Origin of the sequence: Streptomyces sp. XD-27 (genome assembly GCF_030553055.1) — a bacterium.
Classification (GTDB): Bacteria; Actinomycetota; Actinomycetes; order Streptomycetales; family Streptomycetaceae; genus Streptomyces.
This window is the reverse complement of the sequence record NZ_CP130713.1, coordinates 6,502,546-6,727,587: the sequence shown is the minus strand read 5'-3', so window position 1 is coordinate 6,727,587 and position 225,042 is coordinate 6,502,546. Positions and strand designations below refer to the sequence as shown.

Here is a 225,042-nt window from a genome sequence, read left to right as displayed (position 1 = left end):
GCGGTTGGCGACGGAGACGAAGGCCCGGCCCTTGGTGGGCAGCGCGCCGTACGCCCCGGCCTGGGACTTGGCGTACGCCGTGCCGAAGACGGAGTCGATCCCCATGACCTCGCCGGTGGAGCGCATCTCCGGGCCCAGGACGGTGTCCACGCCGGCGCCGGACGGGTCGCGGAACCGCGTCCACGGCATCACGGCCTCCTTGACCGAGATCGGCGCGTCCAGCGGCAGGGTGCCGCCGTCGCCGGCGGCCGGCAGCATGCCCTCGGCGCGCAGCTCGGCGATGGTCGCGCCCAGCGAGATCCGGGCGGCGGCCTTGGCCAGCGGCACGGCGGTGGCCTTGGAGGTGAACGGGACCGTACGGGAGGCGCGCGGGTTGGCCTCCAGCACGTACAGGATGTCCCCGGCCATGGCGAACTGGATGTTGATCAGGCCGCGGACCCCGACGCCGCGCGCGATGGCCTCGGTGGAGGCGCGCAGCCGCTTGATGTCGAAGCCGCCGAGGGTGATCGGGGGCAGCGCGCAGGCGGAGTCGCCGGAGTGGATGCCGGCCTCCTCGATGTGCTCCATGACGCCGCCGAGGTAGAGCTCGGTGCCGTCGTAGAGCGCGTCGACGTCGATCTCGATCGCGTCGTCGAGGAAGCGGTCGATGAGGACCGGGTGCTCGGAGATCAGGCCCGCGTGCCGCTCCAGGTACTCGCCGAGCGACGGCTCGTCGTAGACGATCTCCATGCCGCGGCCGCCGAGCACGTAGGAGGGCCGGACCATGACCGGGTAGCCGATCTCGGCGGCGATGTGCCTGGCCTCCTCGAAGGAGAAGGCGGTGCCGTACTTCGGCGCGGGCAGCCCGGCGTCCTGGAGCACCTTGCCGAAGGCGCCACGGTCCTCGGCGGCGTGGATGGCCTCCGGCGGGGTGCCGACGATCGGCACGCCGTTGTCCTTGAGCGCCTGGGCCAGGCCGAGGGGGGTCTGGCCGCCGAGCTGGACGACGACGCCGGCGACCGGTCCGGCCTGGGTCTCGGCGTGGACGATCTCCAGCACGTCCTCCAGGGTGAGCGGCTCGAAGTAGAGCCGGTCGGAGGTGTCGTAGTCGGTGGAGACGGTCTCCGGGTTGCAGTTGACCATCACGGTCTCGTACCCGGCGTCGCTCAGCGCGAAGGAGGCGTGGACGCAGGAGTAGTCGAACTCGATGCCCTGGCCGATGCGGTTCGGACCCGAGCCGAGGATGATCACGGCGGGCTTCTCCCGCGGCGCGACCTCGTTCTCCTCGTCGTAGGACGAGTAGAAGTACGGGGTCTTCGCGGCGAACTCGGCGGCGCAGGTGTCGACGGTCTTGTAGACGGGACGGACGCCGAGGGCGTGCCGGACCTGGCGGACGACGTCCTCGCCGAGGCCGCGGATCTCGGCGATCTGAGCGTCGGAGAAGCCGTGGCGCTTGGCCTCGGCCAGCAGCTCGGGGCCGAGTTCGGCGGCGGCCGCCAGCTCGTCGGCGATCTCCTTGATGAGGAAGAGCTGGTCGACGAACCACGGGTCGATCTTGGTGGCGTCGAAGACCTCCTCCGGGGAGGCGCCGGCCCGGATCGCCTGCATCACGGTGTTGATCCGGCCGTCGGTGGGGACCTGGGCCTTGGCCAGCAGCTCCGCCTTGTCGCCCGGCTCGCCCGTGAAGGCGAACTGGCTGCCCTTCTTCTCCAGCGAGCGCAGGGCCTTGTTCAGCGCCTCGGTGAAGTTGCGGCCGATCGCCATGGCCTCGCCGACCGACTTCATGGTGGTGGTGAGGGTGGCGTCGGCGGCCGGGAACTTCTCGAACGCGAACCGCGGCACCTTGACCACGACGTAGTCGAGCGTGGGCTCGAAGGACGCCGGGGTCTGCTCGGTGATGTCGTTGGGGATCTCGTCCAGGGTGTAGCCGACGGCGAGGCGGGCGGCGATCTTCGCGATCGGGAAGCCGGTGGCCTTGGAGGCAAGCGCCGAGGACCGGGAGACGCGCGGGTTCATCTCGATGACGATGACCCGGCCGTCGTCGGGGTTGACGGCGAACTGGATGTTGCAGCCGCCGGTGTCCACGCCGACCTCGCGGATCACGGCGATGCCGATGTCGCGCAGGATCTGGTACTCGCGGTCGGTGAGCGTCATCGCCGGGGCGACGGTGATGGAGTCGCCGGTGTGCACGCCCATCGGGTCGAAGTTCTCGATGGAGCAGACGACCACGACGTTGTCGTGCTTGTCGCGCATGAGCTCCAGCTCGTACTCCTTCCAGCCGAGGATGGACTCCTCCAGGAGCACCTCGGTGGTGGGAGACAGCGTCAGGCCCTGGCCGGCGATCCGGCGCAGTTCCTCCTCGTCGTGCGCGAAGCCGGAGCCGGCGCCGCCCATGGTGAAGGAGGGGCGGACCACGACGGGGTAGCCGCCGAGCGTCTCGACGCCCGCCAGCACCTCGTCCATCGAGTGGCAGATGACCGAGCGGGCGGACTCGCCGTGGCCGATCTTGGCCTTGACCGCCTCGACGACCTCCTTGAACAGGTCGCGGTCCTCGCCCTTGTGGATGGCCTCGACGTTGGCGCCGATGAGCTCGACGCCGTACTTGTCGAGGGTGCCGGCCTCGTGCAGGGAGATCGCCGTGTTCAGCGCGGTCTGGCCGCCCAGGGTGGGCAGCAGCGCGTCGGGACGCTCCTTGGCGATGATCTTCTCGACGATCTCCGGGGTGATCGGCTCGACGTACGTGGCGTCGGCGATCTCCGGGTCGGTCATGATCGTGGCGGGGTTGGAGTTGACCAGGATGACCCGCAGGCCCTCGGCCTTGAGGACCCGGCACGCCTGGGTGCCGGAGTAGTCGAACTCGGCGGCCTGGCCGATGACGATCGGGCCGGAGCCGATGACCAGGACGGACTGGATGTCGGTGCGCTTAGGCACGCTGGCCCTCCATCAGGGAGACGAAGCGGTCGAACAGGTACGCGGCGTCGTGCGGACCTGCGGCGGCTTCGGGGTGGTACTGGACGCTGAAAGCGGGGACGTCGAGGCACTGCAGACCCTCGACCACGTCGTCGTTGAGGCAGACGTGGGAGACCTCGACCCGGCCGTAGGGGGACTCGGTGGGACCGTCGAGCGGGGCGTCGACGGCGAAGCCGTGGTTGTGCGCGGTGATCTCGACCTTGCCGGTGGTGCGGTCCTGCACCGGCTGGTTGATGCCGCGGTGGCCGTACTTGAGCTTGTACGTGCCGAAGCCCAGGGCGCGGCCGAGGATCTGGTTGCCGAAGCAGATACCGAAGAGCGGGGTCTTGCGCTCCAGCACGCCGCGCATGACGGAGACCGGGTGGTCGGCGGTGGCCGGGTCACCGGGTCCGTTGGAGAAGAACACGCCGTCGGGCTGGACCGCGTACACGTCGTCGATGGTCGCGGAGGCGGGCAGCACGTGCACCTCGATGCCGCGCTCGGCCATCCGGTGCGGGGTCATGCCCTTGATGCCGAGGTCGATGGCGGCGACGGTGAAACGCTTCTCTCCGATGGCCGGGACCACGTACGGCTCGAGGGTGGCGACCTCGCCGCTGAGGTCGGCGCCCTTCATCTGCGGGGATGCCTGCACCTTGGCGAGCATGGCCGCGTCGTCGGCGACGGCCGCGCCGGAGAAGATGCCCACCCGCATGGCGCCGCGTTCGCGCAGGTGGCGGGTGAGCGCGCGGGTGTCGATGCCGCTGATGCCGACGACGCCCTGGGCGGCGAGCTCGTCGTCGAGGGAGCGGCGGGCGCGCCAGTTGGACGGCACGCGGGCGGGGTCGCGGACGACGTAGCCGGAGACCCAGATGCGCTTGGACTCCGGGTCCTCGTCGTTGACGCCGGTGTTGCCGACGTGCGGGGCGGTCATGACGACCACCTGCCGGTGGTACGACGGGTCGGTGAGGGTCTCCTGGTAGCCGGTCATGCCGGTGGAGAACACCGCCTCGCCGAAGGTCTCCCCCACGGCCCCGTAGGCGCGGCCACGGAAGGTGCGACCGTCCTCCAGGACGAGTACGGCGGGGGTCCTGGCCCCGGGGTGGAGGTCGTCATCGTTGGCCTTCCTGGTCGTGCTGTACGGCGACGGCGTTGTCGCCGGTGAGGGGGTCGATGGCCGCGACCCACGCGGGGTGCTCGGCGGCGTGGTCGAAGCGGAAGCCGGAGTCGATCAGCTTGTCGCCGTGGCGCCAGGTGATCACCAACAGTCCGCCCTCGGTGAGGACCTTGCCCGCGATGCCCTTGTCGAGCCGGGCGCCGCGCAGTGCGTCGGCGGGGACGAAGAAGTCGCGGGCGCCTGGCCGTGCGACGGCCAGGCCCTGGTCCGTCAGGGTGAGTTCGGCCCGGCTGCGGGTGCCGAGGCCGTGGGCGACGATCCGGTCCAGCCACTGGCCGGCGGTGGTGGAGCCGTGGTAGCGGCCGGCCGCGGTCAGCCGGGCGGGGCCGGGGTCGGCGGGGGGTTCGGGCAGCTCGGGCAGGTCGCTCTGGAGCGTGCCGCGCCACTTCCAGCCCTCGCGCATCAGCCAGTAGACGAGGCCGATGAGGAGGAGCAGGCCGACGACCCAGCCGAGCCGCGCGGCCCAGTCGGTGACCTCCTGGGACTCGCGCTCCGCCGCCAGAGTGATGAAAGGTGTCACGTCAGCTTCCCGTCTACGACCGTGGCCCGGCCCCGCAGGAAGGTGTGCGTCACGCGGCCCGGCAGCTCCAGGCCCCGGTAGGGGGTGTTGCGGCTGCGGGAGGCGAAGCCCGCGGGGTTCACCACACCACGGTATGCCGGATCCACCAGGGTGAGGTTGGCGGGCTCTCCGGCGGCGACGGGGCGGCCGTGGCCGTCGAGGCGGCCGATGGCGGCGGGGCGGAAGGACATCCGGTCCGCGATCTGGGCCCAGTCCAGCAGGCCGGTGTCCACCATGGTGTGCTGGACGACGGAGAGCGCGGTCTCCAGGCCCACCATGCCCATGGCGGCGGCGCCCCACTCGCAGTCCTTGTCCTCGTGCGGGTGCGGGGCGTGGTCGGTGGCGACGCAGTCGATGGTGCCGTCGGCGAGGGCCTCGCGCAGGGCCATCACGTCGGCCTCGGTGCGCAGCGGCGGGTTCACCTTGTAGACGGGGTCGTAGGAGCGCACCAGCTCGTCGGTGAGGAGCAGGTGGTGCGGGGTGACCTCGGCGGTGACGTGCCAGCCCTTGGACTTGGCCCAGCGGACGATCTCGACGGAGCCGGCCGTGGACAGGTGGCAGATGTGCACCCGGGAGCCGACGTGGGCGGCGAGCAGCACGTCGCGCGCGATGATCGACTCCTCGGCGACGGCGGGCCAGCCGGCCAGACCCAGTTCGGCGGAGACGATGCCCTCGTTCATCTGGGCGCCCTCGGTGAGCCGGGGCTCCTGGGCGTGCTGGGCGATGACGCCGTCGAACGCCTTCACGTACTCCAGCGCCCGCCGCATGATCACCGCGTCGTCCACGCACTTGCCGTCGTCGGAGAAGACCCGGACGCCGGCGGCGGAGTCGTGCATCGCGCCGAGCTCGGCGAGCTTCTTGCCCTCCAGGCCGACGGTGACGGCGCCGACGGGCTGGACGTCGCAGTAGCCGGACTCCTTGCCGAGCCGCCAGACCTGCTCCACGACGCCCGCGGTGTCGGCGACGGGGAAGGTGTTGGCCATGGCGTGGACGGCGGTGTAGCCGCCGACGGCGGCGGCCTTGGTGCCGGTCAGGACGGTCTCGGAGTCCTCGCGGCCGGGCTCGCGCAGGTGGGTGTGGAGGTCGACGAGGCCGGGCAGCAGGATCCGGCCCTCGGCCTCGATGACGGTGGCGCCCTCGGGGCCTCCAGTGCGGGGCCGACGGCCGCGATGGTCTCGCCGTCGACGAGGACGTCCTGCGGGTCGCCGCCGAGGACCTGGGCGCCGCGGATCAGGGTCTTGCTCATGGTGGGATCTCCGTACGTCAGGCGGTGGTCGCGGAATCAGCGGCGGGGCGCGCAGCGCCTCCGCTGAGGGTGGTGGCGGGCGACGGGTGGGCCGGCAGCTCGGCGCCGCTGAGAAGCAGGTAGAGGACGGCCATGCGGATGCTGACGCCGTTGGCGACCTGCTCCACGGCGGTGCAGCGCGGGGAGTCGGCGACCTCGGCGGTGATCTCCATGCCGCGGTTCATCGGGCCGGGGTGCATGACGATGGCGTGCTCGGGCATCCGGGCCATGCGGTCGCCGTCCAGGCCGTACCGGCGCGCGTACTCGCGCTCGGTGGGGAAGAAGGCCGCGTTCATCCGCTCGCGCTGGACCCGCAGCATCATGACGGCGTCGGACTTGGCCAGGACCGCGTCCAGGTCGTAGCTGACCTCGCAGGGCCAGTTCTCGACGCCGACCGGGACCAGGGTGGGCGGGGCGACCAGGGTCACCTCGGCGCCGAGGGTGTTCAGCAGGAGCACGTTGGAGCGGGCGACCCGGCTGTGCAGGACGTCGCCGACGATGGTGATGCGGCGGCCGGACAGGTCGTGGCCCGCGCCGGCCTCGATGCCGACGAGTCGCCGGCGCATGGTGAAGGCGTCGAGCAGCGCCTGGGTGGGGTGCTCGTGGGTGCCGTCGCCGGCGTTGACGACCGAGCCGCCGATCCAGCCGGAGGTGGCGAGCCGGTGCGGGGCGCCGGAGTCGTGGTGCCGGATGACGACGGCGTCGGCGCCCATCGCCTCCAGGGTGAGCGCGGTGTCCTTCAGGGACTCGCCCTTGGAGACCGAGGAGCCCTTGGCGGAGAAGTTGATGACGTCGGCGGAGAGCCGCTTGGCGGCGGCCTCGAAGGAGATGCGGGTGCGGGTCGAGTCCTCGAAGAAGAGGTTGACGACGGTGCGGCCGCGCAGGGTGGGCAGCTTCTTGATCGGCCGGTCCGCGAGCCGGGCCAGTTCCTCGGCGGTGTCGAGGATCAGGACGGCGTCGTCGCGGGTGAGGTCGGCGGCCGAGATGAGGTGGCGCTTCATCCGGTTACTCCGTGGGTGAGGCGGGTGGCGGGGCTTGGGGGCATCCCTGGGGGCACTTCCGGGGGCGCCTCTGGGGGCACCGCTGGGGGCACCTCCCAGCGGTCGCGCTGGGGGAGGTCGCGCTGGGGCAAGGGGCGGGCAGGCGCCGGCACGGCCCCCGAGCGGATACCGGGGCCGTACACGGGGGCGCTACTGCTCGCCGGCCGGGGCGGTCTCGCGGGCGATTCCGAGGAGCACGCTGTCGCGGCCGTCTTCCTCGGTGAGCTGGACCTTGACCGTCTCCCGCAGCGACGTGGGGAGGTTCTTGCCCACGTAGTCGGCGCGGATCGGCAGTTCGCGGTGGCCGCGGTCGACGAGGACCGCGAGCTGCACGGCGCGCGGCCGGCCGATGTCGTTCAGCGCGTCCAGGGCGGCCCGGATGGTGCGGCCGGAGAACAGCACGTCGTCGACGAGGATGACGACGCGGCCGTCGATCCCGTCGGCGGGGATCTCGGTGCGGGCCAGGGCTCGGGCCGGGCGCAGCCGCAGGTCGTCGCGGTACATGGTGATGTCGAGCGAGCCGACCGGGACGTCCCGGCCGGTGATGTCCGCCAGCTTGGCGGCGAGGCGCCGGGCGAGGAAGACCCCGCGAGTGGGAATGCCCAGCAGCACCACGTTCTCGGCGCCCTTGGCGCGTTCGACGATCTCGTGGGCGATGCGGGTGAGCACCCGCGCGATGTCCGGGCCCTCCAGAACGGGGCGGGCCGGTACCGCGGGCGCGGAGTTCGGGCTGTTTGTGTCCATACGAAACGGACCTCCTTCTCCGCCTCACGGGACGGACTTTAAAGGACGTCGGAATTGCGCCATTCACAGTAGCAGGGTCAACCGGGAGCGCCGGCATCACCCCTGACGGCGCACAGTGAGGTTCATTCGGCTTGACGAATGGAGATTACGCTGCGTAACCTCACAGTGAGTTACCAGTCTCGTCCGGGGAGCTTTATGTCCAGCGAATACGCCAAACAGCTCGGAGCCAAGCTCCGTGCCATCCGCACCCAGCAGGGCCTCTCCCTTCACGGTGTCGAGGAGAAGTCCCAGGGCCGCTGGAAGGCCGTGGTGGTCGGTTCCTACGAGCGCGGCGACCGTGCCGTGACCGTGCAGCGCCTTGCCGAGCTGGCCGATTTCTACGGCGTCCCGGTGCAGGAGCTGCTGCCCGGCACCACTCCGGGCGGGGCCGCCGAGCCCCCGCCGAAGCTGGTGCTGGACCTTGAGCGCCTGGCCCATGTTCCGGCCGAGAAGGCGGGCCCGCTGCAGCGATACGCGGCGACGATCCAGAGCCAGCGCGGGGACTACAACGGCAAGGTGCTGTCGATCCGCCAGGACGACCTGCGCACGCTGGCCGTGATCTACGACCAGTCGCCTTCGGTGCTGACCGAGCAGCTGATCAGCTGGGGCGTGCTCGGCGCGGACGCGCGTCGCGCGGTCCAGCATGAGGACGTTTAGGCGTCCACCCACCCATTCCTACCTGCAGAAACGTGCCGCCGGGGGCGTCGGAGCCAAGGGGTTCCGCCGCCCCCGGCGGCTTTCCGGCGCGAACGGGCCGGGCGCCGGAAGCGGGCCGGGCGCGCGAACGGGCCCGGTGCGCGCTCTGCGCTCCGGGCCCGGCGTGTTGGGCTTGGGTTACGACTGCTCCGGCTGATCGCGGCGCAGCCCCGGCTTGAGCTCCTTGAGCCGGCCCAGCAGGCCGTTGACGAAGGCCGGAGAGTCGTCGGTGGAGAACTCCTTGGCGAGCTGCACCGCCTCGTCGATCACCACCGCGTCCGGCGTGCCGTCCTCCCAGATCAGCTCGTACGCGCCGAGCCGGAGGACGTTGCGGTCCACCACCGGCATCCGGTCCAGCGTCCAGCCCACCGCATAGGTGGCCAGCAGCTCGTCGATCCGGGCCGTGTGCTGCGCATAGCCCTCGACCAGCTGCATCGTGTACTCGGTGACCGGCGGCTGCCGGTCGTCGGTCCGGGCGAGCCGGATCCAGTCCGCGAGCACGGTCTGCACGGAGCAACCGCGCTGATCGGCTTCGAACAGGATCTGGAAAGCGCGCTTGCGGGCCTTGTTACGGGCGGCCACGGTTAGCTGCTCACCCGGCCGAGGTAGTCGCCCGAACGGGTGTCGACCTTGATCTTCTCACCGGTGGTGATGAAGAGCGGGACCTGGATCTCGTAGTCGGTCTCCAGGGTGGCGGGCTTGGAGCCGCCGGTGGAGCGGTCGCCCTGGACACCCGGCTCGGTGTGCTTGATGGTCAGCTCGACCGCGGCCGGGAGCTCGACGTAGAGCACGCTGCCCTCGTGCTGCGCCACGGTCGCCTCGAAGCCCTCGATGAGGAAGTTCGCGGCGTCGCCGACGGACTTGCGGTCGACGTGGAGCTGGTCGTAGGTGTCCATGTCCATGAAGACGAAGTAGTCGCCGTCCATGTACGAGAACTGCATCGTGCGCTTGTCGACGGTGGCGGTCTCGACCTTCACGCCTGCGTTGAAGGTCTTGTCGACGACCTTGCCGGAGAGTACGTTCTTCAGCTTGGTGCGCACGAAGGCCGGGCCCTTGCCGGGCTTGACGTGCTGGAACTCGACGACGGACCAGAGCTGGCCGCCTTCGAGCTTGAGCACCATGCCGTTCTTGAGGTCGTTCGTGGATGCCACGGTTGCGGGATCTCCTGGACTGAAGCTGATGGGACCAGAAGATGCCACGCGAGCGCCGTGAGGCTACAGCGCGAGCAGCTCCTTGGTCGTGATGGTGAGTAGCTCGGGCCCGCCGTCCGCCTCGGGACGGACGACGAGTGTGTCATCGATACGGACACCGCCCCGGCCCGGGAGGTGGACCCCCGGTTCGACGGTGACCGGCACGCAAGCGTCCAGTTTACCCATGGCCGAGGGGGCGAGCCGAGGGTCCTCGTCGATTTCGAGGCCCACGCCGTGCCCGGTACGGGCCCCGAAGCCCTCTCCGTACCCGGCCGCGTCCAGGACATGGCGGGCCGCCCGGTCCACGTCCCGGTACGCCGCGCCGGGCAGCAGCGCCTCCCGGCCGGCCCGCTGCGCCGCGAAGACCAGCTCGTACAGCTCGATCTGCCAGTCGGCCGGGGTGGTGCCGATGACGAAGGTGCGGCCCACCTCGCAGCGGTAGCCCCGGTAGTTCGCGCCCAGGCAGACGCAGAGGAAATCGCCTTCCTCCACTCGCCGGTCGGTGGGCGTGTGCCGGGCGCGTCCCGCGTTCGGACCGCAGCCGACGGCCGTGGGCAGCGCCGGGCCGTCCGCGCCGTGGTCGATCAGCCGCCGCTCCAGCTCCAGCGCCAGATGCCGTTCGGTGCGCCCGACGAGAATCGACTCGAGCAGCTCGCCGAGCGCCTGGTCCGCGATCTCGGCGGCGATCCGCAGGCAGGAGATCTCCTCCTCGTCCTTCACCAGGCGCAGCTGCTCGACGGCGCAGCCCAGGTCGGCCAGCCGCAGCCGGGGGGCCGCCGCGCGCAGGGTCCGGTGCCGGGCGACGCTGAGGTGGTGCTCCTCGACGGCGAGGGACGCGGCGCCCGCGCGCTCGGCCACGGCGGCCGCGGCCACGGCGGCGTCGGTCTCGGCGGCGGGCAGGGGCATCAGCCGCAGCGCGTCATCGATGGGGGCCCCTGCCATGCCCTTCAGGCCATGGGAGAGGAAGAGCGACGCGCCCCCTCCGCTCTCCGCCGGATCCTCCGGGCACACCAGCAGGTCACCAGGGTCGTCGGCGGCCCCGAGCAGCAGCACCGCACCGCGGGGCGCGGCCCCGCACAGATAGCGCACATTGGCGGGCCGGGAGACCAGCGCGGCCTCGGCGCCGGCCGCCGCGGAGCGTTCACGCAGCCGCGTGCGGCGCGCCGCGTACACCTCGGACATGCTTCCGAGCGTACGGAGTGCGGGGCGCGGCGGCCGGTTGAGCGGGGCCGGATGGGCGGCGGCCCGGGCCCGGCGGCTCCGGCGCGGCGGTCACCAGGTGGGCGGGCTGGCGATGGAGCGGGCGACGACCTCGTCCAGCACTCGAGCGGTGGTCTCCACGTCGTACGTGGAGTTGTCGATGATCGGCAGGCCCGAGCCGTACCAGCCGGCCATGCGGCCGTGGATCCGGGCCACCTCCTCGTCGCTGAGCCTGCGGTTGCCGCTGCGCGCGGCGTTCCGCTCCAGGACGATCTCCAGGCCGGGCAGGATCACCACGGGCAGCAGTCCGGGGCCGACGTGCCGCTTCCAGCCGCCGAGACCGACGACCGGGCGGTCGGGGAAGACGGCGTCGTCGAGGATGCAGGAGATCCCGTTGGCCAGGAAGTTGCGGGCCGCGAAGCCGCAGGTGCGGCGGGCGAGGCGGTACTGCGCCTCGGAGTTGTCGTTCCACCCGGACTGCGGATTGGCGAAGCCGGACCTGACCCATTCGCGGACGTCGTCCAGGCTGATGTGGGCGGTCGGCACCCGCCGGCGGTCGGCCCAGTGCCGCGCGACGGTGGTCTTGCCCGCCCCCGCCGGGCCGATCAGCAGCACCGCCACGGCGGCCAGCGAGGCGTCGGCGACCGCGGTCGCACCGGCCGGGGCGTGCTGGGGCATCTGCACAGGCCCGCCGGGCGGGAGCTGGACATGGCCGGTGGTCATCGTGGCCTCGATCGGCGCCGCCCCGGCGGGCGGGCCGGGCGGCGGGACGGGCCCGGTCCCGGGCGGCCCCGCCGGTGGCACCGGCCCGGTCGCCGGCTGCGGGTGCGGCGGCACCGGCCCGCCGGTCGCGGGCGGGTGCGGCTGCGGCTGCGTATGGCCCGCGGGTGGTGCGGCGGGCGGCGCCGGGGCCGCCGCGGGCTGCGCGGGAGGCGGCGGAACGGGGTGGTGGCTCGCGTCCTGGGTCCAGCCGACACCGGGGCCCTGCCCTGCCCCGTGGGGCGGTGGCAGCGGCGCTCCCCCTGTGTGCTGCATCCGGTGACACTCCGTCTCGTGCGGTGCTTGACGGCAACTGGCATGCCGTACCACGGCCGTGGGGCCGGGTCGTACCGAACGGTACCTCCCCCGGCCGTCGCCGTGTGAACGGCCGGGGAACCGGGCCGGGCCCGTCGCGGGCCCGGCGCACGCCGTCAGCCAGGCGTTTCCCCGGACAGCGCGCGCAGCGCGAGCCGGTAGGAGCCGATCCCGAAGCCCGCGATGGTGCCGCTGGCGACGGCGGCGATGACGGAGGTGTGACGGAACTCCTCGCGCGCGTGCGGGTTGGAGATGTGCACCTCGATCAGCGGGGCGGTGCGCTGGGCGGCCGCGTCCCGCATGCCGTACGAGTAGTGCGTGAACGCGCCGGGGTTGATCACGACGGGGATCGAGCCGTCCGCGGCCTCGTGCAGCCAGCGGATCATCTCGCCCTCGTCGTTGGTCTCCCGGACCTCGACGTCGAAGCCGAGCTCCTTGCCCAGCGCGGTGCACTCCGCCACCAGCCCGGCGTAGGAAGTGGCGCCGTAGACGTCCGGCTCGCGGCTGCCGAGCCGCCCGAGGTTGGGCCCGTTGAGCACGAGCACCCGCCGGGCAGCAACGTGGTTCGCTTCTCCGGCCGCGCGGCGCAGAGGTGCGGGCTTCTCCCCCAGCCTTGACGGCTGGGAGGTGCCCCCAGTCTGCGGCCCGGCGGCCGCGTGTCCGACGCTCACGACGACACCTCGCCGTACGCCGCGAGCAGCACCGCCGGGTCCGGACCCTCCAGCACGGTCGGCTTGGCCAGGCCGTCCAGGACGATGAAGCGCAGCCGGTCGCCGCGCGACTTCTTGTCGACCTTCATCGTCTCCAGCAGCTTGGGCCACTGGTCGCCGCGGTAGGTCAGCGGCAGTCCGACCGACTCCAGTACGGCGCGGTGCCGGTCGGCGGTGGCGTCGTCCAACCGGCCCGCCAGTCGGCCGAGTTCGGCGGCGAAGACCATGCCGATGGAGACCGCGGCCCCGTGCCGCCACTTGTAGCGCTCGTTCTTCTCGATCGCGTGCGCGAGGGTGTGGCCGTAGTTGAGGATCTCGCGCAGCCCCGACTCCTTGAGGTCGGAGGAGACCACGTCGGCCTTGACCCGGATCGAGCGCTCGATGAGCTCGGCGGTGTGCGGACCGGCGGGCGTGCGGGCCGCCGCCGGGTCCGCCTCGATCAGGTCGAGGATCACGGGGTCGGCGATGAACCCCGCCTTGATGATCTCGGCGAGGCCGCTGACGTATTCGTGGACCGGCAGCGACTCCAGCGCGGCCAGGTCGCACAGCACTCCGGCGGGCGGGTGGAAGGCGCCGACGAGGTTCTTGCCCTCGGCCGTGTTGATGCCGGTCTTGCCGCCGACCGCGGCGTCGACCATGCCGAGCACGGTGGTGGGGACGGCGATCCAGCGCACGCCGCGCAGCCAGGTCGCGGCGACGAAGCCCGCGACGTCGGTGGTGGCGCCGCCGCCGACGCCGACGATCACATCGCTGCGGGTGAAGCCGGTCTGGCCCAGCGCCTTCCAGCAGTAGGCGGCGACCTCGACGGTCTTGGCCTCCTCGGCGTTGGGCAGCTGGATGGCGATGGCCTCGTAGCCCTGGTCCGCGAGGTCCTCGCGGATCGCCTCACCGGTCTCGGCGAGGGCCTCCGGGTGCAGGACGGCGACGCGCTTGGCGGCGCTGCCGATGAGTCCGGGCAGCTCGCCGAGGAGCCGGCGGCCGACCAGGACGTCGTACGGGTCGCTGCCGTGGCTGCCTGCGACCTGGATGCGGGTGACGTGCTCGGTCACGGGTGTTCCTCCCGGCCGGGGGCCCCGGCCCCCGGCGTGTGCGCCTTCAGTTCCAGTGCGTCGAGGACCGCGTCGGCGACCTCCTCGGGGCTGCGGCCCTCGGCGGAGACCACGGCGCGCGCCACCTCGGTGTAGTACGGGCGGCGCTGCTCCATCAGCTCGCGCCAGCGCTGCCGCGGGTTGACCGCGAGCAACGGCCGGGGGGCGTCCAGGCCGGTGCGCTTGACGGCCTCGTGGACGCCCATCTCCAGGAAGACGACGGGCAGCCCGGCGAGCAGGGCGCGCGTGCCCTCGTCCATGACCGCTCCCCCGCCCAGCGCCAGCACCCCGCGGTGCTCGGCGACGGCCGCCGCGACGGCCCGCCGCTCCAGCTCACGGAAGTGCGGTTCGCCCTCGTCGAAGAAGATCTCCGAGACCTCCTTGCCGGCGGTCGCGACGATGTCGGCGTCGGTGTCCCGGAAGGTGGTGCCGAGGCGCTCGGCAAGGAGTCGGCCGACCGTCGTCTTGCCCACGCCCATCGGGCCGACGAGTACGACGGCGGGGGTCACCGGATGGCCAGGTTGTCGAGGTAGCCCTGGACGTTCCGGCGGGTCTCGGCGACGCTGTCGCCGCCGAACTTCTCGGCGACCGCGTCCGCCAGCACCAGCGCCACCATCGCCTCGGCGACGATGCCCGCGGCCGGGACCGCGCACACGTCCGAGCGCTGGTGGTGGGCCTGGGCGGGCTCGCCGGTGGTGACGTCGACGGTCGCCAGCGCCCGCGGCACGGTGGCGATCGGCTTCATCGCGGCCCGTACCCGCAGCAGCTCACCGGTGGTCAGGCCGCCCTCGGTGCCGCCGGACCGGCCGGAGGTCCGGCGGATGCCCTCGTCGGTGGCCACGATCTCGTCGTGGGCCTTGGAGCCGGGGACCCGGGCGAGGTCGAAGCCGTCGCCGACCTCGACGCCCTTGATGGCCTGGATGCCCATGAGCGCCGCCGCCAGCCGCGCGTCCAGGCGGCGGTCCCAGTGCACGTGCGAGCCGAGACCCACCGGCACGCCGTAGGCCAGCACCTCGACGACGCCACCGAGGGTGTCGCCGTCCTTGTGGGCCTGGTCGATCTCGGCGACCATCGCCTTGCTGGCGTCGGCGTCCAGGCAGCGCACCGGGTCGGCGTCGAGCTTGTCGACGTCGGACGGCTGGGGGTAGACGCCGTACGGGGCCTTGGCGGCGGCCAGTTCCACCACGTGGCTGACGATCTCGATGCCGGCCGTCTCCTTGAGGTACGAGCGGGCGACGGCGCCGAGGGCGACCCGGGCCGCGGTCTCGCGGGCGCTGGCGCGCTCCAGGATCGGCCGGGCCTCGTCGAAGCCGTACTTCTGCATGCCGGCGAGGTCGGCGTGGCCGGGCCGCGGGCGGGTGAGCGGCGCGTTGCGGGCCAGCCCGGCGAGGATCTCGGCGTCGACCGGGTCGGCGGCCATGACCTGCTCCCACTTGGGCCACTCGGTGTTGCCGACCATGATGGCCACCGGGCTGCCGAGGGTCAGACCGTGCCGTACGCCGCCGAGGAAGGTGACCTCGTCGCGCTCGAACTTCATCCGGGCACCGCGGCCGTAGCCCAGCCGCCGCCGGGCCAGCGCGTCCGCCACCATCTCGGTGGTGATCGGCACGCCGGCGGGCAGTCCTTCCAGCGTCGCCACGAGTGCGGGGCCGTGCGACTCCCCCGCGGTCAGCCAGCGCAACCTGCTCAACGGTGCTCCTCATGCTCGCGCCTGACGCGTACGACGGCGCGAGCAGGTGCGCGGCCCTGTTCCCGCCACCTCTGATCCTCCCACGTCCGGGTGGGCGTCTCAGACGTGGTCTCAGTGGGTGGACCCCCTGTCCGGGGCCGGGGCGGATTCAGGCGGCGCGGGCCGCCAGGGCCGCCTCGCCCGCCGCGCGCATCGCGGCCAGCGGTCCCGGCGTCCGGCCCGTCATCTGCTCGACCTGGAGCACCGCCTGGTGCACCAGCAGGTCGAGGCCGCCGAGCACCGCGCCGCCGCGCGCGGACCAGGCGGCCGCGAGCGGGGTCGGCCACGGGTCGTACAGCACGTCGAACAGGGCTCCGGGCCACTCGGGGACGGCGGCGGCCAGGTCGTCGGTGGCGCCCGCCGGGGTGGTGGCGATCACCAGCGGCGCCTCGAACGCCTCCGCCGCGTCGGCCCAGTCGCCGATCCGCACCGGCACCCCCAGCCGCGCGCCCCACCCCCGCATCTCCGCGGCGCGGCTCGCCTTGCGGACGTAGGCGGTGACCTCCCCCGGGCAGATCCGGGACAGCGCGGCGAGCGCGGAGGCGGCGGTGGCCCCGGCGCCGAGCACCGCCGCGCGCTCCACCCGCTCGATGCCGCGTTCGCGCAGGGCGGCCACCATGCCGGGGATGTCGGTGTTGTCGCCGACCGTGCGGCCGTCGTCGGTGAAGACGACGGTGTTGACCGCCTCCACCGAGGCCGCGGTGTCGCTGATCTCGTCGAGCAGCGGGATGACCGCGCGCTTGAGCGGCATGGTCAGCGACAGCCCGGCCCACACCCGCCGGTCGAGCCCGGTGACGAAGTCCGGCAGCCCGGCCTCGTTCACGTCGAAGCGGTGGTACGTCCAGCCGGTCAGGCCCAGCTCGGCGTAGGCGGCGCGGTGCAGGGCCGGGGAGAGGGAGTGGGCGATCGGCGAACCGAGCACCGCCGCCCTGCGGTTGTAGGTCATCTGCCCGCCTCCCTCAGCCCTTCTTCTGGTTCTTGTACTCGTTGTACAGCTTCTGGAACTCGGTGTAGGTCTTGGTGAACTTCGTCGTCTTGCTGTCGAGCGAGAGGAAGTAGAACCACCCGTCGTGCGTCGGGTTCAGCACGGCCTTGAGTGCATCCTTGCCCGGGTTGCCGATCGGGCCCGGCGGCAGCCCCTTGTAGAAGTACGTGTTGTAGGGGTTGTCGTAGTTCTTGATCTCGTCGAGGCCGATGTCGGTCTTGCTCTGGTTCTTGATGTAGTTGTACGTCGAGTCGAACTGGAGCTTGCCGTAGGTCTCGGAGTTGTCGGGCTTGAGGCGGTTGTAGACCACCTCGGCCATCTTCCGGTACTCGTCGTGGGTGACGCCCTCGGCCTGGACCAGGCTGGCGACGTTGATCACCTGGAGCGGGGAGTCCAGCCCGAGCTTCTTGGCCTCGCCCGCCAGGTCGTACTTGGCGTACTCCGCGGTGGCGGTCTTGACCATCTGCCGCAGCACGGCCTCGGGCTTGGTGCCCTTGCCGACGTTGTAGCGGGCCGGGTAGAGGAAGCCCTCCAGCGGGTCCTTGATCTTCGGGTTGTCGTCGGCCCAATCGGGCAGCCCGAGGTTCTTGGCCTCGCGCTTGGCGACGTCCGCGGTGGTGCCCGCCTTGAGGCCGATCTTCTTGTCGATCGCCGCGTAGATGTTGGCGTTGCGCATGCCCTCGAAGATGGTCAGGCCGTTCGCGGAGCCGTCGGTCAGCATCTCGACGGCGGCGGCCGCGGACATCTCCTTCCGGAGGGTGTACGAGCCCGGCTGGATGAACTTGCCGCTGTCTTCGACGGCTTTCACGAAGGCACCGCTGCTCTTCACCACTCCGGCGTCCGTGAGGATTCTGCCGATCTCGGCTCCGCCCGCGCCCTCGGGGATCTCGACCGTCACCTGGCCGGTGCCCTGACCCGAGTAGTCGGCGGGCTCGCCGAAGCGGCTCTGCCAGAACTGGTAGCCGTAGTAGCCGCCGCCTCCGACCGCACCGACCAGCACGACGGCGGTGAACAGGCAGGCCAGGCCACTGCGGCGTTTGGGCTTCTTGTTGCGGCGGCCGCGGCCGGGCTCCTCGTCGGGGCCGTCGTCCTCGTCGTCGCCCGCCAGGAAGGCGCGGATGCGGTCGTCCTGCTCGGACGGCTCGGGTTCGGTCGGACCGCCGCCGGTCTCCGCCGGGGATGACGGCGCCGCGGCCCCGGCCCCGGCCGCCACGGGCTCCTGGGCATATCCCGGCTGCTGATCCTGCTGCCGACGCGCGTAGTGCGGCTCGGGCGGCGGGTAGGCGCCGGGGGCCGCGTAGTGGTCCGGGTGTTCGCCGGTGTGCGGGTCGGCGGGGCGGGCGTACGGGTCGGTGGGGTCGGTCGCGCCGTAACCGGGGTCCCAGCCGCCGGCGTGCTGGGCCTCGCCCTGCGGCTGCTGGGGGTAACCCCCCTCATGGCCCTGGCCCTCCCACTGCTGCTGGGGGTACGGCTGATGCCCGTGCTGCGGGTACTGCTGGTAGTCCTGCGACTGCGGGTACTGCTCGGGGTACTGCTGACCGCCGTAAGGATCCTGCACGTAGGGCTGCTGTCCCAGAGGATCCTGGCCCAGCGGGTCCTGCCCGTACGGATCATGACCCGCCCCGGCCTGCTGCCCGCCCCACCCCTGGTCCCCGTACAGAGGGTCGTCGGGGTGCCACGGTTGGGAGCCGGGGCCCCGGCCATACTCAGTCATCGATCCCCTAGGGCCGCGCGGCGGCAGCCGAGGTGGCGCGGCGCTCGTGGCGCGGGCGGATACATCAGCTGCCGTTAACGCGCGGAACGTTACCGTATCGCGATCAGATGACCACTTCGACGCCCTCGCCCGGCGGCTCCCCGGACACCCGTTCGGTCTCCAGCGCATTCTGCAGAATCACCACGGCAGCGGCCTGATCGACGCTGCTGCGGCCCTTCTTGGAGCTGACACCGGAGGCGCGCATGCCCTGGGTCGCCGTGACGGTCGTCATACGCTCGTCGACCAGCCGCACCGGCACCGGGGCGACCCGCTGGGCGAGCGTCTGCGCGAAGGCGCGCACCTTGGCCGCGGCCGGGCCCTCCCGCCCGCTGAGCGAGCGGGGCAGCCCGACCACGACCTCGATCGGCTCGTACTCCTCGACGATCGCGGCCAGCCGCCGGTGGGCGGCCGGGACGTCGCGTCCCGGCACGGTCTCCACCGGGGTGGCGAGGATCCCGTCGGGGTCGCACGAGGCGACCCCGATCCGGGCGTCCCCGACGTCGATGGCGATCCGCCTGCCGCGTCGCATGGAGCTCACGTCCGTCACGCCTGCTCGGCCACGAGGCGCTCGACGGCCTCGATGGCGTCTCCGACGGCGGCCGGGTTCTGGCCGCCGCCCTGGGCGACGTCCGGCTTGCCGCCACCGCCGCCGCCGAGCGTCTTGGCGGCGGTACGGACCAGGTCGCCGGCCTTGAGTCCGCGCTCGCGGGCGGCCTCGTTGGTGGCGATGACGGTCAGCGGGCGGCCGTTGGCGGTGGTGAACAGCGCCACGACAGAGGGGCGGTCGCCGGGGATCCGGCCGCGCACGTCGAGGACCAGCTTGCGCAGGTCGTCGGCGGAGGTGCCGTCCGGCACCTGGCCGGTGACCAGGGCGACGCCGCGCACGTCCTTGGCGCCTTCGGCGAGCCCGGCGGCCGCCTGGAGCACCTTCTCGGCGCGGAACCGCTCGATCTCCTTCTCGGCGTCCTTGAGCTTGGCGAGCATCCCGGCGACCTTCTCCGGGAGCTCCTCCGAGCGGCCCTTGACCAGGTTGGTCAACTGGGCGACGACCGTGGCCTCACGGGCGAGGAAGCTGTAGGCGTCCACGCCGACCAGGGCCTCGATACGGCGCACGCCGGAGCCGATCGAGGACTCGCCGAGCAGCTTCACCAGGCCGAGCTGGGCGGTGTTGTGCACGTGGGTGCCGCCGCACAGCTCCTTGGAGAAGTCGCCGATGGTGACCACGCGGACCCGCTCGCCGTACTTCTCGCCGAACTCGGCGATGGCGCCCTGCTTCTTGGCGTCCTCCAGGCTCATGATCTCGGCCTGGACGTCCAACTCGCGGGCGAGCACCTCGTTGATCTTCTGCTCGACGTCGGTGAGGACGGTGCCGGGCACAGCGCTCGGCGAGCCGAAGTCGAAGCGGAAGCGGCCGGGCGAGTTCTCCGAGCCGGCCTGGGCGGCGGTCGGGCCGAGCGCGTCGCGCAGCGCCTGGTGGGTGAGGTGGGTGGCGCTGTGGGCGCGGGCGATGGCCCGGCGGCGCTTGACGTCGATGGCGGCGTACGCGGCGGAGCCGACGGTCACCTCGCCGACCTGGACGACGCCCTTGTGGACGCTGACGCCGGGCACCGGCTGCTGGACGTCCCGGACCTCGACGACGGCGCCGGAGTCGAGCCTGATCCGGCCGGTGTCGGCGAGCTGGCCGCCGCCCTCGGCGTAGAACGGGGTGCGGTCCAGGACGACCTCGACGTCGTCGCCCTCGGAGGCGGCGGGCGACGGCACGCCGTCGACGAGCAGGCCGACGATCCGGGCCTCGCCCTCGGTGAGGGCGTAGCCGGTGAACTCGGTGGAGCCGGAGGCGTCGGCGACCTCGCGGTAGGCCGACAGGTCGGCGTGGCCGGTCTTCTTGGCCTTGGCGTCGGCCTTGGCCCGCTCCCGCTGCTCCTTCATCAGGCGGCGGAAGCCCTCCTCGTCCACGGACAGGCCCTGCTCGGCGGCCATCTCCAGGGTGAGGTCGATCGGGAAGCCCCAGGTGTCGTGGAGCAGGAACGCCTTGTCGCCGGTGAGGACGGTGGCGTTGTAGGCCTTGGCCTCGGCGACAGCGGTGTCGAGGATGTTGGTGCCGGCCTTGAGGGTCTTGAGGAAGGCGGCCTCTTCGGCGAGGGCGACGGTCTCGACGCGCTTGCGGTCCTGGACCAGCTCCGGGTACTGCTCGCCCATGGTCTTGATGACGACGTCGACCAGCGCGCCGACGACCGGCTCGGTGGCGCCGAGCATGCGCATGTTGCGGATGGCGCGGCGCATGATGCGGCGCAGCACGTAGCCGCGGCCCTCGTTGCCGGGGGTGACGCCGTCGCCGATGAGCATCACGGAGGTGCGGATGTGGTCGGCGACGACGCGCAGCGAGACGTCGGAGGCGGCGTCGGCGCCGTAGGCCACGCCGGTGAGCTCGGTGGCCTTGTCCATCACGACGCGCAGGGTGTCGGTCTCGTACATGTTCCGCACGCCCTGCAGGATCATGGCGAGGCGTTCGAGACCGAGGCCGGTGTCGATGTTCTTGCTGGGCAGCTCGCCCAGGATCGGGAAGTCCTCCTTGCCGGAGCCCGGGCCGCGCTCGTACTGCATGAAGACCAGGTTCCAGATCTCCACGTACCGCTCGTCGTTGACGGCCGGGCCGCCCTCGACGCCGAACTCGGGGCCGCGGTCGTAGTTGATCTCGGAGCAGGGGCCGCAGGGGCCGGGGACGCCCATGGACCAGTAGTTGGGGCCCATGCCCAGGCGCTGGATGCGCTCGGCGGGGACGCCGACGACCTCGCGCCAGATGCGCTCCGCCTCGTCGTCCTGCTCGTAGACGGTGATCCAGAGCTTCTCGGGCTCCAGGCCGTAACCGCCCTTGTCCTGGGGCGTGGTGAGCAGCTCCCAGGCGTACTTGATGGCGCCTTCCTTGAAGTAGTCGCCGAAGGAGAAGTTGCCGCACATCTGGAAGAACGTGCCGTGCCGGGTGGTCTTGCCGACCTCTTCGATGTCCGGGGTTCGGACGCACTTCTGCACGCTGGTGGCGCGCGTGTAGGGCGGCTTGACCTCGCCGAGGAAGTACGGCTTGAACGGCACCATGCCCGCGGGGACCAGCAGCAGGGTCGGGTCGTCCGCGATCAGCGACGCCGACGGCACGACGGTGTGCCCACGCTCCTCGAAGAAGCGCAGCCAGCGGCGGCGGATTTCAGCCGACTCCATCAGTGGTCCTCTTTTCCGGTGGTGCGGTAGGGGGTGGGATAGGTCTGGGCGAGCCGGCCGGGGCCGCGCGGCGCGGGCAGCTCGGGAATGTCGTCCGCGGGCGGCGCCGCGGTCAGGCCGAGCGCGTCGCGCAGGGCCGTCTCACGGTCGGCCATGCCCTCGCGGACGTCGAGGGCGAAGAGCTTGACCCGCCGGCCGGCCAGGACGGCGCGGTCGGCGGCCCGTGCCGCCAGGCTCTCCGGGGTGAGCTGGTTGAGCTTGCGGTTGACCTTGGTGGTGGCCCACACGCCGGCTGCGACGCCGGTGGTGAACCAGAACGTGCGGCGGAACATCCGACTGACTCAGCCCTTCGATCCACGGTTGCGGCGGCCGCCCCAGCGGGCGGACGGCAGGGTCTTGCCGACGATGACGGTGCGCCGGGGCTCCGGCTCGGGTGCCTGCTTGCGGCCGATCGCGCGCCGGACGCCGTAGCCGAACGCGGCGACCTTGACCAGCGGTCCGCCGAAGGCGGTGGAGACGGTCGAGGAGAGCGCGGAGGCGTTGGCGGTGACTTCCTGGACGTCGGCCGCGATGGAGTCCACCCGGGCGAGCTGGGTGTTCGCGCTTCGTACGGTCGCGGAGGCGTCGCTGAGCAGCGGGACCGCCTGCTCGGTCACCTCCGCCACCAGCCGGGTGGTCTCCCTGAGCGTCTGCGCGAGCCGTACCAGCGCGAGCGCGAGGAACGACACGAGGATCGCCCAGAAGACGGCCACGATGATCCCGGCCACCTCTCCACCGGACACGTTGCACCGCTCCCTGCTGCGTCGTTTAGCCCCATCGTTTCGCTTCATCGACCTTATCGCGCCGCGGCCGCCTGTCCGCACCGGATAACCCCCGGGAACGGCGACGGCCCGCGGGCGCCCGCACCGACCGGAGTCGGTGGGGAGCCCGCGGGCCGAATGCGGGGACGTACCCGGTTGCCCTCAGGCGCCGGAGCGCCGGACGGGCTGACGCCGCTGGATCAGCGGGCGTAGTACTCGACGACGAGCTGCTCGTCGCAGATCACGGGGATCTCCTTGCGGTTCGGCTCCCGGTCGAGGCGGAAGGCGAGCGCCTTGAGGTTGACCTGCAGGTAGCGCGGGGTCTCGCCGTCGGGGGCGTAGCCACCCTCACGCGCGACCTGGAAGGGGTGCTTCTCGCGGCTGCGCTCGCGGACCATCACGACGTCGTCGGGGCTGACGCGGAAGGACGGCTTGTCGACCTTGCGGCCGTTGACCTCGATGTGGCCGTGGACGACCATCTGGCGGGCCTGGTAGATCGTGCGGGCGATACCCGACCGCAGGACGAGCGCGTCCAGACGGCGCTCAAGCTCGATGATCAGGGCTTCGCCCGTCTTGCCAGTGACCTTCCGAGCGCGGTCGTAGGCACGGGCCATCTGGCGCTCGCTGATGTCGTACTGAGCGCGCAGACGCTGCTTCTCCAGCAGACGGACCTTGTAGTCACTGTTCTGCTTGCGGCCACGGCCGTGCTCACCCGGCGGGTACGGGCGGGCCTCGAAGTACTTGACGGCCTTCGGGGTCAGCGCGATGCCGAGCGCACGCGACTTCTTGACCTTGGGACGCGACTGGTTCACGTGGAACGAACCTCCGTTGTAAGTTAGGTTAGCCTTACCTTAGCCGAGGAGAACGCATGATTCGACCTGGGATCCCCCTGCCCAGCGCTGCTCAGAACGCCGAGGAGGGTCAGCCGCGCCCCATGGAAGAAACTCCGCGGCCTACGGCGGCGGAGCGCGTACGTACTCTCGTGGAGTCCAAGGCTACGGCGTCCTTGGCGATTCCTGGAATCGAGGTCGCCGACGAACTCGGCGGGGGCGGACCCGCCGCGCGCACCGTCACCCCCGACGGAGACGTGCTATTGCTGGTCTCCGGCCACTCCGCGGCCGCCCGCGCGGCCGCCCACGCCCACGATGACGAGCTGACGTGCGTGATGGAGATCACGGACGTCGCCCCCGTTTCGGTGCCCCATCGCATCCGCGGACGCGCCTGGGTCGCCGGCTGGCTGACCCCCGTACGGGACGAGGAGCGGGCGGCCTGCGCCATGCTGCTCGCCGAGCAGCACCCCGTCGGCGAGATCCTCTCCCTCGGCTCGGTGGACGGGCCCTCCTGGACGCTGCTGCGGCTGGAGGTCGGCGAGGCGGGCGTGGACGACCTGTGGGGCGTGGAGGACGTGGAGCCGGACGCCTTCGCCGCGGCCGTCGCCGATCCGCTCGCCCCGCACGAGGCGGAGCTGCTCCAGCATCTGCACGCGGCCCACAGCGACCAGGTGCGCGGACTGTGCGCACTGCTCGGCGAACGCGCGGTGTGCGGGGCGCACGGACGACCGGTGCCCGTGGCGCTGGACCGCTTCGGCCTGCGCGTGCGGTTCACGGGCTCGGCCCAGCAGGTCTTCGACGCGCGGTTCGACTTCCCCGAGCCGGTGGGGGACATCGCGGAACTGCGCCGAGCCATGCACGTGCTCTTCGAGGCGGCCACGGACTAGCCGGTCACGGCCCGGTGATCGGGACTACGACGGCTCGCCGTCGGACCGCTCGCCGCGCAGGCGCAGCCGGACCCGCTCGACCACGTCCGCGTAGCGCGCCTCCGCGCCGTACCGGGTGGGCTCGTAGTAGCGCTTGCCGTGCAGCGCGTCCGGTGCGTACTGCTGCGCGGCGATGCCGCCCGGCAGATCGTGCGGATACAGGTAGCCCTGGGCGTGCCCCAGCTTCTTGGCGCCCTGGTAGTGGCCGTCGCGCAGGTGCGGCGGGACGGGACCGGCGAGCCCCTTGCGGACGTCTTCGAGCGCCGCGCCGATCGCCGTCGTGGCGGAGTTCGACTTGGGCGCGAGCGCCAGCGCGATGGTGGCGTGGCTGAGGGTGAGGGCGGCCTCCGGGAAGCCGATCATCGCCACCGCCTGGGCCGCGGCCACCGCGGTCGGCAGGGCGGTCGGGTCGGCCAGGCCGATGTCCTCGCTCGCGGAGATCATCAGCCGCCGGGCGATGAACCGCGGGTCCTCCCCCGCCTCGATCATCCGGGCCAGATAGTGCAGCGCCGCGTCCACGTCCGAGCCGCGGATGGACTTGATGAGCGCGCTGGCCACGTCGTAGTGCTGGTCACCGTCGCGGTCGTACGTCACCGCCGCCCGGTCGACCGCCTCCTCCAGCGTGGACAGCGTGATCTCCGGCTCGCCCTTGGCGATCGCCGCGCCCGCGCCCGCCTCCAGCGCGGTCAGCGCCCGGCGGGCGTCGCCGCCGGCGATCCGCAGCAGATGGGCCTCGGCGTCCGCGGGCAGGGTGACGGCCCCGGCGAGCCCCCGCTCGTCGGTGAGCGCACGGCCGAGCAGCCCGCGCAGGTCGCCGTCGGTCAGCGGCTCCAGGGTGAGCAGCAGCGACCGGGAGAGCAGCGGGGAGATCACCGAGAAGTACGGGTTCTCCGTGGTGGCCGCGATCAGCGTGACCCACCGGTTTTCGACGGCGGGCAGCAGCGAGTCCTGCTGGGCCTTGCTGAACCGGTGGATCTCGTCCAGGAAGAGCACGGTGTCCCGGCCGAACGCCCCCGAGGAGCGGCGCGCCCCGTCGATGACCGCCCGGACCTCCTTCACCCCGGCGGTGATGGCGGACAGCTCCACGAAGCGCTTCTCGGTGGCCTGACTGACGACGTACGCCAGGGTCGTCTTGCCGATGCCGGGCGGGCCCCACAGGATCACCGACGACGGCCCGGCCGGGCCCGCGGCACCCCCCACGAGTCTGCGCAGCGGCGACCCGGGCCGCAGCAGATGCTGCTGGCCCACGACCTCGTCGAGGGTGCGCGGACGCATCCGCACGGCCAGCGGACTGCTGGCCGGGTCCTTCTCCTGGCGGTCCTCGGCGGCTGCGGTGAACAGGTCTGGCTCCACAGATGGAGCCTATGTCAGGGGACTGACACCGCCGCGGCCGCGGGGAGCGTCAGGCTGCCCACAGGTCGCTGCCCCAGCGGGTCAGGACCAGCATGGCGATGGTCCCGACCCACACCGCCGGCACGACCCAGTGGAACTCCAGCAGCCCCTTCCTGAGGCCCTCGGGCGCCGGCAGGAAGCCGTGCTTGATGTTGTAGCCGGTCACGTAGCAGAACATCACGATGGTGACGACCCAGGCCAGGGAGCACCACAGGCACAGCGAACCGATGACGTACAGCGACTGGTACTGCAGCCAGGTGCAGAAGCCGACGCCGAACAGGCAGCCGGCGTTGAACGTCAGCCAGTACCAGCGCGGGAAGCGCGCCCCGGCCAGCAGCGACATGCCCACGCAGACGACGATGCCGTAGGCGACGAGCCCCAGCATCGGGTTGGGGAAGCCGAAGGCCGACGCCTGGTCGCTCTTCATGATGTTGCCGCAGGCCACGATCGGGTTGACGCTGCAGCCCGGCGTGAAGTTCGGGTCCTCGAGCAGCTTGAACTTGTCGATCGTGATGACCCACGCGGCGAGCACTCCCAGCGCGCCGGTGATCACCAGCAGCAGCGCGAAGGCACGACCGCTCCCGACCGCGCGACGGGCACCATCGGTCCGGGCACGGTCCGTGTCCACGCCGTCCGCGCTGTCCACGTCGTCCGCCACTGTCGTCGCCATATCCCGCTTCCGTCGCTCCCGAGGCCACATTGCCCGTCATTGTGCCGCACCGGCGGCCTTCCGGTCCGCCCCTGTGGACAACCCCCGCCATCCTGCCGTGCCCACTGTTCGATGTGCGTAAGGGCGAGGGCGCCGGCGGGATGATTCGGCGCCCACGGGGTTGACGTCCCGGAGCGGAGCCCCGGGACGTCAACGTCAGGTCAGGCCAGGCGCGCGCGGACCGTCTCGGTCAGCTCCGCGAGCGGCACCGCGGTCTGCTCCCCGCTCTCCAGGTCCTTGAGCTGGACGGCGCCCTCCGCGAGGTCGCGCTCCCCCGCGATGACCGCCAGGCGCGCGCCGCTGCGGTTCGCCGACTTCATCGCGCCCTTCAGGCCGCGGCCGCCGTACGCGAAGTCAGTCGCCACCCCGGCCCGGCGCAGCTCCGTGACCAGCCCGAAGAGCACGCGGCGCGCCTCCTCGCCCAGCGGCACCGCGTACACGCTGGTGGCCGCCGGCAGGTTCAGCTCGATGCCCTCGGCCTCCAGCGCCAGGACCGTGCGGTCCACGCCCAGCGCCCAGCCCACCGACGGCAGCTCGGGGCCGCCGATCATCTCGGACAGGCCGTCGTAGCGGCCGCCGCCGCCCACCGCGGACTGGGAGCCCAGGCCGTCGTGGACGAACTCGAAGGTGGTGCGGGTGTAGTAGTCCAGGCCGCGCACCAGCTTGGGGTCGTCCTCGTAGGCCACGCCCGCCGCGGTCAGCAGCTCGCGGACCTGCTCGTGGTACGCCTTGCACGCCTCGCACAGGTGGTCGCGGAGCAGCGGCGCGCCGGTCAGCTGCTTCTGCACCGCCTCCCGCTTGTCGTCCAGGACGCGCAGCGGGTTGATCTCGACCCGGCGGCGGGTGTCCTCGTCCAGGTCGAGGCCGCGCAGGAACTCCTGGAGAGCGGCGCGGTAGGCCGGGCGGCACTCGCGGTCGCCCAGGGAGTTGAGGAGCAGGCGGAAGTTCCGCAGGCCCAGCGACCGGTAGGCGTCGACGGCCAGGATGATCAGCTCGGCGTCGAGTGCCGGGTCCTCGGTCCCGATGGCCTCCGCGCCGACCTGCGAGAAGTGGCGGTAGCGGCCCTTCTGCGGGCGCTCGTAGCGGTAGTACGAGCCGGAGTACCAGAGCTTGACCGGCAGGTTCCCGGCCTTGTGCAGGTTGGCCTCCAGCGCGGCGCGCAGGACGGAGGCCGTGCCCTCGGGGCGCAGCGCCAGCTCGTCGCCGCCCTTGGTGGTGAGGGTGTACATCTCCTTGGTCACGATGTCGGTGGACTCGCCGACACCGCGCGCGAACAGCTCGACGTTCTCGAAGCCGGGGGTCTCGACGTAGCCGTAGCCCGAGCGCTTGAGCGGCGCGGCGATGGCCTCGCGTACCGCCAGGAACGTCGCGGAGTCCGGCGGGATGAGGTCGTAGGTGCCCTTGGGGGCCTGGAAGGTACTCACGAAGGTCTTGTCACATTCCTCGTCGCGGAGCCGCGGTCCCGGCTCCTCGGCCGGCGGCCACCTCCCGCAGATAGGGGTTGGTGGCGCGCTCGCGGCCGATACTGGTCTGGGGGCCGTGGCCGGACAGCACCACGGTCGAGTCGTCGAGCGGCAGGCACACACGGGCCAGCGATGCGAGCATCTCGGCCATGTCGCCGCCGGGCAGGTCGGTACGTCCGATGGAGCCAGCGAAGAGCAGGTCACCCGAGAAGAAGACGGACGGGATGTCCGCCTGCTCGGGCAGCTGGAAGGTCACCGACCCCTTGGTATGGCCTGGGGCGTGCGCGACGGTCAGCTCCATGCCCGCCAGCCGCAGCCGGGTGCCGTCCGTCAGCTCGTGCACGTCGTCCGGCTCCCCCACGGTGAGCTCGCCCATCAGCGGCATCCCGATGGAGCGGCCGAGGGCCTTCTCCGGGTCGCTCATCATGTAGCGGTCGGCGGGGTGGATGTAGGCCGGTACGTCATGCGCGCCGCACACCGGGACGACGGAGGCGACATGGTCGATGTGGCCATGGGTGAGGACGACGGCGACGGGCTTGAGCCGATGCTTGGCGATCGTCTCCTCGACTCCCTGGGCGGCCTGGTGGCCCGGGTCGATGATCACGCACTCCTCGCCGGCGGCAGGGGCGACCAGATAGCAGTTGGTCCCCCAGGCCCCGGCGGGGAACCCGGCAATGAGCACGATCGTCCCTCACAGTCGGCGGCTGAAGATTTCGGCAGTTCCAGAGCCTACCGGCGGCGCTGCCCGCACAGCGAACCCGTATACGGTACGGCCAGGCGCCCGGAGAGACGGCCCAGAGGATTGAGGAGTGGACCCGGTGGTCAGTAACGAGCAGCGGCGGAAGCAGCTCGCGCGGGAGAAGTTCGCCCGGCAGCAGCAACGGCGTGAGTCGGCGCGGCGCAAGGTGCGCCAGCGCAATGTGGTGATCGCTTCCAGCCTCGCGGCGGTACTGGCGGTAGGTGCCGTCGCGACCGCGGCGGGGGCCTTCTCGGGCGACGACAAGTCGTCGGACTCCGCGGTGAAGCCCACGCCGACGCCGACGCCTTCGGCCCCGAAGCCGAAGCCCGAGCCGAAGATGGCCGTCGACAAGAAGGCCAAGTACACGATGTCCCTGAAGACGAATCAGGGGGATCTGACGATAGCGATGGACGCCGCCAAGACCCCGCACACGGTGAATTCGTTCAAGCATCTGGCGGACAAGGGGTTCTTTGACGGCACCAAGTGCCACCGCCTGGTCGCCATGAACCCGTTCGTGCTGCAGTGCGGCGACCCGGAGGGCACCGGCATGGGCGGCCCGGGGTACACCATCCCGGACGAGAACCTCGCCGGCCTGGGCACGCCCGACAAGAAGAAGGGGACGGTGAAGTACCCCGCGGGCACCGTCGCCATGGCCAACACCGGCCAGCCGCACAGCGGTGGCAGCCAGTTCTTCATCGTCTACAAGGACAGCGAACTGCCGCCCTCCTACACGCCCTTCGGCACCGTGGACGACGCCGGGCTCAAGGCGGTGCAGGACATCGCCAAGGGTGGTCTGACCCCCGCCAACCCGCAGTACCCGGACGACGGCGCCCCGAAGAAGACCGTCACCATCAGCAAGGCAACCGTCGAGAAGGACTGATTTCGGTCGCGCTGGATGCGGACAGCCGGGGCGCCGGTCGCCTATGTTGGCGTTGTGCGGGGCGCCTGCGCCGACGGCTGCCGCCCCGCGCGGAAACCTCGCGCCGCCAGGGAAGCGGCGTGACAGCAGTCCGTCGGACCGGTCCGGGCGCGGCCCGGCCGGAAGAAACTGTGGACGATGCCAGCGGGCCGCCCGCCCGCCTCGGCATCATGTGGAGGAGGCGCTGTGAGCAGCGACCCATGGGGCCGCGTCGACGAGACGGGGACCGTGTACGTGCGTACGGCCGACGGCGAGCAGGTCGTCGGCTCGTGGCAGGCGGGCTCTCCTGAGGAGGCCCTCGCCTACTTCGAGCGCAAGTACGAGGGCCTGGTCGTCGAGATCGGCCTCCTGGAGCGCCGGGTCAGGACCACCGACCTGTCGACCAAGGACGCGATGACCGCGATCGACCATCTGCGTCAGCAGGTCGCCGAGCACCACGCGGTCGGGGACCTGGACGCGCTGGCCAAGCGGCTCGACAAGCTGGTCGGCGAGGTCGAGTCGCGCCGCGAGGAGCGCAAGGCCGCGAAGGCGAAGCAGTCCGAGGACGCCCGGCACGCCAAGGAGGCGCTGGTCGCCGAGGCCGAGAAGCTGGCCGCCAGCGACCAGTGGCGGTCGGCCGGGGAGCGGCTGCGTGCCCTGGTCGACACCTGGAAGGGCCTGCCGCGGCTGGACCGCAAGTCGGACGACGAGCTGTGGCACCGGTTCTCGCACGCCCGCTCGGCGTTCTCCAAGCGCCGCAAGGCGCACTTCGCGTCGCTGGACGCGCAGCGCGAGGATGCCCGTAAGGCCAAGGAGAAGCTGGTCGCCGAGGCCGAGGCGCTGTCCGGCTCCACCGACTGGGGTACGACCGCGGCGCGCTACCGCGAGCTGATGGCGGACTGGAAGGCGGCGGGCCGGGCCCAGCGCGAGGCCGAGGACGACCTGTGGAACCGGTTCCGCGGGGCTCAGGACGTGTTCTTCCAGGCGCGCAGCGAGGTGTTCGCGGAGCGCGACGCCGAGCAGCGGGAGAACCTGACCCGCAAGGAGGAGCTGGTCGTCGAGGCCGAGAAGCTGCTCCCGGTGTCGGACCTGAAGGCGACGCGGGCGGCCTTCCGCGCGATCAACGAGCGGTGGGAGGCCATCGGGCATGTGCCGCGGGACGCCCGGCCGAAGATCGAGGGCCGGATGCACGCGGTGGAGCGGGCCATCCAGGAGGCCGAGGAGGCCGAGTGGCGGCGTACGAACCCTGAGGCGCGGGCGCGCGCCCAGGGCCTGACCGGCCAGCTTCAGGACGCCGTGGACAAGCTGCGCGGCCAGATCGACGCCGCGCGGGCCGCGGGCAACAACGCCAAGGCGGACAAGCTCGCCAAGGAGCTGGAAGGCCGGCAGGCGCTGCTCGACCAGGCGCTGAAGGGCCTGGAGGAGTTCGGCGGCTGAAGCGGCTGAAGGTTTCGCCGCAGCAGGAAGCGGCCCCGGCGCAGCGCGCCGGGGCCGCTTCTGTTCGGCGTCAGCGCTGGCGGGCGGAGGTCACCCGGTAGACGTCGTACACGCCCTCCACGCCCCGTACCGCCTTCAGCACGTGGCCCAGGTGCTTGGGGTCGCCCATCTCGAAGGTGAAGCGCGAGGTGGCGACCCGGTCGCGGGAGGTCTGCACGGCGGCGGACAGGATGTTGACGTGCTGGTCGGACAGGACGCGGGTGACGTCCGACAGCAGCCGGGACCGGTCCAGCGCCTCGACCTGTATGGCGACCAGGAAGACCGAGGACTGGGTGGGCGCCCACTCGACGTCGAGGATGCGCTCCGGCTGCTGGGACAGCGAGTCGACGTTGACGCAGTCGGCGCGGTGGACGGAGACGCCGCTGCCGCGCGTGACGAAGCCGATGATGGGGTCGCCGGGGACCGGCGTGCAGCACCGGGCCAGCTTCACCCACACGTCCTCGACGCCCTTGACGACGACGCCCGGGTCGGCGGTGGTACGGCGCTTGGTGCGGCGGATCGGCGGGGCGGTCTCGGCGATGTCCTCGTTGGCGGCCTCCTCGCCGCCGAGGGCCTGGACCAGCTTGCTGACCACGCTCTGCGCGGAGACGTGGCCCTCGCCGATCGCCGCGTACAGCGAGGAGATGTCCGGGTAGCGCATCTCGTGGGCGAGGGTGACCAGCGAGTCGCCGGTGAGGATCCGCTGGATCGGCAGGTTCTGCTTGCGCATGGCCCGCACGATGGCGTCCTTGCCCTGCTCGATGGCCTCGTCGCGGCGCTCCTTGGAGAACCACGCGCGGATCTTGTTGCGGGCGCGCGGGGACTTGACGAAGCCCAGCCAGTCGCGGGACGGCCCGGCGCCGGGCGCCTTGGAGGTGAAGACCTCCACCAGGTCGCCGTTGTCGAGGGTCGACTCCAGCGGGACCAGCCGCCCGTTGACCCGCGCTCCTATGGTGCGGTGGCCGACCTCGGTGTGGACGGCGTACGCGAAGTCGACCGGGGTGGCGCCGGCCGGGAGCGCGATGACGTCGCCCTTGGGCGTGAAGACGAAGACCTCGTTGCGGGAGAGGTCGAAGCGCAGGGACTCCAGGAACTCGCCGGGGTCCTCGGTCTCCTTCTGCCAGTCCAGGAGCTGGCGCAGCCACGCCATGTCGTTGACGGTGTCCTTGCCGGCGCCCTTGCCCGTGTGGCGCGGCACGTCGGTGCGCACCTTGGACGCGCCGGCGACGGCCTCCTGCTTGTACTTCCAGTGCGCGGCGATGCCGTACTCGGCGCGCCGGTGCATGTCGAAGGTGCGGATCTGGAGCTCGACCGGCTTGCCGCTGGGCCCTATGACCGTCGTGTGCAGCGACTGGTACATGTTGAACTTGGGCATCGCGATGTAGTCCTTGAACCGCCCCGGGACCGGGTTCCACCGCGCGTGGATGGTGCCCAGTGCCGCGTAGCAGTCGCGGACGGTGTCGACCAGGACCCGGATGCCCACCAGGTCGTAGATCTCGGCGAAGTCGCGGCCCCGCACGATCATCTTCTGGTAGACGGAGTAGTAGTGCTTGGGGCGGCCGGTGACGGTCGCCTTGATGCGGGCGGCGCGCAGGTCGGCCTGGACCTGGTCGGTGACGACGGCCAGGTACTCGTCGCGCTTGGGAGCCCGCTCGGCGACCAGCCGCACGATCTCGTCGTACATCTTGGGGTAGAGGATCGCGAAGGCGAGGTCCTCCAGCTCCCACTTGATCGTGTTCATGCCCAGCCGATGCGCCAGCGGGGCGTAGATCTCCAGCGTCTCGCGGGCCTTCTTCTCCTGCTTCTCCCGCTTGAGGTAGCGCATGGTGCGCATGTTGTGCAGGCGGTCGGCGAGCTTGATGACCAGGACGCGCGGGTCCTTGGCCATGGCAACGACCATCTTGCGGACGGTCTCGGCCTGGGCGGCCTCGCCGAACTTGACCTTGTCCAGCTTGGTGACGCCGTCGACGAGCAGGGCGACCTGGTCGCCGAAGTCGCGGCGCAGCGTGTCGAGGCCGTACTCGGTGTCCTCGACGGTGTCGTGCAGCAGGCCCGCCATCAAGGTGGCCGGATCCATACCCAGCTCGGCGAGGATGGTGGTCACCGCGAGCGGGTGGGTGATGTACGGGTCGCCGCTCTTGCGCTTCTGGCCGCGGTGCCAGCGCTCGGCGACCTCGTAGGCGCGCTCGATCTGGCGCAGCGTGGCGGCGTCGGCCTTGGGATCGTTGCTCCGTACGATCCGCAGCAGCGGCTCCAGGACCGGGTTGTACGGGCTGGAGCGCTGCACGCCGAGGCGGGCGAGGCGGGCGCGGACCCGGTTGGAGGAGCCGGAGCGCGGAGCCGGGCCCTGGGCCGGGCGAGCGGGGGCAGCCGACGAGGGGGCGGCCGGTGCCGGGCTCTTGGTGGTCGCGGGACTCTTGGCCGCCGACGTGACCGGTGCGGCCGGCGGCTGGGCCTTGGACCGCGCCTCCGCCCCACCGCCGGTCTTGGGCAGCTCCCGGGCCGCCGTGGCGTCGGCGGCGGTCGGCTCGTCCGGGTGCGCGGCGGTCAGCGGCTGGGCCTCGTCTGGCAAGAGCACTCCTCAAGCGGGGACCGGACCACAGGGGTCGGGATGCCATGGTATCGATCCCGCCACGGAGGTGACTCCGCGGCCGCCGTGCGCCGCGGCGTGCCGGAGGGCGGGACCCGATGGTGCCCGGGTTCCCGCCCTCCTGCGGTCCATGCCTCAGAGCGTGATCAGCGCGTCCAGCGGCGCGTTCTTCAGCTCGGGCTCCAGACGGCGGCGGCCGTCGAGGAAGCCGAGCTCCAGCAGTACGGCCAGTCCGGCGACCTCGCCGCCGGCCCGCCGGATGAGCTGGAGCGACGCCTCCGCGGTGCCGCCGGTGGCGAGCACGTCGTCGATCACCAGGACGCGGTCGCCCGGGGCGAGCGCGTCGGCGTGCATCTCGATCTCCGCGGTGCCGTACTCCAGCTCGTAGGCCTGCCCGAGCGTGGCGCCGGGCAGCTTGCCCGCCTTGCGGACGGGGACGAAGCCCACGCCCGCCCGGACCGCGACGGGCGCGGCCAGGATGAAGCCGCGCGCCTCCAGCCCGACGACCTTGTCGGCGCGGTGCCGTACGCACAGGTCGGCCAGCGCGTCGGTGAGCGCGCCGAACGCCTGGGCGTCGGCGAGCAGCGGGGTGATGTCCTTAAACATCACGCCCGGCTTGGGGTAGTCGGGGACGTCGTGGATGCGGCTGAGCAGCAGTCCGCGCAGCTCGTCGCCGCCCGCGGCGCTCATCGGCGCTTCCCCGACGGGCGGCCGCGGCCGCGGTTGCGGGCGGCGGGCTGCTGGCGCCGGCCGGCGGCTCCGGCGGACGCGGCCATGCCGTCGTCCTCGGGGTCGTCGTCCCGGTCGTCGTCCTCGTCCGCGGCGGAGGCGTCCTGGGGGTCGCCCGCGGACTCCGCCTTGGCGACGGCGGAGGCGCGCTTGGCGCGCACCCGCTTGGCCAGGGCCTTCATCTCCGGGTCGCGCTCCTTGAAGTCGGCGACCAGCGGGGTGGCGATGAAGATCGAGGAGTACGCGCCGGCGGCGAGGCCGACGAACAGGGCGAGCGAGATGTCGTTGAGCATGCCCGCGCCGAGCAGGCCGCCGCCGATGAACAGCAGCGCGCCGACCGGGAGCAGCGCCACGATGGTGGTGTTGATCGACCGCACCAGGGTCGAGTTGAGGCTCCGGTTGGCGATCTCGCTGTAGGTGTACCGGCTCTGCTTGGTGAGGTCCTTCGACGCTTCCTTCAGACCGTCGAAGACGACGACGGTGTCGTAGAGGGAGTAGCCGAGGATCGTGAGCAGACCGATCACGGTGCCCGGGGTGACCTCGAAGCCGACGAGCGCGTAGACGCCGACGGTGATGGTGAGGTCATGGATCAGTGCGATGAGCGCAGCCAGCGCCATCCGCCATTCGAAGGCGATGGCGAGGTAGATCACCACCAGGACCATGAAGATCGCCAGGCCCTTCCATGCCTTGTTGGCGATCTCCTCACCCCAGCTCGGACCGACCAGCTGGGCGTCGACCTTGTCGGACGAGACGCCCAGCTTGTCGGCGATCTTCTCCTTGACCGGGATGGCTTCCTTGGTGTCCAGATCGCTGATCTGGATGCGCAGCTTGCCGCTGCCGAGCTTCTGCACGACGGCGGTGTGGCCGCCGGAGGCCGACTCCGCGGTCTCCTTGACCTCCGAGGTGGACATGCTGGTCTTGGGCGTGTTGAAGACCGCGCCGCCGGAGAACTCGATGCCCATGTTGAGGCCGCGCACCGCCAGGCCGACGATGGCCGTGATGGTGATGAGGATCGAGATGCCGTACCAGATCTTGCGCTTGGCGACGAAGTCGTAGCCGACCTCGCCTCGGTACAGCCTGGCGCCGAGGGTGCCGAGTCGCGACATCTCACGCCTCCTTCGGGTCGGCGGGGGCGGCGGGGGTGCGGCGGCTACGGCGCAGCGGGGGCTTGGCGCCGAGACGCTGGGGGTCGAGGCCGGACCACGGGTGGCCGCTGGCGAAGAACTTCTTCTTCGCCAGGATCGTCATCAGCGGCTTGGTGAAGAAGAACACCACGACGACGTCGAGCAGGGTGGTCAGGCCGAGCGTGAAGGCGAAGCCCTGCACCTTGCCGACGGTGACGACGAAGAGCACCGCGGCGGCGAGGAAGGACACGAAGTCCGAGACCAGGATGGTGCGCCGGGCGCGCGGCCAGCCGCGTTCGACGGCGGGGCGCAGGGTCCGGCCCTCGCGGATCTCGTCGCGGATGCGCTCGAAGTAGACGATGAAGGAGTCCGCGGTGATGCCGATGGCGACGATGGCACCGCAGACGGCGGGCAGGTTCAGCGCGAAGCCGATGCCGGGACCGAGCAGCGTCATGATCGTGTACGTGAGGGCCGCGGAGACCGCGAGGCTCGCGAGGGCCACCAGGGACAGGCCGCGGTAGTACACGAGGAGGTAGATGACGACCAGCGCGAGGCCGATGGCGCCGGCGATGAGACCGGCCCGGAGCTGCTCGCTGCCGAGTGCCGCGGAGACGGTCTGCTCGTCGACGATGTCGAAGGAGAGCGGCAGGGCGCCGAAGGACAGCACGTTGGCGAGGCTGTCGGCCGAGGACTGGGTGAAGCTGCCCTGGATGACGGCGCTGCCGTTCCTGATCGGGGAGTCCACCGTGGGGGCGGAGAAAACCTGTCCGTCGAGGACGATGGCGAACTGGTTGTTCTGCCCCTGGGCCGCCTTCTTCGACAGATCCTCGGTGATCTTGCCGAAGCGCTTGCCGCCCTTATCGGTGAACTCGAGCTCGACGAGCCAGCCACCCTGCTGGGGGACGTAGGCGGCCTTGGCCTTGGAAACCTCGGTGCCGGCCAGCTCGACCGGGCCGAGCAGGTGCTTCTGGCCCTTTTCGCCGCAGGCGGCGATCGTCGCGTCCTCCTTGGCGGCCGCGGCCTTCTCGCTGGCCGCGGCGCGCGCCTTGGGCGTGCGGCAGTCCAGGGCGGCGAACTGCTTGGTCGGGTCGTCCTCGGCCGGCTTCTTGGAGCCGGACTTCTGGGCGTCCGGCTTCTCGGTGGCCTTGGGCTTGGGGGCGTCGTCAGCCTTGAGGGCGTCGCTGACGGGGCGGCCCTGGGTGGTGGCGGTGGGGCTCGGCGTGCCGGACGGCTTGGTCTTGTCGCCCTGGTCGGCCTTGTCGCCGGCGTCGCCCTGCTTGTCCTTGCCCTGGTCCTTCTTACCCGTGTCGCCCGGCTCCGGGGTCGGGGTGCCGGGGGCGCTGGTGATCACCGAGCGGAAGAACAGCTGAGCGGTGGTGCCGACCTGCTGGCGGGCCTGCTTCGCGTCCGTCCCCTTGGGGATGTTCACGATGATGTGCTTGGTGCCCTGGGTCTGGACCTCGGCCTCGGAGACACCCAAACCATTGACCCGCCGGTCGATGACGTTGACGGCGGTGTTCAGATTCTTTGAGTTGATCGCGTTGGGCTTGCCCGGCTGGTTCTTGGCCTGCAGTGTGAAACTGGTGCCGCCCGCGAGGTCGATTCCCAACCGCGGCGTGGTTTCACCGGAGGCGAACATCCCCGCGGTGAGCGCCACGATGGCGATCAGGATCAAGACCAGGGTGCGCCCGGGCCGGCCCTGGGTCCCGGGGGACCTGCGGCCCTTCTTCGGTGCTGCCACCTTCTCGTATCTCCCTGTCCAACCGCCCCGGCACCGGGTGTGCGCCGGGCGGCCACGAATGTTGTGGGGACCAGCCCCCGCCGGAGCCTAGACCGTCATGGAACCGCGACGCTCCCCCTGGGCCCGGGTGGCCCCAAGGGGCCCACCAAGATCACCAGGGTGGCGCGACGCGGCTCCGTAAAGGTCCTACTTCGTGTCGCTGTCGCCCTTGCCGTCCGCCGGAGCGTCGGCCTTGTCGTCGTCCGACTTGGTCAGGTCGGCCTTCGCCAGGTCCGTCTTCTCGACGTCGGTCTTCTCTGCCTCGTCCTGGACGGAAGCGTCGGCATCGGCCTCGGTCAGCGAGGAGGCGTCATCGGGGACGGCCGGGGTGTCGGCGTCCGCCGCCTCCGGCTCGATGCCGTGGACGATGAAGTTGTACTCGGAGTCCTCCAGGACGGCACCCACCGCGTTCTTCGCGTAGATGGCGTGCACACCGGGGGCGACTTCGAGGAGGACCGTGTCGTCGTGGACCTCCTTCACCGTGGCGTACATACCGCCGATGGTCCGCACGCCGGAGCCCGGCTGCATCGCGTCGCGCATCTGCACGGCCTGGCGTTGCTTGTTCTTGGCCGACCGGGTCATCAGGAACATGGCCCCGATGAGCACGATGAACGGCAGGAGAGTCACAATCACGGGACGGAATTTCCTTCGCACGACCGCGGGGGGAAACGCGGCCTGGTCTACGGGGGTGGTATGCCGCACGTTACGGACGGCATCGGCGGAGTCTAAGCGAGCCCGCGCCTAAGGAACAACGCCCAGCATGGCACCAGGGTTCCTGACCGGACCAGTCTCCGCGCCGCCACGTCCCGGTCACGCTTCGAACAAGCCGGTCTGTCCGCCCCCGCCGGCGCCCTGCCGCGGCGGGGCGATCCCGAGGTGGGCCCAGGCCGCGGGGGTGGCGACCCGGCCGCGCGGCGTACGGGCCAGCAGGCCCTCGCGGACCAGGAAGGGCTCCGCGACCTCCTCCACCGTCTCGCGCTCCTCCCCCACCGCGACGGCGAGGGTGGACAGGCCGACCGGGCCGCCGCCGAACAGGGTGAGCAGGGCGGTCAGCACCCCGCGGTCCAGCCGGTCCAGGCCGCGGGCGTCCACGTCGTACACCTCCAGGGCCCGGCCGGCGATCTCGGCGGTGATCAGGCCGTCCGCCTTGACCTGGGCGTAATCCCGGACCCGGCGCAGCAGCCGGTTGGCGATGCGCGGCGTGCCCCGGGACCGGCCGGCGATCTCGGCGGCGCCCTCGGGATCCAGCGTGACGTCGAGCAGGTGGGCGGAGCGGTGGAGGACGCGCTCCAGCTCGGCCGGGGCGTAGAACTCCATGTGGCCGGTGAAGCCGAAGCGGTCGCGCAGCGGCGGCGGCAGCAGCCCGGCCCGGGTGGTGGCGCCGACCAGGGTGAAGGGCGGCAGTTCGAGCGGGATCGCGGTGGCACCGGGGCCCTTGCCGACGATGACGTCGACCCGGAAGTCCTCCATGGCCATGTACAGCATCTCCTCGGCGGGCCGGGACATGCGGTGGATCTCGTCGAGGAAGAGCACCTCGCCCTCGGTGAGCGAGGACAGGATCGCGGCGAGGTCGCCGGCGTGCTGGATGGCGGGCCCGGAGGTGATGCGGATCGGGGCGCCCATCTCGGCCGCGATGATCATGGAGAGGGTGGTCTTGCCGAGGCCCGGGGCGCCGGAGAGCAGCACGTGGTCGGCGGTGCCGCCGCGCTGCCGCGCCGCCTTCAGGACGAGGTCGAGCTGCTCGCGGACGCGCTCCTGGCCGACGAATTCGCCGAGGTCCTTCGGGCGCAGCGCGGCCTCGATGGCCTGCTCCTCGCCGTCGGCGGCCGCGCCGACGAGCCGGTCGCCTGCGGCGGGCAGGCCGGTCGCGGGCGCGGGTACGGGCTCGTCATCCCAGTTCACGGGTGAAACCTCACGGTTCGTTGCGGGGCGGGGTGGTGCGGTCGGCTGCTTCGGCTCATCGCGCCCGGTTCAGGGTCTGGAGGGCGGCGCGCAGCAGCTGGGGGACCTGCGGCCGGCCGCCGGCGGCGGTGGCGGCCTCGGCCTGCGGTGCGACGGCGGCGACGGCCTCCTCCGCCTCCCGCGCGGCGTATCCGAGCCCGACCAGGGCGGCGCTGAGCTGCTCGCGCCAGTCGGAGGCGCGGTGGCCGGGCGCGGCGGCGGGGGCCGCCGCCTGACTGGTCGGCGCGCCGAGCCGGTCCTTGAGCTCCAGCAGCAGCCGCTGGGCGCCCTTCTTGCCGATGCCGGGGACGGCGGTGAGCGCCTTCTCGTCGCCGGTGGCGACCGCGACGCGCAGCGCGTCGGGCGTGTGCACGGCGAGCATGGCCTGGGCGAGCCGGGGGCCCACGCCGCTGGCGGTCTGGAGCAGCTCGAAGACCTGCCGCTCGTCGTCGTCGGCGAAGCCGTACAGCGTCAGGGAGTCCTCGCGGACGACGAGGGAGGTGGCGAGCCGGGCGGGCTCGCCGATCCGCAGCGCGGACAGGGTGCCCGGGCTGCACTGCACCGCCATGCCGACGCCGCCGACCTCGATGACGGCGGTGTCGGGCGCGAGTGCGGCCACCGGGCCGCTGACGAAGGCGATCATGTGGTGCCTCTCTGGGGTCCCCCGGGCAGCGGGCCGGAGGACGGTCGGGACGTCGTGGCGCGGTGCGCGGCGACGGCCCGCTGGAGCCGGTTCGTCGCCGGGGCGCGCCAGATGTGGCAGATGGCCAGCGCGAGCGCGTCGGCGGCGTCGGCCGGCTTGGGCGGCGCGTCCAGCCGCAGCAGCCGGGTGACCATGGCGCCGACCTGTGCCTTGTCGGCGCGCCCCGAGCCGGTGACGGCGGCCTTGACCTCGCTGGGCGTGTGCAGGGCGACGGGCAGTCCGCGGCGCGCGGCGCAGAGCATGGCCACCGCGCTGGCCTGGGCGGTGCCCATCACGGTCCGCACGTTGTGCTGGCTGAACACCCGCTCCACCGCGACGAATTCGGGACGGTGGGCGTCCAACCACTCCTCTATGCCGCGCTCGATGAGGACCAGGCGGTCGGGGGTGTCCGCGTCCGCCGGGGTCCGTACGACGCCGACGCCGCGCAGGTGCAGGGGGCGGCCCGCGGCGCCCTCGACCACGCCGATGCCGCACCGGGTCAGTCCCGGGTCCACGCCCAGCACCCGCATCGCACGCCCCCCTTCCGGCGCCGTCTCGGTCATCAGTCCCTGACAGTAGCGGCCGCCACTGACAACGCGAGGGCCGACGGGACGTGTGTCCCGCCGGCCCCTGGTGCGGCTGGTGTCAGCCGACCTTCTCCATGACCTCGTCCGTGACGTCGAAGTTGGCGAAGACGTTCTGCACGTCGTCGCTGTCCTCCAGCGCGTCGATCAGCTTGAAGATCTTGCGCGCGCCCTCCTCGTCCAGCTGGACCTGCATGGTCGGGACGAAGTTGGCGTCGGCCGAGTCGTAGTCGATCCCGGCCTCCACGAGGGCGGTGCGCACCGCGACCAGGTCGGTGGCCTCGCTGATGACCTCGAAGTTCTCGCCGAGGTCGTTGACCTCCTCGGCGCCCGCGTCGAGGACCGCGCCGAGCACGTCGTCCTCGCTCAGCTCGCCCTTGGGGACGATCACCACGCCCTTGCGGTTGAACAGGTACGACACCGAGCCCGGGTCGGCCATCGAGCCGCCGTTGCGGGTCATGGCGACGCGCACGTCCGAGGCGGCGCGGTTGCGGTTGTCGGTGAGGCACTCGATGAGCACCGCGACACCGTTGGGGCCGTAACCCTCGTACATGATCGTCTCGTAGTCGGCGCCGCCCGCCTCGAGACCGCCGCCGCGCTTGATCGCGGAGTCGATGTTCTTGTTCGGGACCGACTGCTTCTTGGCCTTCTGGACGGCGTCGTAGAGCGTCGGGTTGCCTTCCAGATCGACGCCGCCCATGCGCGCCGCGACCTCGATGTTCTTGATCAGCTTCGCGAAGAGCTTGCCGCGCTTGGCGTCGATCACGGCCTTCTTGTGCTTCGTCGTAGCCCATTTAGAGTGGCCGGACATCTGCCTGTCTCCTTCGCGTAACTCTCTGAGATCCGAACGTCTGCGATCCTACCGGGATCTGCTCAACGGGCTGCGCGCACCATGTCGACGAAGAGCCCGTGCACGCGGTGGTCGCCGGTCAGCTCGGGGTGGAAGGACGTGGCGAGGACGTTGCCCTGGCGTACGGCGACGGTGTGGCCGTCGTACCTGGCGAGCACCTCGACGGCGCCGCCCACCGACTCCACCCACGGCGCGCGGATGAACACGCCGTCCACGGGGCCGCCCTCGATGCCCGCGACGTCGATCGTGGCCTCGAAGGACTCGTTCTGGCGGCCGAAGGCGTTGCGCCGCACGATCATGTCGACGCCGCCGAGAGTCTCCTGGTCCTCGCGGCCGTCCAGGATCTTGTCGGCGACCATGATCATACCGGCGCAGGTGCCGTAGACCGGCAGGCCGTCCCGGATCCGCGCGCGCAGCGGTTCCAGTACGCCGAAGATGACGGCGAGCTTGGACATGGTGGTGGACTCGCCGCCGGGGATCACCAGGCCGTCGATCTCGGCGAGCTCCTCGGGGCGGCGGACCGGGCGGGCCAGCGCGTCGGCCGCGGCGAGCGCGACGAGGTGCTCGCGGACGTCGCCTTGGAGGGCCAGTACGCCGATAACGGGGGTGGACACGGAGGGGACCTCTCGAACTGTTCCGGGACGGGGACGGCCGATGGACGGCCCGCGGTGCCACGGGGCCGTCCATCGCAGGGTCGCTCCGCGGCGGCGCCGCGGGACGAGGGTGGTTACCAGCCGCGCTTGGCGTAGCGCTCGGCCTCGGGGAGGGTGTCGCAGTTGATGCCCACCATGGCCTCGCCGAGGTTGCGGGACGCGTCCGCGATGATCTTGGGGTCGTCGTAGAAGGTGGTGGCCTTCACGATCGCGGCGGCGCGCTTGGCCGGGTCGCCGGACTTGAAGATGCCGGAGCCGACGAAGACGCCCTCCGCGCCGAGCTGGCGCATCAGCGCGGCGTCGGCCGGGGTGGCGACGCCGCCCGCGGAGAAGAGCACCACCGGGAGCTTGCCGAGCTCGGCGACCTCCTTGACGAGCTCGTACGGGGCACGCAGCTCCTTGGCGGCGGCGTACAGCTCGTGGTTGTCGAAGCCGCGCAGCTTGGCGATCTCGTTCTTGATCTGGCGCAGGTGGCGGACGGCCTCGACGACGTTGCCGGTGCCGGCCTCGCCCTTGGAGCGGATCATGGCCGCGCCCTCGGCGATCCGGCGCAGGGCCTCGCCCAGGTTGGTGGCGCCGCAGACGAAGGGGGTCGTGAACGACCACTTGTCGCTGTGGTTGACCTCGTCGGCGGGGGTGAGCACCTCGGACTCGTCGATGTAGTCGACGCCGAGGGACTGGAGCACCTGGGCCTCGACGAAGTGGCCGATCCGGGACTTGGCCATGACCGGGATGGAGACGGCGTCGATGATGCCCTCGATCATGTCCGGGTCGGACATCCGGGCGACGCCGCCGTCCTTGCGGATGTCGGCGGGCACACGCTCCAGGGCCATGACGGCGACGGCGCCGGCGTCCTCGGCGATCTTGGCCTGCTCCGGGGTGACGACGTCCATGATCACGCCGCCCTTGAGCTGCTCGGCCATGCCGCGCTTCACGCGCGCGGTGCCGGTGGCGGGAGCCTCGTCGGGGCGGGGCGTGCTGGGAAGCGTGCTGGACACGGTTGACCTCACTCGATGATGAAAAAACGCGACAGACAGACAAAACCGGCCGACGGGGTCCGGCGGCAAGGGCCAATCCGAGGCCAGTGGATTGCCCGGTGGTCCCGAAGGCGGGAGGAAGAGCAGGCCAGCGGGGTGGTACGGCGCTCAGTGCGCCCGTGCCAGTGGCGTGGATACGGGGCTCAGGCCGCCCCGTTCCAGTGGCGGGGTACAGCGCGGCCCGCCCTGTGCCGGTGGCCTGGTACGGCGCTCAGGCCGCTCGTGCCACCAGGGTCGCCGGGGGCTCGTCGTCCATCTCGAAGGCCAGCGGGAACGGCGCGTGCCCGGCGAGCCGAAGCAGCCGGACCGTGCGGTGCCGGCGCAGCGCGCGGGCCGAGCGCACCGCGTCGTTGTGGAACCGCCGCGCCATCGGCACCCGCCGTACGGCCTCCGCCAGCTCACCCAGCGTGGCCTCGCCGCCCGGCGCCGCCTGTACGGCCTCCACCTGCGCCGACTCCCCGAACACGACCCGCAGCGTCTGGCTCAGTTCGCTCTCGGCGACCTCGCGGTGCTCCTCCTCGGCCTGCCGGGCGGCGTGCGCGGACTCGTAGAGCACGATCGAGGCGGCCGGGTCCAGCACGCCCGCGGTGGCCAGCTCCTGGGCGACCGAGGCGCGCCGCAGCAGCTGGGCGTCCAGCGCCGCCCGCGCCGCGTCCAGGCGGCTGTGCAGGCGGTCGAGGCGGCCCGCGGTCCAGCTCAAGTAGACGGCGACGAGAACGAGGAGGGCCGCGATCCAGATGAGAGTGCTCACGGCGCGCCACGGTACCTGCCTCGGCGCGGCCTCGGACTCCGTTCGGGGGTGCCACCGAGGTGCCCCCGGCGACGGTTGTCACCCGGACGGCGCAGCGCGGCCCCGACGCCTGCCGCGGGGCGCGTCGGCGCACTCCCCGCGGAAGGGGAGCCGGCAGACGCCACCGGTCCCGCGCCGGCAGGCGGATCGGTCCCGCGCCCGGAGGCGGGTCAGTCCCGCGCCAGTCCCCACCGCGCGCGCAGCCCCGTGCGTTCGTCCGCCGCCACCGACGCCGCGCCCGCCGCCACCGTCTCGTACACCGCCAGGATGTCCGCCCCGACCGTGGACCAGTCGAAGCGGCGGACGTGCCGGCGGGCCCGGTCGCTCAGTTCGGCGCGGCGGGCCGGGTCGCCCAGGAGCCGGACCACCGACGCGGCCAGCGCCTCCGCGTCCTCGTTGGCGAAGAGTTCGCCCGCCTCTCCCCCGGCCAGGACCTGGCCGAACGCGTCGAGGTCGCTGGCGAGCACCGGCGCGCCCGCCGACATGGCCTCGACCAGGATGATGCCGAAGCTCTCCCCGCCCGTGTTCGGCGCGACGTACACGTCCACGCTGCGCAGCAGCCGCGCCTTGTCCTCGTCGCTGACCATACCGAGGAACTCGACCCGGTCCCGCATCCCGGGCGGCAGTCCCGCCACCGCCTCCCGCTCGTCGCCCCGCCCGGCGACCAGCAGCCGGGTCTCCGGCCGCTCCGCCAGGATGCGCGGCAGGGCGCGCATGAGCACCGGCAGCCCCTTGCGGGGTTCGTCGATCCGGCCGATGAACCCGAGCGTGCCGCCCTGCCACTCCTTCCTGGGCTCGGCCCGCGCGAAGAAGTCGACGTCGACGCCGTTGGGGATCACGACGGCGTCGCCGCCCAGGTGCTCGACCAGGGTGCGCCGCGCGTACTCGCTCACCGCGATCCGGGCGCTGATCTTCTCCAGCGCCGGCTGGAGGATCGGGTAGGCGGCGATCATGGCGCGGGAGCGCGGGTTGGAGGTGTGGAAGGTGGCCACGATGGGCCCTTGCGCCGCCCAGCAGGACAGCAGCCCGAGCGAGGGCGAGGCGGGTTCGTGGATGTGGATGACGTCGAAGGCGCCCTCGTGCAGCCAGCGCCGGACCCGCGCGGCGGACAGGAAGCCGAAGTTCAGCCGCGCGACCGAGCCGTTGTACGGCACGGGGACGGCCCTGCCCGCGGAGACCACGTACGGGGGCAGCGGGGTGCCGTCGTCCGCCGGGGCGAGCACGGACACCTCGTGGCCGCCCCGGATCAGGTGGTCGGCCAGGTCGCGGATGTGGAACTGGACGCCACCGGGGACGTCCCACGAGTACGGGCAGACGATCCCGATCCTCACGGCTTCTCCGTTCCGGGGCTCTCGTCGCGCTGCGGCCCGGCCGCCGCCCGGCCGGAACCGGACCCGGTGCGGTCCGGCTGCGCCGGCAACCCGTTCCCCAGCGCCTGGTCCTCGCCGTTCCCCGGGCCGGCCGCCGGGTCCAGGTCCGCCGGCCACAGCCGCTGGAGCATGTGCCAGTCCTCCGGGTGCGCGGCGATCCCGGCTGCGAACGCGTCGGCCAGTTCCTGCGTCATGGCCGCCGCCTGCTCCGCCCGGGTGCCGGTCGCGGGGACCTCGATCGGCGGATGCACCCGTCCCCGCATCACCGGGGAGTCGTCGTACCAGAGCGTGACCGGCAGCAGCAGCGCCCCGGTCTGGGCGGCGAGCCGGGCCGGTCCCGCCGGCATCTTGGCCGTCCCGCCGAAGAACTCCACCTCGACGCCCGACGCCGACAGGTCGCGGTCGGCGACCAGGCACACCAGGCCCCCGGCGCGCAGCCGCCGGGCGAGCGTCCCGAAGGCGCTGCCGCCGGTGTGCGGCAGCACCTCCATGCCCAGTCCCTCCCGGTAGGCCACGAAGCGGTCGTACAGCGTCTCCGGCTTGAGCCGCTCGGCGACGGTGGTGAAGGGTACGCCGAGCTCGGTGGTGACCCAGGCCCCCGCCAGGTCGTAGTTGGCCATGTGCGGCAGCGCCAGGACGACGCCGCGCCCGCTGGCCAGCCCGTCCCTGAGATGGTGCCCGTCGGCGAGGTCGAAGCCGTTCCTTACGCGCTCCTTGCTCCACGCCGGGAGCCGGAAGGACTCCATCCAGTACCGCATGTACGAGCGCATGCCCGCGCGCGACAGCTCGGCGAGGCGCGGCGGCGAGGCGTCGGGGACCACCCGCGCCAGGTTGGCCTCCAGGCGCAGCACGCCCTTGCCCCGCCGCTTCCACGCCTGGTCGGCGATTATCCGGCCGAGCCCGACGGCAACCGGTTCGGGGAGCTTCTTGACCGTGCCCCAGCCGAGTCCGTACAGCGCGTCGGTCAGCCGTTCCCTCACCGCGCGTCGCCTCCTGGGGTCGCCGCGGCGGTCCGTGCGTCCGCCGCGTCCGCCTCGGCGGACTCCCTGCGGACGGTGACCATCCGCTGGACGAGCGTGACGAAGCTGCCGAGGGCGACGATCCACAGCGCGATCGGCAGCAGGATGTCGATGTGCGGGACCCCGAACTTGTGCAGACCCGCGAAACCGGCCGCCACCAGCGAGATCACCAGCCGCTCGGCGCGCTCCACCAGCCCGTTCACGTTCACCGGCAGGCCGATGCTCTCGCCGCGCGCCTTGGTGTACGACACCACCTGGCCGCTGGCCAGGCAGAAGATGGCGACCGCGCACAGCACGTTGTCGTCCCCGCCGCCCGCGTACCACAGCGCGAGCCCGCCGAAGATCGCGCCGTCCGCGACCCGGTCGAGGGTGGAGTCCAGGAAGGCGCCCCAGCGACTGGAGCGGCCCAGTTGCCGCGCCATGTTCCCGTCCACCAGGTCCGAGAAGACGAACAGGGTGATCGTGATCGTGCCCCAGAAGAACTCGCCCTGGGGGAAGAAGACCAGCGCACCCGCGATCACACCGCCGGTCCCGGCGAGGGTCACCGCGTCGGGGCTGACTCCGAGGCGGATGAGCAGGGCGGCGAACGGTGTGAGAACACGCGTGAAGAACGCACGCGCGTACTTGTTCAGCATGGCCTTCCCAGAGGGTCGATACGGGCCGAGCGGCCAAGAGGCCACCGGCTGGCCCATCGTAGCCACGCGCCCGGCGGCCCGAGCGGACGCATCACGATACGCCCGGGTGTGCGACGTATGGACGGCTGGTGAGCGCGGTGGAAAGCTCGAAGTACCGCAGGTGTCGACCGGGAGGCGAGACACATGGGCGTGAGGACGAGGACCGAGACGAACCCAGGGGCCGCCGGCAGGGCTATGCCGGCCGACCAGCCCGGCTCCGTACGGAACGTGGTGCTGGTCGGCCACAGTGGATCGGGCAAGACCACATTGGTGGAGGCGCTGGCGCTGGCGACGGGCGCGGTCAATCGGGCGGGCCGGGTCGAGGACGGCGGCTCGCTCTCCGACTACGACGAGATCGAGCACCGGCAGCAGCGCTCCGTGCAGCTGTCCCTGGTTCCCGTCGCATGGGGCGGGATCAAGATCAACCTACTGGACACCCCCGGGTACGCCGACTTCGTCGGGGAGCTGAGGGCCGGTCTGCGAGCCGCGGACGCGGCCCTCTTCGTCGTCTCGGCGGCGGACGGGGTGGACGGCGCGACCCGCATGGTGTGGGAGGAGTGCGCGGCCGTCGGCATGCCCCGCGCACTGGTGATCACCCACCTGGAGTCGGCGCGGGCCGGCTTCGAGGAGATGGTCCAGACGTGCCAGGCGGCGTTCGGCGGCGACGACCCCGACGCCGTACTGCCGCTGTACCTGCCGCTGCGCGGCACGGCGGGCGCGGACGGGCACAGTCCCGTCACCGGGCTGATCGGCCTGCTGTCCGAGCGGGTCTTCGACTACGCGTCCGGCGAACGGAAGGAGACCACACCCGCCGACGAGCTGCTGCCACGGATCGCCGAGGCCCGGAACCGGCTCATCGAGGGCATCATCGCCGAGAGCGAGGACGAGACCCTCATGGACCGCTATCTCGGCGGCGCCGAGATCGACATGAAGACCCTGGTCGAGGACCTGGAGAAGGCCGTCGCGCGCGGCACCTTCCACCCCGTGCTGGCCGCCGCGCCCGCCGCCGAAGGAGCCCGGCACGGGCTGGGCACGATCGAGCTGCTGGAGCTGGTCACCGGCGGCTTCCCCACCCCGATGGAGCGCGAGGTACCCGCCGTCACCACCCCCGACGGCGCCCGGCGCCCGCCGCTGACGTGCGATCCCGACGGCCCGCTGGCCGCCGAGGTGGTCAAGACCTCCTCCGATCCGTACGTCGGCCGCATCTCCCTGGTGCGGGTCTTCTCCGGGACCCTGCGCCCGGACGAGACGGTGCACGTGTCCGGACACGGCCTGGAGGACCGGGGCCACGAGGACCACGACGTGGACGAGCGGGTGGGCGCCCTGTCCGCGCCGTTCGGCAAGCAGCAGCGCACCCTGGCCCAGGCCATCGCCGGAGACCTGGCCTGCGTCGCCAAGCTCAACCACGCCGAGACCGGCGACACCCTGTCCGCGAAGGACCAGCCGCTGCTGATGGCCCCGTGGGAGATGCCCGACCCGCTCCTGCCGGTGGCCATCCACGCACACAGCAAGGCGGACGAGGACAAGCTCTCCCAGGGCCTGGCCCGGCTGGTGGCCGAGGACCCGACGATGCGCCTGGAGCAGAACCAGGACACCCACCAGGTGGTGCTGTGGTGCCTGGGCGAGGCGCACCGGGACGTGGCGCTGGAGCGGCTGCGCACCCGGTACGGCGTCCAGGTCGACACCATCCCGCACAAGGTGTCGCTGCGCGAGACGTTCGGCGCCGCGGCGGCCGGGCGCGGACGGCACGTCAAGCAGTCCGGCGGCCACGGCCAGTACGCGATCTGCGAGATCCGGGTGGAGCCGCTGCCCGGCGGCTCCGGCATCGAGTTCGTGGACAAGGTGGTGGGCGGCGCGGTGCCGCGCCAGTTCATCCCGTCCGTGGAGAAGGGCATCCGGGCCCAGGCGGCCCGCGGCGTCGCCGCCGGATACCCGCTGGTCGACGTACGGGTCACCCTGCTCGACGGCAAGGCGCACTCGGTGGACTCCTCCGACGCCGCCTTCCAGACCGCGGGCGCCCTCGCCCTGCGGGAGGCGGCCGCCGACGTCCCGATCCATCTGCTGGAGCCGGTCGCCGAGGTGCGGGTGCTCGTCTCCGACGAGTACGTGGGCCCGGTGATGAGCGATCTGTCGGGGCGGCGCGGCCGCGTCATGGGGACCGAGCAGTCCGGCGGCGGCCTCACCCTGATCCGCGCCGAGGTCCCGGAGATCGAGATCGGACGGTACGCGATCGACCTGCGCTCGCTGTCGCACGGCACCGGGCGGTTCAGCCGCGACTACGCCCGGCACGAGCCGATGCCCCCTCAGCTGGCGGAACGCGTCCGGGAACAGGCCACCGCCGCGGCCTGATCCTCACCGCCGTCCGTCCAACTCCCCTTGGGCGGGCGGCTTCTCACACGCCCCGGCGACAGGGGGCACCCTCGGTGGATACCCTGATACCGCAGCTCAAGCAGCATGCGTTATTGGGGGCGTTGGTGACGGACGGATACGATTTCAGTCCCGGGGCACAGGTCCCGCTCACGGGGGCGGCGGGACAGACCGCGGCGACGCAGGCCCTCGCGTCGGCGGCGTACCGTGACAGCCCGGTGGCCAAACTGCTGGACGCCAACTCCGAGTGGGCCGTGTCGGAGGTCAAAGCGCCCCGGATATCCCTCTTCGAGCCCAATCTGGGTGAGGCGTTCGCGCGAGCGGTGCAGCTGCGGATGCTCGGCGGCGGACGCAAGCAGCTGATCCAGTCCTTCGGCACCGAGCCGCAGACGGTCGTGGAGCACTGCCTGGCGGCCAATCGCATCCGCCGGCAGCGCGACGCCCGCCTGACCGCGCTGATGGTCGTCTTCGGGCTGCTGTTCCTGCCGGGCGTGCTGCTGTGGCTGGGCGCCTTCCAGTTGCGCCGTACGTTCGCCGGGGCGCAGGACAAGCGGGTCGGCGCGGCGGGCACGCTGCTGCTGGTCGTCCTGGCCGCCGGCGTCGTCTTCCTCATGATCAAGATGCCGCTCGGCGGACCGCTCGGCTGGTATCTGCGCGCGGTCCCGGTGGCGCCGGTGATCGGCTGGTGGCTGGCGAAGCGGATCAGCGAGCGCACGGCCGAGGACCTGCGGGACCGCTGGACGGGCCTGCTCTCCGGCGGCGGCGTCGGCGCCAAGATCCCCGAGGCCGTGCCGAGCGCGCCGGGCGGCGCCGCCGAGCAGCTCCGCAAGGGCCTGGAGAAGCTCACCGCCGAGCAGTACAGCAACGTCGTCTTCTACGCGGGCGGCAAGGGCATACTCGGCATGGGCACCCGCTGGGCCAGCTGGCAGCTGGCCGAGGACCTGGTGCCGGCCGAAGAGGGCAAGGAGATCAACCCCTTCCGCAGCTGGGACGTCATCAAGGCCGTCCACGACCAGCTGCGGCTGCTGGAGCGCGGCTCGCTGCACACCGGCGGCTTCCCCCCGCCCTCCGTCCGGCACTGGGTGGTCTCCCCCGTCGGCGAGGGCGCCAAGGAGGTGGCGCGCGGCGGCACCACCGAGGAAGAGGGCTACCAGATAAAGGGCGTCGACCTCCAGCGGATCTGCGACCAGCAGCAGTTCGGCGCCGGCGACCGGCATTACCTGGGCGTGCAGTTCGTGCTGTGGGACGGCCAGTTGGTGATCACCATGCTGGTCACGGTGACGTACCTGCACAACACGCTGCGGATCGAGGTCACCGGGCACGCGCTGGGCCCGGTCCACCCGCTGTTCACCAGCAAGCCCACGGCGCCGACCAAGACGGTCAGCAAGACGATCAAGTTCTGGGAGACCAAGGACATCCCGCTGCCGCTGGTGGACGCCAAGGAGGTGGTACGGCTCGCCGCGCGCGCCCCCTTCACGTGGTACCCGCCGCTGCTGGACTACCTGGGCGGCAAGCTCACCCTGCCCGAGCCGTTCGGGCTGCGGCACGCCTGGGCGGACAAGCCGTGGCGCCACCGCTTCATGGCCGACGACGCGCTACGGGCGGCCACCCCCGTCCTGCGCGTGGTCCACGAGGCGGCGATCCGGGTGCTCAAGGACAACGGCGTGGACACCGAGAAGTTCGGGCAGCGGGCGACGTTCCTCAGCGGCGCCGTCCAGGCCCCGGTGCCGTCGAAGGCCGACGAGTACATGGCGTAGTGGCGCCGCAAGGCGTGGTGGAACCGCATGGCGTTGTGGCGCGCGGCCGGCGCCGCCTGGCCGCCGCTACGACAGCGGCCAGGCGCCGGCGAGCATCCGCCGGGTGTCGGCGAGCAGCTGCGGCAGCACCTTGGTGTGGCCGACGACCGGCATGAAGTTGGTGTCCCCGCCCCAGCGCGGCACCACGTGCTGGTGCAGATGCGCGGCGATCCCGGCGCCGGCTGCGGCGCCCTGGTTCATGCCGATGTTGAAACCGTGCGCGCCCGACGCGGTGCGCAGCGCGACCATGGCCGCCTTGGTGAACTCCGCCAGCTCGACCGTCTCGTGGCCGTCCAGCTCGGTGTAGTCGGCGACGTGCCGGAACGGCACGACCATGAGGTGGCCGCCGTTGTACGGGTACAGGTTCAGCACCGCGTACACATGGCGGCCCCGGGCGATGATGAGCCCGTCCTCGTCCGACTTCTCCGGAATGGTGCAGAAGGGGCAGCCGTCGCCGGCGCCCGGGCCGGTCGGCTTGTTCTCGCCCTGGATGTACGCCATCCGATGAGGCGTCCACAGACGCTGAAAGGCGTCCTGGGTGCCGACTCCGATCTGCTGCTCCGGCTCACTCGTCATGCGGGCCAGCATATGGCGTATGGGCAGAAGAACGGGCCCCGGGGGCAGTGCCCCGGGGCCCGTGACCGTGTGCGCGGATCAGACCTGGACGCGGTCCTCGACGGCCTTGGCGATCTCGGCGAGCGCTTCCGCGACCGGAATGCCGTTCTTCTGCGACCCGTCGCGGTAGCGGAACGACACCGCGTTCTGCGCCACGTCGTCGTCACCCGCGATGACCATGAACGGCACCTTGGCCTTCTGGGCGTTGCGGATCTTCTTCTGCATGCGGTCGGAGGACGCGTCGACCTCCATCCGCAGCCCCTTGGCCTTCGCCTGGGCCGCGAACTCCCGCAGGTACGGCACGTGCGCGTCGCCGATCGGGATGCCGACCGCCTGGACCGGGGCCAGCCACGCCGGGAACGCGCCCGCGTAGTGCTCCAGGAGCACCGCGAAGAACCGCTCGATGGAGCCGAACAGCGCGCGGTGGATCATGACCGGGGTCTGCCGGGAGCCGTCCGCCGCGGTGTACTCCAGGTTGAACCGCTTCGGCTGCTGGAAGTCCACCTGGAGCGTCGACATCTGCCAGGTACGGCCGATGGCGTCCTTCGCCTGGACCGAGATCTTCGGCCCGTAGTACGCCGCGCCGCCCGGGTCCATGACCAGGTCCAGGCCCTGCTTCTCCGCGGCCTGGCGCAAGGTCTCGGTGGCCTCCTCCCACTCCTCCGGCTCACCGATGAACTTCTCGGACTCGTCGCGGGTGGACAGCTCCAGGTAGAAGTCGGTCAGGCCGTAGTCGCGCAGCAGGTTCAGGACGAAGGTGAGCAGGCTGTCCAGCTCGTCGCCCATCTGCTCCTTGGTGCAGTAGATGTGCGAGTCGTCCTGGGTGAAGCCGCGGGCACGGGTCAGACCGTGGACCACGCCGGACTTCTCGTAGCGGTAGACCGTGCCGAACTCGAAGAGCCGCAGCGGCAGCTCACGGTAGGACCGCCCGCGCGCCCTGAAGATCAGGTTGTGCATCGGGCAGTTCATGGCCTTGAGGTAGTAGTCCTGCCCCTCGAACTCCATGGGCGGGAACATCGACTCGGCGTAGTGCGGCAGGTGCCCCGAGGTCTCGAAGAGGTTGGCCTTCGTGATGTGCGGGGTGTTGACGAACTCGTAGTCCGACTCCTCGTGCCGCTTGCGCGAGTAGTCCTCCATGACCCGGCGGATCACACCGCCCTTGGGGTGGAAGACCGCGAGGCCCGAGCCCAGCTCCTCCGGGATGGAGAACAGGTCCAGCTCGTTGCCGAGCTTGCGGTGATCGCGCTTCTCGGCCTCGGCCAGGAACTCCAGGTGCGCCTTGAGCTCGTCCTTGGACGGCCAGGCGGTGCCGTAGATGCGCTGGAGCATCGGGTTCTTCTCGCTGCCGCGCCAGTAGGCACCGGCGCTGCGCATCAGCTTGAAGGCCGGGATGACGCGGGTGCTGGGCAGGTGCGGACCGCGGCAGAGGTCCTTCCAGCACAGGTCGCCGGTCTTGGCGTCCAGGTTGTCGTAGATGGTCAGCTCGCCCGCGCCGACCTCGGCGGAGGCGCCCTCGGCGGCGTCGGCGGCCGAGCCCTTGAGGCCGATCAGCTCCAGCTTGTACGGCTCGTCGGCCAGCTCCTCGCGGGCGGCCTCGTCGGTCACCACGCGGCGGGCGAACTTCTGCCCGCGCTTCTGGATCTCCTGCATCTTCTTCTCGATGCGCTTGAGATCGTCCGGGTGGAACGGGTTCTCGACGTCGAAGTCGTAGTAGAAGCCGTCGCGGATCGGCGGGCCGATGCCCAGCTTCGCCTCCGGGAACAGCTCCTGCACGGCCTGCGCGAGCACGTGCGCGGTGGAGTGGCGCAGGATGTCCAGGCCGTCGGGGCTGGAGATCTCGACCGGCTCGACCTCGTCGCCGTCGGCGACCTCGTACGCCAGGTCCTTGAGCTGTCCGGCCACGCGCGCGGCGACGATGCTGCGGTCCCCGTCGAAGAGGTCCGCGGCCGTCGTGCCCGTGGTCACCACGCGCTCTTCCCGCTCGGAATCGCGTTGGATGATCACACGGACGTCTGACACCGGTCTCTCCTGACTCATGGATGCGTCGCAGCGGACACTGCGCAGCGTGAATCGTACCGAGCCGGAGGGTGTGACCGCGAAACGGTTTGCCGCCGTGACCCGGCCCTGACCGCGTTCCTCAGTCCTCGACCGCGTTCCTCAGCCGTCGACCGCGTGCCTCAGTCGTCGGAGAGGCCGGCAGCGCCGCCGCACGCCTCCTCGAAGAAGTCCAGGTTCTCCTGGAGCGCCTTGACCAGCCGGTCCCGCTCGGCCTCGTCGACCTCGACCGGGGTCACGCCGGTCGCGCCGGTGAGCCGGCGGAAGCCGCCCCGGCTCTCCAGTCGGCCGCTGACCCTGACCGGGAGGCCGACCAGGTGCGCGTGGCCCGCGATGCGGTAGTCGTCCTCGTCCAGGGCGATGCGCACCTGGTCGACGTCGGCCCCGGCGAGCACCCTCAGCCGTACGATGCCGGGGCCTCCGGGGCGGCGCGGCGCAGCCGGACGACGGCGCCGGTGATCCGGACCGGGACGGACGGCTCGTCCCGCAGGTAGCGTGCGCCGGCCTCGCGCAGCGCGGACAGGTCGCCCGGGGTGAACTCGACCGGTTCCGGCCGGGGCGTGAAGCCGTCCGGCGGGCCCGCGGCGGGTGACCACTCCAGCGCGACGCGGGTGCCCTCGCTGCCCCGTACCAGCGCCACCAGGGACTCGGTCAGCTCGCGGCTCACGCCCGCCCCCACCGCGGCGTCGAACGCCTCCATGCCGCCGGTGGCCCGCTGGTAGTCGGCGGCGTCGCGGGCGGCGTACAGCGCGCGCAGCAGGGCGGCCGTGACCGCCCGCCCGGCGGCGACGGGGACGAACACGGTCAGCGCCCGGCCGCCGGGCGCCGGGGTGACGGGGCCGACCAGGACCCGGTCGAGCGTCGCCTCGACCGCGCGGCGGTGCCGGGCACCGTGGTAGCCGGCGCGTTCCTGGGCGGCCAGGGCGCCGGCGAGCAGCATCGTGCGGGCGGCGGCCCGCAGCTGCTCCTGGGCGGTCCAGGCCGCGGCCCCCTCGACGGACTCGGGGACATCCCGCCACCAGCGGATCTCGTCGCTGGGGACGGTGAGGCCGATGAGCACGTCGCGGGCGGTCGGCGCGGCGCTGCGGGCGAGCGCGGTCAGCGCCTCGGCGAGCAGGTCGCCGCTGTCGGGGAAATCGCGGCTGTCGGGTACGAGCAGGCTGGTGCCGCCGAGGGGGCCGGGCGGTGTCCAGCGCGCGTACCGGCCCGGTGCGCCGCCGCGGCGCCGCCAGCCGTGCCGGGCGAGGAGCGCGCCGAGCACGGCCGGGTCGACCTGGCCGGGATGCGGGGTGGGTACGGGCTCGTCGGTCGGCCAGTGCATCAGGGTCTCCCTCCCGCCCGACCCGGGTCATGATCTCGCAGAGCGCGCGGTCGTCGAAGACGCGCGTGGTCGGAATCCGCACGGTGGTCCGGCGGCGGCCCGTGACCGGGTGGCCCGCCAGGTTGGTCCAGTAGCAACAGTGCCGCAGCGCGAGGCGGTCGTGTCCGGCGCGGAGCCAGTCCTCCTGGCGGCGGGGCGCGATCATCACGACGAGGATCTTGTGCACCGACACCGGGCTGCGGGCGAGCTTGACCAGGTGGTCGTTGTCGAGGGTGAAGGCGAAGGTGGCGCCCGGCGGCCGGGGGCCGAGCTGGTACGTGCACTTCAGCTGCACCTTGATCGTCACTTCGTCGTCGACGGTGTGGCCGCGGGAGCTGTGGCTGACGTGCCAGTCGATGCCGTTGTCGGGGAAGGGCTGGGCCAGGGAGCAGCCGGCGGCGGCCGCGACGGCGTGCAGATAGCCCACCTGAAGGGTCTCCATGCAGGCGGTGGTGGCGAGCGCGCCGCGCAGTGGGGCGATCGGCTCGGGTGACGGGCTGTGCGCCTGGGTGGCCGGGTCGGGCTGCGCGAGCGCCATGTCGCCATCGCCTTCCGGGCTTTGCCGTGCCTGTCCGGCGAAGCACCGGACCGTACACCTGTGTTGTCTCCTGGCCGGAGTACCGGCAAACGAAGGGCGTCGGCGGCGCGGGAAGGGCGGTTCGGCGGCCGGTCTCCTCGGGTATCACCTGCTCGGGCCCGGACGTATCTGCCATTCGGCACGCAAGCACGAGGAGTTGGGGCCATGCCGTGCTGGTTCGAGGGACCGCTCGCCGCCTTCGACACGGAGACCACGGGTGTCGACGTCGAACAGGACCGGATCGTGTCCGCCGCGCTGGTCGTACAGCGCGTGCCGGGCGGGGTGCCGGAGGTCATGCGGTGGCTGGTGAGCCCCGGGGTGCCCGTCCCGGAGGCGGCGAGCGCGATACACGGGCTGACCGACGACCATCTGCAGCGTCACGGGCGGTGGCCGGCGCCGGTGATGGAGGAGGTGGCGCGGGCGCTGGCGGAGCAGTCGTTGCGCGGCACGCCGCTGGTGGTGATGAACGCGCCGTTCGATCTGACGCTGCTGGACCGGGAGTTGAAGCGGCATCGGAACCGCTCGCTGGCCGCCTATCTGTCGACCAGTTCGCTGTGTGTGCTCGATCCGCGGGTGCTCGACAAGCATCTGGACCGCTATCGCAAGGGGCGCCGTACGCTGGCGGACCTGTGCGCCCACTACGCGGTGGATCTGCTGGACGCGCACGACGCGGCGGCCGACGCGGTCGCGGCGCTGGAGGTCGTCCGGGCGGTCGGCCGCCGGTTCGCGGCCCGGCTGGAGGGGCTGAGCCCGGCGGAGCTGCACACCCGCCAGGCGGTGTGGTACGCGGCACAGGCCCGCGGTCTCCAGGCGTGGTTCGCGCGCAACGGTTCGGACGAGACGTGCGACCCGGCGTGGCCGCTGCGCCCGGAGCTGCCCGCCGCGGCGTAGCACCTCGGCAATGCGCAGGACCTCGGCAATGCCCGAGGCCGGGCCGCCTGTTGGCGGCCCGGCCTCGTCGGGGTGGGCGATACTGGGTTCGAACCAGTGACCTCTTCGGTGTGAACGAAGCGCTCTCCCACTGAGCTAATCGCCCCGGCTTTCCGGCCGGTCTGCCCGGCGGAACGACCTGAACAATACAGGTCGTGGGCGGCTTCCTTCAAACCGCATTTCCGTCCCGTTCCCGCTCCCGCTCGGCCAGCAGCGCCCGCAGGCCGCGCAGGCCGCCGCGCATCATCAGCGCGTGGTTGGCGCGGAAGAGGGGCGGCCCGGTACGGCGAGTCGGCGCAGCAGCGGCTTGCGGACGACGACGTCCTGCTCGAAGAGGGCGCGGGTACCGGCGCCACGGGCGTGTACGGTCCACCGCGCCCAGCCCTCCAGGTCGCCGTGGAGCGCGGTCCACAGCTCCCCCGCCGCCGGGTCCTGACGCACCTGGTCGGAGGTCACGGCGAGGTCGTACGGAATGAGGGAACGGATCCGGGCGCTGCCGCCGCCGTCCTCGTAGCGGGCCGCCTCGCGGACCTGCGGCCACCAGCGCGGGTAGTCCTCGGCGGCCGCGAGCGCCGCGTAGACGGCGTCCGGTGGGGCGTCGAGGTCCCAGCGGCTGCGGAAGCGGTAGTGGCACCAGTCCATGGGCTCAGTGTGCGGCGCGGCAAAGCCGAGGGCCCGGAGGTTGTGAAACCTCCGGGCCCTCGGTCCGGGTGGGCGATACTGGGTTCGAACCAGTGACCTCTTCGGTGTGAACGAAGCGCTCTCCCACTGAGCTAATCGCCCGGGCGCAGGCCCAACATTAGCGCATGTCAGACGGTGCCCGTGACCAACCGTCGGCCGGTCACGGGCGGGCCCTGGGTCACTCGTCGATCTTCCACGGCATGACGATGCCGAACTTCCAGAGGTAGACCGCGGCGGCGGCCGCGCAGATCACCAGCGTGATGACCGTCAGGGTGAGGTTCCGCTTCCGCACCCTCGGATCCAGCGCGCGCTGCGCCGCCTCGGTGACCTTGCGCTTGGTCCAGCGCAGCGCGAGCTGCGCCCAGACGAACTCGGTCGCCCAGATCGCCATGCCGCCGAAGATCACCACCCAGCCGGGGCCGGGCAGGGGCAGCATGATGATGCCCACGACCACGACCGCGAGCCCCACCACGAAGACTCCGACCTGCCAGCTCAGGTGCAGGGCACGGGATCTCTTGATGAATCCCGGCGCCTTGGAACCGAGTGCCGGTTCCGCCTTGGCGCCGTCCCCCGTCGTCGCAGGGCCGGCCGCCGAATCGGCGACGCCCTGTCGACCGTCACTCTCCGCATTCATATAACCAAACGTACCCGATGCCGCGGCGTCACCGGGACGGCGGAACCGACGCGCCGAATAATCCGCCGCACGAGCTATCAGAACACCCACAAAACGGGCAGAGGGGTTTACAACGGCACCGTAGGTGGCATGTCGATTTCGCCGACGTGCGAATCCCCGAGCGCACACTGAGCGAAAGGCCCTGGCGCTTATGAACACCACGGTCAGCTGCGAGCTGCACCTGCGCCTCGTTGTGTCGAGCGAGTCCTCACTGCCTGTACCCGCGGGCCTGCGGTATGACACGGCCGATCCTTATGCCGTGCACGCCACCTTCCACACCGGAGCCGAGGAGACGGTCGAGTGGGTGTTCGCCCGCGACCTTCTCGCCGAGGGCCTGCACCGGCCCACGGGCACCGGCGACGTCCGCGTCTGGCCGTCCCGCAGCCACGGTCAGGGCGTCGTCTGCATCGCCCTGAGCTCTCCGGAAGGCGAGGCTCTGCTCGAGGCCCCGGCGCGGGCCCTGGAATCGTTCCTCAAGCGAACCGACGCCGCCGTGCCCCCGGGCACCGAGCACCGCCACTTCGATCTCGATACGGAGCTCTCCCACATCCTGGCGGAGAGCTGAGGAGGTCCGGGACAAGCTGAGAGACCGCGCCGTCCGACTCGGGGAGACGGCGCACGCACGACAATGGCACAGCAATGGCACAGCACAGGTGACGACGGTGCCGTCGCCGCGGCGTCCCGTGGCGGCGGCACCGTCGCGCGCAGCCGCTAGAGTCGGCAGGATCGAAGGCGGCGGCCGCTGAGCGGCCACCGCCGCCCCGGCCGGCCAGGGAGCCAACACCGTGCTGATCAACCATGACACCCGGTACGCGCTCGACGTGGTCGTCGAGCTGGTGAACACCGCGCCGCAGGGCGAGGGCCACGACGACCTCGCCGACGTCGCCGCACTGCGGCGCTTCGTCGAACAGAGCGACATCAGCGACGTCGGGACGCTCGGGGAACGCGACCTGGCGGCCGTACGCGGCGTGCGCGACCAGTTCGCCCAGGTCTTCGCCGCGACCGACACCAGGAGCACCGTCGACCTGCTGAACCGGATGGTCGCGGCCGCGGGCACCACCCCGCGGCTCACCGACCACGACGGCTACGACTGGCACGTGCACTACTTCGCGCCGGGCGCGTCCGTCGCCGACCACCTCGCCGCGGACGGCGGCATGGCGCTGGCGTTCCTGGTGGTCGCGGGCGAGCGCGAGCGGCTGCGGCGCTGCGAGGCACCGGACTGCGGACGCGCCTTCGTCGACCTGTCCCGCAACCGCTCACGCCGCTACTGCGACAGCCGTACCTGCGGCAACCGGCTGCACGTCGCGGCCTACCGGGCACGGCGGCGCGAAGCCGCGGAGTGACCTCTCACCCTGACGCTCACCACCGGTACAGATCGTGGACCGCGGTGAGCAGAAGCAGTGCGCCGATGACCCCGAGGAAGAGCATCAGCGGGGGCTGGGAGAGGGCGAAGAGACAGCCACGGGGCTCTTCGCTGGGCGGAACGGTCGGGCTCTCGACGGGAGAGGTCTCCCCTGGTGATTGCAGCATCTCGGGCACGATCATGGCCCAGCGGCGCAGGCCCCGATGGCCAACGCGCCATTTTCACCCGGTAGTTCGGGGCGCGTCTCGGATGGTGGACCTCAGATCCCGTGTTTTTTGAGGATGGCCTCGATGTCGGCGAGGTCCTCGTCGCCCGAGCCCGCCGACCGCTTGGCCTTCCCCCTGCCCAGCACCCGGCGTCCGGGGCCGTCCGAGGAGCGGACCGCCGTGCGCCCCGCGCTCTCGCCGCCGTCCGGCTCCGGGGTCCGTCGCCGCTCCACGGCGCGGGTGACCGTGAACAGCAGCCAGGACAGGCCGAGCACGGCGAAGCCGAGCCACACCGTGGGGTCGAAGACCAGGTCCGCGATCCAGTCGAGGATCCCGGTCATGGCCAGGCCGATGGGGATCAGCGCGTAGGCGGCGATCCGGGCAGCGGCCAGGAAACGCTTGCGGTACGCCGTCAGCAGGGCGATGCCCAGGCCGCCCGCGGAGAGCGCGACGCACACGGTGTCGATCAGCATCGGATCCTCCTGGCGATGGGAGCTGTGCTTCCATCCTGCACCCTGCGGCGCGCCGCGGGCCACGATCCGAAGGCCGCCTCAGGGACATCTCGGGGGCGGCCCTCCTCCCCGGGTGCCGGCCGGATCCCGGTTCGAGGACACCCGCGGGAGCTGGAAGACTGGCCCCATGAGCGACGCCGACCTCCCCGCCCCCTCGTCCTCGACGTGTGGTGCGAGCTCCAGTGCCCCGACTGCCGCACCGCGCTGACCGATCTGCGCGCGCTGCGCGACCGGTTCGGGGACCGGCTCGAGATCCGGCTCCGGCACTTCCCGCTGGAGCGGCACAAGCACGCCCGCGCGGCGGCGCAGGCCGCGGAGGAGGCGGCCGAGCAGGGCCGGGGCTGGGAGTACGTCGAAGCGGTGCTGGAGCGTACGGAGGAGCTGGGCGCGCGCGGCGAGGAGCTGCTCGTGGAGGTGGCGCGCGAACTGGGCCTGGACGCCGAGGAGATGGACACCGCGCTGATCGACGGCCGGCACCTGCTGATCGTCGACGCCGACGAGGCCGAGGGCAAGGCGATCGGGGTGACCGGCACGCCCACCTACGTGATCGGCGGGGGGCGGCTCGACGGCGGCAAGAGCCAGGAGGGGCTGCGCGAGCGCATCGAGGAGATCGCCGCCCGCCTGCTGGCCGAGTAGGCCGCGTCTCGGGGGCCGCGGCTTCGGCCTAGATCAGCTGCTTGAAGAGGTTGTACTGGGTCGGGCGGTAGCCGAGCGACTGGTACAGCCGCAGCGCCGGGGTGTTGCCCGCGAAGACGTGCAGTCCGAGGGCGCGCGCGCCGGCCGCCAGGCACTCGCGCTCGGCGACCAGCATCAGGGTGCGGCCGTGGCCCCGGCCGCGGTGGTCCTCGGCGACCTCGACGGAGTACACGTACGCCTCCCCCTGGTCGCCGCGCGGGTCGTGCAGCGCGACCCATATCGTCCCCACGTCGGTGCCGCCGTGGGCCAGGATGCGCAGCCACGCCCCGGGCGTGGCCGGGCCCTGGGGCAACAGCCGCGCGTAGTCGTCGTCCGCCTTGGCGCGCGCCTGGTCCTCGGGGACGCCGCGGCTGGTCCACTCCCGTATGTATCCCTCGCGCTCGTGGGCCAGCCACGCCGGATACTCCGCGTCCGACAAGGGACGGTCCGTGCTGCCCGCGGGCAGTTCCGGGGCCCGGCCGAGGTGCTTGATCATGTTCCGACCGCGTTCGCCGTAGCCCAGCGCCCCCGCGAGCCCGAGCGCGGTCGTGGCGCCGGCGGGGACGGCGGCCTCGATCCGCTCGCAGCCCCAGCCGCGCAGCACCTCCTCGGCGGCGAGCGCGGCGACCGTGCCCCGGCCGCGGTGCCGGTCCGCCGGATCGATCTCCAGCCGCTCGATCCGCCCCACCGAGGGGCCGAAGCGGTGGTCGGTGGCGAGCTCGATCCGGCCGACGGGGCGGCTGTTGACGCAGACGTCGTACGTGCGGGCTCGCCCGCCGTCCTCGGTGCGCTGCTCTGGTCCGGTGGGCCGCAAGGTGGTGGTCACCCTGGTGTTCTACCCGGCCCCGGGGCGGCGCGTCACCCCGGTTTTCGGATCTTCGTTCCCCGAACCGGCGGGCGTACGCCCCCCCGGGGGGGCGGCGGGTCAGGCCTACGGCCCCAGGGGCCGGCGGGTCAGCCGGTACGGCCCCGGGGGCGGCGGGTCAGGCGGGGTCGGGGTCCGCCGCCGACCGCTCGGTAAAGATCCGCAGGGCCTCGGCCGTGATCGGGCCCGGCGCGCCCGGCAGCGACCGGCCGTCCAGCCGCGCCACGGCCTGGACGTCCCGCAGCGTGGAGGTCAAGAAGACCTCCTCGGCCCGGTCCAGCGCCTCCAGGGGCAGGTCCGTCTCCTTGGCGCCGACCCACTGCACCACGAGGGCCCGGGTGATGCCGGCCAGGCAGCCGGAGGCGACCGGCGGGGTGTGCAGTTCACCGTCGAGGACGACGAAGACGTTGGAGCCGGTGCCTTCGCAGAGTTGGCCGACGGTGTTGGCGAACAGCGCCTCGGACGCGCCCTGTTCGTGCGCGCGGGCGAGCGCCACGACGTTCTCGGCGTAGGAGGTGGTCTTCAGACCGGCCAGCGCCCCGCGCTCGTTGCGGGTCCAGGGGACCGTGATCACGGCGGTGGTGTCCGGTCGGCGCGGGCATGCGCCGAGCGCGACGGCGAGGGTCGGGCCCGTCGTACCCCGGTCGGAGCCGAGCGGAGACAGCCCGCCGGTGTAGGTGATCCGCAGCCGGCCGAACGGCATCGGGTTGGCCTCCAGCACGACGGCGCAGGCCCGCCGCACCTCGTCCAGGTCCGGCTCGGGCAGCCCCAGACCACGCGCGGAGCGGGCCAGGCGCTCCAGGTGGCGGGTGACGGCGAAGGCCCTGCCGTGCTCCGCCTTCAGGGTCTCGAAGACGCCGTCCCCCACGGTCATCCCGTGGTCGAGCACGGACACCCGTGCGTCGGCCACGTCCCGCAGCGCTCCATCGAGCCAGATCCTCACCGTGCGTTCCCTCCCGTCAGCTGATGTGCCGCTCCCGACGCTACCGCGAGCAGCCGGGCGGCCTTCAGTTCGGTTTCGTCCCATTCGCGCTCCGGGTCGGAGCCCCAGGTGATGCCCGCGCCGGTGCCGAAGCGCAGCACGGGGCCGCCCGGGTGGTCACTGGGGGCGCGGTCGATCCAGAACGTGCGGATGCCCACGGCCAGCTCGCCGGTGCCGCTGTCGGCGTCCACCCAGCCGATGCCGCCGCAGTACGGCCCGCGGGGCGCGGTCTCCAGCTCCTTGATGATCCGCAGCGCGCTGGACTTGGGGGCGCCGGTGACCGAGCCGGGCGGGAAGGTCGCGGCGAACAGCTCCGGCCAGCCCGCCCCCTCGGCGAGCTCGCCGCGCACGGTGGAGACCAGGTGCACCAGGCCGGGGTGGGGCTCGACCGCGCACAGCGCGGGCACGGTCACGGAGCCGGTGGCGCACACCCGCCCGAGATCGTTGCGGACCAGGTCCACGATCATCACGTTCTCGGCGTGGTCCTTCTCCAGCAGGTCCGCCGCCGTCCGCCCGGTGCCCTTGATCGGCCCGGACTCCACGGCGCGGCCGGTGCGCCGCAGGTAGAGCTCGGGTGAGGCGGTGGCGACCTCCACACCGTGGGCGGGCAGCCGGACCGTACCGGCGTACGGGGCGGGGTTGCCACGCGCCAGCAGCGCGGTGAGGGCGTCGACGTCGGCGCGGGCCGGGTCCGGCAGCGGCGCGGTCAGCACCCGGCACAGGTTGGCCTGGTAGACGTCGCCGGCCGCTATGTACTGGCGGATCCGCCGTACGCCCGCGACGTAGCCGTCCCGATCCAGGGAGGAGGTCCAGTCGGTGGGCGCGGGGCCGTGCCAGGCGCCGGGTACGGGCCGGGGAACGGGCTCGCCGCGGACGTCCCCGAAGCGGGCGCAGACCAGACCGCCCTCGAAGTCGGCGACCACCGCCCAGAAGCCCGCGGACTCCAGTGCTTCGGGGTCCCGGGTGACATCGCGCAGGTCAGTGGCGACGAGGCCGCCGAAGCGAGCCAGAGGGGGCAAGTCGTACACGCCTGCGAGTGTATGGCGGGCTCCGGCGGGCCGCCTCAGGCGGGTGAACGCTGCCTCAGGCGGGTGAACGGCGGGTGAGCGCGCCGCGAGCAGCACAGCACGCTGGGCAAACGGAATTTGAGCTGGCTCAGGAATCCGCTAGAGTTCAACACGTCGCCGGGACGCGAAAGCGCCCCGGGGATACGATGCCTCCCGGATCTCATCCGGGGACATATGCGGACGTGGCTCAGTTGGTAGAGCATCACCTTGCCAAGGTGAGGGTCGCGAGTTCGAATCTCGTCGTCCGCTCGAAGTGGGGGATTCCCGTCCCCCGCGATTGGTGGAGTGGCCGAGAGGCGAGGCAACGGCCTGCAAAGCCGTCTACACGGGTTCAAATCCCGTCTCCACCTCTACGGACGATTAGCTCAGCGGGAGAGCGCTTCCCTGACACGGAAGAGGTCACTGGTTCAATCCCAGTATCGTCCACTGGGTCCGCGAGGACCTGACGCAGGCCCGCGAGGGCCTGCCCGCGCGATTAGCTCAGCGGGAGAGCGCTTCCCTGACACGGAAGAGGTCACTGGTTCAATCCCAGTATCGCGCACGCTGTACCCGAGATCGCCGAGCATGATGGCGGTCGCGGTCCCGAGGACGATTAGCTCAGCGGGAGAGCGCTTCCCTGACACGGAAGAGGTCACTGGTTCAATCCCAGTATCGTCCACACCGATCGACTGAGGGCCGGAGCAGACGCTCCGGCCCTCAGTCGTCTCCGGGGCTCGGGCTCAGGAGTGCTCCTGAGCGCTCGGGAGCTCAGGAGCACTCGGCAGCCCAGCGCTCAGGACTTCAGCGGCTCAGCGGCTCAGGACGAGAAGAGCATGTGGGCGAAACCCCGCTTGTGGCCGTGGTGCCCGTGATGCCCGTGGTGCTGCGGAGCGCCCCAGGCGGGGGCCGGGGCCGCGGGGTACGGCTGCGCCGGGTACGCCTGCGGGGCCGGGGCGGGGGGCGGCGGGGCGGGCTGCGTCCACTGCGCCTCGAGCCGGGTCAGCGCCTCCAGCTCGCCGTAGTCCAGGAAGATCCCCCGGCAGCCGCTGCACTGCTCGATCTGGACACCGTTGCGGTCGTAGGTATGCATCGGCGCGTGACACTTGGGACACTGCATGTCCGCTCAACTCCTTACACATCGGACAGTCGCACCGCCGGGAACATCCCGGCGGGCACGTCGAGTTCACCCTACGGCCTCGGGGAGCCGTGCGATGCGGGCACAGGCGTCCACCATCGCCTCCGCGGCCTCGTCCAGCCCGACGCGGGCGGCGGCGGCCTTGGCGAGAGCGGTGGCGGCCGACTGCACGGTCAGCGCGCGGGCGGGCACGTCCAGCGCGGGCCAGGGGTCGTCGCCGAAGCCGACGGCGGGCCCGCCCGCGTCGCGGTAGGCGGTGAGCAACCGGTTCCACTCCCCGGGCGCGAGCAGCCCGGCGGCGTACCAGGCGGCGGGCCGTGCGAGGTCCCAGGCCGGGTCGCCCAGCCCCAGGTCGTCGATGTCGATGAGCACCCACGGACCATCGGGCGCCGGGTGCCGGACGAGCTGCCCCAGGTGCAGATCGCCGTGGCACACGGCCCGGCTGCCCGGGGCAGGGCCATCGCAGCGGGCGACGGGGCCCGGGGCCTCGACGCGGGCGCCCGGGGCCGGGGGCCGGCCACTGCCCCGCGGGCGGGGGGTCTCCGCGCGGGCAGCCGGGGCCGGGGCCTCGGCTCGGGCCCAGGGCGGCAGGCCCGCCCAGGCACGCAGCACGGCGTCGGCAGCCGCCGTGCCTCCGGCGGGGGACGCGGTGAGCCGGGCGACCGCGAGGGCGGCCTTGGCCGGGCCGCGCATCGGCGGCAGTGGCAGCGGCAGGTCGTCGCACGGGAGGGTGTGCAGCCGCGCGAGGAGCGCTCCGGCCTCCTCCCACGGCACCGCCTCGGGCCGGTCCGGGCAGACCGGTACGCCGTACGGCCACAGGGTCATGAGGCGACCGCCCGGCAGGACGCCCGGCTCGGGCATCAGCGGGGGCAACAGGATCCCCGCCGCCCTTGGACCAGCGGCGAAGCGCAGCCTCGCGGCCAGGGCGGCCGGCTCGCCCGGCCCGGCGGCGGGCGCGTGCGCCTTGGCGACGACGGGGCCGCAGCGGACGACCGTCCCGTCGGGGCGGTCCGCGAGCACGGTCGCCTCACCGGCGGGGCCGCTGCCGTGCCACGCCGTGTGCGGGGTGTCCGGACCGTTGGGCACGTCGGGTGCCTGGGCAGCCGCCCGGCGGGCGGCCTCGGCGAGGTGCCGTACATGGGGTGCGGCGAGACCGCCCGGTCCTGAGCTCACAGTTCCCGCCCCGCGTCGTACGTGCTGGTGCCAAGGGGATGCTACCCAGTGGCGATGCGACACCGGCGCCCCGTCCGCGCCCGCCTGCCCCCGGTCCCCGCCGGCAACCAGGGGCTTCGCCCTCTGGACCTCGGGTCCGGGCGGAGCCCCGCACGCGGCGTCGCGCACCGGGGCAGGGCGGGCAAGGGGCACGGGCGGCGCGGCACGTGCGGAGGTCGCGGTTCTCGGCGGGGCGGTGTCGGGGGGGGTGAGGGCGGGGCATCCGGTCCCGGAGGCGGGTTCCTGGTGGGCAGGTTGCGCGAACCACTCGCGCCAAAACGGCTCGATGGCCGGGCAGTTCCCCAACTACCCGGCCATTCGTGCCGTCCGCCGCACCCCCGTCCCCACGGGGTTGATGGCCGGAAGTCCCCGGTCCGGGCCGCTCTCCCGGACCCGGGGCGCCTGAGCGCCCCAGCATTCCCGCCACGGACGACGCTTGTGTGACGACCGCTTCCCAGCCGCCGAACAGGACAGCGAGGAATCCATGTGCAGCGGCGGGCGTCTGACCTCGGGGGACGAGTGCTGCGCCCGCCGCTTGACCTCAACATTAGGCGCGCGGGCCGACCCCGGCGTCATGCCTTCGTACTGATTACCGGGCCTCCATGAGGATGACGTCCACCCGGTGCGCGTACTCCCCTGGGTGGAGATGCCGACTCACGGTCGGGGTTGTCCCGGAGGGGTCCGCCCACCTGCCCCTTGTCAGCCCTGGGCACCCGGTCGCCCGGCCGATGCCAGACCCGTTCGGCCGTGCGCGGGTTGTACGCACACCGCCCCCGGTCCGGGTGACTTCGCTCACTTCCGCCGCGCCCCACCGCACCGCCGTCTCCGTCCGGCGGCCCGGCCCGTCCGCCGCCACCTGACACGCCCGGGTCGTCTCCCCGGCGGCGCGGGCCGACCCCGCCCGATCACCCTCCACCCGATCAACCCCCCTTCTGCGGAGGCGCTTTGAGATCACGCGGCGCGGTGCGGAGCCGGGCTCGCCCGGCTGCGGCCCGCAACTCGCCGCTCCCGGCGACCTCTGACAATCCATCGCCCGACGCATGCGCGGCCTCGCAGCACGGCGGGCCGTCAATCCGTAAGCTGTGGCTCGTCAGACGGAACGGCAGCGGAGAGTGGGGCCTCCCCACCGGAGGTAGGGGACGGACATGGCGATGATGCGGCTCCGCCGCGAGGACCCGCGTGTCGTCGGCTCTTTCCGCCTCCACCGGCGGCTCGGCGCGGGCGGCATGGGCGTGGTGTACCTCGGCTCCGACCGGCGCGGCCAGCGCGTGGCGCTGAAGGTGATCCGTCCGGATCTGGCCGAGGACCAGGAGTTCCGGTCGCGGTTCGCGCGGGAGGTGTCGGCGGCGCGCCGGATCCGCGGCGGCTGTACGGCCCGGCTGGTGGCCGCCGATCTGGAGGCGGAGCGGCCGTGGTTCGCCACCCAGTACGTCCCGGGCCCGTCCCTGCACGACAAGATCAACGAGGCGGGCCCGCTGCCCGCCGCTCAGGTCGCGTCGATCGGTTCGGCGCTGGCCGAGGGGCTGTTGGCGGTCCATGACGCGGGCGTCGTGCACCGCGATCTGAAGCCGTCGAACATCCTGCTGTCCCCCAAGGGGCCGCGGATCATCGACTTCGGCATCGCCTGGGCGACCGGCGCCAGCACGCTGACGCACGTCGGCACGGCCGTCGGCTCCCCCGGTTTCCTCGCGCCCGAGCAGGTGCGCGGTGCGGCGGTGACCCCGGCCACGGACGTCTTCGCGCTGGGCGCCACGCTCGCGTACGCCGCCACCTCCGACACCCCGTTCGGGCACGGCAGTTCCGAGGTGATGCTCTACCGCGTGGTGCACGAGGAGCCGCAGCTGATGGCGGTGCCCGACGCGCTCGCCCCGCTGATCCACGCCTGCCTGGCCAAGGACCCGGAGGAGCGGCCCAGCACGCTCCAGCTGTCGCTGCGGCTGAAGGAGATCGCGGCCCGCGAGGCGCACGGGGTGCGGGACACGCGCGCGCCGGGGCCGCGGCAGCACCCGGAGCGGCCGACCGGGCGGCGTGCCGACGAGTACGCGCGGCAGCGCACGGAGCGCCGTCCCGAGGACGGGGCGACGCCGCGCCCCGGGGGCGCCTCCCGGACGGCCTCCGGGTCCGGGTCGCGCTCGCCCGCGCCGCGCTCGGGATCGCGTACGGCACCGGGCAGCCGCCCGGGCGGGCGGACGGCCGGGCGCACCCCGGTGCGGCGTCCGGGCCGGCGGCCGGCGCCGCGTACCGGGTCCGGCGGCCGCCGTCCGGTCGGCCCGAACCGCCGGCTGCTGCGTCAGCGGCTGATCGTCTTCATCGTGGTGACGCTGCTGGCGGCACTCGGCATCGGAGCGGCGCAGGGCTGCCAGGGTCCGGTGGACGGGCTGCTCGACCGGCACCCCGCGCCGACGGCTCCCCGGACTCCCGGCGAACTCTGAGGCATACCCAGACTCCGGCGGGCTCTGAGACATCCCCGGACTCCCGGCGGCTCTGAGGGACGTCACCACCGCGGTGAGCGGTGCGCGATGAGCGGTGCGCGGATCAGTCCCGTGGTCGGCCGGCGGTGACCGCGTAGAACGCGACGGCCGCGGCGGCGCCCACGTTCAGGGAGTCGACGCCGTGGGCCATCGGGATCCGGACCCACTCGTCGGCCGCCATCAGCGCCTGCCGGGACAGCCCCTCCCCTTCCGCGCCCAGCATCAGCGCGACCCGGTCGAGCCGGTGCGGGGCGGCCTCGTCCATGGCGGTGGCCTTCTCGTCGGGAGTGAGCGCCAGCAGGGTGAACCCGGCGTCGCGCACCGCGTCCAGACCGCGCGGCCAGGTCTCCAGCCGGGCGTACGGCACCGAGAACACGGCCCCCATGGAGACCTTCACCGACCGCCGGTACAGCGGGTCGGCGCAGTCCGGCGAGAGCAGCACCGCGTCCATGCCCAGCGCGGCGGCGCTGCGGAAGATGGCGCCTATGTTGGTGTGGTCGTTGACCGACTCCATGATGACGACGCGGCGCGCCGAGGCCAGCAGTGTCCCGGCGTCCGGCAGCGGCGTGCGCTGCATGGAGGCGAGTGCGCCGCGGTGGACGTGATAGCCCGTCACCCGCTCGGCCAGTTCGGGGCTGACCGCGTACACCGGCGCCGGTACCTCGTCGATGACGTCGCGCATGACGTCGACCCACTTGGCCGACAGCAGCATCGAGCGCATCTCGTACCCGGCCTGCCGGGCGCGCCGGATCACCTTCTCGCCCTCGGCGATGAACAGCCCTTCGGCGGGCTCGCGCTTGCGGCGCAGCTCCACGTCGGTCAGGCCGAGGTAGTCGCTCAGGCGCGGGTCGGCGGGGTCGTCGATGGTGATGAGTTCAGCCACAGGGTGATACTGCCTTGTCCTGGTTGTGGTGCCAACGCCGGGCGTTACCGACGGTTACGTGAGCCGAGGGCGACGACGTCGCCGATCACGATGACGGCGGGCGGGCGTACGCCCTCCGCGGCGACCGTCTCCCCCACCGTGGCGAGCGTCGCGTCGACCCGCCGCTGCGACGCGGTCGTCCCCTCCTGTACGACGGCGACGGGCGTGTCCCCGTCCCGGCCGTGGGACATGAGCGCCGCGGCGATCCTGCCGATCTTCTCCACGGCCATCAGCAGCACCAGCGTGCCGCGCAGCTTGGCCAGCGCCGCCCAGTCGACGAGCGAACTCGGGTCGTCCGGCGCGACATGGCCGCTGACCACGGTGAACTCGTGCGCGACGCCCCGGTGCGTGACCGGGATCCCGGCGGCACCCGGCACGCTGATGGAGCTGGAGATGCCCGGCACCACCGTGCACGGGATCCCGGCCTCCGCCAGCGCCTCGGCCTCCTCCATCCCCCGGCCGAAGACGAACGGGTCCCCGCCCTTGAGCCGCACGACCGCCTTGCCCGCCCGCGCGTGCTCGATCAGCGCGTTGTTGATGGCCTCCTGCGCCATGAACCGGCCGTAGGGGATCTTCGCGGCGTCGATCACCTCGACGTGCGGCGGCAGCTCGTCCAGCAGGTCGCGCGGCCCGAGCCGGTCCGCGATGACGACATCGGCCTCGGCGAGCAGCCTCCGGCCCCGTACGGTGATCAGATCCGGGTCGCCGGGCCCGCCGCCCACGAGTGCGACGCCCGGCGTGCGGCTCCGGCGGTGCGGCGCGGCGAGCGAGCCGTCCCGCAGCCCCTCCACCACCGCGTCCCGCACGGCCGCCGAGCGGAGCGGATCCTGGCCGGTCAGCACGGCGACGGTCACGCCCTCGCTGCGTCCGGTCGCCGGCGTCCACGCCGACGCGGCCTCGGCGTCGTCGCTGCGCACACACCACACCCGCCGCCGCTCCGCCTCGGCGGACGCGGCCGCGTTGGCCTGCGGGTCGTCGGTGGTGATCAGCGCGTACCAGGCGCCCTCGAAGTCGCCGTCCCGGTACGTGCGGCGCTCCCAGCGGAGTTCGCCCGCGTCGGCCATCGCCTCGACGGACGCCGTCGCCGACGGCGACACCAGCAGGATGTCCGCGCCCGCCGCGATCAGCGCCGGCAGCCGGCGCTGGGCGACCTGCCCCGCCCCGAGCACGACCACGCGCCGCCCGGAAAGGCGCAGTCCGACGGGGTAAGCGAAGTTCTCGGGCATGGCGGTGCGGCTCTCCTCGTACGGTTGCGCTGACCGCTGCGGCACTGAAGCGGCTGATCAAGTATGGGGGCGGCTCCGCCGAGCCCCTCCCCCCGGTCCTCTTGGCGCATACCCTACGACCTGCGGCCGGCGCCGTCGCATGCCCGCACCTGCGGTACGGATCACTCGGCGGCGCCGGGGGGCGGGGGAACAGGACAGACTTCTGCGGGGTCAGCCCTTCTCGGTGACCCCCGCCGAGTCGAACGTCGCCACCTCGTGCATCGCCCGCGCGGCGCTCTGCACCACCGGCAGCGCGAGCAGCGCGCCCGTGCCCTCGCCGAGGCGCAGGTCCAGGTCGACCAGCGGCCGCAGCCCGAGCTTGGTCAGGGCCGCCCGGTGCCCGGGCTCCGCGCTGCGGTGCCCGGCGATGCACGCCGCCAGCGCCTCCGGCGCGATGGCGCGCGCCACGAGGGCGGCGGCACCCGCGCTGACCCCGTCCAGGATCACCGGCGTACGCAGGGACGCGCCGCCGAGCAGCAGGCCGACGAGCGCCGCGTGCTCCAGTCCGCCGATCGCCGCCAGGACGCCGATCGGGTCCGTCGGGTCCGGCTGGTGCAGCTCCAGCGCGCGCCGTACGACATCGACCTTCCGCGCGTGCATCTCGTCGTTGATGCCCGTGCCGCGCCCGGTGATCTCCGCCGGGTCGGCGCCCGTGTACACCGAGATCAGCGCGGCCGACACAGTGGTGTTGGCGATGCCCATCTCGCCCGTGAGCAGCGCCTTGTTCCCGGCGGCCACCAGGTCGCGGGCGGTCTCGATGCCCACCTCGATGGCGCGCAGGGCGTCCTCGCGGCTCATGGCGGGGCCGGCGGTGAAGTCGTCGGTGCCCGCGCGGACCTTGCGGGGCAGCAGCCCCGGCGTACTGGGCAGGTCGCCCGCGACGCCGACGTCCACCACGCACACCTCGGCGCCGACCTGGTTGGCGAAGGCGTTGCACACGGCCCCGCCGCCCAGGAAGTTGGCCACCATCTGGCTGGTGACCTCCTGCGGCCAGGCGGTGACGCCCTGGGCGTGCACCCCGTGGTCACCCGCGAAGATCGCCACCGCGGCGGGCTCCGGGATCGGCGGCGGGCACTTCCGGGACAGTCCGCTGAGCTGCGCGGAGATGATCTCCAGCATGCCGAGCGCACCGGACGGCTTGGTCATGCGCTTCTGCCGCTCCCACGCCTCGCCGAGCGCCTTGGCGTCCAGCGGGCGGATGCCGCGGAGGGTCTCCTGGAGCAGGTCGTGCGGCTCCTCGCCGGGCAGCGCGCGCCGCCCGTACGTCTCCTCGTGGACGACCCACGACAGCGGGCGGCGCTTGGACCAGCCCGCCTGCATCAGCTCCGGCTCGTCCGGGAACTCGTCCACGTACCCGACGCACAGGTACGCCACGACCTCCAGGTGCTCCGGGAGCCCCAGCGCCCGCACCATCTCGCGCTCGTCGAAGAAGCTGACCCAGCCCACGCCGAGGCCCTCGGCGCGCGCGGCGAGCCAGAGGTTCTCGACGGCCAGCGCCGAGGAGTACGGCGCCATCTGCGGCTGGGTGTGCCGGCCGAGGGTGTGGCGGCCGCCGCGCGTGGGGTCGGCGGTCACCACGATGTTGACCGGGGTGTCGAGGATCGCCTCGATCTTCAGTTCCTTGAACTGCTTCGCCCGAGCCTTGGGCAGGGACTTGGCGTACGCCTCGCGCTGGCGGGTGGCCAGCTCGTGCATCGTGCGGCGGGTCTCCTCGGACCGGATGACGACGAAGTCCCACGGCTGGGAGTGGCCGACGCTGGGCGCGGTGTGCGCGGCCTCCAGGACGCGCAGCAGCACCTCGTGCGGGATGGGGTCGGTGCGGAAGCCGTTGCGGATGTCGCGGCGCTCCCGCATCACCCGGTGTACGGCGGCGCGCTCGGCCTCGCCGTACCCCTCGGCGGCCGGGGCGACGGGGGCGGGCGGCTCCTCCGGCACGGCGGCGGCAGCCGGGTCGGCGGCCCCGGCTTCGGCCTGGGCTTCGGCTTCGGCGGCACCGGCTTCCGTCGCCTCGCCCGGGGCTCCGGCCGCTGCAACGGGCTCTTCCGCGGGCTGGGCAGCGGGGGTCTGGGCAGCGGGTTCGGTGCCGTCGGCGGCGGCCTCCGCCGCGGGACCGGTGATCGCCTCGGCCGGAACCTCGCTCGGGACGTCGGTCGGGATCTCGGTGGAGGCGTCGGCAGCAGCGGGCGCGTCGGCGGCGGACGCGGCCTCCGCGGGCGCGGCATCGGCCCCGGCCTCGGCCTCGGCGGACGGGGCGTCGGGCGCCGAAGTCTCGGGCGCGAGCTGGGCTGCGGCAGCCGCGTCGGCCTCAGTGGTCCCCTCCACCGCGGGAGCGTCAGCCGCCGGGGCCTCGGGCGCCTGAGCCGCGGGCGCGTCGGCGGCCCGGACCGTCTCTGCCCCCTCGGCCACGTTCTCCTCGGGCGCGGGAGCCGGGGCTTCGTTGTTTATTGACGCTGCGGCCTGCTCGGGCTGCGGGGCGGGCCCGGCCGAAGCGGCGGCCCCGGTCGCGGGAGCAGCCTCGGCCTGAGGCGCGGGCGCGTCACCGGTGACGGTCGCGGGCTCCGGCACCGGCGCGGCCCCGGCGGTCTCGACCGGCTCGGCCGCTGCTGCCGTCGGAGCCTGCTCGGTCGGCGGGACCGCCACGGCTTCCTGCCCTTCCTCGGCTGCGGATTCCGGCTCGGTGTCGCTCGGAGCGGCCCCGGGCTGGGCGGCGGAGGCTTCGGCCTCCGCCATGTCGGCTTCGGCCGTCTGCGCCGGTACGGGCACGGGCTGCTCCGGTACGGGGGCGGGAGCAGAGGCAGAGGCGGGGGCAGGCTCACCGGCCGCCTGCGCCGGTACGAACGGGACCGCGCCCTGCGGCTCGCCGCCCGGCGCGGGGGCCGCGGACTGCGCGGTCGGCGCGGACTGCTGAGCTTCCTGCGCGCCACCGGGCGTCGGTTGCCCCGGCACGGCCTGGGCCACCGGCACCGCCTGCGGCAGCGGCTCGGGCTGCGCCTCGCCAGCCGCGGCCCACTGCGCGCCCTCCACCGGTGCCCCCGATGCGACGGACGGGCCGGGTGGCGCGGGTACGGCACCCGGCTGCGCGGCGATCGCCGTCTGCTCGGGTGCGACCCCGGGCTGCTCGACGCCAGCGGTCTGCTCGGATGCGCCACCGGACGGCGCTGCGACCGCAGCCTGCTCGGTTGCGGCACCCTGTTGCTCGGCCGCGACGGCGTGTTGCTCGGCTACGAGGCCGGGCTGCTCGGCCACCGCACCCGTCTGCTCGGAGACGACACCAGGCTGCTCGGAGACGACACCAGGCTGCTCGGCGACCGCGGGCTGTTCAGCCACCACCGCACCCGTCTGCTCGGGCGGGACGCTGCCGTCCGCCGGATGCTGTGCGACAGCGTCGGGTGCGGCGGCTGGTGCGGCGGCCGGAACCCCGGCCGCGAGCTCGGCGTCCGGCCCGGCGACGGGCACGTCGGCCACCGGCTGCGCCGCGGCCGCCGTCTGATCCGCCGCCACCTCGGACACCGCGGGCTCAGGCGTCGGCACGGCCTCGGCCACCGGCGCCTCGCTCACGGCGGCGACCGGCGCCTCGTTCTCGTTCACGGCGGCCTCCGGCGCGGCCGCGTCGCCGCCCGACGCCGCGGGCACCTGCGCCTGGCCCGCGGAAACCTCGCCCGCGGGTGCGCCCGCACCGGGCGCCTCGGCCACCGGCACACCGGTCACCGGCACCTCGGCGCCGGGCGCCTCCGCGGGTGGCGGGAGCGAGTCCACGTACACCGGTTCGGCGGCGTGCTGTGCCGTCTGACCGGCCGTGTCCTCCGGCGCGGCGAGCCCCTGCTGCGGGTCGCCCGGCCACGGCTCGGCGGCCATCGGCGGCAGCTCACCGAGCTGCGGACCCGGCAGCGGCTCCGCCGTCTGCGCGTTCATCTGCACGTTCATCTGTGCATCCGTCTGGGCGTTCATCTGCGCGTCCGGCGCGGCCGGTTCCGCGGCCTGCGTGTCCAGGTACTCCGGTCCCCCGGCGGGCATGGGCGCGGCCTGCTGCGGCAGCGGCGCGCTCTGCGGGGCGACCGCCGGAGCGGCGGCCGGGGCCGGGGGCACGGTGGCCGGGCCGCGGTCGGCGAGCGAGCGGACAACGCCGCCGGTGGGCGCGTCCGGCACCGGCGGGCCCATGTGCAGCGGGCGGCGGTTGGACGGCGACGCCTGCTGCGGCACCTGGTACTGCGCCTGGTGCTCCACCCACGCGCCCTGCGCGCCCGGCATCAGCAGCTGGTCGTCCTCGTCAGCGCCGACCGCGCCGTCGTGCTGATGCGCGACCTGCGGGTCGGGGTAGGCGTACGCCGTCGGTGCGGGCGCGCCCGGGTGCTGGAGGTGTGCGGCGTCGGCAGGGGTGTGAACGTCCGCGGAGTGCGGCGGAAGTCCGGGTTGTCCGCCTGCGTTCTCCGGCAGCCCCTCGCCCGGGACCTGGCCGGTGTCGGTCATGCGTTCCCTCGCCCATCGCTAGTGCTCAGCCAGTGCTCAGCTCGTGCTCATTCCAACCCGCCCACAGCAAGAACGAGCGTGCGCGGTGCGCGGCACGTTGCACGTCCCCGGCCCTGCCGTACCGCGGCCCACCAAGCGGGGGGCGCATTCCGGCCATTGGCATATAAATCACCGAACGCCGGGCGGTGGTACAGGCGGTACAACGATCTGCCAGCCTACCCCGCGCCCCGCTCAGCGGCGGTCATGGGTGGGGCCGGTGACCGCAGAGCAGAAAGGCGACAGCGCGCTCCCGCTCGGCCCAGACGCGGGTGTCCATCTCGACCGACTGCAGCAGGACGCACTCCACGCCGTAGCCGCTCTCGCCGAGCACGTCGCCGATCGCCTCGGCCTCGTCGCGCGTGGCGGCGTGGGCGACGATCCGCTCCGGGCGGCGGGCGGCGCACGCGGCAACGACGGCCGCCCCACCGCCGCCGACCCGGACCACGTCCGGCTCCGGCAGGTCTTCCAGCACCTGCGGGGCGACGCCCTGGACGACCTGGAGCTGCACCCCGAAGCGGCGGGCCAGGGCGGTGATGCGCGCGCAGGACTCGGCGTCGCGGTCCACGGCGATGACGGCCGCGCCGAAGCCCGCCGTCTCGACGGCGGCCGCGCCGCTGCCCGCGCCGATGTCCCACACCAGGTCGCCCACGCGCGGCCCGAGGCGGGCCAGTTGGGCGGCGCGCAGCTGCGGGGACTCGTGCTCGGCCGGCACCGTGGCGTACGCGGAGGCGGGCAGCGCCCAGCCCCGGACACCCGCGGGGTAGTCCGGTTCGCGCCCCGCGATCCAGCCGCCCTGGGTCTCGGGCCGGAGCTGGCCCCTGACCTGCGGCGGCGCGGGGCGGGTGGCGGAGCCGCCGATGACGATGACCACGTTCGGGTCGCGCCAGCCGTGGTCGGCGACCTTGTCGGAGGTGAGAACGGTCACCTGCTCGCGCTGGGTGCCCAGCGCCTCGCAGATGACGAAGGTCCGGTGGACGCCCTGGAGCAGCAGCGCGAGTTCGGCGGGCCCCGCGCCGGGCGAGGTGAGCACGGCGACCTTGGTGTGGGCGCGGCAGACGTTGACCGCGCGCCGCAGGTCGCGGCTGTGGGCCACGACGACCTGGGCGTCGTCCCAGGGCATGCCCGCGCGGGCGAAGGCGGCGGCCACGGAGGAGACGGCGGGCACGACCTCGACCTCCAGGCCGTGCTCGGGGGCCCGCAGGGTCCGTACGACGCCGAAGAAGCCGGGGTCGCCGTCGGCGAGGACGACGGCGGAGCCGCGGTGCTGGGCGATCCGGCGGGCGGCGAGGTCGACGCTGCCGAGCCTGATCAGTTCCGCTCCGGGCGGTACGTCGGGCAGGGCCAGGTGGTGTGCGGCGCCGGCCACGAGGGTGGCGGCGGCGACGGCGGAGCGAGCCGCGTCGGTCAGCGGGGAACCGTCCCAACCGATCACCGTGACGCGGTCGGCCATCGTCGTGAGTCTCCCGGTCGTTCTCGCAGGTGGGTGGCGGCGTGGTTGAGCGTACCCCGGCCGATAGGGGCCGAAGGACCGGGTATGTCAGCTCCAGTCGGCGAACGTGGCGTAGCCGGCTCCGCTGAGGGGCTCCCCCGCGCCGCCTTCGAGGTCCTCGGGGAGCAGGCTCCAGACGATGAGGTCGGTGCGGATGTCGGTCCAGCCGCCGTCCTCCGTCTGGGTACGGGCTATCCAGGCGTTGCGCAGGACGCCCTCGCTGACGCAGCCGACCTTCTGGGCGACCTGCTGGGACGCGGTGTTGTCGGCGGCCGTCCGCAGCTCCAGGCGCTCGAACTTCTGGTCGCGGAAGAGCCAGCCGGCGACGGCCAGGACGGACTCGGAGGCGTAGCCCTCGCCGCGCGCCCACGGGGCGGTGACGTAGGCGATCTCGCTGGAGAGGCAGCGCCAGTCGGTGTTCGTCAGATGGGCGATGCCCACCAGTCGCTGGGTGAGGAACTCGGTGACGGCGAAGGCGATGCCGCGGCCGGAGAGCCGTTCGGCGGGGGCGGTGCGGGTCACCCACTCGCGGGCGTCGGCGGCGGTGTACGGGTGCGGGACGGAGGTCCAGGCGGTGACCAGCTCGTCGTTCATCATGTCCGTCAGTTCGGGGACGTCCGACGCGTCGAACGGGCGCAGCACCAGCCGGTCCGTGTTGATGGAGATATCCGGGAAGGTGGATGTCATGTGTCGCTCCGTTACACCAGGGCCAGGGCCATCGGGAGAGCCCAGCATGCAGCATCGGCCCCTGACGTGCAGCACGGATTGCGGCGGCCGAGGGCTCCGGTCCGGCCGGGCGGGACGGACGGGAGCCCTCGGTGGTACGGGTCAGCCGCCGGATCAGAAGGAGGCGATGACGGAGCCGTCGTACTTGTCCTTGATGAACTTCTTCACCTCGGGAGAGGTGAGCAGCTTGGCCAGCGTCTTGACGTCCTTGTCGTTCTCGTGGCCCTTCTTCACGGCCAGGAGGTTGCTGTTCGGGTTGTCCTTGGCGGACTCCAGCACCAGGGCGTCCTTCGCGGGCTTGTAGCCCGCCTCGATGGCGTAGTTGCCGTTGATCACGGCCGCGTCGACGTCGTCCAGGGAGCGCGGCAGCTGGGCGGGGTCCAGCTCCTTGAACTCCAGGCCCTTGGGGTTCTTCTCGATGTCCTTGGGGGTGGCCTCGGTGCCCGCGTCGCTCTTGAGGGTGATGATGCCGTGCGTCTCGAGCAGCTTGAGCGCACGCGATTCGTTCACGGCCTCGTTGGAGACGGCGACGGTCGCGCCCTGCTTCAGGTCGTCCAACGACTTGAGCGAGCGGGAGTACAGCCCGAGGGGCTCCAGGTGGACGGAGACCACGGACACGATGTCGGTGTGGTTCTTCTTGTTGAAGTTGTCGAGGTAGGGCTGGGTCTGGAAGTAGTTGGCGTCGACCGAGCCGTCCTGCGTCGCCGTGTTCGGCGTGATGTAGTCGGTGAACTCCTTGACCTCGAGGTCGAGGCCGGCGTCCTTGGCGAGGTTGTCCTTGACGAAGGTGAGGATCTCCGCGTGCGGGACCGGGCTCGCGGCGACGACGAACGCGTCGTCGTTCTTGTCTCCTCCGCAGGCGGTGAGCCCGAGGCTGAGGGCTCCGGCGGCGAGGACAGCAGTGGTGATCTTGATGGAATTACGCACGAAAAGTGCCTTTCTCTCTTACTGAGGGGGTGCGGCGGGAGTCCGCCGCGTGCGGGGTCAGGAGCCGGTGGAGGCGCGACCCCGGTGGGACAGCAGCCGTGCGGCAAGGTCGCCCGCGAGCTGGATGAGGGAGATGACGACGGCGAGGATGGCCACGATGACCCACATCAGGTCCGACTCGAAGCGCTGGTAGCCGTAGCGGACGGCGAGGTCGCCGAGGCCGCCCGCGCCGACCGTGCCCGCCATGGCCGAGTAGCCGATGAGCGAGACGACGGTGGTGGTGGCGCCGGCGATCAGCGAGGGCAGCGCCTCGGGGAGCAGGACCTTGCGTACGACGGTGAAGGTGCTGCCGCCCATCGCCTGGACGGCCTCGACGAGCCCGTGGTCCACCTCGCGTACGGAGGTCTCCACCAGCCGCGCGAAGAACGGGATGGCGCCGATGGCCAGCGGGACGATCGCGGCGTCCTGGCCGATCGTGGTGCCGACCACCCATCGGGTGAAGGACATCAGGGCGACCATCAGAATGATGAACGGCATCGAGCGCGCGATGTTCACCACCTGGCCGAGGACTTTGTTCACCAGGGCGTTCTGCAGCAGGCCGCCACGGTCCGTCAGGACCAGCAGGACACCGAGCGGCAGGCCGCCGAGGATGGCGATCAGCGCCGACCAGCCGACCATGTAGAGGGTCTCGTCGGACGCCTGCTCCAGCAGGGGCTGCATCTCCGACCAGGTCACTTGGCACCTTCCTTCAGCAGCGCGGGCGCGGCCGGGGCCTCGGCGGCGGCCGCCGCGTCGACCACGTCCACCTGCAGGCCCTGCTCGCGCAGGTATCCGATCGGGACGACGTTCTCCTCGAAGCGGCCGGGCAGTTCGATCCGCATCCGGCCGACCTGGCGGCCCGCGACGGTGTCCATGGCGGCGCCGAGGATGGAGACGTCGACGTTGTACGTACGGGCCAGTTCGGAGATGACCGGCCGGGTCGCGGCCTCGCCCTGGAAGGTGACGTCCACGACCGTGCGGCCCGGGGCCGATGCCTCCCCGCCGACCGGGAACAGCGCGTGCGCCAGCTCCGAGCCGGGGGTGGCCAGCAGTTCGGCGACGGTGCCCGATTCCACGATCCGTCCGCCGCGCATCAGCGCGGCCGAGTCGCAGATCGTCTTGACCACGTCCATCTCGTGCGTGATGAGCAGCACGGTGAGCCCGAGCTGCTGGTTGAGGTCGCGCAGCAGCTGGAGGATGGAGCGGGTGGTGTCGGGGTCGAGGGCGCTGGTCGCCTCGTCGGACAGGAGCACCTTCGGGTCGCCGGCCAGGGCGCGGGCGATGCCCACGCGCTGCTTCTGCCCGCCGGACAGCTGGGCGGGGTACGCCTTCGCCTTGTCGGCGAGGCCGACGAGGTCCAGCAGCTCCAGGGCCTTGCGGGTGCGCTCCTTGCCGGAGACGCCCAGGATCTCCAGCGGCAGTTCGATGTTGTCCTGCACCGTCCGCGAGGAGAGCAGGTTGAAGTGCTGGAAGACCATGCCGATGCGGGTGCGCGCCCGGCGCAGCGCCTTGCCCGCGCGCGGGCCGCGGCCGGCCAGTTCGGTGAGGTCCTGGCCCGCCACGGTGACCGTGCCGGAGCTGGGCCGCTCCAGGAGGTTCACGCAGCGGATGAGGGTGGACTTGCCGGCGCCGCTCTGGCCGACGACGCCGTACACCTCTCCTTCGCGGACGTGCAGGTCGACACCGTCGAGGGCGGTGACCTCGCGGCCTCGTGAGCGGTAGACCTTTGTCAGGCCCGTAGTGGTGATCACAGGGATTCCGTCACTGTCGAGTGCGCGGCGGTGGTGCCGCCGGGCACGGGGCATTCATTGCGGAACGCGGCATGAGGAGGACCCGGCGGGCGCGTGGGCGCGGCTGCGGGTTCCGGTGACGCGGGGCGCGGCTATCTCGCTTCGGGGCGCGAGGTGCAGGCAGGGGCCCTCAGCAGTCACACATTCGACACATACAACGAGCACCGGGCGCTTCCATCGCCTCGGTCGCACAGGTGCGGTTGCTCGTCGCGGTCATGCGGATCAGTAAAGCAGACGGACTGATGAACGACTCAACTAAGTCCATATAGCGGACACCTCTGATCAGTCTTCGGACACGGGGTCGGGCGCAACGCGGGGATTCGCGCCGATTAGAGTCGTCCCATGCTTGACCCTCTGACGGTCGCGATCGGTGTGACCGCCCTCGCCCTGGCCGCCTGGTGCGGGTTCGCCGCCTACCGCGACCAGCCCACCAAGGACTGGCACTTCATCGGCATGGCCGTGGTCTCCGTGCTCGGGCTCGTCCAGCTGGTGATCGGGGTCGTCCAGCTGGCGCGCGGCGAGAAGCCCGACCAGGGCACGGCGATCTTCCTGGCGTATCTGATCGGCTCGGCCCTCGCGGTGCCGATCGGCGGGTTCATGTCGCTGGCGGAGCGGACCCGCTGGGGCTCGGCGACGGTGGCCGCCGGCGCGGTGGTCATGGCCGTCCTCGAAGTCCGGCTGTTCGACATCTGGGGAGGCACCGGTGCCTGAGTCCGCTTCCGAGCAGTCCGCGCCCTCGTCCTCGCGGTCCGCGTCGTCCCGGCCGTCCGCGTCCGCGGCGGGCGCGGGCCTGGGCCAGGGGCCGGGCCGGCTGCTGGTGATGCTGTACGGGGTGTTCACCGTCGCGGCGGCGTCCCGCTCGATCTACCAGCTGATCGCCCAGTACGAGGAGGCCCCGCTGGCGTACGTGCTGTCGGCGGTCTCCGCCGCGGTGTACGCCTTCATCACCCTCTCGCTCGTACGCGGCGGCGAGGGCGCCCGCAAGGCGGCGCTGGTCTGCTGCGCCGCCGAGCTGCTGGGGGTGCTGACCGTGGGCACCTGGACGCTGGCGGCGCCGTCCGCCTTCCCCGACGAGACGGTGTGGTCGGACTACGGCATGGGATATCTGTTCATCCCGATCTTCCTGCCGGTCACCGGCCTGGTCTGGCTGCGAAAGGCCCGCCGGGAAGCGTAGTCCCGGCGGGCCTCGCGGAGCTTGGGGAGATCAGGCGCTGGTGGCGAACGCCGACGCCGTGACCGCCTTCTCCAGCAGCACCAGGCTCAGGCGGCGGTTGACCTCCTCCGTTCCGACCTGGGCGTAGCCGCATCGGCGGTACAGACGCAGGTTGCCCTCGCTGCGGTGCCCGGTGAACAGCCGGTACCGCTTGGCCGCCCCCTCTTCGGCGAGCCGCTCCTCGATCGCCGCCAGCAGCCGGCCGCCGAGGCCGTGCCGCTGCATCCGGGGGTGGACGATCAGCTTGGCGATGGCGGCGGTGCCGTCCTCGTCGACGACACCGCGGACCGAGCCGACGACCTCCGCGCCGAGCCGGGCGACGAGCACGCAGCCCTCGCCCAGTTCGGCACGGAGGTCGTCGAGGGACTGGGTCAGCGGCTCGATGGAGTAGTCGTTGTAGAGCTCCGCTTCCCGCTGGTAGCACAGGTACTGGAGTTTGAGGATCTGCTCGGCGTCGTGCCCGGTCGCCGCAGAGATGGTCACGCTCATGCCCATGGTGCGCATGCCTCCCCATGTCCGAAGTCACCCGGCCGCGACGAGGGTGAGGGTAGGCGACCGGGGTGTGTGGCCTGGTGGAGCCGCCGTGGGTGCACGCCGTCTCCGAGTGGCGGGCCGATTGTCACTCACGCTCTTCCCCGTAGGTCAGGAGCCGCAACCTCCGCCGTGAGCATTCTGCGCAGGCAACCCAGACATCGGGAACGAACCGGCCCCAGGCTGCCCTGTGAGATTCCCAACTCGCCCGCGATCTCCCGGTACGTCGGATCGGATCGGGACAGCAGCGCGCCCAGCACCCGAGGGCAGCGGCCGGGCAGCCGGCGCACCGCCTCGCGGAGCGCGCGCCCGGTCTCGGCGGCCAGCACCCGGCCCTCGGCGCAGGATTCGGGGCCGCCGGACGGCCCGCCGCCGACAGGGTCATAGGGCACCTCCCGGTGGGCGCGGTGGCGGGCGCCGCGCGCCTCCTCCCGTACCGCGGTCCGCAGCCAGGCGGCGGGGTGCGGCGGCGGGCCCGCGGCGCGGGTGAGCTCCAGCAGCCGCAGCCACACGCCCTGCTCCAGGTCGGCGGGGTCGATGCCGGCGCCGTGCGCCTCGGCCGCGGCCTCGGCGGCGAGCAGCGGACTCAGTTCCTCCACAAGGTCCATGCCGGGCGGGACGTGGCCGCGTCGGCGCATGGTTGCCGACGCGGCCACAGCTCACCCGACCGGGGGATGTCGGCGCCGCCGGGTGGACGGCCCCGACGCGGCGTCAGGACCGCCGGAACGCCTGCCGCGCCAGCAGTGCCGTGTCCGGGTTGTCGGAGAAGATGCCGTCGATGCCGGTGGCGAAGTACGCCTTCACGGCGCCGAGGGCATTGCCGTACGCGGCGGGGTCGTCGCCGACCCGGAAGTCCAGCGGCAGGAAGCTGTTCTCGTTGCGCATCGTGTACGGGTGGACGAGCAGCCCCGCGGCGTGCGCGTCGCGGACGAGGGTGGTGGGCTCGCCGAGCTTGCCCTTGTCGTCCTGCGCGATGACCTGCGGCAGCCAGGGGCCGATGCCCTGGGCGAAGCCGGCGATCCACTTGAGGCCCTCGGGCTTGAGCAGGTCGGCCGTGGTGCGCGGGTCACCGGACTCCACAAAGTCCCAGGGCTTGACGGTCGGCTCGTCGAGCAGCACGACCTTCGGGCACCGCAGGCCCAGCTTGCCGAGCCGCTGGATACTGCTGGGCTCGAAGGACTGCAGGAAGGTCGGGGAACCCGCCGTGTCCCGGCCGTACCGGCGCAGCAGCTTGGCCAGCCGCTCCTCCAGGCCCAGGCCCAGCTTGCGGAAGTAGGTGGGGTGCTTGGTCTCGACGTACAGCCATATCCGGCGCCCACGGGCGCGGCCCTCGCGTTCGGCCCACTTGAGGACCTCTTCGAACGTGGGCACCTGCCACACGCCGTCGTAGAGGGTGTTGCGCTGGCGGACGTCGGGGATGCGCTCCTTGGCGCGCAGCGTCTTGAGCTCGGCGAGCGTGAAGTCCTCGGTGAACCAGCCGGTGTGCGCCTGCCCGTCGACCGTCTTGGTGGTCTTGCGGCCGGCGAACTCCGGGCGGTCGGCGACATCGGTGGTGGCGGTGATGTCGTTCTCGTGCCGGCAGACCAGGTGCCCGTCCTTGGTGGGGACCAGGTCCTGCTCGATGACGTCCGCGCCCAGGTCGAGGGCGAGCTGGTAGGAACCGAGGGTGTGCTCGGGCCGATAGCCGCAGGCGCCGCGGTGCCCGACGACGGTGGGCACCGGCAGCTCCTTGTACGAGGCCGGGCCGCCGTTCCCGCCGGCCGCGGCGGTGCCCGCCGCGCCCAGCACCATCGCTCCCGTACCGAGGGCCGTGGCCCCCAGGAGGGCGCGCCGCCCCAGCTGCTGCTCCTGCTCCATGAACACTCCTTGTCGTGCTGTCCGGCACCTGCCAAAAGACCTGGTGATCGTAGGCGCGATCGGCTTGCCGGCGCGAGGCGGCGGGCCAAACGCGCGGAAAACCTCAGTCAACAGTGCGTATCGGCTGTGTGAACCCGGTGTGCGAACGGGTGTGACCCGCGAGTATCGTCCTCAGCTGCGCAAGGTGCGGTGGACGGCTGCGCCGGATGGCCGTACGCCGCAGCGCCGACCGACCACCACCACCGGAGGACCCGTTGTCCCGCATCTTCCTCAAGGCGACGCTCGGAATGCTGTTGCGCGTACTGTTCCGCCCGCGCGTCGAGGGGGCGGAGCACATCCCCGGCAGCGGTCCGGTGATCGTCGCCGGGAACCACGTCACGTTCATCGACTCGATGTTCCTGACGCTGGTGGTGAAGCGGCCGGTGTTCTTCATCGGCAAGGACGAGTACGTCAAGGGCAAGGGCCTCAAGGGCCGACTGATGGCCTGGTTCTTCACTGCCGCCGGCATGATCCCGGTGGACCGGGACGGCGGCCACGGCGGCGTCGCGGCGCTGATGACCGGCCGCCGGGTGCTGGAGGAGGGTCATGCCTTCGGGATCTACCCGGAGGGCACCCGCTCCCCCGACGGCCGGCTGTACCGGGGCCGCACCGGGATCGCCCGGCTGGCACTGATGACCGGTGCGCCGGTGGTGCCGTTCGCGATGATCGGCACCGACCGGGTGCAGCCCGACGGCAAGGGCATGCCGCGCATCGCGCCGGTGACGGTCCGCTTCGGCGCGCCGCTGGACTTCTCGCGGTACGAGGGCATGGACCGCGACCGCTATGTGCTGCGGGCGGTCACCGACGAGGTGATGACCGACGTGATGCGGCTCTCGGGCCAGGAGTACGTGGACATCTACGCCACCAAGGCCAGGGCGCAGAAGGCCGCCTGACGCCCGCCGGCTGACCGACCCCAAGGGTCTTCGGAGGTTCGCTCCGAAGACCCTTGGGCGTTTCAGCGGCCGGCGGCTTCAGAGGCTGAGGCAGTGGGGCTGGAAGTCGGGGTCGGCCGGGCCCTGGCGGCCCAGGGCGTTCAGCACCCACTGGGCGACGACCGGGTCCTTGGGGGACTGGTCGTGCATGAAGGGGTCGAGCGGGCAGCGGTCCTGGAGCTTGACGTTGGTGACGCGCTCGGCCGGACCGCTGAGGTAGGCGCTGGTGTACGGGATCACCACCTCGTCGTAGCGCGTGGTGATGACGGTGTAGTCGGGGCCCGGCGGCGTCTCGCTGCCGGAGTTGAGCCGTCGCAGCAGGTCGGAGTCGGGGCGCTGGTCCAGGCATGCCGGGCAGAACGTCCAGCCGGCCGCCAGGGCGAGCGGGTTGGCCGTGCCATGGTTGGACGGCACGATGCCCACGAGGTCGTCGACCTTGTCGGCCCCGCCCAGGAACTTCACGTAGTAGCGCGGCATCATGCCGCCCTGGCTGTGTCCGACGATGTCGACCTTGCTCGCGCCGGTCGCGGAGCGCACGGCGGCGACGAAGTCGCGCAGTTCGGCCGCGGAGTCGGCGATCGGGGCGGTGCCCAACGTGCCGTAGTTGAAGGCGAAGACGCAGTAGCCGGCTCTGTTGAGCTTGGGCGAGAGCGTGAGCCAGTTCTCCCACATGTGCTTGAGCGTGCCGTTGACCAGCACGACCGGTTCCGGGTGGGCGGAATCGGGCTTGCAGGCCCAGTTGTTGGCTCCGGGCGGCGGAAGGTCCGCTCCCGAGGCGGCTGCCGGGGCGGCTAACCCGGTCAGCGACAGTGCGGCCACCGCGGCGGTGGCGAACAGCGAACGGACAATCGCGCGAAGGCGCATGAAACCCCTCCATCATCGGGACATGCCGATCGCCGGTCGACAATGTCGACCGGCGATCAGCTATTTCACTAGCGCGTTAACTGCCCGTCAATGAGTACTGCGTCACTACCGCACCGTTACCGAAGGTTACTGTCGCGGGGTCACTCCTCGTGCGCGCTGTCCGCCAACCTCTGCCCGCGCAGCAGGAACCAGGCCGCCACCGCCGCCACCAGGAGCACGGACGCGCCCACCACGGCCGCGCTCCGCAGCCCCTCGACGAACGCCTCGCGGGCCGAGTCCAGCAGGTCCGCGGCGACGGGGGCGGGCAGCCCGGCCGACGACTCCACGGCACCGCCGAGGGAGTCGTGCGCGTCGCCGGTCACGCCCGCCGCGCCGGCGGGGACGGTGAAGTCGCGGTAGACCCCGGTGACGATGGAGCCGAGCACGGCGATGCCGAGCGCCGCGCCCAGTTCGTACGCGGTCTCCGACACCGCGGAGGCGGCACCGGCCTGCTCCTTGGGCACACTGGAGAGGATGACGTCCGCGGTGACGGTGAAGGAGAAGCCCGCGCCGACGCCGACGACCAGCAGGACCGAACCGAGCACCGGATAGCCGGTGCCGGTCTCCAGCCAGGCCAGCGCGGCGAGGGCGAGGCCGACCGCCGCCAGTCCGCCGGCGACCACGGCCCGCACCGAGAACCGGCGGGCCGCCGTCCCCGCCACCAGCCCGGCCGTCACCGCTCCGATGGCGGCGGGCAGTTCGGCGAGCCCCGCCTCCAGTGGCTCGCGGCCCTGCACCAGTTGCAGGAACTGGGAGAGGAAGAAGATCAGGCCGGAGAGCCCGAGGATCGTGAGCAGGTCCGCCAGGATCGCCCCGGAGAAGCCGCGGTGCCGGAACAGCCGCATGTCCAGCAGCGGTACGGGGAGGGTGAGCTGCCGCCGTACGAACCACAGCAGGGCGCCCGCGCCGACCGCACCCGCCGCCGCGACGTCCCAGCGCATCCCGTAGGCCGCCGCCTCCTTCACGCCGTAGACCACGGCGACCACGCCGACCAGGGACAGCGCCACACTGAGCAGGTCCCAGGGGCCGGGCGCGGGGTCGCGCGACTCGGGCAGCAGCCGGACGCCGACGAGGACGAGGACCGCCATCACCGGCAGGTTGATGAGGAACACCGACCCCCACCAGAAGTGCTCCAGCAGGAACCCGCCGACGACCGGGCCGACCGCGGCACCGGCCGAGGCGGTCGCGCCCCAGATGCCGACGGCGAGGCTGCGCTCCCGCGGGTCGTGGAAGAGGTTGCGGATCAGGGCGAGGGTGGCGGGCATGAGCGTCGCACCGGCCACGCCCAGCAGGGCCCGGGCGGCGATCATCATCTCGGGGCTGTCGGCGTAGGCGTTGAGCACGGAGACGGCACCGAACGCGACCGAGCCCCAGAGCAGCAGCTTCTTGCGGCCGACGCGGTCGCCGAGGCTGCCCATGGAGACCAGCAGTCCGGCGATGACGAAGGAGTAGACGTCGCCTATCCACAGCAGCTGGGTGCTGGAGGGGCGCAGATCCTCGCTCAGGTACGGGGTGGCCAGGCCCAGCACGGTCGCGTCCACGGCGACCAGCAGGACGGCGAGCACCAGGACGGCGAGGGCGAGCCACCGTCCGGGCCGCAGCTGGGGGGCGGCTTCCCGTTCGGTCAGCTTGGCGCTCATCGCCCGGCACTCCTCCGCGCTCCGCCGAGCAGCAGCTCGGCGATCATGTAGTCCATGTCCTTGGTGGCGAGCCGTCCGTCGTGGACCGCCCAGGCGGCCGCCGCGATCAGCCCGTACAACGCCTCGGTCAGCCAGGCCGGGGTCAGGTCGATGCGCAGCACGCCCTCCTCCTGACCGCGCCGGAAGAGGGCGCCCACGCGCGCGTCCAGCCGGGCCCAGCCCGCGTTGATCTCCTCGCCCTCGAAGAGCTGGTTCTCGGTGTAGAGGAAGGCGAGGAACCCGGAGACCGGGCGCGCGGCCGCGACCAGTCGGCGCAACGCGTCGACAGCGTCGCCCTCCTCCAGTCGGGCAGCGTCCAGCGCCCCTTCGAACTGCTCGATGCCCAGCTCCTCCAGGGCGCGGATCAGCGCGTCGCGGCCGGCGAAGTGCCGGTGGAGGGTGGCGCGGCTGATGCCGGCGGCTCTGGCGATCTCGTCCATGGACGCGGTCGATTTACGGGTGAGCAGCGCGGCGGCTTCCCGGAGCACGTGGGCACGATCAACAGACATGAGACAAACATAACCCGGATGAGACATCAATGTCTCATCCGGGAGGGTGGAGACGCGAAGCCAGCCCGGCGCCGCTGGAGCGGCACCGGGCTGGCTTCTTCGTGGTGAGGCCGGTCAGGCGGGCCCCCTCCGCCCTGGTCAGCGCTTGGCGTCCGCCCACTGCCGCTGCACGACCAGGTCCGTCTTGACCTCCGCGAGCTGGACGGCGACCGCGGACGGCGCGGTGCCGCCGCGCCCGCTGCGGGCGGCCAGCGCGCCGGGCACGTTCAGGACCGTACGGACCTCGGGGGTCAGGTGCGGGGAGATCTTCGCGAACTGCTCGTCCGTCAGCTGGTCGAGCTCGATCCCGTGCGCCTCGCACTCCTTGACGCACTCCCCCGCCACCTCGTGGGCGACCCGGAACGGCACGCCCTGCTTGACCAGCCACTCGGCGATGTCGGTGGCCAGCGAGAAGCCCGCCGGGGCCAGCTCCTCCATCCGGTCGCGGTTGACGGTCAGCGTCGCCATCATGCCGGTGAACGCCGGGAGCAGCACCTCCAGTTGGTCGCAGGAGTCGAAGACCGGCTCCTTGTCCTCCTGGAGGTCCCGGTTGTACGCCAGCGGCAGCGCCTTGAGCGTCGCCAGGAGGCCGGTGAGGTTGCCGATGAGGCGGCCGGACTTGCCGCGTGCGAGTTCGGCGATGTCGGGGTTCTTCTTCTGCGGCATGATCGAGGAGCCGGTGGAGAAGGCGTCGTGGAGCGTCACGAAGGAGAACTCCTTCGTGTTCCAGATGATGACCTCCTCCGCGATCCGGGAGAGGTCGACGCCGATCATCGCCGTGACGAAGGCGAACTCGGCGACGAAGTCCCGGGAGGCCGTGCCGTCGATGGAGTTCGCCGACGAACCGTGCTCGAAGCCGAGGTCACGGGCGACCGCCTCCGGGTCCAGGCCCAGCGAGGAACCGGCCAGGGCCCCCGAACCGTACGGCGAGACGGCGGTGCGGGCGTCCCACTGCCGCAGCCGCTCCGCGTTCCGCGACAGGGCCTGGACGTGGGCCAGGACATGGTGCGCGAAGAGAACCGGCTGGGCGTGCTGGAGATGCGTACGGCCCGGCATGGCGACGTCCGGGTGGGCCTCGGCCAGGCCGACCAGCGCCTCCTGCAGATCCGTGAGCAGCGCGCCGATGATCCGCGCGTGATCCCGCAGGTACATCCGGAAGAGCGTCGCCACCTGGTCGTTGCGGGAGCGGCCGGCGCGCAGCTTGCCGCCCAGGTCGGGACCGAGCCGCTCCAGCAGGCCGCGCTCCAGCGCGGTGTGCACGTCCTCGTCGGCGATGGTGCCCACGAAGGCGCCGGAGGCCACATCGGCTTCGAGGGCGTCGAGCCCGGCGAGCATGCGGTCCAGTTCGTCGGCGGTGAGCAGCCCCGCGGTGTGCAGCACGCGGGCGTGCGCGCGGGACCCGGCGATGTCGTACGGCGCCAGGCGCCAGTCGAAGTGGACGGAGGCCGACAGCTTGGCCAGGGCCTCGGCGGGGCCGTCGGCGAAGCGGCCGCCCCAGAGCCGGACGTCCTTGTTCTCGTTGCTGCTCACGTTCGGGTGCTCCTGGAGTGGGTGCGGATTCGTCGCCGGGTGCGGGCCGGTGGCCGCCGCGCTTGCCTACCCCGCGCCATCGCGCGGGGTAGGCAAGCGCGGCGCGGTAACCGTCAGGCCAGGTCGCGCTTGGCCGCGATCTTCGATGACATGCCGAAGATCTCGATGAAGCCCTTCGACAGCGACTGGTCGAACGTGTCGCCGGTGTCGTACGTGGCGAGGTTGAAGTCGTACAGCGAGGCGTCGGACTTCCGGCCGGTGACGACGGCGCGGCCGCCGTGCAGCGTCATCCGGATGTCGCCGGTGACGTGCTGGTTGGCCTCGTTGATGAAGCCGTCCAGGGCCCGCTTGAGCGGGGAGAACCACAGGCCGTCGTAGACCAGCTCGCCCCAGCGCTGCTCGACCTGCCGCTTGTAACGGGCCAGCTCACGCTCGACCGTGACGCTCTCCAGCTCCTGGTGGGCGGTGATCAGCGCGATGGCGCCGGGGGCCTCGTAGACCTCGCGGGACTTGATGCCGACCAGCCGGTCCTCGACCATGTCGATCCGGCCGATGCCCTGGGCGCCCGCCCGCTCGTTCAGCTGCTGGATGGCCTGGAGCACGGTGACGGGCTTGCCGTCGATGGCCACCGGCACGCCCTCGCGGAAGGAGATCACGACCTCGTCGGGCTCACGCGCGACCGCCGGGTTCGAGGTGTACTCGTAGATGTCCTCGATCGGCGCGTTCCAAATGTCCTCCAGGAAGCCGGTCTCCACGGCCCGCCCGAAGACGTTCTGGTCGATCGAGTACGGGGACTTCTTGGTGGTCGCGATCGGCAGGTTCTTCGCCTCGCAGAAGGCGATGGCCTTGTCCCGCGTCATCGCATAGTCACGGACCGGGGCGATGCACTTCAGGTCGGGGGCGAGGGAGGAGATCCCGGCCTCGAACCGGACCTGGTCGTTGCCCTTGCCGGTGCAGCCGTGCGCGACGGTGGAGGCACCGTGCTTCTTGGCGGCGGCGACGAGGTGCTTGACGATCGTCGGCCGGGACAGCGCCGACACCAGCGGGTAACGGTCCATGTACAGCGCATTGGCCTTGATCGCCGGGAGGCAGTACTCGTCGGCGAACTCGTCCTTGGCGTCCGCGACCTCGGCCTCGACGGCACCGCAGGCGAGCGCGCGCTTACGGATGACGCCCAGGTCCTCGCCGCCCTGGCCGACGTCCACGGCGACGGCGATGACCTCGGCGCCAGTCTCCTCGGCGATCCAGCCGATGGCGACAGAGGTGTCCAGTCCGCCCGAGTAGGCGAGTACGACGCGCTCGGTCACGGGATTCTCCTTACGATCCATACGCTGATGGGTATAAGTATGCACTCCGCCGTATGTTTCGTCAACACACCCCCCGCTGCGTCTGCCGGGCCCGCCACCCCACTGCCGCCGCGCGGGTCCCGGCAACTCGCCTGTACGGCGTACGGCACACACGCGGGTCTATCCTGGGTATATGCCAACGAACCACCGAAACACGGACGAGTGTTGGTAGTTGAGCAATTCAATACCGTCCCGGTTCGGGGTCGTGGGCACGCGCGACCCGCACGGACGGAGGTGGAAACCGTATGCGCGCATATGAGCGTCCCACGCTGACCGCGGTCGGCACCTTCACCAAGGCGACCGGGCTGTTCCTGTTCAAGCGGCGTGGCCCCAAGGACTTCTTGGGGCGCAACCACGCGCTGTTCACCTGAGCGGTCGGCGGAGTGACCGTAACCAATCCGGATAAGACCTGGTGGTAGGCGTGTAATCGCCTGCCACCGGGCTGGAAGGGGCGGTTTGCAGTGGTGCGACCGACCGGCCTCGCCGCACTTCCCTCGTGGTTCGTGGCTCTTCCGGATCATTCCGCGGCAGGCCCTGTCGAAGGCGCTCTGCGCGGTTGCGCCGACCAGAGAATCCGACATCCCTCCGGCCGCCCGTGGCTGGTGGGACGTTGGCGTCCAGGCACCGTGACCGTCGGGACCTGCGGGAACAACGCGCTCGCGGTCATCGGGCAACACGTCGTGACCACTCGCGAACTCACCGAAGCCGCTGCCCGGTTGCATCATGTCACTGACGTCGACCACATATCGGCGACATTGGCCGGGAGTTCCCATGTCGTCGCGTCCGTGGCGGGAAAGGTTCGCATTCAGGGCACGGTCACCGGAATCCGACGGGTGTTCGCGGCGGAATTCGGGCCCGTCACCGTCGCCGCGGACCGGGCCGACACTTTGGCTTTCCTGCTCGACGCGCCGCTGGATGAAGGCCGTCTGGCGCTGCATCTGCTGGACCCGCCCGCGCTGCCGCCGCTGACCGACGTCCCCCTGTGGCGTGGGGTGCGCGGGCTGCCGACGGACAGCTGTCTGGTCCTCGACGATGACGGGCAGTCACACCACACCAGGTGGTGGACACCGCCGGAGGCGCGGTGGTCCCTCGCCGAAGGCGCCGCCGCGCTACGGGAGGCGCTGGCAGCAGCGGTGGCCGCCCGGGTCGAGGGGCACGAGCTCGTCAGCAGCGATCTGAGCGGCCTGGATTCGACGTCGGTGTGCTGCCTGGCCGTCCGGTCGGGCGCGCGGGTCGTCGCGTATACGGCGGCGAGCCCGGACCCGCTGGAAGATGACGTGACCTGGGCGCGGCGCACCGCGGGCGCGCTGCCCGCCCTGGAGCACCACGTCATTCCGGTGGCGGAGCTACCGCTCGTCTACCACGGCCTGCTGGACCTCAACGAGCCCATGGACGAACCCTGCCGTGCAGCCGCGGACCACGCGCGGTGGTTCACCATCGCGCACCGAGCCCTCGCCCGCGGTTCGCGGCTGCACCTGACCGGCTTCTGCGGCGACGAGTTGCTGAGCGGCCTGCCCTTCCACCTGCGGGCGTTGCTGGTCCGGCACCCGGTGGTCGCTACGCGGCGGCTGCGCGGCATCGCCGCCGCGTACCGCTGGCCGCTGGGGCTGATGCTGCGGCAGCTGTGGGACAACCGGGGCTACAGTGCCTGGTTGCTCGGAGTCTCGGAGCGGCTGACCGGCCCCCGCCGCCCCGGGACACTCCGCCGCTCGGTTGGGGGCCACCGCCGCTGCTGCCGCCGTGGGCGACCGTGGACACCGCCACCGCCGTACGGGAGCTGATCCGCGCCGAGGCGCCGTCGGCCGAGCCACTGGCCGGGCGCCGAGACCACCACGGCAATCTGCTGGGCGTACTGGACGCGGCCCGTCCGCTCCGCGAGGTGGCCTGGCTCGCGGACCGGGCGGGGCTCACCCTTGCCGCCCCCTACAGCGATGACCGGGTGCTCGAGGCGTCCCTGTCCGTACGGCCGGAGGAGAAGTACACCCCCTGGCAGTACAAACCGCTGCTCGTGGAGGCGATGCGCGGCGTCGTCCCGGCCGACGCCCTGACCCGGCAGTCCAAGGCGGGGGGCATCTCCGACCTGGACGTCGCCCTGCGCGAGAACCAGGCGGAACTCCTACGGCTGTGGGAGGACTCGCTGCTCGCGAGAATGGGCTTGATCGACGCCGCCCGGCTTCGTGAGCTGTGCCGCAATCCGATGCGCGCCGGTCCCCACGACCTGCACGGTGCGCTCTACCAGACGGTCGCCTGCGAGGTGTGGCTCCGCACGCTGCGGCGTACGACCGTCCCGAGCACGGGAGCGAGGCCATGACGCTCAGGCTGCGCGACGGCGTGTCCCGCGCCGACACCGACGAGGGGATCGCACTGCTCGACGAGGACACCGGCCAGTACTGGAACCTGAACCCCACCGGGGCCCAGGCGCTGCGCACGCTCCTGGCCGGAGGCACCCCCGAGCAGGCGGCCCGGGAGCTGACCGAGGCATACGACGTGGACGCCGAGACCGCCCGCGTGGACGTGACGGAGCTGGTTGCGACGCTGCGGTCGGCGGGGCTGCTGGAGCCCTGACGTCCACCCGGCAGGTCGGAGAGGAGAGTCCGGTGAGCCACGTGATCTCCTACAACCCGCGCTCGGTGCCGATGCCGCGCCGGATGCTCACCCACCTGGCCGTCGGCTGCGCCCGGGTGCTCGCCCGCCGGCCGCCCCGCCGGATCCGCGCGGTGCTCGCCCGGGTGAGCCGCGATGCCCGGCCGGCCAGCTACGCGGAGGCCAAGGCGGCGCGGGACGCCGTCACCGCGGTCAGCCTCGCCTGCACCGGTCCCGAGGGCTGCCTGCCCAGGTCCCTGGCGACCGCCTTGCTCTGCCGGGTGCACGGCCAGTGGCCGACCTGGTGCGTGGGGGTCCGGCGGATACCCCCGTTCGGCGCGCACGCCTGGGTGGAGGCGGAGGGCCTGGTGGTCGGCGAGGACCACCCGCCCGACTACTTCCGGACCTTCTTCACCGTCCCATGAGCCGCCGCCCCGATCGCGAGTCCGCGGCCACGGGTCCCGCGCCCCGGAATCCCGTGCCCGCCGTACCGGCGTCGGCGCCGCGCCAGGTGCTGCGCGTCCTGCGCGGGCACTGGCGCTGGATCTCGGGCGCGGTGGCCCTGACGCTGGTCGGCTCGGCGCTCGGCCTGGCCCAGCCCCTGGTGGTCAAGAACGTGATCGAGGCGGCCGGCTCCGACCGCGGTCTCGGCGGCTACATCGGCGTGCTGATCGCCCTCTTCGTCGCCCAGGCGGCGGTCCAGGCAGTCGCCCGGTACGTGCTCGCGCGAACCGGCGAAGGAGTCGTCCTGGGCATCCGGCTGGGGCTCATCGACCATCTGCTGCGGCTGCCGATGAGAACCTACGACCGGCACCGGATCGGCGACCTGATCTCGCGCACCAGCGCGGACAGCACGGCGCTGCGCCTGCTCATCGCCGAGGGGTTCACCGACGCGGTGAGCGGCACCATCGGGCTCATCGGCGTCGTCGCCCTGATGGTCTGGCTCGACTGGGTCCTGTTCCTCATCGTGCTGGCCCTGATCATCGTGGGCGCGCTGACCATCAGCTCGGTGCTGAAGGCGATCGGACGGGCCTCGCTCCGCGCCCAGCAGGGCATCGGCGCGATGACCGCGGAGTTGGAGCGGGCGCTGGGCGCCATTCGCACCGTACGGGCCAGCCGCGCCGAGCGGCGGGAGGCCGAGCGCATCGCGGCGCACGCGAGGTCGGCGTACGTGGCGAGCGTCCGCATGGGGAAGCTGGACGCCACGGTGGCGCCGGCGCTCGAGCTCACCCTCCACGGCTCCTTCCTGGTCGTCCTGCTGGTGGGCGGGGTGCGCGTGGCGGGAGGCAGCGGCTCGATCGCCGATCTGGCGGCGTTCCTGCTGTACATGCTGTATCTGATCGCCCCGCTCGGCGCCGTCTTCCAGGCGGTCAGCACCATGGTGCAGGGCACGGGTGCGCTCCGCCGCATCACCGAGGTCCTCGATCTGCCGCGTGAGCCGGAGGCCCCGCCCGCCAGGCGTCCGGAGGCGCCGGAGCGGCGGCGGGACACGCCGGTGCTGGAGTTCCGGGATGTCTGGTTCGCGTACGACCCGCTTCGGCCGGTGCTGCGCGGGGTCTCCTTCCGGGTGCCGCCGAAGGGGCATGTCGCGCTGGTCGGCAGCTCGGGGGTCGGCAAGTCGACCGTCTTCGCGCTCGCCGAGCGGTTCTACGACCCGGACCGCGGCCAGGTGCTGTTCGAGGGCCGCGACCTGCGGCAGCTCGGGCATGCCGAGCACCGGGCGCGGATCGGCCTGGTCGAGCAGCACGCCCCGGTGCTGTACGGCACGCTGCGGGAGAACCTGCTGTACGCCGCCCCGGACGCGGGCGCGGACGAGCTGGACCGGGTGATCGAGCTGGCCCATCTGGCCGAACTGGTCTCCCGGCTGCCGCGCGGGCTGGACACGGACGCCGGTGAGCACGGGATGGCGCTGTCCGGCGGGGAGCGCCAGCGGATCGCCATCGCCCGGTCGCTCCTGACCCGGCCCAGCCTGCTGCTGCTCGACGAGCCGACGGCCCATCTGGACGCGGTGAACGAAGCGGCGCTGCGCCGCTCCATCCGGCGCATCTCGGCGGAGTGCGCGCTGCTGGTGATCGCGCACCGGTTCTCGACCATCCAGGGCGCGGACCTGATCGTCGTCCTCGACGGCGGCGAGGTGGTCGCCACCGGCAGCCATCGCGAGCTGTTGGACGCCAGTGAGCACTACCGCCTGCTGTCGCGCGCCCAGCACGACGGGCACGCGTTCCCCGCGTAGGTCCGTGAGGAGGCCTCCGGAAGGTCCCGGGTGAGATTCCGGGCCCGGCTAGGGGCGGGTGCCCTCCCAGGCGCGGCGCAGTGCGTCGATCTCCTCGGGGCTGGACTCCCGGGCGATGTACGGGATCTCCAGCAGGTGCCGGACCTGGTCCTCCCCTATGTGCTGCCGCACCACGTCCGGGTCCTTGAGCACCTGCCCGTACAGCTTGGCGCCGTCCATGCAGAAGACGTCGACGAGGGTGAGCCGGCCGTCGAGCGCGCGGCGGACGTTGCCCGCGTTGAGGTCGATCCCGTACCACCACGGTGTCGCGGTCCGGAACTGCTCGTCGACCCCCCGCGCCGCGTGCCGTACGGCCTCGAACTCCGGATCCTCGTCGGGGCCGTCGGCGTGCCAGCGGTCGGCCGCTCGAGTGGCGAGCTCCGCGGGCGCGGGCGCCAGGAACTCCATCACGGTGAGGGTGCCGCCGCCATCGAGCGCGGCAGCGAGCTCGACCCGTGGCAGATAGCGGTTGTCCGGGCACCGGCGGCACAGCTCCAGGAACGCCGCGTACGCGGGGTCGAAGGGGCAGACCCGCGCGGCGAACAGGCCGGAGGGCGAGCGCAGCGCGACCGCCCAGTCGCCGAGCCCGCAGGGGGTCCATCCCGACTGGACCAGTTCGGCCAGCGCCTCGCGGTGCGTGCGGTCCTGCCAGCTCCGGCTCGTGACGGCAGCGAGGTCGGGAGGGGTGGCGGCGTCGCCATCGGTGTGGATCAGCACCTGGGCAGCCTAGGACGAGAGCGATCAGCGCCGGTACCGAATTTCCGCGCTAGCGGGCCTTCTGAGCCAGGCCCAGCAGATGGTCCGCGAGCGCCTGCCCCCGGCCGGGTCCCGGCTGATGAGCAGCAGGGTGTCGTCGCCCGCGATGGTGCCCAGGATGTCGTGCAGCTCGGCCTGGTCGATGGCGGAGGCCAGGAACTGGGCGGCGCCCGGCGGGGTCCGCAGCACGACCAGGTTGGCCGAGGCCTCGGCGGAGATGAGGAGCTCGCCGGAGAGGCGGCGCATGCGCTCCTCCTTGGCGGACTCCCCCAGGGGCGCCTGGGGGGTACGGAATCCGCCTTCGCTCGGCACCGCGTAGATCAGTTCTCCGCCGGTGTTGCGGATCTTCACGGCGCCGAGCTCGTCGAGGTCCCGGGAGAGGGTCGCCTGGGTGACGGAGAGTCCGTCGTCGGCGAGCAGCTTCGCGAGCTGGCTCTGGGAGCGCACCGGTTGCCGGTTCAGGATGTCCACGATCCGGCGGTGGCGGGCGGTGCGGGTCTGCGGCACGGCTTGGCCGGCGGCCTGTGCGGCGGCTTGTGCCGCCGCGTTGGCGTCCCGTGCGTCGCCGTCCCGTAGCTCGTTCTGCTGCGCCTCGGTCATGTTCTCGTCAGTCTCCGGATGTGTTGGACCCCGTCTCCACGCGGTGGGCGTGCAGGGCCGCGTCCAGGGCCGTGGGGAGCGCCTGGAGGAAGGTGTCCACGACGTCGTCGCCGACGATGAGCGGCGGGGCGAGCCGAATGACGTCCGGCACGGCCGCGTTCACCAGAAGACCCGCGTCCTGAGCCGCCTGCTGCACCCGTGGTGCGAGGGATTCTGTAAGCACGATACCCAGCAGAAGGCCCGCGCCGCGGACATGGGAGACCAGCGGATGTCCGATCGCCTCGATTCCCTCCCTCAGCCGCTCCCCCGCGCGCTTGACCCGGTCGAGGACGTCCTCGGCGACGATGGTGTCCAGCACGGCGAGCGCGGCGGCGCACGCGACCGGGTTGCCGCCGAAGGTGGAGCCGTGCTGACCGGGCGTCAGCAGGTCGGCCGCGGGGCCGAAGGCGACGGTGGCGCCGATGGGCAGGCCGCCGCCGAGCCCCTTGGCCAGGGTGACGACGTCCGGTTCGACGCCCTGCGCCTGGTGCTCGAACCAATGGCCCGTTCGGCCGATACCCGTCTGGATCTCGTCGAGGACGAGCAGCGTCCCGGTGGCCCGGGTGATCTCGCGCGCCGCCGCAAGGTAGCCCGCCGGGGGCACGACGACGCCGTTCTCCCCCTGGATCGGCTCGATGATCACCAGCGCGGTGTCGGTGGTCACCGCGGCCCGCAGGGCCTCGACGTCGCCGTACGGCACATGGGTGACGTCGCCGGGCAGCGGCCGGAACGGGTCCTGCTTGGCGGGCTGCCCGGTGAGGGCGAGGGCGCCCATGGTGCGGCCGTGGAAGCCGCCGGTGGTGGACACCATGTGCGTGCGGCCCGTGCGCCGCCCGATCTTGAATGCGGCCTCGACGGCCTCGGCACCGGAGTTGGAGAAGTAGACGCGGCCGGAGCGGCCGAACAGGTGGAGCAGCCGTTCGGCGAGCGCGACCGGCGGCTCCGCGATGTAGAGGTTGGAGACGTGGCCGAGGGTGGCGATCTGGTCGGACACGGCTCGCACGACGGCGGGGTGTGCGTGGCCGAGGGCGTTCACGGCGATGCCGCCGATGAAGTCCAGGTACGCGCGGCCGTCGGCGTCCCACACCCGCGCGCCCTCGCCGTGGGCGAGCGGCAGCCGGGGCGTGCCGTAGTTGTCCATCAGCGCACCCCGCCAACGCTGCGTCAGGCTGGTGTTGTCCGGGATCTCGCTCATGCTTCCTCCCCTTGATGCACCGGGTCCGGCACGACCATGGTGCCGATCCCTTCGTCGGTGAAGATCTCCAGCAGGATGGAGTGCGGTACCCGTCCGTCGATCACGCGCGCGGTGGTGACCCCGTTCCGCACGGCGAACAGGCAGCCCTCCATCTTGGGGACCATGCCGCTGGCCAGATCGGGCAGCAGCTTCTCCAGTTCACTCGCGGTGAGTTGGCTGATGACGTCGTCGCTGTCGGGCCAGTCGGCGTACAGGCCCTCGACGTCGGTGAGCACCATCAGCGTCTCGGCGCCCAGCGCGGCGGCGAGGGCGGCGGCCGCGGTGTCGGCGTTGACGTTGTAGACGTGGCCGTCGTCGGCGCTGCGGGCGATGGAGGACACCACCGGGATCCGCCCGTTGTCCAACAGGGCCTGGATGGCGCCGGTGTCGATGTCCGTGACCTCGCCGACCCGGCCGATGTCGACCTGTTCGCCGTCGATGTCGGCGTACCGCTTGATGGCCGTCATGGTGTGCGCGTCCTCGCCGGTCAGGCCGACGGCGAGCGGGCCGTGCTGGTTGAGCAGACCGACCAGCTCGCGCTGGACCTGTCCCGCGAGCACCATCCGGACGACGTCCATGGCCTCGGGGCTGGTGACGCGCAGCCCCGCCTTGAACTCCGACTCCAGGCCGAGCCGGTCCAGCTGGGCGCTGATCTGCGGCCCACCGCCGTGCACGACGACGGGGCGCAGGCCAGCGTGTCGCAGGAAGACCACGTCCTGGGCGAACGCGGCCTTGAGCCCGTCGTCGACCATGGCGTTGCCACCGAACTTGACCACGACGGTCTTGCCGTGATGGCGGGTCAGCCAGGGCAGCGCCTCGATGAGGGTGCGTGCCTTGGGCAGGGCGGTGTGCTTACGAGCGGTCATGAGGAATACGCGCTGTTCTCGTGTACGTAGTCGGCGGTGAGGTCGTTGGCCCAGATGACGGCGGACTCGCTGCCCGCCGCGAGGTCGGCGGTGATCCGCACCTCGCGGTAGCGCATGTCGACCCGTTCGCGGTCCTCGCCGACGGAGCCGTTCTTGCAGACCCAGACGTCGTTGATCGCGACATTGAGCTGGTCGGGTTCGAAGGCGGCGGAGGTGGTGCCGATCGCGGAGAGCACCCGGCCCCAGTTGGGGTCCTCGCCGTGGATGGCGCACTTGAGCAGGTTGTTCCGGGCGATGGAGCGGCCCACCTCCACGGCGTCGTCCTCGCTGGCCGCGTTGACGACCTCGATCCGGATGTCCTTGGAGGCACCCTCGGCGTCACCGATCAGCTGCCGGGCCAGATCGTCGCAGACGGCACGGACGGCCTCGGCGAACTCCTCGGGGTCGGGGACGACCTCCGAGGCGCCGGAGGCCAGCAGCAGCACAGTGTCGTTGGTGGACATGCAGCCGTCGGAGTCGACCCGGTCGAAGGTGGTGCGGGTGGCGGCGCGCAGCGCCGTGTCGAGGGCCGGGCTGTCGGTGTCGGCGTCGGTGGTGAGGACGACCAGCATCGTGGCCAGGCCGGGGGCGAGCATGCCCGCCCCCTTGGCCATGCCACCGACCGTCCAGCCCGCCGGGCTCTGGACGACGGCGGTCTTGTGCACGGTGTCGGTGGTCTTGATGGCGATGGCGGCCTTCTCGCCGCCATGCGGGTTGAGTTGGGCGACGGCCTTGTCCACTCCGCGCAGCAGCTTGTCCATGGGCAGGAGAACGCCGATCAGTCCCGTCGAGCAGACGGCGACCTCGCCCGCGCTGTGCCCGCCCGTCTCGTCGCACCCTGCCGTGTTGAGCGACTCGGCGACCTTCTCGGCCGTGGCGTGGGTGTCCTGGAACCCCTTGGGGCCGGTGCAGGCGTTGGCGCCGCCGGAGTTGAGGACGACGGCGGAGACCTGACCGCCCTTGAGGACCTGCTCGGACCACAGGACGGGGGCCGCCTTGACCCGGTTGGAGGTGAAGACGCCCGCGGCGGCGAGACGCGGCCCGTTGTTGACCACGAGGGCCAGGTCCGGGCTGCCGCTCTCCTTGATTCCGGCGGCGATCCCGGAGGCGGTGAACCCCTTGGCTGCCGTAACACTCACGGTGCGACTCCGATCGTGGATAGTCCGGTCTCCTCCGGGAGACCCAGGGCGATGTTCATGCTCTGCACCGCGCCGCCCGCGGTGCCCTTGGTGAGGTTGTCGATGGCGCTGATGGCGATGATCCGGCCGGCCGCCTCGTCGTAGGCGACCTGTATCTGCACGGCGTTGGAGCCGTACACCGCGGCGGTGGCGGGCCACTGCCCCTCGGGCAGGAGGTGGACGAAGGGCTCGGGGGCCAGGGCCTTCTCGTACGCCTCGCGGACCTGGGCGGCGGTGGCCCCGGGCCGGGCCTTGGCGGAGCAGGTGGCGAGGATGCCGCGGGCCATGGGGGCGAGGGTGGGGGTGAAGGACACCGAGACCCGCTCCCCGGCGACCGCCGACAGGTTCTGGATCATCTCGGGGGTGTGCCGGTGGCCGCCGCCGACGCCGTACGGGCTCATGGAGCCCATCACCTCGCTGCCGAGCAGGTGCGGCTTGGGCGCCTTGCCCGCGCCGGACGTCCCGGACGCCGCGACGATCACGGCCTCGGGCTCGGCCAGCCCGGCCGCGTACGCCGGGAAGAGCGCGAGCGAGACAGAGGTCGGATAGCAGCCGGGGACCGCGATCCGCCGCGATCCGCTCAGCGCCTCCCGGGCTCCGGGCAGCTCGGGCAGCCCGTACGGCCAGGTGCCCGCGTGGGGGGAACCGTAGAACTTCTCCCAGTCCGCGGCGTCCTTGAGGCGGAAGTCCGCTCCGCAGTCGATGATCAGCGCGTCGTCGCCCAGTTCCTCCGCGACGGCGGCGGACTGCCCGTGCGGCAGCGCGAGGAAGACAACGTCGTGACCTGCGAGGACGTCGGGCGTGGTGGGCTCCAGCACGCGGTCGGCGAGCGGCAGCAGGTGGGGCTGGAGCCCGCCGAGACGCTGCCCGGCGTTGGAGTTGCCGGTCAGCGCGCCGATCTCGACGCGGGGGTGCGCGAGCAGCAGGCGCAGCACTTCGCCGCCGGCGTACCCGCTCGCTCCGGCCACTGCCGCACGTACCTTCATGGAAGCCTCCTCTAGATGGCATGACTATACGGTTCTCGGCAGTTTTATGCAACGCTCGCTGGAGCGGGGCGGCCGCCGGAGGATCTCTTGAACGCTGGGCCCGGCCGATCGGTTCCTGCGGGCTGCCCGGTCGTCTCGTCGACCGGACACGGGCGCAGGGGCAGGGGCGCCGTCAGGCCCGGATGTCGTCGTACGCCGCGCGGAGCCGCCGCACTCCCTCGGCCAGCTCACCGGCGCTCGCCGCCGACGCGAAGCTGAGCCGCAGGTGGGGGGCGGGCGGTTCGGCGCAGAAGTAGGGGCGCCCCGGGGCGACGGCCACCCCCGCGCGCAGGCCGGCGGCGGCCAGCGCGAACTCGTCCGTACCGTCGGGCAGGCGCAGCCACAGGACGTAGCCGCCGGACGGTACGTGCCGTATGTCGGCCGCCTCGGGCAGCTCCTGCCGGAGCGCGGTGACCAGGGCGTCGCGGCGACCGCGCAGTTCGGCGGCGATGTGGCGCAGATGGCGGAGCCACCCCGGCGCGCCGACCAGTTCGAGGGCGGCCTCCTGGAGCGGGCGCGGCACGAAGAAGCTGTCGACGATCTGGATGGCGCGGAGGCGCTCCAGGGCGGGGCCGCGGGCGGCGAGCGCGCCCACCCGCAGGCTGGGTGAGGTGATCTTGGTGAGGGAGCAGACGTGCACCACGACGCCGTCGGGATCGTCGGCGACGAGCGGGGCGGGCGGCGGGGCGGCGTCCTCGTGCGCCAGACGGCGGGCGAAGTCGTCCTCGACGACGAACGCCCCGGCCTCGCGCGCCACGCGCAGCACCTCGGCGCGCCGCTCGGCGGAGAGCACCGCGCCGGTCGGGTTCTGGAACAGCGGCTGCGAGACGAAGACGCGGGCGCCGCTGACCCGGAACGCCTGGGCGAGCAGGTCGGTGCGGACGCCGTCGGTGTCGACGGGTACGGGGACCGGGCGCAGGCCGGAGGCGCGGGCCGCGGCGAGCATGCCGGGGTAGGTCGGGGACTCGACGAGGACGGGCGCGCCGGGGGTGGCGAGCGCGCGCAGCGCGGCGGTCAGCGCGCTCTGGCCGCCCGCGGTGACCAGGACGTCGGAGGGGGCGACGGCGCCCGCGGCGCCGCCGATCTCGCGGGCGAACCAGGCGCGCAGCTCGGCCAGCCCCTCCGTCGGCGGGCGGCCCCAGGCGCCCGGCCGCCGGCCGGCGCGGGCGAGTGCGGCGGCCATGGCGCGCTCCGGCTGGAGCGAGGGGTGCAGGTAGCCGCCGTTGAGTTCGACGACACCGGGCGGCGGGGCGGCCAGCGTGGCGAGTACGGCGGAGGCGTCGACGGAGCGGGGCACCGGTTCGCCCGGGGTCTCCGCGCTCAGGGCGACCTCCTGCCAGGAGGTGTCGCCGGGGCGCGCCGTGCCGCGGCGCGGCCGGTCGGCCCGGAAGGCTCCGGCGCCGGGCCGGGTGACGACCAGCCCCTCGGCGGCGAGCGCGGCCAGCGCGCGGGAGACGGTCACGGGGCTGACCCGGAAGCGCTCCACAAGGGCCCGACTGGACGGCAGCTTCTCACCTGGTGAGTAGCGGTTGAGTTCACTTCGCAGGATGCTTGCCAACTCCGCCACACTGCTACGCTCTTGCATGAGAGATGACGATAGCGCTATCCGCTCCACGTCGATAGCGGTGAGCACCGGCGCGACGGCCCCGGGCGCCGCAGCCGCGCGTACGGGGGCGGCCGCCGGCGCCGCCACGCGCGCGGGGAGCGCCACGGGCACGGCCGCCGGCACCCTGCTCGCCGGGCTCGGCGTCGCCGCCTTCTCGCTCACCTTCCCCGGCACCGTCTGGGCGCTGGAGGGCTTCGGGCCGTGGTCCGCCGTCTCCCTGCGCATGGTGCTGGCGGGGCTGCTCGCGGGCGGCTGCCTGGCCGTACTGCGCGTACCGCTGCCCGACCGCCGGTACTGGCCGGGGCTCGCCGTCGTGGCGGCCGGGGTCGTCGTGGGCTTCCCGCTGCTGACCACGCTCGCGCTGCGGACCTCGACGACCTCGCACGCGGCGGTGGTGGTCGGTCTCCTGCCGCTCACCACGGCCGCGTTCTCCGCCGTACGGACCGGAGCGCGGCCCTCCCGCGCCTTCTGGGCGGCGGCGCTGGCCGGTGCGGCGGCGGTGCTGGGCTTCGCCGTACAGCAGAGCGGCGGCACGCCGACGTCGGGCGATCTCTACCTGTTCGCGGCGCTGCTGGTGTGCGCGGCGGGCTACACCGAGGGCGGGCGGCTGGCCGGGCACATGCCGGGCTGGCAGGTGATCGGCTGGGCGCTGGTCGGCTGTCTGCCGCTGTCCGTGGCGGGCGCTGCCGTGGCGCTGTCGGCCGAGCCGGCGCGGCTGACCGGGCACGCCGTCGCCGGGCTGCTGTGGCTGGCCGCGGGCTCGCAGTTCGCGGGCCTGGTGCTCTGGTACCGGGGCATGGCGGCGATCGGCGTGGCGCGGGCGAGCCAGCTGCAGCTGGCCCAGCCGCTGCTGACCCTGGTGTGGTCGGTCCTGCTGCTGGGCGAGCACCTGACTCCGGCCGCGCCGGTCACCGCGGTGGCGGTGCTGGTCTGCATCGCCGTGACGCAACGCGCCAGAACGTGACGATCAGGGGCACACCCGCGGTGCCCGCCATAGACTGCAACTACCGAGCCAATCTCCTGAAAGAGCCGGACAGGAGGCCGTGAGCGATGCATGCGAGCAAGGGTGACAGGCTGGTGGTGCACGGCAGGGTGGTCGGACAGCACGACCACGTCGTGGAGATCGTCGAAGTACTCGGGCAGAACGGCGAACCGCCGTACCGCGTCCGTGCCGAGAACGGCCACGAAACGATCATGACGCCGGGACCGGACTCCGTGGTCCGGAGGAGCACGGGAGAGCCCGCCTGACGGCTCTCCCGTGTTCATCATCCCGATCGGGCAGTGTCATCGTCCCGGTCGGGCGCGGAATCGTCCGGTCGGGCTCAGTGCGGCGGGCGCACCCGGCCCGGGTAGTGGTCGGCGACGACGCGTGCCATCGCTCCTATACGGTCCTCGGCCACCTCCTTGGCGGAGAAGTACACGTTGCCGCGCACCTCGGGGAAGTCCCGGTCGAAGGTGAGGTGGCGGGACAGCTCGGCCGGATCCTGCCAGGGCGCCGGCTGCCCTTGCGCACCCGCCTTGTAGAGCGCTTCGCCGATGTAGAGGTCGACGCCCGTGCCCCGGACGGTCCGCGCCCACCAGGGGACGACCTTGGCGTAGTCGGCCACCGGGAAGCCGATGTTCCAGTAGACCTGGGGCACGATGTAGTCGATCCACTCCTCGCGGACCCACTTGCGGGTGTCGGCGTACAGGTCGTCGTAGGTCTGCACGCCGGCGCGGGTGTCCGAACCGCGCGGGTCCGTGGCCTTGTTGCGCCATATGGCGAACGGGCTGACGCCGAACCGTACGCGGCCCTTCTTCAGCTTCCGCAGCCGCTGGGCCGTCTCCAGGACGAGGCGGTCGATGTTGTTCCGGCGCCAGGCGGCCCGGTCCGGGAAGCCCTTGCCGTAGCGTGCGTACGCCGCGTCGTCGTTGAACTTCTGACCGGCCACCGGGTACGGGTAGAAGTAGTCGTCCCAGTGCACGGCGTCGACGTCGTAACGGGCGACGGCGTCGAGCATCGCGTCCTGGACGAAGCGGCGGACCCGGGGCAGTCCGGGGTTGTAGTAGAGCTTGCCGCCGTACGGCACCACCCACTCCGGATGCCTGCGGGCCGGGTGGCCGGGCACCAGCCGGGAGCGGTCGGTGTGGTTGGCGATGCGGTACGGGTTGAACCAGGCGTGCAGTTCCAGGCCGCGCTCGTGGGCCTCGCGTACGGCGACGCCCAGCGGGTCCCAGCCGGGGTTTCGGCCCTGCTTCCCCGTGAGGTATTCGGTCCACGGTTCGTACGGGGACGGCCACAGGGCGTCGGCGGTGGGCCTGACCTGGAAGACCACCGCGTTGAGCCGGCGCTTGACGGCCGCGTCGAGGAGCGCGAGGAGTTCCCGGCGCTGCTGTCCGGCCGGGAGGCCGGGCTTGGACGGCCAGTCGCGGTTGGCCACGGTGGCCAGCCACATCCCGCGGAACTGGTGCCGGCGGCCCGGTGCCCGCGGCGGACGGTCGGCGGCCCGGGCATCGGCCCCTTCCTGAGGGGGCCCGGCGGGGCCTTCGGACGCCGGAGCGGCCGCCGCCGCGGTCGGCACCGCGGCCGGCACCGCCGCGGCGGCGAGTAACCCGGCCGCCGTCGCGGTCAGGTCCCTGCGCGTGATCTCACCCATGATCGCTCCCTTGGTCGCTCGACTTGAGCGTGCGTCACGTACTGGTCACGTTGCGCTGATGATGAACGGCGCCGGGGCTCGCGGCAATGCTCCACACCCGTGGGAGCGCTCCCAGACCGCCCGGACGGACGGTCGCCCACCCCGGCGGAGTAACGTCTGGGACGAGCGCGGGCGCGTGGCGCACTCCTGCCGACCGTGGGAGGACGCACGGGGCCCGCCGTCCCGTAGATCAGCGAAAGGCACGATGTGACGGACACTGTGGCAGACGTGGCACGCGTCGGAGTGGTGGGCTGCGGCCAGATGGGCGCGGGCATCGCCGAGGTCTGTGCCCGTTCCGGACTGGACGTCAAGGTCGCCGAGACCACCGGCGAGGCCCTGGAACTGGGCCGCACCCGTCTGACCAGCTCCCTCGGCAAGGCCGCGGAGCGGGGCAAGATCACGCCGGAGGAGCGGGACGCGGCGCTGGCACGGCTCAGCTTCACCACCGACCTGGGCGAGTTCGCCGACCGCGATCTGGTCGTCGAGGCGGTCGTGGAGAACGAGCAGGTCAAGACGGAGATCTTCCAGATCCTCGACCAGGTGGTCACCCGGCCCGACGCGATCCTGGCCTCGAACACCTCCTCCGTCCCCCTGGTCAAGCTGGCCGTCGCCACCTCCCGTCCCGACCAGGTCATCGGCATCCACTTCTTCAACCCGGCGCCGGTGCAGAAGCTGGTCGAGCTGATCCCCGCGCTGACCACGAGCGAGGAGACCATCAAGCGCTCCGAGGCGCTGGTCCACGACGTGCTCGGCAAGCACGCCATCCGGGCGCAGGACCGCTCGGGCTTCATCGTCAACGCGCTGCTCATCCCGTATCTGCTCTCGGCGATCCGGATGTTCGAGTCGGGCATCGCGAGCCGCGAGGACATCGACAACGGCATGGAGCTGGGCTGCGCGCACCCGATGGGTCCGCTCAAGCTGTCCGACCTGATCGGCCTGGACACCATCGCCGCGATCGCGGACTCCATGTACGCCGAGTTCAAGGAGCCGCTGTACGCCGCTCCCCCGATCCTCCAGCGCATGGTGGACGCGGGCCGGCTGGGCCGCAAGACGGGCTGGGGCTTCTACTCGTACTGACCGCCAGGCGCCCCTGGGCACAGGGAGACAGGGCCCGGCCTCCGGTGACGTCCGGGGCCGGGCCCTGTCGTATGGGGCCGTGCGGGCGATGTGCGACCGGAGCGCGCGCCGCGCGCCCCGAGTTCACACGGGGTGCGCGGCGATGACGCGCATTCACCCGGCGCACACGCTGCCGCGCGCGCCCGATGCGCGGTTCACTCGGATCGTCGGACACCTCACGCACCCACCGAAGAAGGGGGAACGATCCGTGACCACCGAGCCCGAGCACGCCGTGACCGCCGCGGAGCTCGCGGAACTCCGCGGAAACGTCGACGTCGGACTCACCCGGGTCGACGGCCGGCTCGCGCTCCTCGACCACCGGGCCGAGACTGCCGAGGACGACGTCGCCCAACTGGCCGCGCGAGTGCGCGCCTTGGAGCACGCCCGCTGGCCACTGCCGTCGATCGCCGCGCTCACCGGGCTCGGCGGCCTGGCGCTCACCGTGTGGCAGGTCGTGGGCCGTTAGCCGAGCCGCTCAGTGGACAGCGGAGCCGTCACGGAGCAGCCCGGCCGGTCCGCCAGCCCGCCAGTCCGCCGGACCCGTCAGCCGAGGCGGATCTGATGCAGCATCAGCAGGGCCGCCGCCATGTTCGCGGCCGGCACCTCGCCGCGCCCGACCATGTCGGGGACGAGCTTGAGCGGCACCCACTCGCGCCGGTCGGACTCGATGTCGTCCTGCGGGTGGCCGATGTACGCGGCCTCCTCCGCCCAGTAGATGTGATGCCGCGCGTCGGTCAGCCCGTTGGACGGCTCGACCGACAGCAGATGCCGCAGCGGTCCGGGGCGCCAGCCGGTCTCCTCCTCCATCTCGCGGGCCGCCGCGGCGGCGATGTCCTCACCGTCCTCGACGACTCCGGCGGCCAGTTCCCAGCCCCAGCTGTCGGTGATGAAGCGGTGCCGCCACAGCAGGAGCACCTCGTTGGCCTCGTTGACCACGGTGGCCACGGCCACCGGCCGCAGCCGGATCAGGAAATGATCGAGATGGCGGCCGTCGGGGAGTTCCACGTCGGCGAGGTTCACCCGGAACCACCTGTTCTCGTACACGGTCCGCTCGGCGAGATTCTTCCATCGCACTGTCAGCCACCTTCCGTCGCGTAGAGGGCAGCATGCCGACGCAAGGGCCCGTACGCACCCGGAAGGAAGTGCTCACCGTGTCGCGGCCTCCCCCAGCTCCCTCTGGCTGGGAGGTGCCCCCCAGCTCAGAGTGGGACGCGCGGTGCTCAGAGCGGGACGCGCAGTGCTCCGTCGATCAGTTCGGCGGCTTCGGACGTCGCCGCGCAGCGGCTCTCGGTGAGATGCTCGCGCACCGACCGGAGCCGGTCCCGCAGGCGCCGTGACTCCATCCCGCGGGCCCGATGGGCCATCTCCACCGCGGTGGCCACCGCCTGGTCGGCGTCGCCCTGGCGCAGTTCGATGTGGGTGAGCATGGCCAGCCGGTGTACCCGGCCGCGGTCGTGCGCCGGGGTGCCGACGGCCGCGGTGGCGTGCTCGCGGGCGGCCGCCAGGTCGCCGAGGCTGAGCAGCGCCTCCGCCACCTGCACGTTGACGAGGCCGGGCTGGACGTACCCGGTCTCGTCGGGCTCCGCGCCGCGCCGGATGCGTTCGGCGGCCGCCTCGGCACGGCGGATGCAGGCCAGCGCCCCCGCGCCGTCGCCGAGCCGTGCGTACGCCTTGGCCTGCATCGCGTACAGGTCGGCGGCGAGCGCCGGGGTGACCTCGGCGCGCGCCGCGCGCACCGCGGACTCGGCGAACGCCACGGCCTGGCGGTACTCCTTGAGATACAGGGACTGGTTGACCAGCAGCGCGATGACATACGCGCCCAGTCCGCGGTCCCCGCTGGCCTTGGCCAGCCGCAGCGCCTGGTGGAAGTAGCGCTGGGCCAGGCCGTGCGCGTCGGAGTCGTAGGCGCAGATGCCGGCGACGGCGGCCAGTCCGCCGGTGGCCCGGTGCAGTTGGCGGCCGGTGGCGTCGCTGTAGCCGCCGCGCAGCAGCGGCGCCGCCTCGGCGTTGAGGAAGCCGACGACCCGGGCGCGGGTCGCGACGCCGCCCGCCCTGCGGTACATCTGCTCGTAGTGGGCGCGGGCGGCGCGGAGCGTCTCGATGTCCGCCTGGCCCACCCTGGTCAGCCCGCGCCGGGAGACGTCGGAGTCCTCCGGCGGGTTCTCCCACTCCCATACGGGGATGACGGCCGGGGTGCCGGTGACGGCCTGGGCGCCGATGACGTGGGGCCGCTGCTGTTCGTCGGAGTGCCACAGGGCGGTGGCGCGTTCGACGAAGCCGGAGAGCGCAGTGGCGTGCCGACGGCTGCCGGGGGTGCCGAGCCCGACGTCGTCGAGAGTCAGGGTGCGGTGCAGCCGCTCGCCGAGCACGGCGCATATCAGGTCCGGCACCTGGCCGCGGGGGCGCTGCCCCTTCAACCACCGCGCCACGGCGGTGTGTTCGTAGCGCAGGGCCAGCCCGCGCGCCCGACCCGCCTCGTTGATGCGCACGGCCAGACCCGCGTGCGACATCCCGGCTTCGTCGAGTAAGGAGTCGAGCAGTGTGTTGGGCTCCATCGCCCCCCTCTCCGATGCACTGTGTGTAACCATCGTAACGGAGGGCGATTCACACCCCGTGTGAACTGTGGACGGCGCACGCGGTCGACGGGGTGGACGGGGTGGGCGCTTCCGGGCGGTCGTGGCACAGCACGAGCAGGGCGATGTCGTCGGCGAGCCGTCCGCCGGTGTGGGCGAGGACGCCGCGCTGTATCTCCGCGACGACGTCGGAGGGGACGATGGCCGGGTGGCGGGCGGCGCGGTTCAGGGCGGCGCCGAGGGGGAAGAACGCGCCGTCGCGGTCCCGGGCGTCCTCCGCCCCGTCGGTGTGCAGCACGAGGGCGTCGCCGTGCCGCAGCCGGCCGCAGGGCACCGGTGGCAGGTCGGCGGGGAGCGGGAAGAGTCCGAGCGGCGGCAGGACGCCGTCGGGGGCGAGTTGTCGCGCCGCCGGGCCGTCCGCCGGTGCGGCGGTCAGCCGATAGGGCCACGGATGGCCGCAGTTGAGGGCGATGACCTCGCCGTCGGGGCGCAGTTCCAGCAGGAGTACGGTCACGAACTCCTCGGCGAGCGGGCTGTGCGGCTCGTCCCCGCGGCCCGCCGGGTGGGCGGCGCGCGCCCGGTCCCGCAGGTGGCGCTGGAGGGCGCGGTCCAGGCGGCGGAGGACGTCGGGGAGTTCGGGTTCGTCGTGGGCGGCCTCGCGGAAGCTGCCGAGGACGGCCGCGACGGTGCCGATGGCGGCGAGGCCGTGACCGCGGACGTCGCCCATCACGACGCGGACCCCGTGGGCGGTGGCCACCGCCTCGTAGAGGTCGCCGCCGAGCGCGGCGCCGCGGGTGGCGGACAGATGGCCGCCGGCCAGGGTCATGCTGTCGAGGCGGGCGGGGAGCGGGCGCAGGACGACGTCCTGGGCGGCGGTGGCGACGGCGCGGGCCCGGTCCAGTTCGCGGGCCAGCCGGACGCCGCGACCGGAGGCGAGGTAGCTGGCGGCGAGCACGGCGGCGATGGCCCCGCAGCCGCCGAGCAGGGTACCGAGGCCCCGGGTGCCGCCCGCCGTGAGAGGTATCAGTACGCAGACCGCGGTGACGCCGCCGGTCACCACGCAGCGCCGGCTGCCGCTGCCGGCACAGGCGATGGCGGGTACGGCGACGAGGAGTTGGGCGGCCTCGGTGCCGTACGGGCTGAACAGCTCCCAGGCGACCACGGACAGGATCCACAGGCCGGGCAGCATGAGGACGACGGCCCGGCCGAGGCGTGCGGTGCCGGTGCCCGTACCGCCGGCCGCGTTGGTCCCGATCATGCAGTCGGCCTCCTGGCAACCGGATGAGGCGGTTGGCCGGGCCCGTTCGGGAACGCGCGCGTGGGCCGTGGCGATCGGGTCGATTATCGCGATCTTCGGGACCGAAGTGACCGGACTCCGGACGGACTTCATCCGATCGGGTGATCAATCACCGAGGTACTGATGAGCAATCACCGAGGAAGTGACGTCGAACGCGCACGGGGCGCACCTCGGCTGTCGCGAGGTGCGCCCCGGTGGACGGACGGGACGCGGGGCGGGCGGGCGGTGCTCCCCCGCCCCGCGGGTGCGTCAGGCGCCGCGGAGTACGGCGCCGGTGCGCTCGACCGCGGCCGCCACGGCCGCGTCCCGGGCGGCCGACGCCTCGTCCGCCGTCAGGGTGCGGTCGGCGGCGCGGAACCGCAGCGCGTAGGCCAGGGACTTCTTGCCCTCGCCGAGCTGTTCGCCGGTGAAGACGTCGAAGAGCCGCAGCGACTCCAGGAGTTCGCCGGCGCCCTCGCGCAGGGCGGCCTCGACGTCGCCCGCGGCGACCGAGGCGTCCACGACGAGCGCGACGTCCTGCGTGGCGACCGGGAAGGTCGACACGCGCGGTGCCGTGACGGTGCCCGCCCCGGCCCGCTCCAGGCGGTCCAGCTCGATCTCCATGGCGCAGGTGCGCTCGGGGAGGCCGAGCGCCTTGACCACGCGCGGGTGGATCTCGCCGGCGTTGCCGACGAGGATCTCCTGGCCGTCCACGACGGCCAGCAGCGCGGCGCAGCGGCCCGGGTGGAACGGGGCCTGCTGGTCCTGGCGGACGATCAGCTCCACACCCGCCTCGCGCGCCACCGTGCGGCCCGCCTCGACGGCGTCGGCCCAGGTCGCCGGGCGACCCTGGCCCCACCAGCCGTGCTGCTCGCGGGCCCCGGCAAGGACGACGGCGGCCCGGCGCGGCTGCTGCGGCAGCGCGGCGTCCAGCGCGGCGATCTCCTCGTCGGTGGGGCGGCGGTCGACCGGGAGGCGCACGGCGGCGGGCTCGTCACCGGAGGGCCGGAAGACCAGCCCGGTCTCGAAGAGCGCCAGGTCGTGCTCGCCCCGGCCGTCGTTGCGGCGCAGCGCGGCGAAGAGGCCCGGCAGCAGCGTGGTGCGCAGCGCGGGCTCGCTGTCGCTGAGCGGGTTGACCAGGCGGACGGCCTTCCGGCGGGTGTCGTCGGGGGCCATGCCGAGCCGGTCGAAGACCTCTTCGGAGAGGAACGGGTAGTTCAGCGTCTCGACATAGCCGGCGCCGGCCAGCGCGCGGCCGACCCGCCGGTGCAGGCGCTGACGCTCGGTCAGGCCGCGGCCGGACGGCGGCTGCGGGAGGGTCGAGGGGAGGTTCTCGTAGCCCTCCAGGCGGATGACCTCTTCGGCGAGGTCGTTGGGGTCGGTGAGGTCCGGGCGCCAGCTGGGGACGGTGACGGTCAGGTCGTCGGCCCCGTAGACGTCGCAGCCGACCTGCTGGAGGCGGCGCACCACGGTCTCGCGGCCGTAGGCGACACCGGCGACCTTGTCCGGGTGGTCGGCGCGGATGGTGATGGTGCGCGGCCCGCGGGGGGCCACGATCTCGGTGACCCCGGCCTCGGCGGTGCCGCCCGCGAGCAGCACCAGCAGGTCGACGGTGCGCTGGGCGGCCGCCGAGGTGGTGTTCGGGTCGGCGCCGCGCTCGAACCGCTTGGACGCCTCCGAGGACAGCTTGTGGCGGCGGGCGGTGCGGGCGATGGCGACCGGGTCGAAGTGGGCGGCCTCGATGACGACCTCGGTGGTGCCCGTCGGCTCCTCCGCGGTGTCGGCGATCTCGGTGTCGGCGCCGCCCATGACGCCCGCGAGCCCGATCGGCCCGCGGTTGTCGGTGATGACCAGGTCCTCGGCGTCCAGCACGCGCTGGGTGCCGTCGAGGGTGGTGAGCTTCTCGCCGGGCTCGGCGCGGCGCACCCCGATGGGTCCGTCGACCCGGGTCCGGTCGTAGGCGTGCAGCGGCTGGCCCAGTTCGAGCATCACGTAGTTGGTGACGTCGACGGTCAGCGAGATCGGGCGCATGCCCGCCTTCTGCAGGCGGCGCTGGAGCCAGATCGGGGACGTGGCGTGCGGGTCGAGGCCGGTGACGGTGCGGGCGGTGAAGCGGTCGCAGCCGACCGGGTCGGAGACCTGGACCTGGTAGCCGTAGGAGTTGGGCGGGGGGACGTCCAGCAGGGCCGGGTCGCGCAGCGGCAGCCCGTAGGCGGTGGCCGTCTCGCGGGCGATGCCGCGCAGCGACAGGCAGTAGCCGCGGTCAGGGGTGACGGCGATGTCGAGGACCTCGTCGCGCAGCTCCAGCAGCTCAATGGCGTCGGTGCCGGGCTCGTACTCCGGCGGCAGCACGATGATGCCGTGGCCGCCGTCGTCGCCCATGCCCAGCTCGTCGCCGGAGCAGATCATGCCGTGCGAGACCCTGCCGTACGTCTTGCGTGCGGCGATCTTGAAGTCGCCGGGCAGGACGGCGCCCGGCAGGACCACGACGACCTTGTCGCCGACGGAGAAGTTCCGGGCGCCGCAGACGATCTCCTGCGGCTCGCCGGTGCCGTTGGCGGTGCCGACGTCGACGGTGCAGAAGCGGATCGGCTTCTTGAAGCCCTCCAGCTCCTCGATGGTGAGGACCTGGCCGACGACCAGGGGGCCGGTGAGGCCGGCGCCGAGCTGCTCGACGGTCTCGACCTCAAGGCCGGCGGCGATGAGCGCGGCCTGCACCTCGCGGCCGGTGGTACCGGCGGGCAGGTCGACGTACTCCCGCAGCCAGGAAAGCGGGACCCGCATCAGATCTCCATCCCGAAGGGCCGAGTGAAGCGCACGTCGCCCTCGACCATGTCTCGCATGTCTTCAACGTTGTGCCGGAACATCAGCATCCGCTCGACGCCGAAGCCGAAGGCGAACCCGCTGTACTTCTCCGGGTCGACGCCGCAGGCGGTGAGCACCCGCGGGTTGACCATGCCGCAGCCGCCCAGCTCGATCCAGCCCTCGCTGCCGCACGTGCGGCAGGGGCGGTCCGGGTTGCCCACGGACTCGCCGCGGCAGGCGAAGCACACCATGTCCATCTCGGCGGACGGCTCGGTGAACGGGAAGAAGTTGGGCCGCAGCCGGGTGCGCATGCCCTCGCCGAACAGCGCCCGGACCATGTGGTCCAGGGTGCCCTTGAGGTCGGCCATGGTCAGGCCCTCGTCGATGGCGAGCAGCTCGACCTGGGTGAAGACCGGGGTGTGGGTGGCGTCCAGCTCGTCGGTGCGGAACGTCCGGCCCGGGCAGATCACGTAGATGGGCGGCTCGCGGTCGATCATCGACCGGATCTGGACGGGCGAGGTGTGGGTGCGCAGCACGACGCCGGAGTCACCCGCGGCGGAGCCGCTGTCAGCAGCAGTCTTGTCGTTGCCCTGGACGAAGAAGGTGTCCTGCATCTCGCGGGCCGGGTGGTCCGGCGGGAAGTTCAGGGCGTCGAAGTTGAACCACTCCGCCTCGACCTCGGGGCCCTCGGCGACCTCGTAGCCCATGGCCACGAAGACGTCCTCGATCCGCTCGGCGAGCGTGGTGATCGGGTGCCGGGCGCCGGCCGGGGTGCGGTCGTACGGCAGCGTGACGTCCACCGCCTCCTCGACCAGCACGCGGGTGTCGCGCTCGGCCTCCAGCTCCTCCTGGCGGGCCTTGATGGCCTGGTTGACCTGGCCGCGTGCCTGACCCACGCGCTTGCCCGCGTCCGCCTTGGCGTGCGGCGGGAGCGCGCCGATCTCTCGGTTGGCCAGCGCGAGCGGCGAGCGGTCACCGGCGTGGGCGGCCTTGACCTCGCGCAGGGCGTCGAGGTCCCCGGCGGCGGCGACGGCGGCGAGCGCCTCGTCACGCACGCGGGCGATCTCTTCCGGTTTCAGTGCCTCGACCTCGACCGGGTCGTACGACTTATTGGGTGCCGACATCTCTTCCGTGCTTCCGGTTGGCTGGCTGGGGGTCCCCGCGGACGGACGACAAGGACACAAAGGTGCCAAAGGTCGAGTCTACGGGGCGTGAGGGGCGCGAGAGCCCGTGGGCGGGTACGGGAAGCCCGTGGGCGGCTCAAGCCATGAAGGCCGGGGCGCCCACGGGCAACGTAAATCGGAACCTGGCGCCGCCGCCGGGGGCCCGGCCGACGGTGATGGTCCCGCCGTGCGCCTCGACGATGCCCTTGACGATGTACAGGCCCAGGCCCGTGCCGCCGCGCTTGCTGCCCCGCCAGAAGCGGGTGAAGACACGGCCCATCGACTCCTCCGGAATGCCCGGGCCCTCGTCGCTCACAGTGACGGCCGTACCGGCGCACCCTCGCTCGTGCGGGGATGACGAGGGCGCCACCTCGATGGTGACGGTTCCCTCGCCGTGCCGCACGGCATTTTCCAGCAGGTTGCCGAGCACCTGGTCGATCTTGTCGGGGTCGGCCCACAGGCTGGGCAGCGGCTGCCGCACCCGGATGTGGAAGCGGTCGGAGGCCTGGCCGGCGGTGGTGTGCGCCTGGACATGGCGGCGGACGGCCGCGGTCACGTCGACGGGCTGGCGGCGCACCTCCAGCCGTCCGGAGTCGATCCGGGAGATGTCGAGCAGCTCGGCGATGAGCCGGGTGACGCGGTCCGCGTCGGCGTCGACGGTCTCCAGCATCAGCCGCTTCTGGTCGTCGGTGAACCGCTCCCACTTGGCCAGCAGGGTCGCGGTGAAGCCCTTCACCGAGGTGAGCGGGGACCGCAGCTCGTGCGCGACGGTGGCGATCAGCTCGGCGTGGCTGAGCTCGGTGCGGCGGCGGGCCTCGGTGCCGCGCAGGGAGACGACGAGGCGGGACAGGGGCCCGGCCGGGCGCTCGCGCACGTACCGGGCCGAGACCAGCACCTCACGGCCGTGCAGCAGCAGGTTCCGCTCGGGCTGGCCGGCCCGGATGGCCAGCCCGCCGTACGGGTCGGTCAGCGCCCACCAGCGGCGCCCCTCCAGGTCCTCCAGCGGGAGCGCCTTCTCCACGGGCAGCCCGATGGCGTCGGCGGGCCGTACATCGGTGATCCGGGCGGCGGCGGCGTTGAAGCAGGTGACACGGCCGGTCTCGTCGGCGACGACGAGGCCGTCGGGCAGGTCGTCGGGGTGCAGGCCGAGCCCGGGCAGCGCGTCGGAGCCGGGCGGCCGCGGATCGAGGCCGGAGGCCGGATCAGGGCCGGAGGTCGGATCGGGGCCGGTCGGGGCCGGTTCCCGGCCTCCGTACGGCGGCGTGGGCGGGGGCGGCTGCGCGGGGTCCGCGGGCCCGTACGCGCCGGGCGGACGGGCGCCGGGCACGCGCGCACCGGTCGTCCTCGCGTCGGCGGCCCTTGCGTCGGCCGCCCTCGCTTCGGAGGTCCTCACGTCCATCCCCGCACCCCCTCTCGGCCGTCAGGGTCGCAACCCTACTAGGTGGAGGTCACGCTGCGGCACCCTCCGGCAGCGCGCTGCGCACGAGCGGAGGCGTACAGGCACACGGCGGCGGCGGTCGCCAGGTTGAGGCTCTCGGCCTTGCCGTGGATCGGAACGCGCACGACCTCGTCGGCGAGTGCGCGGGTCTCCTCCGGCAGGCCCCATGCCTCGTTGCCGAAGATCCATGCGGTGGGGCCGCCCATCCGGCCCGCGTCGAGTTCGGCGTCCAGGTCCCGGTCGCCCGCGCCGTCCGCGGCCAGCAGTCGGGCGCCGGCCGCGCGCAGCCCCCGTACGGCTTCCTCGACCGGTACGCCGACGGCGACGGGGAGGTGGAACAGGGAGCCGACGGAGGCCCGCACCGACTTGGGGTTGTACAGGTCCACGGAGGCGTCGGTGAACACGACGGCGTCGGCGCCCGCCGCGTCCGCGCAGCGCAGGACCGTGCCGGCGTTGCCGGGGTCGCGGACGTGCGCCAGGACGGCGACCAGCCGGGGCCGGGCCGCGACGATCTCCTCGAAGGGCGAGTCCAGGAACCGGCAGAGGCCGAGGATGCCCTGCGGGGTGACGGTGTCGGACATCGCCGCGACGACCTCGTCGGTCGCGGTGAGCACCGGCACCCCGGCGGCGCGCGCGGCGGCGACGATGCTGGCGTGGCGCTCGGCCGCCTCCGGCGTCACGTACACCTCGATCAGGTGCGCGACCGCCTCGCGTACGGCCTGGGGTCCCTCGGCCAGGAACCGGCGCTCCTTGCCGCGGAAGCTGCGCTTCGCCAGGCGGCGGGCCGCGACGACGCGCGGCGATCGCAGGGAGGTCAGCTCGGGGGCCATGTGGGTGCACTCGCTTCGGGGTAGAGGTTGGCGGGCGTTCGGCCCGCGCGGGCACGCGGGGAGGTGCGCGTCCTCGGTGCTGATGCGGCTGGGGCCCGCCGCGGCGGGTCGGCGGCGTCTTGTCCGCGGCAGCGGACAGCGCGGCGTGCGGCCGAGCCCTGGCGGCGCCGGAACCGGCCGCGCCCGGCCCTCGCGGGGCCCTTACCGGAGCAGGGCCGCAAGGCGCGGGGGCCAACCGGGTCGTCCCCGGCCGGGACGCGCGCGGACCCGCAGGCGATCCACTCGCCTGCGGGTCCGGCGGAACGTCCGGCTGACGCGGTCGTCAGGCCGCTTCCGCGGCCTTCGGGGCGTTGACGTCGCTCGGCAGCGCCTTCTGGGCCACCTCGACCAGCGCGGCGAACGCGTTGGCGTCGTTGACCGCGAGGTCGGCCAGGATCTTGCGGTCCACCTCGACGTTGGCGGCCTTCAGACCCTGGATGAAGCGGTTGTAGGTCATGCCGTTGGCGCGGGCAGCGGCGTTGATGCGCTGGATCCACAGCTGACGGAAGTCGCCCTTGCGCTTCTTGCGGTCGTTGTAGTTGTAGACCAGAGAGTGGGTGACCTGCTCCTTGGCCTTGCGGTACAGGCGGGAGCGCTGGCCCCGGTAGCCGCTGGCCTGCTCCAGGATCGCCCGGCGCTTCTTGTGGGCGTTGACTGCGCGCTTGACGCGTGCCACTTGATTAACTCCTTGTACGGGGCCGCAGGTTCACACGGCCCGGAAACGAATGGGTCCCGATCGGTGGGCTCCTCCTGCCCGAGGACGGGCGAGGAGGGGGCGCACCCCGCCGGAGCGGGGCGGGGGCGTCACTTGCCGAGAAGCTTCTTGATCTTCTTGGCGTCGGCCGGGGCCATCTCGGCGGTGCCGGTGAGGCGACGCGTCAGGGTCGACGGCTTGTGCTCAAGCAGGTGGCGCTTGCCGGCGCGCTGCCGCAGCACCTTACCGGAGCCGGTGATCTTGAAGCGCTTGCTGGCACCGCTGTGCGTCTTGTTCTTCGGCATGCGCCGTACTCTCCATCGTCGGTGGCGCTTCCGGTGCAACCAGGCCGGTGAAACCGGCATGCGAAAGCGTCAGCTGTTTCGTTGGTCTCCCGGGGCCGTGGCCCCGGGCTGTCGGGGCACGGGCCCCGAAGTCACGCCTCGGCGGACTGCTCCGTGGCGTGGCCCGGAGACTGGTCCATGTGGGCGACGCCCTGGCGCTCCGCCTTGCGGGCGGCCTGCGCCTCGCGAGCTTCGGCCATCGCCTCGGTCTTCTTCTTGTGCGGACCGAGAACCATGATCATGTTCCGGCCGTCCTGCTTCGGGTTCGACTCCACGAAGCCGAGGTCCTGGACGTCCTCCGCGAGCCGCTGCAGCAGCCGGTAGCCGAGCTCCGGCCGGGACTGCTCACGTCCGCGGAACATGATCGTGATCTTGACCTTGTCGCCCTGCTTGAGGAACCGGACGACGTGACCCTTCTTGGTGTCATAGTCGTGCGGGTCGATCTTCGGCCGGAGCTTCATCTCCTTGATGACCGTGTGCGCCTGGTTCTTGCGCGCCTCACGGGCCTTCATGGCCGACTCGTACTTGAACTTTCCGTAGTCCATGAGCTTGCAGACCGGCGGACGGGCGTTCGCCGCCACCTCGACCAGGTCGAGGTCGTACTCCTGCGCAAGCTCCAGGGCCTTGGCAAGCGGCACAATGCCGACCTGCTCGCCGCTGGGACCGACGAGTCGCACCTCGGGGACGCGAATCCGGTCGTTGATGCGGGGCTCGGCGCTGATGGATCCTCCTCGGTTGCACCACGCGACCGTCTGAGGGACGGCCACGTAACGTCTCTTCTGTACGACCACCGCGCCGTGGCATGCGAAACGCCCCGGACGGAATGCAGGCGGGGCTCCAACGGACCGGAGCACCGCCGCGATCATCGCGGGGCGCAGCCTGACCTGTGACCCGCCGACCTGAGGTCGGCTGGGTGGGAGACTGGAGCCTCCACTTGCGGGCTGGGCATAGCTGTCCAGCCGGTCGTGGCTTAACTCTACACGACGCCGAACGGAGGCGCCTCTCGGCCGCCGGACCTGGGGATCTAGGCTGGGAGGCCGGTACCCGGCGGAAGCCGGCCCCACCCGAAGCCGACACCCGGCCGACACCCGGCCGACATCCCTCTCCCCTCGGAAAGTGAGCCATGAGCGACGCCACCCCCGCCCCGGACGACACCCCCGGCTTTGACGACATCACCCGCGACATCGCGGACGTGCCCGCGGTCGAGGTGATCACCACGGTCGCGGTGCACCTCATGAGCGCCGCCGCGGTGAACCTGGGGCTGGCCGAGGAGGGCGCGGAGCACAAGGACCTGGACGAGGCCCGGAAGCTGATCAACGCGCTGGCGGGTCTGGTGACGGCGAGCGCCACCGAGATCAGCTCCTTCCACGCGGCGCCGCTGCGGGACGGCCTGAAGTCCCTGCAGCTGGCGTTCCGCGAGGCGTCGGTGGTGCCGGACGAGCCGGGGCAGGGGCCGGGCGAGAAGTACACGGGCCCGATCTTCGGCGGCTGACGCGCCGCGGGCGGGCGGGGCGCCTCCGCGTCACTCGGCGCCCTTGTCCCGCCCTGGGCTGGTGTCCGGGCCCGCGGCCGTGTCCGGTCCCGTGGGCGCGGCCGGGCCTGTGGTCCCCGGGGCGATCCGCTCCGCCGCCAGGTCGGCATGGGTGAACCGATGGACCACAGCCGCGAGCGCGCCGCCGACCAGCGGCGCGATCAGGAAGAGCCAGTACTGCTCCATCGCGTCACCGCCGGCGAACATCCCCGGGCCCAGGCTGCGGGCCGGGTTCACCGACGCCCCGGTCAGCGGGACGCCGACCAGGGTCACCACGGCCAGGGTCAGGCCGATCGGCAGCGGCTCCAGGCCGCCCACCGACACGGTGCGGGTCACCGACAGATAGACGTAGACGAGCAGCAGCGTGAGCATCACCTCGGCCAGGAACGCGCCGCCCGCCTCCATGCCCACGGCGGAGCGGTCCCCGTAGCCGTTGCTGCCGAACGCACCGCTGATCTCCAGGTCCGGCACCTGTTTCGCCAGGAGCAGGAGCAGGGCCGCGCCCGCGATGGCGCCGAGGAGCTGCGCGAGCCAGTACTCGATGGCGGTACGCAGCTCGATGCGGCGCGCCAGCAGTACGCCGAGGGTGACCGCCGGGTTGAGATGGCTGCCGGACACCCGGCCCAGCGCGTAGGTCAGCGCGAGCAGCGTGAAGCCGAAGGCGAGCGCGATGCCGGTGGTGCCGATGTACCGCGCGCCGACGACCGCCGACCCGACGGCGAAGAACACCAGCAGCAGGGTTCCGACGAACTCCGCTACGACCGTTCTGGTCTCGATGACGTCCGTCCTGGTCTCCATGACGCCCTCCTCGGCACGCTCTCCGAAGCCGGATCGCGATCTTTGCTTGCATTCTGGGGCAAGCGGGGAGGTTTCGCCTCTCGAAGATCAGCGTCCGGGCGGCATCTTGGCAGCGGCCCGCGGGCGGCACCGGTCAGCGGCTGAACAGCGGCTTTCCGGGTACGGAGGCCTCCGGCGGCAGCAGGGCCAGGGTCAGCCCGCGCACCAGCCGGGCGCGCAGCGACTCGTGCGCGGCCAGCGCCCCGGCCACGCGCTGCGCGGCCTCGCGCGCGTCGGCGTCCGGTGCGAGGGCGAGGGCCAGGGTCGCGTCGGCGTCCGCGGCGGCCACCAGGTGCGCGCGCAGCACGCCGGGCTCGGCGGCCAGCACGCTGCGGATCGCGTCGGCGACGGCCGGGTCGGTGAGCGGGTCGGCGCTGGTCCGGCCCTCCGCGAGGGCGAGCAGGGCGGGGCCGGTCAGTTGGTAGGTCACCGGTCCCGCGAGGTCGATGACCAGGGTGTCCGCCTTCTCGTGGGCGAGGGCCTCGAGCGCCTGGCGCAGCGGCACCGCCACCGGGCGGGCGTCGGGGCGCCAGCGGGCCAGTGCCTCGGTGGAGGTGAACGCGGGCAGCGCCCGGCGGCCACCGGGCGCCTGGAGCGTCGCCACGGCCATGTCGCTGGTCTTCTCGCGACGCAGGCCGTCGGGCCCTTCCTCGACCTCGCCGAGTACGGCCACCAGCGGCACGAGCAGCCGGGCCCCGGCCAGCGCCCCGATCACCTCGGGCTCGGCCGACGGATCGGCGGCCCACGCGGCGAGCGCCGCGGTCAGGCGGGGGTCGGCGGAGCCGTCGTCGCCGGAGAAGCCAGGGTCGGGGATGTTCTTGAGCGCCACGCGACGAGGGTAGCCGGAGGCCGCGCGGGGCCGGGCGGCGGGCTGGTGGCGAGGTGGTGTGCCCTCGGCGCTCAGCGGGTCCGGGTTCTCGCCCGGACCGCGCCGGCGCCGAACCCGCGCAGGGGGCCCGTACCCCGCCACACGACGACGGCGGTGGCCAGGAGCGCGGCGCCCGCGAGGCCCGCGGTCAGAGCCAGCCGGTGCGAGTCGCCTCCCCCGGCCGCGCTTCGGGTGCGGGCCGGGCCCTCGCCGAAGTAGCGGCGCGGGTACGCGGCGGGCGCGGGCCGTTGCGGCCGGGGCCGCAGCGCGTCGCCCGCCTCGATCGCGGCGGCCGGGTCGACCAGGCCCGCGCCCAGTTCGTCGCTGTGGCCGCCGGTTTCGGGCCCCGACCGCGCGGTCTCCGCCAGCAGCCGCTTGACCTGGGCCGGGCTCAGGTCGGGGTGCGCGGAGCGGACGAGCGCGGCGGCACCGGAGACGAACGCGGCGGCCGCGCTGGTCCCCCACCCCTGGTAGTAGCGGCGGTCGGGGTCGGCGATGACGACGTCGACGCCGGGCGCGCAGACCGTGGCGTACCAGCGGCGCGTGGAGAACGCCGCTCGCGTGCCGTACCGGTCGACGGCGGTGACGGCGATGACGCCGGGGTACGCGGCCGGGTACGAGACGCGGTCGCCCTTCTCCCCGCCGTTGCCCGCCGAGGCCACGACCACCACGCCCTTGGCCAGCGCGTACTGCACGGCGGCGTCCTCCGCGCGCTCCGGATGAGCGGACGCGCTGTCGTCGCCGAGCGACAGGTTGATGACGTCGGCGCCGTGGTCGGCGGCCCATCGGATCCCGTCGGCGAGTGCGCTGCCGCGGGCGCCGCGGGCCTTCTTCCGGGCGGGGTCGGAGTCCTCCAGGATCACCCGGACCGGGAGGATCCTCGCCTCGGGCGCGACGCCGACGACGCCGTCGCCGCCCGCCGCGCCGTGCCCGCGACCGGCGATGATGCCGGCCATGGCGGTGCCGTGGCGGGCCCAGGCCCGGTCGCCGCGCTCGGCTCCGAAGCCGATGAGGTCCTTGCCGGGGAGCACCTGGCCCTTGAGGTCGGGGTGCTCGCCGTCGACGCCGGTGTCGAGAACGGCGACGGTCACGCCGTCGCCCTTGGTCGTCCGCCAGGCGTCGCGGGCGTGGATGGCGTCCAGCGCCCATTCCTGCTCGCGTATGCCGTCGGCTTGTACGGGCGCCGAGGGCAGCAGCGCGACTGCAGCGGCGGCGAACGCGGCAGCGAACGCGCGGGGGCGCCACGCACCAGGCGGAGGCGGTACGGGCGGCCACGGCGTGCACCGGGCGGACCGGGCTCCGCTGCGGCGGGCAGGGCGCTACCCGGAACCCCGGAGCCGGGCGGACCGAATGCCGCTGCGGCGCCTGGGGCAACGGTCCCGGCGGGAGAGCCGGGCGCCGCAGGGGCGCCGCCGGGCCGCCGCGGCGCGCCGTGCGGGGTGGCTTCCGTGCGCCCGGCGCCCTGCTCCTCGCCCTGCTCCTCGTCCTGCCGTCGGACCGTCACAGGGAGCCCTCCGTCTCCGACACCGCCGCGCGGAACGCGCGTTCGACGCCCTTCGCCACACCCACCGCGTCATGGCCGAGGCCGGACAGTGCCGGTGTGCTGGACGCGCCCTTCGCCGTCGCCTCCTTCGCCGACCGCGGATCGGTGACCGTACGTCCGTCGGCGAAGCCCGTGACCGTGTAGACGATGGCCGGGGCGTCGGTCAGGACCCCGATCCGCCAGGTGGCACGCTGCTTGTCGCCGAACTCGGCCGCCGCGGTGCCCTTCGCCGCGTACGGCCGGGGCATCAGGTCGGCGCGCCGGTCGAGCGCCTCGCCGGTGAAGCGTTTGTGCAGCGCTCGCATGCCGTCCGGGTCCGCCCTGGTCACCAGGACTCCGACCGTCGTCACGCTGGTGCTGGTGGAGTCGGTGTACGTGGCGCGCAGCAACCGTTGGCAGCCCACGGGGGACAGCGCCTTGTCCAGCAGCGGGTCGAACGCGCCGCCGCAACTGCTGTCCGGGGCGACCGCGATCCGGGTCCAGGTGCGGTCGGCGCCACCGGGGCCGGCCTCCTTGCCCTTCAGGGTGGGCGGGAAGAGCCCGTCGACCGGAACGCTGTGCCAGACGGCGCGCGCCTGGGCGAAGCGGGCCTCCACCGTCGGCCGGTCGTCGGAGCCGTCGGTGAGCCAGCTGCCGGCGGCGGCTCCGACGAGCAGGCCGAGTCCGAGCACGAGGCACGTTGCGGCGGTCACGGCGCGGGTGCGCGTACGGGGGCGGTGTGACGCGCCGTCGTGGTCCGCCGTGCCGGGCGGATACGGCGGAGGTCCGGCCGGGCCGCCCGCGGCGTCCGTCCCGCCCGTGCGGTACCACGGCTCCGCGCCGGACGCGGGTGCCGGACCCCCGTCCTGAGGCGCCTCGGCGGCCGCGGCGAAAGCGGTGTCACCGGATGCTGGAGGAGCCGCCGAAGGGCGGTCCGTCGGCGTCGGCGTAGACGTAGGCGTAGGCGTAGGCGTTCGGCTCGGTGGTACGGGCCGTACGCGCGGCGTGGCGACCTGCGCGGCCGGGCCCGACCGGGAGGTGGGCCGCACGACGCGACGCGGCAGGACTGGCGTGGGATCGTCGGCCACCGGCACGCCGCGACGGGGCGGCGCAGACGCCGCGGGCGCGGGCGGCGGAGGGGACGCGGGCGCGGGCGGCGGAGGGGACGCGGGACGGGGTGGTGGCGCCGGGTGGGGTGGGTGTGCGTACTCCGCGTCGGTGCTCACCTGCACCCCCTCGTCACCCCTCGGGACCTGGTTCACCTCGCGCCGCGGCCGCCCCATCGCTTTCGGGGCAGCCCGGCCCGTATGCGGACATCACGCCCCTGACCTGCCGGTCATGGCGTGCGCGACACTTTACGGGGCGGCGCCGACCGTGCGCACCGGCCGGCCCTCTACCGTCTGGTAACCGCATTCTGGCAAGCTGCCGTTCATGTCCGTCGCAGCCTCTGACCGGGCCCGCTACGACCGGGCCACCGCGCACCTCGACGCCCCTGTCGCGATCGTCGATCTGCGGGCGTTCGACGCCAACGCGCGCGACCTCGTACGGCGCGCCCAGGGCAAGCCCGTCAGAGTGGCGAGCAAGTCGGTCCGGTGCCGGGCGCTGCTGGAGCGCGTGCTGGCGCTCGACGGGTTCACGGGCGTGATGAGCTACACGCTCGCCGAGTCGCTGTGGCTGGCGCGTGAGGGCTTCGAGGACGTGCTGCTGGCGTATCCGTCCGCCGACCGGGACCGGTTCGCCGAGCTGACCGGGGACCCGAAGCTGGCGTCCGCCGTGACGGTGATGGTGGACGACCCGGCACAGCTCGATCTGATCGACGCGGTGCGCGGCGGCACCGAGGAGGTGCGGGTCTGCCTGGAGCTGGACACCTCGCTGCGGTTGCTGGGCGGGCGGGTGCGGATCGGCGCGCTGCGGTCCCCCCTGCGCGAGCCGGAGCGGCTCGCCGAGCTGGCCCGGCAGATCGCCCGGCGGCCGGGCTTCCGGCTGGTGGGGCTGATGGCGTACGAGGGCCATGTGGCCGGTGTGGGTGACGCGGTGGCGGGGCATCCCGTGCGGTCGCGGGCGATACGGCTGATGCAGGCCGCGGCGCGCCGGGAGCTGGCGGCACGGCGGGCGGCGGCGGTGCGGGCGGTCCGGGCGGTGGCGGATCTGGAGTTCGTGAACGGCGGCGGCACGGGCAGTGTGCAGCACACCGCCGCGGAGGAGGCGGTCACCGAGATCGCGGCGGGTTCGGGGCTGTACCAGCCGCGGCTGTTCGACGACTACACCGCGTTCCACGGGCGCCCGGCGGCGCTGTTCGCGCTGCCCGTCGTGCGCAGGCCGGGCGTCGGCGTGGTGACGGTGCTGGGCGGCGGCTATCCGGCGTCGGGGGCGGCGGGCCGGGACCGGCTGCCGGTGCCGTGTCTGCCCGAGGGGCTGCGATACGACCCGAGGGAGGGGGCCGGCGAGGTGCAGACACCGCTGCTGGGCTCGCCGGCCGACGACCTGCTGATCGGGGACAAGGTGTGGTTCCGGCACGCCAAGGCCGGTGAGCTGTGCGAGCGTTTCGACCGGTTGTGTCTGGTCGACGGCGACCGGGTGGTGCGGACGGTGCCGACGTACCGGGGCGAGGGCCGCACGTTTCTCTGACCCGCATCCGCCCGCTGACCGGGGTTCGCATCCGCCCCTGACCGGGGTCCGCCCCCGACCCCGGTCCTCACCCCGGCCCGGTCCTCGCCCCGCCCCCCCGTTACACCGACTCGTTGTTGCCCGGGGAGCCCAGCGGCTTGATCCCCTTGACGATCTTGTCCATGTCGTCGAGCGTCGGGGCCTGGTCGTTCACGTCGAAGCCGAACTGGACGACGATCATCGACTGCGACCCGCCGGACCCTCCGCCGGGCCGGGGGAAGACGACTGACTGGACGTATCCGTCGCCGCCCATCTTGTTCTTGACCCGCCAGAGAACGCGGTAGCCCTGCTCGCCCGCCACGGTCACCGGCTCCGACTTCAGCTCCGTGTGCGAGGTGATGCCGCCGTAGGACTTGACGCTGTAGCTCTCCTTGGCGTTCCCGGCAATGTCCTCCTTGGCGATGCCCTCCGCCGTCGTCGCCCGGTATCCGCCGCCGGCGGCATTCTCTGTGACCACGCCGCCGCGCAGGCACGTGCCGTTGGGGTTGTTCGGGCAGGGGTAGGACTGTTTGCCGAGGAACACGCCGGCGGGGTGGTTCTGCTTCTCCCAGCCGGCGAACACGGGCAGCGAGATGCCGTTGATGGCGTCCGCGGCGGTGGAGCCCGGCTGCTCGGCCGGTCCGTCGCCGCCCTGCCCGCCGTTCTGGCCGCCTGTCCTGGGCGCGGAGGTGCTCTGCCCCGGCTTGGCCCGCTTCTTCCGCTTGCCGTCGCCATCGTCCTGGAGCAGAAGCACACCGCCGACGATCGCGGCGACGAGGACGACCGCCGCGACCGCCGCCGCGGCGGCCTTCGAGCCGCGGCCGCGCGGCGCGGCGCCGTCGGGCGTAGCCGGATATCCCGGGTAGCCGGGGGCTCCGGGAGAGCCCGGGTAGCCCGGGGGGCCGGAGAACCCCGGCTGCGGCGTCCCGGGCGCCGGGGCGGCCGGGGCTGCCGGGCCCGGCATGCCGACCATCGTCGGCGCGGCGTGCAGGGAGGGGTCCCCGGGGGCGGGCTGCCCCTGGGGAGCGGACTGGGGAGCGGGCTGGGCGGTGCGGCGCTGCTCGGTCCAGGCGGCTCCGTCCCACCAGCGTTCCGGGGCGGGGCCAGGGCCGCTGTGGGCCGGGTCGGGGTACCAACCGGGTGGTGTCGTCATGCTCACGCCGACACCCTAGGCCCGTGACCTCGGCCTTTACTACTCCCTGCGCCCCGCACCCGCCCCGTTCCGGGAGATGGTTACAGAGGCGTGACGTACGCGCCCGCGATCCCGCCGTCGACCAGGAACTCGGCGGCGTTGACGAACGAGGAGTCGTCGCTGGCGAGGAAGGCGACGGCGGAGGCGATCTCCTCGGGCTCGGCGAAGCGGCCGACGGGCACGTGCACCAGGCGGCGCGCGGCGCGCTCCGGGTCCTTGGCGAACAGTTCCTTGAGGAGCGGGGTGTTGACCGGGCCGGGGCACAGGGCGTTGACCCGGATGCCCTCGCGGGCGAACTGCACGCCCAGTTCGCGGGACATGGCCAGGACGCCGCCCTTGGAGGCGGTGTAGCTGATCTGGGAGGTGGCGGCGCCCATCACGGCCACGAAGGAGGCGGTGTTGATGATGGAGCCCTTGCCCTGCCGCTGCATGTAGGGGATGGCGGCTTTGCAGCACAGGTAGACGGAGGTGAGGTTGACCTCCTGGACGCGCTTCCAGGCGTCCAGCCCGGTGGTGAGGATGGAGTCGTCGTCGGGCGGCGAGATGCCCGCGTTGTTGAAGGCGATGTCGACCGAGCCGTAGGTGTCGTAGGCGGTCTGGAACAGCGCCTCCACCTGCTCGGCGTCGGTGACGTCCACTTGGACGAACAGTCCGCCCACCTCATCGGCGGCGGCCTTGCCCGCGACGGGGTCGATGTCGGCGCAGACGACGTTGGCGCCCTCGGAGGCGATCCGGCGGGCGGTGGCCAGGCCGATGCCGCTGCCCGCTCCGGTGATGACGGCGGTACGGCCCACCAGACGGCGGCAGACGGCGGTGTTGTCGGTCGCGGCGTCGTCGGTGGCGGTGTCGGTCGTGGTCATGGTGGTCAGGCCTCCGTGCTGAGGAAGACGTTCTTGGTCTCGGTGAAAGCGGTGAGGGCGTCCGGCCCCAGTTCCCGGCCGAGGCCGGACTGCTTGAAGCCGCCGAAGGGGGTCCAGTAGCGGACGCTGCTGTGGGAGTTGACGGACAGGTTGCCGGCGGCGACGGCGCGCGAGACGCGCAGGGCGCGGCCGACGTCGCGGGTCCAGATGGACCCCGACAGGCCGTAGTCGGTGGCGTTGGCGATCCGGATCGCGTCGGCCTCGTCCTCGAAGGGGATGACGACGGCGACCGGCCCGAAGACCTCCTCGACGGCGGTACGGTCCGACGGCCGGCCCTCCAGGACGGTGGCCGGGTACCAGAAGCCCTTGCCCGCGGGGGCCTCGCCGCGGATGGCGGCGGGGGCGGACTCGGGGACGTAGGACCGTACGCGCTCGCGCTGGGCGGCGGAGATCAGCGGGCCCATCCGCGTGCCCGGGTCGGCGGGGTCGCCGACGGTGAAGGACAGCACCGCGGGTTCCAGCAGCTCCATGAAGCGGTCGTACACGGACCGCTGGACGAGGATGCGGCTGCGGGCGCAGCAGTCCTGGCCGGTGTTGTCGAGGAAGGAGCCGGGGGCGGCGGTGGCGGCCTGTTCGATGTCGGCGTCGGCGAAGACGATGTTGGGGCTCTTGCCGCCGAGTTCGAGGGTCACGCGCTTCACGCCGTCCGCGCACTTGGCCATGATCTGTTTGCCGACGGTGGTGGAGCCGGTGAAGACGACCTTGGCGACGCCGGGGTGTTCCACGAGCGCGTTGCCCGCGACCGGGCCCTCGCCGGGCAGGACCTGGAAGAGCCCCTCGGGCAGCCCGGCCTCCAGCGCGAGTGCGGCCAGCCGCAGCGCGGTGAGCGGGGTGGTCTCGGCGGGCTTGAGGACGACGGCGTTGCCCGCGGCGAGGGCGGGTGCGGTGCCCCAGGCGGCGATGGGCATGGGGAAGTTCCACGGGGCGATGACGGCGACGACGCCGAGCGGTTCGTGGAAGGTGACGTTGAGGCCGCCGGGGACGGGGATCTGGGCGCCGGCCAGCCGCTCCACTCCCCCGGCGGCGTAGTCGAGCAGGTCGCGGACGTTGCCCGCCTCCCAGCGGGCGTTGCCGATCGGGTGGCCCGCCTCGCGGACCTCCAGTTCGGCGAGTTCGTCCAGGTGGGCGTCCACGGTGGCGGCGAAGCGGCGGAGGTGGCGGGCGCGGTCGCTGGGCGGCAGGGCCGCCCAGGCGGTTTTCGCGGTCGCTGCGCGGGCTACTGCAGCGTTCACCTCGGCCGGTGTGGTTGCCGGGACCGTGGCGATCAGCTCTTCCGTGGCCGGGTTGATGACGTTCAGTTCGTGCAAGGTGTCTCTCCAAGGTGCACGCCGGTGGGCACAACCAGCTCTACATGCGCTCGAAGGAGCGGAAGCGCTCCCAGTCCGTCACGGCGGTGTCGAACGCCTCCTGTTCGACGCGCGCCATGTTCAGGTAGTGCTCGACGACGTCGTCGCCGAAGGCGGCGCGCGCTATGGGGCTGGCGGCCCACAGGTCGGCGGCCTCGCGCAGGGTGGTGGGCACGTGCCGGGCGTCGCCGTTGTACGCGTTGCCGGTGCAGGCGTCGGGGAGTTCGAGCTCCTGCTCGATCCCGTACAGACCGGCGGCGATCATCCCCGCCACGGCGAGGTAGGGATTGACGTCGCCGCCGGGCAGCCGGTTCTCCAGTCGGTGGCCGTGGCCGTGGCCGATGACGCGCAGCGCGCAGGTGCGGTTGTCCGGGCCCCAGGCGACCGCGGTGGGCGCGAAGGAGCCGGGGCGGAACCGCTTGTAGGAGTTGATGTTGGGCGCGTAGAGGAGGGTGAAGTCCCGCATGGCGGCGAGCTGCCCGGCGAGGAAGTGCCGCATGAGCCTCGACATGCCGTACTCGCCGTCGTGGTCGGCGAGGACCGGGTGCCCGGCCTCGTCGCGCAGCGACAGGTGGATGTGGCAGGAGTTGCCCTCGCGCTGGTCGTACTTGGCCATGAAGGTGAGCGCCATGCCCTCCTGGGCGGCGATCTCCTTGGCGCCGGTCTTGTAGATGGCGTGCTGGTCGCAGGTGGTGAGGGCGTCGTCGTAGCGGAAGGCGATCTCGTGCTGGCCGAGGTTGCACTCGCCCTTGGCGGACTCCACGGTCATGCCGGCGGCGCCCATCTCGTTGCGGATGCGGCGCAGCAGCGGCTCGACGCGGCCGGTGCCGAGGACGGAGTAGTCGACGTTGTACTGGTTGGCCGGGGTCATCTCGCGGTAGCCGCGCGCCCAGGCCCTCTCGTAGGTGTCCTTGAAGACCATGAACTCCAGCTCGGTGCCCGCGTAGGCGGTCCAGCCGCGCTCGGCGAGCCGGTCGAGCTGGCGGCGCAGGATCTGCCGCGGGGAGGCGAGGACGGGCGAGCCGTCGTGCCAGGCGAGGTCGGCGGTGATCAGGGCGGTGCCGGGGTGCCACGGGGTGCGGCGCAGGGTGCCGGTGTCGCCGTGCATGGCGAAGTCGCCGTAGCCGCGTTCCCAGGAGGACATGGCGTAGCCGTCGACGGTGTTCATGTCGGCGTCCACGGCGAGGAGGTAGTTGCAGCCTTCGGTGCCGTGCTCCAGGGCGTCGTCGAGGAAGAAGCGGGCGGCGAACCGCTTGCCCTGCAGTCTTCCCTGCATGTCGGTGAAGGCAAGGACGACGGTGTCGATCTCCCCGGTGTCGACGAGCTTTCTCAGTTCGTCGACGGAGAGCGGGGGCGTGCGGTCTGCCACGGTGATGCCTCCTGTCGGTGGACCGGAGGTCATAAGGTAGGGGCACAGACCATTGATTGGGAAGTAGTGGCGGAGGGGTTCATGGAAGCGGACCGGATCGAGGACGGGATCGCAGACCGGATCCATGCCCGGGACGGCGGGGCCGAGGAGGAGCGGACGGAGGACCGACTGGCGCCGGTGCTGCGTCCGGTCCGGGCCGGCAACGGCTTCGAGGAGGCGCTGGAGCAGATACTCCAGATCGTCCGGCTCGGGCTGGTGCCGGACGGCGGCCGGCTGCCCGCCGAGCGGGAGCTGGCCGAGCGGTTGCAGATCAGCCGGGTCACCCTGCGCGAGGTGCTGAAAGTGCTGCAGGAGCAGGGGCTGGTGGTCAGCCGGCGCGGCCGGTACGGGGGCACGTTCGTGTGCGCCCGGCCGGAGCCGGCCGACGGCGAGGACGAGCTGCGCCGCCGGGTGGCGGGCGTGGACGTCGAGGACACGCTGCGCTTCCGCGAGGTGCTGGAGGTGGGGGCGGCCGGGCTGTGCGCCGCGCACGGGCTGACCGGCGAGCAGGCGGAGCGGCTGCGCGCCGCGCTGGAGGCGACGGGCGCCGCGCCGCCGGCCGAGTACCGGCGGCTGGACACCCTGCTGCACCTGACCCTGGCCGAGCTGTCCGGGTCGCCGTCGCTGGCGGCCCAGTACGCGGCCGTCCGGGCGACCGTGAACGACCTGCTGAACTGCATCCCGCTGCTGGTACGGAACCTGGAGCACTCGCAGGCGCAGCACACCGCGCTGGTCGAGGCGGTGCTGGACGGGGACGCGGACGGGGCGCGCGAGGTGATGCGGGAGCACTGCGCGGGCACGGCGGCGCTGCTGCGCGGGTTCCTGAGCTGAGGCGGCGCGGCCGCCGGGGCGCGGGCGTCCAGCGGCAGCGCGGTCGCCGGCGCCCCGCGGCGGCCCGCGAGTCACCGTGCGACGCGCCTGCGACGCGGCGCCGCGGCGACGACCCGCGGAGCCGACGCTCCGCGGCCGGTCGCGAGGCCCGTTGCCGCGGCGGCTTGTGAGGTCCGCGTTACCGCGGTTTTACGCAAGGGTCTTGCGCGGCGCCGCCAGGGAAGGCAAAGGTATGGCCCCACACCATTGCCTCACCTCCTTGCCGCCCCCCCTTCGTCCCCGCGTTCAGCCAGGAGCCCCCATGGCAGACGGAACCCTCCCCCGAACAGACCCCTCCCCCGCCCCCGGCGACGACTATCTGGAGCGGCGCACCCTGCGCCGCGGCAGCGCCGGTCCGCTGCTGCTGACCGGACTCGGCGTCGCCTATGTCGTCTCCGGCGACTTCTCCGGCTGGGATGCCGGCCTGTCGGAGGGCGGCTTCGGCGGGCTGGCCATCGCCGCCGTCCTGATGGGCCTGATGTACACCTGTCTGGTCTTCGCGCTGGCCGAGCTGTCGGCGATCCTGCCGACGGCCGGCGGCGGCTACGGCTTCGCCCGCCGCGCCCTGGGCACCTGGGGCGGCTTCCTCACCGGCACGGCCATCCTCATCGAGTACATCCTCGCGCCCGCCGCCATCGCGCTGTTCATCGGCGAGTACGTCGAGTCCCTCAATCTCTTCGGGCTGGAGTCGGGCTGGCCGGTCTATCTCGCCTGCTTCGCGATCTTCATCGGCATCCATCTGTGGGGGGTCGGCGAGGCGCTGCGCTTCAGCCTGGTGGTGACCGCCATCGCCGTCGTCGCGCTCGTGATCTTCGCCGGCGCCGCGCTCACCGAGTTCAGCGCGGGCTCGCTCGACGACATCCCCGTCGACCACGGCGCCTTCGGCGCCAACTCGTGGCTGCCGTTCGGCGTCCTGGGCATCTGGGCCGCCTTCCCCTTCGGCATGTGGTTCTTCCTGGGCGTCGAGGGCGTGCCGCTGGCCGCCGAGGAGACCCGGGACCCGGCCCGTACGCTCCCCAAGGCCATGGCCGCCGCGATGGGCATCCTGCTGCTGCTCGCGCTGGTCACCTTCGTCGCGGCGTGCGGCGCCCGCGGCTCGGCCGCGGTCGCGTCGGCGGGCGATCCGCTGGTCGAGGCGCTCCAGCCGGACGGCAAGGCGACCGTCTGGTCCCGCATCGTCAACTACGCGGGGCTCGCCGGCCTGGTCGCCTCGTTCTTCTCCCTCATCTATGCCGGGTCGCGCCAGCTGTTCGCCCTCTCGCGCGCCGGCTACCTGCCCCGCTTCCTGTCCCTGACCAGCCGCCGCAAGGCGCCGTACCTGGGTCTGCTGGTGCCGGGCGCGCTCGGCTTCGGGCTGGCCGCCTGGTCGGAGGACGGCGCCCGGATGCTGAACGTCGCGGTGTTCGGCGCGACCATCTCGTACGCGCTGATGGCCCTGTCCCACATCGTGCTGCGCCGCCGCGAGCCGGAGCTGGACCGGCCGTACCGCACGCCGGGCGGCGTCCTGACGTCGTCGGTGGCGTTCGTCCTGGCCTGCTCCGCGCTGGTGGCCACCTTCCTGGTCGACAAGGACGCGGCGTTCATCGCGCTCGGCGTGTACGCCGTGGCGCTCGCCTACTTTGCCTTCTACAGCCGGCACCGCCTGGTCGCCGCCGCCCCCGAGGAGGAGTTCGCGGCCCTGGCGGCGGCCGAGGCGGAACTCTCCCGCGACTGAGACCCTCCCGCGACTGAGCCCGCCACGATCCACGAGACCCGAGACGCGAGACCGGAGCATCCGTTGTCCACACCCCTCATCGGCATCAGCACCTATCTGGAGTCCTCGGCCCGGTGGGGCGTCTGGGACCTGCCCGCGGCGCTGCTGCCCGCCGGATACCACCGGCTGGTGCAGCGCGCGGGCGGCCTGGCGGCGCAGCTGCCGCCGGACGACCCCGGCGCGGCGTCCGCGGTCGTCGCCCGGCTGGACGGGCTGGTGATCGCGGGCGGCCCGGATGTGGAGCCCGTACGGTACGGAGCCGAGCCGCACCCCCGTACCGGCCCGCCCGCGCGGGAGCGTGACGTGTGGGAGCTCGCCCTGATCGACGCGGCGCTGGCGGCCGGGGTGCCGCTGCTGGGGATCTGCCGGGGCATGCAGCTGCTGAACGTCGCCCGGGGCGGCACGCTCGTCCAGCACGTGGAGGCGCACGGCGGCCCGCCGGGCGTCTTCGCGCAGCACGACGTGCGGCCGGTGCCGGGCACGCTGCTGGGGCGGGTGCTGCCGGAGCCGGTGTCGGTCCCGACCTATCACCACCAGGCCGTGGACCGGCTCGGCGACGGGCTCGTCACCAGCGCCTTCGCCGACGACGGGACGGTGGAGGCGCTGGAACTGCCGGAGGCGCCGGGGTTCGTGCTGGGCGTGCAGTGGCACCCGGAGGCGGGTGATGACCCGCGGGTCATGGAGGCCCTGGTGGAAGCGGCGCGGAAGGGGGCGCGCTGAGGCCGGGGTGGCCGGTGCGGGCTAGGCCCCGCAGCGCGACCCGTGATCCGGCTGATAATGGGATGACCCGTTCGTTCACCCTGGAGGTGCCGTGACCGGTTCCCACGCGCCGGAGCTGTCCGCCAACCGGAGGCCGCGTCGTCCCCTGCTCGCCGCGCTGCGCCCCGCGGCCTTCGGGGCGGAGCCGACCGGTGAGCGGATGGAGCGCATCCGGCGGTCGCCGAACTTCGCGGACGGTGTGTTCACGAACCCGGTGGCGGCCCGCACCGTCCCCTCCGGGTCCATGGTGAAGTTCCTGTCCACGTACTTCCGCAAGGAGGACCGGGTCCGGCGGGCGCCCGGCGGACCCGTGCCGGTGCATCCGACGACCATCGCGGACCTGGCCGTGCCGCCCGCCTCCGGGCTGCGGCTGACGTGGATGGGGCATTCGAGTGTGCTGGCGGAGATCGGCGGGCGGCGGCTGCTGTTCGACCCGGTGTGGGGAGAGCGCTGCTCGCCCTTCGCCTTCGCCGGGCCCAAGCGGCTGCACCCGGTGCCGGTGCCGCTGCGCGAGCTGGGCCCGCTGGACGCGGTGCTGATCTCCCACGACCACTACGACCACCTCGACATGCCGACGATCCGGGCGCTGCTGCGCACCGGTGCGCACTTCGTCGTCCCGCTCGGCGTCGGTGCCCACCTGGAGCACTGGGGCGTCCCGGCGGACCGGATGACCGAGCTGGACTGGCACGAATCGACCGAGATCGGGGGGCTCACGCTCACGGCCACGCCGGCCCGCCACTTCTGCGGGCGGGCGCTGCGCAACACCCAGCACACGCTGTGGGCGTCCTGGGTGGTCGCCAGCGCGGACCACCGGATCTACCACAGCGGGGACACCGGCTACTTCCCCGGTTTCGCGGACATCGGCGCGACGTACGGGCCGTTCGACGTGACGATGATCCAGATCGGCGCGTACTCCGACTTCTGGCCGGACATCCACATGACGCCCGAGGAGGGCATGCGCGCCCACACCGACCTGCAGGGCGGCACTCCGACGGGGATCATGCTGCCCATCCACTGGTGCACCTTCAACCTCGCCCCGCATCCCTGGGAGGAGCCGGCCGAGGGCAGCGTGGCCGCCGCCGAGAGGGCCGGGGCAACGGTGGCGATGCCCCGCCCGGGCCAGCCGTTCGAGCCCGCGGACGGGCTGCCGCTGGAGCGCTGGTGGCGGGCGGTCGCGGCGCGTCCGGCGGGCGGGGTGCCCGCCCCGGCCGGGCACCGCGCGACCTCCGTACGAGATCCTCTCCCGGCGGCTCGCGGCTAGCACTGCCAGAGGAAGGCGGCCGCCAGGCAGGGCGCGCAGGTGAACGCGTAGCCGCAGCCGCCTCCGCCGAAGTTCATCGCCGTGCGGTGGTCATGGCCCTCTTCGAGCTGCGCGGCGAAGGCCATGGGCCGCGCGCACGACGGGCACGGCGGCGTCTCGTCGCCCTGCAGCCACGACGGCGCGCCCCCGAACCGGCCGAGAACCTCCAGCACGTCGCGGTCGTGCGTCGCGCACCACTGGTCGCGCGCCTTGTCGTAGTCGGCCTCGTCGACGGTCGCGTACGCGATCCCGCACACCTCGGACAGCAGGGTGGCGCCCCGGTCCGGCACCGGGGCGGCCGCCAGCCCGCCGCGCGGGAACAGCAGGGCCCGGTTGCCGCCCGACGCCGGGTCCCAGTCGTCGCACATCCCGGGGTCGTTCTGGCACATGAAGACCGCCAGGACGAGGTCGTCCAGGAGCAGTTGCGCCAGGAACTGCATGGCCCCGGCGCACGTGGCGCACCGGGGCCAGCTGAATCCGGCCGGCGTGAGGGGTACCCCGCCGGTGCGCGTCACCAGCGCAGCGGCGTCGACCGGCCCCGCGTACGTCATCAAGGTCGTCATGGCGGGAAGGTTAAGGGGTGGACGAGCGGGCGAGAGGGCTCACGCGATCAGGAAGTCGGCCTCGCCTGCCTTGGCCCCCTGGATGAAGCTCTCGATCTCGTGCACGGTGTAGATCAGGGCGGGCCCGTCGGGGTCGGTCGACTGGCGCAGCGCCACCCGGCCGTCCCCGAGCTTCATGGCCTCCACGCAGCTTCCCCCGTTCCCGCCGCTCCACGGCTTGTGCCAGCCCTCGGTTCCGAGGTCCCTCGCCGGCATGCCGTTGTAGATTCCGGTGCGGTCGGTGCGTATGCGATCCATGGTTCAGATCTCCTTGCGAATGCCACCCAGGATGGTCTGTGTGGTCTGTGCGGGCGCGGCCTGCGCGCACATCCGGTCCAGGGCCTCCAGGAACACCGACACGTCGTCGCGGCGGTCGATGTACACACCGCCGACCAGGCTCTCGCTGTACGCGATGTCCGGCAGGTCCGGGATGGGGAACCGGAAGATGTGGAACGGGCCGTACATCGCCGGATGAGGTCCGGAGGCGAACGGCATGATCTGCAGCCTGACGCCCGGCATCGTCTCGCCGGCCTCGATGAGCCGGTCGATCTGGCCGCGCATGACCTCCGGTCCGCCGATGGGGCGGCGCAGCACGGTCTCGTCCATCACCACCCACAGCAGGGGCGGGTCCGGGCGGGTGAGCCGCGTCTGCCGCTCCACGCGCAGCGCGACGAGGCGGTCGATCTCGGCGTCGGTGGCGTGCGGCATGCCGGCGCGGAGCACCGCGTGGGCGTAGGCCTCGGTCTGGAGCAGGCCGGGTACGTAGTGGGGCTCGTAGGCGCGGATGACGCTGGCCTCGCCCTCCAGGCTGACGAAGGCGCTGAACCAGTCGGGCAGGACGTCCTTGAACCGGTGCCACCAGCCTCGCCGGTTGGCCTCCCGGGCCAGGGCGAGGAAGGCGTCGATCTCCTCGCCGTCGACGACTCCGTAGGTCGCCAGGAGCTTCTCGACGTACGGGATCTTGAGCCCGACCTCCGCCTTCTCCATCCGCCTGATGGTGGCGTGGGTGACGTCGAGGGCGCGGCCCGCCTGCTCGTACGACAGCCCCGCTTTCTCCCGTAGGTCCTGCAGCCGCTTGCCGAGCACGACCCGCAGGACGGTCGGGGCGCCGGCGCCACCCGGCCGCGTCTCCGCCACTATCGCTCCCCTCCAACTACGTTCATCGCACAGCAGTCTGGCACGGCCTCAGCCGCGGCGACAGACTGTCCAGTGCGATTCTGTAATTTACAGACTGATCCTTGCCAACTGCGCGTGGCGGGGCGCATAGTGACGGCGTGGCTCCTTTCCATGAGGCTCTCTCGCTAGGGCGCCCGGGCCGTTCCGTCACCCGGTGCCTCAAGGACGCGTTCCTTCTCCCGGCACTGAGCAGCTCCGTAGCGGAGGCCAGAGGCCTCGTCCTGGTGCGCCTGCGGGACTGGGGCATCGGCGAAGAGGTGCGGGAGAACGCCGTGTTGGTGGTCTCCGAGCTGGTCACGAACGCGGTGCGGCACACCACCACCGCGTCGGTCCGATGCGAACTGCGGCTGGCCGACGCGCGGCTGCGGGTGGAGGTGGCGGACCAGGGCGGCGCCCGGACGGAGCCGCGGACGCGGCCGGTGAGCGCCGACCAGGAGGGCGGACGCGGGCTCATGCTCGTGGAGGCGCTCGCCGAGTCCTGGGGCGTGCGCCCGCACGAGAGCGGCCAGGGCCGCACCGTATGGGCCTGTCTGACCCATTGAGACCGGATCGGCCGGTGGCACGGGACGCCCGCGGCCGGTTCCTCAGGCGGCGCCGGCCGGGTACGGGGGCCCGGCCGGCGCTTCGGGGGCGGCGCGTCGGCCGACGGCCGCGCGCCGCGTCAGCGCAGGGGAAGAAGGTCGGGCCGCTTCGGCTCGACACTGTCCCCCGAGGACTCGCCGCGCAGCCGCCGCCCGATCCACGGCACCAGGTATTCGCGCGCCCAGTGGATGTTGTCGCGGCGGACCTCGGCGGCCGTGCGGACGCCCTCCGGCGGCCACGGCTGGTCCGGGTCGGCCGGCACGTGGAGGCCGAGCACCTGGGCGGCGCGCAGCGCGACCCGGGTGTGGCCGTCCGGCGACAGGTGCAGCCGGTCCTCGCTCCAGGCCCGCCGGTCCTGCACCGAGCGCAGCGACCACAGGTCGAGCACCGGGCAGTCGTACCGGTCGGCGATGGCCCGGACATGGGCGGTGTAGGTGGCGATCTTGCCGCGCAGATGGCGGAGTACGGGCACGTCGCGGGTGTCGAACCCGGTGCACACCAGCACGGTGCCCACCGAGGCGGTGAGGTCGGCGACCGCCGCCTCGTAGCGCTCGGCGATGGCGTCGGGGTCGCCGCCGGGCCGCAGGATGTCGTTGCCGCCCGCGCAGAAGCTCACCAGGTCGGGGGCGAGCTGCTTCGCGCGCGGCACCTGCTCCGCGACGATCTGGTCCAGAAGGCGGCCGCGTACCGCGAGGTTGGCGTAGCGGAAGTCGGTGGAGGCAGGGTCGAGTTGGCCGTCGGAGCCGGGTCCGTTCTGGGCGTCGGTCCCGGGCCCGGCGGCGGAGCGCCGGTCGGACAGCAGGACGGCCAGCCGGTCGGCCCAGCCGACGAACTGCCCGTCAGGTCCCGGGTCGCCGACGCCTTCGGTGAAACTGTCCCCGACGGCTGCGTACGACCCGATCGCGTTATTGGTGAATGTCTTCGAATCGTCTGCCACGTCAGTACATCTTTCACGTTCGGAAGTGACTTACGCCACCGTAACCAGGGGTTGACGAAGGGTGATCTATCCCACCCGGTCAGTTTTGCCGAATGCGGAATACAGACGATCCTCTTTCCGCCGAAACGCATGTCGTAAGGTCGGCAGAGCCGCTGGTCCGTATGAGCCGCAACGCCGGTGGCGGCACCGGCGAGAGATCCACGAGGAGTGCCCGTGACGCAGCAGAGCCCGCAGGTCCCGTCGGTCGAGCCCGAACTCGCGGGCGTGCGCAACTTCCGCGACGTGGGCGGTCTGCCCACCGTCGACGGGCGGCGGGTCCGGAACGGCGTGCTGTTCCGCAGCGGTCATCTGGCGTCCGCGACCGAGCAGGACGCGGCCTTCCTCGACACCCTCGGCCTGCACACGATCTTCGACTTCCGCAACGCCGCGGACATCGGGATCGAGGGCCCGGACGTGACGCTCACCGGCGTGCGGAACGTGAACATCCCGCTCAGCGACCCGGCCGACGGGGCGGGCTTCTGGGCCATGGTGCGCGAGGGCGACCTGGCCACGCTGCGCGAGCTGCTCGGCGACGGGCGGGCCGCGGGCCGCATGACCGCCTCGTACGGGGAGATCATCCGCACCCGTACCGCCGAGCACGGACGGCTGCTGAGCGCGCTGGCCGACGGCAGCTCGCCCGCGCTGCTGCACTGTTCGGCGGGCAAGGACCGCGCCGGGCTGTCCGTCGCCGTCACCCTGCTCGCGCTGGGGGTCGACCGGGATGCCATCGAGGCCGACTACCTGGAGTCCGGTGCCGCCCACCGCCGATACAAGGTGTGGCGCACGACCACCTCGGGCGACGCCATGTCGCCGGAGGCGCTGGAGCTGCTCAGCCCGCTGTTCGACGCCCGCCTGGAGTACCTGGCGGCGGCGTACGGGGCGATCGAGGAGACCTGGGGCGGTACGGAGAGCTACCTCACGCGGGGCCTCGGGCTGGACGCGCCGACGCGCGAGCGGCTGCGGGCCCGGCTGCTCACCGACTGACGCTCAGCGCGCTGCGCACCGACTGACGGCTCAGCGCCCCGCCACCGCCTGCTTCACCAGCGTGCGGCCGAAGTCCCACATCAGGCCGCCGCCGGTGTGGGCGTCGTCCATCACGGCCGTGAACGCCGCGACGAAGCGGTCCACTTCCCGCTCGCCGATGATCAGCGGCGGGATGAGCTTGATGACCTCCATGTGGTCGCCGGAGACCTGGGTCAGGATGCGGTGCCGACGCAGCAGCGGCACCACGACCATCTGCGCGAACAGGCCCTTGCGCGCCGCCTGGAGCATGGTCCAGCGGCCGCGCAGCGCCAGCGACCGGGGGCGGCCGAACTCGATGCCGATCATCAGGCCGCGCCCGCGCACGTCGTGCAGCAGCTCGTAGCGGTCGATCAGCGCGGCCAGGCGGGTGCGCAGGAGATCTCCGGTGGCCCGGGCGTTCGCCGTGAGCTCCTCGTCCTCCATGACCGCGAGCACGGCCAGACCCGCCGCCATGGCCTGGGCGTTGGAGCCGAAGCTCGCCGAGTGGACGAGCACCCGGTCCATGGAGGAGTAGACGCGTCTGAAGATCCAGTCCCTGCCCAGGGTGGCGCCCACGGGAACGTACCCGCCCGACAGGGCCTTGGCGACGCAGACCAGGTCCGGGGCCACGCCGTCCTCGTGCTGGTAGGCGAAGAAGTCCCCGGTCCTGCCCAGTCCGGTCTGCACCTCGTCGGCGATGAGCAGGGCCTTGTGGCGGTGCAGCAGTTCCTGGGCGGCGCGCAGGTAGCCGGGGGGCGCGGGGTGGACGCCCTTGCCCTGGATCGGCTCGACGATGAACGCCGCGACGTCCCCGCGCCGCAGCTCGCGCTCCAGCGCGTCCAGATCGCCCAGCGGGACGGCGGTGTCCGGCAGCAGCGGGTCGAAGCCCTTGCGGAAGGTGTCCTCGCCGTTGACCGACAGGGCGCCGGTCGTCAGCCCGTGGAAGGCGTGCGCGCAGTACAGCACGCGCGGCCTGCCGGTGGCGAGGCGGGCGAACTTCAGGGCCGTCTCGACGGCTTCCGTACCGCTGTTGCCGAAGAACACCCGGTCCAGGTGGGGCGCGTGGCCCAGCAGCCGCTCGGCCAGCAGGCCGGGCAGCAGCGGGCAGTCGAAGCGGGTCAGGTCGGCAAGGCCCGCGTCCAGCACGTCGTGCAGGGCCTGGCGTACGACGGGGTGGTGGCGGCCCACGCCCATGACGCCGAACCCGGCGAGCATGTCGAGGTAGTCCCGGCCGTCGGCGTCCCAGAAGTACGCGCCCTCGGCCCGCTCGTAGACCAGGTCGAAGCCGATGGTGCGCAGCATACGCGGCAGTTGGTGGTTGAGATGGCGGGTGTGCAGGTCGTATCGCTCGGCTCCGCGCTCGGCGAGCAGCTTCCCGAGGTCGAAGCCTGAGCCCCGCTCGGTGGAGGCCCGCTCGGTGGCGTCCCGCTCGGTCGAGGCCCGCTCGGGGGAGGTCATACGCCGGTCTCCTTCGCGGCGAGGGTGGCGCTGATCCGGCCCGCGATCTCGGCGGGGGTCAGCCCGATGTCGGCGAGCACCTCGCCGCGCTTGGCGTGCGCGAGGAACTGCTCGGGGATGCCGAAGGTGCGCACCGGCAGATCGATTCCGGCGTCGCGCAGGGCCTGGCAGACCGCGGCGCCCACGCCCGCGCTGCGGATGTTGTCCTCGATGACGGCGACGCACCGGTGGCGGGCGGCGAGCGGCGGCAGGGCGGGGTCGACGGGTTTGACCCAGCGGGGATCGACGACCGTGCAGCCGGTGCCGCGCTCGGCGAGCAGCGCGGCGGCGTCCAGGGCGACGCCCGCCATCACGCCGACCGCGACGATCAGTACGTCGACGATGTCGCCGCCGCCGGACGCCTCGTCGCCGAAGCCCGGTCCCCCGACGCGGTCCGGCTCCTCGGGCCGCCGCAGTACGTCCATGCCGCCGACGCGCGCCAGCGCGGGGATCCGCTCCCCCACCGACTCCTTCGGATAGCGGACGACCGTGGGCGCGTCGGCCACGTCGACGGCTTCGCGGAGCTGGGCGCGCAGTTGGTCCGCGTCGCGCGGGGCGGCGATCCGCAGGCCCGGGACGACCTGGAGGACCGCCATGTCCCACATGCCGTTGTGGCTGGGTCCGTCGGTGCCGGTGACCCCCGCCCGGTCCAGGACGAACGTCACGCCGCATCGGTGCAGCGCCACGTCCATCAGGATCTGGTCGAAGGCCCGGTTGAGGAAGGTGGCGTAGACGGCGACGACCGGGTGCAGGCCGCCGGTCGCGAGCCCGGCGGCGGTGACGGCCGCGTGCTGCTCGGCGATGCCCACGTCCCACACCCGGTCCGGGTACCTCGCGGCGAACGCGGTGAGGCCGACCGGGTGCAGCATCGCCGCCGTGAGCGCCACCACGTCGGGCCGCTCGGCGCCGATCCGCACCATCTCCTCGCCGAAGACCGACGTCCACGACCGGCCGGCCGCGGGGGCCAGCGGCGCGCCGGTGCGCGGGTCCACGACCCCGACGGTGTGGAAGCGGTCGGCCTCGTCCTCCAGGGCGGGCCGGTAGCCGCGGCCCTTCTCGGTGATGCAGTGCACCAGGACGGGTCCGCGGAAGCGCCGGGCGTGCCGCAGGGCGGTCTCCAGGGCGGCGGTGTCGTGGCCGTCGACGGGGCCGAGGTACTTCAGCCCCAGGTCCTCGAACAGGCCCTGCGGCGCGAAGGTGTCCTTGATGCCCTTCTTGGCGCCGTGCAGCGATCCGTACAGCGGCTGTCCGACGACGGGGGTGCGCCGCAGCACGTCCTTGCCCCAGGCCAGGACGCGTTCGTAGCCGTCGGTGGTGCGCAGGGTGGCCAGATGGTGGGCGAGGCCGCCGATGGTCGGGGCGTAGGAGCGCTCGTTGTCGTTGACGACGATGACCAGCGGGCGGTCCTTGACGGCGGCGATGTTGTTCAGCGCCTCCCACGCCATGCCGCCGGTCAGCGCGCCGTCGCCGATGACCGCGACGATACGGCGGTCGGTGCGGCCGAGGACCTCGTTGGCCTTGGCCAGGCCGTCGGCCCAGCCCAGGACGGTGGAGGCGTGGCTGTTCTCGATGACGTCGTGCTCGGACTCGGCCCGCGAGGGGTAGCCGGACAGGCCGCCCTTGCCCCGGAGCTTGGAGAAGTCCTGGCGGCCGGTGAGCAGCTTGTGCACGTAGGACTGGTGCCCGGTGTCCCACAGGATGCGGTCGGCGGGCGAGTCGAAGACCCGGTGCAGGGCGATCGACAGCTCGACGACCCCGAGGTTGGGCCCGAGGTGGCCGCCGGTTCTGGCCACGGCGTGGACGAGGAACTCGCGGATCTCGGCGGCGAGCTCGGCGAGGCGTCCGGCGGGCAGGGCCTTGAGGTCGCGCGGTCCGCGGATGGTCTCCAAGAGCGACATGGTCGATCCCCCTCTGCCTGGTTCAGTTCGCGGTCACGTCGGGGGTCCCGGCCTCACCCGCGGTTTCCGCTCAGGGTCTCGCGGGCCGCGCGCAGCGACTCCTTCAGCGAGCCCATGGTGGCGATCACGGCGGTCGGCTCGTAGCCGCAGTGCGCCATGCAGTTGTCGCAGCGCGGGTCCTTGCCCCGTCCGTACTTCTCCCAGTCGGTCTCTTCGACCAACTGGCGGTACGTCGGAACGTAGCCGTCGGCCATCAGATAGCAGGGGCGCTGCCAGCCGAAGAGGGAGTAGTTGGGAATGCCCCAGGCCGTGCACGGGAAATCGGTCCGGCCCTCCAGGAAATCCAGGAAGAGCGGGCTGTGATTGAGCCGCCAGCGCTTTCTGTTGCCGCCTGAGAAGGACTTCCGGAACAGCTCACGGGTCTGCTCCACACCCAGGAAATGGTCCTGGTCGGGCGCCTTCTCATAGGCGTAGGCGGGCGAGATCATCATCTCGTCGACCCGCAGGTCGTCATTGAGGAAGTTCAGCACTTCGATGACGGTCTGCGGGGTGTCGGTGTTGAAGAACGTCGAGTTGGTGGTGGTCCGGAAACCGCGCCGCTTGGCCTCCTTGATCGCCGCCACCGCCTCGTCGAAGACGCCCTCCTTCGCCACCGACTCGTCGTGCCGCTCCCGCAGCCCGTCGATGTGCACCGCGAACGCGAAATAGGGCGACGGGCGGAACAGGTCCATCTTCTTGCGCAGCAGCATCGCGTTGGTGCACAGGAAGACATACCGCCGCCGGGCCACGAGCTGCCGGACGATCTCGTCGATCTGCGGGTGCATCAGCGGTTCGCCGCCGGCGATGGAGACCATGGGCGCCCCGGACTCCAGGACCGCGCCGACCGCCTGGGCCACCGGCATGCGCTGCTTGAGCACGCCGGCCGGGTGCTGGATCTTGCCGCACCCCTCGCATTTCAGATTGCAGGCATAGAGCGGTTCGAGTTCCACGATGAGCGGGAACTTCTCACGCCGACGGATCACCTTCTGCTCGAAGAGATACGTCGCGACCCGGATGGACTGACGGAGCGGCATGGCCATCTAGCTCACCTCCTGGGGAGCGGCAGAGAACGGTGCCATTCGAAGAACGCCGGAAGCAGTGTGCGTAGTACGCGGAAAGCCGATATTCCACCGCGCAAGGTTCCGATACGGACGAGTTCATGTTCAGGAGCGTCCACGACCACCCGGACGGCCGCAACCGGACGCACCCCGGCCGCCGCCGCGGTGCGCAGGGTGGCGGCGGACTCCATGTCCACCGCGATCGCTCCGGTGGCCCGCAGCCGCGCGCGCCGCGCGCCGCGCACCACCTGCCCGGAGCCGACCAGCGGCCCGGTGTGCAGGGCGCGCGGGGCGTCGCCGCGGGACAGCGCGGAACGCGAGGACAGAGCGGTCAGGGCGGCGATCAGCGTGTCGCTGCCGGCGCAACGGGTACGGCCGTGCTCGTCGCGGGTCTCCTCGGCGACGACGAGGTCGCCGGGGTGCATCCCGGGGGCCAGGCCCGCGCAGAACCCGGTGGCGATGACGGCCGTGTCCCGCGCCGCCGGGCCCGCCGCGGCCAGCGCCCGGCCCACCGTGCGCTCGGCGGCCTGCGGGCCCATGCCGGTGCGCAGCACGGTGACGGGGCCGGGTAGTCCCGGGCGCTCAGCCCCGCGCAGCGCGAGCCGCTCGATGCCGAGCGCGCAGGCGATCAGCAGCGGTACGGCGCCCGGCGGCGAGGCCGGTTCCGCGGGCATCAGGGTCTCCGGGACCGGGTCAAGTCCGGCTCGCCGTGGACGTACCGCCCGAGCGCGGTGACCGGGAAGACGTGCCGGTACAGGTGGTAGTTGATGGAGAAGTCCCAGGGGAAGCCGGTGCCGGTGAACTGCGGCTCGTCCCAGGTGCCGTCCACGGTCTGGGTCTGCGCCAGCCAGCTCACCCCGCGTTCGGCGGCCTCGCCGTCCCGCTCCCCCGCCGACAGCAGCGCGAGCAGCGCCCACGCGGTCTGGGAGGCGGTCGAGGCGCCGCGGCCGCGCCAGCCGGCGGGGTCGTCGTAGGAGCGCTGGTCCTCGCCCCAGCCGCCGTCGTCGTTCTGCACCCGCTCCAGCCAGCGGACGGCGCGCCGGATGGCGGGGTGCGAGGCGGGCAGGCCCGCGGCGACGAGCGCGGGGACGGCGGAGCCGGTGCCGTACACGTAGTTGGTGCCCCAGCGGCCGAACCAGGATCCGTCGGGCTCCTGTTCGGCCAGCAGCCAGGCGACGCCGCGCCGGGTGCGCGGGTCCCGGGCCCGGCCCTCCCAGGCGAGCATCTCCACGACGTGTGCGGTGACGTCGGCCGACGGCGGGTCGATGACCTCGCCGAAGTCGCAGAACGGCAGCCGGTTGGGGAACGGGCTGGTGTTGTCCACGTCGAAGGCGCCCCACGCGCCGCTCCTGGACTGCATGCCGAGGTTCCAGCGGACGCCGCGCCGGATCGCCTGCTCGACGCGCTCGGGGTCGGGGTGGTCGACGCGGCGCAGCGCGAGGACGACCTCGGCGGTGTCGTCGATGTCCGGGTAGGTGTCGTTGTGGAACTCGAACGCCCAGCCGCCCGGGGGCAGGTGGGGCCGTCTTACCGCCCAGTCGCCGGGCCGGGTGATCTCCTCGCCGAGCATCCAGTCCGCGGCCTTGACCAGTGCGGGATGGTCCGGTGCGAGCCCCGCGTCGGCGAGGGCGATGGTGGCCAGGCAGGTGTCCCAGACCGGGGACTGGCACGCCTCGACCATGCGGCTCCCGTCGGGCCGCCATACGGCGAAGCGGTCCAGGGACTCCAGGCCGGCGCGCAGCACCGGGTGCCGCAGGTCGTAGCCGAGGAGGTGCAGGGCGATGACGGAGTAGACGGCGGGGGGCTGGATGCCGCCCCAGCAGCCGTCGTTCTCCTGGCGCTCGATGATCCAGCGGGCCGCCGTCTTGATCGCGGCCCGGCGCAGCGGCCGGAAGGCCACCGCGCGGTAGGCGTGCAGCAGCCGGTCCAGCCGCTGGAAGGCGCCCTCCCAGGTGGTCACGGGCGCGCAGGGCCGCGGCGGGGCGGGGCGGCGCGGGTCGGTGTGCAGCTCGTCCAGGCCGAACGGGGCCGGGCGCACCGGCCGCTTGGCGGAGACGATGGTCAGCGGCACGATCGTCTGCCGGGCCCAGCAGCCGAAGTCGTAGATGTTGAGCGGGACCCACGGGGGCAGGTAGATGAGCTCCGGGGGCAGCTCGGGCAGGTCCTCCCACTTCCACCAGCCGAAGAGCGCGAGCCAGACGCGGGTGAAGACCCGGCTGCGGGCGATTCCCCCGCGGCCGCGCACCCAGGCGGAGCAGGCGGCCATGTGGGGCGCCTCGGGCTCGTCGCCGGCGAGCCGGAGCGCGACGTACGCCTCGATGGTGGCGGAGAGCTCGGGCGGGCCGCCGTGGAAGGTGGCCCAGGTGCCGTCGGGGCGCTGCTGCGAGCGGATGTGGCGGGCCGCGGCGTCGAAGGTCTCCCGGTCCCGGATGCCCAGGAACTGGCGCAGCATCAGGTCCTCGGCGTCCATGGTGACGTTGGTCTCCAGGTCGCCCTTCCACCACCCCGCGGGGTCCTGGCGGGCCAGCAGGTGGTCCACGGCACGGGCCATGGCGTCGCGAGCCGCTCGCAACGCGGCGGGCTCCGACGGGGTCTCGGAGGGTTCGACGGTCGTTGTCGCTGTCATGGCGTCCCCTTGCAGGTGAGATCTGATGTCTGCCGTGCTGGGGTGGGTGTCGGCCGGCATCCGGGCCTCCGCGGTGGAGGCCGGGCCGGGTGCCGGCCGGCGACTGCGAGCTATATGGAGTTGTCGGTGCGGGCGGACCCGACGGGGTGGCCGGTGTGCCCGGGGCGGGCGTCGGCGGTCATCTCTCTCGTACGACGACGAAGTCGGCGAGCGCCGCGAGCTGTCCGCGCACCCGGGCGGGCAGCTCCACCTCCGACAGGGCGGCGATCGCGGTCGCGTGCTGCCTGCGGGCCTCCTGCGAGGTCCACTCGCGTCCGCCCGCCCGTTCGATCATGGCCGCGCGGGTGGCGAACTCCGCCTCGTCGAAGTCCATGAACTCCGCGTCGGACTTCTGCGCGTCGGCCGAGAGCAGCTCCGCGAGCTGCTCGGAGGCCGGTCCGCCGGCGGCCAGCGCGGCGACGACCGGCAGGGACTTCTTGCGCTGCCGCAGGTCGCTCCAGGCCTGCTTGCCGGTGGCCCCGGGGTCGCCCCAGATGCCGAGCAGGTCGTCGATCGCCTGGAACGCGAGGCCGAGGTGGTAGCCGTACCGCTCCAGGGTGTCGGCGGTACGGTCGTCGGCGCCGCCCAGCACCGCGCCGATGGAGCAGGCGACGGCGATCAGCGCGCCGGTCTTGTTGCCCTCCATCTCCAGGCACTCCTCGACGGTGACCCGCTCGCGGTGCTCGTAGGAGATGTCCTGGGCCTGGCCGTCGATGAGCTTGCGGACCGCGGTGGTCAGCCGCCGGGTGGCCCGGCCCGCCTCCACGGTGCCCAGCTCCAGCAGCACCTCGTTGGCGAGGGCGGCCAGCGCGTCGCCGACGAGGATCGCCTGGGCCGGGCCGTAGAGCTTCCATACGGTGTCCCGGTGCCGGCGCTGCTCGTCGCCGTCCATGAGGTCGTCGTGCAGCAGGGAGAAGTTGTGGACGAGCTCGACCGCGACGGCGCCCGGGATGCCGACCTCGGCGCGGGCCCCGGCGCCCTCCGCGGAGAGCAGCGCCAGCGCGGGGCGCACGGCCTTGCCGCTGTCCCCGGCGGAGGGGCGGCCCTGGGCGTCGATCCAGCCGAAGTGGTAGGCGGCCACGGCGTCCATCGGCGGCGCCAGCCGGGCCACGGCGGCCCGCAGCACCGGGGTGGCAAGCATGCGGCCGCGCTCCAGCAGCGCGCTGACACCTTCGGTGTCGACAGCTGGGGTCACCGGGGTCACAAGCTCTCCTCTGTTCTGTGTCGTGCTGCTCATGCCGCTTCCTTGGGGGTCTCCTCGCGCAGGGCGGGGAGCGGGTTCTCATAGGGGCGGCCAAGGTGGGAGAGCGCCGCGTCCGCGGCCCGCAGGCCGCTGCGGACGGCGCTCTCCATGGTCGCCGGCCATCCGGTGGCGGTCCACGCTCCGGCCAGGCAGAGGCCGGGGGCGTTGGTGGTGGCGTGCGGCCGCAGCCGGCCGACGCCCGGAGCGGGGGCGAACGTCGCGGTGCGTTCGCGGGTGACGAAGAAGTCGCGGACGGCGGCACCGCGCGCGGCCGGCAGCAGCCGCCGCAGTTCGGGCAGGTAGCGGCTCCTCAGTTCGGCCACGGGCCGGTCGATGTCGTCCTGGGCGGCGGACTGGGACACGGCCAGGTACTGGCTCCCGGCGGCGTCGGGGTGGCGGCTGAGGCCGGAGGACTCCGTACGGTCGAAGACCCACTGCACCGGGCTGCCGATCGCCGCGAAGAACGGCCGGCGCAGCACCGGGCGGTCGTAGACGACGTGCAGGTTGAGGATCGGCGCGGTGCCGATCCGCAGCAGTCGGCCGGGGTCGTCCAGGGCCCCCTCGGGCAGCAGCCCGTGCGCCTCCCGCTGGGGTACGGCGAGGACGACCGCGTCGGCGTCCAGCCGGCCGCCGCCGTGCGGGCCGCTCTCGGTGGTGACGGTCCATCGGCCGTCGGGGGTACGGGTGAGCGAGGTCGCCCGGGTGCGCAGGGCGACCCGTACCCCCGCCTTGTCGAGGGCGGTGCGGGCCAGGGTGTCGTGCAGCTCGCCCAGCGGGACATGGGCCCAGCCGAGGTCGGCCGCGCCGGGTTCGGACAGCAGCCCCGTCTTGAAGACCATGGCGGCCAGGCCCAGCGAGGCGTGGGCGGCGGTGGCGTTGAGCGTGGCCACTCCGACCAGGTCCCACAGCGCCTCGACGGCGCGCGGCGACTGCCGTCGGGCGCGCAGCCAGGTGGCGAAGTCCACGCCGTCCAGCGCCGGGTCCATCGGGTCGAGTCCCCGGAGGGCGAGGGCGGCGCGGCCCGCCCTGACCCGTTCCGCCGGGGACAGGTGCGGATACGTGGCGAGGCTGGCGGCCAGGTGCAGCGGCACGGGCAGCCGGGTGCGCCGGATGCGGCCGAGCCGCAGGCCCTTGGGGTGGCCGGGGTCGAGCACCGGCACGTCCAGCGTCCCTTGCAGCGGGGCGAGCCGGGCGCCGTCGATCCGGCGGAGGAACCACTGGTAGGCGGTGCAGCAGCGCAGATAGACGTGCTGGCCGTTGTCGACGGTCAGCTCCCCCGCCGGGGACGGGCGGCGGAAGGAGAAAGCCAGTCCGCCGAGCCGGGGGCGCCCCTCCAGCAGGGTCACCGCCAGCCCCGCGTCGGCCAGCGCCAGGGCGGTGGCCGTGCCCGCGAGACCGCCGCCGACAACCACCGCGGCCGCCCCGTCGGGGCGGCCTGCCGCGTGGGTGCCCCGCCGCTCGGTGCGCGTGGTGCGGGACGTCATGTGCTCACCCCCTCGGGCGTGGTCGAGGACGCGGTGTCCGGTCGGTGGGTTGATCGCACGTGCATGTATGCCCGGATCATCGCGGCCGTCCCCTCGTGCCGCGCCGGGCGACCGCCAGCGCGTCCGCTCCCGACAGCCCGCGCACGGCGACGTACGCCTTCTCGCGGCCGGTGAGCGAGACGCGGCCGCGCAGGACGGCGGCGGGATCGCGGGCGATGCGCTCCAGGAGCCTGCGATAGATCCCGGCCATCGCCGCGACACACGCCCCACTGCGCCGATCGAGCATCGGCAGCAGTTGGAACCCCTCCTGGAACAGGGCTCTCGCCCGCCGGACCTCGAAGAGCACCAGGCCGGTGAAGTCGGCGCCGGGCGGGGGGACGGGGCTGTGAAAGGTCGGCGGACAGCTGAATTTGGCCAGGTCCTCGGCGGGCAGATAGGTGCGCCCGCTGCGGGAGTCCTCCCGAAGGTCCCTGAGGATATTGGTGAGTTGGAGGGCGAGGCCGAGGGTATCGGCGTACTCGGCGGCGCGCTCGGGGCGGCGTGCGCCCGGCACCGTGCCGAACACCCCCAGGGAGAGCCGCCCGATGGTGCCCGCCACGCACCGGCAGTACTCCACGAGCTCGTCCCAGGTGGCGTAGGTCCGCCCGGCGACGTCCATCAGCACCCCGTCGATCAGCTCGTCGAACGCGCCGAGCGGGATCGGGAAGCGGTGCGCGGCGTCCGCGAGGGCGACGGCGACCGGGTCGGTGTGGTCCTCCGCGACCCGGCCGTCCCTGATCAGGGCCAGCAGCGCGCCGGTGTCCGCGAGCCGCGCCCGCTTGGCGTCGGCGTCCAGCGCGCCGTCGCCGATGTCGTCGATGCGGCGGGCGAAGGCGTACAGCGCGGACACGGCGCGGCGCTTCTCGGCGGGCAGCAGTCTGATGCCGTAGGCGAAGTTGCGGGCCTGGGCACCGGTCACCGCCTCGCAGTAGCGGTACGCCGCGAGCACCGGCGGGGGCGTCGGTCGGGATCCGTTCACCGTCCGGCCCGCCCCTCTCGCCGCAGCGTCGCGGCGACCTCGCGCAGCAGGCCGCGCCTGGTGGGCTTGGGCGGTCCGGGGAGTACGTCGTGGCCCGCGGCGGCGATCGCGGCCAGCGCGGCCCGGCCGCCGGCCACGAACCCGGCGAGCAGCAGCCGGAGCCTGCCGTCCACGCTGCCGACCAGCGGCGCGCCCGCCGTCAACAGGCGCCCGGCGCGCTCCGCCTGATACGCGATCAGCGCCCGCAGCGGAGCGCCCGCGGTGCGCGCGGCCAGGTCGGCCTCGGTGACGCCGAAGCGCTCCATGTCGGCGGCGGGCAGGTAGATCCGGTCCCGGCCGAGGTCCTCGGCCACGTCCTGAAGGTGCTCGACGATCTGCAGCGCCGTGCAGATGGCGTCGGAGTGCCGGACCCGCTCGGGGCTGGTGGTCCCGGTGATGCCCAGGACGAGCCGGCCCACGGGGTTGGCGGACAGCTCGCAGTAGGCGACCAGGTCGTCGTACGTGGCGTAGCGCCGTACGTGCTGGTCCTGCCGGTTGGCCTCGATCAGGCCCAGGAAGGGCGCGGGGGTGAGGCCGTGGCGGCGGACCGTGGGGCGCAGGGCGTGCAGCAGCGGGTGACGTGGCCGCGGCCCGGAGTCGGCGAAGACCCGCCACAGATCGGTCTCGAAGGCGTCCAGCATCGCGAGCGGGTCGTCGGCCGCGGCCCGGTCCAGGCCGAGCAGCTCGGCGTCGGCGCCGCCCGGGGCGAGGTCGCCGTCACCGATGTCGTCGACCAGGCGGGCATAGCCGTAGACGGCCATGAGGTCGGTGCGCCACGCGCGCGGGACGAAGAAGGGAGCGACGGGGAAGTTCTCGTGCGCGGCCTTGTCCAGCACTGCCTGGGCATGCCCCTGCCGACCGGGCCGGCTCTGCGGCGTGGTAAGGGAAGCGATGCGCTCGTCCTCCGCGGTCACTGTGGACAGCCAGGCATATGGGCGAGGACCGCGCCTCCGCACGGGCCCCGGCGACCGGGCCCAGTGCGAGTCCTGGAGGTGGGCCGTCGTCTGGCCAATGCCGTCACATCCCCCGTTCTACACCGGCCAACAGGATCGGCACGAAGCGGACACGCCGCGCCGCCCCGTCAAGGGCGGGTGACCCCACGCCCCCGAACCGGTGACGGGGACATGCGTCGGGCATGGTCCAAATGGGCACCGATCCAGCTTACGCCTCGGACCGCACGAACGTGCGCAGGGACTTGTGTGCGAGTCCGGACACTCCCCCTACGGCCCGGGGGACCCCAAGGCCCCCGCCGGGTGTCCGGCAGGGGCCTTGGCATGCTCGCGGCGCTGGGCGGACGGGTGCTACTTGCCCGTCTCCTTCTCGTACGCCTTGATGACCTCGTCGGTCGGGCCGTCCATCAGCAGCTCGCCCTTCTCCAGCCACAGCACCCGGTCGCAGGTGTCCCTGATCGACTTGTTGTTGTGGCTGACAAGGAAGACGGTGCCCGCTTCCTTGCGCAGCTCCCGGATCCGGGCCTCGGAGCGCTTCTGGAACTTCCGGTCGCCGGTGGCCAGCGCCTCGTCGATCATCAGCACGTCGTGGTCCTTGGCGGCCGCGATGGAGAACCGCAGCCGGGCCGCCATGCCGGAGGAGTACGTGCGCATCGGCAGCGTGATGAAATTGCCCTTCTCGTTGATGCCCGAGAAGTCGACGATCTGGTCGTAGCGCTCGCGGATCTGCTCTCGCGACATGCCCATGGCGAGCCCGCCGAGGATCACGTTCCGCTCGCCGGTCAGGTCGTTCATCAGCGCGGCGTTCACGCCCAGCAGCGACGGCTGACCGTCGGTGTAGACGCTGCCGCTGTGCGTGGGCAGCAGCCCCGCCACCGCCTTGAGCAGGGTCGACTTGCCGGAGCCGTTGGAGCCGATCAGCCCGATCGACTCGCCCCGGTAGGCCACGAAGGTGACACCCCTGACCGCGTGCACCTCCGTCATGCCCGGCGTGCTCTTCCGACGGATCATGCGGTTCAGCGCGGCGGTGGCGCTGCCGCGGCCGCGGGCGCCGCCGTTGACCTTGTACACGATGTGCACATCGTCGGCGATGACGGTGGGGATGCGTCCGCCGTCGGCGGCCCTGTCCCGGTTCTGTGCGACGTTCTGCTCAGCCACGGCCGTACTGCTCCTCTGCCTTCCAGAAGTACACGAAGCCGCCGATGCCGGCGAGCAGGGCCCAGCCGAGCGCCAGCGCCCACACATGGTGGGGCAGGTGGTCGTACGTGTAGCCGTCGATCAGGGCGAAGCGCATCAGGTCCATGTAGACGGCGGCCGGGTTGGCCAGCATGAGGTCGGCGACCCAGCTGTGGGCGCCCGCCTTCCTCAGCATGTGCTCCAGCGGGAACATCACGCCGGACGCGTACATCCACGTCCGCAGAACGAACGGCATGAGCTGGGCGAGGTCCGGGGTCTTGCTGCCCAGCCGGGCCATGACCATCGCCACGCCGGTGTTGAAGACGAACTGCAGCGCGAGGATCGGGATGACCAGCAGCCAGGCGAAGTCCGGGAAGTGCCCGAAGCCCAGCAGCAGGACGACCAGGACGATCATCGAGAACAGCAGCTGCTGGAGCTGCTGGAGCGAGAAGGAGATGGGGAGCGAGGCCCGCGGGAAGTGCAGGGCCCGCACCAGCCCGAGATTTCCGGAGATCGCACGCACCCCGGCGAGGGTGGAGCTCTGGGTGAACGTGAAGACGAACACACCCGTCACCAGGAACGGGATGTACTGGTCGTTCTCCATGCCACCCCGGCCGCCCAGCAGCAGGCCGAAGATGAAGAAGTACACCGCCGCGTTCAGCAGCGGCGTCGCCACCTGCCACAGCTGGCCGAGCTTGGCCTGGCTGTACTGCGCGGTGAGCTTGGCCTGCGAGAAGGCCAGGATGAAGTGCCGCCGGCCCCACAGCTGCTGGACGTACTCCTTGAGTCCCACTCGGGCACCGCTGACCTCCAGCCCGTACTTGCGCGCCAGCTCGGCGGGGGTCAGGCCGTCGTCGGGGGATGGCGGGGCACTCATGGCGACCGCACTGTCGTGCGTAGTCTCGCTCACAGTTGACACTTTCGTCCTCAGGGTGCGCTGCCGGGGCCGTGCCCCGGATCGCGCCCGATGCTCTCAGATCCGAGCTTGTCAGATGACAGGAGGTCGGCCCAGTCGGGTCAGGCGCCATACCGTACGCCACTTCATGGGGCGGCGGGGCCCGCACGGAGTCTTCCAGCCTTCGCGGAATCCGCCGAACCAGGCCCGCAGCCCGGCCTTGGACGGCTTGCGCGCGAGCGTGAGCAGCAGCCACACACCGAGATAGACCGGTACGAGCAGAGCGGGCAGATTGCGCCGGGCCAGCCAGACCCGGTTCCGGGCGACCATGCGGTGGTAGACCGCGTGCCGGCTGGGGGCGACGGCCGGGTGGTTCAGGACCATGTCTGACCGGTAATCGATCATCCAGCCCGCGTCCAGCGCCCGCCAGGCGAGGTCGGTCTCCTCGTGTGCGTAGAAGAAGTCGTCCGGCAACCCGCCGACCTGCGCGAAGACGCTGGTACGGGCCGCGTTGGCGCCGCCGAGGAAGGTGGTGACGCGCGAGGAGCGCATCGGGTCCGAGGCCCGCAGCCGCGGCACGTGGCGGCGCTGGGTGGTGCCGGTCTCGGGGTCGACGATACGGAAGCTGATGATGCCCAGCGTCGGGTCCGCCGCGAAGGCCTGGCGGCACAGCTCGGCGGTGTCCGGGTTGGGCAGCAGTCCGTCGTCGTCGAGGAAGAGCAGGATGTCGACATCGCTCCCTCCCGGTCCGAACGCCTCGATCCCGGCGTTGCGGCCCGCCGGGATGCCCACGTTCTCGGGCAGCTCGACGGTCCGCACGGTCAGCCCGGGGACGTCGTACTCGGGCAGCGGCGAGCCGTTGCCGACGAGCACGACCTCGATCGGGTCGCCGTCCTGTTTGGCGACCGACTCCAGCAGCGCGCGCAGCTCGGCGGGGCGGTTGCCCATGGTGAGCACCACCGCGCCGACCTTCATCGTGGCCGCGTTCACTTGAGCCTGCTCGACGCGAGGATGGACACGAGGTGAAGCAGGGTTTGCAGGACGGCGATGCCGGCCAGCACGGCCACGCCCAGGCGCGAGAAGAAGAGGTCGTCCCGGATCTGGTCCAGCACCGCCAGGACCACGATCAGCAGCGAGGCCTCGATGCCGAGGATGAGCCGGTGGAACTTCAGCGCCGCGGCGGCCTTGCGGGCCAGTGCCACCCCGGACGAGCGCGGCTCGGCCGCCGCCTCCTGCACCGGCGGCAGCCCGCCCTGGTGCCGGGCGACGCCGACCAGGTCGGTCTCGGCCTTGATCACGACGGCGCCGAGCGCGGCCAGCGTGCCCAGGAAGGCCCACAGCCACTCGGGCGAGCCGTCGCCCCACAGGTCGGCGGCGCGCAGACCGAAGCCGACCAGCACCGCGAGGTCGCACAGGTACGCGCCGACCCGGTCCAGGTAGACACCGGCGAGCGAGTACTGCTTCTTCCAGCGGGCGACCTCGCCGTCGACGCAGTCGAGCAGGAGGTAGAGCTGGACCATCAGCACGCCGAGCAGCGCCCCGGCGATCCCCGGCAGCAGCAGGGCCGGCAGCGCCAGGACACCGGCGAGGGTCATCAGATAGGTCAGCTGGTTGGGCGTGACCCGCGTGTTCACCAGGTGCCGGGTGATGCGCAGCGAGAGCTCGCGCATGTAGAGCCGGCCGGCCCAGTGCTCACCGCTCCGCCGGTCCTTCACCCCCGGGGGGTGAACGACCGGGCGGAGTTCAGCTACCGATGGTTTTTGCATAGTCGGCGTATGCGTCCCTGATCGCGTCGGTGGAGAGGTTCAGGTGTTCGAGGATGGTGTAGCGGCCGGGCCGGGTCTGCGGCGCGAACTCCACCGCCTTGACGAACTCGTCCTCGTTGAAGCCGATGTCGGTCGGCAGGACGGGCAGCCCGTGCCGGCGCAGCACCTCGACCATCTGGCCGCAGGTCTCCTTGTCCCCGCGCAGGTGGGTGGCGAAGGCCGCGCCCAGGCCGCACTGCTCGCCGTGGCTGGCCGCCCGCTTGGGGTAGAGGAGGTCGAAGGCGTGGTTGATCTCGTGGCAGGCGCCGGAGGCGGGGCGGGAGTCGCCCGCGACGGACATCGAGATGCCGGTGAGGACCAGGCCCTCGGCCAGCACCTGGAGGAAGCTGTCCTCGCCCACGCCGCCGGGGTGGCGCAGCACGGCCTCGCCGCACTGGCGGGCCATGGCGGCGGCCAGTCCGTCGATCGCCTCGCCGGTCTCCTTGTGGGAGAGCTCCCAGTCGGCCACGGCGGAGATGTTGGAGATGACGTCGCCGATGCCGGACCGCACGAAGCGGATCGGGGCCTCGCGGATGATGTCCAGGTCGATCACGACCGCGATCGGGTTGGGCACCCCGTACGAGCCCCGGCCGGCGTCGTTGTCGAGCGTGGCGACCGGCGAGCAGAGGCCGTCGTGCGAGAGGTTCGTGGCGACGGCGACCAGCGGGAGGCCGATCCGCGCCGCGGCGAACTTCGCGCAGTCGATGATCTTGCCGCCGCCCATGCCGACCACCGCGTCGTAGTGGCCCTTCTTCATGGCGTCGGCGAGCTTGATCGCGTCGTCCAGGGTGCCGCCGCCGACCTCGTACCAGGACGCGCCGGGCAGCGCGGGCGCCAGCCGCTCGCGCAGCTTGGCGCCCGAGCCGCCGCTGATGGCGATGGCGAGCTTGCCGGAGGCGGAGATCCGCTGGTCGGCCAGGAGACCCGCGAGGTCGTCCAGCGCGCCCGGGGAGATGTCGACGACGACGGGCGAGGGGATGAGCCGGGTCAGTACCGGCATGCGATCTCCCGGCCCTTGGCGAGGTCGTCGTGGTTGTCGATCTCGACCCACGAGACGTCGCCGATCGGCGCGATGTCGACCTTGAAGCCGTCGTTGACGAGCTGCTGGTAGCCGTCCTCGTAGTACAGGTCGGGGTCGCGCTCGAAGGTGGTCTTCAGGGCCTCGGCGAGCTCGGCGGCCGCCGCCTGCTCGATGAGCGTGACGCCGATGTACTCACCGGTGGCCTCGGCCGGGTCCATCAGCTTGGTGATGCGCTGGACGCCCTTCTCGGGGTCCACGATGACCTTCATCTCCTCGTCGGCGAGGTTCTTCACCGTGTCGAGGGCGAGGATGATCTTCTGGCCGTTGCCGCGGGCGGCGAGCAGGGTCTTCTCGACGGAGACCGGGTGCACGGTGTCGCCGTTGGCGAGGATCACGCCGTCGGCGGCGGCGATGACGTCACGGGCGCACCACAGGGAGTAGGCGTTGTTCCACTCCTCGGCCTTGTCGTTGTCGACGAGGGTGAGCTTGAGGCCGTACTTCTGCTCCAGGGCCTCCTTGCGCGCGTACACGGCCTCCTTGCGGTAGCCGACGACGATCGCGACCTCGGTCAGGCCGATCTCCGCGAAGTTGCCGAGGGTCAGGTCGAGGACGGTCGTCTCGCCGTCCACGGGCACCAGGGCCTTGGGCAGAGTGTCGGTGTAGGGACGCAGACGCCGTCCGGCGCCGGCGGCCAGCACGAGGCCGATCATGCGGGTTCTCCTGATTCGTCGTGTACGGCGGGTGCACCCCGTTTATGGGCGGCCACCCAGAAGCGGATGCTCTCGCTGAGCACCGCCAGCGCCAGCGCGCCCGCGAGGGCCGTCAGCGCAAAAGTGAAACCTTGGTTCTGCCAGAGAGCGGCGGCGGCCGCGACGGCCAGTGTCCGCCCCTCATGCCCGCCGATCACCCGCACCAGCCAGTGCGGGGGCGCGCCGGTGCCACCGCGGATGCGGTACACCGTGTCGTAGTGATGGTAGGCGACGGCCGCCACCAGTCCGAAAGCCGCGGGCAAGGCCCCGTTCACGTCCGATTTGGCGGCCAGGACCAGGACGGTGCCGTATTCGGCGGCCCGGAAGAACGGCGGTACGAGCCAGTCGAGGGGGCCCTTGAGGGGCCGGGCGACCGCGAGACCGGCGGCCAGCGCGTAGCCGAGGGCGGCCAGCAGCGGCCACGGGCCGCCGAAGGGTGTGAAGGCCGCCACAGCGACCATCGCGGCCCCGCCGAGCAGGGCCACGGCCGGGGCGGCGAAGCCGGGCAGCGCGCGGGCCGGGTTCTTGAAGGCCGCGGCGAAGCCTTCGGCGAGCGGCCCGGAGTCGGCGAGGTCCGCGAGCGCGGCCGCGGCCCGGTCGGTCCGGTGCGCCTTCCGCGTCAGGGAGCGCAGCACGCGGCCCGCGGTGGTGTAGCAGGCGGCCAGCGCGCAGCCGATGAGCAGCGCGTACAGCGTGATGCGGGGCGTGGTACACGCGGTGAGCACGGCGATCATCGCCCAGCGCTCGCCGATGGGCAGCACGATCATGCGGCGCGCCCAGACCGTCCAGCCGACGCTGTCGAGCCGGTCGGAGAGGGCGGCGGTGGGGCTGGTGTTGCCGGTGGCGTCGTGGTTGGCCTCGTTGAAGGAGAAGTCGACGACGTGCCGGCAGGTCTGGAGCACCATCGCGCCGAGCGCCAGCGCCCATACGTCGTCTCCGTCGGCGTTGGCGGCGCCGATCGCGAGGCCCGCGTAGTACGCGTACTCCTTGGCGCGGTCGAAGGTGGCATCGAGCCAGGCGCCGAGGGTGGAGTACTGCAGCGAGTAGCGGGCGAGCTGCCCGTCGGTGCAGTCCAGCACGAAGGAGGCGATCAGCAGGACGCCGGCCGCGACGAACCCGGGGCGGGTGCCGGTGGCGGCGCAGGCGGCGGCGATCAGCGCGGTGAGGAGGGAGGCGGTGGTGACGTGGTTGGGGGTGAGGCCGCGGCGGGCGCACCAGCGGGCGATGTAGCGGGAGTACGGGCTGATGAAGAAGGTGGTGAAGAACCCGTCGCGGGACTTCACGGCGCTGCGCAGCCGGACGGATTCGTCGTCGACGGCAGCGATGTCGGCCCGCGCGCTTGCCCTGTCCTGCGGGTCCGTGGGCACGGCGGCGACGAGCACACCGAGCTCGGGCCGGTGCACGCTGACGCCTGCGGCGTCCAGCTCATGGGCCAGCACATCCGGCACCGGTTGTGGGCAATCGTTCCGCAGGGCGGAACGGGTGGGCACAACCGGCCCACCGGGCTGCACACGCGTACGAGACGGGACAGCTCCGGCGGGGGTAGGCGCATCGTCGCCGGGTGCGGGTGCGGTTGTGCCCACCCGTTCCGCCCCAGCGGCACGAATGCCCACAACCGCCTCGGTGAGCGCCGCACGGGCTTCCGGCTGCGCCGTCATCGCGCCCGGGACCGCGGCCGCCGGGAAACGCGGGTCGGTCAGGGCAAGCCGCAGCGCGTGCACGTGGCCGAGAAAACGGGTGTCGACGACCGCGACCCGCTCCCCCGCCGGCACGGCGGCCAGCTCCGTCGCTACCTCGGCGGCGTCAGCCGCCATACGCACGTCGAACCCCAGCGACCGAAGGTCGTCCTCGAGAGACGAGCCGACGACCGGCGGACCGGTGAGAATGGCGGTCGACAGACGAACTCACTCCTTGGCATCTGGCATGGCGGCCAGACCCGGCCACGGCGGTCCGGGCAGCGGGCGGCATGTGCCACACGGCCCTGCGCGGGCGGCGGCATGTCGGCAGAGGCTATCGGATGGACGGAAGCATCCGTTCACCGCACATTCACCGCCCGATCGGGTGACCGACGGTTCACGCCTTGCCGCGATCATCATGGTGGATCGGCGCTCCCCCGACAAACGCCCTCCTTGCGGCACGTGGATAGGGTGCCGTCATGACATGGCTGATCACCGGCGGTGCCGGATATATCGGGGCACATGTAGTAAGGGCGATGGCGGAGGCCGGCGAGAGCGTGGCAGTGCTGGACGATCTGTCCAGCGGTGTCACCGAGCGGCTGCCGGCCGGCGTCCCCCTGGTGACCGGCTCCACACTCGACCGCGAGCTGCTGGACGCGACGTTCGCCGACCTCGGCGTGACGGGGGTGGTGCATCTCGCGGCCGCCAAGCAGGTCGGGGAGTCCGTCGAGCAGCCGCTGCGCTACTACCGCGAGAACGTGCACGGGCTGACCGTGCTGCTGGAGGCGGTCGCCGCGGCCGGGATCGGCAGCTTCGTGTTCTCGTCCTCCGCGGCCGTCTACGGGAGTCCGGACGCGGATCCGGTCACGGAGGAGACCCCCTGCCACCCGGTGAACCCGTACGGCGAGACCAAGCTGGCGGGCGAGTGGCTGGTCCGGGCCACCGGTGCGGCGCACGGGATCTCCACGGCCTGTCTGCGCTACTTCAACGTGGCGGGTGCGGCGCGGCCCGAGCTGGCCGACACCGGGGTGTTCAACCTCGTCCCGATGATGTTCGAGCGGATCACCCACGGGGAGTCCCCGCGGATCTTCGGCACCGACTACCCGACCCCGGACGGCACCTGCGTCCGCGACTACATCCATGTCGAGGACCTGGCCTCCGCGCATCTCGCGGTGGCCCGCCGGCTGGCCGGGCAGCGCGGCGCGGGCGACCTGACGGTGAACATCGGCACCGGCCAGGGCGTCTCGGTACGCGAGATGGCGGATCTGATCCTTGAGATCACCGGGCGTACGGAGCTGACGCCGGTGGTGGAGCCGCGCCGGGCGGGCGACCCGCCGCGGGTCGTCGGCTCGACCGAGCTGATCGGCAAGGAGCTGGGCTGGACCGCCCGGCACGACGTGCGGTCCATGGTGGAGTCGGCGTGGGAGGGCTGGTGCCTGCGCCATCCGGAGGCGCGTCGCGGCTGACCCGGGTTACCCGCCGTGGTGGCCCGCCCGGACCGGCGCCCCGCCGTAGTTCACTGGGATCACAGGCGTTCCCGTCACAGGCGTTCCCGGTGACGGGAACCCCTGTGAACGGGAGGCCCCGTGAGCGGGGCTACCGGTGACGGGAGGAGCTATGGGCACGGGCCACGGTCACGGCCACGGCACGGCGACGGCCGCCCACCAGTGGCGGCTGCGGTGCGCCCTGGGCATCACCCTGGCGGTGATGGCGGTGGAGATCGCCGGTGGCGTCGTGGCCGACTCGCTGGCGCTGCTGGCGGACGCCGGGCACATGGCGACCGACGCGCTCGGTCTGGCGATGGCGCTACTGGCGGTCCACTTCGCCAACCGGCCGCCGAGCGCGCGCCGCACCTACGGCTACGCCCGCGCCGAGATCCTGGCCGCGCTGGGGAACTGCCTGCTGCTGTTCGGGGTCGGCGGCTACATCCTCGTCGAGGCGGTGCGCCGGCTCGCCTCCCCCGCCGGCACCGAGGGCGGGCTGACCCTCGTCTTCGGTGCGATCGGCCTTGCCGCGAACGCCGTGTCGCTGGCCCTGCTGCTGCCCGGGCAGCAGGACAGCCTGAACGTACGGGGCGCCTTCCTGGAGGTGCTGGCCGACGCGCTGGGCTCGGTCGCCGTCCTGATCTCGGCCGGAATCATCCTGGCGACGGGCTGGCAGGCGGCCGACCCGGTGGCCTCGGTGCTGATCGCGCTGATGATCGTCCCGCGGACCTGGAAGCTGCTGCGGGAGACACTGAACGTGCTGCTGGAGGCGGCGCCCAAGGATGTGGACATGGCGGAGGTGCGGGCCCACATCCTCTCCGTCGACGGGGTGGAGGACCTGCACGACCTGCACGTATGGACGATCACCTCGGGAATGCCGGTGCTGTCCGCGCATGTGGTGGTCAGCCCGCGAATGCTGGACGCGGCCGGACACGAGCGGATGCTGCACGACCTGCAGGGCTGTCTGGGTGAGCATTTCGACGTCACCCATTGCACGTTCCAGTTGGAGCCCGGTGGACATGCGGAGCACGAGGCCAGATCCTGCCGGTAGCCGGGCAGGATTGCGTCAGACTTGGTGATTCCGGACCGACGACGAGGATGGTCAATGTCGATCACACCCACCAACGGCCGCAGCACCGGCACCTCTCCCGCCCCGGGCGGCTCCACGGACCAGATCCTGCTGGAACTGGTCGACGAGGAGGGTCGGACGATCGGCACCGCGGAGAAGCTGTCGGCCCATAGGGCACCCGGCCGCCTGCACCGCGCGTTCTCCGTCTTCCTCTTCGACGACTCGGGGCGGCTGCTGCTCCAGCGCCGGGCGCTGGGGAAGTACCACTCCCCCGGCGTCTGGTCGAACAGCTGCTGCGGGCACCCCTACCCGGACGAGCCGCCGTTCGTCGCCGCCGCCCGGCGCACCGGGGAGGAGCTCGGCGTCGCGCCCGCACTGCTGCGGGAGGCGGGAACCGTCCGCTACAACCATCCGGACCCGGCGTCGGGCCTGGTCGAGCAGGAGTACAACCACCTGTTCGCGGGTCTGGTCCGGGCGGAGCTGCGGCCGGATCCGGCCGAGATCGAGGAGACCGCGTTCGTGACCCCCGGGGAGCTGGCGCGGCTGCGCGAGACCCGTACGTTCTCGGCCTGGTTCCCGACGGTGCTGGACGCCGCCCGCCCGGTGATCCGGGAGCTCACCGGGCCCGGTGCGGGTTGGTGACCTGAGCGGGCGCCGCCGCGGCGGGCGGGGTGAACGGCAGGGCGGCCCAGACCGCCTTGCCGCCGCTCGCGGTGTGCGCGACGTCGTAGGCGCCGCCCGCCTCCGCCGTGATCGCCTGCACCAGCAGCAGGCCGCGGCCGCCGGTCTGCCCCTGATCCGCCTCCAGTGCCTTGGGCCGGTACGGGTGGTTGTCCTCCACGGCCACCCGCACCCAGTCGGGGCCGATCGAGACCTCGACGGCGATCTCCGGGGAGAGCAGGGCCGCGTGCCGGACGGCGTTGGTGACCAGCTCGGAGACGATCAGCAGCAGGCTGGGGACGAGGTCGCCGTAGGCGGGCACGCCCTGCCGCGCCAGCAGGTCGCGCACGGCGTGCCGGGCCCGCGGTACGGAGGAGTCCAGCGAGGGGGCGGTGAACCGCCACACCCCCTCGTATGCCATGCGGGCACGAGGAGCCGCCCGACCGTGGTCAGGTGGGACGTTCCCGAGGATCTCCATGACCGATACCCACCCATCGCCGCTCGACCGCTACGTCGAGTGTTGGGAATCGCGGGGCATAGTCCGGCCTACTGACCACAAGTCAGCAAGTATTGGCGGCTTTTGAGCGTGTCAGCCCCTCCAGGTCGCCCGGAGGACGGAAGTCGACCGATTACTTCCGCGTACGCCGGAGCGCACCGAAGGCTCTGGTGACCCCCTGTGATCTCACCGGCCGCTCCGGACGCTTCGGCGCCCCCGGATACGATCCGCTGCATGAAGCCCCGCCTGGAGCACGGCGTCGCCGACGGCGTCGCCACGGTCGTCATCCGCAACCCCGCCAAACGCAACGCCATGACCATCGGGATGTGGCGCGAGCTGCCCGTGCTGCTGGACCGCCTGGCCGCCGACCCGGCGGTGCGGACCCTGGTGCTCACCGGCGCCGGGGATACCTTCTGCGCCGGTGCCGACATCGGCGCGCTGACCGGCGGCGACGAGGAGTCCAAGGGGCTGGCGGTGGCCGCCGAGGAGGCGCTCGCCGCCTTCCCCAAGCCGACCCTGGCCGCGATCCGGGGCTCCTGCGTGGGCGGCGGCTGCCAGCTCGCCGCCTCGTGCGACCTGCGGTTCGCGGAGGAGGACGCCCGCTTCGGGATCACCCCGGCCAGGCTCGGCATCGTCTACGGAGCGTCCTCGACCCGGCGGCTGGTGGCGCTGGTAGGCCCGGCCACCGCCAAGTACCTGCTGTTCTCGGCCGAGTTGATCGATGCCGCGCGGGCGCTGCGCACCGGCCTGGTGGACGAGGTGCTGCCCGCGGGCGGACTGGACAAGCGCGTGGCCGAGTTCACGGCGGTGCTGGCCGCCCGGTCTCAACTGACGCAGGCGGCGGCGAAGGAGTTCGCGGCGGGCCCCGCCGAGGAGGACCGCATCGCGTACTGGACGCGGCAGGCGCGGGACAGCGGCGACCGGGCGGAGGGGGTGGCCGCGTTCCTCGAACGCCGCACGCCGCGCTTCACCTGGACGCCGCCGACGGACTGACCGCCGGGCGGTTCCAGCCAGGCATACCTACCGGTCGGTCAATCGCGGGATCCCTCTTCCGGACACCCGTACCCGCAGGTAACGTGCCGGGCATGACCACACTTCCCGCACGCGCCGGACGCCACTGCCACAACGTCGTCAACCCGCTCCACTCCGCCGTCTATTTCGCCCCCGACTACCACCGGGAGCTCACGGCGCTCGGCCTGGAGGACCGGTCCGCCTCGTACTTCGTGGGGCGCTCGGCGGCGTTCGGCAGGGTCGGCGCGGGCACCGTCGCCGCGACCTTCTTCAACTTCAAGTACGAGCTGGTCGCCCGGCACATACCCGCCGCCTGGGACGTGGTCTCCCCGCAGGCCGCGCTCGACGCCCGGCTGCGCGCCGCCGACTCCGTGCTGCGGCGGGTGCTGGGCGAGGAGGCGCTCGCCTCGAAGGAGCTGGCCGAGGCCGCCGAGCTGGCGCTGCGGGCCACCGAGGCGTGCTCGCGCGCCGCCCGCCCGCTGTACGCGGCCCACGCCGACCTGCCGGTCCCGGAGGTCCCGCACCTGGCCCTGTGGCACGCCGCCACCCTGCTGCGCGAGCACCGCGGCGACGGCCATCTGATGGCCCTGGTCGAGGCGGGTCTCGACCCCGTCGAGGCGCTGGCGAGCCACACGGCGAGCGGGCGCGGAATGTCCCCGAAGTGGATCCTCGCGACCCGCGGCTGGACGCCGCAGGAGTGGGCGGCGGCCCAGGACCGGCTGCGTGAGCGCGGGCTGCTGGACGCCGAGGGCGAACTGACGCCGGCGGGTACGGACCTGCGCAAGGCCCTGGAGGACGCGACGGACCGGCTCGACCGGGCGCCGTACGAGCACCTGGGCGCGGCGGGCACCGCGCGGCTGACGGAGCTGGCGACGGCGTTCACCACGGCGGCGTTCGCGGCGGGCGCCTTCCCGGCCGATCTCATCGGCAAGAGCTGACACACGCCGCCGCCCGGGGGCCCGTCACCGGCATGTCCGACCCGGCACCGCCGCTCCGCGCCCGCCACCTGCCACAATGCAGACCGCAGATCGGACGGGATGACAAGGAACCGAGCGTGAGCGTGACGATGTCCATCGAAGGCAGGATCGCCGAGGAACTCGGTGTACGGGAGCGGCAGGTCAAGGCCGCCGTCGAGCTGCTGGACGGCGGGTCGAGCGTGCCGTTCATCGCGCGCTACCGCAAGGAAGCGACCGAGATGCTCGACGACGCCCAGCTGCGGACCCTCGAGGAGCGGCTGCGCTATCTGCGGGAGCTGGAGGACCGGCGGTCGGCGATCCTGGACTCGGTGCGCGAGCAGGGCAAGCTCACCGAGGAGCTGGAGGCGCAGATCCGGGCCGCCGAGACCAAGGCGCGGCTGGAGGACATCTATCTGCCGTTCAAGCCGAAGCGGCGGACGAAGGCGCAGATCGCCCGCGAGGCCGGTCTCGAACCGCTCGCCGAGGGGCTGCTGGCCGACCCGTCCGTGGAGCCGCCGGCCGCCGCCGCGGCCTTCGTGGACGCGGACAAGGGCGTGGCGGACCCGCAGGCGGCCCTGGACGGGGCGCGGGCGATCCTCACCGAGCGGTTCTCGGAGGACGCCGACCTGATCGGCGAGCTGCGCGAGCGCATGTGGGGCCGGGGCCGGCTGGCCGCGAAGGTCCGGGAGGGCAAGGAGACCGAAGGCGCGAAGTTCGCCGACTACTTCGACTTCGCCGAGCCCTTCACGGAGCTGCCCTCGCACCGGGTGCTGGCAATGCTCCGCGGCGAGAAGGAGGAGGTCCTCGACCTCGTCCTGGAGCCGGAGGAGCCCTCCGCGGACAGCGGGGCCCCCGGCCCGAGCACGTACGAGGCGATGGTGGCCCGGCGGTTCGGGATCGCCGACCGCGGCCGCCCGGCCGACAAGTGGCTGGCGGACACCGTCCGCTGGGCCTGGCGCACCCGGATCCTGGTGCACCTCGGGATCGACCTGCGGCTGCGGCTGCGTACGGCGGCGGAGGACGAGGCGGTGCGGGTCTTCGCCGCCAACCTGCGGGACCTGCTGCTGGCCGCGCCGGCCGGGACCCGCGCCACGCTGGGGCTCGACCCCGGTTTCCGTACAGGCGTGAAGGTGGCCGTCGTCGACGCGACCGGCAAGGTCGTCGCCACGGACACCGTCTATCCGCACGTCCCGCAGAACAAGTGGGACGAGTCGCTGGCGACGCTGGCGCGGCTCGCCAAGGAGCACGCGGTCGAGCTCGTCGCCATCGGCAACGGCACGGCGTCGCGCGAGACCGACAAGCTGGCCGGCGAACTGATCGCCAGGCACCCGGAGTTGAAGCTCACCAAGGTGATGGTCTCCGAGGCGGGCGCCTCGGTGTACTCGGCCTCGGCGTTCGCCTCCCAGGAACTGCCCGGTCTGGACGTGTCGCTGCGCGGCGCGGTCTCCATCGCCCGGCGGCTCCAGGACCCGCTGGCCGAGCTCGTCAAGATCGACCCGAAGTCGATCGGCGTCGGCCAGTACCAGCACGACCTGTCCGAGGTGAAGCTCTCGCGCTCCCTGGACGCGGTGGTCGAGGACTGCGTGAACGGCGTCGGCGTGGACGTGAACACCGCGTCCGCGCCGCTGCTGGCGCGGGTGTCGGGCATCGGCGCCGGGCTCGCCGAGAACATCGTGGCGCACCGCGACACCAACGGCCCGTTCCGGTCGCGCAAGGCGCTCAAGGACGTGGCGCGGCTGGGCCCGAAGGCGTACGAGCAGTGCGCGGGCTTCCTGCGCATCCGCGGCGGCGACGACCCGCTGGACGCCTCCAGCGTGCACCCGGAGGCGTACCCGGTGGTGCGGTCGATGGTGAAGACGACGGGCAGCGAGGTCGCGTCGCTGATCGGCAACACGTCGGTGCTGCGGTCGCTGAAGCCGGCCGACTTCGTGGACGAGAAGTTCGGTCTGCCGACGGTGACGGACATCCTGCGCGAGCTGGAGAAGCCGGGCCGGGACCCGCGGCCCGCGTTCAAGACCGCCACGTTCAAGGAGGGCGTCGAGAAGCTCGGCGACCTGGCCTCGGGCATGGTCCTCGAAGGGGTCGTCACCAACGTGGCGGCGTTCGGCGCGTTCGTGGACATCGGCGTCCACCAGGACGGTCTGGTGCACGTCTCGGCGATGTCGAAGACGTTCGTGAAGGACCCGCGCGACGTGGTCAAGCCGGGCGACATCGTGAAGGTGAAGGTCCTGGACGTCGACATCCCGCGGAAGCGGATCTCGCTGACGCTGCGGCTGGACGACGACGCGCCGTCCGCCGGCGGAGGCGGGGGCCGCGACCGGGACCGCGGCGAGCGCGCGGACCGCGGCGGCCGCGGCGGCGGCGCGAAGCGCGGCGCCCCGCAGCAGCGGCGCGGCAACGGCCGCGAGGGGCGCGGCGGCGGTGGCGGCCGGGACGCGGCTCCGGTGAACGGGGCGATGGCGGACGCGCTGCGGCGGGCGGGCCTGCTGTAGCCCTCGCGGGGCGCCTCTTCCCCTCCCCGCCCCTTCCCTCAACTGGGGCTCCGCCCCAGACCCCGGTCCTCAAGCGCCGGACGGGCTGGAAAATCCAGCCCGTCCGGCGCTTGAGGACAACGCCCGCCGCGAGGCGTCAGTCCTCCGTGACGCGGCCCTCCGACACCCGCAGCCGCCGCGTCGTGTGCACCGCCTCCAGCATCCGGCGGTCGTGCGTCACCAACAGCAACGTGCCCGGGTACGACGCCAACGCCGACTCCAACTGCTCGATCGCCGGCAGGTCCAGGTGGTTCGTCGGCTCGTCCAGCACGAGGAGATTGACGCCGCGGGCCTGGAGGAGCGCCAGCGCCGCGCGGGTGCGTTCGCCGGGCGACAGCGTCGCGGCCGACCGCAGCACGTGGTCGGCCTTGAGGCCGAACTTCGCGAGCAGGGTGCGGACGTCGGCGGGCGCGAGCTCCGGTACGGCCGCGCCGAACGCCTCCAGCAGCGACTCGCCGCCGAAGAACAGCGCACGGGCCTGGTCGACCTCGCCGACCACCACGCCGGACCCGAGGGACGCGGCGCCCCGGTCCAGCGGGAGCCGTCCGAGCAGGGCCGCCAGCAGCGTGGACTTGCCGGAGCCGTTGGCCCCCGTGATCGCGACGCGGTCGGCCCAGTCGATCTGCAGGTCGACCGGGCCGAAGCGGAAGTCCCCGCGGCGCACCTCGGCGCCGCGCAGGGTCGCCACCACCGCGCCCGAGCGGGGCGCGGCGGCGATCTCCATCCGCAGCTCCCACTCCTTGCGCGGCTCCTCGACGGCCTCCAGCCGCTCGATCAGCCGGTCGGTCTGGCGGGCCTTGGCGGCCTGCTTCTCGGTGGCCTCGACGCGGGCGTTCCGGCCGATCTTGTCGTTGTCGCTCGCCTTGCGCCGGGCGTTCTTGACGCCCTTCTCCATCCAGGCGCGCTGGGTGCGGGCCCGCAGCTCCAGGTTGGCGCGGGTGTCCGCGTACTCCTCGTACCGTTCGCGCGCGTGCCGCCGGGCCGTCTCGCGCTCCTCCAGGTACGCGGTGTAGCCGCCGCCGAACAGGGTCACCTGCTGCTGCGCGAGGTCGAGTTCGAGGACCTTGTGGACGGTGCGGGCCAGGAACTCGCGGTCGTGGCTGACCAGGACGGTGCCCGCGCGCAGCCCGGTGACGAACTCCTCCAGCCGCCGCAGGCCGTCCAGGTCCAGGTCGTTGGTGGGCTCGTCCAGCAGGAAGACGTCGTAGCGGCTGAGCAGGAGGGAGGCCAGCGAGGCGCGGGCCGCCTGGCCGCCGGAGAGCTCGGTCATGGCCCGGTCCAGGCCGATGCCGAGGCCGAGGGAGGCCGCGACCTCCTCGGCGCGCTCGTCGAGATCGGCGGCGCCCAGCGACAGCCAGCGCTCCAGCGCGACGGCGTACGCGTCGTCGGCGCCGGGCGCGCCGTCGGCGAGCGCCTGGGTGGTGGCGTCCAGCTCGGCCTGTGCGGCGGCGACACCGGTGCGCCGGGCCAGGAAGGCGCGTACGGTCTCTCCGGGCCGCCGGTCGGGCTCCTGCGGCAGATGGCCGACGGTCGCGTGCGGCGGGCTGAGGGCGACGGCCCCCTGCTCGGGGTCGGCCAGCCCCGCGAACATGCGCAGCAGGGTCGACTTGCCCGCGCCGTTCGCGCCGACCAGGCCGATGACCTCGCCGGGGGCGACGACCAGGTCCAGGCCGGAGAACAGGGTGCGGTCGCCGTGGCCGGCGGCGAGATCCTTGGCGACGAGAGTTGCAGTCATCAGGCCGTCGATCCTAGTTGCTTCCCTTCCCCGCCCCTCCCGATTTTCCGCTCCGGGTCACTACCCTCCGGGCATGGCGAGTGACGTGATCGTTGTCGGAGGCGGGGTCATCGGGCTGACCACCGCCGTGGTGCTGGCCGAGGGCTCGGCGGGCCGGGTGCGGGTGACGGTGTGGAGCCGCGACGCGGCGCCCGAGACCACCTCGGCGGTGGCCGGTGGGCTGTGGTGGCCGTACCGCGTCGAGCCGCGGGAGCAGGTCGGCGCGTGGGCGCTGGAGACCCTGCGGGCGCTGACGGAGCTCGCGGGGACCGCGCCGGAGGCGGGCGTACGGATGGTCGCGGGCACCCAGGCCGGGATCACCGTGGCGGACCTGGGGCCGTGGGCGGCCCAGGTGCCGGGGCTGCGTCCGGCGGCCGGTCCCGGCGAGCTGCCGGGAGGCGTCGCGTCCGGGCTGCGGGCCCGGGTGCCGCTGGTCGACATGCCCGCGTACCTGGCGTATCTGCGCGACCGGCTCCAGGCGGCGGGCGGCTCGGTCGTGCGGCGCGGCATCGCGTCCCTGGACGAGGCGGGGGACGCCGCACCGCTGGTGGTGAACTGCACGGGCCTCGGGGCCCGGGAGCTGGTCGGCGACGCCGACGTGCGTCCGGTGCAGGGCCAGTTGGTGGTCGTGGAGAACCCGGGCGTCGAGGAGTGGTTCGTGGCCGCCGACCCCGCCTCCGCCGACACGGTGTACGCGCTGCCGCAGCCGTACGGACTGGTGCTGGGCGGCACGGCGCGGGAGGGCGTCTGGGACACCGCGCCCGACCCGGCGACGGCCGAGGCCATCGTGGCCCGCTGCGCCCGCGTCCATCCCGCGCTGGCCGATGCCCGCGTCCTGGCCCACCGGGTGGGGCTGCGGCCCGCGCGCTCCCGGGTGCGCCTGGAGGGGGAACGGCTGCCCGGCGGGGCGTGGTGCGTCCACAACTACGGGCACGGCGGGGCCGGCGTGACCGTGTCCTGGGGCTGCGCCCGCGAGGCGGCGGCGCTTGCCGCCCGCCGGCTGCCCTGACGGCTCAGCCGCCGGGGGGCGCATGGTGGGCTTGCCCGGTCTCCTTGTCGGCGGCGCTCGCGGGGCCGATGCGGATCTCGAAGTCGCCGGAGTACTTCCGGTGCCCGGCGACGACCGCCATGTTCACGGCCTCCTCGCCCATCTCGCCCCGCACGATCAGCGGGTCCTGCCGCAGGTCCCGCACGAGGGCGACGCACATCGCCACCATCACCACGGCGAACGGCGCCGCCGCGATGATCGTCAGGTTCTGCAGGCCGGTCAGGGCGTCGCCCCCGCCGCCGCCGATCAGCAGCATGACGGCCGCGACCGCGCCGGTGACCACGCCCCAGAAGACGACGACGGGCCGGCTCGGTTCCATGGAGCCCTGCTGGGACAGGGAACCCATCACGATGGAGGCGGCGTCCGCGCCGGAGACGAAGAAGATGCCGACGAGCATCATCACCAGCACGCTCGTCACCGTGGTGATGGGGTACTCCGCCAGGACGCTGAACAGCTCCGTGTCCGGCACGATGTCACCGGTGAGATCGCCGCCCTCCCGGAGTTTGATCGCCGAGCCGCCGAAGATCGAGAACCAGACCAGGCTGACCGTGCTGGGCACCAGGATGACCCCGCCGATGAACTGCCGGATGGTGCGCCCGCGGCTGATGCGGGCGATGAACATGCCGACGAACGGCGTCCAGGAGATCCACCACGCCCAGTAGAAGACGGTCCAGTTGCCCAGCCACTCGGCGACCCGCGGGCCGCTGGAGGCCTCGGTGCGGCCGACCAGTTGCGGCAGGTCGCCGAAGTAGGCGCCGAGGGTGGTGGGCAGCAGGTCGAGGATGACGACGGTGGGCCCGACGACGAAGACGAAGACGGCCAGCAGCAGCGCCAGCACCATGTTGGTGTTGGACAGCCACTGGATGCCCTTCTCCACGCCCGAGACGGCGGACGCGACGAACGCGATGGTGAGGACCGCGATCACGACCACCAGCAGCCCGGTCCCGACGTTGTCCAGCCAGTCCAGCTCCTCCATGCCGCTGCCGATCTGCAGGGCGCCCAGGCCCAGCGAGGCGGCCGAGCCGAAGAGGGTGGCGAAGATGGCGAGGATGTCGATGACCTGCCCGACCCAGCCGTGGGCGCGCTTCTCCCCCAGCAGCGGGGTGAAGACCGCGCTGATGGTCTGGCGGCGGCCGCGCCGGAAGCTGCCGTACGCGATGGCGAGCCCCACGACGGCGTAGATCGCCCACGGGTGGAGCGCCCAGTGGAACAGCGTGGTGGCCATCGCCTCCTCGGTCCGCTCGGCGGCGTCCGCGGGCGGGTGCCGGGCGGCGGGTCCACGAAGTGCGCCAGCGGCTCGCTCACCCCGTAGAACATCAGGCCGATGCCCATGCCCGCGCTGAACATCATCGCGACCCACGACACCGTGCGGAACTCGGGCTCCTCGCCCGCCTTGCCGAGCGTGATCCGGCCGTACCGGCTGACGGCCAGCCACAGCGCGAAGACCACGAACCCGGTGGCGGCCAGCATGAAGGCCCAGCCGCCGTTGTGGATCAGCTCGGACAGTATGTCGCTGGAGACGTCCTTGAGCTCGTCGGTGGCGATGGCCCCCAGAGGACGAACGCGAGGGTGAGCGCGGCGGTGACACCGAACACCACGCGGTCGGTCCGGGGGGCATGCGTCCGGTGCGGGCTGCCGGGCAGCATGTCCGCGATGATCGGGTGTTCGTCAGGGGGTCCGCTGCTGTCGTCCCCCGCGGGCGAGTGGGTCTCCGGCACACGACGGCCTTTCGCTGAGGTGACGCCGAATCAGTTCCGGCTGCTCAGTACCCCCTACCACACGGCGTACGGCCCGGCGGCCAGGCGCGGCCGCAGGTCAGCAGCCGGTTACGGGCTGGCCTGCCGTCAGGTGATGGCCGGCGCGGCCGTCGAGGAGCAGCGGAACCAGCGCGCGCAGCGGCTGCCGCAGCGGCACCAGGAAACCGCCGCCGTCCCGGCGCGCCGTGACCCCGTGCAGCGCCAGCTCGTCCCGCACGGACGCGTACTGCGCGGCGTCCAGCCGGTACCCGCACGGCGGATCGGCGAGCACCTGCTCCTCGGTCGCCGGGTCGTTGTCCGCGCCACCGAGGTAGACCGGGCCGGTGTCGGCGTAGCCCGCCAGCCGGGCGCGCGCCGTGGCTTCCCGGATACGGTTCCGACGCTCGTCGGCGAAGGCGAGCAGCCCGTCCAGGGCGGCCTGCTGGGAGCCCACCCGGCGCCGGTTGTTGACGGCGGGGTCGGTCTGCTCGGCCTCGGTGAGGGCGTCGACGCGGGTCTCCACCAGCAGCCCGACGGCGTGCTTGACCCCTGCGGTGTTCCGCAGGATGCGCTCCTGCCCGTCGCCCGCGACCTGCTTGACGGGGTCGCCGGTCTCCGGGTCGGTCCAGATGCCGTAGGTGCCGGTGCTGTGACCCGAGCGTTGGGCGGCCGGCCGGACGTAGGACTCGGAGAGCGTGTGCGCCTCGTCGTGCACCCGGTCGGCGGTGTTGAGGTTGCGCGGCCACAGGGTCAGCAGGTCCTTGACGTAGTACGGGGCGGTGGCGCCGTACTCGTGCAGGTCGTAGACGGTGTCGGGGCGGTGGTCACGGAGCACGCCCGCGATGGCCCGCGCCTCCGTCGTACGCAGCGCGATGTGGTCGCGGTTGATGTCGACGCCGTCGGCGTTCTCCCGGGTGTCGGCGGCGCGGCCGTCGGGGTTGGCGGTCGGGATCACCAGGACGCCCGTCCGCGCCAGGAAGCGGCGCGTCGGCTCGTCCGTGGCGTAGGCCAGGTCGCGGACGGTGGTCAGGCAGGCCTCGCGGCCGGACGGCTCGTCACCGTGCTGGGAGCAGACGAGCAGCACGGTGTTGCCGTGGGCGCGCTGGGCGCCGTTGGCGCCGTGGGCCGGGGCGCCGATCCGTACGAGCTGGAGGGGGCGGCCCTGTCCGGTGGTGCCGATGCGGTCGACGTCGACCAGGTCGCTCGCCTCGTCGACGTCGGCGAGGAACGCCTGCTCCTCGGGCTGGGTGGTCCAGCGGGCGCCGTGGCTGGTCTCGAACCCGGTACGGGGCGGCGGTACGTCGGCCCGCGCGGGCGCGGTGAGGGCCGACGCGGTCAGTAACGCGCCGATCGCCGCGCAGAGGGCGGCGCGGCGGAGGTGTGTGCGTGCGGGCACGGGTGCTTCTCCTTGTCTGCGGGTGCCGGCTGCGGGCTGCTCGCAGCCGGGGCGGTGGGCTTTGTCCCCGATCCCGCCCTTCCCGAACCGGGGCTCCGCCGCGGGCCCGGACGTCCGCTGGGCCCCACGCCAGCAGCGCAGAGGTGCCCCTCAAGCACCGGACGGGCTGATTTCAGCCCGTCTGGGGGTACCTCCCGGACGAAGTCCGGGGGAGCTTGAGGACCGGGGTCTGGGCGGAGCCCCAGTTTCGGGAAGGTGGGGGTCCCCCACGCCCCCAGGGCGTAGGGGGAGGGTCAGTGGAGAAGTACCGACCGGCGCGGCACGCCCACGCCCTTCAGCGGGCCGTCGGCCGCCGGCAGCGAGGAGCCCGCGAGGACCGGCGCGCCGCCGACCAGCGGCAGGTCGGCCGACGTACGCGTGAGGTCGATCGTCAGGCGCGGCGTGGAGGCCGGTGGCTCGATCAGCCCCGCGTCCGTACCGCCGATGATCAGCGCGAGCCGGTGTCCGGCCGGCACGACATGGTCGGTGGCGGCCAGGTCGAGCGTGATGGTGTATGGCGTACCGGGCGTCAGCGGGCCGCCGTGGCCCTCGTCGGCGTGGTTGCCCAGGTCGGCCCAGCCGCGGCTGACGACGGTGTAGTCGACGTTCGCCGTGTCGGCCTCGGTCGCCTTGAAGCAGGCGCTGTCACCGGTGGTGGAGCTGCCCCAGCAGGTGCGGTCGGTGCGGGTGCGGATGCCCTCCCCGTCCGCCGTGTAGTCGCGGATGGTGTCCGGGCCGAGGTCGACCAGGACCGCGGTCAGGTGGGCGCTGGACGTGGACGGGGTGGCCGTGACGGTGACCCGGCTCGATCCGGACAGCCGCAGGTCCTCCTTCAGCACCGGGGTGCTGAATCCGGCCTTGTCCGGGGTGGCGGTGTCGATCCGCTTGGCCCAGTCCGCCTCGCTGTGCGCCGGGTCGTCGGTGAAGACGGCGCTGCTGCCGGGCGCGGCCGGGTCGGTGCCGAGGTCGCCGACGCCCGCGGCCGTGCCGGGCCTCGGGTGCAGGGTGGTGGTCTTGATCCCCTCCGCGGGCCAGACCTTGTCGGTGGACCACCGGTCGGGGGCGCGCTCGATGTCGGCCATGGGCTCCCGCTCGATGCCGTTGTCGACGCCGAGCAGGTAGTGGTCGAACCAGCGGTGCAGGGTGCGGACCCACTCCGCGCGGCGGAAGTCGAACGGGTCGACGTGACCGGTCTGGGAGAGCCAGATCTTGCGCTCCACCCCGGCGTCGGCGAGCCCGTCCCACCACTGCCCGAGGTGCTTCATCCGCACGTTGAGGTCCTGCATGCCGTGGACGGCGAAGACGCTGGCGCGCACCTTGCTCACGTTCGCGGTGTAGTCGCGGGCGGTCCACAGCGGGGTCCAGTCGCCGGTGCGCGGGGCGCCTTCGACGAGCTTCTGCTGCACGGCGCCGCAGCGGGCGCGGGCCTCGGGGCTCTCGACGGCGTCGGACAGCCCGTCGGGGCCGCCGTCGTAGAGCGGGGCGCCCTTGGCGAAGTAGTAGTCGTACCAGGAGCTGATGGCGCCGATGGGCACGATGGTCTTCAGGCCCTTGACGCCGGTGGCGGCCACGCCGTTGGCGACGGTGCCGTCGTAGCTCTTGCCGATCATGCCGGTGGCGCCGTTGGACCAGCTCGCGGTGGTGGTGCGGGTGCCGGTGCGGGTGGTGTAGGCGCGGGCTCTGCCGTTCAGCCAGTCGACGACGGCCTTGGCGGACTGGATGTCGGAGGCGCCGCCGATGTCGACGCAGCCGTCGGAGCGGTTGGTTCCGGCGAGGTCGACCAGGACGGTGGCGTAGCCGCGCGGGACGAAGTAGTTGTCGTAGAAGAGCGGGAACTGGACGGGCTTGCCGTTCGCGTCGTAGGTCTTCTTCTGGCTCTCGTTGCCGCGCCCGCAGCAGGAGTAATAGGGGCTGGCGTCCATGATCACGGGTATCCGGCGGCCCTGCTGGGCCGGTTCGCGCGGCCGCACGATGTCGACGGCGACCCGGTCGGTCCTGCCGTCGCCGTCGCCGTCGAGCCTGGTGTCGACCCAGACGGATTCGCGTATCGCGTCCTTGTAGGAGTACACGGGTCGGCTCTCCCGCGGCGCGTGGTGCCCGGCGGGATCGGCCTGCGCGGCCGGCGAGCCGAGGACTGAGGTGAACACGGCCAGCAACGCGGCGATCGCCGCCGCGAGCAAGGTGGCATGGGGGGTGCGGGGTTTCCGCCTACGTAGCAGCACGGCCGGACGTTAGCGCGAGTCAACTCGTCAGCAGAAGGGGGCTGTCGGCAAATGAGATGCCCCCGCCGGGGAAGTCGGCAGGGGCCGGAGTGGCCGGTCGCGGACCGCGAATCCCGGAGAGTGAAGGGTCAGTGGCGAAGGACCGGTGGCGAACGGTCAGTTCGCGAGAGCGGTGCGTTCGACGTGGGCGAGCTTGACGGTCGCGATGTCCGCCACCTCGTTGTCGTCTTCCATGCTGTAGGAGCTGAGCTCCTCGGTGTCGGCTTCCGACTTTCCGGGCTTGAGGTGTCCGACGAGAATGTACGTCTGGCCTATGTAGTCGCCGTCCTTGTCGAAGGCGTTGATGATCGCGGTGTAGTTGGCGGGTCCGTCGCCCTTGTTGGTGACCTTGTAGATGAACTCGTAGGTGTCGTCGTCGGAGTCGTCCTCGCTGTCGCAGTCGTTGTAGGTGTACTCGTCGTAGTCGTCGCAGTCCTCGTCTTCGGTGTCGTCGCCGGTCACCTGCTTTCCGCCGCTGATCTCGACGTGGCTCATGAGGTCTTCGTCGTCGGCGAGGACGTACCAGCCGATCCCCGCTCCGCCCGCGAGGGCGACGGCGGCGGCGAGGGCGATCAGGCGGGTACGGCGCGAGCCCGGCAGGCGGCCGGGCGGCTTGCCCGAGGGGTCGGGAGCCGGGTGCCCGGACACCGCGGGGACGGGGACGGAGACGGTGGGCGACCAGGCGGGGACGGGTGGCTGCTGGCCAGGGGCAGGGGTGTTCTCGTCCAAGGGAGGAGTCGTTCCTTTCGTAGGGCGAGTGCGATGAGCGGATGAGAAGAGGGGGAGGCGCGGGTCACACTACGGGGAGTCGCACCGGCAGGTCTCGCGAATCGTCAAGCGCGGGGAACTGCACGCGGGACGGCGGCTGATGCCGGTTGATGTCGAATGATGTCGACACGATGTCGAACACATGACAGCCTCGCCCCGTGGACACCATGGCTCCCAGTGAGTACATAGAGTCCCGAGTGATCGTTCTCCCCTACGAGTTGGAGGACTCGTGCGTCACAGACTCATCGTCCCGACGGCGGCCGCGGCCAGCCTGCTGCTGGTGATCCCGGCGTCCGCGGCCGAGCCGGGCCCGGGTGCACCGGGCATCGGGGACTCCTACTACCCCACCTACGGGAACGGCGGTTACGACGTCTCCCACTACAACCTGAGGCTGAAGTACCAGCCGAAGACCGACCGGTTGGAGGGCACCGCGACGATCCTGGCCTCCGCCACGCAGGATCTGACGCGTTTCAACCTGGACTTCGCGCTCGATGTGAGCTCGGTGCTGGTGGGCGGCAAGAAGGCGGACTTCAAGGCGACCGGCAGCCACGAGCTGGAGATCACCCCCGCCGCCCAGTTGGACAAGGGCAAGCCGTTCACCGTGGTCGTCCGCTACAGCGGGACGCCGTCCGCCGTGCAGGTCGACGGGTTCACCGCGTGGCTGCGCACGCCGGACGGCGGCGTGGCGGCGGGCGAGCCGGAGTCGGCCGCCTGGTGGTTCCCGAGCAACGACCACCCGCTGGACAAGGCCACGTACGACGTCTCGGTCCTGGTTCCCGAGGGCACCCAGGCGATCAGCAACGGCACCTTGCAGTCGACCTCTCCGCAGGCGGGCGGCTGGACCCGGTACAACTGGCGGGCCGCCAAGCCGCAGGCCACCTACCTGGCGACGCTCGCGGTGGGCAAGTTCGACATCACCACCGACACCACCGCCAACGGGCTGCCCGTCATCAACGCCTACAGCAAGGACCTCGGCGAGAACGCGGGCGCGGCGCGGGCCAGCGTCGAGCGGACGGGTGAGATCGCCGACTGGCTGAGCGAGGTGTTCGGCCCGTATCCGTTCACCGCGCTGGGCGGCTATGTGCCGAACGTGCCGACCGGCTTTGCGCTGGAGACCCAGACCCGGGTCTTCTACAGCCCGAAGGGGTTCAGCAACGGCGCCAACGCCTCCCTCGTCGTCCACGAGCTGGCCCACCAGTGGTACGGCGACAGCGTCTCCGTGAAGGACTGGCGCGACATCTGGGTCAACGAGGGCTTCGCCCGCTACGCCCAGTGGCTGTGGTCGGAGAAGGAGGGCGAGGGCACCGCGCAGGAGCTGGCGGACTTCGCGTACGCCAAGTACGGGGCCGACGATCCGTTCTGGAAGGTCAAGCCGGGCGACCCGGGCCCGGACAACCAGTTCCACATCGCCGTGTACGACCGGGGCGCGATCGCGCTGCAGGCGCTGCGCAACGAGATAGGCGACAAGGCCTTCTTCCCGCTGCTCAAGGAGTGGCCGACGGCGAACCGGTACGGCAACGCCTCGGTCCAGGACTTCGTGACGTTCGCCGAGAAGGCGACCGGCAAGGAGCTCTCGGCGCTCTTCGACACCTGGCTGTTCACCCCGTCCAAGCCGGCCGCGCCCACCGCCCGGAAGGCGGCCATCGGCGCGAAGAGCAAGCCCGCGGCGCCGAAGTCGTGGCAGAAGATCCAGGCCACGAACACGGTGCACGACCACGAGGACGAGCACGGGCACTGAGCCCCGGGCCCTCGGCCTTGAGCCCGCCCGCGACCGGCTGCCGTCCGCCGGTCACGGGCGGGCTCCGGCGCGCCGCCGTACGTTCCACCACGCCAGGGCGCGCGCGTGCGCGATCCGCAGGGGCGGCGGCACCACCGCCATGCCCACCCGGACCGCCCGCGCGAACCGCCGCAGCGTCCGCTCCTGGCGCGGCGTCCAGGCCAGCCCGAAGCGCTCGCGCAGCGGGGCGGGCAGCATCCCGGCGGTGACCAGCAGCGTGCCGCGGCCCAGAGCGTCGGCCACCGGTCGCCACAGCGCGGCGGGGACCCACCGCACGGGCGGCTTCGCGGGGTGCCGCAGGACGTCCAGCAGGTCCTGGACGGAGGCGTTCGGCTCCAGTCGCCGCGCCACCATGTCGTCGTAGTACGCGCGGAACGCGGCCCAGTCGGCCGGCATGTCCCGCTCCGCCAGCCCCCACAGCCGCCCGACGCCCCGCATCTCGCGGTAGTACGCCTCCGTCAGCGCCGGTCCGAAGGGCCTGCCGAAGCGCTCGTGGGCCTCGACCGCTCCCATGACGAGGGTGGCGTGCACCCAGTGGTACGCCTCGGGGTCGAGCGCGCGGTAGGGCCGCCCGCGGGCGTCGGTGCCGGTGAAGCGCGCGTGCAGCGCGCGCAACCGCGCCGTCTCGGCCTCGGCGGCCCGCTCCCCTCCGTAGATCACCGTGTTCAGCGACAGCAGGGTCTCCCACAGCCGCCGCCAGGACTGGGTCCGGAACGCCGAGTAATCCTCCACCCCCGCTCCGACGACGGGGTGGGCGACCTGCAGCACCAGCAGTTGCGGGGCGACGAGCATGCAGCGAAGATCCCCGAAGTAGCGCCATACGGGCCCGGTGGGCGTGTGGTACCCCATGGCCGCATTGTCGCGCCTCCCGCCCGCCGTGCGGTTCCTCAGGCGGTGTCCCGGCGCGCCTGCCATCGGCTGAAGCCCGCCTGCGGCGTGTGGAGGGTGACGGTGCCCCCGCCGAGCATCTCGGCCTTCTGACGGAGCCGGTCCACGACCGCCGGGCTCGGCCGTCCGTAGACGTCGATGGCTCTCATGCGGATCAGCGCGGCGAACGCGCGGAACCTCGGGCCGCCGAGCTCCAGGTGGAGCTCCATCGACGCCGAGTCGGGATGGACGGCCACCACGGTCATCGTGGCCTCCGACTCGTCGATGAAGAAGTGATACGCGATCAGCCGCGGCTCGCGCGACTCGACGAACGCGGCCAGGTCGCGCATCCCGTTCCTGACCTCCGCGAGCCTGCCCTCGCGAATGTCCGAGCGGTCGACGTAGTAGAGGGGTTCCGCCATGTCGACCGAGGCTATCGCCGGCGGCCCGCTGCGGCCGGTATCTCGTTGACCAGGGGTTTCGCAGCGCCGGTGAGACAGCAATACTGTTGGACCATCGGGAGCAGAGCGGAGAGTGAGGCGCGGCCGATGAGCGCGGAGACCGGGGAACCGACGACCCTCACCGTCGACGAGCTGGCGGCCCGGGCCGGGGTGACCGTCCGTACCGTGCGGTTCTACAGCACCCGGGGGCTGCTGCCGCCCCCCGAGATCGGCCCCCGCCGCGTCGGCCGCTACGGGCCCGAGCACCTGTCCCGGCTGGCGCTGATCGAGGAGCTCCAGCACCACGGGATGACCCTGGCCGCCATCGAGCGCTATCTGCACCGGCTTCCGGCGGATCTGAGCGCCGACGACCTGGCCATCCACCGGGCGCTGGTCGCCTCGTGGGCGCCGGAGGCGCCGCAGGACGCGACCCGCGAGCAGCTCGCGCGGCGGGCCGGGCGGGAGCTGGTGGAGGAGGACGTCGACCGGCTGGCAGCGATGGGCATGCTGGAGCGCACCGACGACCCGGATGTCTTCCGCATCGACCCGGCGACCCTGCACCTGGGGGTGCGGCTGCTGGACGTGCCGATCGCGCTGGAGTCGATCCTGGCCGCGCACGCGGTGGTGCAGGAGCACACCCGGTCGGCGGCCCGCGAGCTCAGCCGGCTCTTCCGGGACGAGGTCGGGGGCGAGGAGGTGGAGGCCATCAAGGCACTCTCGGCCCATATGCACCCGCTGGTGGTGCAGGCCCTGGTGATCGCCTTCCAGCGGTCGATGAAGGAGGAGCTGCGGGCCTGGTTCGGCGAGGGCTGAACCGGGCCCGCGGCTGCCTGCGTGCCGACCGCGGCGGATCAGTCGTGGAACGTCTCGCCCCGCTCCGCCTTCTCCAGCAGCAGCGCCGGGGGCGCGAACCGGTCTCCGTACGCCGCCTGGAGCTCGCGGGCGCGGGCCACGAAGCCGGGCAGACCTCCGTCATAGCCGTTGATGTACTGGAGCACGCCTCCCGTCCAGCCCGGGAAGCCGATCCCCAGGATCGAGCCGATGTTGGCGTCCGCGACGGAGGTGAGCACGCCCTCCTCCAGGCACCGCACCGAGTCGAGCGCCTCGGCGAAGAGCATCCGCTCCTTCATGTCCTGGAACGGGATGGCCGCGCCCGTGGTGGTGAAGTGCTCGCGCAGTCCCGGCCACAGCCGGGTCCGCCGGCCGTCCGCGCCGTACTCGTAGAAGCCCGCGCCGGCGCCGCGGCCCGGCCGCCCGAACTCGTCGACCATCCGGTCGATCACGGCGTCCGCCGGGTGTTCCGTCCAGCTGCCGCCCGCCTCCTCCACGGCGCGCCGCGTCTCGGCGCGGATCTTGCGCGGCAGGGTGAGGGTCAGCTCGTCCATCAGGGACAGCACCTTGGCGGGGTAGCCGGCCTGGGCGGCGGCCTGCTCCACGGAGACGGGGTCGAGGCCCTCCCCCACCATCGCCACGCCCTCGTTGATGAACTGGCCGATGACGCGGGAGGTGAAGAAGCCGCGCGAGTCGCCCACGACGATCGGGGTCTTGCGGATCTGGCGTACGAGGTCGAAGGCGCGGGCCAGCGCCTCCTCGCCGGTCCGCTCGCCCTTGATGATCTCCACCAGCGGCATCTTGTCGACGGGCGAGAAGAAGTGCAGTCCGATGAAGTCGGCCCGCCGCTCGACGCCTTCGGCGAGCGCGGTGATCGGCAGGGTGGAGGTGTTGGAGCACAGCAGGGCGTCCGGCGCGACGATGCCCTCGATCTCCTGGAACACCTTGTGCTTGAGCGCGGTGTCCTCGAAGACCGCCTCGATGACCGCGTCGCAGCCCGCCAGGTCGGCGGCGTCGGCGGTGGGCGTGATGCGGGCCAGCAGCGCGTCGCGCTTCGCCTCGGTGGTGCGGCCCTTGGCGAGCGCCTTGGCCAGCAGCCCTTCGGAGTACGCCTTGCCCTTGGCGGCCGCCTCGGCGGAGACGTCCTTCAAGACCACCTCGATGCCGGCCTTGGCGCAGGCGTAGGCGATCCCCGCGCCCATCATGCCGGCGCCCAGCACGGCGACCTTGCGCACCTGGCGCGGCTCGACGCCGTGGGGCCTGCTGCGGCCCGCGTTGACCGCCTGGAGGTCGAAGAAGAAGGCCTGGATCATGTTCTTGGCGATCCGGCCGGTCACCAGCTCGGTGAAGTAGCGCGCCTCGATGACCTGCGCGGTCTCGAAGTCCACCTGGGCGCCCTCGACGGCGGCCGCCAGGATGTTGCGGGGCGCCGGGTAGGGCGCCCCGGCCAGCTGCTTGCGCAGGGTGGCGGGGAAGGCCGGGAGGTTGGCCGCGAACTTCGGGTGCGCCGGGGTGCCGCCGGGGATCTTGTAGCCCTTCTCGTCCCACGGCTGCCGGGACTCCGGGTGCGCGTCGATGAAGGCGCGCGCCGCGGCGAGCATCTCCTCCTCCGACTCGGCGACCTCGTGCACCAGTCCTTCGGCGAGGGCGCGGCGCGGCGGGTACTGGGTGCCTTGGAGCAGCACCTTGAGCAGCGCGTCGGTGATGCCGAGCAGCCGCACCGTACGGGTCACGCCGCCCCCGGCGGGCAGCAGCCCGAGGGTGACCTCGGGCAGGCCGATCTTCGAGCCGGGCGCGTCGAGGGCGACGCGGTGGTGGCAGGCGAGGGCGATCTCGTAACCGCCGCCGAGAGCGGCGCCGTTGATGGCGGCCACGACCGGCTTGCCGAGCGTCTCGATGCGGCGCAGGTCGCGCTTGATGTCCATGCCGGCATCGAACGCCTGCTGGGCCTCGGCGGGCCCGATCTTGATCATGTCCTTGAGGTCGCCGCCCGCGAAGAACGTCTTCTTGGCGGAGGTGACGATGATGCCGCGGATGGTCTCCCGCTCCGCCTCGGCGCGGTCGGCGACGGCGGCGAGGGCGTCCTTGAACGCGGCGTTCATGGTGTTGGCCGACTGTCCGGGGTCGTCCAGGACGAGGGTGACGACGCCGGTCTCGTCCTGTTCCCAGCGGATGGCCGGCGCTTCGGGGGTCTCGCCTGCGGGGGTCTCGCTCATGTTCTGCTGCTCCGTAAGGGAAGGGACGGTCAGAGACGTTCGATGACGGTCGCGATGCCCATGCCGCCGCCGACGCACAGGGTCACCAGGCCGAACCGCTTGTCCTGGCGCTCCAGTTCGTCGACGAGCGTGCCCACCAGCATCGCGCCGGTGGCGCCCAGCGGATGGCCCATGGCGATCGCCCCGCCGTTGACGTTGACCTTGTCCAGGCTCAGCCCCATGTCCTTGACGAAGCGCAGCACGACGGCGGCGAACGCCTCGTTGATCTCGACCAGGTCGATGTCGTCGATGGTCAGCCCGGCCTTGGCCAGGGCCTTGCGGCAGGCGGGGGCGGGCCCGGTGAGCATGATCGTGGGGTCGGCCCCGGAGACGGCGGCGGAGACGATCCGGGCACGGGGGGTGAGCCCGAAGCGGGCCCCGGCCTCGGCGCTTCCGATGGCGACCAGCGCCGCGCCGTCGACCATGCCGGAGGAGTTGCCGGCGTGGTGGACGTGGTCGATGGCCTCGACCCAGTGGTACTTCTGCAGCGCGACGGCGTCGAAGCCGCCCGCCTCGCCGATCGCGGCGAACGACGGCTTGAGGGAGGCCAGGGTCTCGGCGGTGGTGCCGGGCCGGATGTGCTCGTCACGGTCGAGGACGACCAGGCCGTTGCGGTCGCGGACGGGGACGACGGACCGGTCGAACCGCCCGTCCTTCCACGCCTCGGCGGCCCGCTCCTGGGACAGCGCGGCGAAGGTGTCGACGTCCCCGCGGGAGAACCCCTCGACGGTGGCGATCAGGTCGGCGCCGATGCCCTGGGGGACGAACCCGGTCTCGTAGGCGGTCATCGGGTCGGCGAACCAGGCGCCGCCGTCGGAGCCCATGCGCACCCGCGACATCGACTCGACGCCGCCCGCCAGGATGAGGTCCTCCCAGCCGGAGCGCACCTTGGCCGCCGCCAGGTTGACCGCCTCGAGGCCGGAGGCGCAGAAGCGGTTCTCCTGGACGCCCGCGACGGTGTCGGGGAGGCCGGCGGCGATGGCCGCGACCTTGGCGATGTCCGAGCCCTGGTCTCCGAGGGGGCTGACGACGCCGAGGACGATGTCGTCGATGGCGGCCGGGTCGAGGTCCGGGAGCCGCCGCTGGATCTCGTGGATCAGGCCCACGACCAGGTCGATGGGTTTCGTTCCGTGCAGGGAGCCAGTGGCCTTGCCACGCCCGCGCGGGGTGCGGATGGCGTCGTATACGTACGCTTCGGGGGTCACGGTCGGTCAGCCTTTCGACACACAGGTCCGGGTGGGGGGTCAGGACAGCAGCGAGCGGCCGATGATCTCCTTCATGATCTCGGTGGTGCCGCCGTAGATGGTCTGGATGCGGCCGTCGGTGAAGGCGCGGGCGACGGGGTACTCCGCCATGTAGCCGTAGCCGCCGTGCAGTTGCAGGCAGCGGTCCGCGACCCGGTTGTGCAGTTCGGTGGCCCACCACTTGGCCATCGAGGCGTGGACGGCGTCCAGCCCGCCCGCCGAGTGCTCCACGATGCAGCGGTCCAGGAAGGTGCGGGTCACGGCGCACTCGGTGGCCATCTCGGCGATCTGGAACCTGATGTGCTGGAGCTTCGCCAGCGGCTTTCCGAACGCCTCGCGCTCCTTGACGTACGCGGTGGTGATCTCCAGCAGCCGCTCGGCCCCGGCGATGGCGCTGACCGCGATGGACAGCCGTTCCTGGGCGAGGTTGTTCATCAGGTGGACGAAGCCGCCGTCGAGCTCGCCGAGGAGGTTCTCCTTGGGGACGCGGACGTCGTTGAAGAACAGTTCGGCGGTGTCCTGCGCCTTCTGGCCGATCTTGTCGAGGTTGCGGCCGCGCTCGAAGCCGGGCATGCCGCGCTCGACCACGAGCAGGCTGAGGCCCTTGGCCCCGCCCTCCGGGGTGGTCTTGGCCACGACGATCACGAGGTCGGCGTGGATGCCGTTGGAGATGAAGGTCTTGGAGCCGTTGAGCAGCCAGTGGTCGCCGCGGTCCTCGGCGGTGGTGCGGATGCCCTGGAGGTCGGAGCCCGCGCCGGGCTCGGTCATGGCGATGGCGGTGACGATGTCGCCCGAGCAGAAGCCGGGCAGCCAGCGCCGCTTCTGCTCCTCGGTGGCGAGCGAGGTGAGGTACGGGCCGATGATGTCGTTGTGCAGCGCCAGGGCGAGGCCGCTGGCGCCGGCGCGCGCGAACTCCTCCGACAGCACGGCGGCGTAGCGGAAGTCGTCGCTCCCGCCGCCGCCGAACTCCTCGGGGACGGCGGTGCCCAGCAGCCCCTGGCGGCCCGCCGCGCGCCACGCCTCGCGGTCCACGATGCCGTCCTTCTCCCACCGCTCGTGGTGCGGCAGCACCTCCTTGGCCAGGAAGGTGCGGACGGTCTCGCGGAACGCGTCGTGCTCCGCGGTGAAGATGTCGCGCTTCATTGCTCGCTCTCCTTGGCAGGCTCGTGCGGGGACAGGCCCGTGACGCCCCAGTCGGCGGCCACCTCCGCGGCGTCCGCGCCGGGCCGGGCGGGAGGCCGGTGCACCGCGCCGGGCGTGGCGGAGAAGCGCGGTGCGGGGGCGGGCTGGGTGATCCCCGCGTGCGCCACGAAGGTGCCGCGGGCGGCGAGGTGCGGGTGGCCGGGGGCCTCGCGCAGCGACAGCACGGGCGCCACGCAGGCGTCCGAGCCCTCGAAGACGTCCGTCCACTCGGCGCGGGTACGGGTGCGGAAGCGGGCGGCGACGGCGGCGCGCAGTTCTCCCCAGTGCGCGAAGTCGTCGCGGGCGGGCACCTGGTCGGCGATCCCGAGCAGCTCGATGAACTCGGCGTAGAACTTGCGCTCCAGCGCGCCGACCGCCATGTAGCCGCCGTCGGCGGTCTCGTAGGTGCCGTAGAACGGGGCGCCGCCGTCGAGCAGGTTGGCGCCGCGCCGGTCCTGCCAGCCGCCGGCCGCCATCATCCCGTGGATCATGGCGGTCAGGTGGGCGGTGCCGTCGACGATGGCCGCGTCGACGACCTGTCCGGTGCCGGTGGTACGGGCGTGCTGGAGCGCGGCGAGGACGCCGATGACCAGGTAGAGCGAGCCGCCCGCGTAGTCGCCGAGGAGGTTGGCGGGGACCGCGGGCGGCTGGTCGGCCTTGGTTCCGATCATGGACAGGGCGCCGGTGATCGCGATGTAGCCGATGTCGTGCCCGGCGGTGTCGGCGAGCGGGCCGTCCTGGCCCCAGCCGGTCATCCGGCCATAGACCAGCCGCGGATTGCGCGCCAGGCAGGCGTCCGGGCCGATCCCGAGCCGTTCGGCGACGCCGGGCCGGTTGCCCTCGATGAGGATGTCGGCCCGCTCGGCCAGGTCGAGGGCGGCCGCCACCCCGTCGGGGGTCTTGAGGTCCAGCAGCACCGAGCGCTTGTTGCGGTTGGTGATGTCGTAGTCCGGGTCGATCCGCAGTCCCGCGCCGCCGGGTCGGTCGATCCGCACCACGTCCGCGCCGAGGTCGGCCAGGAGCATGGCGGCGAACGGTCCCGGGCCGATCCCCGCGAGTTCCACCACGCGCACTCCGGCCAGCGGGCCGCGCGGTGCCGGCGTCGCCTCCGCTTCCGACGCTTCCGACTCCGTCATCCGGCCCCCACCTCTTTGTGACACCGATGCTGTAACACCGCTGATGCTAAGAACGGGTTCCAGTTTCCACAAGGGTTGCTGACGAAGCCATGGCGTCCGGATCGGCCAGCCGGGCGAGCCGCCGCGGCACGTCCCCGCCGACGAGCACGATCACCACCAGGGTCAGCCCGAACGTGAGCACCGCCAGCGCCCGGCCCAGCGGCATGCCCTCGGCCAGGTGGGCGCCGAGCACGGGGGCGACGGCGCCGCCGAGCGCCCCGGTGTTGTAGACGAAGCCCAGCGACGCGGCCCGGTTCTCGGTCGGGAAGTGGCTCGCGATGTACTTGGGCAGGATGCCGGAGATGCCCTGCCCCAGCGCGAGCAGGAAGAAGAGCAGGACGCCGAGGCCGACCAGCGAGTCCTGGACGGCGAAGACGGGGAAGACGAAGGCGAGCGAGCCCAGCAGGGTGCAGGCGTACGCCCGCCGGGTGCCGATCCAGTCGCCGACGAACCCCGCAAGCCAGCAGCCGAGCATCGTCCCGAAGCCCGCGTAGAACATCACGTCGGTGACCTCGGACGGCGCGTAGCCCAGCTCGGTCTTGAGATACGTGGGCAGCAGCGCCTGGATCGGCCAGCTGTAGAGGAACGCGCAGAACACGGTGCACATCAGCGCCACGTACAGCACCCAGCCTCGGCGGCCGCCCAGTTGCGCGGCGAAGGCGAACAGGCAGCCCGCGGCCAGCAGCGCCGGCGGCCACACCAGGCCCGCGCCCAGCGGGGTGAAGACGCACAGGAGCGCGGCGGTCGCGGCGGCGGCGAGCGCGGCGTTGACGCACCCGCGCACCCGGCCGCGGAACAGCGGGCGGAAGGGGTTCGGGCGCGCCGCCCGCCCGGCCACCTCCGCGCTCCAGTCCGCCGCCTCCGGCAGGGCGCGCCGCACCCACAGGGCGACGAGCACCGGCGCGACGCCGATCCAGAACATCCACCGCCAGCCCCAGTGCGGTACGACCCACTTGTACAGCTCGGAGGCGAGGATGGTGCCGCCCGCGTATCCGGAGATCAGAAAACCAGAGGCGCGGTTGCGCAGCCGGGCGGGCCAGCTCTCCAGGACGTAGGTGGCGCTGGCGCTGTACTCCCCCGCCATGCCCATGCCGATCAGCAGCCGGGCGGCGAAGAGGCTGGCGTAGTCCCAGGCGAAGCCGCACGCGAAGGTGCCGAGCGAGTAGAGCAGAATGCTGGCGACCATGGCGGCCTTGCGGCCGTGGCGGTCGCCCATCGCGCCGAGCAGCGCGCCGCCCAGCCAGCGGGTGACGAACGCCCCGGAGACCAGGCTCGCCGCGGCCGCCGGGCTCAGGTGGAACTCGTCGGCGATCTCGGTGAGGACGAGGGTGATGAGGACGAAGTCGAAGCCGTCCAGCAGATAGCCGATCCAGGCGGCGGCCATCGCCTTCCACTGTCCGCGGGACACCTCGCGGTACCAGGGCGGCGGAGGTCCCGCGGCGGCCGGGTTCATCGCAGCAGTCCTCCCTCCCGCAGGATCCCGCGTACGGTCGCGTGCTCGGCCTCGCCGAGCGGGAGTTGGGGGGCGGCGGTGGCCGGGCAGTCGATCACGCCGAGCAGGTGCAGCGCGGCCTTGAACCCGCCCAGGGCCGAGGAACTGCCGCCCATGCGCGCCGGATCGCCGCTCTCGGTGATCGCGAACAGGGCGGCGAGCCGGTCCTGTTCGGCGGCGGCCTCGCGCCAGCGGCCCGCGCGCGCGTGCTCGTACAGCCGCACGTACCCGTCGGGATCGACGTTGCCGAGACCGGGTACGACGCCGTGCGCGCCCGCCAGCAGCGCGCCGTCCACGGCGAGTTCGGATCCCGTCAGCACCGAGAAGGACCGGTCCAGGCCGCGGCGGCGCAGCTCCACCAGGAGCCGGCGCAGCGCCCCGTCGTCACCGCTGCTGTCCTTGAGCCCGGCGAGCGTGCCGTCCTCGGCCAGCGGCAGCAGCAGCGCCGCGGTCAGCTTGGTGTGCACCGAGGCGGGCAGGTCGTACGCGAACAGCGGCAGCCCGGCTCCGTCCCGGACGCGGCGGAAGTGGTCGGCGATCTCCGCGGGGTGGGTGCGGGTGTAGAAGGGGGCGGTGACCACCAGGCCGTCCGCGCCCGCCTGCGCCGCGGCCCTGGCGTGGTCCAGCACCCGCGCCGTCGTCATGTCGATCGCCCCGGCGAGCACGGGCACCCGTCCGCCCGCGGCGGCGCACACGGTCGTCAGCACGGTGCGCCGCTGCCCATCGGTCAGATAGGCGGCCTCACCGCTGGAGCCGAGGGCGAACAGCCCGCTCACCCCGGCCGCGACGAGCCGTTCCGCCAGGGCGGTCAGCGATCCGGTGTCGATGTCGCCGGCGGGGGTCAGCGGCGTGCACAGCGGCGGGACGACGCCCGTGAGCGGAACCGGAAGGCGCATCAGAGTCCAGCTTTCTGGCGTGCTGACGAGATCGAACCCGAGTCCAAACCGAAGATCAAAGCCGAAGATCAAAGCCGGAGACCAAACCGGAGATCAAACCGGACGTAGGACATCCTATGTGCCCGCAATGTGTCCGAGGCGACACGGGCTGTCAAGCCCGCACGGCGCGCCAGGTGGGCGTGCGGATCGACGTGTTGACCGGAAAATCGGCGGCTTCGTAGGGTCGGGGTCGGGGGGAGGCGAGCGGACGAGAGGAACCCGGGATGCGGCGTCGGGAGTCCACGACACAACGCGCGTACGACATCGTGCTGTTCGGCGCGACGGGCTTCGCAGGCGGGCTCACCGCGGCGTATCTGGCGGAGCACGCCCCCGCCGGCGTCCGGTGGGCGCTGGCGGGCCGCGACCGGGAGAAGCTGGAGCGGCTGCGGGACCGGCTGGCGGCGGACGCCCCGGAGCTCGCCGGTCTCGCGCTGCTGCGCGCCGACAGCACCGACCCGGCGTCGCTGCGCGCGATCGCCGCCGACACGCACGTCGTGGCCACCACCGTCGGCCCCTATCTGACGTACGGCGAGCCGCTGGTGGCCGCGTGCGCCGAGGCCGGGACGGACTACGTGGACCTGACCGGCGAGCCGGAGTTCGTCGATCTGATGTATCTGCGGCACCACGCGCTCGCCCGGTCGACGGGCGCCCGGATCGTGCACTCCTGCGGCTTCGACTCGATCCCGCAGGACCTCGGCGTCCACTACACGGTGACACGGCTGCCGGAGGGAGTGCCGCTGCGGATCGAGGGCTTCGTACGCGGCAGCGGCACCGTCTCCGGCGGCACCCTGGCCTCCGCCATGACGGCCCTGTCTCGCCCGGTCGGCATGGTCCGCGCCGCCGCGGCGAGGCGGCGGGCCGAACCCCGCCCCGCCGACCGGACGATCTCGGCCGGTCCCGGAACCCTCCACCGGCGCCGGGACCTGGGCGCCTGGGCCGTGCCGATGCCGACCATAGACCCGCAGATCGTGGGCCGCTCCGCCGCCGCCCTGTCTCGCTACGGCCCCGACTTCCGCTACCGCGCCCACGTGGTGGCCGACCGGCTGCCCGTCCTCGTCGGCGGCGCCGCCGGCTTCGCCGCCCTGCTCGCCGCCGCCCAGCTCCCACCGGCCCGCCGCTGGCTGTCGGGCAGGCTCAGCCCCGGCGAGGGCCCGGACGCCGAGCGGCGCGCCAGGAGCTGGTTCGCGGTCCGCTTCGCGGGCGAGGGCGGCGGCCGACGGGTGGTCACGGAGGTGTCCGGCGGCGACCCGGGCTACGGCGAGACGGCGAAGATGCTCGCCGAGTCCGCGCTCTGCCTGGCGCTCGACGATCTCCCGGAGACGGCGGGCCAGGTCACGACGGCCACGGCGATGGGCGAGGCCCTGACGGAACGGCTGGTCCGGGCGGGCCTGGTCTTCCGGACGGTGTCCCCGCCCCGCCCGTCCCCGTGACCCGGGGCATCTCGTCCGTCTCCCGGTCGCCCGGTCGCCCGGGCCCAGGTGCTCAGCCGTGCTTCAGCTTCTTGGCCATGACGGCGTATAGCGGCGAATCGTCTGATGGCTTCGCTTCGCCCACCTTGTTGTACTTCCAACTTTCATATAGAGATTGAGCCTTTGGGTTGGTGGACTCCACTTGGAGCGTTACGACATCGGATTCGACCGATTCGAGCAGTGCGTCATGAATCTTCTTTGCCCGACCTGTACCGCGCCATTGAGGAACCACCATCAATTCTGACAGCGCGAAGACGGAGCCCTTGGTGCTGGCTGGTCGCTGGTGCCCCTTCCACCATCCACCCGGCTTGAGCATGGAGCCGTATGCGTACCCGACAGGGCCGCCCTCTTCCCAACCCACCACACACTGCCAGTTCTCACGTGAGGACCACAGATCGACAAAGTACGAGAAGCGTTCACGCGAGTGAAACGGGTTCGGATTATTCGCATACGCGTCATCGTGGATATCGAGCAGCAGGGACCTGACGTCCCGCGCATTGGCATGCGTGTAGCGCTTCACATCCATTGACTGGTCTCCTCGACCCACTCGACGATTTCGGGGCTCTTCGATCCTGAGGCTACGATCACCTTTCGTGTCGCGGCCAGAGTGTGAGCGGTTCTCCTTGACCCGGAAGAGGGCAGCAGCAATGCATGAACCCTTCTACCTGTCGCGCAGGCCAACTCCAGGTCTCCTTGTCTGGCCTGCGCCAGCGACAGATGGGCTGTATAGAGCGCCTTGTTGCGGACCATACCGTCAGGGATGGCAGCGAGCGTGCGATGCAGGCAGTACTCCGCCCGTCCGTGATCACCCAGCGCCGACCATATAAATGAGGACAGAGCGTCCACCTCGCTGGCGTCGAAGAACTTGATCCACTCTGTCCGTTGCTCGTCGGTGCTACGGGCGAAGGCACGCTCCGCGTCGCTGAGAGCTCGCAGAGCTTCTGAGCGACGCCGGAGGCGTGCGAGTCCGTTGGCGTTCCGGATGTGCCCGAGAGAGACGTACAACGGGTCTCTCCGGGCGATGGAGGAGCGCTTCATCACCTCTGTTCCGGCGACGGCTTCGGCGTGGTTCTCACGCTGGCTGGAGGTGAGGGTCAGATGGTTCCAGACGTGGTACATCGTCTCGCTGTCGCGGGACAGACTGGCGAAGGTCAGAGCCTTGTCGAGATGAGCGCGTGCCCGCTGCGGAGAGCTTGCGTCGATAGATGCGAATGCCGCTGAGCTGATGACGTTTGCGGCGAGTCGATAGAGCATGGCTCGCACGCGGGTTGAGGACAAGGAAGCGGCAAGGGCGGATTGAATCCACGCTGCCAGTTCCACCGCGAGGTTCTCCACCTTCTGCGATCCCCCCACGGCTTGATCGTGCCGGAGGATGGCCACGTAGTCCTGATGGAATCGCCGGACGTCTTTGATACCAAGGCGCCCATGGGCGGGTGCGTACGGAGCGGCAATGGCCAGGGCCGTACCGCCTGTGGCGGTCAAGAGTGCACGTCGGTTCACGGGATCATCCTCCGGTGGTGCGATGCGCTTCTTGCGAGGCACGAACCCCAGGTCTTCGGCACTGGCATCGAGAACTTTCTCCACGCACAGCCTGATCCGGTCCTGCGGCCACTTGGTCGCACCACGCAGCCACCGCCGGATGTCGGCATCGGTGACGTTGCCCGGCTTGCCTGTCAGGAGTTCGACTTCAGCGTTGATCTGACGGGCTAACTCTGCTTGAGAAAAGCCGAGTTCAGCGATCCGCGCAGCGAGCTTGCGGTTCTCCTGTGCCATGCCCTCACGGTAACGGTGTGCGGTCACCCAGACACGGGCGAAGGCAAAAATCACCTGGGTCATGCGATGAGAGACGGGGCTCTCTCACCTGTCCGCCGTGCCGTACGCGCCGTTGACTGGGCATGGCCAGGCAACGGCAGGCGGAGCGGAGGTGAGCGCATGGCTGCCGAAGGCTCCACGAGTCCCCGTACGGCGGATATCACACAGTTGGTGGCCGCCCTGAGCATGCACCAGGCCGAATGCGCGGAGTGTCCCTCCGGGAAGCTGTGTCCGCTGGCTCAGCGTCTCGAAGACGCGCGCCCGCGCACGGACGCGGACGCACGTGACCGTTGCTCTGGTGCGACCGATGACAACGTGAACGGGTACGACCTGGGCGCGCACGAGACCATCCGGCCCGCCGACCCGCCCGCAGAAGAACCGAACGGCACCGAGGGCGACAGCGGAGATGACGAGTAGCGGCACCCCCGAAGACGGCGGCGTACGCGCCACGCTCCGGCGGTTCCTCAAGCACGACTTACCAGAGGACTCGGAGCTGTCTTGGCTCTGCCCGGTCCACAAGGACTCGGCGGCCATGCGGCTGGTGCTCCGCTCCCGGTACGTCTGCGATCACTGCGCGCGCGAAAGCAACCGCCTGCGCTGATTACGCCCCCCCCGCCCGGCCTGGCCACCCCTCGGCCTGTTCTCCACGGAAGGAACAACCATCAATGCGGCCGCAGCGCTTCCAGGACTTCGCCCTCGACCTTGCGAAGAACGCCCCGGCCGCAGACATAGTGACGACGCTCGCCGAGGCAGGTGACACCAAGCATCCGTTCGGCTTGGCGGTGAAGCTCGGCGGTACCGAGGTCCAGTGGCAGGTCATCGCGGAGTTGGCCCCCGGGGATAAGCACAGCGTGCCGGAAGCACCTGTCGAAGGTGACCCCATGGCGCCGATCGAGTGCCCTCAGATCGCGGGTAGCCCATCGGCCGCAGACGCGGAACGGTGGCTGGCGTCGCTGCTGTCGTCCAGCGGGAACCGGGAGCTGTGCTCGCTCGAACTGTGGTCGCAGCGCCCGGATGCCCGGCCCGGCCATCACGGGCTGACCGCTCGCTTCCACTCCGGCGCCAAGATCTACGTCCGCTCCTTCTGACGGAGTGGCGGGAAAGATCCTCGTCCGGATCCCGCCAGCATCAGGCCCACCCCCGCCCCCACGATGGGCACATGAGCGACAACGACTACGAGATCCGGGCCATCGCCCCCGCCGTACTGAAGCAGTTGCGCGAACGGGACGACGCGGGCAACGCGCCGCAGCCGTACGTGGACGAGGAGGGCGGGGCGCCGCTGCGCTGCTGTCTGCGCCGCGGCACTCCGGGCGAGAAGATCGCACTGGCCTCCTACGCCCCGCTGCGCCGCTGGGCGCGCGAGACCGGGGCCCGACCGGGACCGTACGACGAGGTCGGCCCGGTCTTCATCCACCCCGCCGAGTGCGACGGCTGGGCGGGCAGCCGCTTTCCCGAGGTGATGCACGGCGACCGGAGGGTGCTCCGCGCGTACTCCGCGGACGGGAGGATCCTCGGCGGGCGGCTGCTCGACGGTGACACCGTGACCGTCGACGAGGCGCTCGCCGAGGTGTACGCGGATCCGGAGGTGGCGGCCGTACACGTACGGTTCGTCGAGTTCGGCTGCTTCCTTCTGGAGACGCGCCGGCTCCGGTGACGTCCGGGTGGCCGCCAACGCATGGGCGGTCGGGCCGCCGCCGGGGTGGCACGGCCCCGCCGGTCGCCCGGCGCCCGGTCAACCCTGCTGTCGCGCCAGCGCCTCCCGGCAGAGCGCGTCCGCGCGTCGGGTCGTCTCCGGCAGCCGGTACGCGGGCGCCAGGTGGAGCGTCCACGCGCAGGCGGCCGGCAGGCTCACCCGGTGTCCGACGGAGACGAACACCGGCTTGACGCCGTCCCGGGTGCGCAGCGCCCGGCCGACCTCCTCGGTGCCGTCCAGCAGCGGCGACCAGTCGCCGCGCCGGGCGCCCGGGTCCGTGAAGCCGAAGGTGAAGGGGTTCTTCGCGACGCCGGCGGTGGGCAGGCCGGTGAGGACGCCCAGGTGGCTGGCGAGCCCGAAGCGGCGCGGGTGGGCCAGCCCGTAGCCGTCGCACACCACCAGGTCCGGGGTGCGGGTGAGCCGGTCCAGCGCGTCGAGGACGGTGGGGATCTCACGGAACGCCAGCAGCCCGGGTACGTACGGGAAGGAGACCCGGCCGACGGCCGTGGCCTCCTCCAGCACCTCCAGCGTGCGGCCGTCCAGCGCGACGGCGGCGGCCGCGACGGTGTCGCGCTCGTCGTCGTAGGCGACATCGACTCCGACGACGACGCCCGTGCCCGGGGCGGGCCCCTCCTCGCCGCGTTCCACGAGCGCCCGCAGCCGCAGTTGGACGGCGGTCGCCTCCGCTTCGGTGGTGGGCCAGTCGCGTAGCAGCTCGGTTCTGGTGGGACGCATGGTCATGATGGTGCTCACGGTACTCGAACACCCGCCCGGCGTAGGGTGCTGCCATGTTCGTACTTGAGCTGACCTACACCGCCCCGATGGAGCGCGTCGACGCTCTGCTCGAAGAGCACGTCGCCTGGCTGGACGAGCAGTACGCCGCGGGCGTCGTCCTCGCTTCCGGGCGCAAGCAGCCGCGTGACGGCGGGGTGATCCTCGCGGTGGCCGAGGACCGCGCCGCGATCGAGAGGATCGCGGCGTCGGACCCGTTCACGGTGGCGGGCGTCTGCGCGTACCGCATCACGGAGTTCATCGCGACCAAGACGGCGCCCGGGCTGGCCGACTACCGGGAGCAGCTGCCGGCGTAGCGTCCTCGGGCGGGCCTCGGACTCCGTTCGGGAGGTGCCCCAGGCCCGTCAGTGCGGCGGCGGCTAGTGCTCTGACCACATTGGTTCGCCGGGTTCGGGCACCCGCTGAGGCTGGGGCCGGTTGGATGGGGGGCTGACATCCCATCGAGCGTGTGGAGGCGTGGTGGCGGTACCGGTCAAAGTGCGCCGTCTGACTGATCAAGAGGGTCAGGAGCTGCAGCAGATCGTGCGGCGGGGCAGTACCAGCGCGGTGCGGTACCGGCGGGCGATGATGCTGGCGTCGGCCGGTGGGAACCGGGTGCCGGTCATCGGCCAGTTGGTGGCGGCTGACGAGGACACGGTGCGCGACGTGATCCACCGGTTCAACGAGATCGGGCTTGGCTGCCTGGGCCCTCGGTGGGCGGGAGGCCGTCCCCGCCTGCTGAGCACTGACGACGAGGACTTCGTCGTGGCGACGGCCGTCACCCGCCCGACCAAGCTCGGCCAGCTCTTCACCCGCTGGTCGATCCGCAAACTCGCCGCCTATCTGTGCAAGGTCCACGGCCGGACGATCCGGATCGGGCGTGAGGCTCTGCGCTGTCTGCTTGCCCGCCGCGGCGTCACCTTCCAGCGCACCAAGACGTGGAAGGAGTCCACCGACCCCCAGCGGGACGCCAAGCTCGACCGGATCGAGCACGTCCTGGACCATTTACCGGACCGGGTTTTCGCATTCGACGAGTTCGGGCCGCTGGGCATCCGTCCCACCGGCGGGTCCTGCTGGGCGAAGCCGGGCCGGCCCGACCGGGTCCCGGCGACCTACCACCGCACCCACGGCGTCACCTACTTTCACGGCTGCTACTCGGTCGGCGACGACACCGTGTGGGGCGTCAACCACCGCCGCAAGGGCGCGGTGAACTCCCTGACCGCGCTCAAGTCGATCCGCGCCGCCCGCCCGGACGGCGCCCCGATCTACGTGATCATGGACAACCTCTCCGCCCACAAAGGCACCAAGATCCGCGCCTGGGCGAAGAAGCACCGTGTCGAGCTGTGCTTCACCCCCACCAACGCCTCCTGGGCCAATCCGGTCGAAGCGCACTTCGGACCGCTGCGGCAGTTCACCCTCGCCAACTCCCACCACCCCAACCACACCGTCCAGACCCGTGAACTGCACCGCTACCTGCGCTGGCGCAACACCCACACCCGCCACCCCGAGGTCCTGGCCGCCCAACGACGTGAACGCGCCCGCATCCGCAGCGAGAAGGGCATCCGCTGGGGCGGACGCCCCCTCTCCGACGCGACATGACCCACCAACCTGGCGAACCGAGGCGGTCACAGAACTAGCGGCCGGCCGACCTCGCCCGGTTCTGCGGCGGTCTCCCGTCGCCCTGCGGGTCGTCGGCCCCGGCTGTCGTCCCACGGCCGCCACTCACGGCGGTCCTCGACGGTCGGGTACCTGCTTTCGTGGGGGGCCTGCTTTGCAATCGATGGCGTTCGTTGAGAATGGATCACATGCGAGTGATCAAGCAGCTTTCCTTTGGCGGTCCGGAAGTTCTCGAAGTTGCGGAGGCCGACCGGCCCAGCCCCGCGCCCGGTGAGGTTCTCGTGCGCGTGCATGCCACAGGCATCAACCCAGCGGACTGGAAAGTCCGCGCGGGGCATGTGCAGTGGTTCGGCGAGCCGCCCTTCGTCCTGGGACACGAGTTCAGCGGAGTGGTGGACGAGATCGGTGAAGGAGGGAGCGGCTTCCGGCCCGGTGACGAAGTGTTCGGATGGGTGACCCCGCCGCGCGGCAGCCACGCCGACTACGTGCTCGTACCCGAGACCTCCATAGCCGCCAAACCCACCACCCTCGATCACGTGCACGCGGCGGCACTGGGCATCGCGGGCCTGACCGCCTACCAGACCTTGGTGAACATCGCCCAGGTGCAGCCCGGTCAGCGCGTTCTGGTGCACGCGGCGGCGGGCGGCGTGGGACATTTCGCCGTCCAGATCGCCAAGGCGCGCGGGGCGTACGTGATCGGCACGGCCCGGACGGCCAAGCACGCCTTCCTGCGCGAGCTCGGCGCGGACGAACTCATCGACTACACGACGGCCGACTTCACGAGCCTGCGTGACGTGGACGTGGTGATCGACACGATCAGCAAGGAGTATGGGCCGAGGTCGCTGCGTACGCTCAAGCGCGGCGGCATCCTCATCGACGTTGTGGGCGTCGGGGTCGACCGGACGGCCGTGACGGAGCAGGCACAGGCGAACGGCGTGCGGTTCCTCGAGTACTACCTCGAACCGACCCCGGCCGACTTGGCCGGTTTCGCCGACCTGGTGGACCGCGCTGGGGTACGCCCGTCCGTAGAGGAGACGCTGCCTCTGACCGAGGCCGCCAAGGCCCACGAGCTGAGTGAGAGCGGCCGAGTGCGCGGCAAGATCGTGCTCGTGCCCTGACACCCGGGAACTTGTCATGGGTGGTCGCGGTCAGCGCCGGTTGTACGGAAGGCGGGCCAGCACGACGGCCATCCCGCAGGTGTCGGTGACCGCCGAGAGCACCTGACCCAACGCCACCCGGCAGCCTTCGGACCCTGACCGGCGGCGCCATCCCGCCTCCCCCCGCTGGTTGGAGGTGTCGTCACCTCCAACCAGCACAACGAGCAACCCGGCGAACGTTCCCGGTCACAGCACTAGTGGCCCGGCTCGCACCGTTGACCGGGCAGTCGACGGGCAGGACGCTTTGCTGTGAGCGCGTGGCGTGCCTGTGGGTCTCCGCTTAACATCACCTGCCATGACTGCTGAAGCCGAGCCCCCGGCGGAGCCCGATGTCACGCTCACCAGCCCGGCCGAGTTGTTGGCGGGCTATCTGGATTTCTACCGTGACGCCGTGCTGCGCAAGCTGGACGGCCTGACCGACGAGGAGCTGCGGGGCAGTCGGCTGCCATCCGGCTGGGCGCCACTGGAGCTGCTGAAGCATCTGGCCTATGTGGAGCTGCGCTGGCTGCAGTGGGGCTTCGCCGGCCAGCAGGTCGAACAGCCGTGGGGCGATATGGAAGCCCGTGGCGGCAGATGGTGTGTCGAGCCGGATGAGACCGTCGAGGATGTGACGGCGTTCTTCCGTGCCCAGTGCGAGCGGTCCCGCGCGATCGTCGCCGGCGCGCGACTGGAGGACCGGATGGCCACTCTGGGGGCCGGGTCCCGCCCGAGGAAGAGCGGCCAACGCTGATCTGGGTGCTGTTCCATTTGCTCCAGGAGTACGCGCGGCATGTCGGGCACCTCGACATCGTCCGGGAGCTTGCCGACGGCGTCACCGGCGAGTAGCCGGAGGGGGTGTCCCACCGGCTCTCGATGGGACAGGTCGTCAGTACTGACAAAGCTGCCCTGGAGTGAGCTGCCACTGGAACACCGCACCAATGAGCGCGCCGCCACCGCGTCGAGATCCGCCGACCGAAGGTGTGCGCCTACAACAGCCTCTTTGCCAGTGCCGTGACCGGAAACGATCAACGCCCGCCTCGTGATCGTCTGCGTTCTGGCACGAGCGGCCTCGCCGCAGGAACAAGCCCCGTCAGGGTGTTTCGGGCTTGCGGGCCAGGAGGCAGGCGCGCGGTCTCCTCACCCGTCCGCCGGGCTCCTGCTCCAGTCTCGCGGTGACAACGAGTCCGGCCTGGTCCAGCAGGCCGACTATGCGGTCCAGGGGCAGAAGGTACGACTCGTAGGACACCGGACGGCCATAGCCCTGGGTCGGATGCAGCCGTTCATCGCCGACATAGTCTCCCCAGAGCAGGTAGCCGCCGGGCGCGAGCGTGCGGTGGAACTCGGCGAACACCGCCGGCAGCCACTGCGGGGGCGTGTGGTGCGTGGAGTACCAGGCCAGGATGCCGCCGAGCTCGTCGTCCCCCATCTCCAGCGAGGTCATCGAGCCCTCGGTGAACCGCAGGTTCGGATAGGCGTGGCGGGCCAGCCCGATCATCTTCGGTGACAGATCGACGCCGAAGGCGGACACCCCCATCCCAGCCAGGTGCGCCGTCACGCGGCCGGGGCCGCATCCCAGGTCCGCGACCGGCCCCAGACCGGCCGTCCGCACGAGTTCGGCGAACCCCGCCAGCATCGCGCGTGACAGCGGGTCCATCTCGGCTGGAGGCGGGACGCGTTCGACGTAGTCGACGGCAACCGTGTCGTACGACTCACGCACGGCGGTCAGAAAGGAGGGCTCGGCCATGCGGGCGACCCTAGACCGGGGAACTGACAGGCACTGGCGCGACATTGTTGACCTGCGTGACACCACCGCTGCGGCCGCCCGGCCGTCACACCACTCCGGTGATCGTTTCCGGTCACGGCACTAGCTGGAACTCCAGGCGCGCCGCGCGCCCGCGTTCGCCCGCTGCCCAGCAGCCCAGGTCCGGCGCGCAGTCGACCGTGTCGTACGAGCCGTCGTCGAGCGTGTGCCAGCTGCGGCCGGCGTCGGTCGTGAGGTCGGTGCCGGTGGGGCCGACGGCGAGCGCGGCGGAGACGGTGTGCGGCAGCCAGGCCGCCCCCGACCGGTAGGCGGGCGGCGGCTGCCCGGCCGCCGTCCAGGTGGCGCCGCCGTCGCGGGAGACGGCGGCGGCCCGCGGCGAGGGCTGTCCGGCGCGGTAGTCGCCTCCGACCGCGAGGCCGTGCCGGGAGTCGCGGAAGGCGAGCGCGAAGACGCCGCGCGCCGGGTCGCCGGCCGGGACGGGCGTGTCCGTCGCCGACCAGGTGCGGCCCCGGTCGGCGGAGTGCAGCACCCGGGAGGTGGCCGCGCCGCCGGTGGCGAGCCACGCGTGCCGCCCGCCCGAGCTGACCAGGCACTGGCCGCTGGCGGCGAACGCCGCCTCGCCCGGCTGGGCGGCGGGCATCCCGTCCGAGGGCAGCACCCGCCAGCTGCGGCCGCCGTCCCCCGTGGACAGGATGCGGTACTTCCCGTCCACGGGGTCGCTGAGCGCGATGCCGTGCCGGGAGTCGAAGAACGTCATGCAGTCGTAGAAGGCGCGCGCGTCGGTGTTGCGGAAGCTCTCCGTCCAGGTGGCGCCGCCGTCTTCCGTACGGAGCACGCGGGACGCCTCGCCCTCGCCGATCGCCAGGACGACCGCCCGCCGGGCGCCGAACGCCTCGACGTCGCGGAACTCCAGCTCGCCCGCGCCCGGCGGGGAGACGTCCCGCCAGCTGCGGCCGCCGTCGGTGGTGCGCAGGACGGTGCCCTTGGAGCCCGCGAGCCAGGCCGTGTCCCGGCTGACGGCCGCCAGCCCGCGGAAGCGGGCGTCGGTTCCGGTGTCCTTGAGCCGCCATCCGGCGTGCGGCAGTTGCCCCGGTACGGTCTCGGCCCGGGCGGATCCCCCCTGCGCCGATCCGCCCTGCGCCGGTCCGGCATGCCCCGATCCGCCCTGCCCCGGTCCGGCATGCGCCGGTATGCCGATGGCTGCCGTCAACGCCGCCCCGAACAGCCCAGTGGACACCACTCGTATCAGCTTCCCCATGCCCCTCATGGCGCTGGAAGCTAGCCCATCGGCAGGCCCCCGTCCATGGGCCCGGCGGCGGCACCGCCCGGTGCCCCGCGCCGCATCGCGGAAGTCGAATCGCGGGAGCCCCGCCCCCTTCCTATCGTGGGCAGGGGGAGCGAGGAGACGTACCGCATGACAGTAGTCACGGTCAGCGACGCGCCCCAGGCGCAGCGCTTCGAGGCCCGCCTCGGCGGCGAACTCGCGGGTTTCGCCGAGTACATCCGCACGCCGCGGCTGATCGCGTTCGTCCACACGGAGGTGGACCCGGCCTACGAGGGCCAGGGCGTCGGCTCGGCGCTCACCCGCTCGGCGCTGGACGCGGCGCGGGCGGAGGGGCTGGAGGTGCTGGCCGCGTGCCCCTTCGTCTCGGGCTGGATGGCCCGCCATCCCGACTATCTGAGCCTTTCGTACAAGAACCGCAGCCGGGTCACCGATTGATGGTGTGGATTTCATCGCCGTGATGGTGTGGATTTCATAGACATAAGCCCCACATATCCACCGAATCGAAGGGGTCGTGACGTACGTCACGCCATCTTCGGATGCACTGCCGCCACCGTCTGGACGTCTATCCGGTCAAGAGGGTCAAGGATCCGCATCGATCGCTAGGGAGCCCGGCGATGTCCACCGTCATCGACCAAGCCGTCCAGGCACGCCTCATCGCGTCCACGCCGGAGGCCCGCGCCATCCCTGCGACTCTCCGCTACACGCGTACGGATCCGTTCGCCGTCCACGTGGGCTTCCCCCCGGCCGCCTCCCTGGACGGTTCGGAGGTGCAGTGGACGTTCGGCCGCGAGCTGCTCGCCGCCGGGCTGCGCGGCCCGGCGGGCAACGGCGACGTGCAGGTGTGGCCGTGCGACGGGGAGCGGACGATCCTGGAGTTCCACGCTCCCGAGGGCATCGCGCTGGTCCAGTTCCGCACCGCCGATCTGCGGCGCTTCCTGGAGCGCTCATACGAGGTGGTCACCGAGGGCGACGAGGGCGGGTACATGGCCCTGGACGACGATCTGGCCACGCTGCTGCGGGACGTCTGAGGAGACGTCTGAGGAGACGTCTGAGGAAGGGACGTCTGAGGAAGGGGCGCCCGGAGCAGGGGCCGTCGGAGTACGGCTACCGGCGGGCCGGGCGCACCCGGCCCGCCGGTAGCGCGTGACCGCCGGCCGCTAGCGCTTCCACCAGGGCGTCGAGATGTCCCGGAGGGTGTTCGTGCCGCAGTGCACCTCGCCCATGCCCAGGTGGTAGGTCGCGTAGTCGTCGATGTAGGACACCCGCATCCCCGCCGCGCGGTACACGGCGTCCACCGCCTCGGTGAAGATGTCCTTGCCGCCGATCACCGGCCCCCACTGCCTCGGCGCGAGGTAGCGGTCCTTGCCGAGGACCACGCCGTTGACCGCGCCCGGTATGTACGCGCTCGTCATCACCGTGTCCGCGGCGGGCGCCTTGAGGTCCCGCTGCTGGCCGTACTCCCGTACCGCGTCCGGCACCTCCACCGACGCGCCGAGCCGGGTCAGCCGCGGCGTTCCCGCGACGTCGCCCCGCTCCCCGGAACCGCGCGTGAACAGCGCGGGCACCCGGACCACCTCGGCGTCGGTGACGCCGGTCTCCCGCTTGAGGATCTCCAGGTTGGCGGCGATCCGCCGCGCGGCGAGCGCGTTGTCCGCACGGAGCTCGCGGGAGGCGAGCGCCTGGTCGATGGTCTCCTTCGGCGCGGGCGTGTCGCCGGTGCCCTTCACCGAGAACATCTTCGTCGCGCCGTGGCCCGCGGCCTTCGCGTCCTTGAGCAGTCGCATCCCCGCCTCCGGGTCGGCGACGGCGATCCGCCAGCCGCGCGGGGTGTCGGCGGGCAGGAACTGGACGAACTCGTCCACGTGGCCGACGTGCAGCCATGAGGTGTCGAGCAGCAGCGGGTCCTGCATGCCCTGCGACGCCAGCAGCGTGCGCATCGCCTTGGCCGGCTTGAAGCCGATGTCCTTCTGCTCGCCCATGATGATGCGCCCGGCGGGGTAGGACCGGCCGCCGTGCTCGTAGGCGGGGATGGTCTCCAGGTTGCCCATGGAGTCGAGGGTGGAGCTCTCGTCGCCGCGGCCGAGCGCGACCTGCACGCCGCCCACGTCGCGCCCGCGCAGCTTCTCGAACACCTGGCGGCCGGCCGTGCGGTCCGGCTGCGCGGAGCGGATCATCACCCGCATGCCCTGCGGCGTGCCGCCGGGGCCGGCCATGGTCACGTACCCCGGCTCCAGGAAGTCCTGCGCCCAGATGTCGTCGCCCTTGGTGAACTTCACCAGCGGCGTGGCGATGCCCGCCCGCTTGACCTCGGTCTCCAGCGTCTTGACGAACTTCCGCTGGGTGCGCTCGTACGGGTCGTTGCCGCGCAGCTCGGTGACCAGGACCTGCTGCGCCTGCTGGAGGTGGTGGTGGGTGAGCAGCGGGGCCGCGTGCAGGGTGACCCGGTCGGTGCTGGCCTCGGCGCCGCCGCCGGGGCTGACCTTGAGTTCGACGACCGCGGTGCCGTCCCACACCGCCCGGTCGCGTACGACGTCGGTGCCCTCGATGCCGAGTTCGACCCCGGCGCGCAGCTCGGCGGCGGACAGCCGGGTGGTCGGCGTGACCGCGGTCCAGCCGGTGGCGCGTTTGACGAAGAGTCGGGTGTGCTTCGCGCCGGTGCCGGTGACCTTGACCGTGCCGGTGGCGCCGCCGCGCAGGTCGGGCATCGGTACGGTGCGCAGCCGGGCCAGGTCGGCGGCGTCCGCCGCGCCGTTGACCTTGGTGTCGGCGGCGTCGTTGCACTTGGCGAGCTGGGCGTCGGGGAGCGGCTTGCCGTTCGGGCCGGTCGACTTGCACCGCTTGGTGTCGTCGTCGATGTTGGGGAGGAAGACCGCGCCCCGCCGGGTGGTCCACCGGTCCTCGCCCGCGGTGTCCGTGTCGCCGGCGACGTCCACCGCGCCGTCGCGGTTGACGTCCGCGCGGAGGTCGGCCCGGGCGGGCGGGTCGGCCGCGAAGGCGGGGGCCACGGGAACCAGCGCCGCGCCCGCCAGCGCGATGGCCAGAGCGGTCCGTCCCGGAAGGCGCCCCGGAAGACGTCCCGGCAAACGTCCCGGAAGGCGCCCCGGAAGTGTCACACGCACCATGCGTTCTTCTCGTTTCGTGAGAGAGGTGTTCTGAGGTGTGCGTGGAGGAAGAGGCCCGACGGGGCACGGGCGTTGTGCGGCGGCGGCGAAAACGGCCGGCGGGCGTACATCCACCCCGGGGCGGCGGGGCGGCGGGCCACCCCAGGGTGTGGCGCGGGAGTACGGAATCTCCTCCGCGCGGCGCTTGACAGCGCCTCCCGGTCGGTGAAGTGGGCGGCCGGGGCGGAGTACCACGCCATGCGGCGGTGACCGGTGACACATAGGCTCGGCGTGGACCAGCCGTCTCTCCCCCAGCCGGAGGCACCCCATGCCGGAGCTGTTCATCGGAGGTCAGTGGAGCGCAGCCGCCGACGGACAGTCGCGTGAGATCCGCTGCCCGGCGGACGGCAAGCTGGTCGCCACCGTCGACGAGGGCGGGCCCAAGGACGCGCTGGCCGGCGTGCTCGCGGCCCGGGACGCCTTCGACCGGGGTCCGTGGCCCCGCACCCCGGCCGCCGAGCGCGGCCGGTTGCTGCTGCGGGTGGCGGACCTGCTCGTCCGGGACAAGGCGGCCATCGCCCGCGCCGAGTCCATGGACACCGGGAAGCGGTACGTCGAGAGCGGCTACGACGTGGACGACGTCGTCGGCTGCTTCCGCTACTTCGGCGCGCTGTCCGCCGCGGGCGGCACCGACCGGGTGGTGAACACCGGCAGCCCGGAGATCGACAGCCGGGTGGTGCACGAACCGGTCGGCGTCTGCGCGCTGATCACCCCGTGGAACTACCCGCTGCTGCAGACCGCGTGGAAGGTCGCGCCCGCGCTCGCGGCGGGCAACGCCATCGTCCTCAAGCCGAGCGAGCTGACGCCGCACACCGCCATCCACCTGATGCGGCTGCTGGCCGAGGCCGGGCTGCCGGACGGGGCCGCCAACCTGGTGCTGGGCGCCGGGCCCGTCGTCGGCGAGGCGCTCACCACGGACGAGCGGGTCGACCTGGTGTCCTTCACCGGCGGGCTCACCACCGGGCGGCACATCATGGCCGCCGTCGCCCCGACCGTGAAGAAGCTCGCCCTGGAGCTGGGCGGCAAGAACCCGAACATCGTCTTCGCCGACGCCGACTTCGACACGGCCGTCGACTACGCGCTGACGGCGGCGTTCCTGAACTCGGGTCAGGTGTGTTCCGCGGGTGCCCGGCTGCTGGTGGAGAACAAGCTGCACGACGCGTTCGTCGACGAGGTGGTGCACCGGGCCCGCCGGATCCGGCTCGGCGGCCCGTTCGACGAACAGGCCCGCACCGGGCCGCTGATCTCCGAGGCGCACCGCGCGAAGGTGGAGACGTATGTCGCGGCCGGGCTGGACGAGGGCGGGGTGCTGCGCTGCGGCGGCACCCCGCCCGCCGACCCGGAGCTGCGGGACGGCTTCTACTACCTGCCGACCGTGCTGGACGACTGCACCCCGGGGATGTCGGTGGTGCGGGACGAGTCGTTCGGCCCGGTGCTGACCGTCGAGCGGTTCCGCGGCGAGGCGGAGGCGGTCGCGCTGGCCAACGACACCGTGTACGGACTGGCGGGCGCGGTGTGGACCCGGGACATGGAGCGGGCCCACCGGGTGGCGGGCCAGCTCCGGGCCGGGACGGTGTGGATCAACGACTTCCATCCGTACGTCCCGCAGGCCGAGTGGGGCGGGAGGAAGCAGTCCGGGATCGGGCGGGAGCTGGGGCCCGCCGGGCTTGCCGAGTACCAGGAGGCCAAGCACATCTGGCACAACACCGCGCCGCGCCCTCAGCGGTGGTTCGAGTGACCGGCGATTCTCGAGTGACCGGCGATTGAGGACCGGGGCCCGGGGCGGAGCCCCAGTTACGGGAAAGGGCGGGGTTGGGGAAAGAACTCGAAGCCGGCCGGTTCCGCATCGCGCAGGGCCTCCCCCATGTACGCCGACCAGATCCGCTCGACCCGGCCGCCGCCCGCCCCCTTCAGCCGCACCTGCTTCCGGCTCTTCGCGTCCTCGCCGAACTGCCCCACCACCGTGACGAGTTGGGGCGTATAGCCGACGAACCACGCCGCGTTCCGGTCATCGGACCTGCCGGACTTCGCCGCGACCGCCTGCGGGACGGTTCCGAGCCACACCGGCTCCTTGGTGCCTTGGCCGCGCGGGTCGGCGAGGAACGCCGTGACCTTGTCGGCCGTCTCCCGCTGCACGGCTTGGCCGCCGATCGCGTCCGGCAGGTTCACCGCCGTCTCGCCGCGTCGCGCGGAGGCCACGATCGTCGGGGTGACCTTGCGGCCCTGGTGGTCGAGCGTGGCGTAGGCCCCGGCCAGGTCCAGCGGGCTGGTCCCCATCAGGCCGAGGGTCGTCGCCTCGGGGACCGTGAAGCCGCTGGCGTCCGGGTCCATGCCGAGGGCCTCGGCGGTCTTCCTGATCTCGGCGGGGCCGACGGCGGTGTCCGCGCCGTGCTCCAGCCGTCCGGCGAGCGCGATCGGTTCGAAGGCGGTGCCCGCCTGGTAGTCGGAGCGGGTCGCGTTGCTGATGTAGTGCCGGGTGTAGTCCCGGCCGCCGTAGAGGGCGAGGACCCGGCCGGTGCGGGGGTCCACCGAGACGGCTCCGGTCTGCGTGTCGGCCTCCGCCGTACGGGACGTCCCACCGCCCTCGTCCGTACGGGACGACCCACCGCCGCCGTCCGTACGGGACGTCTCCTCGCCGTCGTCGCGCGACTGCCGCGCCACCGCGCGCTCCAGCGACCGCTGCTTGTCCCGGTCGACGGAGAGGGTGATCGTCCAGCCGCCGGCCGCGAGTTCCTGTTCGCCGACCCCGGCGGCGATGAGCTCCTGCCGGGCGGCCTCGACCAGATAGCCCGCCTGGCCGCCGAGCCCGGGGGCGGGCTTCGGGGCGACCGGCTCGGGGAAGCGCATGCCCCGCCGCCGGTCGGGGTCCAACCAGCCCATGTCGACCATGTTGTCCAGGACGTAGTTCCAGCGCTGGGTGACCAGCCGTTTGGCGGTGGGGCCCGCGACGGCCCAGTCGTACTGGCTGGGGGCCTGCACGAGCGCCGCGAGGTACGCGCCCTCCTCGACGGTCAGCTCCTCGACGTTCTTGTCGTAGTACGCGCGGGCCGCGGCCTGGATGCCGTAGGCGACGCGCCCGAAGTAGCTGGTGTTCAGATAGCCCGCGAGGATCTCGTCCTTGGAGCTGCGCTGGTCGACCTTGAGCGCGATGACCAGCTCCTTCACCTTGCGGGTGACGGTCTGCTCCTGGCTGAGGTAGTAGTTCTTGACGTACTGCTGGGTGATGGTGGACCCGCCCTGGGTGCCGCCGCCGGTCACGGTGCTGACCAGGCCGCGGGCGATCCCCATCGGGTCGACCCCCGCGTCCTGGTAGAAGGACTTGTTCTCGGCCGCGACGAAGGCGCGCTGCACGGACTTCGGCACCCGGCTGATGGGCACGCGCTCGCGGTTGATCTCACCGGTGCGGGCCGCGACCGTGCCGTCGCTGTACAGATAGACGTTGGCCTCCGCCTTGGCCAGCGCGTTGGCCTCGGGGATGTCGATGCAGTAGTAGAGGACGGCGAAGGCGCCCAGCAGCAGGGCCCACAGGGACAGGGCGTAGGCGAGGAGCTTCCGCCAGGTGAAGAAGCGGCGGATGCCGGTCCGCCGCACCCTCTTCTTCTTCCCGGCCGTTTCCTCCTCACCGGCCGTCCCCTCCTCGCCGGTCGTGTCCACCTCGCCGGTCGTGTCCTGCTGGGGCCTGGTCCGCGTGCGCATGGCGCCATACTCGGCGGCCAGGATCTTGGGAAGGCCAAGGCTGCCCGTCGGTTCGGGCTCGGCGGTGTATCAGTCGTGTATCGGCCCCTGATCAGGGTCCGGGTCCGGTCCGGGGCCGTCCGGGAGCCGGAGCACGGCCACCGCCCCGCCATCGGGCGCATTGCCGAACTCCAGCGCGGCGCCCAGCACTTGGGCCTGGCCCAGCGCGATCGTCAGCCCCAGCCCGTGGCCCCGGCCGCGCTCGCGGGCCCCGGTGCGGAAGCGCTGCGGGCCCTCCTTGAGCAGTGCGTCGGGGTAGCCGCGCCCGTGGTCCCGTACGGTCACCGTGCGGCCGTCCGCGGCCACCGCCACCTCGACCGGAGGGCTGCCGTGCCGGTGCGCGTTGACGATGAGGTTGGCCACGATGCGCTCCAGCCGCCGGGGGTCGGTCCAGACCCGCGCGGCCTCGCCGCCGTCCCCGGCTCCCTTCTCCGGGCGCACCTCCACGGGCAGCGCGGTCCGTGCCACGGCCTCCTCGACCAGGGGCGCGACGGGGCACGGCGCCAGGTCGGCCCGTTCCACCCCGGCGTCCAGCCGGGAGATCTCCAGCAGGTCCTCGACCAGGGTGCTGAGCACCCGTATCCGGTCGCGTACGTAGCCGGCCGCCTCGTCGTCCGGCGGCAGCAGTTCGGCGGCGGTGACCAGCCCCATCAGCGGGGTGCGCAACTCGTGGGCCACGTCGGCGGTGAACCGCTGCTCGCTGCGGAGCCGCTCCTGGAGGGCGGCGGCCATGGAGTCCACGGCCCCGGAGATCTCGGCGATCTCGTCGTGCGGGCGGCCGGCGGCGGAGATCCGGGCGTCCAGGTCCCCGGCCGCGATCCGGCGCGCGGTCCCGGCGGCGATCCGCAGCCGCCGGCCCATGCGCTCGGCGGTCACCACCCCCAGCGGTAGGACGACGGCGGTGGTGACCAGGCCGGCCAGCAGGATGTTGGCGTCGAGGGCGCTGAGGTCCCGGATGGTCTGGCCCATGTCGACCCGCACCGACAGCACCCGGTCGCCGGCGGGCCGCGCCGCCCACATCGCCGGGCCGCCGGGCCCGGAGGCGAACTCGGTGCCCCGATGGCCCTTGGCCACCAGGCCGCGCAGGCCCGCCGGGAGACCGGGCGCGTCCAGGGCGGCGCCGGAGCCCTGGACCGCGCCGGTGCGGGCGTAGGTGACGGCCGCGCGGTCGAGCGTGGTGCGGGCGGCGTCGCGCGCCTGGGACAGTTCGCGGTCGCGGGAGGCGTGGTGGACCAGGACGCCGACGGCCGCGGCGACGGCGCAGGTCGCCGCGGCCACGAGGGCGGCGATCCGCCATCTCAGTGCCATCGTCAGCGCCTGAGTTTGTAGCCGAAGCCGCGGACCGTCTCGATCCGTTCGGCGCCGATCTTGGCGCGCAGGCGCTGTACGTGCAGGTCGACCACGCGGGTGTCACCGTGCCAGGCGTGGTCCCATACGCGGCTGAGCAGGGTGCGGCGTTCGAGGACGACGCCGGGCGAGGCGGCGAACTCCAGCAGCAGCCGCAGCTCGGTCGGGGTCAGGGCCAGCGGCTCGCCCGCGCGGCGCACCTCCATGCCTTTGGGGTCGATCGTCAGGTCGCCGAAGGTGAGGAGCCCGTCGTCGTCGGCCCCGGCCGCGCCGCCGCCCTCCCCCGCCCGCTCCACGGGGGCGAAGGAGGCGCGGCGCAGCAGGGAGCGGATCCGGGCGACGAGCACGGCGCTCTCGCACGGCTTGACCACGTAGTCGTCGGCGCCCGCTTCGAGTCCGGACACGACGTCGAGGGCGTCGCCGCGGGCGGACAGCATCAGGATCGGCGCCAGGCTCATCTCCCGTACCCGGCGGCACAGGCCGATCCCGTCCAACTCGGGCAGCATGACGTCCAGCAGGAGCAGGTCGGGCCGGCGCTCGCGGAAGAGTTCCAGGCCGGTGAGGCCGTCGCCCGCGGTGGAGACGGTGAATCCGTACCGCTGGAGGACCATCCGGACCGTGTTGCGGATCACCTCGTCGTCCTCGACGAGCAGCAGGTGCGCCTCGGTCGCGGCCCCGGCGGACCCGGCGACCCCGGCGGACCCAGCGGACCCGACGGCGCCAGTGGCTTCCGCGACGTGGGCGGCTCCCGCGGCTCCGGGCGGGGTGAAGGCGGTGGTCATGGTGTCGTCCTCGCGTCTGCGCCGGTGTCCGCGCCCGGCGTTTCCCGGGCGTCCGGAGGTGTGCCGGTCGGCCCTCCGATGGAGGGACGGGGGCGAGGATCCGCCCGTTCCACTTCAGGTGGGTGGTGACCTGCCCCTCCTCGCCGCGGGAGGAGATGACGAGGTCGCGGCCGAGGGTCTCGCCGGTGAGCCCGAGCGTCCCGTAGTGGATCAGCACGGGACGCACCGTGTCGCCGGAGGTGCGGTAGACCTCGAGCACGGTCAGCCGGAACGCCGGCGCGTCGATGGCCACCACCAGCTCGTCCTGGCCGTCGCCGGTCAGGTCGCGGTAGACGGGATCGCGCAGGGTGCAGTCCGCGAAGCAGTCGCCCCGGGCGGCGCCGCGCACCCACTCCGGCACGTTGTAGTCGTGCTCCAGCAGCGTCCGTACGGACAGCTTGCGCAACCCTCCGGCGGGCACGGTGACGCCTTTGACCGGCGGATACGGCTCGACGGCGGTGCTGGGCTCGGGCTTGGCGGGCGATACCGGGGGCGTGTAGCCGGGCCAGAGCGGCGACGCGCTGGTCGGGGCCGTGAGCGGGGGCGCCGCGCCGCCGTCCCGCGCCCCGGTGTCGGCCGCGCAGCCGACCAGGCCCGCCGCCGCCAGGACAAGCCCGGCCAGCGTGGCGGGGAAGGCTGCCGCACGGGCGGGCTCGGAACGGTGGGGACGCATGGCCCCGCCAGCCTAACGGCGCGCCGCGGCGGCACCCGCCCGCCCCCGGGCCTCCCGCCACCACCGCTCGGGCGCCGCCACCGCTCGGGCGCCGCCACCGCTCGGGCGCCGCCACCGCCCCGCGGGCAGCACCACCGCCGCTCGGCCAGCCCTGTCGGCCCTCGGCCGGCCCTACCGGCGCTCGGGCAGCAGCAGCGCCAGCACCGTGCTGGCAAGGTGCAGCCCCGCGTAGATCCACATCACGCCCTGGACCCCCAGCGGCCCGATGAACAGGGTCCCGATCAGCGGCCCCAGTGCGACGCTCGCCCCCGCTCCGAGGCTGTACGCGGACATCACCTGGCCCTTGCGCTCGGGGGCCTGGGCCGTCAGCAGCGGCGGCAGCGGTACGTAGCCCGCCATCCCGGCGCCGAGGGCGCCGGCCGCGACCGCCGCGACGAGGAAGTTGTGGCCCGCCGCGACCGGCAGGTAGTACAGGGCCAGGCAGCCGATCGCGGAGAGCACGCCGCCGAGCCAGGCCACGGTCCGGCGCCAGCTCCAGCGGTCGCCGAGGGCGCCGAAGACCACCACGAACGCCAGGTTGGTGCCCATCATCACGGTCAGCAGGTGCAGCCACTCCGACAGCTCGAACCCGATCCGGTCGGTGAAGAACAGCGGCATGAAGACCCAGACGCCGAACTGCGAGGTGGTGTTGATGAGCCGGACCACCGCGCCGATGGCGACCTTGGGCTTCTCGGTGAGGATGGTGAAGCTCCCGGCGAGGGTGCTGCGTACGTCGCGCTGCCCTGGCGGGAGCAGTCCCTGGAAGCCGGTCCGGTCGCGCAGCAGGGTCAGGGCGACGGCGCTGCCGGCGAGGACCAGGCCGAGGGCGAGCCACAGGGTGCGGTAGGCGCCGATGGCCGGGATGAGCGAGGCGGCGAGCAGCGAGCCGAGGGTGGGGAGCCCGAGGGTGAAGGAGAACCAGAACCAGCCGAGCGCGGTGCCCGCCTGCCGCCTGGGCACGGACGCCATGATCCAGACCATGAAGCCGTAGGCGAACAGGGGGTAGCCGAGCCCTCGGATGCCGTAGCTCGCCAGGATCAGCGGATAGCTCTTGGCGGGGACGGCGACCGCCAGCAGCAGGATGTGGAAGACCACCCAGAAGACCGCTCCGGCGGCCATCACCCGGCGCGGCCCCCACGCGTCGGACAGCGCGCCGGCGAGGAACGCGCCGACCGCCGCGGCGACGCCGTAGACGGTGAAGACCACGCCGACGCCGCTCTCGGAGAAGCCCAGGTCGACGAGGTACGGCGAGAGATAGCCGGCCTCGATCCCGTCTCCGATCATGAACAGGACGAGACCGAGATACCCCCAGGCCAGCGTGGCGGGGATGCCGATCCGGTCGAGCAGCCCCCGAGGGAGCGAACTCCTCGCGGACGGCGGCCCGTCGTCGGGTCCGGGGAGCGGGGCCGGGGCATGAGCCGGGGGCGGAGTCGGAGTCGGGGGCGGAGTCGGAGTGAGGCTTTCGGCCACGGGGACACCTCCGTGCTGGTACGGCGCCTGGTGAGCGCCGCGTCGATGTGGCCCGATGAAAACTGGAGGAAACAATTCCTGTCAATGGATTGCCAAAACTTCTCAGAAAGTGTGTGATGTTTGACGAGCCCGGAACGCCGGGCGACAGGCAGTCGAGGAGGGAGCAGGCCCCATGAGGCCAAGTCGCGGCACCGAGGAAGAGGTCGAGCAGCGCCGGCGCCGGCTGCTCCAGCACGTCATCACCGAGGGCGCCGTCCGCATCGACGCCCTGGCCGAGAGCCTTGAGGTCAGCACCATGACCGTCCACCGCGACCTGGCGAACCTGGAGTCCCGTCAGCTGCTGCACAAGCGCCGCGGCATGGCCGTCGCCCTGCCGAACGTCACCCTGGAGACCGCCACCCGCTTCCGCGAATACCTCGACATCGAGGTGAAGGAGGCGTTCGCCGAGGTGCTGGCCCGGGAGGTCGAGCCGGGTCAGACCGTCCTCATGGACTGCGGCAGCACGCTCTTCCCGCTCGCCCGGAAGCTCACGCGGATCGCGGATCTGACCGTGGTCACCAACTCCCTCCGGGTGGCGGGGCTGGTCGGCGGCGCCGACGCCGCCCCCGGCACGCGGGTGGTACTGCTGGGCGGCACCTTCCGCAACGACTTCGAGGCGTGCGCCGGCACGGACACGCTGCGCCAGCTCTCCCGGATCCGCGCCAACGTGATGTTCTCCTCCGCCACGGCCCTCCAGGGCGGCCGGCTGTACCACCCGGACCAGGAGTGGGCCGACCTCAAGGAGGCCATGCAGGGCGCGGCGGAGCGCCGCGTGCTCCCCGTGGACCACACCAAGTTCGGCCGTACGGCCACCTACGGCTACGGCGACGCCACCGGCTACGACCTGATCGTGACGGACGCGGCCGCACCCGAGGCGGAGGTCACGGCCATCGAGGCGCTCGGCGTCCCCGTCGAGCTCGTCACCGTCTGAGCCGGGCGAGCCGGTCCCGTACCCACCGCACCGCTCCGGACCCCCGCACCACCCGAAAGGCAGTCAACTTCATGCGCGCTGTAGTGATCGAGACCCCCGGCACGTATTCCGTGGAGACGGTGGCGGACCCCAGCCCGGGGCCCGGCGAGGTCGTCGTGGCGGTCGCCGCCGTGGGCATCTGCGGCACCGACGTCCACATCGTCGACGGGGAGTTCGCCCCCACCCCGTACCCGATCATCCCCGGACACGAGTTCACGGGTGAGGTCGTCGCGCTCGGGTCCGGGGTGACGGGGGTCCGCACCGGGGACCGGGTCGCCGTCGACCCGTCCCTCTTCTGCGGCGCCTGCCACTTCTGCGCCGTCGGCCGCGGCAACCTGTGCGAGCGGTGGGGCGCCATCGGCGACACGGTGGACGGCGCCATGGCCGAGTACGTCACGGTCCCCGCCGCCAACTGCCACCGGCTGCCCGAGAGCGTGGACCTGGTGCAGGGGACACTGATCGAACCGCTCTCCTGCGCGGTGCACGGCTTCGACGTACTCCCCCGCGACCTCGGCTCGCACTACCTGATCTACGGCGCGGGCACCATGGGCCTGATGATGCTCCAGCTGGCCGTCGGGGCCGGGGCCGCCTCCGTCTCGATGGTCGACCTCAACACCGACCGGCTGGAGGTGGCGCGGGGGCTCGGCGCGGACGCGGTGGCCACCGGCGCCGACGCGTTCGACCGGCCGCAGGGCTGGGAGGTCGTCATCGACTGCACCGGGGCCGTCCCGGCCATCGAGGACGGGCTGTCCCGGGTCCGGCGCGGGGGGACGTTCCAGCAGTTCGGCGTCGCCCCGTCCGAGGCGAAGGCGGCGTTCTCACCGTTCCGTATCTACAACGACGAGATCACCGTGGTCGGCTCCATGGCCGTGGTGCACAGCTTCGGACGGGCCGTCGAGCTCATGGGCAAGGGCGTCGTGGACGCCGCCACCATGATCACGCACAGCTTCGCGCTGGAGGAGTTCGGGGACGCGCTCCAGGCCTTCCGCGCCGGCCACGGCCGCAAAATCCAGATCCGCCCGGGAGCCTGAGGCCGTGCCCACCGTCGCGGGGGTGGACAGCTCCACCCAGTCCTGCAAGATCGTCGTCTGCGACGCCCGGACGGGCGAGGTGCTGGCGCGGGGCCGCGCGGCCCATCCCGAGGGCACCGAAGTGCACCCCGAGGCCTGGTGGCAGGCCCTGCTCACGGCCGGCAAGGGCCTGTTGGAGCACGTGGACGCGATCGCCGTCGCCGGGCAGCAGCACGGCCTGGTGGCGCTCGGCCTGGACGGGGAGCCGGTCCGCGAAGCGCTGCTGTGGAACGACACCCGCTCCGCGCGGGCCGCCGCGGATCTCGTCGAGGAGTTCGGCGGGGCCCGACGGTGGGCGAAGGCGGTCGGCACCGTACCGGTCGCCGCCATCACCGCCGCCAAGCTGCGCTGGATGGCCGACCACGAGCCCGGACTCGCCAACCGTACGGAGGCGGTGCTGCTGCCGCACGACTGGCTCACCTGGCGGCTGCGCGGTGGCGCCGCGGCCTGGGCGGAGCCGACCACCGACCGCGGCGAGGCGTCCGGCACCGGCTACTGGTCCCCGGCCGAGGGGCGCTACCGCGAGGACCTGCTCCACCTCGCCTTCCGCGGCCGCGCCCCCGGGCTGCCCCGGGTGCTGGAGCCGTCCGAGGCGGCGGGGCGGACACCGGACGGCGTGCTCGTGGCCGCGGGCACCGGCGACAACATGGGGGCCGCGCTGGGCCTCGGCATCGGCCCCGGCGACGTCGTCGTCTCGCTCGGCACCAGCGGCACGGCCTTCGCGTGCTCGCCGCACCCCACCGCCGACGCCTCCGGCTCGGTCGCGGGCTTCGCCGACGCCACCGGGCGGTTCCTGCCCCTGGTCTGCACCCTCAACGCGGCGCGGGTGCTCAGCTCCACGGCCCGGATGCTGGGGACCGACCTGGCGGAGGTCGGCGCGCTCGCGGCCAAGGCCGCACCCGGCACGGAAGGGCTCGTCCTGCTGCCGTACCTCGGCGGCGAGCGCACCCCCAACCTCCCGGACGCCTCCGGGAGCCTGCTGGGCATGCGCAAGGCCAACATGTACCCGCACAACCTGGCGCGCGCCGCGGTCGAGGGCATGTTGTGCGGCATGGCCGACGCCCTGGACAAGCTGCGCGCGGAGGGCGTCGCGGTGGACCGGGTGCTGCTCATCGGCGGTGCCGCCAAGGCACCGGTGGTGGGCGAGGTCGCCGCCGAGATCTTCGGCGCGGCGGTCACCGTCCCCCATCCGGACGAGTACGTGGCGCTGGGCGCCGCCCGTCAGGCCGCCTGGGCCCTGAGCGGGGCCCCGCACCCGCCGCGGTGGTCGCCCTCCGGCGCGGTGGAGGTCCCTGCACCCGCGGACGGCGGGGCGGCGGGGCGGCGGGTGCGGGAGGCGTACGAGGGGGCGTGGCGGTCGATGTACGCCTGACCATCGAGGAAAGGATCTTGATAGACACTGTCTACTGACCATGGTAGACAGTGTCCATGAACGAGCGCGACACGGGGCTTCGAGCCCGTTTGGTGGAGGTCGGCGTCGACCTGGTGACCAGCGAGGGGGCGCAGGCCCTCTCGCTGCGGGAGATCGCCCGCAGGGCCGGGGTCTCGCACGGGGCGCCCCGCCGCTACTTCCCCACGCACGTCGATCTGCTGTCCGCCATCGCGCGTCAGGGTTTCGCCGAGCTGAGCGCGAAGGCCGACGAGGCGGTGAGCGGCCGTCAGGCGGACCCGCGCGCCCGGCTCATGGCGCTGGGGCGGGCCTATCTCGACTTCGCGCTGGGCAACCGCGGCATGTACGAGCTGATGTTCCGCCACGATCTGCTGGAGAGCGGCCGCCTGGGCCTGCGCGAGACCAGCCTGCCGCTGTTCGGCCTCCTGGTCGACCTCGTCGCCCAGGTACGGACGGAGCCCGGCATGGAGCCGCGGGTCGCGGCGGGCGCGCTGTGGGCGAACCTGCACGGCGTCGCCCAGTTGTGGGGCTGGGGCAGCCTCCAACTCGCGACGGGAGCCGACGACGTCGAACCGCTGCTGTGCGCCGCGCTGGACGCGCACCTCGGACCGGCGACGCCCGGCTCGACGACGCCCGGACCGGGATCGCCCGGACCGGGGTCGCCCGGGTCGACGACACCCGGGCCGACAGCCTGATGGGGCGTCACCAACACCTCACGCTCGCCGGCAGCATCACCGGTGCGGTGATCGTCGCGCTCGACGGGACCGTCCTGACCGTCGCGCAGCCCACCATGCAGCGGGATCTGAACGCCTCGTTCACCCAGGTCCAGTGGACCAGCACCGGATATCTGATCGCCGTGGCGAGCCTGCTCGTCTTCTCCGGCCGCCTCGGCGACCGGTACGGCCATCAGCGGATCTTCGCCATCGGAATGCTGGGATTCGCCGCCGCGTCGGCGGCGATCGGCCTGGCGCCCGGCGTCGGCTGGGTCATCGGGCTGCGCGTCGCCCAGGGCGTCTTCGGCGCGCTGCTGCAACCGGCCACGCTCGGGATGCTGCGCGCCGCGTACCCGCGTGACCAACTCGGCAGGCCGATCGCGCTGCGTACGAGTGCCATCGGCGCGGCGGCCGCGGCCGGCCCGGTCGTCGGCGGCGCGCTGGCCGCGCACTGGGGCTGGCGAGCGGTGTTCTTCCTCGGCGTCGTACCGGCGTTGGCCGCGGGCGCGCTGGCTCTCGTCGTACGCGTACCGGAACCGGACGACCGGGAACCGAGGTGCCCGGAACGCAAGGGCCCGGAACGGAAGGGCCAGGAACCGGAGCCGGGTCCTGGGCCGGAGCCAGGTCAGGAACCGGAACGGCGGCCAGGCCGGGCACCCCACCCGGGCCACGGACCCAAGCCGGACCACGTGCGGCTCGACCTGCCCGGCGCCTGCCTTCTCGCGGCGGCCCTGGCCTGCCTGGTGCACACACTGGTCGGCATACCGGAATCGGGGTGGACGGCGGCGACCGGGCTGGGCCTTGCCGCCGTGACCGCCGCCGGCGGCGCCTTCGTCCGGCACGAGCGGCGTACGGCGAGTCCGCTGGTGCCGCCGAGCGTGTTCCGGTCGGCGGCCGTGGCCCCCGCGCTCGGCGTGCTGGTGGCCGCGTCGGCGGCGCTCTTCGGGGCCTTGTTCCTCGGCACGTACTTCCTCCAGGACGTCCTCGCGCTGGACCCGCTCCAGTGCGGCCTGAGAGTGCTGCCCCTGGCCGTGATGATGGTGCTGAGCGCGCCGGTCTCCGCTGTCCTGATGCGCCGTCAGGGTGCCCGCCGGACGGCTGTGGCGGGGATGGCCCTCCTGGCCCTGGGCATCCTGCTGCTGTCCCGTCTCGACCAGGGGTCGACCGCCGTCGCGATCGGCGGTTGCTTCCTCGTCCTGGGCGCGGGTTTCGGCACGGTGATGGTCACCGCGACGGCGGTCGTCGTGCGCCACGCGCCGCTGGACGCCGCCGGCGTGGCCGGCGGACTCCAGCAGACCGCGATGAACATCGGCCCTGCGCTGGGGGTGGCCGCGGCCACGATGCTGATGACCCTCTCCACGCCGGCCCCCGCCACCACCCGCGCGTCCGGCGCGGGACCGCGCTGGACCGGCGATGCCTTCACCTCCGCGATGGGTCCCACACTGGTGGCCCTCGCGGCGGTGGCCGCGGCCGGCACGCTGCTGGCCGCCGGACTCCCCAGCCACCGGACAGAAAAGGCGGGACAGAAAAAGCGGGACGGAATGAGTGGAAGAACCCCGGTGAGAGCGAAAGGACCACGATGAGAAAGGTCATCTTGTTCAGATCACGGCGCTGAAGAGACCCGCCCCTTCGGCAACGGGGTCGTCCTGCTCCGTTACCAGCGCGTCGCGGCCTCCTCGCCAGTGTGATATGCCGTACAAAAGTCAAATGCGAACGATTATCCACAGAACCGCTCTTACTCTTACCGCCCTCACCCTGACAGCCGGCGGCCTCGCCGCGCTCACGGGCACGGCTCACGCGGCCCCCGCAGGAGACGACGGGGAACCAGGCCCGGTCGTGAGACTCGTCTGCGAGAGTCCCCTGGAGAAGCTGGCCAAGGACCGTTGCGCCTATGAGATGTTGGTCAAACCGCGCCTCGCGTCCCTGTCGAAGTACTACGGATACTCCTACTGGTGACGTCCCGGTCCGGCGGTCAGTCGTCGTGGCGGAGGGTGCCGTCGTCGTCCATCGTCGGGTGCAGCTTCATGGGCTCGTACCGGTCCCGGTCCGACAGGCGGGGCGGCTCCGGCCCGTCCGTGCCGGAGCGGACCATCCGTCCGATGCGGCAGATCCGGAACAGGCTGCCTCCCACCCGCGCCTCATCGGCGCGGCCCGCGGCTCTGAACTCCTCCGCGGCTCGCGCGTAGTCCGCCTGCTCCGATTCGCTCAACCCCTGGAACGTGGGCCAGCCCTCGGCCAAGCCGTCGTAGAGCAGACACCGCGCCTCGTGCGGGGTGGGCATAAGAGCCCCGCGCGGCCGCCACCCTCGCTCCGTGCGCTCGGCGACGCCGAAGCCCACGGGGAGGAGTACGACGTCCGGATAGTCCGCGACGGCCCGCTCGGAGTCCTCACACGCGTCGCGGGCGAACGGCGCACCCGGGTAGGAGAAGTCACGCAGCGCCAGCTTCAGGGCGCTCTCCATAAGGCCGTCCTCCCGGTCGGGGTCGAGGACGAAGCCGGGGTCCGGGAGGGGGTCTCATGACGCCCGTCCCAGGACAGGTCGGCCGCCTCCGCGTCGGTCGGCCTCGGCGGCTCCAAGCCGTCCTCGCCGCCGCGGGCGAACGCGTCACCCCGTACCACCCGGTACCGCACGCCGAGGGCCTCCAACTCGTTGACCGGCTCGCGTTCGAGCACCGCCACCGCCGCCAGCAGGTCGCGCCGTACGCCGGGGTCGTCGGTGTCGTCCTTGGCCCTGAACCACAGCATGGAGTTCAACGAGTCCCGGGCCTCTTGAGGGGTGCCGCTCGTCATCGACTCCACCAGCCGCCACCCCGTACCGACTCCGGAATCCCGCGCGGCGACACCGAAGACCGGCCCGCGGAGCGCGAAGTACGGATACCGACGGGATCTCTCCACCGCATCGGCCTCGGCCACCCAGGCGGCGGGGTCATCGCGGCGCACCAGGCCCGCGTGGATCCGATCCAGCTGTCGCTTCCAGTCGTCGGCCATGCGCACATTGTTGCCACTGGGGCCCACTCGCCAGGCCCGAACGCCCAGAATGATCAGAACTTCATGCCACGCGTCCGGCGCGCTGGGGGTTCCGCTACCCGACCACACGCGGTGGGCTGGTGTGCCACCGCGTGCGGACGTCGGTGGCCTCCTGGGGCGCGAGCGAGATCGGGGCGGCACGCACCCGGGCGGATACCCTGATCAACGGCCGGGGGCGGTGTCGGTCCGGCCGATGGGCTGAGCGACGGAGACGGGGACGGGGAACGGGAATGCTCGCCGAAGAGACCGTACGGGCGGTCAACCAACTGACCGGCGACTGGGCACGGATCGCGGTGGACAAGGCTCCCGACGGAGTGGACGGAGGCACCGTCTTCTCGTCCGCCGGGGTCTGGCCGTTGCTCGCGGTGCTGGCGGGCGGCGCCAACGGGCCCGCGCGGGGCGAGCTCGAAGCCGCTGTGGGCCTTGCGGGCAGCGTGAGCCCGCTGGCCCAGGGACGCGCGGTGATCGAGGCGCTGGACGCGATGGACGGGGTGGCCGCGGCCACCGGCCTGTGGATCCGGCAGGGCCTGGTGCCGGTGCGCCGGGCGTGGGAGACGGCGCTGCCGCCGGGCGTGCGCGGCGCCCTCACCGGTGATACGGAAGCGGACCGCCGGGAGTTGGACGGCTGGGCGGCCCGGCACACGGCCGGCGCCATCGACACGATGCCGGTGCCGGTGACGCCCGACACCCTGCTGGTCCTGGCCGGGGCGCTGCTGCTGCGCACCACGTGGACGGTGCCCTTCCGGGACGGGTGGATGACCCCGGACCACGGGCCGTGGCGGGCGCGGCAGTTGCATGGTCTCTACCAGTCCGGCAAGGACCTCGACGGTGTCCGGATCGCCCACGACACCCCGGCAGGACCCCTGACCGTCGCCGAGATCCCCGGCGACAACGGCCTGACGGTGTTCCTGCTCCTCGGCTCCGAGGGCGTGGCCGGCGGTGAGGTACTGCACGCGGGCGTGGGCGTGCTCGCCGGCGACTGCGAGACCCGGCCCGGTTCGGCCCTGCCGCCCGGTGAGGCGGGCCCGGGCGTCACCGTACGGGAAGTCACCAGCTGGGACGCCACCCCGACGCTGACCATCGCCACGCCGCAGTTCACGGTACGGGCCCGCCACGACCTGCTCCGGCACGCGGGACTGTTCGGGCTCCGCACGGCAATGGACGCCTCGCGCGGCCACTTCCCGGGCATCAGCCCGGTGCCGCTGGCCGTCTCCTCCGCGCAGCAGGCCATGACAGCCGCGTTCACCGCGAAGGGATTCGAGGCAGCGGCCGTCACCGCCTTCGGGATCGACGCGTCCGGTGTGCCGATGCAGCGGTCGATGCATGTCGGCGCCTGCTTCGACCGTCCCTTCGGCTTCCTCGCCGTCCACCGCGCCACCGGTCTGGTACTGGCGGCGGGCTGGGTCACCGACCCCGACGACATCCCCGACCTGTCGACCCTCTGAGAACCCCGGCTCATCCGGGGTTCTCACAGGTGTCCGAGGAGCCCGGCAGGCCGGTCCGCTACGAGCAGCTGGTGCGGATGTCGCCGGGGTCCGTGGTGCAGGTGTCGGTTCCGGCGCCACCGTTGGCCGTGTCGTTGCCGGACACGGTGTCGACGGTGTCGAGCGCGTCGGCGCCGGAGTATCCGGTCAGCGTGTCGTTGCCGGGGCCGGCGTTGAGCGTGTCGTTGCCGATGCCGCCGTCGGCCCTGTCGTTTCCGTATCCGGCGTGGACGGTGTCGTTGCCGCCGACCGCACTGACGACGTCATCACCGCTGAGGGCGCAGATCACGTCGTTGCCGGAGGTGCCAACCAGGTTGTCGGCCCCGCTGGTACCGATGGTCGTGCAACCACGGGCGTTGTTCACGGTGGTGGTCGCCGTGGCGGTGTTGTTGCCCGGTACGGGGTCGGTTTCTGTGGCGTCGACCGTGGCGGTGTCGGAGAGGCTGCCGGTGGACCTGGGTTCGGCGACCACGGTGACCGTGGCGGCGGCCCCGGGGGCCAGGGAGCCCAGGGTGCAGTCGGCGCCGGTGGACGTGGTCGTGCAGGTGCCCTGGCTGGGCGTGGCCGACATCAGTGTCACACCGGCTCCGGTCAGGGCATCGGCCAGTGCGACGTCGGTGGCCGACGCGGTCTCGCTGGAGTTGGTCACGGTCACGGTGTAGGAGACTCGGTCGCCGATGCTGACGGCGGCAGGGCCGGACTTGGCGACGGATACGTCCACGCCGGGCGGGGGCGGTGCGGAGCCGCCCTCGTAGCGGGCCAGTGCGAAGTCGTAGCCCGGCCCTCCGGTGCCGGCGGCGACGATCTTGTCGTCGCTCTGCAGCGCGACGGCGGATGCCTGGTCGGTGCCGCCGAAGTCGGTGGTCACCTTGCCGTCACCGCTGAAGCCGGTGTCCAGGCTGCCGGTGGTGTTGTAGCGGGCCAGCGCGAACTCATGGACGTCGGCCGTAGCGCTGTTGCCGGCGGCGATGATCCTTCCGTCGGACTGCACCGCCACGTCGTGGGCATGGTCGAATCGGCCGTCGAAGTCGGTGGTCACCTTGCCGTCACCGCTGAAGCCGGTGTCCAGACTGCCGTCACCGGTGTAACGGGCCACCGCGAAGTCGCCGCCCGACGCGCCGACGGCGACAATCCTGCCATCCGACTGCACCGCCACCCCCTCGCCGAATTCGGTGCCGCCGAAGTCGGTGGTCACCTTGCCGTCACCGCTGAAGCCGGTGTCCAGGCTGCCGTCACTGGTGTAGCGGGCCAGCGCGAAGTCGAAGGCGGTGCCCCCGGCGTAGCCGACGGCGACGATCTTCCCGTCGGGCTGCAGCGCCATGTCGAGGGCCAGGCCACCGCCGTCGAAGGCCGTGGTCACCGTGCCGTCACCGCTGAAGGCGGTGTCCAGGCTGCCGTCGCTGGTGTAACGGGCCACCGCGAATTCGCCGCCCGACTGGCCGACGGCGACAATCCTGCCATCCGACTGCACCGCCACCGCGGACCCGTCCGCGGCGCCGTCGGAGCCGAAGTCGGTCGTCACCATGCCGTCGCCGCTGAAGGCGGTGTCCAGACTGCCGTCACTGGTGTAACGGGCCACCGTGAACCAGCAGCAGCCGCCTTGGACCACATCCTCGCTCCGGCCGACCACGACGATCTTGCCGTCGGACTGCAGCGCCACCCCGTTGGCCACATCATCGCCGCCGAAGTCGGTGGTCACCATGCCGTCACCGCTGAAGCCGGTGTCCAGACTGCCGTCACTGGTGTAGCGGGCCAGCCCGAAGTCACCGGAAGCGCCGATTCCGACGGCGACGATCTTGCCGTCGGGCTGCACCGCCATCCCATGGGCCTCCTCACCCCCGCCCATGTCGGTGAGCACCTTGCCACCGGCACCGAAGCCGGTATCCAGGTCGCCAGGGGCAGCCCACGCGACCCCGGGCAGCGCCAGCACAAGCGCCAGGCCCATGGCAGCCCCCACCCCGACCCGGTCCGCGCGCGACCATCCACGCCGTCGCCTTGCGCGCCCCAACAGTGTTCGCAGACCAGACATGAGCGTGGACATACGACCCCTCAGCCTCTCATCGCCCTACAGCCGGGCACGGCTTCCCGTGACAGCCTCAGCCTCTGACGGCCGTTGCGAGGGGGCCTCCCCGGCTGAGCCATTCGAGCCCACCGGGATCCGGGATCCACCCAGAAGGCGGAAACAGAAAAACCCCAGCTCAGCTGGGGTTTCTCAGTGGTGTCCGAGGGGGACTTGAACTCTCGCCTCGGGCATCAGCCCCCAACCGCTCTGACCGGGGGAAAACGCCCGCTGACAGGCTCGATTTCGGCGGGCGCTTCTCCTCTTCTTTCCTGCTGTTTCAGTCCCTCTCGGACCCCTGTTGGTCATGCGTTGGTCACGTGACCAACCCTCCGACTCTGGCCCTGATCAGGACTTTTCGATGACCTCGAAGATGTCGGCGTCCGTCTCCTGCTGCCATGCCGGGAGGTCGGGCCAGTCGGCGACGTACCCCGGCTTGGGCTCCTCGAAGTGCTTGAACATCTGCGCTGTCCAGCACACTGCCACGAACCGGCCCTTCTGCTCCCGCGACAGCTTGGCCGTATGGCCGTCGCTGATCTCGATGAACTGGCGGACCTGGTCATAGACCGCGCCTGCGGCGTCGCGCTCCCACTGCGGCGTGTCCTCCCAGGGGGTGACGTAGCCGGGCTTGGGTTCCCCCGGGAAGTGGCGGTGCACTCCTTCGATCCAGGCTTCCCGGAACACTCGTGCGCCTTCGATCTGCGACATGCCAACCCCTCTCGTCACGGCGTGCTCAGCGTGGCGATCTCCGCCCCCAGCTCCGCTACCCGGCGGTCCCTGCTCAGAGGGCCGAACTCATCGCACAGGGCTTGGAGTCTACGGGCGATGTACCCGGACGATGATGCTTGGGCCAACCGAATGGCTTCCCGCCCGTATGCGACGACTTGTTCAGGGTCACGCCGCTTCGCCCCGACAGCGGCAAGATCGGTCAGGACGGCGCCCCTGCGCCGGTACGACTGCCCGGAGGCAAGGGCGGTCTGGGCCAGCGCCTTCTTCAGGGTCTCTTCCGCCAGGTCGAGGCGGCCAAGCTGTACGTAGCGCGCTCCCCGTTCCTCGGCCAACCGCGTCCCGTCGAAGCGCAGCCAGCCCCCGTTGGTGCCGTCCGTGCTCAGCTCCCTCACCTGCTCCGCGTCGTCCAGCGCGCGCTCACAGGCGTCCAGGTCGCCAATGCCGGCGTACGCCTCGGCCTGGACGGCGGCGACCCAATGCCGGGTGGCGAGGATGCTGTCTCCCCGCTTGGCCAGTCTCTCCGCCGCTCCAAGGATCTGCGCCGCCTGGCGGTAGCGGTGCTCGGACATGTCCACGTAGGCGTGGCGCGCGAGGGCGCAGGCCCACAGGTCGAAGGCTTCGGCGTCCTTGCTGACGGACGCCGCCAAGGAGTACGACGCTGCCGCGTCGGTGTATCGGTTCGCGTCGAAGGCGACCTCTCCGGCCAGTTGGAAGAGGTCGGCTGCTGCGTTCAGGAGCGGGCGGGAGTTGCCTCGGGTATCCGCCAGGGCTTCGTTCAGCGTCGATAGCTGGTCGCGGACGATGGGATAGACGGAGCCTTTGGAGCGGGCTAGCTGGTAGACCTGCCAGAGGTGGTTGTTCATCCGCGTGAAGTCGGCGGGCGCGCCCCTGCGCACTCCGTCGGTGAGGGCTTCTGCCTCATCCAGCGGCAAGGCGGTCAGGGCCCCGCTGACTGTGAGGATGCGGAGGAATTCGCGGCGGATCATTTCGTCGGGGTCTCCCACGCCTGGGTGGTCACTGGACTGCTGCCCTGCTTCCTCATGGCTGGCTGCTCGTGGCTGCGTCAGGAGGGCGTCAAGCTCGGTGAGGCTGACTTCGAGGGCGATGGCCAAGCTCCGTCGCTGGGGTGGCTGAGGTTTGATCCTGCCGCCCTCCCAGCGTCCGACCGTTGTGCGGTCCACGCCGAGTAACTCGGCCAATTTCTCCTGACTGTAGCCCAGGGCCTTGCGTCGTTCCGCCAGTCCCATGGCAGCCCCTCTCCCGCGATCTGACCGCACGGTGTTCCCGTGCACGGATCTGCATCAAGACTGCCGCATTGATGCCGTGGGCTGCTCGGACTCTCAGCGCTTTCCTTGGAGTTGTCGCAAACAGGAGCAGGCGTGAACCTGCGGAAGGGTGCAGACATGGCAGCGAAGAATGGCATGGCTCTTGGGTCCAGCAAGGCCATCAGCCGTCGTCGCGAGGAACGGCGCGACGCCCTTGGATCGGTCCTGAACGGTACCTGGATGCTGGGCCAGATCCTCGTTCTGTTCCTCCTCGGCGTCGCGGCAACGCAGCACGACGGACTTGGAGATCACGCCTCGTCCTTGGCCGATCGGTCCATGCCGGACCACGAGACGCCCGCCTGAGACAGACGCGCTGACTCACTACGACGCGCCCCTAAGCCGCCTCCTGAGCCGCGCCACTCGCGTCGGGAGGTTGTTCCACCGTGCAGGGGGAGTCACCCCTCCACGCCCTACGGACTTCGGACGGAGGTGAACATCATGGAGGACCGCTCTCAGCTCGACACCGAGCCGGTTGAGGAGGTCGTGAGCCTGGAGGACGCGACGCTCCTGACGAAGGGCAACACCGACACCAGCGTGGAGAACAAGCGCTCGCCCTACGGGGCCTAGCATCCGGCGGCGGCATCTCTCTGAGGTGCCGCCGCACCCTTTCAAGCTGATCAGAGGAGGTGACTACATGCGTTGGTTCGGTGGGGCTCTCGCCTCGTCTGGCACGCCCCCGATGCCTATGGGCGCGCGGGCCCTGTGGCGGGAGCCGGAGGTCTGGTCCGTTGAAACAACGGTGCGCCTGGCGGAGTGCGAAGGCGGGCGACGGCTGGCGGTGTTCGGTCCATGCGGAGCGATGGATACGGAGCTGGCCCGGCTGGTTCGCTGTACAGACCTGCGGGAGTTCGACGCGGCGGCGACCGCCTGGTCTGGCTCCTACGCGCTCGCCTTGGACGATCGTGGAGACTCGCTCACCCTGTGGGCCGATCCGGCGGGCTCATGCCCTCTCTACGTGGCCGAGATCGATGGCACACACGTGTGGGCCTCCAGCTCACTGGCGCTTGCGTCCCTGCTGGGGAGTCGGCCGGACACCGCTTGGCTGGCGGCTCACCTTGCGGACCCAACCGCGTGGACGCCGGGGCTGTCGGCCTGGACCGGTATTGAGCAGGTACCCCCAGGGCATCGGTGGACGGTTCCACGAGACGGAGCGCCCTTCTCGGCGCCCTACTGGAGGCCGGTCTCCTCCACCTGGTCCGAGGCGGTGTACAGGCTCCGCAGCGACCTGGCGGACAGCGTCCTCATCCGCGTGAACGGGCGGGAGGTCTCGTCAGATCTGTCCGGTGGCCTGGACTCAAGCACCCTCGCGGCGCACGCCGCACAGTGCGGCCCGGTACTGGGAGTGACGTTCCACCCCAAGGGCCGGGAGTCGGGCGGAGACGCGGACCACGCACGCATCGTGGCACATGCCTTCCCGTCCATAAGGCACGTCTTCATGGCCTTGGGGCGGGAGCATCTGCCGTTCACAGACCTGGATGCCCTGGTACTCACGGATGAGCCAGCACCATCCGCTGTGACGATCGCCCAGCTCTATTCGCAGTTCGCCCTGTTGACCGCTGAGGGCGTGTCCGTGCACCTGACCGGCGATGGGGGCGATTCCCTGTTCATGCCGCCTCCGGTGCACCTCGCGGATCTCGCGCGCTCTGGCCGACTGCTACGTCTGGCCCGAGATGCCCAGTCATGGGGCCGCCTTCACCGTTCGAGCCCCTGGCGTGTCGTGGCCGCAGCCTGCAAGGCACCCGCTCGGCTGGGCAACGTCTCCGTAGCGAAGCCTTGGCTCACCCATCACGCGGCCACGCTGGCCGAGTCGGTTGTCTCGACAGACGCGAGTGCGGACCGCTTGGGTTATGCCGATCGCCACCTCCTGAACGAATCCCGCTACGTCGGCCGCACTGCCGCGACGGAGAACCAGCTCGCTGCCGCGTACGGGATCGAGATGCACAACCCGTTCACGGATGCCCGGGTGTTGGAAGCCGTGATGGCTGCTCCCTCGTCGGAGCGCTGGTCCGCCCAGCGGTACAAGCCGCTGCTGAGCGATGCGGTCGCTGATCTCCTGCCCGAGGATGTGTTGCGGCGCGGCTCCAAGGGACTGTTCGCGGTCGATCATCACCACGGGCTCCGCGCCAACCAGACCCGCG

General features: G+C 72.4%; 194 protein-coding genes, 7 tRNA genes and 11 pseudogenes (2 of these 212 cut by a window edge). 65 read left to right on the top strand and 147 right to left on the bottom strand.

Annotated features, from left to right (window positions below):
- From carB to pyrR, 6 genes and pseudogenes are all read right to left on the bottom strand, one after another.
- A protein-coding gene (carB, locus tag Q3Y56_RS29395; RefSeq protein WP_304464800.1) for a carbamoyl-phosphate synthase large subunit crosses the window boundary here: on the bottom strand, positions 1–2,910 show its 5' portion. 402 nt of this gene lie to the left of the window's left edge; the window shows 2,910 of its 3,312 coding nt (coding positions 1–2,910); the start codon lies at positions 2,908–2,910; its stop codon lies beyond the left edge, outside the window.
- Positions 2,903–4,041, bottom strand: a pseudogene (gene carA / locus Q3Y56_RS29390) (glutamine-hydrolyzing carbamoyl-phosphate synthase small subunit). The gene carB and the pseudogene carA overlap by 8 nt, the downstream one beginning before the upstream one ends.
- Complete coding sequence (locus tag Q3Y56_RS29385; protein WP_304464799.1) at positions 4,038–4,622, bottom strand: hypothetical protein; 585 nt, start codon at positions 4,620–4,622, stop codon at positions 4,038–4,040. The pseudogene carA and the gene Q3Y56_RS29385 overlap by 4 nt, the downstream one beginning before the upstream one ends.
- Positions 4,619–5,907, bottom strand: a pseudogene (locus Q3Y56_RS29380) (dihydroorotase). Before Q3Y56_RS29380 ends, Q3Y56_RS29385 begins: the two are co-directional and overlap by 4 nt.
- 17 nt (positions 5,908–5,924) lie before the next feature.
- On the bottom strand, positions 5,925–6,947 hold the full coding sequence (locus Q3Y56_RS29375; protein WP_304464798.1) for an aspartate carbamoyltransferase catalytic subunit: 1,023 nt from the start codon (positions 6,945–6,947) through the stop codon (positions 5,925–5,927).
- Positions 6,948–7,136: 189 nt separating this feature from the next.
- Positions 7,137–7,730 carry a bifunctional pyr operon transcriptional regulator/uracil phosphoribosyltransferase PyrR gene (gene pyrR / locus Q3Y56_RS29370; protein WP_304464797.1) on the bottom strand — a complete coding sequence of 198 codons (594 nt, stop codon included), beginning with the start codon at positions 7,728–7,730 and terminating at the stop codon, positions 7,137–7,139.
- 195 nt (positions 7,731–7,925) lie between these two features.
- On the opposite strand from pyrR, the gene bldD reads away from it, so the two are divergent.
- A complete protein-coding gene (gene bldD, locus Q3Y56_RS29365; protein ID WP_135337455.1) occupies positions 7,926–8,426 on the top strand; it encodes a transcriptional regulator BldD in 501 nt (166 codons plus the stop codon).
- Between the two features lie 177 nt (positions 8,427–8,603).
- Here bldD and nusB read toward each other — a convergent pair whose 3' ends face one another.
- The 15 genes from nusB to rpsD all read right to left on the bottom strand — a co-directional run bounded on the left by nusB (position 8,604) and on the right by rpsD (position 23,019).
- Positions 8,604–9,047 carry a transcription antitermination factor NusB gene (nusB, locus tag Q3Y56_RS29360; RefSeq protein WP_304464796.1) on the bottom strand — a complete coding sequence of 148 codons (444 nt, stop codon included), beginning with the start codon at positions 9,045–9,047 and terminating at the stop codon, positions 8,604–8,606.
- A gap of 2 nt (positions 9,048–9,049) precedes the next feature.
- Complete coding sequence (gene efp / locus Q3Y56_RS29355) at positions 9,050–9,616, bottom strand: elongation factor P (RefSeq protein WP_304464795.1); 567 nt, start codon at positions 9,614–9,616, stop codon at positions 9,050–9,052.
- Between the two features lie 63 nt (positions 9,617–9,679).
- Positions 9,680–10,837: an aminopeptidase P family protein gene (locus Q3Y56_RS29350; RefSeq protein WP_304464794.1), complete on the bottom strand. Its 1,158-nt coding sequence runs from the start codon at positions 10,835–10,837 to the stop codon at positions 9,680–9,682.
- Positions 10,838–10,927: 90 nt separating this feature from the next.
- A complete protein-coding gene (locus Q3Y56_RS29345; protein WP_304464793.1) occupies positions 10,928–11,890 on the bottom strand; it encodes an AAA family ATPase in 963 nt (320 codons plus the stop codon).
- A gap of 155 nt (positions 11,891–12,045) precedes the next feature.
- Positions 12,046–12,519 carry a type II 3-dehydroquinate dehydratase gene (gene aroQ, locus Q3Y56_RS29340; RefSeq protein WP_304465854.1) on the bottom strand — a complete coding sequence of 158 codons (474 nt, stop codon included), beginning with the start codon at positions 12,517–12,519 and terminating at the stop codon, positions 12,046–12,048.
- A gap of 77 nt (positions 12,520–12,596) precedes the next feature.
- Positions 12,597–13,688, bottom strand: coding sequence for a 3-dehydroquinate synthase (gene aroB, locus Q3Y56_RS29335; RefSeq protein WP_304464792.1), 1,092 nt, complete (start codon positions 13,686–13,688; stop codon positions 12,597–12,599).
- The gene (locus Q3Y56_RS29330; RefSeq protein WP_304465853.1) at positions 13,685–14,206 is read right to left on the bottom strand and encodes a shikimate kinase; all 522 of its coding nucleotides are present in this window, start codon (positions 14,204–14,206) and stop codon (positions 13,685–13,687) included. The genes aroB and Q3Y56_RS29330 overlap by 4 nt, the downstream gene beginning before the upstream one ends.
- 26 nt (positions 14,207–14,232) lie before the next feature.
- A complete protein-coding gene (aroC, locus tag Q3Y56_RS29325) occupies positions 14,233–15,417 on the bottom strand; it encodes a chorismate synthase (protein WP_304464791.1) in 1,185 nt (394 codons plus the stop codon).
- Positions 15,418–15,565: 148 nt separating this feature from the next.
- The gene (locus tag Q3Y56_RS29320) at positions 15,566–16,402 is read right to left on the bottom strand and encodes a shikimate dehydrogenase (RefSeq protein WP_304464790.1); all 837 of its coding nucleotides are present in this window, start codon (positions 16,400–16,402) and stop codon (positions 15,566–15,568) included.
- 13 nt (positions 16,403–16,415) lie between these two features.
- The gene (gene mltG, locus Q3Y56_RS29315; RefSeq protein WP_304464789.1) at positions 16,416–18,155 is read right to left on the bottom strand and encodes an endolytic transglycosylase MltG; all 1,740 of its coding nucleotides are present in this window, start codon (positions 18,153–18,155) and stop codon (positions 16,416–16,418) included.
- A 103-nt stretch (positions 18,156–18,258) separates the two neighbouring features.
- Entirely contained in the window at positions 18,259–18,723 is a 465-nt protein-coding gene (gene ruvX, locus Q3Y56_RS29310) for a Holliday junction resolvase RuvX (protein ID WP_304465852.1), read from the bottom strand.
- A gap of 14 nt (positions 18,724–18,737) precedes the next feature.
- Positions 18,738–21,407, bottom strand: coding sequence for an alanine--tRNA ligase (gene alaS, locus Q3Y56_RS29305; RefSeq protein ID WP_304464788.1), 2,670 nt, complete (start codon positions 21,405–21,407; stop codon positions 18,738–18,740).
- The gene (locus Q3Y56_RS29300; protein WP_304464787.1) at positions 21,407–21,739 is read right to left on the bottom strand and encodes a DUF6167 family protein; all 333 of its coding nucleotides are present in this window, start codon (positions 21,737–21,739) and stop codon (positions 21,407–21,409) included. The genes alaS and Q3Y56_RS29300 overlap by 1 nt, the downstream gene beginning before the upstream one ends.
- Before the next feature lie 9 nt (positions 21,740–21,748).
- Positions 21,749–22,189: a DUF948 domain-containing protein gene (locus tag Q3Y56_RS29295; protein ID WP_304464786.1), complete on the bottom strand. Its 441-nt coding sequence runs from the start codon at positions 22,187–22,189 to the stop codon at positions 21,749–21,751.
- Between the two features lie 218 nt (positions 22,190–22,407).
- A complete protein-coding gene (rpsD, locus tag Q3Y56_RS29290) occupies positions 22,408–23,019 on the bottom strand; it encodes a 30S ribosomal protein S4 (protein ID WP_304464785.1) in 612 nt (203 codons plus the stop codon).
- Positions 23,020–23,213: 194 nt separating this feature from the next.
- On the opposite strand from rpsD, the gene Q3Y56_RS29285 reads away from it, so the two are divergent.
- The gene (locus Q3Y56_RS29285) at positions 23,214–23,924 is read left to right on the top strand and encodes a DUF2470 domain-containing protein (protein WP_304464784.1); all 711 of its coding nucleotides are present in this window, start codon (positions 23,214–23,216) and stop codon (positions 23,922–23,924) included.
- A 24-nt stretch (positions 23,925–23,948) separates the two neighbouring features.
- Here Q3Y56_RS29285 and Q3Y56_RS29280 read toward each other — a convergent pair whose 3' ends face one another.
- From Q3Y56_RS29280 to Q3Y56_RS29265, 4 genes are all read right to left on the bottom strand, one after another.
- The gene (locus tag Q3Y56_RS29280) at positions 23,949–25,316 is read right to left on the bottom strand and encodes a replication-associated recombination protein A (protein WP_304464783.1); all 1,368 of its coding nucleotides are present in this window, start codon (positions 25,314–25,316) and stop codon (positions 23,949–23,951) included.
- Positions 25,317–25,365: 49 nt separating this feature from the next.
- On the bottom strand, positions 25,366–26,025 hold the full coding sequence (locus Q3Y56_RS29275; RefSeq protein WP_369696822.1) for a vitamin K epoxide reductase family protein: 660 nt from the start codon (positions 26,023–26,025) through the stop codon (positions 25,366–25,368).
- A gap of 200 nt (positions 26,026–26,225) precedes the next feature.
- Positions 26,226–27,488: a histidine--tRNA ligase gene (hisS, locus tag Q3Y56_RS29270; protein WP_304464781.1), complete on the bottom strand. Its 1,263-nt coding sequence runs from the start codon at positions 27,486–27,488 to the stop codon at positions 26,226–26,228.
- 10 nt (positions 27,489–27,498) lie between these two features.
- Positions 27,499–28,209, bottom strand: a complete 711-nt coding sequence (locus Q3Y56_RS29265; protein WP_304464780.1) for an MBL fold metallo-hydrolase — start codon at positions 28,207–28,209, stop codon at positions 27,499–27,501.
- 136 nt (positions 28,210–28,345) lie between these two features.
- Between Q3Y56_RS29265 and Q3Y56_RS29260 the strand changes: the two genes are divergently transcribed.
- Together Q3Y56_RS29260 and Q3Y56_RS29255 are read left to right on the top strand one after the other, a co-directional pair.
- Positions 28,346–29,146, top strand: coding sequence for a peptidylprolyl isomerase (locus tag Q3Y56_RS29260; RefSeq protein WP_304464779.1), 801 nt, complete (start codon positions 28,346–28,348; stop codon positions 29,144–29,146).
- 225 nt (positions 29,147–29,371) lie between these two features.
- Positions 29,372–30,601 (top strand): DUF349 domain-containing protein, encoded by a 1,230-nt coding sequence (locus tag Q3Y56_RS29255; RefSeq protein WP_304464778.1) that lies wholly within the window; start codon positions 29,372–29,374, stop codon positions 30,599–30,601.
- 70 nt (positions 30,602–30,671) lie between these two features.
- On the opposite strand, the gene Q3Y56_RS29250 is transcribed toward Q3Y56_RS29255, so the two are convergent.
- The 15 genes from Q3Y56_RS29250 to pgsA form a co-directional block, all read right to left on the bottom strand.
- Positions 30,672–33,212 carry a bifunctional (p)ppGpp synthetase/guanosine-3',5'-bis(diphosphate) 3'-pyrophosphohydrolase gene (locus Q3Y56_RS29250; RefSeq protein WP_304464777.1) on the bottom strand — a complete coding sequence of 847 codons (2,541 nt, stop codon included), beginning with the start codon at positions 33,210–33,212 and terminating at the stop codon, positions 30,672–30,674.
- Between the two features lie 153 nt (positions 33,213–33,365).
- The gene (locus Q3Y56_RS29245) at positions 33,366–33,920 is read right to left on the bottom strand and encodes an adenine phosphoribosyltransferase (protein WP_304464776.1); all 555 of its coding nucleotides are present in this window, start codon (positions 33,918–33,920) and stop codon (positions 33,366–33,368) included.
- Positions 33,917–35,065, bottom strand: coding sequence for a protein translocase subunit SecF (secF, locus tag Q3Y56_RS29240; protein WP_304464775.1), 1,149 nt, complete (start codon positions 35,063–35,065; stop codon positions 33,917–33,919). The genes Q3Y56_RS29245 and secF overlap by 4 nt, the downstream gene beginning before the upstream one ends.
- 1 nt (position 35,066) lies before the next feature.
- Positions 35,067–36,824: a protein translocase subunit SecD gene (gene secD / locus Q3Y56_RS29235; protein WP_304464774.1), complete on the bottom strand. Its 1,758-nt coding sequence runs from the start codon at positions 36,822–36,824 to the stop codon at positions 35,067–35,069.
- 186 nt (positions 36,825–37,010) lie between these two features.
- The gene (yajC, locus tag Q3Y56_RS29230) at positions 37,011–37,490 is read right to left on the bottom strand and encodes a preprotein translocase subunit YajC (RefSeq protein WP_304465851.1); all 480 of its coding nucleotides are present in this window, start codon (positions 37,488–37,490) and stop codon (positions 37,011–37,013) included.
- Positions 37,491–37,673: 183 nt separating this feature from the next.
- On the bottom strand, positions 37,674–38,765 hold the full coding sequence (ruvB, locus tag Q3Y56_RS29225) for a Holliday junction branch migration DNA helicase RuvB (RefSeq protein WP_304464773.1): 1,092 nt from the start codon (positions 38,763–38,765) through the stop codon (positions 37,674–37,676).
- Positions 38,766–38,820: 55 nt separating this feature from the next.
- The gene (ruvA, locus tag Q3Y56_RS29220; protein ID WP_304464772.1) at positions 38,821–39,447 is read right to left on the bottom strand and encodes a Holliday junction branch migration protein RuvA; all 627 of its coding nucleotides are present in this window, start codon (positions 39,445–39,447) and stop codon (positions 38,821–38,823) included.
- Complete coding sequence (ruvC, locus tag Q3Y56_RS29215) at positions 39,444–40,016, bottom strand: crossover junction endodeoxyribonuclease RuvC (RefSeq protein WP_304465850.1); 573 nt, start codon at positions 40,014–40,016, stop codon at positions 39,444–39,446. Before ruvC ends, ruvA begins: the two co-directional genes overlap by 4 nt.
- A 115-nt stretch (positions 40,017–40,131) precedes the next feature.
- Positions 40,132–40,881, bottom strand: a complete 750-nt coding sequence (locus Q3Y56_RS29210) for a YebC/PmpR family DNA-binding transcriptional regulator (protein WP_304464771.1) — start codon at positions 40,879–40,881, stop codon at positions 40,132–40,134.
- Positions 40,882–40,943: 62 nt separating this feature from the next.
- Positions 40,944–41,534, bottom strand: coding sequence for a pyridoxal 5'-phosphate synthase glutaminase subunit PdxT (pdxT, locus tag Q3Y56_RS29205; protein ID WP_304464770.1), 591 nt, complete (start codon positions 41,532–41,534; stop codon positions 40,944–40,946).
- 113 nt (positions 41,535–41,647) lie between these two features.
- Positions 41,648–42,496 carry a pyridoxal 5'-phosphate synthase lyase subunit PdxS gene (pdxS, locus tag Q3Y56_RS29200; RefSeq protein ID WP_304465849.1) on the bottom strand — a complete coding sequence of 283 codons (849 nt, stop codon included), beginning with the start codon at positions 42,494–42,496 and terminating at the stop codon, positions 41,648–41,650.
- 325 nt (positions 42,497–42,821) lie between these two features.
- Positions 42,822–43,361 carry a hypothetical protein gene (locus Q3Y56_RS29195; protein WP_304464769.1) on the bottom strand — a complete coding sequence of 180 codons (540 nt, stop codon included), beginning with the start codon at positions 43,359–43,361 and terminating at the stop codon, positions 42,822–42,824.
- A 209-nt stretch (positions 43,362–43,570) separates the two neighbouring features.
- Entirely contained in the window at positions 43,571–44,731 is a 1,161-nt protein-coding gene (locus tag Q3Y56_RS29190; protein WP_304464768.1) for a glycosyltransferase family 4 protein, read from the bottom strand.
- The gene (locus Q3Y56_RS29185; RefSeq protein ID WP_304464767.1) at positions 44,728–45,750 is read right to left on the bottom strand and encodes a phosphatidylinositol mannoside acyltransferase; all 1,023 of its coding nucleotides are present in this window, start codon (positions 45,748–45,750) and stop codon (positions 44,728–44,730) included. The genes Q3Y56_RS29190 and Q3Y56_RS29185 overlap by 4 nt, the downstream gene beginning before the upstream one ends.
- Positions 45,747–46,424 (bottom strand): phosphatidylinositol phosphate synthase, encoded by a 678-nt coding sequence (gene pgsA, locus Q3Y56_RS29180; protein ID WP_304464766.1) that lies wholly within the window; start codon positions 46,422–46,424, stop codon positions 45,747–45,749. Before pgsA ends, Q3Y56_RS29185 begins: the two co-directional genes overlap by 4 nt.
- Before the next feature lie 183 nt (positions 46,425–46,607).
- On the opposite strand from pgsA, the gene Q3Y56_RS29175 reads away from it, so the two are divergent.
- Positions 46,608–48,812, top strand: coding sequence for an elongation factor G-like protein EF-G2 (locus Q3Y56_RS29175; protein ID WP_304464765.1), 2,205 nt, complete (start codon positions 46,608–46,610; stop codon positions 48,810–48,812).
- A 125-nt stretch (positions 48,813–48,937) separates the two neighbouring features.
- On the top strand, positions 48,938–50,587 hold the full coding sequence (locus Q3Y56_RS29170) for a hypothetical protein (protein WP_304464764.1): 1,650 nt from the start codon (positions 48,938–48,940) through the stop codon (positions 50,585–50,587).
- A gap of 66 nt (positions 50,588–50,653) precedes the next feature.
- On the opposite strand, the gene Q3Y56_RS29165 is transcribed toward Q3Y56_RS29170, so the two are convergent.
- From Q3Y56_RS29165 to Q3Y56_RS29150, 4 genes and pseudogenes are all read right to left on the bottom strand, one after another.
- Complete coding sequence (locus tag Q3Y56_RS29165) at positions 50,654–51,214, bottom strand: HIT domain-containing protein (RefSeq protein WP_304464763.1); 561 nt, start codon at positions 51,212–51,214, stop codon at positions 50,654–50,656.
- Between the two features lie 66 nt (positions 51,215–51,280).
- Entirely contained in the window at positions 51,281–53,260 is a 1,980-nt protein-coding gene (thrS, locus tag Q3Y56_RS29160; RefSeq protein ID WP_304464762.1) for a threonine--tRNA ligase, read from the bottom strand.
- A 158-nt stretch (positions 53,261–53,418) separates the two neighbouring features.
- Positions 53,419–54,617: pseudogene (locus Q3Y56_RS29155) on the bottom strand (hypothetical protein).
- Position 54,618: 1 nt separating this feature from the next.
- Positions 54,619–55,194: pseudogene (locus Q3Y56_RS29150) on the bottom strand (DUF4365 domain-containing protein); the annotation flags it as partial.
- Between the two features lie 204 nt (positions 55,195–55,398).
- On the opposite strand from Q3Y56_RS29150, the gene Q3Y56_RS29145 reads away from it, so the two are divergent.
- Positions 55,399–56,124, top strand: coding sequence for an exonuclease domain-containing protein (locus Q3Y56_RS29145; protein ID WP_304464761.1), 726 nt, complete (start codon positions 55,399–55,401; stop codon positions 56,122–56,124).
- A 73-nt stretch (positions 56,125–56,197) separates the two neighbouring features.
- On the opposite strand, the gene Q3Y56_RS29140 is transcribed toward Q3Y56_RS29145, so the two are convergent.
- From Q3Y56_RS29140 to Q3Y56_RS29125, 4 genes and pseudogenes are all read right to left on the bottom strand, one after another.
- Positions 56,198–56,269, bottom strand: a tRNA-Val gene (locus Q3Y56_RS29140).
- Between the two features lie 63 nt (positions 56,270–56,332).
- Positions 56,333–56,805, bottom strand: a pseudogene (locus Q3Y56_RS29135) (SRPBCC family protein).
- A 69-nt stretch (positions 56,806–56,874) separates the two neighbouring features.
- Positions 56,875–56,946: transfer RNA gene (locus Q3Y56_RS29130), tRNA-Val, on the bottom strand.
- Positions 56,947–57,022: 76 nt separating this feature from the next.
- Complete coding sequence (locus tag Q3Y56_RS29125) at positions 57,023–57,478, bottom strand: TIGR02611 family protein (protein WP_304464760.1); 456 nt, start codon at positions 57,476–57,478, stop codon at positions 57,023–57,025.
- Positions 57,479–57,668: 190 nt separating this feature from the next.
- Between Q3Y56_RS29125 and Q3Y56_RS29120 the strand changes: the two genes are divergently transcribed.
- Entirely contained in the window at positions 57,669–58,082 is a 414-nt protein-coding gene (locus Q3Y56_RS29120; RefSeq protein WP_003959770.1) for an SsgA family sporulation/cell division regulator, read from the top strand.
- Positions 58,083–58,302: 220 nt separating this feature from the next.
- Complete coding sequence (locus Q3Y56_RS29115) at positions 58,303–58,860, top strand: CGNR zinc finger domain-containing protein (protein WP_304464759.1); 558 nt, start codon at positions 58,303–58,305, stop codon at positions 58,858–58,860.
- Positions 58,861–58,876: 16 nt separating this feature from the next.
- Here the strand turns inward: Q3Y56_RS29115 and Q3Y56_RS29110 are convergent, their stop codons facing one another.
- Positions 58,877–59,047 carry a hypothetical protein gene (locus Q3Y56_RS29110; RefSeq protein ID WP_304464758.1) on the bottom strand — a complete coding sequence of 57 codons (171 nt, stop codon included), beginning with the start codon at positions 59,045–59,047 and terminating at the stop codon, positions 58,877–58,879.
- Positions 59,048–59,139: 92 nt separating this feature from the next.
- Positions 59,140–59,559, bottom strand: a complete 420-nt coding sequence (locus tag Q3Y56_RS29105; RefSeq protein ID WP_304464757.1) for a hypothetical protein — start codon at positions 59,557–59,559, stop codon at positions 59,140–59,142.
- A 204-nt stretch (positions 59,560–59,763) separates the two neighbouring features.
- Here Q3Y56_RS29105 and Q3Y56_RS29100 point away from each other — a divergent pair, with 204 nt between their 5' ends.
- Positions 59,764–60,234 (top strand): DsbA family protein, encoded by a 471-nt coding sequence (locus Q3Y56_RS29100; protein WP_304464756.1) that lies wholly within the window; start codon positions 59,764–59,766, stop codon positions 60,232–60,234.
- A 28-nt stretch (positions 60,235–60,262) separates the two neighbouring features.
- Here the strand turns inward: Q3Y56_RS29100 and Q3Y56_RS29095 are convergent, their stop codons facing one another.
- The 3 genes from Q3Y56_RS29095 to Q3Y56_RS29085 all read right to left on the bottom strand — a co-directional run bounded on the left by Q3Y56_RS29095 (position 60,263) and on the right by Q3Y56_RS29085 (position 63,148).
- Positions 60,263–61,099, bottom strand: coding sequence for a GNAT family N-acetyltransferase (locus Q3Y56_RS29095; RefSeq protein WP_304464755.1), 837 nt, complete (start codon positions 61,097–61,099; stop codon positions 60,263–60,265).
- A 157-nt stretch (positions 61,100–61,256) separates the two neighbouring features.
- Positions 61,257–62,081, bottom strand: a complete 825-nt coding sequence (locus tag Q3Y56_RS29090; RefSeq protein WP_304464754.1) for an aminotransferase class IV — start codon at positions 62,079–62,081, stop codon at positions 61,257–61,259.
- Positions 62,078–63,148, bottom strand: a complete 1,071-nt coding sequence (locus Q3Y56_RS29085; protein WP_304464753.1) for a chorismate-binding protein — start codon at positions 63,146–63,148, stop codon at positions 62,078–62,080. Before Q3Y56_RS29085 ends, Q3Y56_RS29090 begins: the two co-directional genes overlap by 4 nt.
- 215 nt (positions 63,149–63,363) lie before the next feature.
- On the opposite strand from Q3Y56_RS29085, the gene Q3Y56_RS29080 reads away from it, so the two are divergent.
- The 5 genes from Q3Y56_RS29080 (at position 63,364) to Q3Y56_RS29060 (ending at position 63,845) form a co-directional block, all read left to right on the top strand.
- A tRNA-Gly gene (locus Q3Y56_RS29080) sits at positions 63,364–63,436 on the top strand.
- 30 nt (positions 63,437–63,466) lie between these two features.
- Positions 63,467–63,537, top strand: a tRNA-Cys gene (locus tag Q3Y56_RS29075).
- Positions 63,538–63,541: 4 nt separating this feature from the next.
- Positions 63,542–63,613: transfer RNA gene (locus tag Q3Y56_RS29070), tRNA-Val, on the top strand.
- Between the two features lie 43 nt (positions 63,614–63,656).
- Positions 63,657–63,728, top strand: a tRNA-Val gene (locus tag Q3Y56_RS29065).
- A gap of 45 nt (positions 63,729–63,773) precedes the next feature.
- Positions 63,774–63,845: transfer RNA gene (locus Q3Y56_RS29060), tRNA-Val, on the top strand.
- A 138-nt stretch (positions 63,846–63,983) separates the two neighbouring features.
- Here Q3Y56_RS29060 and Q3Y56_RS29055 read toward each other — a convergent pair.
- The 3 genes and pseudogenes from Q3Y56_RS29055 to Q3Y56_RS29045 form a co-directional block, all read right to left on the bottom strand.
- Positions 63,984–64,283 (bottom strand): zf-TFIIB domain-containing protein, encoded by a 300-nt coding sequence (locus Q3Y56_RS29055; RefSeq protein WP_304464752.1) that lies wholly within the window; start codon positions 64,281–64,283, stop codon positions 63,984–63,986.
- 66 nt (positions 64,284–64,349) lie between these two features.
- Entirely contained in the window at positions 64,350–65,387 is a 1,038-nt protein-coding gene (locus tag Q3Y56_RS29050; protein ID WP_304465848.1) for a phosphotransferase, read from the bottom strand.
- A gap of 698 nt (positions 65,388–66,085) precedes the next feature.
- Positions 66,086–66,429 (bottom strand): annotated as a pseudogene (locus Q3Y56_RS29045) (hypothetical protein).
- A gap of 229 nt (positions 66,430–66,658) precedes the next feature.
- Between Q3Y56_RS29045 and Q3Y56_RS29040 the strand changes: the two are divergent.
- Positions 66,659–67,945 carry a serine/threonine-protein kinase gene (locus Q3Y56_RS29040; RefSeq protein ID WP_304464751.1) on the top strand — a complete coding sequence of 429 codons (1,287 nt, stop codon included), beginning with the start codon at positions 66,659–66,661 and terminating at the stop codon, positions 67,943–67,945.
- A gap of 103 nt (positions 67,946–68,048) precedes the next feature.
- Here the strand turns inward: Q3Y56_RS29040 and Q3Y56_RS29035 are convergent, their stop codons facing one another.
- The 8 genes from Q3Y56_RS29035 to Q3Y56_RS29000 all read right to left on the bottom strand — a co-directional run bounded on the left by Q3Y56_RS29035 (position 68,049) and on the right by Q3Y56_RS29000 (position 79,609).
- Positions 68,049–68,867 carry an RNA methyltransferase gene (locus Q3Y56_RS29035; RefSeq protein ID WP_304464750.1) on the bottom strand — a complete coding sequence of 273 codons (819 nt, stop codon included), beginning with the start codon at positions 68,865–68,867 and terminating at the stop codon, positions 68,049–68,051.
- A gap of 44 nt (positions 68,868–68,911) precedes the next feature.
- Positions 68,912–70,132: a uroporphyrinogen-III C-methyltransferase gene (gene cobA, locus Q3Y56_RS29030; protein ID WP_304464749.1), complete on the bottom strand. Its 1,221-nt coding sequence runs from the start codon at positions 70,130–70,132 to the stop codon at positions 68,912–68,914.
- A gap of 210 nt (positions 70,133–70,342) precedes the next feature.
- Positions 70,343–74,638, bottom strand: coding sequence for a nicotinate-nucleotide--dimethylbenzimidazole phosphoribosyltransferase (gene cobT, locus Q3Y56_RS29025; protein WP_304464748.1), 4,296 nt, complete (start codon positions 74,636–74,638; stop codon positions 70,343–70,345).
- 241 nt (positions 74,639–74,879) lie between these two features.
- Complete coding sequence (cbiE, locus tag Q3Y56_RS29020) at positions 74,880–76,127, bottom strand: precorrin-6y C5,15-methyltransferase (decarboxylating) subunit CbiE (protein WP_304464747.1); 1,248 nt, start codon at positions 76,125–76,127, stop codon at positions 74,880–74,882.
- An 87-nt stretch (positions 76,128–76,214) separates the two neighbouring features.
- Positions 76,215–76,853, bottom strand: a complete 639-nt coding sequence (locus Q3Y56_RS29015) for a GNAT family N-acetyltransferase (protein ID WP_304464746.1) — start codon at positions 76,851–76,853, stop codon at positions 76,215–76,217.
- Between the two features lie 153 nt (positions 76,854–77,006).
- Positions 77,007–77,819 carry a MetQ/NlpA family ABC transporter substrate-binding protein gene (locus Q3Y56_RS29010; RefSeq protein ID WP_304464745.1) on the bottom strand — a complete coding sequence of 271 codons (813 nt, stop codon included), beginning with the start codon at positions 77,817–77,819 and terminating at the stop codon, positions 77,007–77,009.
- Between the two features lie 57 nt (positions 77,820–77,876).
- The gene (locus tag Q3Y56_RS29005; RefSeq protein WP_304464744.1) at positions 77,877–78,554 is read right to left on the bottom strand and encodes a methionine ABC transporter permease; all 678 of its coding nucleotides are present in this window, start codon (positions 78,552–78,554) and stop codon (positions 77,877–77,879) included.
- A complete protein-coding gene (locus Q3Y56_RS29000; RefSeq protein ID WP_304464743.1) occupies positions 78,551–79,609 on the bottom strand; it encodes a methionine ABC transporter ATP-binding protein in 1,059 nt (352 codons plus the stop codon). The genes Q3Y56_RS29005 and Q3Y56_RS29000 overlap by 4 nt, the downstream gene beginning before the upstream one ends.
- A 381-nt stretch (positions 79,610–79,990) precedes the next feature.
- Here Q3Y56_RS29000 and Q3Y56_RS28995 point away from each other — a divergent pair, with 381 nt between their 5' ends.
- Positions 79,991–80,359, top strand: a complete 369-nt coding sequence (locus Q3Y56_RS28995) for a hypothetical protein (protein ID WP_304464742.1) — start codon at positions 79,991–79,993, stop codon at positions 80,357–80,359.
- 79 nt (positions 80,360–80,438) lie between these two features.
- Positions 80,439–80,822 (top strand): hypothetical protein, encoded by a 384-nt coding sequence (locus Q3Y56_RS28990; RefSeq protein WP_304465847.1) that lies wholly within the window; start codon positions 80,439–80,441, stop codon positions 80,820–80,822.
- A gap of 30 nt (positions 80,823–80,852) precedes the next feature.
- Here Q3Y56_RS28990 and Q3Y56_RS28985 read toward each other — a convergent pair whose 3' ends face one another.
- From Q3Y56_RS28985 to Q3Y56_RS28975, 3 genes are all read right to left on the bottom strand, one after another.
- Positions 80,853–81,356 (bottom strand): GNAT family N-acetyltransferase, encoded by a 504-nt coding sequence (locus Q3Y56_RS28985; protein ID WP_304465846.1) that lies wholly within the window; start codon positions 81,354–81,356, stop codon positions 80,853–80,855.
- A 128-nt stretch (positions 81,357–81,484) separates the two neighbouring features.
- Positions 81,485–82,000: an RNA polymerase sigma factor gene (locus Q3Y56_RS28980; protein ID WP_304464741.1), complete on the bottom strand. Its 516-nt coding sequence runs from the start codon at positions 81,998–82,000 to the stop codon at positions 81,485–81,487.
- A gap of 103 nt (positions 82,001–82,103) precedes the next feature.
- Positions 82,104–83,249, bottom strand: coding sequence for a glycerophosphodiester phosphodiesterase (locus tag Q3Y56_RS28975; RefSeq protein ID WP_304464740.1), 1,146 nt, complete (start codon positions 83,247–83,249; stop codon positions 82,104–82,106).
- Positions 83,250–83,503: 254 nt separating this feature from the next.
- Between Q3Y56_RS28975 and Q3Y56_RS28970 the strand changes: the two genes are divergently transcribed.
- Positions 83,504–84,181 carry a 1-acyl-sn-glycerol-3-phosphate acyltransferase gene (locus tag Q3Y56_RS28970; RefSeq protein WP_304464739.1) on the top strand — a complete coding sequence of 226 codons (678 nt, stop codon included), beginning with the start codon at positions 83,504–83,506 and terminating at the stop codon, positions 84,179–84,181.
- Positions 84,182–84,259: 78 nt separating this feature from the next.
- Here the strand turns inward: Q3Y56_RS28970 and Q3Y56_RS28965 are convergent, their stop codons facing one another.
- The 5 genes from Q3Y56_RS28965 to Q3Y56_RS28945 all read right to left on the bottom strand — a co-directional run bounded on the left by Q3Y56_RS28965 (position 84,260) and on the right by Q3Y56_RS28945 (position 90,187).
- Positions 84,260–85,084 (bottom strand): alpha/beta fold hydrolase, encoded by an 825-nt coding sequence (locus tag Q3Y56_RS28965; protein WP_304464738.1) that lies wholly within the window; start codon positions 85,082–85,084, stop codon positions 84,260–84,262.
- A gap of 140 nt (positions 85,085–85,224) precedes the next feature.
- The gene (locus Q3Y56_RS28960) at positions 85,225–86,763 is read right to left on the bottom strand and encodes an MFS transporter (protein ID WP_304464737.1); all 1,539 of its coding nucleotides are present in this window, start codon (positions 86,761–86,763) and stop codon (positions 85,225–85,227) included.
- Entirely contained in the window at positions 86,760–87,311 is a 552-nt protein-coding gene (locus Q3Y56_RS28955; protein WP_304464736.1) for a TetR/AcrR family transcriptional regulator, read from the bottom strand. Before Q3Y56_RS28955 ends, Q3Y56_RS28960 begins: the two co-directional genes overlap by 4 nt.
- Positions 87,312–87,449: 138 nt before the next feature.
- Complete coding sequence (gene argH / locus Q3Y56_RS28950) at positions 87,450–88,880, bottom strand: argininosuccinate lyase (protein ID WP_304464735.1); 1,431 nt, start codon at positions 88,878–88,880, stop codon at positions 87,450–87,452.
- A 113-nt stretch (positions 88,881–88,993) separates the two neighbouring features.
- Positions 88,994–90,187 carry an argininosuccinate synthase gene (locus Q3Y56_RS28945; RefSeq protein ID WP_304464734.1) on the bottom strand — a complete coding sequence of 398 codons (1,194 nt, stop codon included), beginning with the start codon at positions 90,185–90,187 and terminating at the stop codon, positions 88,994–88,996.
- 284 nt (positions 90,188–90,471) lie between these two features.
- Between Q3Y56_RS28945 and Q3Y56_RS28940 the strand changes: the two genes are divergently transcribed.
- The 6 genes from Q3Y56_RS28940 (at position 90,472) to Q3Y56_RS28915 (ending at position 95,042) form a co-directional block, all read left to right on the top strand.
- The gene (locus tag Q3Y56_RS28940) at positions 90,472–90,597 is read left to right on the top strand and encodes a keywimysin-related RiPP (protein WP_304464733.1); all 126 of its coding nucleotides are present in this window, start codon (positions 90,472–90,474) and stop codon (positions 90,595–90,597) included.
- A 414-nt stretch (positions 90,598–91,011) separates the two neighbouring features.
- Complete coding sequence (locus Q3Y56_RS28935) at positions 91,012–92,007, top strand: asparagine synthase C-terminal domain-containing protein (RefSeq protein ID WP_304464732.1); 996 nt, start codon at positions 91,012–91,014, stop codon at positions 92,005–92,007.
- Positions 91,977–92,537 carry an asparagine synthase-related protein gene (locus tag Q3Y56_RS28930; protein ID WP_304464731.1) on the top strand — a complete coding sequence of 187 codons (561 nt, stop codon included), beginning with the start codon at positions 91,977–91,979 and terminating at the stop codon, positions 92,535–92,537. Before Q3Y56_RS28935 ends, Q3Y56_RS28930 begins: the two co-directional genes overlap by 31 nt.
- Positions 92,534–92,791 (top strand): lasso peptide biosynthesis PqqD family chaperone, encoded by a 258-nt coding sequence (locus tag Q3Y56_RS28925; RefSeq protein ID WP_304464730.1) that lies wholly within the window; start codon positions 92,534–92,536, stop codon positions 92,789–92,791. Before Q3Y56_RS28930 ends, Q3Y56_RS28925 begins: the two co-directional genes overlap by 4 nt.
- Positions 92,792–92,862: 71 nt before the next feature.
- Complete coding sequence (locus Q3Y56_RS28920; protein WP_304465845.1) at positions 92,863–93,234, top strand: lasso peptide biosynthesis B2 protein; 372 nt, start codon at positions 92,863–92,865, stop codon at positions 93,232–93,234.
- Positions 93,235–93,287: 53 nt separating this feature from the next.
- Entirely contained in the window at positions 93,288–95,042 is a 1,755-nt protein-coding gene (locus tag Q3Y56_RS28915) for an ABC transporter ATP-binding protein (RefSeq protein ID WP_304464729.1), read from the top strand.
- A 48-nt stretch (positions 95,043–95,090) separates the two neighbouring features.
- On the opposite strand, the gene Q3Y56_RS28910 is transcribed toward Q3Y56_RS28915, so the two are convergent.
- The 7 genes and pseudogenes from Q3Y56_RS28910 to Q3Y56_RS28880 form a co-directional block, all read right to left on the bottom strand.
- Positions 95,091–95,798: a hypothetical protein gene (locus tag Q3Y56_RS28910; protein WP_304464728.1), complete on the bottom strand. Its 708-nt coding sequence runs from the start codon at positions 95,796–95,798 to the stop codon at positions 95,091–95,093.
- Positions 95,799–95,847: 49 nt separating this feature from the next.
- Positions 95,848–96,437, bottom strand: a pseudogene (locus Q3Y56_RS28905) (arginine repressor).
- Between the two features lie 7 nt (positions 96,438–96,444).
- Positions 96,445–97,671 (bottom strand): acetylornithine transaminase, encoded by a 1,227-nt coding sequence (locus tag Q3Y56_RS28900; protein WP_304464727.1) that lies wholly within the window; start codon positions 97,669–97,671, stop codon positions 96,445–96,447.
- Positions 97,668–98,576, bottom strand: coding sequence for an acetylglutamate kinase (gene argB, locus Q3Y56_RS28895; RefSeq protein ID WP_304464726.1), 909 nt, complete (start codon positions 98,574–98,576; stop codon positions 97,668–97,670). The genes Q3Y56_RS28900 and argB overlap by 4 nt, the downstream gene beginning before the upstream one ends.
- Entirely contained in the window at positions 98,573–99,754 is a 1,182-nt protein-coding gene (gene argJ / locus Q3Y56_RS28890) for a bifunctional glutamate N-acetyltransferase/amino-acid acetyltransferase ArgJ (RefSeq protein ID WP_304464725.1), read from the bottom strand. Before argJ ends, argB begins: the two co-directional genes overlap by 4 nt.
- The gene (gene argC / locus Q3Y56_RS28885) at positions 99,751–100,779 is read right to left on the bottom strand and encodes an N-acetyl-gamma-glutamyl-phosphate reductase (RefSeq protein WP_304464724.1); all 1,029 of its coding nucleotides are present in this window, start codon (positions 100,777–100,779) and stop codon (positions 99,751–99,753) included. The genes argJ and argC overlap by 4 nt, the downstream gene beginning before the upstream one ends.
- Positions 100,780–100,951: 172 nt before the next feature.
- Positions 100,952–102,403, bottom strand: coding sequence for a PLP-dependent aminotransferase family protein (locus Q3Y56_RS28880; RefSeq protein WP_304464723.1), 1,452 nt, complete (start codon positions 102,401–102,403; stop codon positions 100,952–100,954).
- Here Q3Y56_RS28880 and Q3Y56_RS28875 point away from each other — a divergent pair.
- Both Q3Y56_RS28875 and Q3Y56_RS28870 read left to right on the top strand, forming a co-directional pair.
- Positions 102,402–103,388 carry a DMT family transporter gene (locus Q3Y56_RS28875; protein WP_304464722.1) on the top strand — a complete coding sequence of 329 codons (987 nt, stop codon included), beginning with the start codon at positions 102,402–102,404 and terminating at the stop codon, positions 103,386–103,388. The genes Q3Y56_RS28880 and Q3Y56_RS28875 overlap by 2 nt on opposite strands.
- Before the next feature lie 86 nt (positions 103,389–103,474).
- The gene (locus Q3Y56_RS28870; RefSeq protein WP_304464721.1) at positions 103,475–103,672 is read left to right on the top strand and encodes a DUF1918 domain-containing protein; all 198 of its coding nucleotides are present in this window, start codon (positions 103,475–103,477) and stop codon (positions 103,670–103,672) included.
- Between the two features lie 74 nt (positions 103,673–103,746).
- On the opposite strand, the gene Q3Y56_RS28865 is transcribed toward Q3Y56_RS28870, so the two are convergent.
- On the bottom strand, positions 103,747–105,060 hold the full coding sequence (locus tag Q3Y56_RS28865; protein WP_304464720.1) for a glycoside hydrolase family 10 protein: 1,314 nt from the start codon (positions 105,058–105,060) through the stop codon (positions 103,747–103,749).
- Positions 105,061–105,318: 258 nt separating this feature from the next.
- Between Q3Y56_RS28865 and Q3Y56_RS28860 the strand changes: the two genes are divergently transcribed.
- Together Q3Y56_RS28860 and Q3Y56_RS28855 are read left to right on the top strand one after the other, a co-directional pair.
- Positions 105,319–106,176 (top strand): 3-hydroxybutyryl-CoA dehydrogenase, encoded by an 858-nt coding sequence (locus Q3Y56_RS28860; protein WP_304464719.1) that lies wholly within the window; start codon positions 105,319–105,321, stop codon positions 106,174–106,176.
- A gap of 247 nt (positions 106,177–106,423) precedes the next feature.
- Entirely contained in the window at positions 106,424–106,681 is a 258-nt protein-coding gene (locus Q3Y56_RS28855) for a hypothetical protein (protein ID WP_304464718.1), read from the top strand.
- 77 nt (positions 106,682–106,758) lie between these two features.
- Here Q3Y56_RS28855 and Q3Y56_RS28850 read toward each other — a convergent pair whose 3' ends face one another.
- The 10 genes from Q3Y56_RS28850 to infC all read right to left on the bottom strand — a co-directional run bounded on the left by Q3Y56_RS28850 (position 106,759) and on the right by infC (position 118,144).
- Positions 106,759–107,289, bottom strand: coding sequence for an NUDIX domain-containing protein (locus tag Q3Y56_RS28850; RefSeq protein ID WP_304464717.1), 531 nt, complete (start codon positions 107,287–107,289; stop codon positions 106,759–106,761).
- Between the two features lie 146 nt (positions 107,290–107,435).
- Positions 107,436–108,770: a transcriptional regulator gene (locus Q3Y56_RS28845; RefSeq protein WP_304464716.1), complete on the bottom strand. Its 1,335-nt coding sequence runs from the start codon at positions 108,768–108,770 to the stop codon at positions 107,436–107,438.
- Between the two features lie 49 nt (positions 108,771–108,819).
- A complete protein-coding gene (locus Q3Y56_RS28840) occupies positions 108,820–110,046 on the bottom strand; it encodes a PP2C family protein-serine/threonine phosphatase (RefSeq protein WP_304464715.1) in 1,227 nt (408 codons plus the stop codon).
- 288 nt (positions 110,047–110,334) lie between these two features.
- Positions 110,335–112,848 (bottom strand): phenylalanine--tRNA ligase subunit beta, encoded by a 2,514-nt coding sequence (gene pheT, locus Q3Y56_RS28835; RefSeq protein ID WP_304464714.1) that lies wholly within the window; start codon positions 112,846–112,848, stop codon positions 110,335–110,337.
- Entirely contained in the window at positions 112,848–113,993 is a 1,146-nt protein-coding gene (pheS, locus tag Q3Y56_RS28830; protein WP_304464713.1) for a phenylalanine--tRNA ligase subunit alpha, read from the bottom strand. Before pheS ends, pheT begins: the two co-directional genes overlap by 1 nt.
- 136 nt (positions 113,994–114,129) lie before the next feature.
- Positions 114,130–115,431, bottom strand: a complete 1,302-nt coding sequence (locus tag Q3Y56_RS28825) for an ATP-binding protein (protein WP_304464712.1) — start codon at positions 115,429–115,431, stop codon at positions 114,130–114,132.
- Positions 115,432–115,469: 38 nt separating this feature from the next.
- Positions 115,470–116,300: an RNA methyltransferase gene (locus tag Q3Y56_RS28820; RefSeq protein ID WP_304464711.1), complete on the bottom strand. Its 831-nt coding sequence runs from the start codon at positions 116,298–116,300 to the stop codon at positions 115,470–115,472.
- Positions 116,301–116,622: 322 nt separating this feature from the next.
- On the bottom strand, positions 116,623–117,015 hold the full coding sequence (gene rplT / locus Q3Y56_RS28815; RefSeq protein ID WP_304464710.1) for a 50S ribosomal protein L20: 393 nt from the start codon (positions 117,013–117,015) through the stop codon (positions 116,623–116,625).
- A 128-nt stretch (positions 117,016–117,143) separates the two neighbouring features.
- Positions 117,144–117,338 (bottom strand): 50S ribosomal protein L35, encoded by a 195-nt coding sequence (gene rpmI, locus Q3Y56_RS28810; protein ID WP_304464709.1) that lies wholly within the window; start codon positions 117,336–117,338, stop codon positions 117,144–117,146.
- 131 nt (positions 117,339–117,469) lie between these two features.
- On the bottom strand, positions 117,470–118,144 hold the full coding sequence (infC, locus tag Q3Y56_RS28805; protein ID WP_304464708.1) for a translation initiation factor IF-3: 675 nt from the start codon (positions 118,142–118,144) through the stop codon (positions 117,470–117,472).
- Between the two features lie 356 nt (positions 118,145–118,500).
- Between infC and Q3Y56_RS28800 the strand changes: the two genes are divergently transcribed.
- A complete protein-coding gene (locus Q3Y56_RS28800) occupies positions 118,501–118,869 on the top strand; it encodes a DUF1844 domain-containing protein (protein ID WP_304464707.1) in 369 nt (122 codons plus the stop codon).
- 30 nt (positions 118,870–118,899) lie between these two features.
- On the opposite strand, the gene Q3Y56_RS28795 is transcribed toward Q3Y56_RS28800, so the two are convergent.
- The 4 genes from Q3Y56_RS28795 to Q3Y56_RS28780 form a co-directional block, all read right to left on the bottom strand.
- Complete coding sequence (locus tag Q3Y56_RS28795) at positions 118,900–119,706, bottom strand: MIP family channel protein (protein WP_304464706.1); 807 nt, start codon at positions 119,704–119,706, stop codon at positions 118,900–118,902.
- A 133-nt stretch (positions 119,707–119,839) separates the two neighbouring features.
- Positions 119,840–120,574 (bottom strand): SseB family protein, encoded by a 735-nt coding sequence (locus Q3Y56_RS28790; protein WP_304464705.1) that lies wholly within the window; start codon positions 120,572–120,574, stop codon positions 119,840–119,842.
- Positions 120,575–120,645: 71 nt separating this feature from the next.
- Positions 120,646–121,809 (bottom strand): type VII secretion-associated serine protease mycosin, encoded by a 1,164-nt coding sequence (mycP, locus tag Q3Y56_RS28785; RefSeq protein WP_304465844.1) that lies wholly within the window; start codon positions 121,807–121,809, stop codon positions 120,646–120,648.
- A gap of 304 nt (positions 121,810–122,113) precedes the next feature.
- The gene (locus Q3Y56_RS28780; RefSeq protein ID WP_304464704.1) at positions 122,114–122,848 is read right to left on the bottom strand and encodes a hypothetical protein; all 735 of its coding nucleotides are present in this window, start codon (positions 122,846–122,848) and stop codon (positions 122,114–122,116) included.
- Positions 122,849–123,566: 718 nt separating this feature from the next.
- On the opposite strand from Q3Y56_RS28780, the gene Q3Y56_RS28775 reads away from it, so the two are divergent.
- Positions 123,567–124,763 carry an alanine racemase gene (locus Q3Y56_RS28775; RefSeq protein ID WP_304464703.1) on the top strand — a complete coding sequence of 399 codons (1,197 nt, stop codon included), beginning with the start codon at positions 123,567–123,569 and terminating at the stop codon, positions 124,761–124,763.
- A 100-nt stretch (positions 124,764–124,863) separates the two neighbouring features.
- Here the strand turns inward: Q3Y56_RS28775 and Q3Y56_RS28770 are convergent, their stop codons facing one another.
- The 4 genes from Q3Y56_RS28770 to Q3Y56_RS28755 form a co-directional block, all read right to left on the bottom strand.
- Positions 124,864–125,934: a DUF2510 domain-containing protein gene (locus Q3Y56_RS28770; RefSeq protein WP_304465843.1), complete on the bottom strand. Its 1,071-nt coding sequence runs from the start codon at positions 125,932–125,934 to the stop codon at positions 124,864–124,866.
- Between the two features lie 80 nt (positions 125,935–126,014).
- Positions 126,015–126,833: a 3-oxoacyl-ACP reductase gene (locus tag Q3Y56_RS28765; protein WP_304464702.1), complete on the bottom strand. Its 819-nt coding sequence runs from the start codon at positions 126,831–126,833 to the stop codon at positions 126,015–126,017.
- Positions 126,834–126,838: 5 nt separating this feature from the next.
- Positions 126,839–128,200: an aldehyde dehydrogenase gene (locus Q3Y56_RS28760; RefSeq protein WP_304464701.1), complete on the bottom strand. Its 1,362-nt coding sequence runs from the start codon at positions 128,198–128,200 to the stop codon at positions 126,839–126,841.
- Positions 128,201–128,240: 40 nt separating this feature from the next.
- On the bottom strand, positions 128,241–129,608 hold the full coding sequence (locus tag Q3Y56_RS28755; protein WP_304464700.1) for a glutamine synthetase family protein: 1,368 nt from the start codon (positions 129,606–129,608) through the stop codon (positions 128,241–128,243).
- Positions 129,609–129,689: 81 nt separating this feature from the next.
- Here Q3Y56_RS28755 and Q3Y56_RS28750 point away from each other — a divergent pair, with 81 nt between their 5' ends.
- From Q3Y56_RS28750 to Q3Y56_RS28735, 4 genes are all read left to right on the top strand, one after another.
- Positions 129,690–130,478 carry a FadR/GntR family transcriptional regulator gene (locus Q3Y56_RS28750; protein WP_304464699.1) on the top strand — a complete coding sequence of 263 codons (789 nt, stop codon included), beginning with the start codon at positions 129,690–129,692 and terminating at the stop codon, positions 130,476–130,478.
- A 301-nt stretch (positions 130,479–130,779) separates the two neighbouring features.
- Complete coding sequence (eat, locus tag Q3Y56_RS28745; protein ID WP_304464698.1) at positions 130,780–132,231, top strand: ethanolamine permease; 1,452 nt, start codon at positions 130,780–130,782, stop codon at positions 132,229–132,231.
- Positions 132,232–132,294: 63 nt separating this feature from the next.
- On the top strand, positions 132,295–132,990 hold the full coding sequence (locus Q3Y56_RS28740) for a gamma-glutamyl-gamma-aminobutyrate hydrolase family protein (RefSeq protein ID WP_304464697.1): 696 nt from the start codon (positions 132,295–132,297) through the stop codon (positions 132,988–132,990).
- Positions 132,991–133,081: 91 nt separating this feature from the next.
- Positions 133,082–134,290 carry an MBL fold metallo-hydrolase gene (locus Q3Y56_RS28735; protein ID WP_304464696.1) on the top strand — a complete coding sequence of 403 codons (1,209 nt, stop codon included), beginning with the start codon at positions 133,082–133,084 and terminating at the stop codon, positions 134,288–134,290.
- On the opposite strand, the gene Q3Y56_RS28730 is transcribed toward Q3Y56_RS28735, so the two are convergent.
- Genes Q3Y56_RS28730 through Q3Y56_RS28720 form a run of 3 tightly spaced genes read right to left on the bottom strand, consistent with a single transcriptional unit; the run spans position 134,287 to position 136,068 of the window.
- A complete protein-coding gene (locus Q3Y56_RS28730) occupies positions 134,287–134,892 on the bottom strand; it encodes a hypothetical protein (protein WP_304464695.1) in 606 nt (201 codons plus the stop codon). The genes Q3Y56_RS28735 and Q3Y56_RS28730 overlap by 4 nt on opposite strands.
- Positions 134,893–134,931: 39 nt before the next feature.
- On the bottom strand, positions 134,932–135,189 hold the full coding sequence (locus Q3Y56_RS28725) for a DUF397 domain-containing protein (RefSeq protein ID WP_304464694.1): 258 nt from the start codon (positions 135,187–135,189) through the stop codon (positions 134,932–134,934).
- A 3-nt stretch (positions 135,190–135,192) separates the two neighbouring features.
- Complete coding sequence (locus Q3Y56_RS28720) at positions 135,193–136,068, bottom strand: helix-turn-helix transcriptional regulator (protein WP_304464693.1); 876 nt, start codon at positions 136,066–136,068, stop codon at positions 135,193–135,195.
- Between the two features lie 224 nt (positions 136,069–136,292).
- Between Q3Y56_RS28720 and Q3Y56_RS28715 the strand changes: the two genes are divergently transcribed.
- On the top strand, positions 136,293–136,649 hold the full coding sequence (locus tag Q3Y56_RS28715) for an ATP-binding protein (protein WP_304465842.1): 357 nt from the start codon (positions 136,293–136,295) through the stop codon (positions 136,647–136,649).
- Positions 136,650–136,768: 119 nt separating this feature from the next.
- On the opposite strand, the gene Q3Y56_RS28710 is transcribed toward Q3Y56_RS28715, so the two are convergent.
- Entirely contained in the window at positions 136,769–137,626 is an 858-nt protein-coding gene (locus Q3Y56_RS28710; protein WP_304464692.1) for an SGNH/GDSL hydrolase family protein, read from the bottom strand.
- A 213-nt stretch (positions 137,627–137,839) separates the two neighbouring features.
- Here Q3Y56_RS28710 and Q3Y56_RS28705 point away from each other — a divergent pair, with 213 nt between their 5' ends.
- Positions 137,840–138,649: a tyrosine-protein phosphatase gene (locus tag Q3Y56_RS28705; protein WP_304464691.1), complete on the top strand. Its 810-nt coding sequence runs from the start codon at positions 137,840–137,842 to the stop codon at positions 138,647–138,649.
- 30 nt (positions 138,650–138,679) lie between these two features.
- Here the strand turns inward: Q3Y56_RS28705 and Q3Y56_RS28700 are convergent, their stop codons facing one another.
- From Q3Y56_RS28700 to Q3Y56_RS28625, 16 genes are all read right to left on the bottom strand, one after another.
- A complete protein-coding gene (locus tag Q3Y56_RS28700; protein ID WP_304464690.1) occupies positions 138,680–140,125 on the bottom strand; it encodes an aspartate aminotransferase family protein in 1,446 nt (481 codons plus the stop codon).
- Entirely contained in the window at positions 140,122–142,062 is a 1,941-nt protein-coding gene (gene dxs, locus Q3Y56_RS28695; protein WP_304464689.1) for a 1-deoxy-D-xylulose-5-phosphate synthase, read from the bottom strand. The genes Q3Y56_RS28700 and dxs overlap by 4 nt, the downstream gene beginning before the upstream one ends.
- A gap of 53 nt (positions 142,063–142,115) precedes the next feature.
- Positions 142,116–143,141 carry an adenosyl-hopene transferase HpnH gene (gene hpnH / locus Q3Y56_RS28690; protein ID WP_304464688.1) on the bottom strand — a complete coding sequence of 342 codons (1,026 nt, stop codon included), beginning with the start codon at positions 143,139–143,141 and terminating at the stop codon, positions 142,116–142,118.
- Positions 143,142–143,146: 5 nt separating this feature from the next.
- The gene (locus tag Q3Y56_RS28685; RefSeq protein ID WP_304464687.1) at positions 143,147–143,833 is read right to left on the bottom strand and encodes a 1-hydroxy-2-methyl-2-butenyl 4-diphosphate reductase; all 687 of its coding nucleotides are present in this window, start codon (positions 143,831–143,833) and stop codon (positions 143,147–143,149) included.
- A complete protein-coding gene (shc, locus tag Q3Y56_RS28680) occupies positions 143,833–145,785 on the bottom strand; it encodes a squalene--hopene cyclase (RefSeq protein ID WP_304464686.1) in 1,953 nt (650 codons plus the stop codon). Before shc ends, Q3Y56_RS28685 begins: the two co-directional genes overlap by 1 nt.
- 178 nt (positions 145,786–145,963) lie before the next feature.
- Entirely contained in the window at positions 145,964–147,061 is a 1,098-nt protein-coding gene (locus Q3Y56_RS28675) for a polyprenyl synthetase family protein (protein ID WP_304464685.1), read from the bottom strand.
- Positions 147,058–148,551, bottom strand: a complete 1,494-nt coding sequence (gene hpnE, locus Q3Y56_RS28670) for a hydroxysqualene dehydroxylase HpnE (RefSeq protein ID WP_304464684.1) — start codon at positions 148,549–148,551, stop codon at positions 147,058–147,060. The genes Q3Y56_RS28675 and hpnE overlap by 4 nt, the downstream gene beginning before the upstream one ends.
- Positions 148,552–148,627: 76 nt before the next feature.
- Entirely contained in the window at positions 148,628–149,569 is a 942-nt protein-coding gene (gene hpnD, locus Q3Y56_RS28665) for a presqualene diphosphate synthase HpnD (RefSeq protein ID WP_304464683.1), read from the bottom strand.
- On the bottom strand, positions 149,566–150,444 hold the full coding sequence (gene hpnC, locus Q3Y56_RS28660) for a squalene synthase HpnC (protein WP_304465841.1): 879 nt from the start codon (positions 150,442–150,444) through the stop codon (positions 149,566–149,568). Before hpnC ends, hpnD begins: the two co-directional genes overlap by 4 nt.
- A gap of 465 nt (positions 150,445–150,909) precedes the next feature.
- Positions 150,910–151,716, bottom strand: a complete 807-nt coding sequence (locus tag Q3Y56_RS28655) for an ABC transporter ATP-binding protein (RefSeq protein ID WP_304464682.1) — start codon at positions 151,714–151,716, stop codon at positions 150,910–150,912.
- A complete protein-coding gene (locus tag Q3Y56_RS28650) occupies positions 151,709–152,644 on the bottom strand; it encodes an ABC transporter permease (RefSeq protein WP_304464681.1) in 936 nt (311 codons plus the stop codon). Before Q3Y56_RS28650 ends, Q3Y56_RS28655 begins: the two co-directional genes overlap by 8 nt.
- A 78-nt stretch (positions 152,645–152,722) precedes the next feature.
- Positions 152,723–153,604: a glycosyltransferase family 2 protein gene (locus Q3Y56_RS28645; protein WP_304465840.1), complete on the bottom strand. Its 882-nt coding sequence runs from the start codon at positions 153,602–153,604 to the stop codon at positions 152,723–152,725.
- Positions 153,605–153,615: 11 nt separating this feature from the next.
- Positions 153,616–154,395 (bottom strand): CDP-alcohol phosphatidyltransferase family protein, encoded by a 780-nt coding sequence (locus Q3Y56_RS28640; protein ID WP_304464680.1) that lies wholly within the window; start codon positions 154,393–154,395, stop codon positions 153,616–153,618.
- Positions 154,373–155,434 (bottom strand): iron-containing alcohol dehydrogenase family protein, encoded by a 1,062-nt coding sequence (locus Q3Y56_RS28635; RefSeq protein WP_304464679.1) that lies wholly within the window; start codon positions 155,432–155,434, stop codon positions 154,373–154,375. The genes Q3Y56_RS28640 and Q3Y56_RS28635 overlap by 23 nt, the downstream gene beginning before the upstream one ends.
- The gene (locus tag Q3Y56_RS28630) at positions 155,422–156,165 is read right to left on the bottom strand and encodes a phosphocholine cytidylyltransferase family protein (protein ID WP_304464678.1); all 744 of its coding nucleotides are present in this window, start codon (positions 156,163–156,165) and stop codon (positions 155,422–155,424) included. The genes Q3Y56_RS28635 and Q3Y56_RS28630 overlap by 13 nt, the downstream gene beginning before the upstream one ends.
- Positions 156,162–158,102, bottom strand: coding sequence for a DUF5941 domain-containing protein (locus tag Q3Y56_RS28625; RefSeq protein ID WP_304465839.1), 1,941 nt, complete (start codon positions 158,100–158,102; stop codon positions 156,162–156,164). Before Q3Y56_RS28625 ends, Q3Y56_RS28630 begins: the two co-directional genes overlap by 4 nt.
- Positions 158,103–158,359: 257 nt before the next feature.
- On the opposite strand from Q3Y56_RS28625, the gene galE reads away from it, so the two are divergent.
- From galE to idi, 3 genes are all read left to right on the top strand, one after another.
- Positions 158,360–159,346, top strand: coding sequence for a UDP-glucose 4-epimerase GalE (galE, locus tag Q3Y56_RS28620; RefSeq protein WP_304464677.1), 987 nt, complete (start codon positions 158,360–158,362; stop codon positions 159,344–159,346).
- 151 nt (positions 159,347–159,497) lie between these two features.
- Positions 159,498–160,415, top strand: a complete 918-nt coding sequence (locus Q3Y56_RS28615) for a cation diffusion facilitator family transporter (RefSeq protein ID WP_304464676.1) — start codon at positions 159,498–159,500, stop codon at positions 160,413–160,415.
- Between the two features lie 54 nt (positions 160,416–160,469).
- Positions 160,470–161,075, top strand: a complete 606-nt coding sequence (idi, locus tag Q3Y56_RS28610; protein WP_304464675.1) for an isopentenyl-diphosphate Delta-isomerase — start codon at positions 160,470–160,472, stop codon at positions 161,073–161,075.
- Here the strand turns inward: idi and Q3Y56_RS28605 are convergent.
- The gene (locus tag Q3Y56_RS28605; RefSeq protein WP_304464674.1) at positions 161,050–161,571 is read right to left on the bottom strand and encodes an ATP-binding protein; all 522 of its coding nucleotides are present in this window, start codon (positions 161,569–161,571) and stop codon (positions 161,050–161,052) included. The genes idi and Q3Y56_RS28605 overlap by 26 nt on opposite strands.
- Before the next feature lie 252 nt (positions 161,572–161,823).
- On the opposite strand from Q3Y56_RS28605, the gene Q3Y56_RS28600 reads away from it, so the two are divergent.
- From Q3Y56_RS28600 to Q3Y56_RS28590, 3 genes are all read left to right on the top strand, one after another.
- Positions 161,824–162,582 carry an enoyl-CoA hydratase/isomerase family protein gene (locus Q3Y56_RS28600; protein ID WP_304464673.1) on the top strand — a complete coding sequence of 253 codons (759 nt, stop codon included), beginning with the start codon at positions 161,824–161,826 and terminating at the stop codon, positions 162,580–162,582.
- A 92-nt stretch (positions 162,583–162,674) separates the two neighbouring features.
- Complete coding sequence (locus Q3Y56_RS28595) at positions 162,675–163,538, top strand: hypothetical protein (protein WP_304464672.1); 864 nt, start codon at positions 162,675–162,677, stop codon at positions 163,536–163,538.
- Between the two features lie 122 nt (positions 163,539–163,660).
- On the top strand, positions 163,661–166,048 hold the full coding sequence (locus Q3Y56_RS28590) for a Tex family protein (protein WP_304465838.1): 2,388 nt from the start codon (positions 163,661–163,663) through the stop codon (positions 166,046–166,048).
- 136 nt (positions 166,049–166,184) lie between these two features.
- On the opposite strand, the gene Q3Y56_RS28585 is transcribed toward Q3Y56_RS28590, so the two are convergent.
- Positions 166,185–167,822: an ABC-F family ATP-binding cassette domain-containing protein gene (locus tag Q3Y56_RS28585; protein WP_304464671.1), complete on the bottom strand. Its 1,638-nt coding sequence runs from the start codon at positions 167,820–167,822 to the stop codon at positions 166,185–166,187.
- 73 nt (positions 167,823–167,895) lie between these two features.
- Between Q3Y56_RS28585 and Q3Y56_RS28580 the strand changes: the two genes are divergently transcribed.
- Positions 167,896–168,870 carry an FAD-dependent oxidoreductase gene (locus tag Q3Y56_RS28580; RefSeq protein WP_304464670.1) on the top strand — a complete coding sequence of 325 codons (975 nt, stop codon included), beginning with the start codon at positions 167,896–167,898 and terminating at the stop codon, positions 168,868–168,870.
- A gap of 4 nt (positions 168,871–168,874) precedes the next feature.
- Here the strand turns inward: Q3Y56_RS28580 and Q3Y56_RS28575 are convergent.
- The 4 genes and pseudogenes from Q3Y56_RS28575 to Q3Y56_RS28560 form a co-directional block, all read right to left on the bottom strand.
- Positions 168,875–170,555: pseudogene (locus Q3Y56_RS28575) on the bottom strand (BCCT family transporter).
- A gap of 169 nt (positions 170,556–170,724) precedes the next feature.
- Entirely contained in the window at positions 170,725–172,041 is a 1,317-nt protein-coding gene (locus Q3Y56_RS28570; RefSeq protein ID WP_304464669.1) for a M14 family metallocarboxypeptidase, read from the bottom strand.
- 293 nt (positions 172,042–172,334) lie between these two features.
- Positions 172,335–174,302 carry a Xaa-Pro dipeptidyl-peptidase gene (locus tag Q3Y56_RS28565; protein ID WP_304464668.1) on the bottom strand — a complete coding sequence of 656 codons (1,968 nt, stop codon included), beginning with the start codon at positions 174,300–174,302 and terminating at the stop codon, positions 172,335–172,337.
- Between the two features lie 156 nt (positions 174,303–174,458).
- A complete protein-coding gene (locus Q3Y56_RS28560; RefSeq protein ID WP_304464667.1) occupies positions 174,459–175,070 on the bottom strand; it encodes a hypothetical protein in 612 nt (203 codons plus the stop codon).
- A 268-nt stretch (positions 175,071–175,338) separates the two neighbouring features.
- Between Q3Y56_RS28560 and Q3Y56_RS28555 the strand changes: the two genes are divergently transcribed.
- The gene (locus Q3Y56_RS28555) at positions 175,339–176,847 is read left to right on the top strand and encodes a M1 family metallopeptidase (protein ID WP_304464666.1); all 1,509 of its coding nucleotides are present in this window, start codon (positions 175,339–175,341) and stop codon (positions 176,845–176,847) included.
- Positions 176,848–176,898: 51 nt separating this feature from the next.
- Here Q3Y56_RS28555 and Q3Y56_RS28550 read toward each other — a convergent pair whose 3' ends face one another.
- Positions 176,899–177,735, bottom strand: coding sequence for an oxygenase MpaB family protein (locus tag Q3Y56_RS28550; protein WP_304464665.1), 837 nt, complete (start codon positions 177,733–177,735; stop codon positions 176,899–176,901).
- A 38-nt stretch (positions 177,736–177,773) separates the two neighbouring features.
- Positions 177,774–178,175 (bottom strand): hypothetical protein, encoded by a 402-nt coding sequence (locus Q3Y56_RS28545; protein WP_304464664.1) that lies wholly within the window; start codon positions 178,173–178,175, stop codon positions 177,774–177,776.
- Between the two features lie 126 nt (positions 178,176–178,301).
- Between Q3Y56_RS28545 and Q3Y56_RS28540 the strand changes: the two genes are divergently transcribed.
- Positions 178,302–179,006, top strand: coding sequence for a MerR family transcriptional regulator (locus Q3Y56_RS28540; RefSeq protein ID WP_304464663.1), 705 nt, complete (start codon positions 178,302–178,304; stop codon positions 179,004–179,006).
- A 38-nt stretch (positions 179,007–179,044) separates the two neighbouring features.
- Here the strand turns inward: Q3Y56_RS28540 and Q3Y56_RS28535 are convergent, their stop codons facing one another.
- The 6 genes from Q3Y56_RS28535 to Q3Y56_RS28510 are packed head-to-tail and all read right to left on the bottom strand — an operon-like array spanning position 179,045 to position 187,268.
- Positions 179,045–181,240, bottom strand: coding sequence for a 3-hydroxyacyl-CoA dehydrogenase NAD-binding domain-containing protein (locus Q3Y56_RS28535; protein ID WP_304464662.1), 2,196 nt, complete (start codon positions 181,238–181,240; stop codon positions 179,045–179,047).
- Positions 181,241–181,269: 29 nt separating this feature from the next.
- The gene (locus Q3Y56_RS28530; protein ID WP_304464661.1) at positions 181,270–182,484 is read right to left on the bottom strand and encodes an acetyl-CoA C-acetyltransferase; all 1,215 of its coding nucleotides are present in this window, start codon (positions 182,482–182,484) and stop codon (positions 181,270–181,272) included.
- A gap of 39 nt (positions 182,485–182,523) precedes the next feature.
- Positions 182,524–183,666, bottom strand: coding sequence for an acyl-CoA dehydrogenase family protein (locus Q3Y56_RS28525; RefSeq protein ID WP_304464660.1), 1,143 nt, complete (start codon positions 183,664–183,666; stop codon positions 182,524–182,526).
- Positions 183,663–184,841: a CaiB/BaiF CoA-transferase family protein gene (locus Q3Y56_RS28520; RefSeq protein ID WP_304464659.1), complete on the bottom strand. Its 1,179-nt coding sequence runs from the start codon at positions 184,839–184,841 to the stop codon at positions 183,663–183,665. Before Q3Y56_RS28520 ends, Q3Y56_RS28525 begins: the two co-directional genes overlap by 4 nt.
- A 46-nt stretch (positions 184,842–184,887) precedes the next feature.
- Positions 184,888–186,333, bottom strand: coding sequence for a sialate:H+ symport family MFS transporter (locus Q3Y56_RS28515; RefSeq protein ID WP_304464658.1), 1,446 nt, complete (start codon positions 186,331–186,333; stop codon positions 184,888–184,890).
- On the bottom strand, positions 186,330–187,268 hold the full coding sequence (locus tag Q3Y56_RS28510; protein ID WP_304464657.1) for a dihydrodipicolinate synthase family protein: 939 nt from the start codon (positions 187,266–187,268) through the stop codon (positions 186,330–186,332). The genes Q3Y56_RS28515 and Q3Y56_RS28510 overlap by 4 nt, the downstream gene beginning before the upstream one ends.
- Positions 187,269–187,531: 263 nt before the next feature.
- On the opposite strand from Q3Y56_RS28510, the gene Q3Y56_RS28505 reads away from it, so the two are divergent.
- The gene (locus Q3Y56_RS28505; protein WP_304464656.1) at positions 187,532–188,737 is read left to right on the top strand and encodes a trans-acting enoyl reductase family protein; all 1,206 of its coding nucleotides are present in this window, start codon (positions 187,532–187,534) and stop codon (positions 188,735–188,737) included.
- 52 nt (positions 188,738–188,789) lie between these two features.
- Here Q3Y56_RS28505 and Q3Y56_RS28500 read toward each other — a convergent pair whose 3' ends face one another.
- Positions 188,790–189,302: a GNAT family N-acetyltransferase gene (locus Q3Y56_RS28500; RefSeq protein ID WP_304464655.1), complete on the bottom strand. Its 513-nt coding sequence runs from the start codon at positions 189,300–189,302 to the stop codon at positions 188,790–188,792.
- Positions 189,293–190,549, bottom strand: a complete 1,257-nt coding sequence (locus Q3Y56_RS28495) for an XRE family transcriptional regulator (protein WP_304464654.1) — start codon at positions 190,547–190,549, stop codon at positions 189,293–189,295. Before Q3Y56_RS28495 ends, Q3Y56_RS28500 begins: the two co-directional genes overlap by 10 nt.
- Before the next feature lie 704 nt (positions 190,550–191,253).
- On the opposite strand from Q3Y56_RS28495, the gene Q3Y56_RS28490 reads away from it, so the two are divergent.
- Both Q3Y56_RS28490 and Q3Y56_RS28485 read left to right on the top strand, forming a co-directional pair.
- Positions 191,254–191,676, top strand: a complete 423-nt coding sequence (locus tag Q3Y56_RS28490) for a hypothetical protein (protein ID WP_304464653.1) — start codon at positions 191,254–191,256, stop codon at positions 191,674–191,676.
- 71 nt (positions 191,677–191,747) lie between these two features.
- Positions 191,748–192,242 carry a DUF1203 domain-containing protein gene (locus Q3Y56_RS28485; protein WP_304464652.1) on the top strand — a complete coding sequence of 165 codons (495 nt, stop codon included), beginning with the start codon at positions 191,748–191,750 and terminating at the stop codon, positions 192,240–192,242.
- A gap of 78 nt (positions 192,243–192,320) precedes the next feature.
- On the opposite strand, the gene Q3Y56_RS28480 is transcribed toward Q3Y56_RS28485, so the two are convergent.
- Positions 192,321–193,016: an endonuclease V gene (locus Q3Y56_RS28480; protein WP_304464651.1), complete on the bottom strand. Its 696-nt coding sequence runs from the start codon at positions 193,014–193,016 to the stop codon at positions 192,321–192,323.
- A 53-nt stretch (positions 193,017–193,069) separates the two neighbouring features.
- On the opposite strand from Q3Y56_RS28480, the gene Q3Y56_RS28475 reads away from it, so the two are divergent.
- The 3 genes from Q3Y56_RS28475 to Q3Y56_RS28465 all read left to right on the top strand — a co-directional run bounded on the left by Q3Y56_RS28475 (position 193,070) and on the right by Q3Y56_RS28465 (position 195,787).
- Positions 193,070–193,369 carry a YciI family protein gene (locus Q3Y56_RS28475; RefSeq protein WP_304464650.1) on the top strand — a complete coding sequence of 100 codons (300 nt, stop codon included), beginning with the start codon at positions 193,070–193,072 and terminating at the stop codon, positions 193,367–193,369.
- Positions 193,370–193,532: 163 nt separating this feature from the next.
- Positions 193,533–194,651, top strand: coding sequence for an IS630 family transposase (locus tag Q3Y56_RS28470; protein ID WP_369696821.1), 1,119 nt, complete (start codon positions 193,533–193,535; stop codon positions 194,649–194,651).
- A gap of 197 nt (positions 194,652–194,848) precedes the next feature.
- Positions 194,849–195,787: an NADP-dependent oxidoreductase gene (locus Q3Y56_RS28465; RefSeq protein ID WP_369696870.1), complete on the top strand. Its 939-nt coding sequence runs from the start codon at positions 194,849–194,851 to the stop codon at positions 195,785–195,787.
- 30 nt (positions 195,788–195,817) lie between these two features.
- Here Q3Y56_RS28465 and Q3Y56_RS28460 read toward each other — a convergent pair.
- Positions 195,818–195,904, bottom strand: a pseudogene (locus tag Q3Y56_RS28460) (transporter); the annotation flags it as partial.
- A 217-nt stretch (positions 195,905–196,121) separates the two neighbouring features.
- On the opposite strand from Q3Y56_RS28460, the pseudogene Q3Y56_RS28455 reads away from it, so the two are divergent.
- Positions 196,122–196,651 (top strand): annotated as a pseudogene (locus tag Q3Y56_RS28455) (DinB family protein).
- A 244-nt stretch (positions 196,652–196,895) separates the two neighbouring features.
- Here the strand turns inward: Q3Y56_RS28455 and Q3Y56_RS28450 are convergent.
- Both Q3Y56_RS28450 and Q3Y56_RS28445 read right to left on the bottom strand, forming a co-directional pair.
- On the bottom strand, positions 196,896–197,549 hold the full coding sequence (locus Q3Y56_RS28450; protein WP_304464649.1) for a class I SAM-dependent methyltransferase: 654 nt from the start codon (positions 197,547–197,549) through the stop codon (positions 196,896–196,898).
- 112 nt (positions 197,550–197,661) lie between these two features.
- Positions 197,662–198,825: an oxidoreductase gene (locus Q3Y56_RS28445; protein ID WP_304464648.1), complete on the bottom strand. Its 1,164-nt coding sequence runs from the start codon at positions 198,823–198,825 to the stop codon at positions 197,662–197,664.
- A gap of 156 nt (positions 198,826–198,981) precedes the next feature.
- Here Q3Y56_RS28445 and Q3Y56_RS28440 point away from each other — a divergent pair, with 156 nt between their 5' ends.
- Both Q3Y56_RS28440 and Q3Y56_RS28435 read left to right on the top strand, forming a co-directional pair.
- Positions 198,982–199,287: a GNAT family N-acetyltransferase gene (locus Q3Y56_RS28440; RefSeq protein ID WP_369696820.1), complete on the top strand. Its 306-nt coding sequence runs from the start codon at positions 198,982–198,984 to the stop codon at positions 199,285–199,287.
- Positions 199,288–199,466: 179 nt separating this feature from the next.
- On the top strand, positions 199,467–199,880 hold the full coding sequence (locus Q3Y56_RS28435) for an SsgA family sporulation/cell division regulator (RefSeq protein ID WP_304464646.1): 414 nt from the start codon (positions 199,467–199,469) through the stop codon (positions 199,878–199,880).
- A gap of 129 nt (positions 199,881–200,009) precedes the next feature.
- Here Q3Y56_RS28435 and Q3Y56_RS28430 read toward each other — a convergent pair whose 3' ends face one another.
- Positions 200,010–201,857 carry a protein-arginine deiminase domain-containing protein gene (locus Q3Y56_RS28430; protein ID WP_304464645.1) on the bottom strand — a complete coding sequence of 616 codons (1,848 nt, stop codon included), beginning with the start codon at positions 201,855–201,857 and terminating at the stop codon, positions 200,010–200,012.
- Positions 201,858–202,281: 424 nt separating this feature from the next.
- On the opposite strand from Q3Y56_RS28430, the gene Q3Y56_RS28425 reads away from it, so the two are divergent.
- A complete protein-coding gene (locus Q3Y56_RS28425) occupies positions 202,282–203,751 on the top strand; it encodes an aldehyde dehydrogenase family protein (protein ID WP_304464644.1) in 1,470 nt (489 codons plus the stop codon).
- 56 nt (positions 203,752–203,807) lie between these two features.
- Here the strand turns inward: Q3Y56_RS28425 and Q3Y56_RS28420 are convergent, their stop codons facing one another.
- The 4 genes from Q3Y56_RS28420 to Q3Y56_RS28405 form a co-directional block, all read right to left on the bottom strand.
- Positions 203,808–205,709: a transglycosylase domain-containing protein gene (locus Q3Y56_RS28420; protein WP_304464643.1), complete on the bottom strand. Its 1,902-nt coding sequence runs from the start codon at positions 205,707–205,709 to the stop codon at positions 203,808–203,810.
- A gap of 69 nt (positions 205,710–205,778) precedes the next feature.
- A complete protein-coding gene (locus Q3Y56_RS28415; protein ID WP_304464642.1) occupies positions 205,779–207,056 on the bottom strand; it encodes a HAMP domain-containing sensor histidine kinase in 1,278 nt (425 codons plus the stop codon).
- Between the two features lie 2 nt (positions 207,057–207,058).
- Complete coding sequence (cseB, locus tag Q3Y56_RS28410) at positions 207,059–207,877, bottom strand: two-component system response regulator CseB (RefSeq protein WP_304464641.1); 819 nt, start codon at positions 207,875–207,877, stop codon at positions 207,059–207,061.
- Between the two features lie 883 nt (positions 207,878–208,760).
- Positions 208,761–210,098 carry an MFS transporter gene (locus Q3Y56_RS28405; RefSeq protein ID WP_304464640.1) on the bottom strand — a complete coding sequence of 446 codons (1,338 nt, stop codon included), beginning with the start codon at positions 210,096–210,098 and terminating at the stop codon, positions 208,761–208,763.
- Positions 210,099–210,270: 172 nt separating this feature from the next.
- On the opposite strand from Q3Y56_RS28405, the gene Q3Y56_RS28400 reads away from it, so the two are divergent.
- The 5 genes from Q3Y56_RS28400 to Q3Y56_RS28380 all read left to right on the top strand — a co-directional run bounded on the left by Q3Y56_RS28400 (position 210,271) and on the right by Q3Y56_RS28380 (position 215,863).
- Positions 210,271–211,068, top strand: coding sequence for a DeoR/GlpR family DNA-binding transcription regulator (locus Q3Y56_RS28400; RefSeq protein ID WP_304464639.1), 798 nt, complete (start codon positions 210,271–210,273; stop codon positions 211,066–211,068).
- 71 nt (positions 211,069–211,139) lie between these two features.
- Positions 211,140–212,138, top strand: a complete 999-nt coding sequence (locus Q3Y56_RS28395) for a zinc-dependent alcohol dehydrogenase family protein (protein WP_304464638.1) — start codon at positions 211,140–211,142, stop codon at positions 212,136–212,138.
- Between the two features lie 4 nt (positions 212,139–212,142).
- A complete protein-coding gene (xylB, locus tag Q3Y56_RS28390; protein WP_304464637.1) occupies positions 212,143–213,549 on the top strand; it encodes a xylulokinase in 1,407 nt (468 codons plus the stop codon).
- Positions 213,550–213,605: 56 nt separating this feature from the next.
- Positions 213,606–214,262, top strand: a complete 657-nt coding sequence (locus Q3Y56_RS28385; RefSeq protein WP_304464636.1) for a TetR/AcrR family transcriptional regulator — start codon at positions 213,606–213,608, stop codon at positions 214,260–214,262.
- The gene (locus tag Q3Y56_RS28380) at positions 214,262–215,863 is read left to right on the top strand and encodes an MFS transporter (protein ID WP_304465835.1); all 1,602 of its coding nucleotides are present in this window, start codon (positions 214,262–214,264) and stop codon (positions 215,861–215,863) included. The genes Q3Y56_RS28385 and Q3Y56_RS28380 overlap by 1 nt, the downstream gene beginning before the upstream one ends.
- A gap of 389 nt (positions 215,864–216,252) precedes the next feature.
- Here Q3Y56_RS28380 and Q3Y56_RS28375 read toward each other — a convergent pair.
- Positions 216,253–217,268: pseudogene (locus tag Q3Y56_RS28375) on the bottom strand (DUF5954 family protein).
- A gap of 269 nt (positions 217,269–217,537) precedes the next feature.
- On the opposite strand from Q3Y56_RS28375, the gene Q3Y56_RS28370 reads away from it, so the two are divergent.
- On the top strand, positions 217,538–218,752 hold the full coding sequence (locus tag Q3Y56_RS28370; protein ID WP_304464635.1) for a serpin family protein: 1,215 nt from the start codon (positions 217,538–217,540) through the stop codon (positions 218,750–218,752).
- 58 nt (positions 218,753–218,810) lie between these two features.
- Here Q3Y56_RS28370 and Q3Y56_RS28365 read toward each other — a convergent pair whose 3' ends face one another.
- From Q3Y56_RS28365 to Q3Y56_RS28355, 3 genes are all read right to left on the bottom strand, one after another.
- Positions 218,811–220,736, bottom strand: coding sequence for a calcium-binding protein (locus tag Q3Y56_RS28365; protein WP_304464634.1), 1,926 nt, complete (start codon positions 220,734–220,736; stop codon positions 218,811–218,813).
- Between the two features lie 462 nt (positions 220,737–221,198).
- Entirely contained in the window at positions 221,199–221,558 is a 360-nt protein-coding gene (locus Q3Y56_RS28360; RefSeq protein WP_304464633.1) for a hypothetical protein, read from the bottom strand.
- Between the two features lie 14 nt (positions 221,559–221,572).
- Entirely contained in the window at positions 221,573–222,826 is a 1,254-nt protein-coding gene (locus Q3Y56_RS28355) for a helix-turn-helix transcriptional regulator (protein WP_304464632.1), read from the bottom strand.
- Between the two features lie 132 nt (positions 222,827–222,958).
- On the opposite strand from Q3Y56_RS28355, the gene Q3Y56_RS28350 reads away from it, so the two are divergent.
- The 3 genes from Q3Y56_RS28350 to Q3Y56_RS28340 form a co-directional block, all read left to right on the top strand.
- Positions 222,959–223,207, top strand: coding sequence for a hypothetical protein (locus Q3Y56_RS28350; protein WP_304464631.1), 249 nt, complete (start codon positions 222,959–222,961; stop codon positions 223,205–223,207).
- 135 nt (positions 223,208–223,342) lie between these two features.
- Entirely contained in the window at positions 223,343–223,471 is a 129-nt protein-coding gene (locus tag Q3Y56_RS28345; protein ID WP_197991012.1) for an albusnodin family lasso peptide, read from the top strand.
- Positions 223,472–223,538: 67 nt separating this feature from the next.
- On the top strand, positions 223,539–225,042 hold the 5' portion of the coding sequence (locus Q3Y56_RS28340; protein ID WP_304464630.1) for an albusnodin/ikarugamycin family macrolactam cyclase. The gene runs 194 nt beyond the window's last position; only the first 1,504 of its 1,698 coding nucleotides appear in the window; the start codon lies at positions 223,539–223,541; the stop codon falls past the right edge of the window.

What these genes read in the sequence shown, in the direction of transcription:
- Q3Y56_RS29375 (WP_304464798.1), bottom strand. Translation starts at nt 6,947, where the DNA reads ATGAAGCGCCACCTCATCTCGGCCGCCGACCTCACCCGCGACGACGCC.
- pyrR (WP_304464797.1), bottom strand. Translation starts at nt 7,730, where the DNA reads ATGGACACAAACAGCCCGAACTCCGCGCCCGCGGTACCGGCCCGCCCC.
- bldD (WP_135337455.1), top strand. Translation starts at nt 7,926, where the DNA reads ATGTCCAGCGAATACGCCAAACAGCTCGGAGCCAAGCTCCGTGCCATC.
- Q3Y56_RS29350 (WP_304464794.1), bottom strand. Translation starts at nt 10,837, where the DNA reads ATGTCCGAGGTGTACGCGGCGCGCCGCACGCGGCTGCGTGAACGCTCC.
- Q3Y56_RS29345 (WP_304464793.1), bottom strand. Translation starts at nt 11,890, where the DNA reads ATGCAGCACACAGGGGGAGCGCCGCTGCCACCGCCCCACGGGGCAGGG.
- Q3Y56_RS29330 (WP_304465853.1), bottom strand. Translation starts at nt 14,206, where the DNA reads ATGGGCGTGGGCAAGACGACGGTCGGCCGACTCCTTGCCGAGCGCCTC.
- Q3Y56_RS29320 (WP_304464790.1), bottom strand. Translation starts at nt 16,402, where the DNA reads ATGACCTACAACCGCAGGGCGGCGGTGCTCGGTTCGCCGATCGCCCAC.
- mltG (WP_304464789.1), bottom strand. Translation starts at nt 18,155, where the DNA reads ATGACTGAGTATGGCCGGGGCCCCGGCTCCCAACCGTGGCACCCCGAC.
- ruvX (WP_304465852.1), bottom strand. Translation starts at nt 18,723, where the DNA reads ATGCGACGCGGCAGGCGGATCGCCATCGACGTCGGGGACGCCCGGATC.
- alaS (WP_304464788.1), bottom strand. Translation starts at nt 21,407, where the DNA reads ATGGAGTCGGCTGAAATCCGCCGCCGCTGGCTGCGCTTCTTCGAGGAG.
- Q3Y56_RS29300 (WP_304464787.1), bottom strand. Translation starts at nt 21,739, where the DNA reads ATGTTCCGCCGCACGTTCTGGTTCACCACCGGCGTCGCAGCCGGCGTG.
- Q3Y56_RS29275 (WP_369696822.1), bottom strand. Translation starts at nt 26,025, where the DNA reads ATGGCGACGACAGTGGCGGACGACGTGGACAGCGCGGACGGCGTGGAC.
- Q3Y56_RS29245 (WP_304464776.1), bottom strand. Translation starts at nt 33,920, where the DNA reads ATGAGCGCCGCGGGCGGCGACGAGCTGCGCGGACTGCTGCTCAGCCGC.
- secF (WP_304464775.1), bottom strand. Translation starts at nt 35,065, where the DNA reads ATGTCGCGACTCGGCACCCTCGGCGCCAGGCTGTACCGAGGCGAGGTC.
- ruvA (WP_304464772.1), bottom strand. Translation starts at nt 39,447, where the DNA reads ATGATCGCCTTCGTCAGCGGCCCGGTGGCCGCACTCGCGCCCGACACC.
- ruvC (WP_304465850.1), bottom strand. Translation starts at nt 40,016, where the DNA reads ATGCGGGTGCTGGGCGTGGACCCGGGACTGACCCGGTGCGGCATCGGC.
- Q3Y56_RS29210 (WP_304464771.1), bottom strand. Translation starts at nt 40,881, where the DNA reads ATGTCCGGCCACTCTAAATGGGCTACGACGAAGCACAAGAAGGCCGTG.
- pdxS (WP_304465849.1), bottom strand. Translation starts at nt 42,496, where the DNA reads ATGGCCGAGCAGCTCAAGGGCGGCGTGATCATGGACGTCGTCACCCCG.
- pgsA (WP_304464766.1), bottom strand. Translation starts at nt 46,424, where the DNA reads ATGCTGAACAAGTACGCGCGTGCGTTCTTCACGCGTGTTCTCACACCG.
- Q3Y56_RS29175 (WP_304464765.1), top strand. Translation starts at nt 46,608, where the DNA reads ATGGGCGTGAGGACGAGGACCGAGACGAACCCAGGGGCCGCCGGCAGG.
- Q3Y56_RS29165 (WP_304464763.1), bottom strand. Translation starts at nt 51,214, where the DNA reads ATGCTGGCCCGCATGACGAGTGAGCCGGAGCAGCAGATCGGAGTCGGC.
- Q3Y56_RS29145 (WP_304464761.1), top strand. Translation starts at nt 55,399, where the DNA reads ATGCCGTGCTGGTTCGAGGGACCGCTCGCCGCCTTCGACACGGAGACC.
- Q3Y56_RS29125 (WP_304464760.1), bottom strand. Translation starts at nt 57,478, where the DNA reads ATGAATGCGGAGAGTGACGGTCGACAGGGCGTCGCCGATTCGGCGGCC.
- Q3Y56_RS29120 (WP_003959770.1), top strand. Translation starts at nt 57,669, where the DNA reads ATGAACACCACGGTCAGCTGCGAGCTGCACCTGCGCCTCGTTGTGTCG.
- Q3Y56_RS29110 (WP_304464758.1), bottom strand. Translation starts at nt 59,047, where the DNA reads ATGCTGCAATCACCAGGGGAGACCTCTCCCGTCGAGAGCCCGACCGTT.
- Q3Y56_RS29105 (WP_304464757.1), bottom strand. Translation starts at nt 59,559, where the DNA reads ATGCTGATCGACACCGTGTGCGTCGCGCTCTCCGCGGGCGGCCTGGGC.
- Q3Y56_RS29055 (WP_304464752.1), bottom strand. Translation starts at nt 64,283, where the DNA reads ATGCAGTGTCCCAAGTGTCACGCGCCGATGCATACCTACGACCGCAAC.
- Q3Y56_RS29040 (WP_304464751.1), top strand. Translation starts at nt 66,659, where the DNA reads ATGGCGATGATGCGGCTCCGCCGCGAGGACCCGCGTGTCGTCGGCTCT.
- cobA (WP_304464749.1), bottom strand. Translation starts at nt 70,132, where the DNA reads ATGCCCGAGAACTTCGCTTACCCCGTCGGACTGCGCCTTTCCGGGCGG.
- cobT (WP_304464748.1), bottom strand. Translation starts at nt 74,638, where the DNA reads ATGACCGACACCGGCCAGGTCCCGGGCGAGGGGCTGCCGGAGAACGCA.
- cbiE (WP_304464747.1), bottom strand. Translation starts at nt 76,127, where the DNA reads ATGGCCGACCGCGTCACGGTGATCGGTTGGGACGGTTCCCCGCTGACC.
- Q3Y56_RS29015 (WP_304464746.1), bottom strand. Translation starts at nt 76,853, where the DNA reads ATGACATCCACCTTCCCGGATATCTCCATCAACACGGACCGGCTGGTG.
- Q3Y56_RS28995 (WP_304464742.1), top strand. Translation starts at nt 79,991, where the DNA reads ATGCTTGACCCTCTGACGGTCGCGATCGGTGTGACCGCCCTCGCCCTG.
- Q3Y56_RS28985 (WP_304465846.1), bottom strand. Translation starts at nt 81,356, where the DNA reads ATGGGCATGAGCGTGACCATCTCTGCGGCGACCGGGCACGACGCCGAG.
- Q3Y56_RS28980 (WP_304464741.1), bottom strand. Translation starts at nt 82,000, where the DNA reads ATGGACCTTGTGGAGGAACTGAGTCCGCTGCTCGCCGCCGAGGCCGCG.
- Q3Y56_RS28975 (WP_304464740.1), bottom strand. Translation starts at nt 83,249, where the DNA reads ATGGAGCAGGAGCAGCAGCTGGGGCGGCGCGCCCTCCTGGGGGCCACG.
- Q3Y56_RS28965 (WP_304464738.1), bottom strand. Translation starts at nt 85,084, where the DNA reads ATGCGCCTTCGCGCGATTGTCCGTTCGCTGTTCGCCACCGCCGCGGTG.
- Q3Y56_RS28960 (WP_304464737.1), bottom strand. Translation starts at nt 86,763, where the DNA reads ATGAGCGCCAAGCTGACCGAACGGGAAGCCGCCCCCCAGCTGCGGCCC.
- Q3Y56_RS28955 (WP_304464736.1), bottom strand. Translation starts at nt 87,311, where the DNA reads ATGTCTGTTGATCGTGCCCACGTGCTCCGGGAAGCCGCCGCGCTGCTC.
- Q3Y56_RS28940 (WP_304464733.1), top strand. Translation starts at nt 90,472, where the DNA reads ATGCGCGCATATGAGCGTCCCACGCTGACCGCGGTCGGCACCTTCACC.
- Q3Y56_RS28925 (WP_304464730.1), top strand. Translation starts at nt 92,534, where the DNA reads ATGACGCTCAGGCTGCGCGACGGCGTGTCCCGCGCCGACACCGACGAG.
- Q3Y56_RS28920 (WP_304465845.1), top strand. Translation starts at nt 92,863, where the DNA reads ATGCCGCGCCGGATGCTCACCCACCTGGCCGTCGGCTGCGCCCGGGTG.
- Q3Y56_RS28900 (WP_304464727.1), bottom strand. Translation starts at nt 97,671, where the DNA reads ATGAGCGAGATCCCGGACAACACCAGCCTGACGCAGCGTTGGCGGGGT.
- argB (WP_304464726.1), bottom strand. Translation starts at nt 98,576, where the DNA reads ATGACCGCTCGTAAGCACACCGCCCTGCCCAAGGCACGCACCCTCATC.
- argC (WP_304464724.1), bottom strand. Translation starts at nt 100,779, where the DNA reads ATGAAGGTACGTGCGGCAGTGGCCGGAGCGAGCGGGTACGCCGGCGGC.
- Q3Y56_RS28875 (WP_304464722.1), top strand. Translation starts at nt 102,402, where the DNA reads ATGAGAGATGACGATAGCGCTATCCGCTCCACGTCGATAGCGGTGAGC.
- Q3Y56_RS28880 (WP_304464723.1), bottom strand. Translation starts at nt 102,403, where the DNA reads ATGCAAGAGCGTAGCAGTGTGGCGGAGTTGGCAAGCATCCTGCGAAGT.
- Q3Y56_RS28870 (WP_304464721.1), top strand. Translation starts at nt 103,475, where the DNA reads ATGCATGCGAGCAAGGGTGACAGGCTGGTGGTGCACGGCAGGGTGGTC.
- Q3Y56_RS28865 (WP_304464720.1), bottom strand. Translation starts at nt 105,060, where the DNA reads ATGGGTGAGATCACGCGCAGGGACCTGACCGCGACGGCGGCCGGGTTA.
- Q3Y56_RS28845 (WP_304464716.1), bottom strand. Translation starts at nt 108,770, where the DNA reads ATGGAGCCCAACACACTGCTCGACTCCTTACTCGACGAAGCCGGGATG.
- Q3Y56_RS28840 (WP_304464715.1), bottom strand. Translation starts at nt 110,046, where the DNA reads ATGATCGGGACCAACGCGGCCGGCGGTACGGGCACCGGCACCGCACGC.
- pheT (WP_304464714.1), bottom strand. Translation starts at nt 112,848, where the DNA reads ATGCGGGTCCCGCTTTCCTGGCTGCGGGAGTACGTCGACCTGCCCGCC.
- pheS (WP_304464713.1), bottom strand. Translation starts at nt 113,993, where the DNA reads ATGTCGGCACCCAATAAGTCGTACGACCCGGTCGAGGTCGAGGCACTG.
- Q3Y56_RS28825 (WP_304464712.1), bottom strand. Translation starts at nt 115,431, where the DNA reads ATGGACGTGAGGACCTCCGAAGCGAGGGCGGCCGACGCAAGGGCCGCC.
- Q3Y56_RS28820 (WP_304464711.1), bottom strand. Translation starts at nt 116,300, where the DNA reads ATGGCCCCCGAGCTGACCTCCCTGCGATCGCCGCGCGTCGTCGCGGCC.
- rpmI (WP_304464709.1), bottom strand. Translation starts at nt 117,338, where the DNA reads ATGCCGAAGAACAAGACGCACAGCGGTGCCAGCAAGCGCTTCAAGATC.
- Q3Y56_RS28800 (WP_304464707.1), top strand. Translation starts at nt 118,501, where the DNA reads ATGAGCGACGCCACCCCCGCCCCGGACGACACCCCCGGCTTTGACGAC.
- Q3Y56_RS28795 (WP_304464706.1), bottom strand. Translation starts at nt 119,706, where the DNA reads ATGGAGACCAGGACGGACGTCATCGAGACCAGAACGGTCGTAGCGGAG.
- Q3Y56_RS28775 (WP_304464703.1), top strand. Translation starts at nt 123,567, where the DNA reads ATGTCCGTCGCAGCCTCTGACCGGGCCCGCTACGACCGGGCCACCGCG.
- Q3Y56_RS28770 (WP_304465843.1), bottom strand. Translation starts at nt 125,934, where the DNA reads ATGACGACACCACCCGGTTGGTACCCCGACCCGGCCCACAGCGGCCCT.
- Q3Y56_RS28765 (WP_304464702.1), bottom strand. Translation starts at nt 126,833, where the DNA reads ATGACCACGACCGACACCGCCACCGACGACGCCGCGACCGACAACACC.
- Q3Y56_RS28750 (WP_304464699.1), top strand. Translation starts at nt 129,690, where the DNA reads ATGGAAGCGGACCGGATCGAGGACGGGATCGCAGACCGGATCCATGCC.
- eat (WP_304464698.1), top strand. Translation starts at nt 130,780, where the DNA reads ATGGCAGACGGAACCCTCCCCCGAACAGACCCCTCCCCCGCCCCCGGC.
- Q3Y56_RS28730 (WP_304464695.1), bottom strand. Translation starts at nt 134,892, where the DNA reads ATGACGACCTTGATGACGTACGCGGGGCCGGTCGACGCCGCTGCGCTG.
- Q3Y56_RS28725 (WP_304464694.1), bottom strand. Translation starts at nt 135,189, where the DNA reads ATGGATCGCATACGCACCGACCGCACCGGAATCTACAACGGCATGCCG.
- Q3Y56_RS28700 (WP_304464690.1), bottom strand. Translation starts at nt 140,125, where the DNA reads ATGACCTCCCCCGAGCGGGCCTCGACCGAGCGGGACGCCACCGAGCGG.
- dxs (WP_304464689.1), bottom strand. Translation starts at nt 142,062, where the DNA reads ATGTCGCTCTTGGAGACCATCCGCGGACCGCGCGACCTCAAGGCCCTG.
- hpnH (WP_304464688.1), bottom strand. Translation starts at nt 143,141, where the DNA reads ATGGCCATGCCGCTCCGTCAGTCCATCCGGGTCGCGACGTATCTCTTC.
- Q3Y56_RS28685 (WP_304464687.1), bottom strand. Translation starts at nt 143,833, where the DNA reads ATGCCCGCGGAACCGGCCTCGCCGCCGGGCGCCGTACCGCTGCTGATC.
- shc (WP_304464686.1), bottom strand. Translation starts at nt 145,785, where the DNA reads ATGACAGCGACAACGACCGTCGAACCCTCCGAGACCCCGTCGGAGCCC.
- Q3Y56_RS28675 (WP_304464685.1), bottom strand. Translation starts at nt 147,061, where the DNA reads ATGAGCAGCACGACACAGAACAGAGGAGAGCTTGTGACCCCGGTGACC.
- hpnE (WP_304464684.1), bottom strand. Translation starts at nt 148,551, where the DNA reads ATGACGTCCCGCACCACGCGCACCGAGCGGCGGGGCACCCACGCGGCA.
- Q3Y56_RS28645 (WP_304465840.1), bottom strand. Translation starts at nt 153,604, where the DNA reads ATGAAGGTCGGCGCGGTGGTGCTCACCATGGGCAACCGCCCCGCCGAG.
- Q3Y56_RS28640 (WP_304464680.1), bottom strand. Translation starts at nt 154,395, where the DNA reads ATGCAAAAACCATCGGTAGCTGAACTCCGCCCGGTCGTTCACCCCCCG.
- Q3Y56_RS28635 (WP_304464679.1), bottom strand. Translation starts at nt 155,434, where the DNA reads ATGCCGGTACTGACCCGGCTCATCCCCTCGCCCGTCGTCGTCGACATC.
- Q3Y56_RS28630 (WP_304464678.1), bottom strand. Translation starts at nt 156,165, where the DNA reads ATGATCGGCCTCGTGCTGGCCGCCGGCGCCGGACGGCGTCTGCGTCCC.
- galE (WP_304464677.1), top strand. Translation starts at nt 158,360, where the DNA reads ATGACATGGCTGATCACCGGCGGTGCCGGATATATCGGGGCACATGTA.
- Q3Y56_RS28615 (WP_304464676.1), top strand. Translation starts at nt 159,498, where the DNA reads ATGGGCACGGGCCACGGTCACGGCCACGGCACGGCGACGGCCGCCCAC.
- idi (WP_304464675.1), top strand. Translation starts at nt 160,470, where the DNA reads ATGTCGATCACACCCACCAACGGCCGCAGCACCGGCACCTCTCCCGCC.
- Q3Y56_RS28605 (WP_304464674.1), bottom strand. Translation starts at nt 161,571, where the DNA reads ATGGAGATCCTCGGGAACGTCCCACCTGACCACGGTCGGGCGGCTCCT.
- Q3Y56_RS28600 (WP_304464673.1), top strand. Translation starts at nt 161,824, where the DNA reads ATGAAGCCCCGCCTGGAGCACGGCGTCGCCGACGGCGTCGCCACGGTC.
- Q3Y56_RS28595 (WP_304464672.1), top strand. Translation starts at nt 162,675, where the DNA reads ATGACCACACTTCCCGCACGCGCCGGACGCCACTGCCACAACGTCGTC.
- Q3Y56_RS28585 (WP_304464671.1), bottom strand. Translation starts at nt 167,822, where the DNA reads ATGACTGCAACTCTCGTCGCCAAGGATCTCGCCGCCGGCCACGGCGAC.
- Q3Y56_RS28580 (WP_304464670.1), top strand. Translation starts at nt 167,896, where the DNA reads ATGGCGAGTGACGTGATCGTTGTCGGAGGCGGGGTCATCGGGCTGACC.
- Q3Y56_RS28550 (WP_304464665.1), bottom strand. Translation starts at nt 177,735, where the DNA reads ATGGGGTACCACACGCCCACCGGGCCCGTATGGCGCTACTTCGGGGAT.
- Q3Y56_RS28545 (WP_304464664.1), bottom strand. Translation starts at nt 178,175, where the DNA reads ATGGCGGAACCCCTCTACTACGTCGACCGCTCGGACATTCGCGAGGGC.
- Q3Y56_RS28540 (WP_304464663.1), top strand. Translation starts at nt 178,302, where the DNA reads ATGAGCGCGGAGACCGGGGAACCGACGACCCTCACCGTCGACGAGCTG.
- Q3Y56_RS28535 (WP_304464662.1), bottom strand. Translation starts at nt 181,240, where the DNA reads ATGAGCGAGACCCCCGCAGGCGAGACCCCCGAAGCGCCGGCCATCCGC.
- Q3Y56_RS28525 (WP_304464660.1), bottom strand. Translation starts at nt 183,666, where the DNA reads ATGAAGCGCGACATCTTCACCGCGGAGCACGACGCGTTCCGCGAGACC.
- Q3Y56_RS28520 (WP_304464659.1), bottom strand. Translation starts at nt 184,841, where the DNA reads ATGACGGAGTCGGAAGCGTCGGAAGCGGAGGCGACGCCGGCACCGCGC.
- Q3Y56_RS28515 (WP_304464658.1), bottom strand. Translation starts at nt 186,333, where the DNA reads ATGAACCCGGCCGCCGCGGGACCTCCGCCGCCCTGGTACCGCGAGGTG.
- Q3Y56_RS28510 (WP_304464657.1), bottom strand. Translation starts at nt 187,268, where the DNA reads ATGCGCCTTCCGGTTCCGCTCACGGGCGTCGTCCCGCCGCTGTGCACG.
- Q3Y56_RS28505 (WP_304464656.1), top strand. Translation starts at nt 187,532, where the DNA reads ATGCGGCGTCGGGAGTCCACGACACAACGCGCGTACGACATCGTGCTG.
- Q3Y56_RS28500 (WP_304464655.1), bottom strand. Translation starts at nt 189,302, where the DNA reads ATGGATGTGAAGCGCTACACGCATGCCAATGCGCGGGACGTCAGGTCC.
- Q3Y56_RS28495 (WP_304464654.1), bottom strand. Translation starts at nt 190,549, where the DNA reads ATGGCACAGGAGAACCGCAAGCTCGCTGCGCGGATCGCTGAACTCGGC.
- Q3Y56_RS28490 (WP_304464653.1), top strand. Translation starts at nt 191,254, where the DNA reads ATGCGGCCGCAGCGCTTCCAGGACTTCGCCCTCGACCTTGCGAAGAAC.
- Q3Y56_RS28485 (WP_304464652.1), top strand. Translation starts at nt 191,748, where the DNA reads ATGAGCGACAACGACTACGAGATCCGGGCCATCGCCCCCGCCGTACTG.
- Q3Y56_RS28480 (WP_304464651.1), bottom strand. Translation starts at nt 193,016, where the DNA reads ATGCGTCCCACCAGAACCGAGCTGCTACGCGACTGGCCCACCACCGAA.
- Q3Y56_RS28475 (WP_304464650.1), top strand. Translation starts at nt 193,070, where the DNA reads ATGTTCGTACTTGAGCTGACCTACACCGCCCCGATGGAGCGCGTCGAC.
- Q3Y56_RS28465 (WP_369696870.1), top strand. Translation starts at nt 194,849, where the DNA reads ATGGATCACATGCGAGTGATCAAGCAGCTTTCCTTTGGCGGTCCGGAA.
- Q3Y56_RS28450 (WP_304464649.1), bottom strand. Translation starts at nt 197,549, where the DNA reads ATGGCCGAGCCCTCCTTTCTGACCGCCGTGCGTGAGTCGTACGACACG.
- Q3Y56_RS28445 (WP_304464648.1), bottom strand. Translation starts at nt 198,825, where the DNA reads ATGGGGAAGCTGATACGAGTGGTGTCCACTGGGCTGTTCGGGGCGGCG.
- Q3Y56_RS28440 (WP_369696820.1), top strand. Translation starts at nt 198,982, where the DNA reads ATGACAGTAGTCACGGTCAGCGACGCGCCCCAGGCGCAGCGCTTCGAG.
- Q3Y56_RS28435 (WP_304464646.1), top strand. Translation starts at nt 199,467, where the DNA reads ATGTCCACCGTCATCGACCAAGCCGTCCAGGCACGCCTCATCGCGTCC.
- Q3Y56_RS28425 (WP_304464644.1), top strand. Translation starts at nt 202,282, where the DNA reads ATGCCGGAGCTGTTCATCGGAGGTCAGTGGAGCGCAGCCGCCGACGGA.
- Q3Y56_RS28420 (WP_304464643.1), bottom strand. Translation starts at nt 205,709, where the DNA reads ATGCGCACGCGGACCAGGCCCCAGCAGGACACGACCGGCGAGGTGGAC.
- Q3Y56_RS28415 (WP_304464642.1), bottom strand. Translation starts at nt 207,056, where the DNA reads ATGGCACTGAGATGGCGGATCGCCGCCCTCGTGGCCGCGGCGACCTGC.
- cseB (WP_304464641.1), bottom strand. Translation starts at nt 207,877, where the DNA reads ATGACCACCGCCTTCACCCCGCCCGGAGCCGCGGGAGCCGCCCACGTC.
- Q3Y56_RS28400 (WP_304464639.1), top strand. Translation starts at nt 210,271, where the DNA reads ATGAGGCCAAGTCGCGGCACCGAGGAAGAGGTCGAGCAGCGCCGGCGC.
- Q3Y56_RS28395 (WP_304464638.1), top strand. Translation starts at nt 211,140, where the DNA reads ATGCGCGCTGTAGTGATCGAGACCCCCGGCACGTATTCCGTGGAGACG.
- Q3Y56_RS28385 (WP_304464636.1), top strand. Translation starts at nt 213,606, where the DNA reads ATGAACGAGCGCGACACGGGGCTTCGAGCCCGTTTGGTGGAGGTCGGC.
- Q3Y56_RS28380 (WP_304465835.1), top strand. Translation starts at nt 214,262, where the DNA reads ATGGGGCGTCACCAACACCTCACGCTCGCCGGCAGCATCACCGGTGCG.
- Q3Y56_RS28370 (WP_304464635.1), top strand. Translation starts at nt 217,538, where the DNA reads ATGCTCGCCGAAGAGACCGTACGGGCGGTCAACCAACTGACCGGCGAC.
- Q3Y56_RS28365 (WP_304464634.1), bottom strand. Translation starts at nt 220,736, where the DNA reads ATGGGCCTGGCGCTTGTGCTGGCGCTGCCCGGGGTCGCGTGGGCTGCC.
- Q3Y56_RS28360 (WP_304464633.1), bottom strand. Translation starts at nt 221,558, where the DNA reads ATGTCGCAGATCGAAGGCGCACGAGTGTTCCGGGAAGCCTGGATCGAA.
- Q3Y56_RS28355 (WP_304464632.1), bottom strand. Translation starts at nt 222,826, where the DNA reads ATGGGACTGGCGGAACGACGCAAGGCCCTGGGCTACAGTCAGGAGAAA.
- Q3Y56_RS28345 (WP_197991012.1), top strand. Translation starts at nt 223,343, where the DNA reads ATGGAGGACCGCTCTCAGCTCGACACCGAGCCGGTTGAGGAGGTCGTG.